Origin of the sequence: Sphingobium sp. V4, assembly GCF_029590555.1 — a bacterium.
In the GTDB taxonomy this organism is placed as follows: domain Bacteria; phylum Pseudomonadota; class Alphaproteobacteria; order Sphingomonadales; family Sphingomonadaceae; genus Sphingobium.
In genome coordinates this window covers 802,501-1,030,193 of record NZ_CP081002.1, presented here as the reverse complement: position 1 = coordinate 1,030,193, position 227,693 = coordinate 802,501, and the positions used below count along the sequence as shown (strand labels likewise).

The window sequence follows — 227,693 nt, the reverse complement described above, 5'->3', positions numbered from 1 at the left end:
TCATCGCGGCCTTTTCGGCGGGCGTCGGCGGCGGCTTCTGGAAATAATCATAAAGGTTGCCGGGCATGAGATGCTGCGACGGGCTGACAAGGCCGTGGCGCGCAAGAGCGTCCCGGACCATGACGGGATCGCGGCTGAAGCTGCCGAGCGTTTCGACTTCCTTGTAACCCAGCGCCGCGACCAGAGCGAGCGTGCCTTCGAAATCGTTCTCCAGCATCTTCACTACTGTAAAGAGTTGAAGGCCCAGCGGCTTCGACCGGGGCGATGCCCCCGCCCCGCCGATCGCCTGATTGGCACAGCCCGGCATGCTTGCCGCCATCGCGCCCAGTCCTACGGCCTTCAAAACATCTCTACGCTCGATCACGTCCGCAACCCCTTGTCATCTTATAAGTCCGGCCGGTGACACCGCCACCGGCCGGTTCGTTCGTCAGAACTTGTAGGTCAGGCGCGCGCCATAGGTGCGCGGCTCGGAGAACTGGAAGCGATAGACCGAGGTCGACGCATATTCCGTCACGTCGGTGATTACGCGCTTGTTCTCAATGTTGCGCAGATAGAGCAGCACCGACCAGCTTGCATCGTTGGGCGCATAGTTGAGCGTGAAGTCGGTCTTGGTGAAGGCCCCTTCGGACTCGCTCTTATAGTTGCGGTAAGAGAAATAGGAGCGGGTCTGATAATGGCTCTGAACCCGCGCGGTCAGTTCGGCATTACCCAGATCGAAGATATGCTGATAGCCACCCGCCAGCGACCAGTCAGGCGACTGGATCATCTTGTTGCCCTCATAGGACACATTGACCCCGCCGCTCGCCACCGCAAATTCGGTATAGCGGGCATGCAGCCAGTTGGCGCTGAAATCGATGCGGTCGTTGCTGGTCGGCTCGAAGATGGTTTCCAGTTCCAGACCGTAAATCTCCGCCTTGCCCGCATTCAGGATGACCGTGCGGGCATCTTCGCGATACTGGCTGACCTGCAAATCCTTATAGTCATAATAGAAACCGGTCAGGTTGAACTGCAACTGATTGTCCAGAAAGCGGTTCTTGGTGCCGATTTCATAGGCCGTGACGCTTTCCGGACCATATTCGTTGAGGTCCGTGAAGCCGCCCGACTTGTAGCCGGTGTCGATCTTTGCATAGATCAGGTTGCGCGGCGTGATCTGGGCGTTGATGCCAACATGCCAGGTCACCTTGTCGATCTTGGTCTGGCTGTCCTGATTGGTGCGAACACCATTCACGATATTGTAGCCGACACGATATTTGGAATCGTCGCTATACCGGATGCCGCCTTCGAACTGCAGCTGATCGGTCAGCATGTAACCGATCTGGGCGAAAGCCGCCTTCGATTCCGCCCCCACATCATAGGAGAAAGTACGCGAATAGGTGGCCGGCACGGTGTTGGACGAACCGAAATAGGACAGAAGGTCATTCTGTTCCTTGAAATAATAGAAGCCGCCCTGCCAGGTGAACGGACCATCGTCGCTCGATGTGATGCGCAACTCGTGGTTCTGCGTATCTTCATTCTCGTTCTGCGGGAAGGTCAGGTAACCGGCATTGCTGTTGATCGCCGTGCCATCCGTGTCGTTGACGCGGTGGAAGATGAATTTGCGATAGCCGCCGAAATAGCTGATCGTCGCGAATTCGAGATCATAGCTGATCTGGCCACGGATCGACTTCGCCTCGATATCCACGCTGCCCGGCGTATTGAGCGCCCAGTTACGACGGGTGTTCAGGTCGACCTCACCATGGTTCACCGTGCCGGCGCTGGTATAGCTATAGGGCTGGCCATAGGCGACGGGGCCAACGCCGCCGACCTTGGTATATTCGCCGGTCAGCAGGATGCTCAGCCGATCGGTCGGCTTGTACAGCACATGCAGACGTGCGGCCTGCGTATCGTCATCATCGCCGTCGCGCGGCACGCCACTATTGTTCGAATAGCCGTCATGGCTGGAACTCAGGAAGGACGCACGCACCGCGATCTTGTCGCCGATGGGCAGGTTGATCGCCCCTTCGGCCCGCAACGTGTTGTAATTGCCATATTCGATCGAACCGAAGCCCGCGACCTTGCCCAGTTCCGGCTTCACCGAATTGATGTTGATCGCACCGGCGGTCGCATTGCGACCATAAAGCGTACCCTGCGGTCCGCGCAGCACCTCGACACGCTCGACGTCGAACACGCTGGCATTGAGCGCAGCAGCGCGCTGGATGTAGAAATTGTCGACACTGACGGCGACGGCCGGATCGCCGATTTCGGTGAAATCGCGGCTGGAAATACCACGGATGGTCAGCAGCGTATTGGTGCCCGACATGCCGATCTGAAGCGTCGGCGCGACATTCTGGAGCGACCGCAGGTCGGTGGCGCCATTGGCAGCCAGTGTCGCCTGATCGAAAGCGCTCAGGGCGATGGGAGTAGATTGAGCAGAGGTTTCGCGCTTGCTTGCGGTGACGACGATGTCGCCCAGACCGCCACCATTATCGTCTTGAGCGCTTTCCTGCGCATAGGCTGCGGTCGAGCCGACAACCATCGCAAAAGCCAGAGACAGGCGCGGCAGCCGCGCGATCAAACCCTTATTCATATGCTCCCCAATTCCCTTTGTGCGCCACGTTTCAGTGACGGTCCGGCAAGGCGCGTTGCCGTCCTGTCCACGCCCTTGAAAGGACGCTGTTGTCGCCATTCATCGTATAGGGGAGCCGAAGCCAGTCAAGGCATTTTTGTCATAGATTTATAACATTTAAAAATTGCGACAAATGTCTGTTTTGTATAACAATTTAATTCGGTACCACCATAATTCATGAGAAATATCTTGCATTTGCCCATGCATAGCAGAACTGTCATATCGTCGAATCAGGATGGCGATGCTAAGCAACAAGCGAATGAACCGTCGCGACAGAGGATAGCCATGGCCCATTTTGACCCCAGTTCACATGCCGGTGCCACAGCGCCGCAGGGAGTGGTTCTGACCCCCCGATTGAGCGCGATGATGTTCATGCAATTCTTCGTCTGGGGAGCGTGGAACGTCACGCTGGGTCTGGTCATGCAGACGGTCGGCATGGGCAATATGATCGGCAATGCCTTTTCCGTCGGCCCGATCGCGTCGATTGCAGGCTCCTTCCTGATCGGCATGGCGGCAACCCGTTATCTGTCCCCCCGCACGCTGATGGCCGTTCTGCATCTGGCCGGCGGACTATTGCTCTTCCTGCTGCCCGCCCTGCTCACGCCGCAGACGGGCGATAGCTTCGTCTGGCTGCTGCTTGCCTATATGATCATCTACATGCCCTCGGTCGGACTGGCGAACACGATCGCGCTCAAAAGCTTCGGCAACCGCGGGGACCGCTTTCCGTTCGTGCGCGCCTTCGGCACGCTCGGCTGGATCGTCGCCGGACTGATCATCGGGGGGGCTGGCCTGTCCGCCAGCCCGCGCATCTTTCAGGTCGCGGCGGTCGTCTCGCTGGCGCTGGGCATCTACAGCCTGACATTGCCCGCCGTCGCCGCCGATGCGCCGCGCGACGAAAGCCTGATCCGCCAGATATTGTGCGTGGAGGCTTTCAGCCTGCTGAAGCAGCGCTCGTTCCAGCTGTTCATCCTGTGCGCGACGCTGATCTCGATACCGCTCGCCATGTATTATGCCTATGCCTCGCCCTATCTGGGCGCGGTGGGCGTCAGCAATGTCAGCGGCACGCTCGCCATCGGCCAGATGTCCGAACTGTTCTTCATGTTCTCCATGCCATGGCTCTATCGCCGGTTCGGCGTGAAGCCGTTGCTGCTGACCGGGATGATCGCCTGGGCGCTGCGCTATGCGCTGTTCGCCATTGCCGACGGTCAGGGATCGGCATGGGCGATCTATCTGGGCGTCGCCCTGCACGGCGTCTGCTACGATTTCTTCTTCGTCGCCGGTGCCATCTATACCGGCACGATCGCAACCCCCAGGGGCGTGAATGCGCAGGCGCAGGGCATGCTGACCCTCTTCACCTATGGCCTTGGCATGCTGCTCGGTTCGCAGATCGGCGCATGGCTCTATGCCAGCATGCCCGCCGCCCCGAACATCGCAGATTGGCATCATATGTGGTGGTATCCCGCCATTGCGGCGGCGGTCATCGCCCTCCTCTTCCAGATCGCGTTTCGCGACGACAGCCGGATGGAGACACGGCGATGAAGACGATAAAGGGGCCAGCCATTTTCCTGGCCCAGTTTCTGGGCGACGAGGCGCCTTTCGACACGTTGGAAAATCTGGCCCGCTGGGCGGCTGGTCTGGGCTATAAGGGCATTCAGATTCCCTGCGATCCGCGCCTGATCGATCTGGCCACCGCCGCCGAAAGTCAGGCCTATTGCGACGACCTGCGCGCCATGCTGGCCGGTTTCGGTATCGAGCCGACCGAATTGTCGACCCATTTGCAAGGGCAACTGGTCGCCGTCCACCCGGCATACGACACGCTGTTCGACGGCTTTGCGCCGCCCGCGCTGCGCGGCGATCCCAACGCACGTCAGGCCTGGGCCGTCGATCAGCTGAAACTGGCGGCGAAGGCCAGCGCCAATATGGGCCTTGATGCGCATGCAACCTTTCCCGGCGCGCTGGCATGGCCCTATGTCTATCCTTGGCCGCAGCGACCCGCTGGCCTGATCGAGGAAGCCTTTGCCGAACTGGCCCGGCGCTGGCGCCCTATTCTCGATGCCTTCGATGACGCCGGGGTCGATTGCGCCTATGAAATCCATCCGGGCGAGGACATTCATGATGGCGCGACATGGGAACGTTTCCTGACCGCTGTCGAGCATCATCCGCGCGCGAAAATCCTGTTCGATCCGTCGCATTATGTACTGCAACAGCTCGACTATCTCGACTTCATCGACCGCTATCATGACCGGATCGCCTGCTTCCATGTCAAGGATGCGGAGTTCAACCCGACCGGGCGCGGCGGCGTCTATGGCGGCTATGAAGGCTGGGCGGACCGCGCCGGGCGCTTCCGCTCGCTGGGCGACGGACAGGTCGATTTCGGCGCGATCTTCTCGAAAATGGCGCAATATGATTTCCCCGGCTGGGCCGTGCTCGAATGGGAATGCGCGATCAAACATGCCGAGGATGGCGCCCGCGAAGGCGCGCTCTTCATCCGCGATCATATCATCCGCGTGACGGAACGCGCCTTTGACGATTTCGCCGCGAGCGAAATGGATCACGGCGCCAATCGGCGCCTGCTCGGCCTCGACTGACCGAACCAGAGGAGCAGGGACTATGACTGCAAGACGATTGCGCTATGCCATGATCGGCGGCGGACCCGGCGCTATGATCGGGCCGATCCATCGCATCGCCGCCCGGCTGGACGATCGCTGGGAACTGATGGCCGGCGCCCTGTCCTCCGATCCGCAGCGGGCAGCGCAGGGGGCGGCCGACTGTCGCATCGCCCCGGATCGCAGCTATGCCGACTGGCAAAGCCTAATCGCGGCGGAAGCGGCCCGCGATCGGGACCGGATCGACGCGATCGTCATCGTCACGCCCAATCATCTGCATGCCGCACCCGCCATCGCCGCGCTGGAGGCCGGCTTCCACGTCATCTGCGACAAACCCATGGCGTCCAGCCTCGACGAAGCGCAGGCGATGGCACGCGCGGCGCAGGCGTCCGGCCGCGCCTTCATCCTGACCCATACCTATGCGGGCTACCCGATGGTGCGTCAGATGCGGGCGATGGTGAAGTCCGGCCTGCTGGGCCAGTTGCGGATCATTCAGGCACACTATGCGCAGGACTGGCTCGCCACCCCGCTAGAGCAGCAGGATAACAAGCAGGCCGCATGGCGGACCGATCCGGCCCGGTCGGGTGGTGGCGGCGCGCTGGGCGACATCGGCACCCATGCCTATCATCTCGCCAGCTTCGTCACTGGCTTGCAGGCCGAAGCGCTGTGTGCCGATCTCTCCGCCTTCGGCGAAGGACGCCGGCTGGACGACAATGTCCATCTGCTGCTGCGCTATCCCGACGGCGTCAGGGGCATGCTCTGGGCCACACAGGTCGCCCCCGGCAAGGGCAACCAGCTGCGCCTCAGCCTGTTCGGCAGCGCGGGCGGCGTGGAATGGGATCAGGAATTCCCCAATCAGTTGCGCTACACCCCCATCGGTGAACCGAGCCGCATTCTGGAACGTGGCAATGATCTGATGGGCATTGGCGGCTACACCACGCGCCTTCCCGGCCACCATCCCGAAGGCTATCTCGAGGCCTTTGCGCAACTCTACAGCGATGCCGCCGACCTCATTCTGGCGGGGGATGTTGGATGTCCCTTTTTTGAGCCGTCATTGCCGGGGATCGAGGATGGAGTGGAGGGCATGCGCTTCATCGCCGCCGCCCTGGCTTCGGATCGAACTGGAGCATGGCTTCCCCGATCAGCATGGCCAGACTGATCACAAGATACAGGCTCTTCCCCCTGTCCACTATTACCGATTGCGGATCCATAGCAGACTATTTGAGAAGTCCCGGCGCTTGCCTCCGAACATTACTCACTGACTGCAGCTGGAACGGCAGCTTATCCCAATAAGCCGCTCCGAAGCGGACAGGCTCCAAAGTCCCCATAGCGCTCGAGCGATAGGCGGGAGAGGCGCATGGTTAGCCCTCCGCCGTGAGGCGCGACCGCAACGCGGTCGACGCGGTGCGGAGGACGCCCGACCAGTCGCCGCGGGCGGCGGCGAGTCGAAGTTCGCCCTCATCGGGATCGCCGAGGGACGTGCTGGCCGCCAGCATGAAGCGCTCGAGGTCGCGGCTCAGCGCATCGATGAGGTCCGGGTCGCTCGCCGCCTCGTCGATCATGGCGCCCAGGTCGTCGCCGACGACGAAGCCCGTGCGCGCCGGCTCGGTAACTTCGACCCGGACCTTCTCGACGAACAGGGCCGGGGATATCGAAGACGCGATCGCGCGGACATCGTCGCGCAGCGTCGCGGCACTATCATGGAGCGCGCCCGCCTCGACCGTCTTGCCGCACAGCGTCACGCGCGCGATTAACGGCCGACCCGAGGCATTCGCGCCGTGAAGCCCCACGAGTACAGAGCGCAGCAGATCCCCGACCTCATCCATTCGCGCTCCGGCGCAGTTCACGTCGAGACGCACCCATCGGATAACGTCGAGCTCGATCCGCTCGACGGAGGCAACCTCGCCGTCGTCAACAGCAACCAGGACCGCGCCCTTGGCTCCGGTCTCTCTGATGGTTCGCCCCTGCACGTTGCCCGCAAAAATCACGTGGGGCTCGGTGCTGACCACCTCGAACTCGTGGACGTGGCCGAGCGCCCAATAATCATAGCCCCGAGATTTCAACTCCTCGAAGCTACATGGTGCATAGTCGGCATGTCCCGGCCGACCGGCCAGCGCTGTGTGGAGCATACCGATGTTGAAAGCGTGCGGCTCGGCCGGCGGGTAGGCCAGTACAAGGTTTTCGGTGACCGCCGGCGTCGAAAAGCTCTGGCCATGGACGGCGACGGAAAGTTCGGGAAGGCGATGAGTCTCGGGCCGCCGCGATCCGAACAGCCGGACGTTCGGCGGCCAGGGGACCGTGCGCGAGATGACGGAGGCCGCGTCACGATTGCCGGCCAGCAGGAACGCTGGAATACCGGCTTGGTCCAGGCGACCCATCGCTTTCGCGAAGTAGAGACCGGTCCCCATGTCGCGCCAGTCGCCATCGAACAGGTCCCCGGCGATAACCACGAAGTCAACTTCCTCGTCGATCGCGCACTGCACCAGGTTGTCAAACGCCGAGCGCGTCGCTGAGCGGATCTCGTCGACCGGCAGGCCCTCGTATCTCGACAAACCGTGCAAGGGGCTACCGCGCCGACCCGCAGGCCGCCGATGTCCTAGGGCAGCTGCCATCGATCCGGTTGGTTCTCGACATCGGATACGACACGGATGCGCCGGATCTCGGACCGCTGGGCAACTGCATCATCGACCTAAACGACGACTGTCACGAGGCCCGCCTGGAGTTTTGTTTCGGCCCGAAGGCGACAGCGCCAGAGGCTTTCTTCGCCGACCACCTGATACCGCTCGAAGACGCCGCAGACGACCGCTCCCGCTTCTTTCGGAACCTAAGCCAACGGCTCCCGTCCGCCTATGCGGGGACGCTTGAGGCCGTCGATCCCAACGACGCCACCAACTGAAGCGCCCCGGCTTTTCAGGAGGCGGTTTTCATTGGGCTATGCAGCCATATTGAGGTTCTCGAGTGCTGCATAGTAATTGTCTTCGGCCTCAGCGGGTGGGATGTGCCCGATAGGGCCGAAGAGCCGCTGGTTGTTGTACCAATCGACCCAGCGCAGCGTTGCCATTTCCACGGCCGAAACGCTTGGCCATGACCGCTGCCGCCAGATGACCTCGGCCTTGTAAAGGCCGTTGATCGTCTCGGCCAAGGCGTTGTCGTAGCTGTCGCCGTCGCTACCAACCGAGGGAACGAGCTTGGCCTCGGCCAAGCGCTGGGTATAGTTCATCGCGAGGTATTGAACTCCCCTGTCGCTATGGTGGATCAGCCCGTCATCGGGACCTGGCCTGCGGGCATGAATCGCCTGCTCCAGAGCATCCAGAACGAAGCCTGCAGTGGCTGATGTGCTGACCTTCCACCCCACAATCCGCCGAGCAAAAGCGTCAATCACGAAGGCGACGTAGACGAAGCCCGCCCAGGTATGCACGTAGGTGAAATCGACAACCCACAGAGCGTTGGGCCGGCTGACCCGAAACTCCCGATTGACCTTGTCCAGCGGACACGGCGCCTTCGGGTTGCTGATGGTGGTGATCGTCTTCTTTCCACGCCGGACGCCCGCCAGCCCCATGGCGCGCATCAGCCGTTCCACCGTGCATTTCGCCACCATGATGCCTTCACGCCGCATTTGGTGCCAGACCTTGCGTGCGCCATAGAGGCCGAAGCTGGCCTCATGGACCCGCTTGATCTGCTCCCTGATCTCCTCATCGCGCCGGGCACGTGCCGGACGCCTTCCGGGATCGGCACGGCGCGCGGCATGTTCACGATAAGAGGAAGGGGCGATTGCCAGCTCGCGGCAGATCGGCTCGATCCCCAAATCCTCGCGATGGGCGTCGATAAACGCCATCATCATCTGCCGGGGCGGTCGAGCTCCGCCATCGCAAAATATGCTGATGCCTTGCGCAAAATCTCGTTGGCCCTGCGCAGTTCCTTCACTTCGCGCTCAAGGAGCCTCAGCCGTTCCCGGTCATCGGCGGCAAGCGCCGCTGGCCCCGCTCGTCGGCTCGCCTCCTCGCGGCACCAGCGGCGCAGCGTCTCCAGCGAGCAGCCGATCTTCGCCGCGATCGACTTCATCACTTCCCATTCCGAGCCATATTCAGCTCGCTGCTCCGCCACCATACGGACCGCCCGCTCGCGGACCTCAGGAGAAAATTTGTTCGTCGTCTTGCTCATCACGGATGCTCCTTCTCACAAGTTGGAGCCTCCTGAAAAGCCGGGGCGCTTCACTGGCGAGGATCTGCTCGCTCGAGAAATAGCCACGATCTGCCACTACATCGAGCCGATCCACACCCAGGACCATCTTGGTCGTTGTCGCCATGCCGCTCAGTTGAGCCCGGTCGCTACCCACATTCGTCACTTCATGGGCAACGATGATGTGGTGCTCTGTATCGACCGCGACCTGGACGTTATACCCCACCATTCCGGTCCCACGACCGCTTGTCGCCATGGACCGAGCGTCAGGATCAGTCAGTGAAATCTGCTGATCCGGCGCAGCCAGCATCTGCGCCTCCAGCCCGTCGAGACGTTTCATCTCCTCCTCAAGCCTGGCAATCTTCTCCTTCAGGCGATCCGTTTTTGAGGCCAGGACGTCTGTCGGCTCCTGCCGGTCCGCCGTGTCCAGTTGCGAGAGATAGCGTGCAACGCTTTCTTCGATCTGCTCCCGACGCCGCGCCAGCTTGGCTGTGGTGAAGTTGCGGTCGCGATTATTGACCGCTTTGAACTTGCTGCCGTCAATGGCAACGCTGCCACTCGTGAGCAGGGCCATCTCCCGGCAGAGAAGGACAAAACGGCCACAAACCTGGCGGATCGCAACACCATTATCCCGCCGGAGTCGGCAATCGTCTTGTGATCGGGTACAAGCCGGCCCACCAGCCACATCAGCTCGACATTGCGGTCAGCCTCCCGCTCCAGGCGTCGGCTCGACTGAACCCGATTGAGATATCCGTAGATGTAAAGCTTGAGGAGGACCGACGGGTGATACGAAGGCCGCCCTGTCGCGGCAGGCTGCGCACCGTCAAATCCAAGCCCCAAAAGATCGAGCGCATCTACAAACGCGTCGATCACTCGAACCGGATTATCATCCCCGATCCAATCATCTACGCAGGGCGGAAATAACGTCGTCTGCTTGCGATCAGCACCAGAAATGAAGCGACCCATATGATCCCCCAAACCGTTAGAGCATCATACCATATCTGCAGCGTTTTCACACAGTCTGGACCCTTTACCGCCATTCAGGCGCCGATTTTCGATCTCCAGGTCCGGACGGTCAGCTATTCCAACGGCTCTCGACCAACTCACGACTTTTTAGCGATACCGTATCGCGCTAAAATCCGTCATTTGGGTCACGCAAACCAGCCCATCGGCGACACTGTTTATGGCCGTTTGACCGGACATCTAATGGAGTAGCGAAGTGAGTGTCGCGGCAAGCTCATCTTTTCGAAATGGTTTGGTCAGCCGCGGGAGTTTGGCATCGATGCCTTCTAACTCGGCATATCCTGATACGAGCAAGATCGGCAGTTGCGGGCGCGCCAACTGGACGTGCAGGGCAAGGTCGGTACCTGTCATGCCGGGCATGAGATGGTCGGTCACGACTATGTCAATGGGCGTACCGCTATCCAGCATCCGGAGCGCCTCCTCCGCTGAACTGGCTTCGATTATCGCGTAGCCAAGATCAGCGAGCATATCGGCCGTGCTCATGCGAACCAGTTCCTCGTCATCGACAAGTAGAGCCACGCCTTGATGCGTGGCGGTGGCTGCTGCACGGTGGTGGTGCGGCGCCTCCTCGACACGTGTTGCACTAACGGGGAGCCAGAGTTCGATGTTGCTCCCCATGCTTGGTCGGCTTTGGATGGTGAGCGCGCCGCCTAGCTGCAAAGCCAGGCCATGCACCATCGACAAGCCAAGGCCAGTACCCTTGCCGATACCCTTGGTCGAGAAGAAGGGCTCGATCGCTCGGGCGAGCGTCACCTCATCCATGCCTAACCCTGAGTCGGCAACTGAGATTCGAACATATTCCCCCGGGGAAAGGCCGGAGCGGTGGTTCGCCCCTACTGGCTCAGCCGTCGCCGAGATGCGTAGCGTTCCGCCATCGGGCATGGCGTCGCGCGCGTTCACCGAGAGGTTCAGCAGCGCCATTTCGAGCTGATTGGGATCAGCCTTGGCCGATGGCAGGTTGCTGGCGGCATCGACTACGACTTTGATCTGAGGCCCGGTGGTGCTTTCGACGAGATCGCCCATCCCTGCGACCAGCTGGGCAATATCGACGGCGACAGATTGCAATGGCTGGCGCCGCGCGAACGCGAGCAGACGCTGCACCAACACTCGAGCGCGTTCGGCGGACTGCGCCGCGCCCGCGATTAGTCGCTGCTCACGCTCCGTTCCGACCCCCTTACGCTGGAGCATGTCCAACGAACCAACGATCGGGGTGAGTAGATTGTTGAAGTCGTGCGCAACGCCACCGGTGAGCTGGCCCATCGCCTCCATTTTCTGACTTTGGCGAAGTGCCTCATGCGCTGCCTCGCGCTCCGCGATTGCCTCTGCCACGCGCGTTTCAAGCGTCGCATTGAGATCGCGCAGGGCCTCCTCGGCTTGCTTGCGCGCGGTAATATCAAGCGCGGTGCCAGCGACACGCAGACAGCGTCCCGAGACATCGAACACGCCTCGCCCTTTTGCAGCGACCCAGCGCAGAACGCCGTCTTCCTTGCCGATGGTGCGATATTCGACATCGTAAAGCGCGCGCTGCGCGGGGTCGGCTGCGGCCAGATAAGCTGCGCTTGTTGCTTCACGGTCATCGGGGTGCAGGCCAGAGTAGAAGTCCACCATGGAAACCGGCACGTCGGTCGAGATCCCGAACATCGCCTTGGTTTGGGCCGGCCAGATCAGTCGATCGTTGATGATATCAACATCCCAAAAGCCAATCTCAGCGTTTTCGACGGCAAGGCGCAGCCGCTCCTCGCTCTCGCGCAGCCGCGCCTCGGCACCGACACGCTCGACATGCGCCCAGCAGCGCTCGAAAACCTCGCGAATCAGGGCGATCTCGCTCGCACTCCAGTCGCGGGGAAAATCCTGATGCACCGCCATCATCGCTGCGAGCTGACCTTGTTTTACAAGCGGGCAACAGACGATCGCCTCGATGCCGATCGACTGGAACATTGCGCGCCCTTCATCGGGTCCGAGCTCGCCAGACACGTCGCGAACGATCAGGGTTTGCCCCTGCCGCAGTTCGGCTGCAGCGCGCGGCCCGAACAGATTGAGGCTATAAGTCCCGGCAGAGGTCGCGATGCTTGGCGCTGTATAGTCGTTGCGGATCCAGAACCGGTCATTGTCGGCGTCGACATTCGCATAGGCACAGCGGGAGGCATCGATCTGCCGACCCAGCATCTCGGCGGCCGAATGCATCGCATCGTCAGCGGTGGCAGCGCCGAACAGTCGCTCTTCCAATGCTCCAAAGAAGCGTAGCCGGGCCTCGCTTTCACGCAGCGCCGCCTCCGCTTCATGCTCGGCGGTCCGGTCACGGAAAATGGTGACGTAGCCGCCGTCCTGTTCGGCGATTGGCATGGTCAGGCCCGAGCCCCAGAAGCGGTGACCGTCCTTACACACATGCCAGCGTTCGTTGATCGCGCGGCCCTCGGCGGTCGCCCGCGCCATCTCCCGCGCCGGCACATTCGCGGCCCGGTCCTCAGGCGTGAAGAACAGGCCACCAGTCTGGCCGAGCGCCTCGCTTGCCGAATAGCCCAGCAGACGTGTGGCGCCGCTACTCCATCCAGTGATCGTGCCGGCGGGGTCGAGCGACACGATGGCGAAATCCTCGGCTCCTTCGACGATCTGGCGATAGCGGGCCTCGCTGGCGCGAAGATTATCCTCGGCCCGTGCCCGTGCGATGACGATGCCGGCGGTTCGCACTACGAAGTCGACGATGGCGAGGTCTGTCGCGACGGGCTCGCGCGGCTCGCTGTGGTAAATGGCGAATGTGCCTAGAATCTCGTTTTCGACCGAAGTGATAGGAAGCGACCAGCAGGCACGCAGGTCATGCGCCAGCGCCAGATCGCGAAAGTCGACCCAAAGCGGATCGGTACTAATGTCGGCAACGAACACCGGTTCTCTGCGATACACCGCCGTGCCGCAGGAACCGACTGCCGGCCCAACCTCGATACCGTCGATCGCTTCGTTGTAAGCGGCCGGCAGGCTGGGCCCGGCGCCCTGACGCATTTGCCGACCGTCTTCACTCAGTAGCAGGATTGATCCGATCACACCCGAAGTCGACAGGGCTTCGACCTCGCGCACGATGGCGTCCAGCGTGATGGTGAGCGGCGCGGCCTCGACGGCAAGCGCGAGAATGCGATTCTGCGCCGCGCTCAGGCGTGCGGTGTCGCGCACTTCGAACTGCCGCGCTCGCGCTTTGAGCGACGATCGGATCGCGCCGAGCATTGCTTCGGCGTGAAGCGGACGCTCGAGCAGAACGACATTACCCAGCTCGGCAAGCCGCTCCGTCGCAGCGACCGTACGCGGCGTGCGCGACCCGTTGGCAAGAACCACGAATGGAATGTCCGACCAGCTTTCCTGCCCGGCCACCCAGCCAGCGATCTCCGAGGCGTTTGCCCCGACAAGTGCTTCTTCGGTGAGCAGGACCGCACCGGCGCCTTCATCCAGACGCTTAGCGAGGTCGCGCGCATCCGTGCAGATTCGCGCTGCGATGGCGTGACGGCCGAGCAAATCGGCGGCAATTGCGGCATCGCGGCCGCGCGGCGCAAAGATCAGGACAAGATCGTTCATTCTATCCGCGAGTCGTATCCGGATCCGTCTGGCTCGCCATCAAAATCTCCGCCTCGCCCGAAAAGGTTGGCACGCCTGTCAGCACACCCTGGAATTGCCTGAGCGGTTCGCCGAGCTGCAACCCGTTGCCGCCGATCTGAAACTCGCGGATCGTCCGTTCGTGCCGCGCGGTCCGCGTTTTGATGACGGAAATTGCCTGGCGGACCTCGCCATGCGCCTCGAAATAGCGCAGCTGGACGACGGTATCGGAAAGATAGCTCAGATCGACATCTGACCGGATGTCGCCGGTGATGCCGTGCAGGCCAAGGATAAGCAGGCTGACGACGCCCTTCTGGCCAAGATAGCTCAGCATCTCATGCATCTGCAGGACGAGGAACTGCTCGTTCGGCATCGACTGGAGATAAGCGTTGAGGCTGTCAATCACGACGACGCTGGCGCCATCGTTTTCGACAGCCGACCGGACCGAGCCCGCGAATTCGCCTGGCGACATTTCGGCGGGATCGATCGCCCGTAGCGTCAGCAGGCCGTTGTCGAGGAAAGGCTTGAGATCCATGCCGAGTGACGCGCTACGCGTCATCAGCGTTGGTACGCGTTCGTCGAACAGGAAATAGGCAGCGCGCTCACCACGCTCGAGCGCAGCCACCATGCATTGCACCGACGCGGTCGTCTTGCCGACCCCGGCTGGTCCGGTCAGCAAGGTCGCGGTCCCCGGAACCAGACCACCGCCAAGCAAAGTGTCGAGTTCGTCCGAGCCGGTCGTCATCGCCGTGCCGCCGTCAATGGCGTCATGATCTCCGGCGACCAGACGCGGGTAGACGCACAGGCCGCCCCGCATGATCTCGAAATCATGATAGCCGCCCCGGAACTGCACACCGCGCATCTTGACAACATGCATTCGCCGTCGCTGCCCGCCAAACCCCGCCAGTGCCTGATCGAGCGAGATTACTCCATGCGCAATACTGTGAAGCTGCAGATCACTCCCACTCGCGCCTTTGTCGTCGAGCACCAGTACGGTGCAGGCCCGGGTAGAGAAGAAATGCTTGAGCGCGAGGATCTGGCGGCGGTAACGGATCGGACTTTGCGAAAGTAACCGCAGCTCCGAGAGGCTGTCGAGCACGACGCGCGAGGGCCTTAGTTCATCGACCTTGGCCATGATGTTGCGGACCGTTTCGCCGAGTTCGACTTCGCTTGGATGGAGCAGTGTCTGCTCGTGATCTTCGGTAAATCCGTCGGCCGGGACCATTTCAAAAAGCTGTAGCTTATCTAGCGACCAGCCATGTGATCTGCCGACTGCGCGCAATTCGACCTCGGTTTCGGCGAGCGTGATGTAGAGACCGACGTCGCTGACGGCGACACCCGCCAGCAGGAAGCCGAGGCCAAGTGTAGTCTTGCCGGTACCCGGCGTCCCTTCGACCAGATACATACGTTCGGGCGTAAGGCCGCCATTGAGGATTTCATCGAGCCCGGCAATCCCGGTAGAAGCCATCGCAGTCAGTTGCTCATCGGCCGTCACGCAAATCTCCACGATCGCTACAGAAACGCAACCTATAACTCCCGGCCTCCGGTTTTGGTCCGATGAGCCGTCACGCATCTATCTTTGACTATGGGATTTAACGCGCCAGACAGGATTTTTGATGGCCACGAGAATGCATTGGTCCCACGCAACCGACTTTATCTTAGCTAATACCGTTCTCCTTCCAATGCTGGCACGCCGACTTAAATTCTGCCCCATCGCTCTGGCAAGCTATCAAGCCATCCGACTGAAATGGCGAATACGGCTGACCCAAGAGGCAACAAAGTGCCAAGGGGCGGGCGTTCCCGTTTTAAAAGGCATTGATAAGGCGGCCGGTCGAGGGTCGACCCATGCCGGCCACTCAGCCGCCGATCTCCACAACCCAGCAGCGGACCGTCCGCTCTCTGTCCACGCGGTTTTGCCGAGCATTGCGCCCACACGCCGAGGACGCTAAGGAGCGCCTATTCGCATGGACCCGGTGAAATTCCGGGTGGCTATTCCGGCCGCCGATCCGCCGGACAACGTTCGTTGCAGGCCCATTCTGCCAGCTCAAGCTACGCCGCGCCTCGCGACCTCGTCGGTTTTCCAACATGCACAGCACTGCTTTTGCGCGCTACCGCGCCGAATGGTTCGACGGCACGGCTAATGCCCGCCGCGACATCCTTGCCGGCATGGTCGGCACATTTGCCCTGATCCCGGAGGTCATCGCCTTTTCCTTCGTGGCAGGCATCGATCCGGAGGTGGGGCTGTTCGCCTCCTTCATAATCGGCATCGTCATTGCCTTCGCAGGCGGTCGCCCCGCCATGATCTCCGGTGCGGCGGGGTCAGTGGCACTGGTTGCGGCTGCGCTGGTCCATGCCCATGGCCTGCAATATCTGCTCGCCGCGACTCTGCTGGCCGGGCTGTTCCAGATCATCTTCGGGCTGATGAAGCTCGATGTGCTCATGCGCTTCGTGTCGCGGTCGGTGCGGACGGGCTTCGTTAATGCACTCGCCATCCTCATCTTTTCGGCACAGGTGCCCCAGATGCTGCATGTGAGCTGGCACACCTATGCCATGATCGGGGGCGGCCTCGCGATCATCTATCTCGCGCCCCGAATCATAACGGCCATCCCATCCCCACTGATCTGCATCCTGGTCCTGACTGTGGTGAGCATCGCCTTTCCCATGCCGATCCACACGGTTGCGGACCTTGGCCGCTTGCCTTCGTCCCTGCCTTCGCTGACAGGGCCGGGCGTGCCGGCCCAGTGGGAGACGCTGCGCATCATACTGCCCTATGCAATCGCGATGGCGGCGGTGGGCCTTCTGGAGTCCATGATGACCGCGAGCGTCGTCGATGACCTCACCGAGACCACCAGCAGCAAGGCGCGCGAATGCACCGGCCTCGGCCTCGCCAATATCGCGGCGGGGCTGTTCGGCGGCATCGCCGGCTGCGGCATGATCGGCCAGACGGTAGGCAATGTGCGCTATGGCGGGCGCGGACGGCTTTCCACTTTCGTGGCGGGCGTGTTCCTGCTGCTCGTCATGGTGCCACTGCGTCCGTGGGTAGCTCAAGTACCGGTGGCGGCCCTTGTCGCGATCATGATCATGGTGTCGATCAGCACCTTTTCCTGGAGTTCCATCCGCGATCTGGCGCGCCATCCCAAGGTATCGGGCGTGGTCATGGCGGCGACTGTCATCGTCACGGTCGCAACGCACGACCTGTCCGCAGGCGTGGCCGTCGGCGTACTACTGAGCGGCGTGTTCTTCGCATTCAAAGTTACCCGCATGATGGAGGTCACATCCGCTTACGACGAGGCGACAGACACCCGAACGTATTTCGTCTCCGGCCAGATTTTCTTCGCAAGCGCAGATATCTTTGCCGACCGATTCGATCTGCGTGACACCGCCTCCAATGTACGCATCGACCTGACCGCCAGCCATTTGTGGGACGTCACGGCAGTCGGCACGCTGGAGGAAGTTGTCACCAGAATGCGGCATCATGACATCGCGGTCGAGGTCGTCGGCCTCAATCAGGCGAGCGCCATCCTCGTTGATCGACTGGCTCCGGCGGTGGCAGCCTATTCTACCTAATCGGGGCGACCGACCCATCGCAGACGTCAGCAGCCCATGTATCGTTCCCAAGAACGGTCAGCCCGATTTTCCGTCTTCCACTGCGTTGATCGAGAGCCGGATGGTCTGCTGCACAGGCATACCATCCGGCTCTCGAGGTACCAACCTCAGATCTGGACCTGCCCGCCATCGACGAACAGTTCGACGCCGTTGACGAAGCTGGCATCATCCGAGGCGAGGAACAGCACCGCCAGTTTCTCAAGTTTTGTGGCCTCGACCTCGCTACCTGTCAGTCAGGCATGTTCCGCGGTCGGACCAAGCTGTCAAAATATGGCAATGCCCGGTTGCGGCGCACATTCTGGATGGCGACGCAGGTCGCGATCCGCCAGCGCGACAACAGCTTCCCTGCGCCAGCACAATCTCAACCTCACGCAGCTTGCCGATGATCTCTTCCGGCTTGTGCTTCTTGCTCGGCATTCAATGTCCCTTTCATGGTCCAGACTATCATAGTCTCTGGGCAACTCAGCGGGGGGGCAGATCATCGGCAAGCAACATCGCCTTCGGCATTTTTCGAGGCTACGAGTGTGCTTGGCGATAGCAAGATGGCGACGACGTTCACCGGTCGCCTCACGCTCTATGATTGCGCCATGGCTTCACGCGAGAGGGGGCTGCCATGAAATGGGTAGCTGTTCTTCTGACGCTATGCGGCTTCAACGCCGGTCAAGCCAGCCAGATCGCCTTCACCGCTGAGTTGTGATCGCAGAGATCAGGCAGCTCAGCGGGCGATAACCGCCTCGCCGCCGAGAGGCAGGTTTTTACTGAAACCCGAGGCTCCCCGCGATCCCGCGAATGACGGCTTCGTCCCACGACGCGGCGTACGCTGCCAGCAAACGTCGCCCCTTCCCGGACGTTCAGCCTTCAATCTGTAAGGTCCAGCTGCTGACCGACCGCTCCCAAATTTCCGATACGCACCGCTTGGCTAGGTTCGATGATAAACGAGGCTTGTTACTGGCGCCACGGGGTCGGCGCGAGCCTATGCCGGAGCGCCTGCAAGAATGCATTGGCTCGACCGCTTCTGCCCTGCCGCGCGTGCAGAAGGGCAACGACGTCGGCTGAGGGAAGAGTCCAATCGACGAGAATTTCCGTCAAGCGTCCAGCAGCCAGATCTTCGGCTATGTCCCACTCACTTCGGACGATCACGCCCAGCCCGGCCAGTGCCCAGTCCCGAATGATCTCGCCATCATTGCTTGAAAGCGTTGGCTTTATCCGAACCGTCGTCTTGCCTTGTTTGCGATGGGAGAAACGCCAGAGCGTCACATCCTCATTATTCTCCCGCAGCGCAAGGCAACGGTGTGAGGCGAGATCAATGGGATGGTCGATCGGCGCCGCATTTCTCAGATATTCCGGGGCCGCGCAAAGAAACCGGCGGTTGGGCGCCAGAGTAGTAACCAACCTGTCACTCTCTGGAAGGCTACCGACATGGACGACAATGTCCCAACTCTCCGATATCTGGCGTATTGGGCTGTCGGATAAGTCCAGCGTGATCGAGGCTGCGGGATGATCCACCGCAAATTGTTGCGCAACCGGCGAGACATGGCGGCGGCCAAAGCCATAGGGCGCCGCGACCCGTAGATGGCCGCGGACCTGGCTGGTACGACAGGCGAGACGTTCCGAAAGATCCTCGATGGTGCTCAGGATCGTCGTGCCCTCGGATGCGACCAATTCACCTTCATCGGTGAGACTGAGGCCGCGTGGGGTGCGCTCGATCAACTTGACCCCCAGCTTTGCCTCCAGTGCGCGAAGGCGCTGGGTCACGGCGGGAGGCGTTACATTCATTCTGCGGGAGGCCTCCGCCAGCGAGGGGGAACGGGCGATAATCTCGAAGAAGCGCAGATCATCGGTAGAGATCATCAGATCAGCCTTAATGTGACATGTAGAACAGCTTAATTGCAGCATATATGATTTTGCATATCCTGTCCGCCGAAACAACGATGAATAAGGGCAAAGCATTGCTCAGCCATCGCTGACGGAAAGGTTTAAGAATGAACGTGTCGCCTTGCGATCAACTTTATGTGGATGGCAGTTGGCAGGCGCCGGACAGGCGTTCGCCGTCCATCCCCCTGACCAGCCCAGTTACCGAAGAGATAATCGGAACGGTCGCCGCTGGAAGCAGTACGGATGTCGATACAGCGGTGGACGCAGCGCGCAGAGCGTTTGCCTCCTTCTCGCTAACCTCGTCTGATGAACGCATCGCTCTGCTGCGGAACATCCTCGCGCTGATGGAAGAAAGGTCTGAGGATCTGGCGCAGGCGATCAGCCTTGAAATGGGCAGCGCCATCTCCTTTTCGCGCGCGTCGCAAGTTCCGTTCGGTATCGCCCATATCCGCGCAGCCATAGAAGTGCTGGGCGACTATGCTTTCCTCCGCCAGCAAGGAACGACCGCCATCGTCAAGGAGGCGATTGGAGTCTGCGGCCTGATCACGCCCTGGAACTGGCCGCTTTACCAGATTACGGCTAAGGTCGCCCCGGCCATTGCGGCGGGTTGCACCATCATTCTAAAGCCCAGCGAGTTCTCGCCCCTCAGCGCGCGGCTGTTCGCGCAAATCATGCACGATGCCGGGACGCCGGCAGGGGTTTTCAACATGATCTATGGCACCGGTACGGAGGTCGGCGCGGCGATCGCGTCCCACCCGGACATCGACATGATCTCCATCACCGGATCGACCCGCGCGGGCGTGCTGGCGGCGCAGGCAGCCGCGCCGACAGTGAAAAGGGTGACGCAGGAACTGGGGGGGAAATCGCCCAATATCCTGCTCGACGATGCGGATTTCGCGCGGGTGGTGCCGCTTGGCCTCGCGGCGGCGTTCCGCAATGTCGGCCAATCGTGCAGCGCGCCGACGCGGATGCTGGTTCCGGCAGCGCGACTTGCGGAGGTCGAAGCTCTGGCAGTTGCCGCCGCAACATCGATGAAGGTCGGCGACCCGCTGGCAGAAGATACCGATCTCGGCCCGCTCGCCAATCTCAATCAGTTCGACAAGGTGCAGTCGATGATCGGCGCTGGGATCGAGGAAGGCGCAAAGCTGCTCTGTGGCGGGACGGGACGGCCCGATGGGCTGTCGCGGGGCTATTTCGCAAACCCGACGATCTTTTCCGACGTCCGGCCGACCATGAAGATCGCGCAGGAAGAAATATTCGGCCCTGTCCTGTGCCTCATCCCTTATGAAGATGAGGAAGGGGCCATCCGTATCGCGAACGACACCGTCTATGGCCTCGGTTCCCATGTCCAGTCGGGCGATCCCGACCGCGCGCGCCGCGTCGCCGCCCGGATCAGAGCGGGCCAAGTACATATCAACCATCCGGCATGGGACGGTTTTGCCGCGTTCGGCGGCTATAAACAGTCCGGCAATGGCCGCGAATATGGCGCCTTCGGGCTAGAGGAATATCTCGAAACCAAGGCGATATTGGGATATTTCCCGGCATGAGCGATCCGCTGTTCAGCCGACGCCATCTTCTGCGAACGGGCCTGTCGCTGACGGCGGGCGGCGTTCTTCTGCCGAGTGCGGGCCTCAGCGCCCCTCGCCCCCGAAACGGGGGCCGCATTCGCGTCGCCAGCACATCGACGTCGACCGCCGATACGCTCGACCCGGCGAAGGGCGCGCTCAACACCGACTATGTCCGCCATTTCATGCTCTACAGCGGCCTGACGGAACTGGACCGCACGCTCAATCCCCGCCCCGCGCTGGCGGAGGCCATTGTCAGTCGCGATCAGAAGACATGGTATGTTAGGCTGCGCAAGGGCGTGACCTTTCATAATGGCAAAAGCCTGTCATCGGCGGATGTCGTCTATTCGCTGATCCGCCATAAAGACCCCCGTGTCGGCTCTAAAATGGCCGACATCGCAAAGCAGTTTGCGGAGATCAAGGCGACCGGACCGCTGGAGTTGCAGATACGGTTGATCGGTTCCAATGCCGATCTTCCCGCGATCCTCGCCCAGTCGCATTTCCTGATTATCGCCGCGGGGCAAAAGGATTTTCGGTCGGCTAACGGGACCGGCCCCTTTAAACTGGAGCAGTTCCGGCCCGGCATTCGCACCCTTGCCCGCCGCAATCCCAATTTCTGGAAGCCGGGCAAGCCCTATCTCGACGAAATCGAACTGATCGGCATTCCGGACGAGGTGAGCCGGGTCAATGCGCTGCTGTCGGGGGACGTTCATCTGATCAACGCGGTCAACCCCCGGTCGACCAGGCGCATCCTCGCTTCGCCCGCGCACGGCATCGTGGAGACGAAGTCAGGCCTCTACACCAATCTCATCATTCGGCAAGACCGGCAGCCGACATCCAACCCTCATTTCAATGCGGCGATCAAATATCTGCTCGACCGGCCGCTGATCAACCGCGCGCTGTTCCGCAACTATGCGACCATCGCCAACGATCATCCGATTCCGCCGTCGCATCCCTATTTCCGCGCCGATCTGCCGCAGACCAAGCTCGATCTGGATCGGGCGAAATGGCATATTCAGCGGTCTGGGGTCGCGGGTGTGCGCCTGCCGCTCTATGCATCGCCCGCTGCCGAAGCGTCGGTGGACATGGCGTCCGTGCTTCAGGAATATGGATCACGCGTGGGCCTTAACCTCGCTGTCAACCGTGTCCCGGCGGACGGTTACTGGTCGACCCACTGGATGAAGCATCCGCTCGGTTTCGGGAACAGCAATCCCCGTCCCACGGCCGACATGATCTTCAGCCTCTTCTACAAGTCCGACGCGACCTGGAATGAATCGGGCTGGCAAAATCCGCGCTTCGACCGCTTGCTGCTGGAAGCGCGGGGAGAATCGGATCACGCCAAGCGCAAGCAACTTTATGGAGAGATGCAGGGTCTGGTGCGTCAATATTGCGGCAGCGCCATTCCCGTCTTCATCAGTCTGCTCGACGGCCATGACCGGCGGCTGAAGGGGCTGTATCCCCTGCCATTGGGAGGTTTCATGGGCTACACTTTCGCCGAACATGTGTGGTGGGATGGTTAAGCCTGAACTTATCCAGACATGCAGAATGCGTTAATTGCGTGATGGCATCGCGTCATGCAGCATCTTCTTTCAAGACAGCAAGGATTTCGCCCGTGAGTGCAGCAGATATATTGGAACAGGATCAGGGTGCGGACACCGTCACGCGCCTCGGTGACCTGGAAACGCCGTGCCTCCTTCTGGATGCGGAGCGTATGGACCGCAATATTGTCCGACTGCGGGAGAGGCTCGCGCCGCTTGGCGTGACGCTGCGCCCACACCTTAAGACCGCCAAGTCGGTCGAGGTAGCCCAGCGCGTCATGGGCACGCCCGAAGGTCCGGCAACGGTGTCGACGCTCAAGGAAGCGGAATTTTTCGCGAACGCCGGTGTGCGTGACATCATCTATGCCGTGGGCATAGCGCCGTGGAAGCTGGCGAAGGTGATCGAACTGCGTCGACGGGGCGTCGATCTTGCCGTGGTGCTCGACACAGTGGAGCAGGCTGAGGCAGTCGCGGCTTCCTCTCGCGAGGCAGGCGACGCCATCCCGGCGCTGATCGAGATCGATTGCGATGGCCATCGTTCCGGCGTGCTGCCGACTGACAAGGATCGCCTCATCGAAATCGGCCGGGTGCTGGAATCCGGCGGCGCGTTGCGCGGCGTGCTCACCCATGCCGGTGGCAGCTACGCCGCGCGCGGGGAGGAAGCACTGCGCCGCTGCGCCGAAGAGGAACGGCGCAGCGTCGTCGATGCGGCCATCATCCTGCGCGATGCGGGACTTCCCTGTCCGGTCGTCAGCATAGGGTCCACGCCGACAGCGCATCATGCCATGGACCTGACCGGCGTGACGGAAGTGCGGGCCGGGGTCTTCGTCTTTTTCGATCTGGTCATGGCCGGGATCGGCATCTGTCGGATCGATGACATCGCGCTTTCCGTTCTGGGCACCGTCATCGGCCATCAGCGCGATAAGGGCTGGATCGTGATCGATGCGGGCTGGATGGCGATGTCGCAGGATCGCGGCACCTCGAAACAGGCGGTCAATCAGGGCTATGGCATCGTTTGCGACGCCGGCGGTCGGCCCTATGACGATCTGATCCTGTCCGACACCAATCAGGAACATGGCATCATCATGGTCCGCCCCGGAAGCAATGCGTCGCTGCCCGATCTCAAGATTGGCGATCGCGTGCGCGTCCTGCCCAATCATGCCTGCGCCACCGGCGCGCAGCACCGCAGCTATCATGTCGTCCACGGCGACTCGGACATCGTCCAGGCCAAGTGGCAGCGTTTCGGAGGCTGGTAATGACCGACAAATTGCATCCGATCTTGACCCCGGCCGCCCCCGCGCCAGCGGGCCATTATGCGCAGGCCATCCGGTCCGGCGATGATCTCTATATATCGGGCCAGTTGCCGATCCGCGCCAATAAGGCACCGCTAGATGACATGGGTTTCGAGACGCAGGCGCGGCAGGCGATCGCCAATTTGCTCGCGATCCTTGAAGCCGCCGGGGGCCAGCCGCACGACCTGTGCCGCGTCACCGCCTATATCGTCGGGGTCGAAAACTGGCCGGAGTTCAACCGCATCTATGGCGAAATGCTGGGCGACGCACGCCCGGCCCGAACCGTCGTACCGGTGCCTGAACTGCATTACGGCTTGCTGGTCGAAATAGACGCGATCGCGCGCCTTTCCGCCTGATTCCACCCACTTTCAACCCGGAGGCACCCATGGCCACCGTCGCATATTCACCCGCTGCGTCTGTCTCCAAACCGGCAGCCAGCCCGGCACGGCTGCAAAGCATCGATGCCCTGCGCGGGCTGGTCATGGTCATCATGCTGCTCGACCATGTACGGGAAACATGGTTCCTCTACATGGCCGTGGGCGATCCGGTGGATGCGCGGACGATCATGCCCGCCCTGTTCTTCACCCGGATCACCAGCACGCTCTGCGCGCCGATCTTCGTGGCTCTGACGGGGCTTTCGGCTTACCTCTATCATCAAAAGCATAGTCTGGCGGAAACCAGCCGCTTCCTGCTGAGCCGGGGTGCGTTTCTGGTGTTACTCGAACTGACGCTCGTGAATTTCTCGTGGCGTGCCGAGCTGGTTCCTCAGTTCGTCTTCCTTCAGGTCATCTGGGCGATCGGCCTCTGCACGATCCTATTGGCGGGGCTGATCCATCTGCCAGCACGCGCGATCCTGGCACTGGGCCTGGTGCTCGTCGGCGGGCATAATTTGCTGGACGGCATCACCTTCCCGGCCAACCATCCATTGTTCCTGCCTTGGGCCATCATCCACGAACGGTCGCAAATCGAGCTGGCGGGGACGGTCATCAAGTTCAACTATCCCATCCTGCCCTGGATCGGCGTCATCTGCCTTGGCTGGTCGGCGGGTAGCTGGTTCACCAAGCTCACGCCGGACGATCGACGCCGCACGTTACGCGGGGCCGGGGCGGCGATGATCATCGGCTTCATCATCCTTCGCGCGCTCAACATCTATGGCGATGCGCCGTGGTTTGTGGTGCCCGGCGAGCCGGTCCGCACGGTGATGAGCTTCCTGGCGCTCACCAAATATCCGCCTTCGCTGCTGTTCCTGCTGCCGACGCTGGGGGTAGGCCTAATCCTGCTGGCCGCCTTCGAGCGGGCGAATGACGACCGGCCGACCCACTGGCTGTCGGTCATGGGCGGTGCGCCGATGTTCTTCTACCTCTTCCATCTCTATCTGCTGCGCATCCTGTACCTCAGCGCGCGGGCAATCTGGGGAACCAACCATGGCGACATCTTCGGCGTCGATTCTCTGGGCTGGGTGTGGGTCTGGTATCTTGGGCTGATCGTGCCGCTTTATTTCCCGACCCGCTGGTTCTCCAACCTCAAGAAGCGGCGCAAAGACATCTGGTGGCTGAAATATCTTTGAGCGACGTCTCGGTTGCGCCCTCTCATATGGAACACGAAATGAGCGTTGATCACCCCACTTTTGTCGACCTGCGCATCAAGGCCAGCGACAACCACCTGACCGGCGACGCTGAGCCCTTCGGCACCGGCGGACGGATCGCTGAAATCCGCGCGGGAGCATGCGAAGTGCTTGCCGTGACGATCGCAGCAGGCGACGGCGAAGCCTATGAAGATCGCGGGGACCTGTGGGTTCTCGCGCAGGATGGCGAAATCCTCCTCACCTACGCGCAGCAGGAATTGATCCTGAGCCCCGGAACGAGCGCCGCCATATCAAGGGGGACGACGTTCCGCTGGCGGACGGAGCGCCCCGTTGCCATGATCGGCATGCGATATCTGGATGCGGTCGAGGGCACGCATGGGATTTTCGCCATCGACAATGATGCACCTCTCAGTCCCTCCAATTCTCCGGCGCTGGACGTCCTGACCAGTCCGGTGCCGTCCTGCCGCTCCAACAGCATGTTCCGGTCCACGGGGGATGAGTTTTTGTGCGGAATATGGGATTCCACGCCCTATCAACGGCGCGCCATTTATTTCCAGCATTGCGAGCTGATGCACCTGCTTGAAGGCGAAGTCACGTTCACCGACGAGTCCGACCGCACCGCGACATTCTCCAAGGGCGATACATTCATCATTGAGCAAGGGGCAAGATGCACCTGGGAAAGCTATGCCCATGTGAAAAAGATTTACGCCTACTTCAAATCCACCAAGTGAATTTCGACCATCTCTGCCCATGATCAGCCAAGGTTTCCCGATATGCACCCGGCGGTAAAAGCCATTGCCAGCGATTCCACATTGCCAGCGGCCGTAGACGTCGTCGTCATCGGCGGTGGTATCGTAGGCGCAGCATCAGCTTATTATCTGGCAAAGCGGGGGCTGAAAGTCGCTCTGCTCGAAAAAGGCCATATCGCCTGTGAGCAATCCAGCCGGACATGGGGTTGGTGTCGGCAGCAGAACCGCGATCCTCGCGAAATGCCGCTGTCTCTTCTGTCGATGGCCTTATGGGACTCTCTGGCTGGCGAAATCGGGCAGGATCTGGGTTTTCGCCGGACAGGGCTGGTTTATGCCACGGACGATGCCGCCATGCTGGCCGGTTGGGAGGCATGGCGGCCGACAGCGCGCGAATTTGGCGTGGAAACCCATATGCTCAGCGCTTCGCAGGCCGCCGACCGTATCCCGGAAAATCGCCGCAAATGGGTGGGCGGCATACATTCGGTGGCCGATGGCAAGGCGGAACCCGCGCTCGCTGCACCGATCCTTGCAGAGGGCGCGCGCGCATTGGGCGCGACCGTTCACCAGAATTGCGCGGTTCGCGGTCTGGACATCACCAACGGCAGGGTAACGGGCGTCCGTAGCGAGCGGGGACTGATCAGAGCCGACGCCGTTCTGTGCGCTTCGGGCGCGTGGGCCTCCGGTTTTCTGCGTCGGCATGACATCAAATTCCCGCAAGCAAGTGTCAGGCAGACCACCGTCCGCAGCAAACCCACCGTGAACGTGGGCAACGTACTCTATTGTCCCGATCTGGCGATGACGCGCAGGCTGGACGGAAGTTACACGCTGGCAATTAGCGGACGGGCCGCGCTTGAACTGACGCCGCAGGGTATCGCATTTGCTGGCGCGTTCATGCCCCAGTTCATCCAGCGGATCAAAGCGGTGAACATGCAGGCCGGTACATCGTTCATCAAAGGCCCTGAATCGCTCACTGCCATGTTTGGCAGCGATCGTATCTTCGAGAACAACCGGGTTCTTGATCCCGCGCCTCACCATAAGCTGGTGCAAGCGATCATGGAAAATGTCCGCACCACATTCCCTCAACTCGCGGGCATCGAAATTGATCACGCCTGGGGCGCCTATGTCGATTGCACGCCTGATGCCGTCCCCGTCATCTCACCGACTGGCCACGTTGACGGCCTGTTTCTGGCGGCGGGTTGCTCCGGGCATGGATTCGGGCTCGGGCCGGGCATCGGTTATCTTGCCAGTCAGTTGATCGCTCAGGAAACGCCCGCCGTCGATACAGCCCACTTCCGGCTCAGCCGGTTTATCGACGGTTCCAAGATTAAAGTCGGCTCACTTTAGGCGCGCTTAAGCGTGGGGAATTGATGAATTTCTAGAAACCGAGCCTTTGCGGCCGCTCAGTCTCCGATTTCTCTTGCTCAGGTCCGGCCGTTCCGCCTTGCTGTTGAAAGCGCTCGGCCTGAACCGCAGCCTAGCGGGGAATGGTGAAGATGGCGCCGCCACATCATGCCCGACCCTTTGTCGCACGAATGACAAAATAGGCTTCTAGGACGCCTCCCGTCCCACAAATCTCCGTGCGGTCACGAAATACGGGAAGCTGAGGTGATCGGTACACGGGAAGATGGCCGCATGCTGGCCTATGCCTCCGGCAATTTCGGCAAGGCCCTGGTCTTCGGCGGCGCGGAGCTGACGATCCTGTTCCTGCTGACCGACGTGTTCGGCCTGGGCGGCACCACCGCGGGATGGTTGATGCTGGCCGCCTTGGGCGGCGATCTCGTCTTCGATCTGATCGCCGCGCGGCTGGTCATCCGGTTGCGGCAAGCGGGCAAGGGCTATCGCTGGATGGTGGCGGTCGCGGCGACGCCCTGCGCGCTGGCCTTCGCCTTTCTCTATGCCATGCCGATGCTGGGCGCGCGGCAGCTTTGGATGCTGGCGGCTGCGCTGCTGGTGTTCCGGGGCGCCTATGCGATTATCGACGTGCCGCACAATGCGCTGATGGCGCAGTTGACCAGCGACAGTCGCGCCCGCGGGCGCGTGTCCGGCTATCGCCTGCTCTTCAGCACGGCCAGCGCCCTGGCCGTCGCGACCGTCCTGACGCCGCTGGTGCAGCGTGCCGGCAGCGACCATGCCTTTGACACCATGGCGCTGGCCGGCATGGCGGCCGGCGGCCTGTTCGCCCTGACCATGATCCTGTGTGTCTGGACGTCCGGCAGCGGCCGGGCCCGGCCTGCGGCGCACCGGTCCGGACCGGACGGCATCCGCGTGCCACTGCGCGATCCGATGGTGATTGGCATGGGCTTTCTCGCCCTGCTGACCGGCTTTGCCGCCCCCACCTTCGGACGGACGCTGCTCTATATGGGCAGCTATGTCGTCCACCGTCCCGATCTGGTCTCGACGCTGTTGCTGGCGCTGGCAGCGGGCCAGTTCGCAGGTGTCCTGTGCTGGACCGCCCTTACCAGCCGGTTCAGCAAGAGTGTGCTGCTCGCCATGGGCCACGGCGTCAGCGTTCTGGGTCTGGTGGCATTCGGCCTCTGCCTGTCCTCGCCGGCAATGCTCCTGGCCTGTGCCGCCGTGATCGGCTCTGGCCTCGCAAGCGTCTTCATGCTGCCATGGGGGCTGCTTGCCGATGCCGTCGATGTGGTGGAATGGCGGCACGGCCGGCGGTTCGAAACCGGGTTGTTCGCCTTCTATCTCGTCCTGGTGAAGGCAAGCGGCGCGGCGTCGACCAGCTTGATCGGATGGACGCTGGGCGGGCTGGGCTATGTCCCCGGCCAGCCGCAGACGCTGGCGGTCCAGGCCGGCATCCTCGGCCTTGGCCTAGGCGTCCCGCTGATTGGCAGCCTGGCCGCCATCGCGCTGATGCGCCGCTTCGCCCTAGGCCATGCCCGGCATGGCCGCCTGCTCGCGGCGCTGGACCGGCGCCGTCAGTCGGGCGCCGACCCGGTCTCCGGATTGAACCGGGGATTGGCGAAATCCAGCGGTGCGGGGGTGACCTTGGCCGGCGGCTGGGCGCTTTCGGCCCAGGCGCGGCAGAGCATGTCGCGTAGCATCGCTGCGCCGGCGGCCGTCCGCTCATAGACCATGGCGCGCACGTCCCGGTCGGCAAAATCGGCAAAGCCCGCCCGCTTCTCCAACATATAGACCTGCGCCACCTTGTCGCCGGCCTCGTCCAGATAGGCGAGGACCGCGTCGAACATGTCGCCGCTGCGGTGGCCCGGCGCCCCGATGCGCGGCGCGATGTCGGCCACGGTCAGCTTAATGCCATCGACGAACTGGCTCTCGAACCGGCCATGCACGGTGCGATCGGTCGTGAAACCCCTGGGATTCTCGCCCCGCCACCCGTCCGAATGGATCGAGTCATGCATGGGCTGCGCGCCATCGCCGATATAATGGCCCAGGCGGATCGTGTCGAAAGAACAATGCTGCGCCGGCACGGACGCGTCCTGCCCCGTCGCCTGTGCCTTGCGGACCTGGCGCATGCAGACGACCAGCCGGTCATAGGCTTCGATTGCCGCATAGGGCAAAGTGCCGGTCCAGCGGACATTGGTGCGCGCGGCGGTCGCCGGATCGCTGTCCTTGATCGTCTCATAGCGTTTGTAGAGCGCGATCAAGAATTCATAACGCGAGCGCGGGATCGGCTTCAGGAACAAGAATTGCTCGCGAAACCAGCCATGATTGGGATCTTCCTCGATCTTCGAGAAATTCTCCGAATCCCCGCGCCAACTGTCGGGCAGCGAGGCGGAGGCGGCGATATAGTCGGTATAGGCCTTGAGGAAGACGGGGCCGTCCTGCGGGATGGCGGCGAGCGCGGCGCGATCGATCACCGCATGGGCGGTGCCGCCCCAGGCCATGGCGGCGCCGGGGCTGAACGCCAGCGCACCGAGCGCCAGGGCCAAGGTCAGTTTACGCATCATCATCATCATGCCTCCCTTCAGGGGTCGAGCGGATCGCGCGGATCGACCCGGGCGGACAGGCGCGACGGGCGGTACAGCAGTTCGGTGGGGGTCAGGCGCGCGCCGATGGCACCGGGCTGATAGCCCAGTTCCTTGTCGTTGCGCTGTACGAACAGGGGATTTTCGATCATCGCGCTCTGCCCCGGATTGCAGACGATCAGCGTATCCTTGTCCAGCGGCGCCGCCATCGCCATCAGCAGGCGGGTGGCGTTGCGCAAATTGGTAGTGGTGTGCCGGGCGTAGGGTTCGATGATGATGGCATCGGCCGGCACGCCATAGCGCTCGATCAGCGCCTGGCGCATCTCCTGCGCCTCGGCAAAGCGGGTCGCGCGCGGATGAGCGCGGCCGCCAGTCAGGATGAGGAAGGGCGCGTCGCCATCGGCAAAGCGGTTGGCGGCAAGGCGCAGATGATATTTGCCCAGCGGGCTCAGCGGCATGCCGTCGGCTTCCGGGCCGACGCCGGTGACGATCAGCGCGCTGTAGCGATAGCGTTTCCAGTCGATACTTTTGGCCCGCGCCATGGCGGGTGCATTGAGGCCGCCGGTCAGCGGTTCGAAGCCGATCGCGTCGGTGCGGTCGCTGACGTCGAGCAGTGCAAGAGCATAGTCGATGCTGGAATCCAGCGCCTGGGCCGATCCCTTGCGCGGCGTCTGCGCGATCCAGGCGGCGGCGCGCAGACGGGCCTGACGCTCGCGCGGGTCGATCGTGCCGGCGCCGTCGATATCGGGATAGGCCGGCACCTGCCCCATCGCATAGCTGCGCAGGATGGCGTTGATCCCCTCCACCTCGCGGCGGATCTGCGCACCGGCACCATCGTCCGCGACCGGCACGTCACGCAGCGACAGCGCGGCCTGCACCATCAGGGCGATCTCGGTCGGGGTCCAGATATGGGCCTGTGCCACGCAATCGACATCGCCGGCACACGCCGTGCGACGATCTTCGCGGGCATGGAGCAGCGCATCCATGTCAGGCCGGGCGCGGAAGGCGGCAAGGGCGGCCGGATCGTGTCCAAGAGCGCCCAGCACGGGAAAGAGGCGCCGGGAAAGCGCCTCGGTCACCTCGTCGCGCGCCGCCCCGGCCAGAGCCGGGACGGGCGTGATCGCCACCGCCGCCATCGTCATCAAAGACGCCGCAACGCGGCCGAGGCGACGGGCCATCACCAGGACTTGCTGATGACGAGGCGGAAGTTGCGGCCGAAGATCGGGCGACCATAGATCGCCTCGGCACTGCCCTGACCGCTCAGCGAGTCGGTACGGGTATTGCCTTCGGTAAGGCCATGGGCGTTGAACAGATTGTCGCCCACTATCTGTGCCTGCCAGCTGCCATGGCGCGCCGTGATGCCCGCGCCGATCGTGCCATAGGCCGGCAGCGCGGTGTTGTTGTAGAGGTCGACATAGCGCTTGCCCATATAGGTGTAGCGCCCATAGACCGACACGTCGGTGTCGCCCGTCTGGAAATCGAAGCTGGGGCGGATATTGCCGTAGACCTTGGGCTGACGGACGATCTGGTTGCCTTCGGCCTGTTCCGGATCGGCGCCGGTCGAGCTTTCGAAATTCTTGTATTTGGGATCGCTGATGGTGAGCGCGCCGTTGAGCGAAAACCAGTTGGTGAGCGCCAGCTTGCCGTCGAATTCGACGCCCTTCACCTGCGCCTCGCCGATGAAGGGCACGTTGACATCGTTGCGGCCCGTGGTTGGATCATAGGCCAGGAAGCTGGCGTTCAAGGGATCGAAATTGGTGTAGAAACCGGTAACGTAGAGGTAGGAGCGGCCGAAGGCGAGCTTCAGCCCAGCCTCGAACTGGTCGGCCTTGGTCGTGATGATGGTCGGGTTGATGCTCATCACGGTCTGGACGTTGGGCGGCGTTTCGAGGTGCGAGGCGCGGCCATAGATGCCGACATGGCTGGAGAAATCGTAGTTGGCGCCGACCGTCCAGTTGGTGACGTTGGGCTTCAGTTTCTGGTTCAGGATCACGCCGGTGAAGGCGCGGGTGCTGTCGTCCGCCAAGGTGCTGGAGTCGCCCAGATTGGCCGCCTCGGTCAGCGCGGCCCAGCCCTTGTAGCTGTAGCGTTCGTGACGGATGCCGGCGTCGATGCGCAGGCCCGGCACGATTTCCCAGGTGTCGTTGGCAAAGACGGCGAACATCTTGGCGTCGCTGTCGCCCTGATTGAGGGTCGCGGCATAGTTGAGCACGCCATTGTCGGTGACGCGGCCGATTTCCGCGCCGGCGGCATTATAGGCGACCAGATCCAGCGTGCGCGGCTTGCCCGCCACCTCGATCAGGTAATTCTGATAGAGGGTGCGGCTGTCCTCGCCATAGAAGCTGCCATAGAGGCCGAGCTTGAGGTCATGGGTGCCAAAGCCGGTCTCGAACTTCTTGGCGACCGACAGATTGGCCTGGGCCGAATAGAATTTCGAGTGGATGTCGCGATATTGGCCCTGCATCACCAGGCCCGACGCCGAATAGGGATCATAGACGGTGTTGGTGCCGGCCAGCGTATAGCCGAAATGGTCGACCGCACCGAAAGCCGTCGTGGCACGGGCGAGATAGCCGGCGGCGAAGGCGTTGCCGTCGGCCGGGTTGGTGGTCGAGTAGAAAGCGCTGAAATCGAGCTTGCCCTGGGTATAACCGGCCTTGGCCGAGACCAGCCAGCCATCGAAATCGCCATCATATTGGGCGCCGAAATTGACCATCTGCATATGTCGGCCATCCGACAGGTCGCCGGTGCGGCTCTGGATCTGGCCGGTGCCGTCGCGATATTTGAGGTTCACGTGGCGCAGCGCCGGCGAATTCATCGTGCCGTCGAAATAGTCGATATATTTGTCGAGCGAGACGCGGGGATCGCGCGGGTCGGAGATCGGGATCGGCAGATAGAAGACGTTGTGGTCGTTCACATAGTTGAGGTTCAGCTTGATAGAGCCATTGTCGAAGTCATGCTTGATATTGGCGCGCAGCTGGCCGCCCTTGTCATTGGCGAAGCCATTGTCGCGATAGCCGTCATGATAGCGGATGAAGCCGCCGATCGCATAATAGGTGTCGTTGCCGAGCGGGCCGGCCTGATAGGCATCAAGGCGATAGAGGCCGGTGTCGCCCAGCGTGACCTGCGCCTTGCCGCGCGCTTCGTCGCTGCCGGTCACGGTGATCGCGTTGATGATCGCGCCTGAATAGCTGGCATAGACCGGGGCCGGGCCGCCGCGCACGACTTCCACATGGTCGGTCATCAGATCCTGCTTCAGGATCGCGTCGCCGCGGAAGAAGACGCCGTCATTCTCATGGAAGAGCGGCAGGCCGTCCTGCTGGAAGCTGACGAAGCCGCCATCATTGGGCAGGCCGCGGATGCGATAGATATTCTGCACTTCGCCGCCGGTGATTTCGGTCTGGAAACCGGGCAGCTGGCCGATCAGGTCAGCGAAATTGACAGGCGCGATCTTCTCCACATCCTCGGCGGAGATGGTGTTGATCGCATAGGATACGTCGAAGCGGCGCTGGGCGCGGGTGGAGCCGGTGACGATGATGTTGTTGGGGCCGTTGCCGGCATCGGCGGCCGTTTCGGCGGCAGGCGCGGCGTCGGCGGCGACCTGCGCCAAGGCGGGCGTGGTGATCGTGCAAAGCGCGGCAAGCGCCGTGCCGGAGGCAAGGAAAGTCTTGAGCATGATGCGTCCCCTCTGAATTGGTCGGGGCGCCTCTGGCCGTGCGATATGACATTTTTAATTATTGTTGTGAAAATAAATAAATCGCCATAACCGGTCGTCGCTTTTCACGGTTTGCGGGATCGATCATGCAGTTTCCCACTTTGGACAAGGACCAGCGGCGCATTCTCCAGATGCTGCGTAAGGCCGGGCCACTGTCCCGCTCTGCGCTGGCCTCCGCGCTGGAGATAAGCGGTACCGCGCTCACCCGCCTGTCGCGCGACCTGATCGGCCTCAATCTGGTGGAGGAAGTTCCGGGCGCGGAGGCACAGGGTCGGGGGCGTCCAGCGATTCCACTGCGCCTGGCGGGGCATGGCGGCTATGCGGTCGGTGCGACGGCGCACAGGGGATTCATCGATATCGCCCTCATCGATTTTGCCGGCACCACCATCGCCACCCATCATGAGGCTGCCGCGCCGATCGATCCCCAGGGCTTTGCGCGCTGCGTCCGGCGCGTGACGCATGACCTGGTTGACCGACATGGCCTGCTGGGCCGCCGCATGCTGGGTCTGGGGGTCGCGGTGCCGGGGCCATCCCTGTCGCCGGCCGGCGATCGATGGAGCGTCGTGGACGTTCTGCCCAACTGGCGGGACGCGCCGCTGCGCGACATTTTGTCCGCCGAAATGGGCTGGCCGCTATGGATCGAGAATGATGCCAATGCAGCGGCGATCGCCGAATATTATCTGGGCGGCCTGCTTCGGGATTTCGACACAATCGTCGTGCTGCTGCTGGGCTTTGGCATTGGTGCCGGCGTCATTGTCGATGGCCGGCTGGTGCGCGGTCAATATGGCGTGGCGGGCGAGATCGGCTGCCTGTTTCCGGGACATTTGCCGCGCCCCAGTCCCCTGGATCTGCTGGCGATGCTCCGTAGCGCCGGGTGCAACCTGTCGTCGGTCACCGACATCGATTTCAGCGCTCCGAACCAGATCCGCACGATTGAAAGCTGGCTGGACCGCGCCTCGACGCAACTGGAAGCGATATGCAACACGGCATTCGCCTGGCTTGATCCGGGGGCAATCGTCCTGGCCGGTACCCTGCCGCCCGCCATTCTTCAGGGACTGGCAAGCCGCCTGCATGATGCCGACCTGGTGACGACGGTCCATCACCGTAGGCCCCCTGTGCAGATATCCAGTCTTCAAGGTTCGCCGATCACCTTTGGCGCGGCGCTGTTGCCCATTCATGCCTTGTCCGCAAACATATGAACAATTTGCCGGAGGGCGCGATCGCGCCCGCCCTCGACCATCTTCCAGTTCGGGATAGTGAGCGCCGCCTCCACCGCGGAGCGCCTGCGAGGAAGCTTAGCCTCGCCAGGCGCGAGGACGGTCACGATCTCGCCGGAGACCGCGGGCTTTTGGCGCAGAAAAGCGCTGTGCCTGCGCCGACGTTCGCAGGGCTGATTTCATGCTCATAGCCGGGAATTTAGCGACGAAAACCCCGTTTTCACTATCGAAAAGACCACATTATCAATAGTGAAACACAATATTTCGCTAAAACTTGATTGATTTTTTCACGGAATACAGTGCATAACCGTATTTGTATCGATCGGATTAATTGAGAAACAACGTTCAATGAAAGTCATGACTTTTTATCAATTCACTTTCCTTCACAAGATCGATGTGCAGGTCGGGTATCAATATATCACGACCTGAAGGCATGCTGCGTAAATCTTGTCCACCGCCACTTTTCGCGCCATCTCCACGGCCACGAGGGAGCGGGAACGTCTCACCACGCTGTCTCAGCGAACCTAGCAACGGCGACAGGTCGATGAGCTCTTTAGCGATCACATGCACCACCTCGCCCTCGCGCTGCACCTGCCCGTAAAGCCCCAGCATCTGCGCACCCATGACGATCCGCCGGTTCTGCTCGAACATGCGCGGCCAGATGATGAGATTAGCGATCCCGCTCTCGTCCTCGATGGTGATGAACATGACCCCCTTGGCCGACCCCGGCCGCTGCCGCACCAGCACCAGCCCGGCCAGCCAGATGTAGCGCCCGTCCCTGGCCGTCTCGAGCGCGCTGCACGGCATCATCTTCTGTCGTAGCAATTCCTCGCGCAGGAACGACACCGGATGCTGGCGGAGGGTGAGCCCCATATGGCCATAATCTTCGACCACCTCCCTGCCCTCGCTCATCGGCCGTAGTGCGACCGGCTGCTCGACAATCTCCTGGACGAACCCATTCTCCCGCGCGTCCGCCGCCGCAAACAGCGGTAACTGCTCATCGCGCAACGCCTTAATCGCCCAAAGCGCCTCCCGCCGCGCGAGCCGCAGCGATGCGCGAAAGGCGTCAGCCTCGGCCAACCGGCTGAGGCCGCCAGCCCCTACCCCGGCCCGACGCCATAATTCCTCCACGCTGACAAAAAGCTCATCCGCCCGCGCCGCGATGATGCGGGCCGCGTCTGCCTCTTTCAGCCCCTTCACCATCCGCATCCCCAACCGCACGGCAAAACGGTCACCATTGATTGGCTCCAGCGTACAATCCCAGCGCGAGGCGTTGATACAGACCGGCCGAACCTCGACCCGATGCGCCCGAGCGTCAGCCACGATCTGCGCCGGCGCGTAAAAACCCATGGGCTGGGCGTTGAGCAGGCTGGCGCAGAAGATTTCGGGATGCCAGCATTTGAGCCAGCAGGACGCATAGGCGATCAGCGCGAATGATGCCGCGTGGCTTTCCGGGAAGCCGTAGCTGCCAAATCCCTCCAGCTGCCCGAAGGTCTTTTCGGCAAATTCGGCGGTGTAGCCACGCTCGACCATGCCGCTGACCAGCTTTTCCTTGAACTTAGACACGCCGCCCGTGAATTTGAACGTCGCCATGGCGCGCCGCAACTGATCGGCTTCCGACGCGTTGAACCCGGCGCATTCGATCGCCACTCGCATCGCCTGTTCCTGGAACAGTGGCACGCCCAGCGTTTTTCCCAGCACCTTTTCCAGTTCGGGCTTGGGATATTCGACCTTCTCCTTGCCCGCCCGGCGGCGCAGATAGGGATGGACCATGTCGCCCTGGATCGGCCCTGGCCGCACGATCGCAACCTCGATCACCAGATCATAGAAGGTGCGCGGCTTGATATGCGGGAGCATCGCCATCTGCGCCCGGCTCTCGATCTGGAAGGCGCCAAGCGTGTCGGCGGCGCGGATCATGGCATAGGTGCGCGGATCTTCGGGCGGGATAGAGGACAGGTCCATGCAGATGCCCTTATGCTGCTCCAGGAAATCGAACCCGCGCTTCATTGCCGTCAGCATGCCCAGCGCCAGGCAATCGACCTTCATGAACTTGAGCGCGTCAATGTCATCCTTGTCCCATTCGATCACCTGTCGGTCCGCCATGGCGGCCGGCTCGATCGGCACCAGCTCGTCGAGCCGGTCATGGGTCAGCACGAACCCACCGGGATGCTGTGACAAATGGCGGGGCGTTCCGATCAGCTCGCGGGCGAGATCGAGCGCCAGCCGCAGCCGCCGGTCGGAGAGATTGAGGTTGAGTTCCTCGGCATGGCGCTCCTGCACACCCTCTTCGCTCCAGCCCCAGACCTGAGAGGACAGTGCTTTAATCAAATCCTCCGACAAACCCAGCGCTTTGCCGACATCCTTGATCGCGCCTTTCGCGCGATAGCGAATGACGGTGGAGCAGAGCGCGCTATGGTTGCGATCATAAGTGTCGAACACCCACTGCATAACGATCTCGCGCCGCTCATGCTCGAAATCGACGTCGATGTCCGGCGGCTCCTTGCGCTCCTGACTGACGAACCGCTCGAACAACAGATCGGAGCGCTCGGGGTCGATGGAGGTGATGCCCAAGACATAGCAGACCGCGCTGTTGGCGGCCGATCCCCGGCCCTGGCAGAGAATATCCCGGCTACGAGCGAAGCGGACGATGGAATTCACCGTCAGGAAATAGGGCGCATAGCCCAGCTCGGCGATCAGCCCCAACTCATGGCGCAGCAGGCGCGCGACCTTGTCGGGCACGCCCTCGGGATAGCGCGCCTCCGCTGCTTCCCAGCTCATCTGCTCCAGCGCCGCCTGGGGCGTCTGACCGGGTACGCTGGCTTCGTCGGGATATTGATATTTGAGTTCGTCGAGCGAGAAGCGGCAGCGCTCGGCGATTTCCAGCGTCCGCGCCAGAGCCTGGGGATAACGGCCATAGAGCCGGTGCATCTCCGCAGCCGGCATCAGATAGCGGTCAGCATAAAGCTCGCGCCGGGCACCCAGCTCATCGATGGTGCAGCGATGTCGGGTGCAGGTCATCACCTCCTGCAGCACCCGGCGATGCGGATGGTGATAGAGTATGTTGCCGGTGATCACGGTCGGTACGTCATGGCGCGCGGCAAGATTGGAGAGGTTGTGCAGGCGTAGCTGATCGCCGGGCCGCCGGCGCAAGGTCAGCGCCAGATAATCCCTTCCGGCGAAGATTTCCGCGAAGTGCCCGATCACAGCCTGCGCTTCCTCTACCTCCCCCGGAAGCAATATGGCGAGCAGCCCTTCGGCAAATTCCGCGACATCGTCCCAGCCGATGATGCATTTGCCCTTCCCGCCCCGCTTCTTGCCGCGGCTGAGCAAGCGGCAGAGATGGGCATAGCCCGAGCGGTCGATAGGATAGACCAGCAGCGACTGGCCGTCGCTAAGATCCAGCCGGCAGCCGACGATCAACCGAACGCCGGTGACCTTCGCCGCCTCATGGGCGCGGACGATCCCGGCCAGGCTGTTGCGATCCGTAATGGCGAGCGCGTCGAGGCCGCAAGCCTCCGCTTGGGAAAACAGTTCCTCGCAGCTCGATGCCCCGCGCAGGAAGGAGAAATGCGAGGCGCATTGGAGTTCAGCGTATCGCATGGCGGCACCTGCCGATTCTCACATCATAGCGCATATGTTCACTATTTGTTCCGTCGCATCGAGAGTCAATCGCGGTTGCAGCCGATGACAGAAGAAGTGCGTTCAGTTGGCATCGATCCAGCCAGCAATCGTAGGTCGGGAAAGATAGGGATGGTAGCAAAACTCAAGGTATTCCGCACGCCGATCGGCTTCCATGACGCCTATGTTGCCGCGCCCAGCCAGAAGAAGGCGCTGGAGGCCTGGGGTGCCGACAGCAACCTCTTCGCGCGGGGCGTCGCGGAACAGGTTACCGATGCCAAGCTCATGAAGGCGCCGCTCGCCGAGCCCGGTGCAGTGATCAAACTTCCGCGTGGCAGCCCGGAGCAGCATCTGGCATCGCTCGCGCAATCGAAACCGCCCGCGAGCCGCAACAGGAAAAAGCCAAACCCCGAACCGGCGTCACCGCGTCGCCCGGCAAAACCCCGCCCGCGGCCCAGCCGAGCGGCGCTCGACACGGCCGAACAGAAGCTCGAGGCGCACCAACAGGCCCTCGATGCGAAGGTCGCGGAACTGGAAGAGCGGCGCGTCAGGCTGAGAGAGGAGATCAGGCGCTTGCGGGCTGCGGAAAAAAAGGAACGGACCAGACTCGAGGCAGCGATTGATGCTGCCCGCCAAAAATATGACAGCGCGTTGGCTCGGTGGAGAGCCGACAGCTGAGCCGCATCCATTCCGCACGATGCGCGTTTTCCGACCGTCAGCCTGGGGCTTGGAGCCCCGTTCCCATTCGTCACCAGGAGCGCATTTCCCATGAAGCATATCATCGGCCCCGTCATTGGCGCAGCGATCGACCGCAAGGATGGCGACAGCGGCATCAAGGGCGCGATCCTCGGCTATGTCGCCTCGGGCGCCATCAAGACCGTCGCCAAGCTCGGCTTGCTCGCCGCCATTGGCGGCGGCGTATTGGCCCTGGCGAAGTGTGTCCGGTCGGACCCGACGGCCTGATGCTGCGTTAATCATCTTATCGGGTCGCGCTCATCCCCCCGCAGTGCGGCTTGATGAGAAAAGGACCCCGCCAGCGCCCCTGCTGACGGGGTCTTCTCGTTCTGGCGGCGACTACGAAGGAACCGATACCGAGCCGAAATGTTCGTATCCCCGTTAACGATAAGCAAGGCGGAGAGAGCAGCGTGACGGATCACAGCAACGTCGAAACACCAGCGGCCATTCTCTCGGACACGGATTTCAAGGACAAGCTCGGCAAGACCATCCCGCATCTGCGCGCTTTCGCGCGCGGGCTGTGCGGCAATCCCGATACCGCAGATGATCTCGTGCAGGAAACGATGCTCAAAGCCTGGGCCGCCCGTACCCGCTTCACCGCCGGCACCAGCTTCAAGGCCTGGACCTTCACGATCCTGCGCAATCATTATTTCAGCCAGATGCGCCGCAAGCGCTTCATCGGCGAATGGGACGATTTGGTGGCCGACCGCAAGCTCGCCGCGCCCGCCGGCCAAGATATGAGTGTGGAACTGCGCGACATGATGCGCGCACTCGCTCAGCTTACCGATCCGCAGCGCGAAGCCCTGATCCTGGTTGGTGCGGGCGGCCTTTCCTACGAGGAAGCGGCGCAGATCATGGGCACCGCGATCGGAACGGTCAAAAGCCGCGTTGCCCGGGCTCGAGATGCTCTGGAGGCACTTATCGAAGGTGGCGTCCTCACCACCAAGCGGCGGGATTTTGAGGATGACGGTCAAGCCGTCATCAGCATCTTTGCCTATCTCGACAAAATCCAGGCGCGAAGCAGCCATGTCGCCGAATTCCCCGCCGTGCTGCCGCTACCAGCAGCAGCGTGATGGCGCACCTCGTCAAATAAAAGGATCCCCGCCGGAGCACAGCTCTACGGCGGGGCCGAGGTTCGGGGAGGTGCCGCTCCCAGGGAGAGCGACAAACCAAAGCTATGCCTTTTCCGTAGCAATTCAAGATGGATTATCACCGTTCTGAACCGACTGCTGGATCGATACGGCAATCCTGCCAATCCCAGTCGCTCTTCTGAACGAAGGCCACAAAGCCGCCGTCGAGGATCAGTGTCGCGTCCCCGCTGCGAAAATGCTGGCCTAGCGATGAAGGCTTGCGTGCGAGGACCAGTTCGCTGTCCGCCAATTGCACATGCGCCTGCCATCCTTCGATCCGCAGGCCGAAGCTCCGACCCTGCGCGCAGGCGACATGGTATGTCTCATGCGGCTCGACCGCCGCAGCCGTCGCGGCCCCCATCAACATCAGGACAAAAGCGAGAGGAAGCGCAGTCACGACAATCTCCACGGCTTGCATCCTCTCGGGCCGCAATGAATGCCTGCCCTCAATCCTTCTCCGCCGTGCCGGTTCCGTTGGCAAGCGCGTCACTGATCATCGCGGCCAATGTTTCCTCGGCGCGTCCACGCGCGGCGGCATCCTTGGAATCGAGATCGTGCCGCAGCCATTGCGGCGCGCGCTTGATCACCCATAAAATCACTGCGTTCATAGTCTCGTCCATATGCCCGGCCTATGACGGCGGAGCGACGCTGGTGCAATAAAGCAAAGCTTTCAGCGGCCAAGACCGGGCGACAGGCTATCCCCGGTTGCGGCTCACCGCCCGTTTCCATTCCCGCTCGTCCGGCAGGGGCAGGCGGATGTGCGGCGGCTCGTTCGTCGTTTCCATCAACGTGGGTCGAACCTTGCGGCCGGTCCGCTCCGTGCAGCTCCTGCAATAGAGGCAGCGCACCGCGTCGCGGAAATCATCGCTCCAGCCCTTGCGCTTGAACCGCCACCAAAGCCCATGGGCCTCGAAGGTGCAAGTCCGGCGGCACCGGCAGGTTACCTTGACGGCATAGCCCCATGTTGCGGCCTCAAATATTCTCGTCGCATGCCGCCGGTCATCGTCATGGGCGTTGACGTCACTGCCTTGCATCCGACCATGCCAATTGCTGCAATTTCGCGCGGACAAGGGCGCCGATCATGACGGCGTTCTCGTCCCGGCGATGCGCGATCTCTCCTGTGGCAAGCGACCCGCCCGCCCTCCCGCGAACCATGGGGTCGCCGTCATCGGCGTGGCGATCATAGTAGCCACTCATGCCGCAAATCCCATCTTGTCCGCTTCAAACCAGCGCAGCGTCTCGAGGACATCGTCGATCATCTCCTCGCGGCTCGGAACGCTGAGACCGTGAGCCTGCGCATGGGCGAGCGCAGCGGTGACCGCCTGCTCATGCGAGCCAAAGCCGGGCTCTTGTCTCGCCTGGGTGAAGCAGGGCTGAGGGCCGCCTATACGGACCGCCACGAACCATTGGCCCTCGCCAAATTCGAGCAGCACGTCGGGCGCATGGGAGCGGATAGAGGCTGGGGTCTGGAGTGCGGTTTGCATGGGAAGCGATCCTCCTCGAGTCGCACCCATATTAGAACATAACAGGAACATTCAAAAGGCCGGCCAGCCCGCTTTCGGCTTAACCGTTGATAACAAAGCGGTTCAGCATCGCGCCAAGCGAATCATGGCATAAGGCTCTTTAAGGAAAACACAGGTCGAGGAGATCAAAGATGACCATAAGCAAATCCATGCTCGCCCTTGCTGCTGCCGCTGCGACGCTCACGGCCGTTGCGCCAGCCACCTCGTTCGCTCGCGATCATGACCGCGGCTGGTATCGCGGCGGCGAACACGCACGCTATGTCGACTATCGGGGCTATCGCGACGATCGCGGCTATCGCTGCCGCAAGTCGGGTGGCACGACCGGCCTGCTGCTGGGCGGCGTTGCCGGCGCGCTTCTGGGCCGGGCGATCGACACGCGCGGTGACCGCGCGCCCGGTACGATCATCGGTGCTGGCGCTGGCGCGCTTGCCGGTCGCGCCATCGACCGCAACTCCAACTGCTGACCCAAAGACGACAGGTCTCATCATGGCGGCGGTGCCCACGGGCGCCGCCGCCATTCGCTGTCAAGCGAACAGCCCATGCAGGAACCAGCCCTGCCCGCCGGTGGCGCTGTCCATGCCATCGCCCTGACGGAACACCCAGTACCGCGCGCCCGTTTCATCCTCGACAAGGAAATAGTCGCGGACGCTCAGCCACTCCTCATCGCTCACATGCCATTCGCCATAGATGCGCTCTGGCCCGTCTGCCCGCTTCACCTTCCGGCGCATGCCGCGCCAGACGAAATGAACCGGCGGATGATCAGGCAGAAGCGCCATGGTGTCGATCGGCTCGGGCCGCCGGAACAGCCGGGCCGGGCGCGGCCAGCGTTCGGGCCAGCGCAGCAAGGTCGGATCGGCCATGGGCGGAATACGGGTGACCGAGCGCTCGGGAATATCGCTCTCGCGCGCAGCAACCCGAAAGAGCCGCTCCTCTCCCACCCTGTTCCCCAATATGTCGACGAGCGCCGCGACATCAGGCATCGTCGTTTCGCCCAGATGTGAGATGGTGCGCAGCCCGAGCGGCTCGACCAGGGGCGCGGAGAGCAGCATTTTCTCGACACCAAAGCCCGGATTGATCGTCTCGATCCGATCGCACAGCAGCCGTCCCATTTGCTTCCTGTCCCGGCTTGGCTTGGCGAGCCCCGCCCGGATCGCCTCGATCCGGTTGTCGACCCGGTGGAAGCGCAAATCCAGCCGGCGCGCGCCAACGCCCGCTTCCTCGAGTTGTTGGCACAGGCCCTCGACCAGCTTGTGCGTATAGCCGGCAAGGGTCTCGGGTGCGCCGATGGGTTCGGCAAAGCGGCGCTCAACCTCGATCGTTTGTGGCGCGGCGACCAGCTCGAAAGGCTCGGCCACACGACCATAGGCCTGATCGAGCCGCAGCCCCGGCATCGAACCGAAGCGCAGTGCCAGCGAGGCGCGCGGCATGGCCTCCAGGTCAGCGATCGTCTCCAGACCCAATTTGCTTAACGCGCTGACGATGGCCTGGTCGAGCCGGAGCGCGGCCAGCGGCAGATCGGCAATGGCCTCCTCGAGGTCCAGCGGATCGATCACCCGCAGCGGATCCGCGCCATAGCGGGCCAGCGCATGCGCAGCGCCATAGGCCGGCGCGCAGACCGCCCGCCCGGCGGTTTCCACCTCGGCCAGCCGCTGCGCCATGTCCTTGAGCAGGCCCAAGACGCCACCATGGGCATAGGCCGCGCCGGTGATATCGAGCATCAGCCCATCGGGCGGATCGACCGCGATGATCGGCGCGTAGCGGCGGAGTGACCAGACAGCGAGACGCTCCAGGCCTTCCCGGTCCGCCTGCTCCTCGGCGTCCATGATGAGGAGATCGGGCACCAGCGCCTGGGCCTGCGTCACCGCCATGCCGATGTGCAGACCGATCATGCGCGCGGCGGCGTTCGCCGCGGTAATCACCCGGCGTTGCCCCTCCATGCCAGCAAGGATCAACGGCGCGTCAGGAGGCGGCGCGCTGCGCCCAAGCCTGCGACGCAGCCGATCCGTCGGCCAGGTCGGCAGGAAGAGCGAGACGACCTGTCGCATCGCAGACTTCCACCAGAAAATCGGCGCTCTCTCCTGCCCGGCACCGTATGAGCTCGACGAACCAGCGATGCCGACCGACGCCCGGCACCGGCAAGGGTTCGGAAGGAACGGCCGTCACCCGCCAGCGCGTTGCCGCGGCGGTTGGTTGGCCAAAGTCCGACGCTTCAGCGAGACGCCGCCAGCGCCGGATCGCGATGCCGATCGTGCCGCTGCTCTCGGCTGCCAGTTGCAGCCGGCGCGAGGTTGTCATGGACAGACGCGCGAGTTCCGCCACCACCCCGCCCAGGCCACCATGGCGCAGCCCTTCCTCGAAACAGGCAAGCACCGCCGTCTCATCGCGGGCCTCGACATAGATGACGCGATCAGGATCAAGCCCCGCCTGCGCAATCGCGGGCGCGAACAGATCGGGCTGCGTCATGCACCAGAGGATGCTGCCGTTCACCCGCGCGAGAATGCCGGCGGTGAACAGCGCGGCGGCCGCGCCATCGGTCACGCCCTGCGCGCCGCCCGCCACTTCATGCAGCGCGCCCAGCGCCAAGCCGCCACCGGGCAGTTTGGCGTCGATCGTCTCCAGCCCAAATGGCAGAACCTCTCGGCCCCGGCGCTCCGCGCCTTCGATCTCGGCAATCTGGGCGCGCAAGGCAGCAACATGGGGGCGCGCCCCTCTTTCCGTCATCGAAGGGCCTCCTTCTGGCTCGCGGTTAGATTCGTTCCTATTTTGTTCCAATCGGTGTATGAGTCAACGGGCGGAGTCGGCGTTCAGGCGCGAACGGCGATACGCTTCTGAAACAAGGCAGTTATTCCCATGGGTGAGACGAGGAAAAAATTAAAGCTGCGGCACGACGTGGATGATCGTTCGACGCCGGAAACGGTGCCGAACGCCCCTCCCGCGCTAAGCGACTCGACCGCGCCGCGCTATCATCCAAGCCATGATCCGCAACTCGTCAGCGATGACGAGATCCCCTGGTAGCGCCCGTGTCGAGATTGCATTGCATGGCGGCGGGCCTCACCGAGATCGCGCATCATCTCAACGCTGAAATGCCTGCGCGCATCGAGCTGCCGCCCGAGACGAAAGAAGGCGCTCTCGGCCTGATCCTGTTCGAGAATAAAGGCCGCCGCATCCTGCGTGGCGTGACCTGGGGTTTTCAGCGGCTGACCCGAGAGATGCGCGAGCGCGGCGAGGAACCCACCCGCGTCGGCCTTGTTGCTGACCTCACCAATCCCATGTGGGATCAGATGGTGGAGGATCCGCGCTATAGATGTCTGATCATTCTCACCCATTTCGCCAACCCCGACGGCGTGCCCGGCGCGCGGACCCGCACCTGGTTTTCGCTAAGGCGCGCGTCCTTCATGGCCTGGGCCGGCTTCTGCCGGAACATGCCAGGCCAAGGCCCCGTTTATGCCGGCATGACCATGGACGCCAATGAAGCGGTGCAGCCGACCAATGACCGCATGCCGGTGCTGCTCGACCCGCATCACTATGACGCATGGTTTCATGGCTCGATCCGGGATGTCATAGGCTTCCAGTTCGACACGCCCTTGGCCGCCGAGCGCTTCCGGGTGGAGAAGACCGAGGACCTCTGGAACAGCGGCAAGCGCCCGCCATCGGCGGACAAGCAGCTCGCGCTCATCTGACATGCACCTCGCCGCCCAGCAGATCGACCTCTTCGCCTCACCGCTGATCCCGGGCCTGCGCTACGAGACCGGCTTTCTCAGCAGCGCGGAGGAAGCGGACCTCATCGCCCGGATCAATACCACGCCGCTTGCCCCGTTCCGATTCCAGCGTTGGACCGGCAAGCGCCTAACCCACAGCTATGGCTGGAGCTATGATTTCGAGCGGAGCAGCTTTGGTCCGGCCGATCCCCTGCCCGCCTGGCTGCTGCCGGTGCGTGATCGCGCGGCGCGTGTTGCCGGCCTGTCGGCGGACGCACTCGTCCAGGCGCTGCTCATCCGTTATGATCCGGGCGCCGGCATTGGCTGGCACAAGGATCGCCCGGTGTTCGAGCATATCGTCGGCATTTCGCTTGGGGGCCTTGCTCCCATGCGCTTTCGGCGTCGGACAGCGGGTGGGTTCGAGCGCCGCACGGTGTCGCTGGAGCCGTGCTCCATCTATCATCTGGCAGGCGAAGCGCGGCATGGCTGGGAACATAGCATCGCCGAGCAGGACGCGCCGCGCTGGTCGATCACCTTCCGCAGCCTCAAACCGGCCTGATGCCCGGCAGCGGAGAAAAGCGCAAATATCCGGTTACGCCTGACGGGCGCTATTTCGTCGTGCGCGGCCGTCTCTGGCGAATGAGCAATCCCGCTCTTGGCGAGGATGAGCGAACCGAGCTTGTCCATCAATTGATGATCGCGCGCAGGAAGGTGGGTGAGGCGCTGCGCGCCAAGGACGAGGGCGCCGAGAAATGCGCGCGGGATGCGGTGGACGCGGTCAAACGCCAGCTTGGCGAACGCGGGCCAGTGTGGTGGGAGGACGGCGCGCCCGACTATAACCGACATCTCGTCCGGAACACCCCCTATGCCGAATGGTTCGACGCCCTACGACACGAAGGCGTCCGAGCGTGATTGGCTTCATCAATCATGGTGACACGGACAAGCCGTTTCCGCGACTGGCGTCCCCATCTCATAAAGGGTTTTTACCGGCGCGGATGTTTTGGGTCGCACTGGAAGCCTTTCCGGGGCGGCACCCTTACCCAAAAACGACCCGACTGCTCGTGAAGAACAGCCGGGTCAGTAGAAGTTTCTGAAAATCAGAGCCTTCGGGTCGCGACTTGTCATTAACATAGCGTTCAGGTTTGTGGGAGCGCCTTAACTTTGATCCAGGTTCAGCAATTCCACGGCGATGCGATAAGTGGTTGATTTTGCAAGCCCTTGCTTTCCGTAAGGGAATTGCGATCTTAGTGGCGGACCGGCCGATGGGCCAACGCCTTCGGGTCGCACCGGTCCACCTCCATGCAACGACGCATCTCATCAGGCACGGTCTGGGCCTGGAATCTGCCTTGGTTGGACCTGATTGCAAAAGCTGCACCCGCCCCCACAGCCTTCGCATTTGTCGGACTTCGGGTGTGGCGCCATATGCGCCCTGCCTTTCAGGCATCCTCTCCTAAAACTCAATAAGGTCGGCTCCTCGGGGACCGGCCTTCTTTTTTGCAAGCCAATCCTGGCTTCGAGGTCAATTTCCTTCTTCACCCTTATGATCGCCATGGCCGGTTGCGAGTGCCTCATCGCGGTCTCGCTGCGCACGCTTTTGTGCGTCAGCGATCTGCGCCTTTTCCTTCGCACTGACCGGCTGGGACTTAGGCGCTGCCTGCTCATATACGCCTTGCGCCGCAGGCCGCTCTTCAGCATCGGGTTTCTGTCCAGTTCTCCGTTCTTCCATCATCCGTTCCCTTCATTGAGGTTATGATCACCATCGAACGGGATTGCCCTGCCGTCGTTCCGGCAGGGCGGTCGAACGGTCCATTCAACCCGCTTTCTTCGTTCGGCGCCGCCGCGTCTTTTCGCCAAGCTCAATCCAGACTGGCGCATGGTCGCTCGTCTTCTCCCAGCCGCGCGGCGCTGTATCCACCTGCGCTGCGATCAACCGGGCTTTGGCCTGCGCGTTCAGCAGCAGATGATCGATCCGCAGGCCCGCATTGCGCTCGAAGGCGAAGCGCAGATATTTCCAGAAGGTGTAGATGGTCTCGTCCGGATGCAGGTGGCGCAGCGCATCGGTCCAGCCTTGATCCAGAAGGCGCTGATAGGCCGCACGCACCTCCGGCGCGAACAGAGCGTCATCGCGCCAGCGATCGGGGGCATAGACGTCGAGGTCGGTGGGCATGACGTTATAGTCGCCGGCAACCACCACCGGCGCATCGAGGTCAATGAGCGATGTAAGATGCGCGTGCAGCCGATCGAACCAGCGCAGCTTGAAATCATATTTGGGGCCAGGCCGGGGATTGCCGTTGGGAAGATAGAGCCCGGCAATCAGCACGCCGCCGACCGCTGCCTCGATATAGCGGCTCTGCTCGTCATGCCGATCACCGGGCAGGCCGCGACGGGTTTCGTGGATTTTGCCGACGCGGCTCAGGATCGCGACGCCGTTCCACCGGCTCTGGCCGTGCCAGATGGCGTCATAGCCGGCATCGCGGATCGCGGCGTCGGGAAACTTCTCCTGCGGGCATTTAAGCTCCTGCAGGCAGACGATGTCGGGCTCGGCCTCATAGAGCCAACGCAGCAGCACCGGCAGACGCCCGTTCACCCCGTTCACATTATAGGACGCGATTTTCACAGGTCGGCAGGCTCCTGGTCCGCCATCTCGCGCGCGAACCGCATCTACTACTCTTCGTCAGATCGACTCGTTCCGTTTCAGCCGGCGCCCCCGAATGCTGCGGGTCGACTCCGCCGCGAAACGCCGAAGCCATTTACGCGTTGAACCTGGCAACGATCACGACGGAGCAGGCAAATGGCTGACGACAAGGCCGCACGCGCGCCCCAGGACAGTTCGCGCATCGCGTTCGGCGAAGACTATGAGGTGCAATATTGGACCAACCACTCCGGCGTCAGCCAGGAACGGCTGGAGGAAGCAGTTGAGGCGGTAGGCAACAGCGTCTGCCGTTGCCGCCTATCTGAACCAATAGGGCCGCTTTGACGGAACGAGCAGCGGTGCTACGCTGCTGCGACAACGAGGGAGGATCATCTTATCTGCAACCTCTTCACCGTGCGCAAGTCCGCCGCCGAGGTGGCCGCGCATTTCGGCGTGGCGGCGCCGGTCACCCAGTTCAACGCACCCGAAGAGGTCTATCCGGGCACGCCGGGAATGGTGGTGCGCGAGCAGAACGGCGTGCGCGTCCTGCAAAGCATGACATGGGGATGGCCCGTCCGCCTGAAGGGCATGAAACCGGAATCCAAGCCCAAGCCGGTCAACAATATCGCTGATCTGCGCAAGCCCTTCTGGCTCGGCGCCGCGCGCAAACCCGAATTTCGCTGCCTCATTCCCCTCACCCATTTCGCGGAGGCCGAAGGAAAGACCGGGGCCAAAACCCGGACCTGGTTTTCCCTGCACGACCGTCCGATCTTTGCCTGGGCGGGCCTCTGGCGCGACAGCGCGGAATGGGGGCCGGTCTTCTCCGGCGCGATGACCAACTGCAATGACGCGATCCGCCCGGTTCATGACCGGATGCCGGTTCTCCTCCATGAGCAGGACTATGCGCTATGGCTTCATGGGAGCTTTGACGACATCATCTCTTTTCAGGAGCGCTGCTTTCCCGATGAGCTGATCGCCATGGAGCGAACAAACGAGCCGTGGAACAAAGCCCGGTCCGCGCCCTCGGCCGCCGCAACGCTGCTGTGACGCCGGAGCAGGAACGCTGGGCCGAAGCCCTCGCCATCGAGCGCCGCTTTGGCGAACAGGCGACGGAGCATATTGCCGAGCGCGTCACCGCACTGGCGGCGGCCGGCGATGACGCGGGCATTGCCCGCTGGATCGCGATCACCGAGTTGGCGCCTTGCACGCCCCCAAAGACGTCGGACCCGAACCGCTTTTGCGGATGAACCGCGACTTGGGCCGCATAGCGGCGTTGGCGGATCCCGTTGGGGCTATGGTAGATGCCCACCGCCTTCCGGTAGCTGCCGCTCGTCTTCAACGCATCGAGAAAAATCCAGCGTGCCGCCTCGGCGTTCAAGCAGGGATCAAATTGCAGCCAGCGCCGAACATCCCCCTCGCGTCGCGATAGCAGCGCGGCAATCCTTGGCACCCACCAGCTATTGATCTGAAGCGGCCCCAGGTCATGGCTCCTATTGCTGTTTAGGATCTCCGCACCGATCCAGCCAGCTTCCTGATCACGCAATCCCCAGAGCATCTTTTCGAGCCAGGACTGGCCGCCTGCCGGATGCCCCGCGCCACCGCTGGTTCCGGCGGCCTCGCCGCTACTTCGTCTTCCCAGGTTGGCGCCGCCGTCAGCGCCAGCGGGACAACACAGATCCAAGCTCGATCAGCGATTCATGCCACGGCCGCCCTCCCTTCCATTGTCGCGAGTCTGCTGCTCCCGTTCGGAAGCAGGCGTGTTCCGATTTCTGTGACGGTCCCCTACTAGCGGATGCATAGGCAGTGGTAAGATTATGTTGCCGCTTTCGTCCGGCAACCATCAAAGGAACCGCCGACGTTTGCCATCTGGTGACTTGCGAAGCGGATCAGCACGCTCCGGGAGAGCTGCCGCTTCACAGGCGAGATCGGAAAACGCCCGATGATCTTTCGCGCTGTGATGATAACGCTCTTTATCGCGGTCGATGACGGAGCAAACAACTCCCCCCGAAAGGCCTATCGCAGGAAGAACTCGACCGGCACAATCAGTTCGATGGTGTCGCCCACCACCGATTCCGGCGGCTTGGGCAGCGGTTGCGCCCGCTTGGGCAGGCCGACCGCCTCGGCATCAAGCGAAGGCACGCCCGATGATCGCTCCAGCCGGGCGCTCAGCACCTTGCCTTCCCGGTCCATGACGAAGCGGATAAAGGGCACGCCCTGCTGCTTGCGGAACAGCGCCTCACGCGGATAGCGGCGCACCTTGTTGAGCGCGGCAAGCACCTGCCCCTCCCAAGTCGGCTTGGCATTGCCGGGCGGCGGCGGCGGCGCGGGGGCCGGCTTCACCTCCTGCGGCGTCGTGCGCTCGACCGGCGGGGTCGGACGCGGCGGCGGCGGCGTGGGGATGGTGACGGGCGTCGGCATCTGGATCTTGGGCGCCTCTGGCTGGGGCTGCTCGATCGGCTGCGCCTGCGGCGGGACGATGTCTGGCGGCGGCTCCTCGCTCACCTCCTCGGCCGGCGGCGCGGGCGGCGCGATGTCGAAGGTGCTCAACGTCTGCGGCTGGCGCTTCACATAATCGCTATGCCATTTGACCAGCAGCAGCCCGGCCGCGATCACATGCACGGCGATGGTCAGCGACAGGCCGATCGACCGGCCCGTCCCGTTGCTGCCGGCACGATAGCCGCCATCGGCAGGCACGGACGGCGCGGGCGGCGGAGGGACGATAGCCTCCTCGGGCAGATCGTTGAAGCGGACGCGGCTGGCGGCTCGAAGCATCAGGACACTCCTGCAAGGGCCGCGGCGCAGAGCGACAGCGGCAGAGCGATGAGGCCTGCACGGGGCAGCAGGCGGGGACGATAGGTCAGGCCAAGCGCGACGCCGAGCGCGCCCAGCATCATGAGGCCAATCCAGAAGGTGATGCCGACCGAAAGGCCGAACCGCCAGGACAGCGGTGCCATGGCCAGCGCCAGCGCACCCCATCCGCCCGCCTTGAACGGCCAGAGCGGCCGCCCCTTGGGCAGAGTGCCGGTCATGTCGCGATGATGCTTGTCCATCGCGAAGGCGAGCGCGGTGAAGCCGGCAAAACAGGCCAGCAAGGCGGCGAGCGCGGTCATATGGCCGCTCCCGTGCCCGCGATCGCAAGGATCAGCGCAGCGGGAGCGGCCGCCGCCAACAGCCACAGCCATGCCCGGGTCGCACTGGAGGCATGGAAGATGGCCATGATGATGGCGGCATAGGCAGGGAAGCTCGCTATGGCGGTGGCATGCAGCACTTCAGGGGCGGAAAGGCCCAGCAGCGCCAGCAGCCGCGTGACCAGCAGGGTGAGGAGGATCGTCAGCGCATAGCCGCCGAACACCCCCGCGCATATCCGGGATATCAGCGGCCAGTCCATCGGTATCCACCGGAAAAAGGACAGGAAGCGGCTCATGCGGGTACGACCTTGGCTGTGCGCGTTACCGTGCGGCTTGGCTGGCCGGCGGCGCGCTGCTTGCGGATCAGGATGCGCAGCATCTGGGCAAAGAGCAGCGAGATGCCGATCGCGCCGAGATCGATACTGGCCAGCGTCCAGTCGCCCGCCGGCACCGTCACGCCCAGATGCCGGTCCGTGGTCAGCAGGTTGACGAGCGGGATCAGGCCGAACGCCGCGACGGCAAGGCCGGTCAGCTCGACCCAGGCCTTCGCACCCTGCCGCCAGATGGCGTAGAGCAGGCAGGCGGCCCATGTCAGGAACAGCGCATGCATCTCCCAAGCCGCGCGCCCGTCCATCATGGCGGGGATCAGCCGGTTCGCCCAGAAATAGGCGGCGACCCCAACCGGCAGGCCGATGACGGTGCCCAGGTTCAATATATCGACCAGGATGATGCCGAAGGGCAGCCAACCGGCCTTGGCCAACTTCGCCTTGCGCTTGGTCGACCAGAGCAGCAGCCCGGTCGCAATCATCGCCGCCCCGCCCAGCCCGGACAGCACATAGACGATCCGCAGGACGGGTCCGGCAAAACGCCCTTCATGCAGCGCCAGCAGGCCGGAGGAAAAGCCGGCCGACGCCGTCCCCGTCTCCCCTTCCTGCGGCAGGCGCGTGCCGTTCACCCCGTCGAAGCGCATGGCGTCGCCACCCCGGCTCAGGGAGGTAAGGTTGTGCGGCTGGATCGCGACGCGTGCGTCCGCGCGGCCGGGATGATCGATGATGATCCGGGCGACGCGGTTCGCCCCCCAGGCCTGCTCCGCCTGCGCCAGCATCGGCGCGACCGGCGCGCTGGCGGCGAAGGCGGCCTTGTCCTTGCTCTTCTCCTCCCGGCCATAGACCTGTTCGTAGAAACGGTCGCGTGCGGCCCCTTCAGGATAGAGGGTGTCGATGGGCACGGGCATATAGGTGAAAAGGAAGAAGACCAGCCCCGACCAGGTAATCATCAGGTGGAACGGCAACGCCGTGACGCTGATCAGATTATGGGCGTCGAGCCAGCTGCGCTGGCCCTTGGCCGGCCGGAAGGTGAAGAAATCCTTGAAGATCTTCTTGTGCGTGACCACGCCGGAAAGGATCGCGACCAGCATGAACATGGTGCAGATGCCGACGATGCGGATGCCCCAGTCATAGGGCATGTATCGCAGCGCATAATGCATGCCGTACAGTTCGTCGCCGCCGCCCGTCTCGCGCACCTTGCCCTTCGCCTCCGCGCCGGTCGCAGGATCGATGGTCGCGCGATGATATTCGCCATAGCTTTCCCCCGCTTTCGGCCAGGCCTGCCAGGCCGCCTCCAGCCGGGTCTCGCCCCGGCGGCCGGGGAAGAAGATGTAGAGTCGCTCGGCATCCTGTCCATTGGTGCGCAGCCATGTCTGGGCGGCGGGCAGCAGGCGGGCGGCGGGCGGCGTCGCGGTCATGGGCAGCTCGGGCCGCATCCAGCGGCTGACCTCGCTGTTCACATAGCCGAAGGTGCCGGTCACGAAGACGAAGAACAGCACCCAGCCGGTCAGCAGACCGGCCCAGGTATGCAACCAGGCCATGGACTGGCGAAAGCCCTCCTTCATGAGCCGCTCCCGCCGCGCGCCACCCGGGCCATCAGAACTTGCCCCGCAACGCGACCAGGAAGTTGCGCGGATCGCCGTACAGATTACCGTAACCCGGCCCGTCGATCGTGACGTAATACTTCTTGTCGAAGATATTGTTCAGGTTTGCGCTGACCGAAAAACGATCGTTGAAGGCGTAAGCGACGCGCCCCGACCAGATGGCATAGCCCTTCACCTTGAACTGATATTCATAGGATGGGCCGTCATAGATGCCGGTCGCCGGGTTCAGTTCCTGGATATAGCCCGACCGGAAATTGCTGCTCTGCGCCGTCACGCCGCCGCCGATCGACAGGCCATTGTCCGGCTCGCCGGAGAAGCGATAGTCGGCCCACAGCTTCAGCAGATGCTTGGGCGTCGTTTCGGAAAAGCGCGCGTCGCCGTCCCGCTTGTTGCTGTTGTCGTTATAGGTGTAGCCAAAGGCCACCTGGAAACCCGGCAGCACTTCGCCGTTCAGTTCCACCTCGACGCCCTGGCTCTTCAGGTGGCCATCACGGATATAGCAGCATTCGGTATTGCCGGCGAAGGGCGGATCGCTGGGGTCGTTGGCATAGGCGCCACGCTTGTTGACGCGATACAGCGCCACCGATCCGAGCAGCTTGCCATCCGCCAGTTCGCCCTTGATACCCGCCTCATAGTTGCGGCCACGCACGGGATCGAGCGGCGTGCCGGGACGCGGGCCGCTATTATATTGCGCCTGCGACTGATAGATTTCGGCGACGCTGGCATAGAGGCTGAAGCGGCTGGCCAAATCCAGCACCGCCCCGAAATAGGGCACGAAAACGCTCTTCTGATCCACTTGGTTGCGCTGGACATTGGTGAGCAAGTTGAAGTTCGTGGTCTTGTCCTGCAACACGACGCGCCCACCACCGATCAGCGACAAGGCCGCGACCGGCCGCACTCTCAGCGATCCGTACAGGCCGATTCGCTCGAGCGTCTGGCGGTTGCTATAGGTCCAGACCGGCGGGAAGGCCGGCTCGGGCGGATGGACGGGATTGAAGATGTCGCCTTCGCCGACATAGGTCCACAGCGACTGCGCCTCCACCACATTGCGGTTGTAGTCGACGCCCAGGATCAGGTCATGCTTCTGGCCGAACGCCTCGAAACTGCCCTGGCTGTTGAGGTCCAGCGTGGTTTCCTTCGTCTCGCGGTTCTGCTGATAATACCACCAGTCCACGCCCGACCCGTCGATCGGATCGACGGCATTCTCCATCTCCGCCGCATTGGTGCGGTCGCGATAGCGCAGATGGTTGGCGTTGAGCTTGATCGTCCAGTCCTCGCCGATTTTCTGTTCGATCCGGCCGAAGACGACGCTGGTGGTCCGATCGATCCAGTTCCAGGGCGTTCCCATGTTGAAACTGCGCGGCAGGCCGATATCCTCGCCATTGCGATAGCGCGGCAGGCTGACGTTGAAGCCGTCATGCCGGTCCTCCTGCCGGGTGACGCCGGCGACCAGCAGGGTCGAAGGCGTCAGGTCCGCCTCGATCAGCCCATGGATCAGCGCGCGGCGATCCTGCTTGTAGCGCTGGAAGCTGCGACCATTGTCGATGACGCCGATGGCCCGGCCCCGGATCCTGCCATTGGCCGTCAGCGCACCGGTGACGTCCGCTTCCAACCGGTAGTTGTCCCAGCTGCCGCCAAAGGCATTAAGCTGGAGCTGCGTCTCCTCCAGCGCACGCTTGCGGGTGAAGTTGAGCACGCCGCCCGCCTCGCCCGCGCCGAACAGCCCGTCGGACCCACGGATCAGCGCCACGCTGTCAAAGATCGCCGTGTCGATGTCCGACATGCCGTCCACGCGATTGCTGGTCGCGCCGCCATCATAGCGGACATTGCTGATCGCCAGGCCGCGCGAATTATAGGTGGAGGTCAGCCAGTTGCGGTCGACCGTCACGCCGGTCGTCTGCAGCATCACATCTTCGATGCTGATGAGATTCTGGTCCTCTATCCGCTCGCGGGTGATGACCGTCACCGACTGCGGGATGGAGCGCAGGCTCTGCGCCGCCTTGCCGACACTGACCGCCAGCGGAGCATAGCCGCGCGATCCTTCCGTCACGACCGGATCGCTGGCGGCGGACAGGCCGGACGCCGCACGGCCGCCGCTGCCTTCGACCCGGACGGGGCCGAGCGATACTGCATCATCCGCAACCTCGGGCGCGCGCTCCAGCACGACGGTATTGCCCATGACGCGAAAGCTCAGGCCCGTGCCGCCCAGCAACCGGCCGAGCGCGGACAGCGCCGACATGCGGCCTGTCACGGGGCTGGACGTACGGCCGGACAACAGGTCGGCAGGCGCGCTCACCTGCATACCCGATTGCTGGCCAAAGCTGGTGATGGCAGTCGATAGCGGCTGCGCGCCGATGTCGAAGGCCCGATCCGCCGCCCCGGCCTGTGCCATGGCCGTGCCCGTCGCAACCATTCCTAGGGTTGTACCTGCAAGCAGGGCAGCCGCGAGCGCCCGCCCGATCCGTTCAAAACGCATATATCTTCGTCCCCCAAGGTGCCTGTTCTGTCCGGGCGCAGAATCTGCAAATGCGATGCAGTCGCGCCGACATGACAACAGACGTCGGAGGGTTCAGCCTTTTCGGTAGAGCAACGAATTTTCTTCGTCAGGCCTGCGAATAGATGATGAGCCAGCCGCCGATCACGGTCACGCGCCCGCCATAGGCGCGAGCCATGCCACGCAGCGCCTCGACCGGGTCGGCCGCGTTGAACAGGCCCGTCAGCCGCTGATTGGCCAGCGCTTCGCCGCGCGTCAGGATCATGCCTCCGAACCAAGGCCGCAGCCGGTCGATCGCGTCGGTGATCGGTTCGTTCCGGACAATGATCTGCCGGTCGCGCCAGGCGGCGATCTGCGTCGGCACGACGGCCTGGCGACGCAGGTCGCCGGAAGCTGCCACGGCAGCCCCCTGCCCTGCGGTCAGCAGCATCGGCGCGCCGGCATGGGGCGCAACGCGCACCCGGCCATGCTCCACGCCGACCAAGGCAGCATCATCGTCGCCCCGCGCCGCCCGCACGTCGAACGCGGTGCCCAGCACGGTCACGGTCGCCCGGTCGCCCAGTACCCGGAACGGCCGAGAAGGATTGCGCGTCACGGCGAAGAAGGCCTCCCCCTCCATCAGGCGAATGTCGCGACGCCCTGCAGCAAAGTCCACCGCGATGGCGGAGCGTGGCGCCAGCTGTACGACGCTGCCATCGGCCAGCGTCACCCGCTCCACCTCGGCCACGCCGGTACGATAATCCGCTTGCAGGCGCAGCGACACAGCCGGCGCCAGCAACAGCGCCAGGCAGGCAGCCCCCGCCGCCAGCAGCAGGGGACGGCGGAGACGTTTGGGCGGCGTCTCCACAGCAGGAAGGACCATATGTCGGTTGTCGGCCCGCACCGCATAGGCCGGCTCGACCTGCTCCAGCCGGTCGTCCAGATGGCGCATCGCGGCCCAGGCCTGGCGGTGCATGGCATCGGCCTCATGCCAGGCCTGGAACTGCCGGCGCAGCGACAGATCGTCCGGGCTATCGCGCAGGGCGATCGCCCAGCCGAGCGCCGCCTCCTCCGCCTGCCCGGGGATCCGCCCGGGAAAGGGAGGCCCGTCCTGTGATGCCGAGCCCATGCGCGTCCTTATCGAATGATCGCCGCCATGACCATCAGACGTTCGAGCGCGGGATTTTTTCGCCGCGCCCTGTAGAAATCATCCATCCGCCCACAGCGCATTGCGACAATGGCGCAGCGCCGCCGCCACCAGCTCATGCGCGCGCGTCACGGAGATATCCAGAGCAGCGGCAATCTCCTGCAACCGCGCCCCTTCGAACCGGTGCATCTCGAACGCGACCCGGGTGCGGTCATCCAGTTCGCCCAGCGCCTGGCGCAGCAGGTCCAGTTCATGGCGCGCGATCACGGCCCGCTCGGCCGAGGGCCGATCGTCCGCCATGCGCGTCTCGACATCGGCCAGGTCGCCCGCCGCCAGCCGAATCCGCTCGCGCGCCAGGCTGCGGCTGCGATCGATCGCAAGGTTGCGCAGGACGCGACGGAACAGATGGGCCGGATCATTGACCGGTCCGCGCGCGGCAATGCCGCGGCAGCGAATCCATGCTTCCTGGACCAAATCCTCAGCGCCATGCTCATCCGCGCTGACCGCACGCGCATAGCGTACAAGTCCGCGATGCTGTCGCCGATAGAAGTCGCTGAGTGGTTTCACAACGCAGCGCATTACCCAATTGCTATTGATTCGCAAGTTTGATATTTGGATTGCAGCAGCGCTGCCGGGTATGCATTCGGCCCCATGTCCACAACGTGATCCGCATCCAGAACGGCGCGACCACCTGTCTGCGCTTCGGCTTATTGATCACCGTTTTCCTCGCGGACTTATGGGGGCGGCAAGCCGACAGTGGAAACCACCTTCGGTATGCGACAGGTCGAACTGCCTGTTTACCGTGGCGTGCCCCACCCTTCATCCTCTCCGCACCGCGTGGATCCCGTCACCCTCGGTCCCCACGTCTCGAACTCCTTCTGACCCCGGGACAAGGTCGGCAACAACGGCGCCGGCCAATGCCTGTTCGACTTAAATGGCAGCGTCACGCGATCTCTCTTGCTCTAGACCACCATAATGACCAAGTCACCTGCGTGACGGGGTCTATCACGACCTCCTGCGCCACTGGGAAGAAAGGTACGAGGGCACCGGGAAGGCGGCGGTTTGTGTGACGACAGTTATGTTGGCCGCCTGACGACAATCGAGATGGCCGGATCGTGATACATTTCTGTCAGCTTTGCCCCCTGCGATCGCAGGGGGCAAAGCTGGTGCCAGGAGATTGGATCACGGACCGCCAGTTCAGGCGGTATATGGAACGTAAACAGCCGGGCGACACGCAGGTCTTGGCGGCGAGCCGGGCCGGGATCAGTGAGCGCAGCGCGCGGCGGATTAGCGCGGCAGCCTCATTACCAAGCCAGTGTCGCAAGGCACGTGGACGGACGCGGGTGGATCCGCTTGCGGACGTGTGGGACGAGATTGTCGTGCCGATGCTGCGGCAGGTGCCAATGCTCCGCGCAACGAGCGTGATGGAGGAACTGGACCGGGAGTATCACCTACGTGACCGTCATCCGGGGGCTTCAGACATGTCGTCTCCTCCATGCCTGCCCCGGTTGCTTCCGGCTGGAGCGTCGCCGGGTGGGCCTCTCACCCACTCTTATGTTCGTTTTCAAGAGCCTTCGGCATGATGATGTCCTTTCCGCCCGAGATGACGAAATCCAATTTGTGAAGCTCATGTGCAGAGTAGGGAGCAGGGCTTTCGACGACGGTTGGCATACTCTTATGCGCGGGTTGGCTACCGCATATCCGTATGTTCGTCTGGGGCTGCCTCTGTCTAGAATCGGGCATAGACTTTTAGTCCGCCACATAGTGGGTACGAGGATTCCCCACCGGGGCCCTGCTCCCAACTTTGCACATCAAGCAGATGATGACGCTGGTTCTTGCTCCTTTCTCGTGACCGTTTACCGATGATGAGCCTTCATGCCTCAGCGGTGGGAGCCACCTCTTGCCCGATTGCCCAGAGGAAGGCGGCCATCTCCCGCGCGATTGCTGTGACCGCGACGGTCTTAAGCTTCCCGGCCTGGATCAGCTTTCGATAACGTGCGCAGAGCCTGATTTGCCCTTTCCATGCGATCTCGCGAACGGAGCGTGGTAGCCCTTCCAACCGTGCCTGGATCGTCTGGCTCACCCGGGCGGGAAAGCGGTAGGTCCATGCGCCTTCGATCAGCACGCGGCGAGCCCGCTTGTTGCCGGCCTTGGTGATGCCCCCGCGCTTCACCCGCTCGCCCGTTGAACTCTCGGATGGTACAAGCCCGAGATACGCCATCAACTGCGGCGCTGTTTCGAAGCGTCGTATATCGCCGATTTCCACGACAAAGGTGACGGCGTTGATGAACGCGATACCGCGCATCGCCTGGTAGGCTTCAACCACAGGTGCCATGGACCAGGACGCGGCTATCTCAGCGACCTGCTTGGTCAGCCTATCTTCTCGGACACCCGCATCCTCGATAGCCTGGATATATTCGACGAGCACGATGTGATGGGCGGGATGGGTGAAGCTCTGCGCTGCCAGCCAACGAAAATGCGCCCGTGTCCACGATGTGCGTCCCGGGAAAATCCGGCCATGGCGCAAGAGGAAGGACTGCAACTGCTGGCGAGCCTTCTTCAGCGCGTCATGGGCGCACTCACGAGCGCGGACAAGGTCGCGTACAGCCTCATGTGCTTCGTCCGGAACCCAGACGGCAGTCAACTCGCCGGCGCGATGAAGCCGTGCCAGGCTGACGGCATCGCGCCTATTGGTCTTCACCCGATCACCGGGGCGTTTGGGAATTAGAGAGGGCGCCACGACCTGGCACTCATGCCCCAGCGCGATGATCTGGCGATACAGATCGTACCCCGTCGGGCCAGCCTCATAGCAGAAGTGAAGCTTCGCCCCACGCTTCGCCAACTTGCCCACCATCGATGCGACCGACGTCGGCTCGGCGGAGATGTCGCCGAAAAAGCGGACTTCGCCGTTCCGTTCCTTTTCCGCGACTGCAACCGAGATCTTCGCTTTCGATGTATCGAGTCCGATGAAAAGTTCGCTATACTCGTCCATGGTTCGCCCTCGCTTAAGCTTGGGGATAGGCGCCGGTCCGTCCGGCGTAACCCCCGTTTCCTGCTTACTCCGAGGGCGGGCCAACTTCACCGCACGAACATACGGCCTAGAAAGTGCCGCCTTTGCACGGCGCGCACCCTTCTTTGCCGTTCAGGAGGCGATTTTCGATCTCTAGGTCCGGACAGTCATCTGTGGATGGCTCCCGCGTTGCAAGCATAAAGTGATGATCTGACGTTCCGTCGGGTGCAGTCGTCTGTCCGGCCTGTTGATGCAGTCGGTGTAGACTGCTGGCCCTGATGGTGTCCGCGAACAAGGTCCGATCGGCTAAGCAGGCTATTACGCCTATGACAGTCCTTGGGTTGTCCTTGTTCCCGGTCCGACCGGTTTTGCCATCACATCCTTCGCTCTCACAACCTCGTGAAGCTGATCTCCTCAGCTAAACTCTTGATCTATGCTGCTGCCAGCATGGGCGCATGCCCGCGTTCGAAGACGCCGCCGCGCGCCATGACCGCCCATGCGATCCGCGCCATCTTGTTGGCGATGGCGACCGAGACAACGCGCGCAGGCTTTCTGGCGAGCAGAGCGACAAAGCGCGGATCGGCCGTGCCGGGTTTCTCTTTTGCGTATCGGACCAGCGCGGTTGCGCCGATGACCAGGAGCTGCCGCAGATATCTGTCGCCCATCTTGGTAATGCGCCCCAAGCGGTCCTTGCCGCCACTCGAACTCTGCCGCGGGGTCAGCCCCAGCTAGGCGGCGAACTGGCGCCCTGACGAGAACTGGCTTGGATCAGTCACTGACGCGGCAAGCGCGGTCGCGCCGATCGGCCCGATACCAGGGATCGTCGCCAGGCGCCGGGCCCTGTCGTCGCTCCGCTGCAGAGCGGCGAGACGCAGGTCGAGCTTTCGCAACTGGGCGTGAAGCTGGAGCAATTGCCCTGCCAGCATGGCGACGACGTTCACCGCTTCGGTCGGCAGGTCGAGCTTGGACTCACCCTCGGCGATCTCCCGCGCCATCTGCAGTGCCTTCACGATCCCCACCGGGATCGCGATGCCCAGCTCGGCGAGCACGCTGCGCATCATGTTGACCAGCTGCGTGCGCTGCTTGATCAGCAGGCTACGCACGCGGTGCAGCGACAACGCTGCCTGCTGCTCGCGCGACTTGACGGGCACGAACCGCATCGTCTGACGTGTGACCGCTTCGCAGATTGCCTCTGCGTCGGCGGCATCGTTCTTACCGCGCTTCACATAAGGCTTCACGTAAGCCGCCGGCATCAGCCGCACCTCATGGCCCAGCTTCGTCAGTTCGCGCGCCCAGTGATGCGACGTCCCGCAGGCCTCGGCGCCGACAAGGCACGGCGGCAGCTTCTCGAAGAACGGCAACATCTGCGATCGCCGCAGCGCCTTGCGAATGACGACCTCTCCGGTCGCGCTGATACCGTGAACCTGAAAAACGTTTTTGGCCAAATCGAGGCCGATCGTGCTAATCTCCATGGCGGGTGGCTCCTTCTCGGGTTGCATGACAGCAAACCCATCTTGGCACTTAGATGCCATGAGCGGGAGCCATCCACTTCATCCGCTAACCTGACAGCCCCCTTCGAGACTGGCCGTTTTCGGAATATCAGGCTACGGTCGGATGATGGTCGAATGCAAAACCTGGATTGAAGCGCCAGCGATAGTGTGCGGGATCCCGCAGGGTCGCAACCCGACCATGTCTTGTTGGTCGCCTCATTTTTCGCGAAACGCCCTCTCCAGCCAGACCATGTCGCCCGCGATTCAGCCAAAGCTGCAACGCACTTCAATTCCGACCGCATTGGTCAGCACGCACAATTCCCGTCTATTCACAATTGTGATCCCGGACGGTGCGTCGGTGATACCGATCGGGAACATGAATTTTGACATGAATGTGGATTTCGGTTAGTGCTTCTTAGCCATGGTCGAAAAGAAAATACTGTCGAGCTCAAGCTTCGCCCAACTCATGAAACGTGGGCGACAAACCTCATCTGTAGCGACCGGAACGCCCACTGCGCCTTTCTTCGAAAAGAAAGGGGCAGGGAAATCGGGCGTCATTAAGGTGTCAGGAAATGGGAGTGCACTGCGCCAATTCGTGGCCAAAGCGAAGGCGGAAGCGACGCCGAGGCCTGCCATCAAGCTGCGTGCGCCCGACCGGTCTGACCGCATCGAAATGCCTGCACTCGCGCAAGGCCCGGCGGTGCAGTTCGACGTTGCCTCTATCAAACCCATATCAGCATCGGAGCGTCGGTCCTTCCTGTCCAGTGCCGCGGAACTTGGCGAATTCGTTCGCGCCGCGCGTCTTCAGCAGCGAATGACCCAAAGTGAGCTTGCAGAGAAGGCCGGGACCGGACGGCGCTTCATCTCAGAACTGGAGGCTGGCAAGCCGACTGCAGAGCTTGAGCGCGTGTTCCACGTTTGCAATGCCTTGGGTGTGCGTTTGCTGGCGGCTGAGCACGATGCGCGCTGACAGGCTTGCCGTATGGATGGACGGCCACCCTTTGCCGGCTGGGCAACTAATTCGTTCTGAAGAGGGTGGAACCAGCTTCCAATATGATGGCGCCTATATCGAGACGCAGGGATTGCCATTGTCGCTTGCTTTGCCGCTGCAAGAGCAGGGATTTAACGACGTCAGAACGCGGGCTTTCTTTGCCAATCTCCTGCCCGAAAATAATCAGTTGCAGCGGATCATGGAGCGCGAGGGGCTCGAGCTTACCGATGTGGTCGGCCTGCTCCATTACATGGGTGCCGATTGTCCTGGCGCAATATCTTGTCTGCCGGGCGGGGATCCGCCAGTGAAGGCACCAGGCCACCTCGACCAGGATTACGAGCCGATCGAGGAGCGTGAACTCTCGCGTATCGTGCGCAGTCTTGCCGACACGCGACGGTTGCCTTCGGAAGTCAGAGACCCTTCGCCAGTAGCCGGCGTTCAAAGTAAAATTGCCCTCACCCTGTTACCGGACGGCACATTCGCTCTTCCCCGAGCGGGTGTCAGGGTGCCGACGACGCACATTCTCAAAGTGCCAGAGCGGCGGCATGGGCGAGAAGCTCGGCTTGAGGAAGCCTCGGCGCTTCTCGCTGATGCGCTGGATCTGAACGTCAGCGTTCCAGTCGCCATGAAATTTGATGGCGTTGATGCCCTGCTGATCGAACGATTTGACCGACATGTCGAGAATGGCATCGTTTCGCGCATACATCAGGAGGATTTTGCGCAGGCGCTAGGGCTTCCTTCGGAACTAAAATATCAGCGTAATGGTAAACCTGGCCGTTGGTTCGACACCGACGCGGCTATTTGGGTGCTCAACCAAACCGCCGATCCTGACGCAGCCAGGTTGGAATTTCTCCTAGCGACGCTTTTCAACCTGTGTGTTGGCAACACCGACAACCATGCCAAGAACCACGCCCTGCTCTACGCGAAGGGCGGGACGCCCTATTTTGCACCGCTTTATGACCTGCTCCCCATTCGGATCGACGATCGATATAATCACCAGCTCGCCTATAATGTTGGCGCTGCTGAATTTTTCGACGATATGACCAGCGAAGATCTGACATCGTTCATTGCGCAATGTGGCGTCGAAGATGTCAGCGAGTTCGTCGAAAAGCTTGCCAGGCCGATGTTGGAAAAACTCGAAGCGGCAACTCCGATCTTGCGCTCTCAAAATCAGAAAAACTTCGACGATCTGATCGGGAGAGAGATGGGGCGACTATCGGAACTCCTGAATGCTGCCGTCGCTATCCGTGAACGCGACACCTTCCTGACCAGAGGAGGTGGTTGGGGAACAGTGAGCTGAGTACGTGATCGTAGGAGAGCCGTTGACTGATCTTAGTTGGCGCGTCAGCGAATGTCCGCCTTCCAACACAAGTAAATCGCATTCGAACGCCGACAATCGGCGTAGCAGCCTTTTCCGTCCTCGACCCAGTCTGTGTGGAAACGTCTTCGTTGACATGATTGATAAATATTGGCCGTGCTGAGTTTTGCACGGCGTTGTCTTAGCCGGCGATGGCATTCAGCAGGTTACGGCTTCCCATGATGTTGAGGACGCGAGTGAGGTTATAGGCGAGGACGTGGAGGGCCATTTCAGTAGAAACGCGTGGCTTGGTTCTGGTGAGGAAATGTGTGTATCCCATTCGCGACTTGAGGGTGCCAAAGGGATGCTCGACGGTCTGGCGCCGGATGCGCATGGCGTCCGGATTGGCATCGAGCCGGTGCTGCATCGCCTCGATCATATCTTCATGCTCCCATCGGGAGACACGCCGCTCCTTGCCAGGTGTGCAGCGCGATTTGATCGTGCAGGTTTGGCAGGTGCTGGCCCAGTATCGATTTATCTTTAGACCACTTTCCTCACTCTGGAGGCGGTTTTTCAGCAGTTCGCCTGCGGGACAGCGATATACATCCTGCTCGGGCACGTAGACAAAATCCGGCTTGCCAAAGCGACCTTCATATCTGGCTCTTGAGGTCAGTGGTTTTGGCAGGGTGACCGTGACGCCAGCCTGTTCGCTGGCGAGGATCTGCTCGCTCGAGAAATAGCCACGATCTGCCACTACATCGAGCCGATCCACACCCAGGACCATCTTGGTCGTTGTCGCCATGCCGCTCAGTTGAGCCCGGTCGCTACCCACATTCGTCACTTCATGGGCAACGATGATGTGGTGCTCTGTATCGACCGCGACCTGGACGTTATACCCCACCATTCCGGTCCCACGACCGCTTGTCGCCATGGACCGAGCGTCAGGATCAGTCAGTGAAATCTGCTGATCCGGCGCAGCCAGCATCTGCGCCTCCAGCCCGTCGAGACGTTTCATCTCCTCCTCAAGCCTGGCAATCTTCTCCTTCAGGCGATCCGTTTTTGAGGCCAGGACGTCTGTCGGCTCCTGCCGGTCCGCCGTGTCCAGTTGCGAGAGATAGCGTGCAACGCTTTCTTCGATCTGCTCCCGACGCCGCGCCAGCTTGGCTGTGGTGAAGTTGCGGTCGCGATTATTGACCGCTTTGAACTTGCTGCCGTCAATGGCAACGCTGCCACTCGTGAGCAGGGCCATCTCCCGGCAGAGAAGGACAAAACGGCCACAAACCTGGCGGATCGCAACACCATTATCCCGCCGGAAGTCGGCAATCGTCTTGTGATCGGGTACAAGCCGGCCCACCAGCCACATCAGCTCGACATTGCGGTCAGCCTCCCGCTCCAGGCGTCGGCTCGACTGAACCCGATTGAGATATCCGTAGATGTAAAGCTTGAGGAGGACCGACGGGTGATACGAAGGCCGCCCTGTCGCAGCAGGCTGCGCACCGTCAAATCCAAGCCCCAAAAGATCGAGCGCATCTACAAACGCGTCGATCACTCGAACCGGATTATCATCCCCGATCCAATCATCTACGCAGGGCGGAAATAACGTCGTCTGCTTGCGATCAGCACCAGAAATGAAGCGACCCATATGATCCCCCAAACCGTTAGAGCATCATACCATATCTGCAGCGTTTTCACACAGTCTGGACCGGATGTCGCCATCCAGCCGCTATTTTTCCGTTCCTAGGTGCGGTCCGTCCGCTATTGGAATTGCTCCCCTCGTACCTGCCTGTGAAAAGGCCGGCTTCCAGGGGCCTGCGATAGCGACAGGTGGTGCGCCTATTTCCACGCGGAGTTTCAATGTTCGGCGATACGTGCTACAAGCATTTCGCTGAACGTTGACTCTGACGGGTATCGGGCCGCTACGGCTCTCCCTTTGTCCACTATTGCCCTCATGAAGCCGGGATGTGCGAATGGTCGCGCGTCCGAATGAATGATGGGACAAGGACAGGCTTCGTAATCGCCAAGCAGAAAATTTCCATGACGCAGACGCCGCGCACCACTGCGAAGCGACAACATGGAAATCGCCATCGACACCCGCGTCTGGGTTCTCCCTGTCCAACGGCTAGCGTCCGTCCGATATTCTGGACTGGCTACGCCATAATATCATGTGGCCGGGACGACCATTTCAATACGCACATAGAACAGGACATTTTCCAACAACATGAAAAGATACAAAGAGCCAGGCTTTCAGGAGCGCATCGGTGCCGCCGCGCGTGCTCGTACAGGGGCACTCGATCAACTGCGGGCCAAGCCGCCGGTGGATGAGGCTGCCGCGGCCGCCCGCCTGGCCAGTCGGCTCGCCAAGGAAGCAGCCAAGCGAGAAAAGCGGCAGCATGACTTGCTTGCCGCCAAGGCGCTCAAGCATGCGAAGGCGCAGGACGCGGCCGCAGCAGCAGTGAAGCAAAAGCCAGTGCTGACCGAAGCCGAGCGCAAGGCAGCGCGCGATGCGCGCTATCTTGCACGTAAGAAGCGGGCGTCGTCGTGACGGCTCGCGGCGCATCATATGGGCTGCAGGCCCGACTGGCGCGCCGCGGCTCAATCCCGCCCATCATTTCCGGGCAACAGCCCAATTGACGCGGCATGACGCCGCAAGGACCAACTTCATGAAAAACATATCCAAGGCCAGCAAAGGCGCGAGCCTGCTGCCACTGGGCAACCCGTCGCATCTGCCGGTGCCCCCTACCCTGTCCAGCAGCGAACTGAAGCGGATCGTTGCCGCTGTGCTGGGCTGACTTTTTCTACCGGCGGAGCATTCGCATCGCCGGCCTGCTGTCCCTCAACCAGGAGCGCATATGTCCCGTGCAAACGTTAAGCCCTTTCTGATCAACACCGACGAGGACGGGCATTTCCGGCTCACAGTGCGGGAGACGCGCTATAATTCGCAAGGCTATCCGCTGGTGACATCCCGGTTGCAGGCGGAACTCTTCAAGACTGCGACAGCCGCCCGCAATTTCGCGCGCGATGTCTTCCAAGCCGAACCCGGACAATATGCGACCAAATGATCGGTGAGGGCGCGTGCCGAATTTTCCCAGTCCGTGCTGGCTCGGTGCGGAAGGGGACCGAATGTGATTGGACTATCCGCTTTCCGGCAGGGCCGGCATCCACGAAGGACGCGAGCCATGCTGGCCACATCTGATACACATACGCCTGTCGAACTGCTCGATACGGCGGAGCTTCCCGATGGCGGCTTGTTGCGGCTGTGGAAACGCGGCACGGATTACTCAATCCGCTTCGGCGAGGAGGAACTGATGGGCAATCAGGTCCGCCATTCCGAGGAGGCGCTCGCAACGTTGGCATGCCGGCGACTGACCGATCCTGAAAGCCGAATTCTGATCGGCGGTCTTGGGATGGGATTTACACTTGGCGCTGCCTTGGCGATCCTACCGCCAAAGGCCCGGGTTACTGTCGCAGAACTGGTGCCAAGGATCGTGACCTGGGCCAATGGCCCGCTGGCGCATCTGTTCCACGATCATCTCGCCGATCCCCGGTTGTCGCTCGAAATGGAGGATGTGCATGATGTGATAGAGCGGGCAGAAGCCGGGTTCGATGCAATCCTGCTGGATGTCGACAATGGCCCTGATGGCCTGATCCATCTGGCCAACGAACGTCTCTATTCCAACTGGGGGCTGCGCGCAGCTCATGCCGCGCTCAAACCTGGCGGCATACTTGCCATCTGGTCGGCCTATGCCGACGACGCCTTCGTCGATCGACTAGACAGCATCGGGTTCGATGTCGAGGAGGTGAGTATCCCGGCCTTTGCCGGCGGGGAGCATGTCATCCATAAGATCTGGTTGGCGGGCAAATGTGAAGGCGGCTGAAAGCGAACGGCTAGTTTCAGGATCGATGATCGCGTCGAATTGACGATAGTGGGCGGCATCACAGCGAGCGATATCCGACGTCGACCATTTGCCGTCGTTCAGCCATAAAAATCCGGCACCCAGGTGCGGTCCGTCCGCTAACTGGCAGCACGCGACCAACATAGATCGTTTGCAGTAACGATTTAAGGTCGGCTCACGTCAAAACCGGACCGCTGCCTGAACTTAAAAAATGACGCACTGCCTCGGCCGTTCGGCGCACCAATTTACAATCCGTAAAACTCCTCCCACGGAGGGCGAAACCCGCGCCTCACGGGTCGCAGGTGCTGGCTCCCACATTCGATCCTGACGAAATAACGGATGCAGCGATAAGCGTACCGATCGCTGCGCTCAGTGTCTCGGCGCCATAGGGTTTTGACAATACAGAAAGATGCGCCGCTCCTCCCCCAACAAGCTGATCACTATGCCCTGTCGCAAGGAGGACCGGCAGCCCAGGCGCCAGAATGTACAGTTGTCGTGCAAGATCGATGCCGCTCAGTCCCGGCATAACGATATCTGTGAAGACGAGATCGAACGATTGCTCCTGGATAAGCACAAGTGCTTCAGTCGCGTTACTTGCGCACACCGTCTGACACCCCATATCGTCTAACAATTGCTCCGCGAATTGGAGAACTTGAATATTATCTTCGACAAGAAGGACTTTGATCCCCGGTGGTATTGAGGCAAGTTCGCCTTTCTGCTGGATCGCCGCCGGCGTCTTGTCGACCTTGGGAAGGATGATGGTAAGCGTGGTGCCCGATCCGACGCGTGAACTTATCCGGGCGATGCCGCCTGCTTGAGCCGCAAAGCCATGGATCTGGGATAATCCCAGTCCTGTTCCCTCGCCGATCGGTTTAGTTGTGAAGAACGGTTCGAAGACGCGGGCGAGTGTTTCCTCCGACATACCAGTGCCGCTATCGGTAATGTCGATGGCCACCGCGGCTTGCCTTTCGTAGACGGCGTCCCGGGTTTCTATGAGGAGGTCTCCACCCCCCGGCATCGCATCGCGGGCATTTACGGCAGCGTTCAGGACGGCAGTTTCCAGTTCAGTCGGGTCCACTTCCACGCGCGCGTTCTTCGCCGATGCCTTCACCGACAGGGCGATGCCGCTCCCGAGGGACCGGGATAGAATTTCAGCCCAGGCATCGAGATGGATATTGAGGTCGATAACCTCGGGACGGATGGCGCGGCGCCGACTGAATGCGAGAAGGTGACCGGTAAGGGTGGAAGCCCGCTCAACGGTTGCTGCTATGTTGTCGATATAGCGCGCCCGCTTCTCCTCCGGCAGATCGACTTTTCGGAGCATTTCGGCCGCCCCGCCTATGACTGTCAGCAGATTGTTGAAGTCATGGGCCACCCCGCCAGTCAGTTCGCCAATGGCCTGCAGCTTTTGCGCCTGAAGCAGCGCGCTGCGGGTTTCTTCCAGCTCCTCCTGTGCCTGGCGTTTGTCGGTCGCGTCACGGGTGATCTTAGCGAAGCCGACATGCTTTCCCTCTTCGTCATAAATCGGATCGACCAGCACAATTGCCCAAAACAGCGTGCCGTCCTTGCGAACGCGCCAGGCCTCTGTCTCATATTTTCCCTCCGCGAGGGCCGTCGCCAACGCTCGTTCGGGTGCCCCCGCGTCCCGGTCATCCTGCGTGTAGAAAATGGAGAAATGTTTGCCCACGACCTCGTCGGAACCATAGCCCTTGATCGCTGCGGCCCCGGTGTTCCAATTGGTGATGATACCGTCGGTATCCAGCATGTAGATCGCGCAATCCTTGACCCCTTGGACGAGGAGCCGAAAGCGCTGTTCCGCCTGAAAGAGAGCGAGTTCTCTTTCACGGCGTTCGGTGATGTCGCGGCTGATCTTTGCAAAGCCGATCAGTTCTCCGGCATCGTTCCTGATGGGATCGATAACGGAATTGGCGAAAAAACGGCTGCCATCCTTCCTGATCCGCCAGCCTTCAGCTTCGAAACGCCCCTCTTGCGCTGCGACGCGCAAGGCAGTTTCCGGTAGACCGGAATCGCGATCCTCCTGGGTGAAGAAGCAGGAAAAATGCCGCCCTACGATTTCGTCAGCAGTATAGCCCTTGGCTCTCTGCGCGCCGCTATTCCATGTCGTGATCCGGCCTTCCGGATCCAGCATATAAAGCGCGTAGTCCATAACCGCGTCGACGAGCAGCTTGAATTTTGCTTCGGCTTCGTCGGGCATATCAGAATTCGTCACGCGACATCCTCAACAAGCCCCCGGCTTGCACCCCGGACTTAAGTCCATATCGAATCTTGACAGGTTGGCAAGGCCATTCAGAACCGCCTTGCTTTAGGTTAAAGGCCCGCTTCTACAGCGATCCTGATCGCCTCGGTCGAAGTCTGCACACCCAAGCGATGCACCAATGCGCCGCGATGCATCTTGATGGTTTTGATGGAAAGGCCAAGGTTCTTTGCGATCTCGGCGTGGCGCATGCCGCGCGCCATATGCTCGAGAACCTTCAACTGCTGGGGGGTTAAGACAGCTAACCTTGCCTTGGCGGTTCCGGCATCTTGAACTTCGCCATCAACCTTCAATTGGGTTCCTATGAAAAAAGTGAGAAGCCCAGCCTTGTCATAGACAGGCGCAATCATGACGGCATTATGGAAAGCCTGACCATCTTTTCGGTAGTTGACTAAGGTAACGAATGCCGGTCGGCCCGCATTGATAGCCTGGCGCAAGAGCGCCCGCGATTTTGGGCAGGTTGCAGCCCCGGAGAGCAAACGGCAGTTTTGGCCGATGACATCCGACTCAGCATAGCCGCTCAGCCGTTCGAAAGCTTCGTTGACAGCGATGATGACATTTTCGGCTCTTGCATCCGTTACGATAGTAGCAAGGGGCGAGTGTCGGCTCGACCGTATCAACTCGTCGCGCAGTCGTTGCCCCTGCAAAACGGATTGCGCAGGTTTCGTCATCTGATCAGAGGGCGTCGTCATCCGGTGCGCTCACGAAAACGCCACATGATGGTAACCGCATCCGTCAATAGTCTCGATAGGCAAGAGCATTCCGATCCGAATAGGAGCTAGGCGGGCGGGCCGCACTTTCGGCGGCCTTCATATCACATAGCGAACAACAGAGCCATTATGTCCACGCTCAATATAGTCCTCGGCTTCGAGCAGCTTCCCAACGATCCAAGCACCATGCTCGCCGGCATTCTCGGCGATCTTGTGAGCGGAGGCGCGGAGCGCGCAGCGGATGATGTTGAGCCCGACTGCTGGTCGTCGTTGGCCGCCTTGATGCCATCCCGCGCCTTGAGCGCGCGCAGCAACGAGATGCCTCCGCCGGGCAGGATGGCCTTTTCGACCGCGGCGCGGGTGGCATGCAGCGCATTATTGGCCAAATCCTTCTTCTCCTTGACCTCGACCTCGGCCGCGTCGCCGGCGCGGATCACCGCTATGCCACCGGCGAGCTTGGCAAGCCCCTCTTGGAGCTTCCCTCGGTCATAGTTGGAGGTCGTCGCATCGATCTGCTGGCGGATCTGCGCAACGCGTGCGTCTATATCGCCCTTGGTGCCGACGTCGTCGATGACAGTGGCGTTGCCCTTGTCGATAGTGACCTTCTTGGCCCGGCAAGCATGTGAATCATTACGTTATCGAGCTTGGCGCCAAGGTCCTCGCTGGCGACGTTGCCTCCGGTGATTATGGAGATATCTTCGAGCATCGCCTTGCGGCGATCGCCGAAGCCCGGAGCCTTTACTGCTGCGATCTTTAGTCCGCACCGCAGCTTGTTCACAACCACGGTCGCCAGAGCCTCGCCCTCGACACCCGCGCAAGACCTTTCGCGACTGCGCGGTGGCGTGCTTCGATCGTCCCGCTAGCGATATCGCAGGAACCGCAAGATGCTGAGCGGCATTGATCCCTCTATGGATAATGAGCATGCACCTTGGCCTTCGCAACTCTGGATCGTCCGTCATGGACAAAGTGCTGGGAATGTCGCCCGCGACGCAGCGCATGAAGCTGCGCTCGATCGTATCGCGCTGGAGGGCAGGGACGTCGATGTCCCGCTCAGTGCCTTGGGCGAGGCGCAGGCGAGAGCGCTTGGTCGTTGGTTCGCCCATGGCGGGATGGGCCAGCTACCCGATGTGATCCTCTCCTCACCCTATCGCCGGGCCGTGGAGACGGCCAAGCTGTTCAGGGGGGAGGGCGGCGCTGCGATGGAGGAGCCAGTTTGCATTGACGAGCGGTTGCGCGAGAAGGAGTTCGGCATCCTTGACGGGCTAACGACGGGTGGGGTCGCGAAGCTTGAGCCGCAGCAAGCCGCCTTCCGCCAGACGCTTGGGAAATTCTATCACCGCCCGCCCGGTGGCGAGAGCTGGTGCGATGTCATCTTCCGCCTCCGGGCTTTGATGGACACGGTGTCCCTCCATTATTCGGGGCAGAGGGTCATCATCTTCGCGCATCAGGTAGTCGTCCTCTGCCTGCGCTACATCATCGAAAATATGGATGAAGCCCAGATTCTGGATATCGACCGAAACGGGGACGTCGCCAACTGCTCGGTCACAGAATATCGTTTCGATCCGCAAGCGGGGCGGCGCGGCAATCTGGTCCTTCAGCGCTATAATGACGTGGCGCCGGGAGATACTCAGGCTGTGCCAATGACCGACGCCCCGGATTTACCTGCTGTTGCTCGGGGATGATCCAAATAATACCTCTCGACGCTACGTGGTGCGCGTCCCACGGGCTTCCGCAAATCGATAGCGATTGCGACAAGAATAGCAGAGGGCGTGTTCTGCTGGTTGGCGGTGGGCGCTTTGTTCCGGGATCCCTTGCGCTAACGGGCGAAGCCGTCTTACGCGCGGGCGCTGGCAAATTGCAAATGGCCACCGTCGATGCGGTCGCGTCGGCCTTGGGCGTGCTGGTTCCAGAAGCCGCCATGATCGGTCTGCCGATGCGCGAGGACGGAGAGATCGCACAGGATGGCGTTGGCGTACTGGCCGATTTGGTACCGCAATGCGATCTCCTGCTTGTCGGACCTGGCATGAGTGCAACCGCGGAGACAGGCCTGTTCGTGCGCGGCCTCCTGGCGCTGTCCCCCCCTGCGATGCTGCTTGATGCTGCGGCGCTGACCTGCACTAGTCTAACTGAACTCGCGAACGCCGCAAGGAAACTCCCGCTTATTTTGACGCCGCATTATGGCGAGATGGCCCGACTGATCGGACGCGATCCGCAGGCCGTCGCCGCAGATCCCGCACATATGGTCTGCCAAATCGTGGAACAGACAGGTGCCTACATAGCGCTCAAGGGACCTGAAACCTGGATCGGCGGCCCTGGTACGCCAATCATCCGCTTTACGGGAGGCTGTCCGGGGCTCGGTGTTGGTGGATCGGGCGATGTACTTGCAGGCATCGTTGGCGGCCTGCTCGCTCGTGGAGCTGCGCCCATTGTGGCCTTAGGCTGGGGCGTTGCGCTGCACGGGGCGGCCGGTCAGCTGGCAGCGGCCGAGATCGGCGAAATCGGCTTCCTCGCACGCGAATTGCTGCCCTTGGTTCCTCGCCTGATGGAAACATTGGGACAGCCGTTGTCTGCCCAAGGAAATGGCTTCATCTGTAAACGCTGATATAAACCTTACTTGTCATTGACCGCCCCATGGAAAGTCGGTTCGGTCCTATCGCGTCGTGTCGACGTTTCCTCTCATATCAAAAGCGGAGAGGGTGATGCGCATACTTCGCGACAACGGACTGACGATTGTCCTTCTCGGTTTGTTTGCCGGAAGCATCATCGGCCAGTGGATAGCGGGCTGGAATGTCGAGATGGAAGAAGCGCACCGGCATGGGCAAGCCGTACTTTCGCTCGGGGCATATACCGTCAGCCCGGAATTCCTATCCAGTGTGTTCGAAAATTGGGAAAGTGAATTTCTTCAGATGGCCGCTTATGTAGTCCTGACGGCAGTTCTAGTTCAACGGGGATCTGCCGAATCGAAGGATCCTGATGCCCCGCCTCGCGACACTGATATCCAGGAGAGCAAGCCGGGGGCTCCGGCTATCCTGAACTGGGGATCATTCTGGCGGGCTCTATATGCGCGATCCTTGGGGCTCGTCTTGGGCCTTCTTTTTTTCCTATCCTTCATCATTCACTGGACGCAAAGCGCGCGTGTTGCCGCCCAGGAAGCTATCGCTCACTGTGAGGCGACATTTACGGAGGCCGGCGCATTGCCTCAATAGAATCGTTCCCCAAGGCATGGCCGTTGCCTCATCAAGAATGCTCCCGAGGATGTCGATGGTGGAGCAAGCAAATGAGGAAGGTCAGCATGACGACGCGCGACGACATAATTGCAGCAACTGGCGAGCGGTATCGAAACGGCGATCGCGCGACGCGGGGGAAGATCCTTGATGTGTTCACGGCCATTACTGGCTTTCACCGTAAGCACGCGGCGCGCATCCTGCGCGCTACAGGGCGGCGTGAGCGGGGCGCGCCAAGACCGGAACTGCGTCTCTATAACGACGAGATGGACAGCGCGCTGGTGACGCTGTGGGAGGCTTCTGACCGGGTCTGCGGGAAGCGGTTACACGCAATGCTGCCGCTGCTTGTCGAGGCCATGGAACGCCACGGACACATGACCCTGCTGCCAGCCATCCGAGCTGGGATCCTCACCATGAGTGCGGCGACGATCGATCGCCGTCTGGCGCCGTTTCGCGAAGGGGCCAAGCGCCGGCGACGGGCACCACCGTCGGCTGCGGTGAAGGCGGCAGTCCCGGTCCGCACCTTCGCAGATTGGGGTGACCCGTTACCTGGGTTCTTTGAGGCCGACTTGGTGGCCCATTCGGGTCCGTCTGCAGATGGAAGATTTGTCCAGACCCTGACTCTTACGGACATTGCCAGCGGGTGGACCGAGACGATGCCGATTCCGTTCCGCGAGCAAGAGCTTCTGGTGCAGGCACTGGTCAAACTGCAGCGATCACTTCCGATGCCGATCCTCGGGCTGGATACTGACAACGACACGGTCTTCATGAACGAAAGTATTCAGGGCTGGTGTGCAGTTCATAATATAACGTTCACTCGTTCTCGCCCGTATCACAAAAATGACCAGGCGTGGGTAGAGCAGAAGAACGGATCGGTGGTCAGGAAGCTGGTTGGCTATCGGCGATATGAAGGGCTCGAAGCGCTCCAAATTCTTGAGCAGCTCTATACCGCATCGCGCCTGTTTGTGAACTTGCTTCAACCATCATTCAAACTGATCTCAAAGGAGCGCCATGGCGCCAAGGTAATCAAGCGCTACGATAAACCGGTCACGCCCTGTCAGCGTCTCCTTGCGAATGCCCGAGTCAGCAATGCTATCAAGACACGGTTGTCGACCATGCAGGCGAGCCTGGATCCCATCGATTTGCTCGCACGCATGCGTCATTGTCAGCAGCAATTGCTCAATCTTTCACGGGAAGAGCAGGTTGAGGGGGTGATCCAGCCGGACGCGCGGCTTGGAGACTTTCTGGCCAGCCTCAAAGATGCCTGGCAGTTCGGCACCGTGAAGGAACCGGCGCGCCCACTACGTACTTGGAGGACGCGCGCCGATCCCTTCGCGGCGACGGCAACCGAGGTGACCGCCCTGTTTGAAAACGCCATGGGGCGAACGTCTCGTGATTTGTTCGAAACGCTTTGCGCGGACCATCCCGGCCTGTACCTCCCGGGTCAATTAAGGACTTTCGAACGACAGCGCAAACGGTGGCGAGCAGCGAAGGCCGACGCACTGATCCTCGGGGCCTCTGCAGTGGCGGCTGAATAGTGGCGCAAAGGGCGCTCCATCCATTGCCTGTTCGCGTGCCGCTTCGCTACGCTACGCAACCCGCGAACAGGCAATGGATGGAAAGATCTGGCCCAATCGGCTATGGGAACCATTCTGATGAGGCAACGGTCATGCCACTCGGCAACATTCCTCCGTGAGGCAACACGACCGGCCATGATAAATGTCGCCGCGCACGCTCACGGAGAAATACTGTTAGGCACCATAGCCTACCTGTCAGATGCCCAGCTATGGTTCGAATCATTCCAGAATTGGCAAAGCGAATTTTTGTCGACCGCAGTGCTCGTTCTTCTGTCGATCTTCCTTCGCCAGCGTGAATCGCCGGAATCCAAAGGCGTAGCCGCGCCGCACAGCCAGACAGGGGAACAACGGTCAGATGCCGGACCAGCATGAGCGGGGTCCTTGCGACGGCATGCCGCCGCCAGGCATGGCTATTGCTGAGCTGCCGCCCTGCGTGTTTATCGGCGGCGCAAGGGGATTGGGATCCTTATCCTCACCCTTTTCTACGTTTTCCTGAACCTCCGTCTCGTCAGGCACGTCGTCGGTCGTTTGCGTATCGGTAGTTGCCACAAAAGCGCTCCTAGAATTGGCCGGGAATTAACGGCGCGTCATCGGCATAGCATGCTGGTGACGTTGGCGTTCGACCGGCGCGGCTTCAGCTCTTCAAACTCGCGACCGCCTTTGTTGCGAGTCGTTCGCGGGGAACCACGTGTCTCATGCAGAATTTCACGGCTACTTCACTACCAAGGAGGACGACGATGGCAGAGCCCCAGTTCACCGATGCGATCGCTTTGCTGAAGGCAGACCATAGAAAGGTCGAAGACCTATTCGAGACATTCGAGAAAGCCACTTCCGCCAGCCGGAAGCGGGCCTTGGCGCAGGAAATCTGCGTCGAACTCAAAGTTCACACATTGATCGAGGAGGAGATCTTCTATCCTGCCTTCCGTGGTCTGATCGAGGATCACACGCTCGACGAAGCATATGTCGAGCATGATGGCGCGAAGGTCCTGATCAACGATATCGAGGCAGGCTCGCCTAACGACGATTTCTATGACGCCAAGGTCAAGGTTCTCTCTGAAGAAATCAAACATCATGTCCATGAAGAGGAAATGCCGTCGGAGGGGATGTTTGCCCAATGTCGCAAAACCGACGTCGATTTAGTCGCACTGCGCGATAAAATGGCCGCCCGGAAGACGGAACTTCTTACCCTGGCCAAGACGTCAGGACTACCGGCGGCTAAACCGACCGCCGTCAATCTTCTCACGGCATAGTTGATTCTGTCGTACCCCGGCGGCGCTTATGCCGCCGGATTTTTGAATTTAAATTGAACGAGTGCTCCGATTGTTCGAGGAGCCATGATCGCAACCTTTCCTGTGCTGAAAGCCTGAACGCCCGCCACGGTTTCAGGCTCCCTCGCTCCGATGGTTCAGAGCGTCCCGGCTTGGGCCAAAAGTTATTCCGACCCATGCCGTCATTCAAGCGCGGATTTTCGATCACCAGCAGCGGACGGGCAGCTATTCCGGTGACTCCCGACCCAACCAAGGCGTTCATTTCTTACGAAAGGAATGTTGGGCTCAAACAGAAACCGCCGTCCGAGCCTCATGAAATTGCCAATCGGCGGTCGCCCCTTTACCAGTCAAGAAGCTGCAATGGCGGCATGTTCGATCGCGTGCATTGAGGCGGTGAAAGCGGATACCGCAGCGCAAACTTGCTCTGATCATAGGGCAGCCCATGCCCGGCATCTGGAATGATTTCGAACCACATCAATGGATTAAGCCGTTGCAGTTCACAGGCAGTGTCGATTGAAACGATGCCCCGGCTGGCGAGCAGTAGTAGAACAGGAATGCGGATGCCTTGAACTAGCTTCCGCAAATCTGGATTCGGCGGAGTGACTACTTCGAAGGCATTGGGGCTGGTTTGAAACCTTGCATCCACTAGATATTCGATCAATTCCGGTGCGCGATCGCTGATGCTCAGCTGCGACATCGCTGTTGTAAACCTCGCGCTGCCATTCCGGACTGATGAACGTGGGATCGACAAGCGCTACCGCCTTGATGGCCGTTCCAAGATGACTAGCGACAACCGCAGCGGTGCCCCCCCCCCATCGAGTGCCCAACGAAAATTGGAGCATTCAAGTCCAGTTGCTCAACGAGCCCGATGACATCGCCGGCCAAATCGCTGTATAGGTATCCGTTTGGAGGAGAGCTGGATCCGCCATGGCCTCGAGCATCGGGCAGGATGATATCGTGGTCGGCGAGTGCGCGTGCGAGGGGCAACAGACATGCTCCGCTCCCCATCAGCCCATGAAGCGCAATGAGGGGAGGCTTGTCTCCGCCAGATCGACGATATTGGATGTTGATCCCGTGAACCCCGCAAGTGCCTGTGTACCAAGCTGAATTTTCTTCAGATTCACTCATGCAAGCAATGATGGTGGACTGGCGTTCGCCGCGCAATGACCAGTTACGCCACAGCGCCCTCTGCCAACAAATTATCCAGCCGCTCAGCTTCCAAATCCGTGCTGAAAACCTGCTTTTCCATTCCGGAAACAAGCGTGTCGGCGAATAAAGAATAGTTTCGAAGGCATCCCCACGCTACGCAGAAGGGTTGGTAAGGCCTATAATTGCTCGCCCATCAAGAGTTCTCAACTATCGCCATCGACCCGGTAATGGATGGGCTTGAAACTTCCTCCGTTGGATGCAAATGCAGAGCAGGCGGTCAGCCCGATCACCAGATCCATCCTGGCGCGGAAGCGGATATGGTCGCCCGCTTTGCTGAGGGGTGGCAAAACGGACAATTTGCCCGTCTCGCTATCGATCGGAACATTCATAAAGCAGTTGAAGGCGACGGGGATTCGATCGGCAGCCACCCCATAGGGTTCAAGAGTCTCAGCCAAATTACCGAAGCAACCGCGATGCACTGGCTCGTCTGGATAAAAATGGAGAAAAGTATCGACGGAGCAGGGCGTCAGCAGGAAATCATGAACGCCGACCATATCGTCGATGATCTCCAGCATGACCCGCGATCTGTTCGAATATAAAGCATGGCCGGTGGTCAGGCGTATGGTTTCGGCATAGTCCAACGTGCGACCTGATGAGATGACTTCATCGAGATCCTGAGCGTTGAATGCCAGCAGATCGGCGACCTGCATTCCCTGCGGATCGATCACGGTCAGTATCTGCCCTTCGGTCAGGCGGAAAGCGGTGCCGCTGCGCGGCGGAATTTCATTTACCTGATCCGGCATCACGCAGACGGTCCTCTATCGTCCGCCTCGGCATCGGGCTCATCCTTCGCCCCGTGATAGGCGAATGGACACACCCAGTCTTCGCCCACCTTGCGCCCGCTATATTGGCGCGCTTCGCTCGACTCGCCATGGCGCGCGAGCATCGGATTGCGACTTCCAGCCAGGGCTTCATCACGCAGCAGGATCTTTTCGCGCATCGTCTCGTACCGCCCCGCTGCACGCAGTTGTTCGAACTGGTCGTGCAAATTGAATATGATCGTCGGCTTTTCGAACCGGCGCGCAACCCTGCTGGCATGAGGGTGCAGCCCGACCACGAAGAAGGCTTCGCCGCCGAAACTGAGCGAGAAATGCGGATTGGCAGGGTCGCTGCTCACTGCGCTATCATAGTCATGACCGCGCCACACATCTTTGTCGGAAAGAGATTGCAGCCGTGACCACAGGGCATGCTCGAAAGTCTCTTCACTCAATTCATCCGGCCCGTCGAATACCACCGCAAAGCTGCGATAAAGGCCGGGGTCTGTCCTATAGTCAGCAGCAAAGCGTGACAGCGCATCATGAATGCGCACATCATCCCACGCACTGTCGATCGCCTTGCAGGCGAGGACGCAGAGCGTACCTTTAGCCAAAGCCGCCTTAGCCCCTACGCAGGGGAAGGACGGCGCTGAAACATGTCTGGCCAAGGCGGCTTCGCTCTCCGATTGAGAAGCGTGCTGCCATGGGAACATCGGGGTCATAGGAGCAGGCATGAACAGAACTACGCCAGGTGGCCAACGTTGTTCCCCCTCATTGCGCCAGTTTAAGACGGTTCCCTTGAGAGCGTGGATGATGTAAATCCAGATCAATGCAATTGTAGCGATCGTTTCTCGTCCGCGAGACGGCAATAAAGTATAATCGCCACAGCCCACTGATTTGCTGCCATTGAACGGATAAGTCGGAGCATTGACGCGAACCGACTCATGAGGCACTTCCCTTACGGCAGCCGATAAAAATTGGCGCTGGAGAGGATGCCCATGAGCCGAGTTCAAGCAAATTCCGGTAAGATTTTTCACAAATTGCTTCGGGACTGTCTGTCCGAAGAAAGGCAACCCACGGCAGAAGAAGTGGAACTGATCGCAGGGGAAATCTGGAGAAGCAGTCACGGCTGCATTTCGGGCCAACCCTGGTCCGACGTGGAAAGCGGGAGCGATGCCCACCGACAAATGATCAATGCGTCCAACGCTGCATTGGGATCGCATCGCCATCAACTCGATGCATCCAATGACGGGGATCGTTCGCTCAGCGCCGTTTCTGCGGCTTAACTATTGGCGCGGTTGAAGGGGCGTGGCTGCACCAGCGCGCCGCCCTGCTTTTCCGGGCGGATGTAGATGGAGGTAAGTTCGGGTACGGCTGCCTTCATCTCCGCCTCCATCGCCTCTATCAGGCTTTCCGCTTCGCCCATCGGCAGATCATCGGCAAAATCTGCACTGATCGCCACGAAAACCGCGTCAGGCGCCGTGTGGATGGTGCGAACATGATTGACTGCCGTCACCTGCGGCCGGGCCTCCAATATGCGCCGCACGATAGCGATGATGGCCTTGTCCGCGCTCTCGCCGATCAGCAGACCCTTGGCCTCCCTTGCCAGTAGCACCGCGACGGTCGCAAGGATAAGGCCGATCGCGATGGACGCGGCACCATCGATGCGCGGATCGGCATAATGATGGCTCGCCCAAACGCCGATGCCCGCAACGAGCAGGCCCACCAGAGCTGCGCTATCCTCGAACAGCACGATAAATCCGGCAGGATCCTTGGATCGGCGGATCGACTGCCACCAGCCGCTCGCGCCCCGCGTGCCGTTGAATTCCCGGACCGCGATGGCCCAACTCGTGCCCTCCAGCACCATCGCGATCCCCAGCACCGCATAGTTGACCGTGGGATCGCGCAACGGCTCAGGACTGGCGATATGGCGCCAGCCCTCGTAGATGGAGACGCCTGCCCCGACCGCAAAGATCAGGATCGCTACGACGAACGCCCAGAAATAGAGTTCGCGGCCATAGCCGAAGGGATGCGCGGCGTCGGGCGGCCGATCCGCCTTCGCCTGCCCATAGAGCAACAACAACTGATTGCCGCTGTCGACCAGCGAATGCACGCCCTCGGTCAGCATCGACGAGGAACCGGTGATCGCCGCAGCCACGAACTTGGCGATCGCGATACCCACATTCGCCAACAGGGCACCGTAAAGGACGATATTGGCCCGAAAACCTCTGCCTGCCACCGACCGTCAGCTTGGATAGGGGCTGGACTGGAGCAGTCCAGCGAGATGCGCGGCGTTGCCTGCGACCATCTTCGCCGTCTTCGTCACCATCTCCGGCGTGTCCTTCAAATCTTTAAAGTCGACCGATCCCAATGTCTCTCCCACCCAATAGCAAGCCGCGACCGCCGGAATCGTCCAGCCAACATCGTTCAAGGCCTGAAAAAGCTGAGCGGAAGAGAAATGCGCGCCGTCCTCATTCCCCACGATGGCTGCGACGGCGACCTTGCCATAGCTGAGCATCCTGCTCCCATCGTCGGTTTCGGACAAAAAGGCGTCCATCCGTTCCAGCACGCGCTTGGCCACGCTGCTGATCTGGCCCATCCAGATGGGACCGCCGAAAATCACTATGTCGTGATCCAGTATCTTCGCCCGCAGCGCCGGCCAGTCGTCACCCTCGCCCTCGTCGGAAGTGACGCCGGGCCTGATGTCCAGCGCTGCCACCCGCACCGTCTCGGTAAGGGTCACTTGCCTTTCGGCAAATGCCTGCTGCAACACCGCGATCATCGCATCGGTCGATGAAGCGTCGCCCGCGTCGGGCTTGAGCGTGCAATTAAGAGCCAGAGCCTTGAGCAGCATCGCATATCTCCGGTTAACATGGATCGGTATGATTGCGGTGAACGCTTTGGCGACCCGTCTGTTCTCCTGTCACGAGGAGAAAGTGATGAGCGACACCCAGAAGATGATCCATGAGGACGCCCTGCCTGGCCATGAAAGCAGGCTGGAACCCAAGCCCGAGTGGCAACCGCGCTACCCCGGATCGGGGCGTCTGGCGGGCAAGGTCGCCATCATCACCGGCGCGGACAGCGGCATCGGTCGGGCCGTCGCGGCGCTCTATGCGCGAGAGGGCGCCGACGTCGCGATCGTCTATCTGCTGGAGGATGACGACGCCGCAGAAACGAAACGCATCGTCGAGGCAGAGGGGCAGCGCGCTATCACCATCCGCACCGACATTGGCGAGAAAGCCCATTGCGATGCGGTGGTCGCCCAAACGCTGGAGGCCTTCGGGCGGATCGATATCCTCGTCAACAATGCGGGCGAGCAGCATCCCGACAAGGACATCACCAACATCAGCGAGGACCAGCTTCGCCGCACCTTCCAGACCAATATCTTCGCCATGTTCTTCCTGACGCAGGCGGCGCGGCCGCATCTGAAGGCCGGGGCCACCATCATCAACTGCACCAGCGTCACCATGTATCAGGGTAGCAGCGAGCTGCTCGACTATAGTTCGACCAAGGGCGCGATCACGGCCTTCACCCGATCACTATCGGAAAATCTGGTTGGCGAGGGCATTCGCGTCAATGCTGTCGCGCCCGGCCCGATCTGGACGCCGCTCAATCCCTGCGGCGGCGCCAGTCGTGAAAAGCTGGAGCATTTTGGCGAAGGCACGCCGATGGGTAGGCCCGGCCAGCCCAATGAGGTTGCGCCGTCCTTCCTGTTCCTGGCCTGTGACGACGCCAGCTACATGTCGGGACAGGTGCTGCATCCCAATGGCGGGACGATCGTGAACGGCTGAGGCTGTACGCAAGTTCAGCGCAATCAGGAAAGGGACGCCATGCCATCGACCCACCAATCACCCCATGACTCAGTGAAGGGCAGGAGGTTGACCATGCAACAGCAGATATCCGTCATCACCTTGGCATCGGTGATCTCGCACGATCGAAACGCTTCTACATGCAAGGCTTCGGATGGACGCCGGTTTCGAGAATGAGGAGATCGCCTTCTATCAGATGAACGGTTTCGTGTTCGGAACATGGTTGAGGAGCAAGCTGGCCGAAGATATGGCACTCGATAATCTACAGCGTCCCAGCAGCTTCGCGCTGGCGCATAATTTCGACTCGCCGGATGAGGCCGATGCCGCGATCGCGGAGCTGCTTGCCGCCGGGGGCAAGCTGCTCCGAAAGGCCGATGCGCCGCCCCATGGCGGCTATCGCGGCTATGTTGCCGATCCCGATGGCAATGGCTGGGAGATCGCGCACAATCCCGCCTGGCAGATCGACGACAAAGGCCTTGTGACTTTTGGGGTTTAGAACATTTTCCAAGGGTCGGCATGGCCGAGACCTTAATAAGGTGGCCTAGGATCAGAAATTGATCCCTTTGAAGCCCAACGCGTTATCCCCGAACGGCAAGGGGAATGAAGATAATGGCGCGAGCATCATGAGGCGGCTACCAATCCTGCTGTGCATCGCGGTATCGGCCTGCAACGCCCTGCCGCGTGATCCTGCGGACACATCGGCACGGATCGAATCGACCAGATATTTTACGGTCGGCTCGGTCGATCCATCCGCGCGGGATGCGCCGGAAACAGCCCGACTTCTGCGCCAGATCGAACAGCGAACAGGCGCCCGGCCGCTCTGGACCGAAGGTTCGGGCGAAACCTTATTGGGGCAGCTTGATGCCGGTACGCTCGACCTCGCCATAGGCCGCTTCGCCAAAACCAGCCCGTGGCAGGCCGAAGTGGCGTTCGGCCCCGCTTTATCGGTATCCGGCAAGGAGAATGAGCGGATCGAATTGAAAACAGCAATGCGGAACGGTGAGAACCGCTGGATCATGACCGTAGAGCGCGCCAGCCGCGCCATATCGACGGAGGCGCGCGCCCAATGAGCGAAACCAGCCTGCCGGACGAGCTGTCCGAACCGTTGGAAAAAGCCATCCGGCTCGAATACTGGAACATTTTCTGGACGCTCACGGTGATCGTCGTCATGGGACTGGTGCTGGGCCAGAGCCAGACGATGAAGACAGCATGGGTCGAGGACACTCTGGGCCTCGTGCCGCCTGTCATGTTCCTGATCGCCGCGCATCTGGAGCGCAGCGCTAGCCGTTCGCATCGCTTCCCCTTTGCGTTCGAGCGGGTCAATGGGCTGGGGTTCTTCGTCGCTGCTGTCGCACTGACGGCGGTCGGCGCTCTGCTGCTCTATAATGCGCTGGTCGCGCTGGCGAGTACCGAACATGCGACGGTAGGGTCGATCGTCATCTCGGGTCAGGATATCTGGCTCGGCTGGCTCATGGTTGCGGCGCAGCTTTATTCGTTGATCCCGCCCTTCTTCATCGGCCGCAAGGAACTGCCTCTTGCGGAGGAACTGAACGACAAGCTGCTGCATACCGACGCGCTGATGAACAAGGCAAACTGGCTGACCGGCGCCGCGGGCCTTGCTGGCGTCATCGGTCTGGGGCTTGGCTGGTGGTGGGCCGATGCGCTGGCGGCGGCAATCATATCTGTCGATGTCATCAACGATGGGTTCAAGGCGTTGCGGTCATCCACAGCGGAACTGGTCGATGGCTTTCCACGCGCCCTCTCCAGCGCGGCGCTGTCGGATGACGCCGAGCAGGTGCGGCAAAAATTGCTGGCGGAGTTTCCGGGCGCGGCCATACGCTTGCGCGAAACCGGCCGGTTGATCCGTGCGGAGGTGCATGACACCCATGCTCCGCAGTCATGTCGGCATCCCCGCCACTATTGGCCAGGCCGCAAGGAGCGCGCCTGGCGCCTCGCACAGGTCAGCTTCATCCCGCCGGTAAAGGCGCGCGACGAAGGGGCGTAGACGCAGCTAGTACAGGAAATGCCAGCCCAAGATTCTACAGGCGCGGCTGATCATGCATCCAAAGGATTGGGAAGAATTCGTCGGATCCCACTTCCGCATCGCAATCCGTCGTCGCGCGTTATGATGTGCATGGCTGGCAGCTTCTCTCTGATTCCTCATTTCATCGCTCTGTCGATCGCCTACGGGCTGGCCGTGCCGATCGGCTGGAACCGGGAGGTAGAAGAACGAAGCGCCGGGATCAGAACCTTTCCCCTGGTCGCCGTTGCCAGTTGCGGCTTCGTCCAGGCCGTCGAAAACACGATGGCTCATGATCCAGCGGCCATTGCCCGCGTTCTCGAGGGTGTGATCGCAGGCATCGGCTTTTTGGGCGGTGGCGCCATATTGCAGGGCAAGAATACGGTTAAAGGGACCGCGACCGCTGCCAGCCTCTGGGTCACTGGCGCCATCGGCGTTGCGGTAGGTCTCGGCAGTTACGACGTTGCGGTCGTCCTTACCATTTTCACGCTGCTAACGTTCTGGATACTGGCGCCGCTTAAACCCCAATCCAACGAAGGCGGCGATGGTAGCGCCAAAGATTGATGCAGCTAGATCGTCATCAGCGCCGCTGCCCGAAAATCCCCAATTTGGCACACTTCGTCATCGACCCTTTGCCGCCATTCAGCCGGCGATTTTCGATCGCCGAGTGCGGACCGGCAGCTATCGCGACCGCTGTCGACCAGAGCACGAACCCGCTCCGCGGGAGGGTCGCTTGGGGTGACGTAGCGTAGTATTGGTGAGGCTTTCGGTGGGGCGGCGTCGCCCGCCGACGGTGGAGTTCCTTCAACGGAGAGGAACTTACCATGGATGCTATCACGACCGCTGCCCCGACCCATTCGCTGCGTGAGCGGATGCTGCAGGACATGACGATGCGTGGCTTCGGGGCGCACACGCAGAATGACTATATCCGACATGTCCGGAACTTCGCCGCGTTTCTCGGCCGCCCCCCGGACACGGCCACGGTGGAAGACCTTCGGCGTTTTCAGGTTGACCAGCACGAGCGCGCCGTTGGTCCAGCTACGATCAATGGCGCGGTATCGGCACTGCGGTTCCTCTTCGGGATAACCCTCAGGCGGCCGGAGATGGCCCTAGCGCTGGTCGTCGTTCGCTTCACACCCAAACTGCGGGTGGTTTTGAGCGTCGAGGAGACAGCGCGGCTGCTCGAGGCTGCGCCAGGCATCAAGTACAAGGCGGCCCTCAGCGTGGCCTATGGCGCGGGCCTGCGGGTTTCGGAGGTTGCCCACCTCAAGGTCGATGACATCGACAGCACCCGGATGATGATCCGCGTCGAGCAGGGCAAGGGACGCAAGGACCGCAACGCCATGCTCTCACCGCACCTGCTGGACTTGCTCCGTCAATGGTGGCGCGAAGGCAAGCGGCGCGGAGTGATGCTACCTCATGGCTGGCTGTTCCCCGGCCGCAGCGGCACAGATCCGGTCTCGGCTCGCCAGTTGCACCGCGTCGTGCAGGAAGCGGCCGAGCGCGCCGAGATCCACAAGCGGGTAAGCCCGCATACATTGCGCCACTCGTTTGCCACTCACCTGCTCGAGCAAGGCGTCGATATCCGGGTCATCCAGGTGCTGCTGGGACACGTGAACATCAACACGACCGGCATCTATACCCAGGTCTCGAGCAAGACGATGCGGGCGGTGGCCAGCCCGCTCGACCAGATCGTGGCCGTGATGGAAGGCAGGGCACCTCCCGGTTGAGCCGGTGCGCACCTCACTCGAGGTCGCCGATATCTTCCGGAGCAGCGGGCCGGCCTATCGCGCGGCCCATGCCGGGCATCTCAGCCTCGGCCAGCTCAAGGTCATGACGGCCATCGAGAACTGCCGCACCGCCGCGCTGGGCGGTCACGTCGAGGCCTGCGACGACTGCGGGCACTGGCGGGTCGCCTACAACTCGTGTCGCAACCGGCACTGCCCCAAGTGCCAAGGCGCCGCCGCGCGCACCTGGCTGGCCGCGCGCGAGGCCGACCTGTTGCCGGTTGGCTACTTCCACGTCGTGTTCACCCTGCCTAACGAGGTCGCAGACATCGCCTTCCAGAACAAGGCGGTGGTCTATGACCTGCTGTTCCGCGCAGCCGCGGACACGATGCTGATCATCGCCGCCGATCCCAGGCACCTTGGCGCGCGGATCGGCATCACCGCCGTGCTGCACACCTGGGGATCGGCACTGACCCACCATCCGCACGTGCACATGATCGTGCCTGGCGGTGGCATCGCGCGCGACGGCACGCGCTGGATCTCGTCGCGCCCCGCATTCCTGCTGCCGGTGCGTGTGCTTGGCGCCTTGTTCCGCCGTCTGTTCCTCACTCGCCTGTTGGCATTGTTCGATGCCGGCAAGCTGGTCTTCTTCAGCACCTTGGCTGGCCTCGAGATACGCAAGGCCTTCCTGCGGCATCTCTCGCCGATCCGGAAGAAGCGCTGGGTGGTCTATGCCAAGCCGCCCTTCGCCGGGCCGCAGGCGGTACTGGCCTATCTCTCGCGCTACACGCACCGGGTTGCCATCTCGAACCGGCGGCTCCTCGGCTTCGACGAGACCGGCGTGACGTTCCGCTACAAGGACTATCGCCGCCCTGCTGCTGAACGCCAGCAGGTCATGACGCTGGCGACCGACGAGTTCGTCCGCCGCTTCCTGATCCACGTTCTGCCGCGCGGCTTCCACCGCATCCGGCATTACGGCCTGCTCGCCAGTTCGACCCACAACGACACCATGGCGCTGGCCCGCAGCCTGCTGGGCGTTGCTGTACCGGTCGAGGAGCCCGAACCCGACGAACCTCCCGACCATCGCCCACCATGCCCATGTTGCGGCGGGCACATGACCATCATCGAGGCCTTCGCCCGCTGGTGCCAGCCCCGCGCGCCACCATCATCGGCATCGCCAATCCGGGGGAATGCGCCATGATGCGGCATGGCTCAGACTGCACGACGGTCACGCCCATGGCGGCCTGGCCGATGACCCAGTGTATGCCCATTCCGCAATCGAGCCCAGCGCAGGGCACACCGACCAGCAAAACCGCCACCGTCGGCACTCTGACGCCGCACAAAGTCACGTTGATCCGGCCAGAACCAACACTTCCGGATCGGCATCGCTTACCCGTCCAAACCACCCCTAAGCCGCTTTACCCATAGACCAGCGCATGGGGCCCGCGGGTTCCTGCACTGGAGGCTTTCGTACGCAAGCGCCCGAAACCCTTCACACAATACGTCGTTCGCCGATCGGGCTTCAAGCGGCAGATTTTGCTAAAACCTGCCATATCCACCTCAGGAACATGTTCGAGACCCGCTGACAAACCGGCCAGTCTGGTGAACTACCTCTGATGACGTCTGGTCTCAGGTTGTCGTTGCAAAGGCTGTCTTGAGTTCATCAGGGGTGTCACCGGCGGCGCGGCGCCAAGCTGCCGTCCTGAGCTTGATCGGGCCGAACAGCCGCTCGAACTTTGCCTGCCCTGCCTCGCTCAGGCAGATGCGCTGTCCTTCAGCCCGAAACTCATCATCCCCCTGAGATTGATGGAGGCCGTCACGCCACCAGATCGTCCATGCCATGAGGAGCCCAGCCGAATCGACAAATCGATGGATGGATTCAGGCGCGGGCGACCATCCAAGGGAATGAGCGGTGTGCGGGCACAAGATGAGGAGCTCCTCCGGCAGCCGGTCTTTTCGCCGGGAGCGAAAGCAGGCAATTCGGGCCGGATGGGCCTTTTCGCGGGAATATGCGATGCAGGGGCTTCCGAGCCAGGTGACGTGCGGCAAAGTCCGTACAGTTGCGAGAAGTTGGTTTTCATCGACACCATCCAGGCTGATGGCCCGATAGGTCTCCACAGATGAATCCCTGCGTATCTCTCTTCCCGAGACCTTGCGGATCTCGGCAAGGACCGCCAAGGGAGGGGAGGAAACAAGCTCCTCGTCGACAGAATGGACCCATGCCTCGCGCTCCTTCTCCCAGAGGTTCGCCTTGGGACGGATCATCAATGCATCCGATGGTCGAGGCGATGGATGAAGTGGCAAGGGGTGTCTGGCGTCAGCGTATAGGCGGTAGAGCAACTTGGTTCGGGTTCGCGCGTTCAAGCGGCCAGCGTGGTGCAGTTCAGCTGCCACGGTGCGCATTGCCCGGAATACCGCCGTTACATGTGGAAATTGATATCCAAGTCTCAACTGGAGACGCGTTAGGCCCTTCTCCAATTCAACACAGCCGGCATGGCCGAAGCGGGCAACTCCTCCCCATGAATGAATGAACGTTCCGAGCCGTCGACGGACGTGTTCTACCGTGACGCCGCCGGCCTCGGCGACAGCCGCGCATTCGCTGGTCCAATTTTGCGTCCATCCGAGCGGCTCGTCGAGAAACATGCCGCGCGTGTGAGGATGGACCTCCACCCTGCCTTCGCCGGGGTCTATCGGAGGCAAGGCCAGTTGATAGAACGACGGCAAGACCTTTGGCTTGATCGAGATGGGCAGCCCCCATCTGTCTGCCAGAAGCTCTGCGGCGGAGATCAGCGCAATGTCATCGCGGCCCGCGATGTCATCCAGCCGGCTTGAAAAATGCGTTCGGATGCTCGGGTGGTCCACTGTCCGGGCCAGCAGATCGGCGGCAGCCAGAGCCGTGCTCTCCTCGCCCAGCAGACGATCCGCGAGCCGCAAAACGGCGCTTGCGCCACCCGTGTCCAGCAGATCGCCTGCGCCCCGCATCGCAGAGTCGTTCAGGAGTGCCGCACCCAGGGTGATGGCGCTGAAAAATACCTCGGCCAGCAGGTCGTCGTCATCGGCAGAACCTGCCGGGGCCGGCGTTTGCTCCAGTCTGGTGAGGAGAGCGCCTTGATTGAAATCACGTGACAGACGCAGCTGTGCCTCGAGATGCGCCCACATATCAGGCCATGAAAGATTGGAAAAGATGAGCGGGAAAATACGATCGATGGAACATAGGATGTTCGAAACACCATATCTACGGCCAGCGAGGTAACGGAAAAAATCTTGCCGGGCCTCCTCCTGCGCGCCGTCGATGCCGAGAAGCCTGCGCGCTTCATGGCGCTGGATTGTCCGCCGCTCCGACGGCCAGGCCCAACCGTCGTCTTGTGCGATCTGAGTTACGGCCAGGCACCGCTCGGCAGCATCGAGATGACCGGCGGCTTTAGCAACGCGCGCTGCAGCCAGGGCGACCTCTGGCTCGTCCATGAAACCCGGTTCAGCATTGGCGAATTCCTCGACTTCACCCCAGCTCGAAGATGCAATGACGCGGCTGATCGCAACTCTCAGGTTCCAGCTCGGCCTGTAATCCTCTGGCTCTGCGAAGTGCTCAGGCATGCCCTTTCGGGTTTCCGGCTGGTAGTTGCGCTCTTTGTCGATCGCTTCTCTCGCCTGCCCCAGCGTGAGAACTGCGTTGTGAAGGTTGTTGCGCGGATCGGCTCCATCGGAGCCTTCCGAAGGTTCGATCGAGGCCAGATGCGCCAGTCTGGCCCGCGCCAAGGCTCCTTGTCCACGCTGAGCGCAGGCCTTTTCCAAAGCGTGCATGAGGCCGAGGCGCTGGGGGGGATGGGCCATCGTCTCTATGGCTTGCGCCGCTACATCTTCAAACTCGGCAACCGTTTCGAGATCGACAGCGAGAATGAGATCAGTGAGGAAAGCCCCCGTTTCAACGATGCTGCCGTGAGGCTCCCCGTACCAAGGCAGGCAGAGCGCTGACCAGGCTGCCAGCGCCTCGCGCGCGCGGGCAGGATGCCGCGATACAAAGCCGCGCAAGGTAGCATCCACTGCGCCATCCCAGCCTACCGAGCCTTCCGTCATCGACCAGTGAAAACCGATGGCGGCGGTCTTCACGTCGGCTGTCGCCACCTCGAAGAGCAACTGGCGCACCATCCGTCGAGCCATGTCGTAGCCCTCGGTTTCCTGGAGGCCTTCGACAAAATGCAGGATCGTCGTCGCACGCTGGCTATGGCGAGCCGGATCGGCCCGGTTGGCGAGGCCGAGCATCATTGCCCAGAAGTCGTATTGGGCATCCTTCTTTGCCGGCTGAAAAGCCCCGAATGCGCGCTCCCGCAGTCCTGCAATCAAGTGGCGGGCGCGTTCCGTGCGACCAATGTCAGCGAAGTCAGCCGCAAAATGCGCCAGCTCTTCGACCTCACTGCGTGGATCCGAGCACTCGACGCCCGCAAGCGCCTGCTCGAGACTTTGCGCAGCTGCACCCACGTTGGCATCCAGATGGAAGCGACGCATCGCGCTCGCGCGCAAAAAAGCCGGCCAATATTTGAAGACTGCGTCTTCCTCGACCAGCCGGGCGACAAGATCGGTGATGGCCGAGCCTGGAAGATCCGCAAGTTCGGCCAGATCAAACAGTAGATCAAGGAGGATCAAGGCAAGTTTTGGCAAGCGATGGAACGCGCCTGGGTCATCATCGGTGTCGTGACGCGCACCAGCCAAGAAAGTCAGCGCGGCCATCGCGGCACGCTGGAAGTCGGTCGCGGATAAAGGCTTGCCTGCCCGGATGTCACCGATGGCGTTGGAGACTGCCAAGATATGATTTTGAAGTCCCTTGAGCAGGCGGCTCGCGGGCTCGGTGGGCTGCTGGAATGGCACGCCGAGCGTGGTGCGGGTGATGATGCCGGCGGAGAGCGTCCGGCACGCCTCTTCCAATTGCTCGGAGTTGAAGGCAGCAAGATTTCCTGGGCCTCGAAGCGGGGCATGCTGCAAAAAGCGCTCGGCGAGGTCTTTCTTGCCAAGCCGCGCGCAAAGGGTAGCGCCTGGAAGCATCCATGAAGCGTCAAGCTGGGAAAATTCCGGATCGGTGCTCGCAAGTTCAAGAAGTTCAAGGGTCCGGGCTTCATCCCCGAGAAGGTCAGCACCATGGGCCCCTTCGATCGCCGTGGCGACACGCGCCGGGCCATCCACTAGCCAGAATTTGCACAGGGCATCTAGATCCCGACCAGGGTCTGCAAGGATTATCGCCTGGGCAACCGTCTGTCCGGCCAGGTCCTTGAATTCATCTTTGAACGCCGCGTCAGCGCGTTCATTGATCTGGGCAAGCTCGGCCTGAATCTGCTCGTCATCGAGGAAAATGATTGCCCGCTTGGCCCAATCGGCGAGCCTTTCTTCAAAGGCATCCGTGGAACCCATCTGATAACGGGTGTCGGGGTCACGAAACGGGCTGTTGTCCTCGAAGAGCGCCCTAGCTTCGTCAATTCGGTTCTCTTTGAGAAGCGCATCAACCAGCAGCCATTGCTGGCCTTCCTCATAATTGTTGTCGAGCTCTGCCTTCGCGGCGTCGATGTCGCCCATGGCGATGTAAGCCGCGATGAGCGTCGATGCGCTCTCCATCACCGAAGAACGCCTTTCAATCTCGTCTTCCGCCAGCAACAACTCGAAGAGCTTGGTTGGTTCCTGTCGGTCTGCAAGCAGGTTGTAGCCGTCGCAGATGTCGTCCACCACACGGCGTTCATCGCGCCCGTCGAGGTACTGTCCGACGAAATAATCCCTGGTCGCAAGGTCGAGAGCAACACCGGCATTTCCGGCAAGGACTGCATAGCGGAAGCCCAGCCAGCGCTGAGGGCTGTCCGGAGCTGCCTGGCTGACAAGTGCGCCCAGACGGCGGTAAATCACCGGTGGGGAGAACTCAGGGTCCGGTTTGCCGAAACGTTCGATGGGCTTGCGCTGGATAAACAGCCGGAAGCTGTTGTGGAACACCGACCATCCCTTGCCGCCGGTGTTGAGAAGATGGCGGGTGACCTGAAGGGTCGCTTCGACGGCGGCATCGTTGGTCTCCTCGGCCAGCAGTTCCGGCTCTATAGGGCCCTGCGCGTAAGCGATCAGCGCGAGGACTCTTTTCACGAGAAGAGGGTCCGGCGCCTTTTCGATCCAGCGCCAGGTCGATTGATAGACGGCCTCGAGATCACCACCTTCGCCAAAATCGCCGTCAAGAAGGAGCTGCTGGTCGGCGGGCTCGCTCAGCAACAGGCGCTCAATGAGATAGCGCGTCACCAGAGGGTGGCCGCCGCCGACCCTGTAAATTTCTGAGCGGTCAATGTCTGGATCAAGCCCGGCCGCTTGCGCCATGGCTTCTACCGCGACTTCTGTCAGCGGGGCAATATCGATCCTGCGGTCCGTGGATGCCGCCTGCTGCTCGACCGCGCCTGGCATGCCCGGCAAATCAAGTCGCTGGGAACCCAGGATGAAAAGGACACCGTCGGGGATAGATTGCGGCAAAGGCAGGGCGCTGAGCAGCGAATGCGCCGGAAATTCCTCACGGGGGATGTGATCGAGCCCGTCAACAATGATGATGGTGCGGGTCTTTTCTCGCGCAAACCTTTCGCCGGCCTTTGCCACGAGCGCTTCAAAATGCTCGCGCCTAGCATGGAGCGAGTCGTCCTTGAGCCGCAATGCTGGAAGTCCTGATTCTAGCAGCTGGGTGGTGAGATCATGATAAAACGCTTCGGCCTCACCGCGACCCTGTCCCTGCGCAGTGCCGGGAACGAAGGCGAGATAACGAACGACTTCGGCGCCTTCTACCTTCCCCAACTCCCGTGCCAAAAGCGTCGATTTCCCCGCGCCAGGCGCACCGATCAAGCTGATATAACCTTGCGAGGTCTTCGAGATGGCCTTGGAGAGGCGCGTTCCTGACACGCTGTTGCGCTGAACCCAGGCCCCGACGGGAAATCGATGCTGGAACCTCATTGAAAACCGATCAGGCCATCCGGCTTCCTGGAGCAATTCCTCCCGGGACCAGAGGTCCTTGTCTGGATTGTCGGCCACGAGCGTGCCGATCGCTCGGGAAAGCTCCTCGATCTGATTTTCGCGCGTCTTGTCATGACTGGGCTCGAAGCGCGATGAGGCTTCTGCCCCGCAGATGAGCTCAAACTGGAGCCAGAAGGCCTCGAAATCCTTGTCGGCCAGGCCACTGGCCGTGACCAGATCGTCCATCACGCCCTGCCAGCGGGTCGCACGCCATTCCAGCAGTGACCGGCGTGGCGATTTCTTCCACTCATCCACAAACTCCGCGGTCGTCGATGACTTGTCATCTTTGACCAATTTATCGTTGGGCGAGGGAATATCGTTGGTGAAATATTTAATGCGGACCGGCATGCTGGCATGTCTGGCCGCAAGTGCACCATAAGAACCGACGAGGTTCGCAATTTCCGAGCCCTTGCCAAGAAGCAGTCCGGTTATGCCGAAAAACGCGGGCTGGAGAGATTTTTTGAATTGATGGGCTTGGATTTCATGTCTTAGCCCTAGGATGAGATCATCCACATCCCCCGCTCCGCGGTCGGCCAGTCCGATCCAGCGCAGCTTTCTCTCGACGAGCGCGTCATAGGCCAATCTGGCAGAGGCCCGATCCTGATGAACATAGCCTCGACGCGCTGCACGCTCACCTTCCGCTGGCGGCCTGGATGGAGATGCTGGTTTGGTGCCCTTGGTCATGCCGTTCACCTTGCAAGCATGCATCAGCATCGGCAAGGCAGGTTCGGCGCACTAGCGCAACTTGTCCTCCAATAAAGAGCGTACCTAAGGGAATTCGGACGTTGAGCCGACGATCAGAAAGGGACGTTTTTCAGAATCTTGGCGGAGGAAATGAGATGATTCTCGGTTGTTTGGTCGCGGGTAGCATAGGGTTTGAGATGCCCTGGCATCTGCGGATTTGATATCCTCACAACAGCTATAGTCGGCTCCAAGTATGTTCGTCCAAGTTGCGAGGCGGTCTTTGCAGACCGACCCAAGATGCTTATCGGCCATGATGAGGCAAGGTCGAAGGGACGCGAGTTAGACCTTAGGATCCGTAAAAGTCATCTTCATCGCGATCATCTCGGATTTGCATGATCTCGCGTTCGGGCTTGAAGGGGGGGAGTTCGGCCTTGTAATAATCTTCAAGCGACAGCATGGCAGCGCCTACATCAGACAAGGAAACCTGCAGAACGTGCATAGCAACTTCGTAGGCGCCTTCTTCCTCGCTAATGTACTGGTAAAGTTTCCATTCGAGCCATGGGAAAAAGACAGCCATGTAGTAGTCAATTGAGTATCCCGGCATCCATGCTTGGACCTCCATCCCGACCTCGCCATCCGGATCCTCCCCGAAAACGATAGACGTACCGCGATAATTCAGCGTTTTATTGACCCAGTCCTCAATGGCCATGAAGCCTATTTCATGCTCCGCAAATTCCTGAATTAAGGGCAAATCCAGTGCGAGCCTGAAACGCTTCTGGCTCGCCAGGTCCGAGGCAACGCCGGCGTGAATGAAATGCTCATGCTCAGCATCAAGGGTCTGGTCGGCCGGGATAGCAATAGCCCATCGGCCACCTGTGCCCTCTTCGATCAGGTGCCGTTCGATGCGCTGCCACAGCGTCAATCCGGTTTCAGGATTATGGAGGATGAGAAAGACTGGAAGCGAGTGATTAGCCCAATATTCACGGTGCCGTTCTTCACCGTAAAAAACAAAATCATTGCCTCGCTTGCGAAAATATGAGGCTCCAGATTTGATTTGCAGTGCGATCAGTTTCCCGCTTGCCGTGTTATCGCGGCTTATTTTCTCGGCCTGAGCATCGATGCCGTAGTCACTTGTAGGCTGCTCCCGAAAGGCCCAATTCAACTTTGTGAAAATCCCGGCAACGGCATGAATGCCCGCGCGGTCAGTCTGATCTGTCGTCTTTGTCATTTTGAGTCTCCGCAGGTTTATTCAGAATAGATGAATCGATCACCCGCGAAGGAAATTGTCCATCTGCCTAAGACGGCTTTTGAACTTTGAGGTGCCCCCGGCAGCCGGTTAGATCCCAGAAACGTGATCAACGCATAAATACGTCCCAGACCGCTTCGTTCTGTGGGAATCCAGAATGCGCCTTGGCCTGGGTAGCGAGCGCCGCCGGGATTTCCGTTTAGTTGCGATCGCAGAGTTTTAGCGCGAGGCTGCGCCAAACGGAACGGCTCATTTACACTGAGCAGATCGGTGTCAAACGTCGACTTTTCTCGGTCTCTTTGCAAGAAACCTGCCTGTCTTCCAACGCCAGAGCCTCACGTTCAGTACAGCAAGGGGATCCAGCCCTCGGATGTCGGGTTCTGGCAAAGCTGGACGTTCGAATTGCTTCGCCGGAACGTCGGGAATGTCCCACTTGCCGCCTACCGATGTCGACCCATTCTTGCCGTTTAGCTGGAAAATTTCGATGCCCAGCTGCGGTCCGTCCGCTTTCTCGGCAGGTCGCGACCACAGCACGAACCCGCTCCGCGGGAGGGTCGCTTGGGGTGACGTAGCGTAGTATTGGTGAGGCTTTCGGTGGGGCGGCGTCGCCCGCCGACGGTGGAGTTCCTTCAACGGAGAGGAACTTACCATGGATGCTATCACGACCGCTGCCCCGACCCATTCGCTGCGTGAGCGGATGCTGCAGGACATGACGATGCGTGGCTTCGGGGCGCACACGCAGAATGACTATATCCGACATGTCCGGAACTTCGCCGCGTTTCTCGGCCGCCCCCCGGACACGGCCACGGTGGAAGACCTTCGGCGTTTTCAGGTTGACCAGCACGAGCGCGCCGTTGGTCCAGCTACGATCAATGGCGCGGTATCGGCACTGCGGTTCCTCTTCGGGATAACCCTCAGGCGGCCGGAGATGGCCCTAGCGCTGGTCGTCGTTCGCTTCACACCCAAACTGCGGGTGGTTTTGAGCGTCGAGGAGACAGCGCGGCTGCTCGAGGCTGCGCCAGGCATCAAGTACAAGGCGGCCCTCAGCGTGGCCTATGGCGCGGGCCTGCGGGTTTCGGAGGTTGCCCACCTCAAGGTCGATGACATCGACAGCACCCGGATGATGATCCGCGTCGAGCAGGGCAAGGGACGCAAGGACCGCAACGCCATGCTCTCACCGCACCTGCTGGACTTGCTCCGTCAATGGTGGCGCGAAGGCAAGCGGCGCGGAGTGATGCTACCTCATGGCTGGCTGTTCCCCGGCCGCAGCGGCACAGATCCGGTCTCGGCTCGCCAGTTGCACCGCGTCGTGCAGGAAGCGGCCGAGCGCGCCGAGATCCACAAGCGGGTAAGCCCGCATACATTGCGCCACTCGTTTGCCACTCACCTGCTCGAGCAAGGCGTCGATATCCGGGTCATCCAGGTGCTGCTGGGACACGTGAACATCAACACGACCGGCATCTATACCCAGGTCTCGAGCAAGACGATGCGGGCGGTGGCCAGCCCGCTCGACCAGATCGTGGCCGTGATGGAAGGCAGGGCACCTCCCGGTTGAGCCGGTGCGCACCTCACTCGAGGTCGCCGATATCTTCCGGAGCAGCGGGCCGGCCTATCGCGCGGCCCATGCCGGGCATCTCAGCCTCGGCCAGCTCAAGGTCATGACGGCCATCGAGAACTGCCGCACCGCCGCGCTGGGCGGTCACGTCGAGGCCTGCGACGACTGCGGGCACTGGCGGGTCGCCTACAACTCGTGTCGCAACCGGCACTGCCCCAAGTGCCAAGGCGCCGCCGCGCGCACCTGGCTGGCCGCGCGCGAGGCCGACCTGTTGCCGGTTGGCTACTTCCACGTCGTGTTCACCCTGCCTAACGAGGTCGCAGACATCGCCTTCCAGAACAAGGCGGTGGTCTATGACCTGCTGTTCCGCGCAGCCGCGGACACGATGCTGATCATCGCCGCCGATCCCAGGCACCTTGGCGCGCGGATCGGCATCACCGCCGTGCTGCACACCTGGGGATCGGCACTGACCCACCATCCGCACGTGCACATGATCGTGCCTGGCGGTGGCATCGCGCGCGACGGCACGCGCTGGATCTCGTCGCGCCCCGCATTCCTGCTGCCGGTGCGTGTGCTTGGCGCCTTGTTCCGCCGTCTGTTCCTCACTCGCCTGTTGGCATTGTTCGATGCCGGCAAGCTGGTCTTCTTCAGCACCTTGGCTGGCCTCGAGATACGCAAGGCCTTCCTGCGGCATCTCTCGCCGATCCGGAAGAAGCGCTGGGTGGTCTATGCCAAGCCGCCCTTCGCCGGGCCGCAGGCGGTACTGGCCTATCTCTCGCGCTACACGCACCGGGTTGCCATCTCGAACCGGCGGCTCCTCGGCTTCGACGAGACCGGCGTGACGTTCCGCTACAAGGACTATCGCCGCCCTGCTGCTGAACGCCAGCAGGTCATGACGCTGGCGACCGACGAGTTCGTCCGCCGCTTCCTGATCCACGTTCTGCCGCGCGGCTTCCACCGCATCCGGCATTACGGCCTGCTCGCCAGTTCGACCCACAACGACACCATGGCGCTGGCCCGCAGCCTGCTGGGCGTTGCTGTACCGGTCGAGGAGCCCGAACCCGACGAACCTCCCGACCATCGCCCACCATGCCCATGTTGCGGCGGGCACATGACCATCATCGAGGCCTTCGCCCGCTGGTGCCAGCCCCGCGCGCCACCATCATCGGCATCGCCAATCCGGGGGAATGCGCCATGATGCGGCATGGCTCAGACTGCACGACGGTCACGCCCATGGCGGCCTGGCCGATGACCCAGTGTATGCCCATTCCGCAATCGAGCCCAGCGCAGGGCACACCGACCAGCAAAACCGCCACCGTCGGCACTCTGACGCCGCACAAAGTCACGTTGATCCGGCCAGAACCAACACTTCCGGATCGGCATCGCTTACCCGTCCAAACCACCCCTAAGCCGCTTTACCCATAGACCAGCGCATGGGGCCCGCGGGTTCCTGCACTGGAGGCTTTCGTACGCAAGCGCCCGAAACCCTTCACAGACCCAGTCGTTTAGAGGTGGCAACGCGAATGTCTGCTCACCTCGAAACCCGCCATTTAAGTAGCCAACAGTACCAAACCCACCGTTAGATGAATTTCTAAAAGCCGGAAGACCTGTGATTAGCTGGGCTCGGCGCTATTCAATGCGTCAAGCTGTTGGCAAGCCGCCCGTCAAATTATCGGTAGTAGCTGCTGACAATAGAGAATTCCCAGCCTCAATCAAGATGCTCCGCAGTCATCTTGATAAATTCCGAAGATCGAACCTCTCCCAATCCAAGCGAACGAGCAACAAGGTGGCGATGCAATTAGCGCTTGAACCGCTGGTACTTCGTAACGATGGCTCCGCGATACTTAGCGCACTCATACCCTTGAAAGTTGAAGCATGCCGCCAACCTTATCGAAGCCGAATTTCCTGCGTCGATGATGCATACAGTTCGCCCTTCCGGTCGGACAGTGTCGAACCAGTTGAACAGAGCGCGCATTGCCTCACGTCCATATCCGAGACCCTGGGCCTTCCCAGCAAACAACCAAGCCGCCTCAGGGCTTACGTCAAAATCGGCCCCCAAACCTCTCTGGAAATCGGCCAGCCCAACCTCGCCGATCATCGAGCCGCTGCCGCGTTCGAAGACGGCAAACATGCCATACCCCAAAAGGCTCCAGTGGCCTGCGTAGCGTTGAAGCCGATGCCACGCATCTTCCCGAGATGCGGGAAGACCGCGAATGAATTCTCCGACGAGAGGGTCCCGGTACAGGCTAAACTGCTCATCGAGATCGCCGACATTGTGCGGGCGCAAAAGGAGACGGTCTGTCGTGATACCGGGGTGTTGTTCCACAATCTCTAATCATCGTCCTGAGTGAAAGGAAAGGAAGTAGAAAACGGTCTGCTGATCGGACGTATTCTAGCTTGCACTGCCCCAAAGGCTAAGGGGAAGCTCGATCCGCCCGTCGCGATAGCGAACCGACGGGGTAAGGTCCGATCGGATGAAGCTGGGTCCATCCAAATCGACAAAGTCGCAATATTGCCCGAGAATGTAAGCCGGGGCAGCCGCGAGGCTCGATCCCGCCATGTTTCCGACCATCGTGCGAAGCCCAAGAACGCGGGCGCGTTCCCGAAGCTCGAGCGCCTCGGTGAGACCGCCACATTTGTCCAGCTTGATATTCGCCACCTGGAAGCGTCCCACCAGTTGATCGACCTCCTGGATATCCAGCAGGCTCTCGTCGGCTGCAAGGGGGATCCCAAGGCGGATAAACTCCAGCCCCGCTTCCTTCCCGCGCGGGACCGGCTGCTCTACCAGTTTCACTTTGGCCTCGTGTAGAACCGGCGCGAGATCGGATAAGCGGTCTACGCTATAGCCCTGGTTTGCATCGACCATGAACCAGGCATCCGGACGGCGGTTATGCACCAGCCTGATCCTTTCGGAATCAGCCTGGAGATTACCGTCGAGCTTGAGCTTGATAGCCCGCGCATCGGCATAGGAATCGAGTTGCTCCAGCATATGGGCGGGGTCATCGGCCGACAGCGTAAAGGTCGTGAGAAGGGACTGGATGTCTCTCAACCCCGCCCGCCTCCATGCCGTTATCCCTGACGTTGCAGCCTCGATGTCCCACAAAGCGGCATCCAGGGCATTTCGCGCGCCGCCGGCAGGAAGGTGCGCGCGCAATGAAGCGCGGTCGATCCCGTCACTTAACAGAGGTCTTGCCTGCTCAAGCTGGGCGCAGATATTCTCTACCGTGTCCCCGGTGTAATAGACACCGCTGGCCTCGCCCCTGCCAACAGCCACCCCGTCGGTCAGCTGCAGGCGGACTGCCGGGATGCCTTCGAATATGTGCCCGGCGATCCGCAGCGGCTTTTTGAACGGCATGGGATCAACGGAATATGTGAACGTCAGGGGCTTCATGCCGTCACCGCTACAGTCCCGCCAAGCTTGGCGCCGCGCATGGCGATCCCAAAGAACAGCGCGCTCAGGATGGCTCCAGGAACACAGATGCCCGCGATTGCGAGACCTAGTTTGGCTTCGCCGCCTAGCGCGGAGCTGAGCAAGGCAATTGCGGTGGGCGCGGTTGCTGCGCCGAACACCGCCGAAACGAAGACGTTGGCGCCCAGGGCAAGGCCACGAATTTCATTAGGCACGTTCAAGGTGATCGCGATCACACCGACGGTGGCATTGAATGCTCCCACCAGCATGCTGCCGGCCAGAAGGATCCCAAAAGTGACGATGGTCGGGGCAACACCGAAGAGAGACAAGGGCGCTGTGAGAATGGCCGCAGCGATCGCCGGCAGAAGCACGCCGGCGCGACCAGCACGCCTACGCCCAAATTCTGCGAGCTGTCCGCCTAGCAATGCTCCCACAATGCCGCCGGCGAAAGTCACCGCGCTCAACCAGCCTGCGAACTGGCCGGGAGTCTGATGATAGCTCCGGATCAGGACCGGGGTCGCCCAGACTGCAGCCGCCTGGAAGGTCATCGTGCTGAACAGCATCGCGGCCAGCAAAGGCCCCAGGAATGATCGGTGCTGCCACAGTTCCAACAGGGCCGTCTTCAAATTTCTGCTGCGCTGCTCCTGCTCCTGCCGTGCTGGTTCGGAGATAAGGCCTGTTCCCAGAAGAAGCGGGAGAGCAAGTGCGGCGGCCGCAAGATAAAGGGTTCTCCAAGGCACCAGGCCTCCCATCAAATCGGGTCTTCCGGCGTGCAACTGGGTGAGCGCATCAAAGATCAGGCCACCCGCCAATATGCCGAATGCCTGCCCGCTTGCTTGACCTACCGCAAAGAGGCTTGTTGCCACCGAGCGCCGCTCAGGGGGATAAAGGTCCGAAATGATGGACAGGGCGGAAGGGATCAGCAGGGCATACACAAACCCCAGGGCAATCCGGCTTAACATCAGTGTGGTAACCGAGCCAGCCAGCGCCGTCGCCCCCATCGAGACCATCCAGATGATGAGGCCCAGCTTGAGCAGGGTAACCCGATTGGCCCGATCGATCGCACGGCCGAGGGGGAGCGAAGCCAACCCAAACGCCAAGCCGAATGCGGTGCCCTGAAGCAGCCCGATCTCGACATCTGTAAGCGCCATATCATGCTTCATCGGCTCGATGAGCAAGGTGGTGAGTGTCACGTCCATGGAAAGGAAAAAGCCAAGGACGCTGAGAACCACGATGGCCAGGCGAGCCGCCCTGTGTGGCGGGTATGACGCGGCGGGACTGTTCGTCATGAAAGGTCCTGTCGAGCAAAGTGCAGCCGAACCGTGCGTCCGGTGGTCAGAAGGAAGCCATCCTCGACGATCTCCAGCGTCCCCCCGGTTGATCCGGGCTCAGGCGGAGTGATCTTCCAAAGTTTGGGGCCAAGCGGGTGCAAATGATAATGTGTTCCCCCCGCCGGTCCTCTGAGATCGACCCGCCAGGACGATTGGTCGTCCTCATAGATGTTGGCCGACAATCCCGCCGACCGTGCAACGAAAATTCCTTGCAAAGCTGAAGGGTCGCCTGCTGCGGAAGCATGGACCAGGCTCAAGCGATCCGTATGTCCGAATTCCACGGCCTCAAGTCCCGGAGCGCCGCCGTCATCGACGAGCCGCAGGCGCAGGTCGCTGGGAAGTATTGCGATACTCATCGTCCCATCCGCAAGGCGCTTGGCAGGAAGCGTCATGCCTGCAACCGAAATGGCCTGCTGATCACCGATACCGACCAGTGAATAGACTTGCCCCGTCGCCGATGAATAGAACGTGCCGTCGTGCACTTGGCCCCCCACATCTTCTTCGAGCGGAGGAAGGTCGGGAATACACCGGTCGATGATGGCGTCGACCAGACCATAAAGGTCGAGTGCGCTGCGGCCGTTCGTCATGATGATGATGTCGAGATCATGCTCAAGGACCTTGAGCATCTGGCTCGAACCACCAATGACCCCGCCGGCATGATGCACCGTCGCCAGCCCACGATGCGCGGTCATGTTGAGGCCAAGTCCATAACCATGCGTCGTCAACGGGGTGCGCATCTCCTGCCAGGTCTCTTGGGTGCCCACGATCGGGTCGCTCATATGATTGAGCCACCGCAGCATGTCATCGACGGTCGAAACGATGCCCCCTTCGCCGCCGATCGGGGCGCCGAACACCCCCCGGCTCCAGCCCCCATCAGGGCGCGGAAGGTGCAGAGTTGCGCTATTGGGCAAGAGTGCTGTGTCGAGCGGGCGCAGGAGGGTGTCGTGCATGCCAAGCGGCTGAAGGATGCGCGCCTGCAGGAAATCGGCGAAACCTTGGCCGCTCAAACGCTCGATGATCTCGGTGAGCAGCACGTACCCGCCGTTGTTATAGTTCCAGATATGACCGGCAGGCGCATTGACGCTATCGAGCCCGGCGAGCAGCTTGAGCTGAAAGTCGCCGGAGACGGCAATGCCGGGCCCGGCAGATTGCAGGAGCAAATCCAGACTGTCGCGCATCCCGCTGGTGTGCGCCATCAGCTGGCGAACAGTCATTGGCGCGGCCCATTCCGGGAGTTCCGGAAGATAGGTTCGAGGGGACGCATCCAGGTCGAGCTTGCCTTCTTCGCAAAGAAGCATGGCCGCCAGAACGCAGAAATGCTTGCTGGTGGATCCTATGCGCATGCGAATGGATGGAGAGAGCGCCACGGGCAGTTCAATGCTCGCCATGCCAAAGCCGCGTCGATACCCTGGTTTGCCGCCTAGAGCGACGCCAACCGCGAAACCGGGCGCATCGGTGCGATCGAAGGGTGCGAACAGCGCATCGAGCGCTGCCACATCGATATGTGCAGAGTGCGGAATGGGATTTCTCCTGAAGCTTGGAGTGCTCAGAAATGGGAGTTGAGGCTGATGCCTATCGTCCTGGGTTGCATCATGGTCACCTGCGCGGGACCGCCGGCGGACGACAGGACGGTCGCTGCTGACAGCTGGGCACGCTCATCTGTTATATTGCGCGCGAAAAGCTGAACCTCGAAGCGTCCGACGTCCAACCCGGCGCGCAGATCGATCGCCACATAGTCGGGAAGCTCATACTGGGGCACACCCAGATTCCCGTCGAACGACGCGGACCGATCAGAAACAAAACGCAGGGTGGATCCGAGGCGTGGACGAAGCTTCATACCTGCCGGAGCCCGGTAGTCGGCATTGAGCGTCGCCGTGTAGCGGGGGACATTGGGGAGGCGATCCCCTTTGACAGCGCCAAGGTCCACGCTGTCCTCGGACAACCTGGCATGCTGGTATGCGAATGCGCCCGCGACCGTGAATTGCGGTGAGGGACGGGCGGTCAATGTAAGTTCGCCGCCGGTTATCTTGGCACCGCCGGCGTTAGCGATCACTGAAACCCCGCCTGCGGCGGTAGTGACCTGGATGTCCTTCCAGTTGATATGGTAAGCTGAGAGGTCGATGCCGAAGGTCCGGTCGGCCGTTTCAGCCTTGAACCCGGCTTCGTAGCTGTCGAGGGAATCAGAGGCAAAGAGCGCCGGGGCAAGCGGTGTTCCCGTGACCGGATCATTGACGACATAATTTGGCCCGCCGGGCCTATAGCCGGTGGCAAACCGCAGATATGCAGTGGTGTTCGGGCTGAACTTGTAGCGCGCGTTGGCGAGATAGGTGACGACGTCATCTTTCGACCGAACCTGCGGTGTCGAGCCAATCAACAGGCCGCTGCCGATCTGTTCGAACTTCTGGCGATTTTCTGCCCACCTGATCCCCCCCGACAGGTCGAACCGATCGGTGAGGTGCACAGTCAGATTTCCGAAAGCGGCAATTTCCTCATAGGTGCTTGGAATGGAGACGTCGGCCAAAGATATGGGGGAAACCACCCCTTCGTCTTCATAGGGCACGATGACCTGCGCATTGCCGGACTTCTCGTGCGTGTAGAAACCACCGATCATCCAATTCAAAAGCTTCTCGCCAGTGGATGCGAGGCGAACCTCCTGCGTGAATTTCTTGGTAGTCCGGCGCTGATCGACCGCAACCGCTTCAAAGGGCAGACTAAAGGAGGCGAGGACCGGGATGTAGAGCGCCGAGCCGTCCTGACGGTAGCTGTTGTGGATTGTCTGATAGCTGCTGATCGACGTCAGGGACGCCGGCCCCAGATCATAGTTGATGATTCCGCTCACGAGGCGAAAGCGCTGATCGAAGGGTTCATCGACGAGTCGGCGCTGGTCGAGTGAACCATCAACCGGCTTCCCGGCAAGCGTGAAGTCAGCCGAGGCCCCGCCGCCCCTGTGGATGTTCTGGAGAAAGCCCGAGAGCCGAACCGTTAGATCTTCGGTTGGCGTGAACTGGAGGTCGGCCCGCCCGCCATAGACCCTGGACCTGTTCACATCGTCCCTCCCGGCGGCGAGGTTGTCGATGAAGCCGCCGTCATGGGAGTAGTAGCCACTGGCGCGCAGCCCGACTTTGCTGGGGACAATCGGAAGGTTCACACCTGCCGAGCCGCTGTAGCTTGTCCCTCCCCTGTGCGTGTCTGAAAGACTGGCATTGGCAGAGCCACTGAAATCACCCGCGTCCGGTTCAATCGTAACATATTTAAGCAGACCGCCCATCGTGCTGGCGCCGTAGAGCGTACCCTGTGGCCCACGAAGAACCTCGATGCGTTGCATATCGAACAGACCCGCATCAAGCGCGAGAGACGAAGCATTGGCGAAGGCGCTGCTGGACCCGAAGGGTACGTCGTCCACATAAATGCCGACCGTGGGACCGATGTCGTTGCCCGCTGTCACGCCGCGAAGTGTCAGCTGTGTCTGCCCCGGGCCTGCCGTCGAGAATGTGAGAGCTGGCACGGCATTGGCAAAGTCGCGGAACTGCACGGCATTGAGGCGGCTGAGGTCGGCAGCCGATATCGCAGTCACGGATTGCGGTGCATCCAGCAGGCGTTCGCTACGCTTTTGCGCGGTAACGACGATCTGGGATCCGTCTGAACCTTCATCCTGAGCTTGTGCCGGATGCGTGAGAAAACCAAGGAGGCCCGTGATAGCGGCCGTGGTCGTCAGTAGTCGGGCATTGCGCATGGGAACCCCCTGTCCTATCGATGCCCTTTCGCATCAATAGAAAGAGAACGTTCCGTCTTTTTGGATTCGTGTCAAGAGATTGTCATTGAGGTTTTGACGGAATAAAGAACAAGTGTACTTTTTGAGGATCTTATGCCAAAGCGTGATGCCCAGCATATGAGCGCCCAGCGCGAGCGCATCCTTCGTGGAACGATCGCGTGCATCTCGCGCAAGGGGGTTGAGGGCATGTCCCTCGCCGACATCCGAAAGGAATGCGCGCTCAGCACCGGTGCGATCTACACCCATTTCAGCAACAAGGAGGAGATCGTTGCCGAGGCGCTTCGCTATGGTCTCGTCTCGGGCAGCAGCTTTCCGGAGGATTGGCTGTCGTTCAAACGGATGATCGTCAATCTTGATGACCAGCTGGGTTTCGACATCGCCACTGTGGTGAAAACCCGGCTTCATCTGCGCGCTGAATGTGCCAACCCTGGCCGATTACACGATCTTTATAAGCCCATCCTGGAAGAGGCGCTGGAAACGCTCTGTGCATTGCTGACGCAGCTGGAAGCCAAAGGTGAGATCACTCTCAAGGCGCCGGCCCGGCAGACTGCCTTGGCGATAAGCAGCTTCATCGATGGCATGCTCTGGACAGCATTGGCAATGGATCGTCCGCTGTCGGCTTTGACGCCGGAACTGGCTGCAGGAATCGACAACTTCGTTGAGCCGAAGAAAGCTGCCGCCGCCGCGCCGCATGTGAACGACTAAAGGTTCTCTGGTCGAAAGCGCTCAGTGAAAGCAAGTTCTTCGCCTGCGACCATGAAGGTGCCGTTGCCGCGATAATGGAGCGTTCTTGGCGCCTCCACATCGGCAACATGGGCTTTCACGACCTCCCAGATGAAGAAACCGTAGTTGGAGACCATGGCATCGTCGTAGAGTCGGCATTCGAAGCTCGCATAGCAATCATCCAAGAGGGGAGCGGCAACAACCTCACCGCGCCGCTGGGTCAGGCCCGTCGCCTCGAACTTGTCGCCGTCACACGCATGCCGGTTTCCGATTTCCACTACCTGGTCGGCGATTTCCGCCGTCGGCACGTTGATGACACATTCTCCCGCCCTGCGGATCAGTTCTCTGCTTTCATTACCTTCCCAGATGTAGCAGCCAACCAGGGCAGGCGAGAATTGCAGCATGGTGTGCCAGCCCAATGTCATGATGTTGGAACGGGAACCGTGATGCGAGGTGATCAGGACAATGGGGCCAGTCTCAAGGTGCTGGCGCACCGCGTGCAGCGGGAAGTCTCGTTTCGAATACGTCACGATAGAATTCCTGTTCTTTAGCGGTAAGACAGGCGGATGGGGCATTCTGGCACCATCCGCCTGACAGACTTAGCCGATGGCGACGCTCATCCCGCCGTCAGCCATAACCACGGAACCGACGATGAAGCTCGCTCGATCGGAAGCAAGAAACGCCACGATCTCCGCGATTTCCTTCGGATCGGCAGCACGGCCGATTGGCGCATTCTGCCCATGCTCAGCCAGGAATTCACGGCCGTCATCGCGGAAATGATTGAGCAGGTTGGTCACAACGTCGCCCACGCCGATCGCGTTGACGCGGATGTTGTGCTCGATCGCTTCCAGCGCCTGGGTCCGGGTCATCTGGGCAATGGCCCCCTTCGAGGCGGTGTAGGCCGCGATTCCCGGGAAAGCGAAGTAAGACGCATAGGAAGCGATGTTCACAATCGCGCCCGAACCATTCTTCATCATCGCCTTCTGGGCTTCGCGCGAATGCAGGAAGGCACCCGTGACGTTCGTCTGCATCTGCCATTCCCACTCTTCGCGGGAAAGATCGACCAGGTTCTTGTAAAGAATGCGGCCTGCGTTGTTGACGAGGATGTCGAGCTTGCCGAACGTATCGACCGCAAGCGACACTGCCTGCTCGGCAACACCATCGACGGTGATGTCGGCCACCAGGGCAACAAGGCTGTCGCGTTCAAGATCCTTCACGGCGGGGTCGATATCTTCTGCAACGACCTTGGCGCCGCGCGAATGCAGCAGTTCCGCGATTGCACGGCCGATACCGCTGGCTGCACCCGTGACGATGGCAACCTTGCCCTCAACTTCATTCACAGTGGTCACGATGTTGGTCATGATTAAACTCCATCCGGGATCGCAGGGATTATGCCGGATTTGACGATCCCTTGATCAATCCGGCTCCGTCAGAAGACGTGAACTGGATATGTCACCTGGCGCCCGCTGCTTCTCTCGGAGCCTTGCGAAAACTGTCGTAGTTTTGCTTAAATATAGATGCGCCTCATCGAATTGGCCGATGGAGCCGCCCTCGATCCCTGCGGATCAGATGCACGCCTCTTGCGCCCAAGCGTAAGCGGTCAAAATCCCCCACATGACCTTGAGAGCGGGGCTGTAATTTGAACGATCAGGCGGCGCTTGCGATGCTGCTGAGTTCGAACGAGGTGTTCGCGGCGTTGGTATTGGTCCAGCAGTAGGGCAACAGATCGTCGATCGGATCGGTATCCGCGCGGGTGATGATCCGGGTAAGGACATCGCAGAGATAGGCGTAGGGGTTGATGTCCAGCATCTTGCAGGTTTCGACCAGCGAGGAGATCGCTGCCCAGTTTTCAGCGCCGAGTTGGTGGCCGGTGAAGAGTGCATTTTTTCTTTGGAGAGTCACCGGCCTGACGGCCCGTTCGGCGGCGTTATTGTCGATCTCGATCCTGCCGTCGTCGAGGAACCGGGTAAAGCCCGCCCAGCGCTTGAGCGCATATTTCATCGCATCGCTCGTTGCCGATCCAGCCATCATGCGCGGTGCGGTGGCGGCGAACCAGGCATGGAGCTTGTCGACCAGTGGACGGGTTTGCTCCTGCCTGACGGCAAGGCGTTCATCGGCCGTGCGCCCCCGGATTTCCTTCTCGATGCGATAGATTTCGGCAATGCGCTGCAAGGCGTCCTGCGCGACCGGGGCATCGCTGCCTGCATCGACGAAGCCGCGTCGCAGGTGAGCCCAACAAAAGGACTTCGTGACGCCGGCGTCGGCGCCATCGTCCTTGCCGAACTGGTCATAAGCCTGCCAGGCATCGACCTGTAGGATGCCCTGGTATGACCCCAGCAACTGCCTGGCCCACATTTTTCCGCGTCCCGGCATATAGGTATAGAGCGCCAGAGGCGGATCCACGCCGCCATGAGCGCGATCGTCGCACACTATGACCCACATGTAGCCGGTTTTCGTCTTGCCCGTTCCCGGCGCCAGCACCTTGACCGTAGTTTCGTCGACGAACAGGCGGGCACGGGCAAGCGCATCGGCGCGCATCCTGTCGGTGATGGGCATCAGCGCAGCGATGCCACGACCAACCCAGTTCGCCATAGTGGCGCGGCTGATCTCGATGCCTTGCCGGGCGAAGATCTTCGATTGCCGATAGAGCGGCAGGTGATCGCAATATTTATTGATCAGAACATCGGCGATCAGCGCTTCGGTCGGCAAGCCGCCCGGCACTACATGCGCCGGGGCCGACGCCTGGCGAACGCCGTCGCTGCAGCAGCGGCAGGCATAGCGGGGTCGGATCGTCACCATCACACGATGCTGGGCCGGGATGATGTCGAGCCTTTCGGACCGGTCCTCACCGATCTTGTGTAGCGCCCCGCCACAGGCACATTCCAGGCTTTCGGGCTCGATCACTGTCTCGAAGCGCGGCAGATGCGCTGGCAGTGATGCGCGCTCGGCATCCGGAGCCCGTCGACGACGCGGCCTGAGGCCATAACGTTCGGCCTCCTCGGCGGCCTTGTCCTGCAAGCCATCGGCTTCGCCAAGGGCGACGCCCTGATCTTCCAGCGTCAATGCCAGTTGATCGACCGGGAGCTTTTCCGAACGCTTGCCGAAGGTCGAGCGGTTGATCAGCTTGAGGATATGTTCGAGCCGCGCCGCGCGAGCGCGCTCGGCCAGCACCATCGCCTTGAGCTGCTCCACATTATCGGGAAGCTCGTCATATCCAACCTCCGGGCTGGTCTCGAGAGGGGGTTCGGGATGCGCCGCCACGCCCGTATTCTAGCCGGTTTCGCACGGCTGGGAACACCCCTGCGCCAGACAGAATCAGGTGTGCGATCTACTGTGCATGAAGTGGTTTTGGCACGCGCGGCACATGCATGCGCGACCAGTCCAGCCCCTCGAACAACGCCGAAGCCTGGGCCGCCGACAGCTTCATCACGCCGTCTCCCGGTCGGGGCCAGCGGAACTTCCCATCCTGCAACCGCTTCGTCACGAGTACGAGCCCGGTGCCATCCCATAGCAGGAGTTTTATCCTGTCTGCTCGGCGTGCCCGGAAGACAAAAAGCATGCCAGAGAATGGGTCGAGCTGCAGTTCCTGCTGCACCAGTGATGCGAGGCCTACCATGCCCTTCCTGAAGTCCACAGGTTGCGTCGCGACAAGCACCTTCAACGGCCCGGGCGGGATGATCATGTGGTCACCCGCGCGGCCAGAAGCACCCGCTCGATATGGTCGGCATCGACGTGCGACGGGATGCGGATCGACAGCCCGCGGGTCTCGATGACGATCTCACCGCCACTCCTCGGGCTCGCGGGCAACGATGGCACTGCAGGCGCCGGTGGCCCAGAAGATAGCGACGGTACGGGAGGTGCCGGCGGGCCTTCGATCACTGCGGGAACAAAGCCCATCCCCTCGGCCCGCTCTCGGAAACGCCCTCGCCAGTTATAAAGCTGTTGCGGGAGCATGCCATGACGCCGCGCCACTTCGGCCACATTCGCTCCCTGCTTGAAACTCTCCTCTATGATCCGCGCCTTCGCCGCCGGCGTCCATCCACGGTTGCCATTCGACAAGGGAATGACATCAAGACGCTCGGCCTTGCCTGCCCTCCCACCCCTTTCAGTTTCGAAATTGGTTTCGAAATCACCACTCATCGCCACCTCGCATATGCAAGGCTCAACACCTACCAAATCGCCAAATCATGAAAATGTGGGGGATTTTGACCGCTTACGCCTCTTGCGCCCAAGCGTAGGTCCGCGAGACTGGGAATGGCAGTTGGCCATATGGTGCCGGGAAATGATGCATTTTGAAGCGGGTGTGCAGAGGTGGCCGGGGGAGCTAGGCTTGCCGATACGAGCGAGGTGAAACCCCGGTCTCTTTCCGAAAGACCTGCGCGAAGTGGCTCGGGCTTGAATAGCCGACCTCCATTCCGATCGAGATGATGGCTTGATCGGTTTCCCTAAGAAGCTGCCTGGCGCGCCCGACCCTCAATCGGATGAAATATTGCGAGGGTGCAAGGCCAGTAGCCAGCTTGAATTGGCGACTGAAGTGGGCGATGCTCATGCCCGCAACGTCAGCGTAGCGGGCAAGGTCGAACTCTTCACTGAGAGACTGTTCCATAAGCTCAGTAACGCGTCTCAGACGGTAGGCCGGCAGCGCGTTACGCCGCGTGGTGTTGTCTCTTGTTTCGTCACGATAGTGCTGCACAAGACGAATCGCGAGTGCTTGCGCAACGCTTTCCAGATATAATGGACTTGGTTCTGAGGCTTCGCCGATCTCTTCTTCAATCAAGTCGATGAAGCGGCCGATTTGCTCGTCGCGGGCTCCAGAAACCTCAGACAAAAGGGGGCGCTTTTTAGTTCCGAGCACATCGGCCCCAGCCTGCTCCATCAAAGGCAAACCAAGATAAAGGTGCATCACTTCGAAAGTGCCGTCATCAAGTGAACTCCACCGTAGCTCGTAAGGAGCATCAGAGTCTGTGATGAAAAAGTCGCCGGCGGCCACATGAGCAGAGGTCCATTCTCCCCCCAATTCCCGCTCCTCAACAACCGCCGATCCTTTCAGTATCCAGACTATGAGGGGCTCTGCGACTGCGGGTACGAGAAACTCGTCCTGCTCCCGTTCCCGCACAAAAATCTGCGCGATCACCGATCGCATGAAGCGATCACTGCCGTTCGCGACAAGGCGTCCTCGAATATGCTTGTCCAGCGTTTCAGCCGCCGTTCGCTCAGTCATGCCCTAATCATCCTCGCGCCTTTTTTCGAAAGGGACTGCCGATGCCGTTCTGGGAATTCGGCAACGGAGGCTTCTTTCAAGGCAATGAGCATAACGCGCACCGCAGCATTGGTAAAAGCAAGGGCGCGCCATCCTTCTGACGTTTTCCAGACCAGGAACTCGAAGCAATCGGCTGCCGTATGAACGATACTGCTCAACGGGCGAAAGAAAACGGAGGAGCAGTGCTCCTCCGTTTCCGCTTCATTTACCCCATTCAGGTCCGCCGTCAGTGCAAGTCTGCCCGCCATCGACGGCCAAGGTTGCGCCTGTGATCCACAAGGCTTCGTCACTGGCAAGGAAGGCAACGGCGGCGGCGACTTCCTCGGGCGTCCCGGCCCTGCGCAGCGGGATGCGCTCCCAGGCCTTCTCGAGGAGGGCTTCATCATCCATGATTTCGTCGACCATGCCCGTGATGGTCAAACCGGGGCAGACAGTATTGGCGCGCACCCCGAACTTGCCATTATCACAGGCCAGCGAGCGGGTCAGGTTTGCAACCGCAGCTTTTGCTGCGTTGTAGCCTGCATGGCTCCATCCCCCTCCCAGCGACGAGACCGAACCAATGTTGATGATAACGCCTTTCGAATCCCGAAGATGCGGAAGGGCAGCTCTGGCGGTATAGAACACACTGTCCAGATCGGAACCCATGCAACGACGCCAGTCTTCGTCACTGGTTTCGTCGACCGTCCCCACCAGGTTCATGCCTGCCGCGTTGACCAGCACATCCAGGCGGCCGAACGTGTCGTGCGCAAATCGTATGAGGCTGTCGCACTCGGACCGATTGGAAACGTCGGCCGCAAAACCTACCACTTGCCCCCTGGGCATACCGGCTATCGCGGTGTCGAGGCGTTCTTGGTTGCGGCCAGAGATCAATACCTTTGCACCCTCCGTCGCGAGACGAAGAGCAATCGCTGCGCCGATGCCGGATCCACCACCCGTGACAACGGCGACCTTGTCATCAAATCGAGCCATTTAAGGTCTCCTTCAAAACGGAATTGTGTCAGGACGAAGGGAAATCGGCCCCCCGTGCAACCCCTTCCCAGGCGGTAAACTCGGCTTTCATTTGGTCGACCTTTTCATAGGCGACTTCGACCGCCTCATTTCCGAGCAGGAGCCTGTGGGGAGGCGCTTCATGCGTGACGGCTTTCAGGATCGCAGCCGCTGCGCGCGCGGGATCGCCGGCCTGTTTGCCGACTGACTGGTGATAAGCTTCTCTTGCTGCTCCCGCAGTAGGCGCATAATCGTCGATGGTCTGTGTGACCTCCGATGATCCGCCAGCCCACTCTGTTCGAAAGCCGCTCGGCTCTACCGTCATAACGGAAATGCCAAGCGGTTCGACCTCGCGCCGCAGAGTTTCGGAAAGGCCTTCAAGAGCAAACTTGCTGGCACTGTAATATCCGACTGCGGTAAAGCCGGCCAAGCCGCCAATGGACGTCAGATTGACGATGAAGCCGCTGCGCCTCTGACGCATAGAGGGCAGCACAGCGTGGATCATATTGGCTGATCCGAAGAAATTCACGTCCATCAGGTTCCGCGCTGCTTTCTCCTCAGTCTCTTCGACGGCGCCGAAATAGCCGATGCCGGCATTATTCATTAGCACGTCGATCCGCCCGAAATGGTCCAGACCGGCTTTGACAGCTTTATCGCATTGCACGCGATCGGTGACATCGAGCGGGAGGATCAGAGCATCGCCGCGATCCGCTAGATCATCGACCGACTTCGTTTTGCGAGCCGTGACAATGACGCTGTGGCCTTGGTCGAGCAAATGTTCGGCAAGCGCGCGGCCAAAGCCGGTCGAGCAGCCGGTAACCAGCCACACAAGCTTTGATTGTTCAGTCATATAGGGTCTCCTACGAATGAAGTCAGGGGGCTGACGAGCGCGGAACGAAGGATCGAATTTCCACATCCCGCTCGCAAAGCTCGGGCACCAACGGCATGAAGTCCGCGATATACGGTGCATTCATGTGGGCCTCGAAGTCGGCGGGTGTGCGCCAGTCCTCGTGAATGAACCAGTTCTGAGGATCATCCTCGGACTGGTAGATTTCATAACGGATGCAACCTGGCTCCCGCCGTGTTGGCTCAACCAGAGCCAAGAGACGTTCGCCAAGCTCATCAACCGCGCCCTCCTTCGCCCGGAAGAAGGCTGCATTGGTGAGTTGGGTCATCGTACCTTTCCTTCTGATCAGGCAAATTGCCCGACACAAGAATGTCAAAAAGGAACGTTCGGTTTCTATCTGAATTGCCAACAAGGCTTTTTAGGAGGAACCGCATAATCGGGCTCATCCGATCGTGTGAATATCGCATTTGTGTGGCGCAGCTAACAAGCACGTTTGGCAAGTGGGTGATTATTCAACACCATGCAGCCGCCTAGATCGTGTGCAGCAAAGCGGCTGATGCCGCAGCCTTTATGGAGGTTTGAATGGCTCACAAAACCTGGCTCATTACTGGCATTTCGCGAGGCTTGGGTCTCGCGCTCGCCACTGCCGCACTGGACCGCGGCGATGTGGTCGTCGGCACGACCCGCGATGGCCGCTCGCCCCCTATGGCCTCCTCCGATCGCCTCCACGTGCTTCCCTTGGTGATGGGCGATTTGACCCGGGTAGAGCAGGCATTCAGCGAGGCTGCCGCGCTCGCCGGCCCGATTGATGTCCTCGTCAACAACGCAGGATTTGGGCTGCTGGGCTCGATCGAAACTGCAGCGCAGTCGGAGATCGACCAGATTTTCAACGTCAATGTGTATGCGCCACTTGCCTTAATTCGAGGGGCTCTTCCCCTCATGAGGGCACGGACCCGCGGCCATATCATCAACATCTCGTCGGTTGCCGCGATCGCCCCGGCTCCAGGGTCGGGGATCTACTCCGCCACAAAGGCTGCGCTTTCGGCCGTGTCAGTCAGCCTCGCCCAGGAGGTTGCGCCGATGGGCATCTGGGTCACCAACGTGTCACCCGGATCTTTCCGGACCGAGTTCCTTTCCGAACAATCGGTTCGGCGCACGGAGCGGAACGTCGATGATTATGCGGCAACAAGCGGCAGGGCTGTCACCGGGCTCCTGAACAAGGATGGCAAGCAAATCGGCGATCCTCGAAAAGCCGCAGAGGCCATTCTTGCCGCCGTCGATGCCGATGAGCCGCCGCTTGATCTCGTCCTGGGATCCGACGCCATCGCACGCACGCGGGCGCGCCTCGATCGGTTCGAGGACGACCTGCGTCAGTGGGACGACGTTTCCACCTCCACGGATTTTGCAAACTGATTTGCCCTTAGAAAGGAGAAACTCAATGTCGGAACATACCAATCTTGCGCAAATGAGAGCGAAGCCCGGACAGAGCGAGGCCTTGGGCGCTGCCCTTCAGAACCTCGTTGCTCCATCACGCGATGAACCCGGATGCATCATCTATCAGGTGCACCAGAGCACTGAGGATCCCACTCTCTGGATGGTCTACGAAGTGTGGCGTTCCGTCGATGATCTCGCCCACCACTTCACCCTTCCTCACATGCAGGCCTTTGTCGCCAGCGTGCCCGAACTGGTCGACGGCGATCTCGACCTTAAGTCCTTCAGTCGCGTCGGTCCGACGGCCTGATCCAGAGACAGGAGTTTATGACATGCACAATGTTGCGGGAAAAATCGTCCTGATCACCGGCGCCAGCAGCGGCATTGGCGAGGCAACGGCGCGCCTTTTGGCCGAAAATGGCGCCAGCGTGGTCCTTGGTGCGCGCCGAACCGATCGGTTGGAGAAACTCGTCGGGGAGATCAGGGCTGCTGGCGGCGCGGCACAGGCGATCGAGCTGGATGTCACCGACCGCGCCAGCGCCGAAAACTTCGCCAGGACCGCTCTCGACACGCACGGTCGCATCGATGTGATCGTCAATAACGCCGGCGTCATGCCGCTGTCCCCGATGGCCTCCCTGAAGGTCGATGAGTGGGACCGCATGGTCGACGTCAACATCAAGGGCGTGCTGTACGGCATTGCGGCCGTGCTTCCAGCCATGAACGCGCAAGGGTCGGGCCATATCATCAATGTCGCTTCGATCGGTGGGCTGACAGTCACACCAACTGCTGCCGTGTACTGTGCCACCAAATTCGCGGTGCGTGCGATCTCCGAAGGCCTGCGCCAAGAGAATGACAAGATCCGCGTCACGATCGTTTCGCCCGGCGTGGTGGAATCCGAGTTGGCCGACAGCATCTCCGACAAAAAGGGTCGCGAGGAGATGAAGGCTTTTCGCGCAATAGCGCTCAAGCCGGAAGCGATTGCCCGCTCCATCCAGTTCGCCATTTCGCAGCCGGATGACGTCGACACGACGGAGATGGTCGTGCGGCCCACGGCAGCGCCCTATTGAACCGGCAGGTGGGCGGGTTAAACCCCGCCCGCCAGGCTACAAACCGGATCCACGTGAGGCATAATGACGCAGCAACACAAATATGTCGGAATGTGGGTGACGAAAGACGGTTACATCCGCCACGAGCTTCTACCCAATGGCCGCTATGACGAAGCCCGTGGCAAGAAAAAGAGCGCCTACCAGGGCCGATACGAGGTCTCCGGCGATCATATCGATTATTGGGATGACACCGGGTTTACCGCTGATGGCGATTTCAAGGATGACGTCCTCTACCATGCGGGCATGATCCTTTATCGGGAATAGGGTCCAGGGCTTACTCCCTCGCCTTCATGCGTATGAAATCGATGAAAGCGCGCAGCGCCGGGGCCATCTGGCGCTGCTTGGGGTAGCAAAGGAAGTAGCCCGGATAATAGGCGCAATAAGGCGCCAGCATCGGGACGAGCTCGCCGCTGGCGACAAGATCGTCCGCTTCCCGGTTCGTCGCAAAGGCGATCCCCACATGATCGAGACAGGCGCGCATCATCATCGCCCGATCGGTGGCGATCAATGAGCCGCTGACAGCCAGCTCGAACCACTCGCCGTCGCGATTGAACTCCCAGTTGTAGGGAAGAGGCCGTCCGGCCCAGCGCCAGCGAATGCAATTATGGCCGAGCAGGTCCTCGGGTTTTTCAGGCATCGTGCGCCCTTCGAGGTAGCGGGCCGTTGCGACAGGGAACTGGCGCAATTCCCCGCCGAGCTGCACGGCAACCATATCCCGTTCGACAACTTCTCCTGGCCTCAGAGCGATATCCCAACCGCCCGCCACTATGTCCACGGTGGCATCGTCGACCGTAACATCAAGGAGAATCTCCGGGTATTTCTCGTAGAATTCGCCCAGAATAGGCTCGATATGGGCGCTCGCGGCGACCCGAGCGGCATGTACTCTTACCGTACCGGCAGCGCTGTCGCGGAAATGCGATGCGTTCGCCAGAGCGGCCGCAATCTCATCCATCGCCGGGCGGAGGCGCTGCAGGAGCGCATCGCCGGCAGGCGTCAGGGCAACGCTTCGGGTCGTCCGGTTGAAAAGCCGAAGCGATAGACGTTCCTCCAGGTTTCGGATCGTCTGACTCAGTGAGGACGGGGTAATCCCGAGCTGTTCAGCGGCTCGTGAGAAGCTGGCATGTTCGGCTACGGAAACGAAGGCGCGAAGTTGCGCAAACTCGCTGCCCTGAACCGTCGGTGTCATCGTGTACCTCACTCAGCTTTCCGTGACATTATGCTGGCTGCACGAATAAACCAAGCGACTTGGGGCAGCTTTATACGGGTCAGAAGATGTAAACTGGCGGCGATGCGCCATCACATTTTGGGGTCTGGCTAACAAAGCTGTGTCTCCATGCTGGGATTAATCGAGCATCTCGACCCGCTAAACTGCTTCTCAGTCATCACCATCGAGGCACGGTCTTATGCAATCCCACGCCCAGATACCTTGGCCCGCTGCGTCTCTGAGCTCAGACCCGGTGCAGCCACTTTCGCGCCTGGAGCGGCAGGTGGTGCTGCTTTCGCTGGACGACCCTCGTTCCAGCCTTCGGCAGCCTTCAAAGTGGGAAGCGCGATGGAGAAAGCTCTTCGGCATCCAGACTGCAAATCCGTTGGCCGATCCTCGCCTTGAAGCGCTGCGCCGCTTCGCGGTGTTGATGCGCATCGATGGATATTCCATGCCTCAGCAGGAGTACGGCAAATTGACCGAGGCGGGCTTCGATGAACTGATAGCAGATGAGATCTACTTGTTGACCTCACCGCGTCCGCCCATCGCAACCCCGCCTCTGGTCGCTGACCGATGCCTTTCAATAGCTGTCTGATCCCTTCAGGGGATGAGGACGGGGTTTGGCCCAACCGTTCTGTCAGCGATCGCCTGGTGCGCAGCTGCGGCGTCCTTCAGAGGATAGCGATCCAATTGGATCTCTCCGAATGTGCCATCTCTCCAATGGGCGAAAATCTCGTCGGCCGCCGCTTCCAGGGTAGCGCCTTTTACGGCCGACGCGGCACTGGCATGCTCGACACGAATTTGGCGAGACGCCACCAGCCTCTCGTCGAATCCCGCAGGCCCTGAAGCCGCACCGATCGTAAAGATCGAGCCTCCCTCCCGAACCGCCTTGAGAGTGGCATCGGCGGTCGCGCGACCCACAAAATCATAGACTACATCGACGCCATCCGGGGCGAGTGCCCGGATTTCCGACGCGAGATCGGGGTTTTCGGATGAGAGGCGATGGCCGATATCTTCGGGAAGTCGCTCCAGCTTGGCCGCAGAGCCGACTGCGATGACGGTCGCCCCGAGCTTCTTTGCCCAGCGCGCCACCAGCGATCCCACGCCCCCGGTCGCGCCCTGAACAAGTACAACATCACCGGCCTTGACCTGATGCAGCTTTCGCACAGCGAGCCAGGCGGTTACCCCCTTGGTCAACAGGCCCGCGGCAAGCTGCGTCGGAACGTCTTGCGGCAGCGTCACCAGCGGCGCGGTTTCCATGATCCGCTCTTGAGCATAGGCGCCAGGGGCGAAGAAATATGCAACTCGGTCCCCTGGCTGAAAACCGCCGACGTCAGCGCCGACCTCGATAACTTCGCCGGCACCTTCGACACCGTTCACGAATGGCAAGGCTACGCCAAAAGTGCCGCTGCGAAACATCGTGTCGAGAAAGTTCACGCCGATCGCGTCATGCCTGATCTTGACTTCGCCGGCACCGGGCGCCCCCACCGTTTCCTGTTCCAGAACCAGCACTGCGGGGCCGCCGACGGCGTGCATACGGACAACATCAGACATGGCTTGGCTCTCCTGCGGTCAGCGGCGCGATCACGCCGATCTGCTGCAGAACCGAATAGAGGTTGGCGACACCCCAGTGCTCGGTGATCTTGCCATCGACGACCCTCATGGCGTCCACCGTCTCGAAGCTGACGCGCGTTCCGGTCTCGGCATGACCCAGGAAGTTCCCCTGATGGGTGCCGTGATATGTCTTGAAGGTGGTGACGATGTCGCCATCGACCTTCTGCCATTGAATCTCCGGCTTGAAGTCGGGGAACGCTTCACGCAGGCGCTTGTAGAGGACAAGCACGCCGGCTTTGTCCCGGGTGCCTCCGGGCTGCGGGGTGTGATCGTAGAAGTCGTCGGAGAACAGTTCGTCGAACAGGTCGAAGTCGCCTCCTCCCTGAACTTCTTCCGTGTTGCGGCGGACCACCAATTTGGCGGCTTCGCTAATTTCGTTCATGTCATATCTCCTGTGTATCAGATTTCAAATCCGCCGATGGTCATGCCGCCATCGACCACCAGCAGCTGTCCGATGACATAGCTTGCGGCATCCGAAGCCAACCATATCGCAGCCTCGGCAATCTCTTTGGGGTCCGCACCCCGTTTCGCCGGAATGGCTGTGCGAGCGAGCTCAGCGAAGCGGGGATTTTGGTGGCTGTTCGCGACAACCATCGGTGTCTCGGTCCAGCCTGGCGCAATGGCATTGATCCGGATGCCGCGAGCGGCATTTTCCATAGCCGCTACACGGGTAAGTCCGTGCACGCCGTGCTTTGAAGCTGCATACGCACTCATCCCACCCGGGCCCGTTACGGCGGCAACGGAGGCGGTGTTGACGATCGCCCCGCCCCCACTCTGCAGCATCGCCGGAATCTGGAATTTCATGCCCAGGAAGACGCTGCGCAGATTTACCGCCAGAACACGGTCGAAGTCGTCGACCGGATAGTCCTCGATACGATGGGTTTCGCCGGTGATGCCAGCATTGTTGAAGGCGATATCGAGACGACCCGCCGATCCAAGTACATAATCGGTGAAACGCTCGACGTCGCTCTCTCGGGAGACGTCGACCTCCGACAGGCTAAAGCGAAAGCCCTCCGATGTAACAAGCTCGCTTGTCTGCTGCAGCCCTGCCGTATCCCGGTCAGCGCCAAAAACCCAGGCGCCTGCTTTCGCGAAACCGAGCGCCGCTTCTCTCCCGATGCCTGAACCGGCTCCGGTTACAATCACGACTTTGTTGTGCAGGTCTACCATCGGAGGTCTCCCGTGTTACGGATTAGCCGAAGAGTTTGGCTGCGGTCTTCGCCACGATTTCGCCCTGGTGACGGGCACCGTCGAGTTCGATCTGCGAAGGCTGACGCGAGCCATCACCGCCGGCGATCGTGGTGGCGCCATAGGGCGCGCCGCCAACGATCTCGTCCATGCTCATCTGGCCGCCATGGCTGTAGGGCAGGCCTACGATGGTCATCCCGAAGTGCAGCAGGTTGGTAATGATCGAGAACAGCGTCGTCTCGTTGCCGCCATGCTGGGTCGCCGACGAGGTGAACGCCGCACCCACTTTGCCGTTCAGCGCGCCGCGCGCCCACAGGCCGCCTGCCTGGTCGAGGAATGCCGCCAGCTGGCTCGACATGCGCCCGAAGCGCGTGCCCGTGCCCACGATGATCGCATCGTAGTCCGCAAGCTCGGCAACGGTTGCGACCGGCGCGTCCTGCTCCAGCTTGAAATGCGCACCGTGCGCAATGTCTTCGGGCACCGTTTCGGGAACGCGCTTGACGTCCACCGTCGCACCGGCGGAGCGGGCACCTTCAGCGATGGCATGCGCCATCGTCTCGATGTGGCCGTAGGAGGAGTAATAAAGAACGAGAACCTTAGCCATTGTGATGATCCTTGAGAGAGGATGGAGAGGGGAGTGACTGTGTGGGATCGTTCTGCCAGCCAAAGATCGATCCGAAAATCCGAATACGATCGACAGCTACCATCGATAAAATCGACAAGCAGGTCGCTTCGACACGTGTGTACGCGACCATGCAGATGCCCCCTTTTTCATCGCTGCCACGAATACAACGAAGAAAAGGGAACGTTCCGTCTTTTTGTACTGGTGTCAAGTCAGCTTGTTAGCGGTCAAATTACCGCAAGCAGGCCCCCATCAACCTGAAGGGCGATACCGGACACATAGCTTGAGAGATCAGAGCCCAGGAACGCTACGGCGTCACCGATCTCGGATGGCTGACCGAGCCGACGCAGAGGCGTGCGCTGGCGGAAGCCTTCGCTGGCAGCGGCAATGTCGGGCGTGCTGCGCAGCAATTCGGTGTCGATCGTGCCAGGGGCGATGGCATTGACGCGGATTCCATCCGGGCCGAGCGCGTCGGCAAGGGCCTTTGCCATCAGCACGACACCGCCCTTGCTGGTCGAATAGGCCACGGTGATGCCGGCGCCGACGAGACCGCCCATGCTGGCCATCAAGACGATGCTACCGGCTTTGCTCCCTGCCTTCATCTGACGCGCAGCCGCCTGTGCGCCGAACAGCGTGCCATCAAGGTTGATGGACATGAGGCGGCGGTAATCATCCTCGGACACTTCCGCGCCATCGGAGCGAAGCGATATGCCGGCGTTCAGCACCATGACATCCACGCCGCCAAACTGATCGGCGGCAGCGACCAGCTGATCATTGTCGTCTTTCTTCGAGACGTCGGCCCGAACGAACAGCGCAGCTACGCCAAGCGCCTCGATCTCCTGCGTAGTGAGAGTTCCGCCCTCACGGGGCGCCTCGACGATGTCGGACACGATCACGGCCTTGGCGCCATGTTTGGCCGCCGAGATGGCGATGGCGCGGCCGATGCCGCTTGCAGCACCGGTGACGACGACAGTCTTGCCTTCAAGAATATTGGACATGGAAATTCTCCTTGGCGCAATCGCGCCTGTAAGTGGATGATCAGCCCTGTTTGATGAGGCTGTGGACCATGAGCGCCCCGCCGAACTGCTGCAGGCGGCCGCCTTCATCGATGCGGCCAAGGTTGATGGCGGCGTATCCCAGAGCTTCGATCAGTTGCGCAGCCGTTGCCGATGCGTCGGGATCGTTGCTGGAATGAAAGATGGTACGCTTACCCGTCGCAGAACCGGGCTCCTGGGCGAGGACCGCTGCTGGCAGCGTGTTGAAGGCCTTCACGACGGCCGCGCCGGGCAGCGCCTGCGCCACGATGTCGCTCGACAGGCGCCCGCCAAGATCAGCGGGCGAGAAGTCGGTGAAGTTGATCGCGTTGGTAGCATCGATCACCACTTTGCCCGTCCAGTCCGCCGCAGCTGCCGCGACGGCGTCGATGGCGGAGAATGGCACCGCCAATATGATGGTATCGGCCTGCAGCGCGTCGGAAAGCTCGGCAGGGCGAACATACGATCCGAGCTCCCCTGCCAGGGCGGCAAGGGACCCGCTTCCGCGGGTGTTGGCGATCAGGACAGGCGTGTTGGTACGAGCGAACTGACGGGCCAGCGCAGTGCCGATCGCGCCCGAACCGATGATCGAATAGGTCATGATGAAAATCCTTTTGAAACGGTGAAGAGAAGGGTCAGGCGGCGCGTGGCGCCGCGGCGGGAAGAGGGATGAATTCGGGGTCGCCAGGCACGATCGGGAACCTGCCTGAGCGCCAGTCATCGGCAGCCTGCTCGATGCGATCGAGGCGGCTTGAGACGAAGTTCCAGTAGATGTGGCGTTCGCCTGCGAGCGGCTCGCCGCCGAGCACCATCAATCGGGCGTTCGACACGCCGTGAAGGACGATCTCGGAGCCCGGCTTCAGGACGATCAGCTGGTCCTTGACGAAGCGGCCTTGCTGACCGCCGACTTCGATTTCTCCCTCGACGACGTAGACCGCACGTTCGACGTGATCGGAATCCAGCTTGAAGCGCTTCCCGGCTTGCAGCTGCAGATCCGCATAGAGCGTCTCGGAAAAGATCGGCGTCGGCGACTTCGCGCCCCCCAGGCTCCCGGCGAGAAGGCTCACCCGAACACCGTCGTCGGTGAGCACCGGAATATCGGCGGCTTCGATATGGGCGAAGCCAGGGTCGGTTTCTTCGAGCTCCAGCGGCAACGCCAGCCAGGTCTGGAAACCGAACATACGCGCTTCGCGATCACGGAAGCCTTGTCCGCTACGCTCGGAGTGGACGATCCCGCGTCCAGCGGTCATCAGGTTGACCTCGCCGGGCTGGATCGTCTGGAAATAGCCTTCGCTATCCCGGTGATCGAGCTCACCCTCTATCAGGTAGGTAAGCGTGGCGAGGCCGATATGCGGATGCGGCCGCGTATCGACGCCTTCGCCGGACCGGAAAACGGCAGGTCCGAAAGCATCGAAGAATGCGAACGGTCCAACCATCCGGCGCTGGGCCGAAGGGAGAGCCCGGCGCACATCGAAGCCGCCGAGATCGCGCACTGCCGGCAGTATCACCTGCTCGACGAGTGCCGGGTTTGCTTGGAAAGTCATGTCTTGTTCCTTCATCGTCGGCGGTAAGCCAGTGGCGATGTCGGAGATTTATGCGTTTCATTCGGTCTAAAAAACCGGCATACGCTCGGTGATTAGGTTCGAGGAATTCGATATGATAAGTGAGCCGGGCACGCCCACGCTTGACCAGCTGAAAGTCTTCCTGACGGTTGTAGACGTCGGGAGCTTTGCCGGCGCTGCGCGGCAGCTCAATCGCGCTTCCTCGGTAGTGAGCTACTCGATCTCCAACCTGGAGGCGCAACTCGGCCTGACTCTGTTCGACCGGGAAACGACGCGTAAGCCTCAACTGACCGAAGCGGGCCGCATGGTGCTTGCCGAGGCCAGAAGGGTTGCCGGTGGTATCGACAGCCTGCGAGCGAAATCCAAGGGTATGCTGCAGGGCCTGGAGTCAGAGCTTCACATCGTGCTCGACACCTTGTTGCCCGAGGAACGGGTAGTGGATGCCCTCACGAGTTTCCGCGAACAGTTCCCGACCGTAACGCTTCATCTTTATGTCGAATCACTGGGTTCGGTAACAAGACTGGTAATGGACCGGATCGCCAACATCGGGGTGGCTGGGCCGCTGGTCAGTGTAGATGGCATCGAAAAAGAGGGGATCGGCAGCGTGCGCATGATCCCCGTGGCCGCACCGAGCCATCCCTTGGCGATTGCAGAAGAGAACCTGCCCGGCGCAGGTCGCGAACATGTCCAGCTGGTCCTTACCGACCGATCGGCGCTGACCAAGGGACGCGACATTGCTGTGGTCGGCACCAGCACCTGGCGCCTTGCGGACCTCAGTTCCAAGCACATGCTTCTCAAGGCCGGGATCGGGTGGGGAAATATGCCCGAGCCGATGATCGCGGAAGATATATTGACCGGTAGGCTGGTGAAGCTGGATATGCCTGACAGCATCGGCGGCGACTATGTCATGGATGCGATTTACCGGACAGACAGCCCCCCCGGTCCTGCAGGGCGATGGCTGATACAACGGTTCAAGGAACAGGCATCTCATTGATGCTCTCGGATTGCAGGTCCAGCTACCATCCGGCGCCAGGAACGAACGCGGCAGGGTCTTCAGCGGAGTGATCTTTGATTGCTGGCGGCGAGGCCCGAAAAGCACGCCTTTGGGGCCTCGCGATCTGGATGCGACCTAACCGAGTTGGAGCAGGCGATCGAAGCCCATGATGCGGAACACCCGTTCGGTCTGGGCCTGCGCGACGCTGTTCACCGGCTCCGCGCCGTAATCGGAATAATCGACGGTCGTTCGCATGGGCTTGCTGCCACGCGGGAGGGAAAGCACCCGAGCGATCTCGTCCGCCACACCTTGCACGGGCGCGTCGCAGCCATTCCGGAACAGGTTCCGCAACCCAGGTTCATATCGGTTGAATTCTTCCTGGAGCTTGTCGTACCCGCCCGCCGCCTCTTCATCCGCCGGGAAGACGGCGGTCGCGAAGTGGGAGGTTCCATCCATGAATACGCCGGGCATGACGATGACCGTCTCGATGCCGAGCGGGCCCACTTCATAGGCCGTGGCCTCTGCGACGGCATCCATCGCGTATTTGCCAGCCACGTAGGGCATCATGAACGGGGAAACGATCCTGGTGATGCCGCTGCCGACATAGAGCAGGACGCCGGAACCTTGCTTGCGCATGTGTGGGAGTGCCGCTCGGTTCAGGCGATGAGCACCGACTGCATTGGTGTTGAGGCTGTCGGCAAGTTGCTCGGCCGTAAAACCTTCCGCCATGCCGATGAAGAGGTGGGCTGCATTGTGGATCACGACGTCAAGAGTGCTGTGGTCCGCAACGACCTGTTCGACAGCGGCGTTGCAGGGTTCCTGGCTGTGAATGTCGAGATCGACGACCCTTACATATCCGCCGCACTCTTTGGCGAAAGCCTCCAGAGCCTCACGCCGCGCGCTGCTGCGTCCGTGTGGGTCGCGAACACCAGCATAAACGGCATAACCTTCTCTGATCAGGGTTTGAGCCGTCAGAAGTCCCATTCCTGAACCGGATCCGGAGATGAGAACAGTCTTCTTCATTTTCGAACACTCCTCGAATTTCATGACGCGCCGCCTCACAGAGCCGGGGCTTTGCACGTGCTGTTGATGGCGATTGGTCAGAGCGCGGACGCGGTCGGGCGGACGATCATCTCGGTCGTATCCACGTCCCCCGGCTGCTCGACGGCGAAGCGAATTGCCCTGGCGATCGCAAACGGGCTGATGGCGACCTTGCGGTATTCCTTCATTTCCTCACGGCCCTTGGGGTCGGAGATCGAGTCCGCCAGTTCGGATTCGGTCACACCTGGGCTGATGACCGTCACGCGGATCTTGTCATTCTCCTGGCGCAGGCCTTCGGAAATCGCCCTGACCGCGAATTTGGTCGCACAATATACCGCCGCCGTTGGAGAGACGACATGACCGCCTGTCGAGGCGATGTTGATCACATGGCCGAAGCCCTGTTCATTCATGGCGGGAAGCACGGCCGCAATGCCGTAGAGCGTTCCCTTGATGTTGACGTCGACCATGCGGTCCCACTCGTCGACCTTCAGCGCGGCCATCGGGGACAGCGGCATGACGCCGGCATTGTTGACGATCACGTCGATCTTGCCGAACCGGACCCGGGCCTCCTCGGCAAATGCAGCCACCTCCGCCTGGCTCGTGACATCCATCGCTTTCGCCATTGCCTTGCCGCCGGCGGCCTCGATCTCCTGCACCAGCTTTTCGAGCCGCTCCACACGGCGCGCGCCCAGCACAACCGTAGCTCCTGCTTCCGCGAGAGTACGCGCGGTCGCTTCGCCGATCCCGCTGCTCGCGCCCGTGATCAGTACGACCTTTCCTTCGAGATTTTGCATCGGATCAATCCTTTCACTTGGTTGGTGAAGCGGATGTATCCCGAGGGACATTCACGGATAATCGCGTGAAAAGCGTCAAGCTTTGTTAGCGGCGCAAGCATAGTCATCCCAACTAGTCGAATTTCTCGATCCTAATCGTCTATCCTATTCGTCTATTTTGATGAGAAGACTGGTGCCATTTGGACGTCAGCAGCGGTCGTGGTGACCGGCTGAACAAGACGAAGGAGACATCCAATGAACACTGCAACCGTCAGCCCCGCCCACACCGTCACGGGCATCGACGCAAACGCCAACGGCGCTTCCTATGCCGCCCTCGCCGGTCGCGTACTTATCGCTCCGCTCTTCCTGCTTTCGGGCCTGTCCAAGGTGGCGGCTCCTGCTGCGACCATCGGCATGATCGGAAGCGTCGGCCTTCCGCTCCCTTCGGTCGGCTTCGGTCTGGCAGTTTTGGTCGAAATCCTCGGCAGCGTCGCTCTGCTCGCGGGTTACCGCACCCGTCTCGTAGCTGCCGTCATGGCGCTGTTCACCCTCGGCGCCGCGCTGGCCTTTCATAGCAACCTCGCCGATCAGAACCAGTTCATCCACTTCTTCAAGAACATCTCGATCATCGGCGGCCTGCTGCAGATCGTGGCCTTCGGAGCCGGTCGCTTCAGCCTGGATGGCAAGGCCGGTCGTTGACTGTCACCTCGGCACGGTCGGAGCCGTGCCGAGCATTCACCATGATGCAGGGACGATGATCATGAAGCGTACAATCACCCTCCTGGCCGCCGCAGCCTCGATCGCGCTTGGCCCCTCGCCCGTCAGCGCCAAAGACCATGATCGCATCGAGAATGTCGTTCTGGTGCATGGCGCGGCGATGGACGGGTCCAGCTGGCGCAAGGTCTACGACATCCTCGTTCGCAAACATTACACCGTATCGGTAGTCCAGCTTCCCCTTTCGAACCTGGATGCCGATATCGCTGCCACCCGCAAGGTCATTGCACGCCAAGATGGTCCGGTGGTGCTGGTCGGGCATTCTTACGGGGGGGCCGTTATTACCGCTGCGGGCACTGATCCAAAGGTGAAATCGCTGGTCTATGTAGCGGCCATTCAGCCGGACACTCGCGAATCCGTAGGCGAACTCAACGCAAGATGGCCGCTGCCTGGCCATGTGCTCATGGTCGATGAGACGTCATTGATTGTCGACCCCGTCATGTTCAAGCATGACGTCGCCGACGACTTGCCCACCGCCGATGCCCATTATCTTGCTGCCTCGCAGCGTCCTACCTCGGTGAGCGTCTTTTCCGCAAAGTTGCCGACCGCAGCATGGCGCGCAAAGCCCAGCTTCGGGATCATCGCGCAGGATGATCGCACGCTTTCACCTGAAATGCTGCGAACTCTTTATCGTCGCTCGCACACGATCACCGTCGAGATCCCGGGCAGTCACCTGATCCAGATTTCGCAACCTCGGAAGGTGGCCGATGTCGTGATCCGGGCGTCGGAAGTCGATTATTAATCTGCCGGTGCGTGTGTTCGCTGCCTGAATTTTGCACTGCCACTATGTGGCTTCGCTAACAAACCTTGGCGCGAACAACACCATTAAGTCCCCCACCGTTGCGCCTATTTTGTCGGCATACCGCCGCGGATGGACATGTCTGTCTTCGGCTACGGAGGATATCATCATGAACAGAAATCAAGAGGTGAGCCATGACGTAGCTTTGAACGTAAAGCCGCTGGAATGGGATCACTGCCCTGTCACCCGCCACCGTTTCGCGCTGGCCTCAAATGACAGGAGGCCACAATGAAATGGATGCCTGTCCTCCTGACGCTGTGCGGTTTCAATGCCGGGCAAGCGACCCAGATTACCTACACTCTTGAATTCATGCTCGCCGAAATCCGCCAATTTGGCGGTCGGTGAAACTGGCTTCCGCTCTGCATAGCAAGAGCTTCGAAGTCCTCCATCAACCCATGTGCCCGGAAGCAACCGCATGTTGGCGGACGAGCTGATGTGCGCCCTCTCTCTAGCAATCAAGCCTGCACATGCAGCATTTTGAAAGGATATAGTCTCATGAACAAGTTCATCATCGCATCCGCCGTTCTGTTCGCTGCCACGGGAGTTTCCGCTGCAGCCTCTGCCGAGACGTTCAACGGCCCCTTTGTCGGCGCGCAGATTGGCTGGAACCACGATGAAGCCGGCACCGTTGGAACGTCTATCGGTCGAGTGAACTCATCCAACGAGCGCGACGCGTTCATCGGTGGCGCATTCGTCGGCTACGACTACAAGATCACGCCGAAGATTGTGATCGGCGCCGAGGCAGGGTTCAGTGTCGGTGCAGATGACGCGGTGTCTGGCGGCGCTGCAGGCAGCGCACTTGTTCTCGATCCGAAATACTCGATCGATGTCAGTGCCCGTGCAGGTTATCTGGTCCGGGAAAACACGCTTGTTTACGTCCGCGGCGGATATTCGAACGTTCGCGCAAATGTGCGGCTGACTGAAGCTTCGGACATTCGCGGCAAGGACAACCGCGATGCTTGGATGGTCGGCGGTGGTGTCGAGCAGGCGATCACGCAGAATATCTCGGCTCGTCTGGAGTATCGTTACTCGGACCTGAGCGAAGGCCGCGGGTCTTGGGATCGCCACCAGGTGCTCCTTGGCGCAGCCTATCGTTTCTGATCTCACTCCGGTTTGTGATGGGTCTGGGGTGGGCTTTAAGCCCACCCCCGTTGACTGCAATCGTCTTGCTTAGAGCTGCCCACGGAGCTCCCAGTTCGCAAGACGATGATCGCATGCGCAAGCGACGGCAATGCGGCTGAAACGTACGCATCCGTTGAGGACCGCGGCTAAGGGCGGTTCGCTGCCGGATTTGGCATCTTATTTGCCGAGGAAGGCCTCGATGCCTTCTTGAGCGAGCACATCGCGGAACGCGGCATCGGCATCTCGGTCGGTGGGAAAGAGATCGTCCCAGACCGTCGAGGTTCCGTGCTGGTTGACGACTTCAAGGGACCAACCACGTTCGGTGGCAAGCCGGACGATGTTGATCGTCAAACGCACGCCTGCCTGTTCCATAGAACGGCAGAGCGGGGATTCGATCAGTTCGGGTTGCGGGCCAAATTCCATGCCGTAATGCTATGAGATCACGGCTCCAGCTTCAACGCTGTTGGCTTCCAATTCCAGGGGAGTAAATCGCCAAGCCGATTGGCTGGATGACCGGCGATGCGGGCGAGGACGTCGGCAAGCCACGCCTGAGGATCTACGTCGTTGAGGCGACAGCTCTGAATGAGTGAGAACATGATGGCGGCGCGCTGACCGCCGCGATCGGAGCCACAAAATAGCCAGGCTTTCCGCCCGAGTGGCACACAGCGCAGCGCCCGTTCCGCTGCGTTGTTTGTCAAACAGACCCTTCCATCGGCGAGGAAATGGGTGAATGCGTCCCAGCGCCGCAGCATATAGTTGATGGCCTTGGTCAGATCATGGTTGCGGGAGAGCTTGGTGAGTTGAGCCTCCAGCCAATCGTGCAACTCGGCCATCAGCGGCGCGCTCAGCTCCTGCCGAACGGCAAGCCGCTCTGCCGCGGTTTTGCCGTTGATGCCTCGCTCAATGTCGAACAGGGCATCAAGCTTCTGCACCGCCTCCAGCGCGATCGGATAGATGGGACCGGCTCGCTCACCACGGCTCTTCTTGCGCGCGGCGCCCTCGACGTCGGCGAGTTCGAAGAACTTCCTACGTGCATGGGCAAAGCATCCCGCCTCCACGATAAGGCCGGGCCGACGATCGGGAGCGTACAGCTCGAAATAGCCCGCATAGGCGTCTGCCTGCAGAATCCCGGACCAGGACGCGAGATGCGCCTGGGGATGTTCGCCGCGCCGATCCCGCGAGTAATAGAATACCACCGCTGGCGGATCGGCGCCGCCGAACGAGCGGTCATCCCGGACATAGTCCCATAATCGGCCAGTATTGGTCTTGCCCTTTGCCATGACCGGCACGGTGGTATCGTCACCATGTACGCGCTCGGCGGCAAACACATGGGCCTCGATCAGCCGGAAGATGGGCATCAAAGCAAAGGAAGCCGCGCCGACCTGATCTGCGAGCGTGGAGACGCTCAGCGGCACGCCTTCGCGGGTGAAACGCTCGGCCTGACGGTTGAGAGGCTGGTGCTGTCCATACTTCTCGAACAGCAGCATGGCGAGGAAGCTTGGGCCGGCCCAGCCACGCGGCACGACATGGAAGGGCGCGGGCGGCTGCGTGATCTTCTCGCAATCTCGGCAGGAGAACTTCTCGCGCACGGTCTGGATGACCTTCCAGGCGCGCGGGATCACCTCCAGCGTCTCGGTCACATCTTCGCCCAGCTTCGACAGGCGCACGCCACCGCAGGACGGGCAAGAACAGGGCGCCGGGATGACGACGCGCTCACGTGGCAAATGGTCAGGGAATGGCTTCCTGACCGGCCTCTTGCGCTCAAAGGCTGTGACGGTCGTTGCCTTTGCTGCGGCGGTCTCGGCGGCAAGATCATCTTCGGCGGCGTCAGCCTCCAGATCTTCGAGCTCAAACTCCATCTGCGCGAGAAGCCGGCGGGTGCGTTCGGCGCTGGGGCCATATTGCTCACGCCTGAGCTTGGCGATCTGCAACTTGTAGTGCGAGATCAAGGCTTCGGTGGCGCTCTCCCGGGCACGGGCATTGGCTAGTTCGGCTTCGGCACTTGTCGCGCGCTGTTCGGCCGCATCGGCGCGTTGCGCACTGAGCAGCACCAGCGCCTTGAGCGCTTCGATATCGTCAGGCAGGGGCGAAACGGCGGCGTCCACAACCCGGATGGAATCACAGAAAACCGCCCGGATGAAGCGGAAAATGCGACCTCGGCAAAAGAAAATCCGTGCCTTATCCCGCGCTCTGCGGACGCCAGCTATATTGCGGGTTCCGCCAGTCCACGCCGTCGAGCAAACAGGCCAGCTGTGAGCTCGTCAGCGACACCACTCCGTCCTTCGCGGAGGGCCAAATGAACTTCCCTCGTTCCAGGCGCTTCGAATAAAGCGACATCCCGAGGCCGTCGTGCCAAATTATCTTCACCAGCGACCCGTTCCGCCCTCGAAAGACCCAGAGATCGCCGGCAAATGGGTCGCGCGAGAAACTTTGCTGCACCATCGCCGCGAGGCTCTGCATCCCGCGGCGCATATCGGTATGGCCCATTGCGATCCACACCCGTGCGCCTGCTGGGATCATCGCAAGGCCTTCAGCGCCGCCGACACCAAGGCAGGTGTGGCCACAGCTGATATGCTCACGCGTCCCTTGCCACCCAGATCCACGATGATCACCGGCATCCCGGCCTGATGCCCGCCTCGCTGTTCGCCATCGTCCACCACCGCCTCGGCGAACTCGGCCAAGGCAGGCGTCTGCCGCAGCCTGCTGCGCCATGTGTAGATCCGCGCTGTGGAAATGTCGTGCCGTCGCGCCACGGCCGAGACGCTGGCTCCTGGCGCAAAGGCTTCCGCCAGAATCTGAAGCCGTTTCTCGTCGCTCCACCGCCGCCGCCGTTCCGGCCCGGTCATCACCGTGATCTGCCCCATCAACCGCTCCTAAGCCTACTCCCGAGAGCATTCTTAAGAGCAGTCCACTACCTCACGACAAGGCGGCGGCCGCCGGATGGATACGCTGAAACCGGACATTCTGACACATTTCTGGAAAGGCGGCATTGTCCCACGATGCGGTGTTCGCTCGCTGCGAAGCCGCCCCTTTGTCGCCATTGAACCGCTGACGTTCGATCTCCAGGTGCAGACAGTCCGTTTACCCTTTCTGTGCGATCAATTGGCCGGCAGGCGATGGTCCGATTTGGAGCGGAGAAGGTGGTATAGCTACCATTCCCGCGATCCCCGGGGAGTCCAAAATCAGCCAGATTTCAGAAGAATGCATACATCGTCGCTCGGCGTCATGATGGTAGTGCGCGATTTGGCCCTGGTAACGCTGACCCGGAAATTCTGCCGGGCCTGAGATAGATCTCCATCGGCTTTATTCTCCCGCACGATCCGATCCGGGTTTGCCTTGATCTCCTTGCCAACCCGCATCGGCCACCCTTCAAAAATAATCACCTCGTCAAACTGCTTTCCCTTGGCCTTGTGCATGTTCATAACGACAACGCCGCTTTCGGGGCGCTGCGCATTGGCGAAGTGATCCTGCACAAACGCGAGTCGCGTGATATCTAGGGCATCTGCGTAACGGCCACGCTCCCGCCAGTTCTGCTCCAGCGTGTTGCGCAGAAGGTTGCCGCGTTCGAGCAGGCGCACGTTGCGTGCATCGTTCGCGATCGCCTGAAGCCGCGGGCAGGCGCCGTCGGCAAGGATAGCGCGGACCGCGATCCAGTCCTTGTCAGGATCGCCGGTCATGACGATCTGCTGGCTCACGGCAAGTACGCCGGCGATCGCGTGGAGGACGCTGTTCGCGTGCGGGGCTTGTGCCGCGGTGATCCGCTGGTTCCATTTCCCTAGCGCGCTCTCCAGCTTAGCAGCCTCGGCCAGATCGCCCTTGCCAGGTCCAGACCCGCCGCGACCGCGAAAATACTGGCATATGAGGTAGACGAGCTGGTCGAGTTCGTCCGCCGCGCGGGTCTGTTGGAGTAGATAGGCGATGACGTCGGCCCCAAGTACCGGGCCCTCCATGTCGATCGACGCGGCGTGAGAGATGGCCGGCACGTTGCCGAACGGATCGCGGAGGACGTCGGAGACCAATCGCATCTTTCGTTTGGTGGGAACGAGGATGGCCAGTGCCCAATCGCGGTTGCCAGTGGCGATCAGCCGCGTGCGGGCCTGGAGCACCTGCGTGACCAGCGCTGCGTAAGCCTGGTTACGGTTGGAAGGAAAGCCGCAGAACGCGATGCCGGCATAGTCCGACTTGCTGAACTTGCCAGTCAGCACCTCGTTGCCGAACAACAGTATGTCCGTGCCCTTACTGCGATGATTGTCCGAGCCGAGCTCAGTGAAAGTCGGGGTGAATGCCGCCTTAAACTGGTCAAGCCGGGCCGGGTCGGCGCCGATAAACTCAAATATGCGCTGCTCGGGATCAGCCAGGGTGATTAATGTGCAACGATCGCCCAGTGCTTTCACCACGCGCCACTGGTCCGCACTCGTATCCTGAAACTCATCGAAGATGATGAACGGGTAAACGATGGCCGTCACCGCGCGCAGCTTGGCCGAACCTTCGAGCAACCGCGCCACGAGATCGGCGAAAAGATCGAAACAAACCTTGCCGTCGGCAAGGGCCAAACGATCTCGCTCGGCCTTCTCGCGGGATCGCTTCTCAGCCAGTGGGCCTTCGTCGAGCTTGTTGTCGGGTCCATACTCACGCCTAATTTCCGCGAGAGCGATTGCTTCGCCAGGCGGCGTTAGGATGGATATCCGGCGCGGCAAGCCAACAAGATAACCGTGCGTTTTGAGCAGTCGCCAGAAAAAGCTGTGATAGGTGTCGACCTCGATCCGGCTCCTTTCGGCAGCGGAAACATCCTTTTCCTCGGCTATGGCTTCGAGGACGCGGGACACTGTCGCCCGTGCGAAACTCAGGAAGAGCACTCGCTGGCCGGGCTTGAGCGTCTCCCGGGCGATCTTCGCGGCTTTCAGGATCGAAACGGTCGTCTTACCAGAGCCGGGCCCGCCGGTGACCAACTGATGGCCATCGGTCGCGAGTACGATATGCTGTTTCGGCGTCAGGTCGACCATGGCAACCGCTGTTAGCCCGGAATCGCAGCAAAGTCCGTACCGGTAACACCATGGCCCGGCATCGGTGGCATGGGCGGCAGTGGCGGGGTTGGTGGTGGATCGCACAGCAGGCGCAATTGCAAACAGGTCTGACGGAACCAAAGTGGGATCTCTTCCTCCGAGCATTGCGCAAGGAAGTCGGCTATGCCCCAATTGCCCTTCGACCATTGAAAATAGTCCATAAGCGCATCGCGCATGTTGACGTTGCCGCCGCTATGCTTCGTCACGAGGTGCGGAGGCCATGTCAGCGTCTGCGAGAACCGGTTCATCGCCTCCACCGTCGTGTTCTTGAGGACGAGATCTTCGATGCCCTTTTCGGGGTGCATGAACAACCTCTCGACCTGGGCTTCGATCGCCTGCTGCGCTGCGGCGGTCTGCAGATCACACAGGGCGAACACCCGCTTGCCGAGCCCCGCATAGAGCATACCGAGATCGGCGATCTGGGTCTCGGTTTTAGCGTTGATGACGGTGATGCCAAGGGCTTCTATCGAACTGTAGTTCGCCGGGTTGAGATCGGAGAGACGACGCGCAACGACCGGAAGCGACGCCGTTTCCGTGTCCCCTTCTGCGATAAGCACGCGCCTGGCCAGCAGACCTTCGCAGAATTTCGTCCGGAGTCCTGGCGATAGCGCTTGTGTTTCACGCTGTCAGGAAGGGTGATCGATGACTGGTTCAACACGCCTTGGTTGGTCCGCGAAAGGATGACGGTCTCGTCCAGGCCGAACTCCTCCAGCACGTAGGGGGAATGCGACGTGATTATCGACTGAGCCGAAAGTTTGCGTAGCTCATGGACAATCCGCTTTTGCGCATACGGAGGAATGGCGGTTTCGACTTCCTCCATGGCAAAGATCACGTTCTGCTTGTCCTCGGCGATCTGAGAGAGAAGCGCCAGGACGAGCATGTTGATTGTGCCCGTACCCTGCCGGTAGAAAGGTGCGGCATAGTCGCCGCTACCGGTGGCGATGAATGCGGTGATAACTTTGCGCAGATGCTCGCGGGTCAGGCTCGATACGCGCAGATGTGGCTTCGCCCCCCATTCGCGCGGCACGTATTTCTTGAGCGAGGCATTGAGGCTTTCGAGAACGCCGCTGATCCCCATTTGGGGGTCGCCGGCAACATCCAAGGCCGAAAGCGCTTCGAGCGTGCCTTCCCATAGCCGGGGCCGGATTTCCTTCAGGCGAAGGATGATGTCGAGGAGGCTGCCATGCTCAAGGCTGAGCGCGCGCGACCCGGTCCGCAGCGAACGGAGGAACAGGAAACCACAATGCTGCTTATCGATCTTCCTAAACTGCGTCGGGGAGTCGTCTTCGGTTAGGCTGCGCGTGAAATAGGTGGCGCCGCTAAAGTCATCCTCGTCCGGTTCATATTGACCGATGAAGGTCACTCGCAGGGCAGCCAGGACGGTCTCCGCATCGATACCGGCTGGATTCGCCTCAGCGAAAAGCGTCCCATCCACCGTGTTGAGCCATTCGATGCTGCCGCCAAAGCGTGCAAGCTGCTCTTCCGACAGATCGGTGATCGTCACTTCGATCTCGATTCGCGGCGCCACCGCTTCCGCCGGCTGAGCGAATGCGCCGTCAACGGGAGCCTCCGCGCCGTCTCCAGGGTCTACGGGAACGGGAATGAGATAGCGCCCTTCGAAAAAGTCGTGCTCATCGACTGGCGGTCGACGCGAGAGCCGGTCAGGCCCCAGGACCAGATCGATGGCCTCGAGAACGGAGGACTTGCCGGTGTTATTGTCACCGATGAGCACTGCGTGCGCGGGGAGGCAAATAGTAGCGGAACTAATGCCGCGAAAGTTGTTGATCGCTACCGAATGAATGCGCATGGCTGCCTTCGAATCCCCCGTGGCCGCGCAAGATGACGTAACGTCGGCCGACTGGAAAGAGAAAGGCGCCTTGTTCCATTCATTCTGGACCAGTTCAGGTGCTTCGTCGCGGCACGTGCGCCAAGATTCCGGCTAGGGCAACACATAGCGATCCGCCGGCATGGCGCTTCGGACCTATTTGCACGGACGCAGCAGCAAGGGCTACCCTGCGTCACGCGTGACTTCGGTCGTTCAGGCCAATCGGCGCCCAGCACTTCCAGCTTGAAGACCCACAACACGTTAGCCGCGCAAGCACTGCTTTTAATCGGCTGTCGATGAACCGCAGGAACCCGACGTCTGATAATGGCGCTCAAGCGTTTTAAGTGAACAGCAGTCCAGCTTGAAAGCGGAAGCACCGACCCTTATGTAAGGTGAACAGCCGCCGCTGTAACCTTGCAACCGACCTAACTGCTACCTTGTAACTGAGAAACCTTAGGCGGCACCAACAACGACTGCTAAGCAGTCGGTGCGTGAGGTTTTGTGGTTATGACAAAGTGGAAGTGGGACGCTCTGGTTGAGATTGCGCGGATTTACGCGAACGGTGGACACCCTATTTTAGGCGGTGTTCTGATCATTTTATTGGCATTTATACCGCTGTTCTTTATGGTCGCGGCAGCATTACTCCGGTGAAAAATCTATGGCTGGGAAGATTCCTCATTGATATTCCCGGTACTACCGAAGCGATATGCTTTCATTTGATTGACGAAAAGCCTGTTCAAAAAGCGGAAAGCGATCATTGGGAGACTGAGAGTGGTGCGTCGCTGCCATCGCTCTCGATATTACGCGGCTAGCATCTCACTCGTGGCTTTCTGCCGCCCGCCCCCTATTTAGGTCGAAAAAATAAAACAATATTTTCAAAGTTTTATGTCGAACGAACGCCGTTCATGTCAGATGTTTCCATACTATAATTGACATTGTCAGATTATGTCATATTAATTCTGACAATGGAGGTGGCGCATGACCGATGGACCATTCCGAAATATGCCGTTGAATGCCCGATGGAAGCGCTACGGGGAAGACTTAGTCAACGATGCGAAAAGCTTAGATGAACGTGTAGCTCGAGCAGGCGATGCCATGCTCGCGAATGTAGATCTCGGCGAAATCGCAATGCTGGTCGCGGCGCTCAGGGAGTACGATAATCGGCTGCAGCTGGATTTCGATCCTCTGGGCTCGATCCAGCGCATTATCGAACAGCACGATGGCGGTTGCTTGACCGACGAGCTTGCGAGAAATCTGATGGCCAATCTGCATAGTCAGACTCCTCTCGCTACCGCCATCGACAATGCGCTGACCGATATAGCTGCGGATTTGATCTCGAGTTCAAAGAACCGGCTGGACGTACACTGCATCGAAGCACGCGAACTCGGTGACATGAAAGCGGCCGAATATCCAACGGCGCTCGCGCGAAATCGCGACACCTTTGCCGCGATTGACGCAGCTAAGATCGCAAATGCTCTGGAAATGGGCGATCGGCGTGCTTTTGCAGTAGGCCTTAAGAAAAAGGTGGGCACGGACGATGGTCCAGACTTCTGAGAATCGTTCCCGCCGCGGCCCTGCCACGATGAACAAACGACTCTTTGTGGCCGAGCACGGCGATGATGCAATCAGTCAACCGCCGATCGGCGCAATTGTCGCGGAAATCGGAACCGAAATCGTTTTCGATCCATCCGGCCTCGATCGCTACAATGTCAAAGGATTCGAGCCTTGCCACTATGACCTCCTTGTAATCTGCGCCGCGATTGAACTGGCAGACAGGCGATGGAAGCGGCCACAAACCTGGAAGCGATCACTCGAACTCTCGATCCCAGTGATCGATCTGAAGCGCTGGAACCGCGGCGATGTCCAGGAAGCACTCAAGGCTACGCTTTCAAAGCTGACCGGAGATAGATGGCACTTCCATTTTCGCGAGGCGAATTCCCATGCGCCAATAGGCAGCAGGCAGCGCCCGCTCGTTTTCGACGAGCGATGGAAATTCGCCATCGCCTATAGCGACGGGCTGGATTCTCGCGCCGTCGCCTCGCTGTGCGACCCCGCCGGAAAAGTGCTGTGCATCCGTGTGTCGGGCAACCGTCAGCGTAGGGCCGATGGAGATAGTCATTTCGACAGGATTCCATTTAAGGTCCGCAGTAGCCGTGGCCGGGAAAGCAGCTTTCGCTCGCGTGGTTTCCAATTCGCGGCAATCACGGCGGTCGCTGCACATCTAGCCAAAATCGAACGGGTGGTCGTTCCCGAAAGCGGACAGGGCGCACTTGGCCCAGCATTTCTGCCTCCCTACGGCGTCTACCGCGATTATCGCAATCATCCCGTTTTCTTCCGACTGATGGAAAAATTTCTAGACCTCTCGCTGGGTAGCGGAGTCCGATTTGAGCAGCCTCGCCTGTGGTCCACCAAGGCTCAGACCCTCAAAGCGTTTCTGGCACTTCCCTCGCGGGATGATGACCATCTCAGAAACACCCGTTCCTGCTGGCAACAACGGAGTATCGTCAATGTCGGCGGCCGCAAACAGTGCGGCCTGTGCGCGGCCTGCCTGCTTCGCCGCATGAGTCTGTACGCAGCCGGCGTAACCGAACACGACGGTGCCTACGTCATTTCCGATCTCGGCACCCCTTCTGCCGCAGAGGCCTTAGCGACCATCGCGAGCGAGGTAGACCGGGAGATCATGATTGAATACGGGACCGCCGGCGTTCGCCACTTCCAGGATTTGGCAGAAATGGCCGTTTGGGACGACGGGAAAATTCGCGTCCATGTATCGGAAGTGGCGACCGCTCTGGGCGAAACGAACAACGAAACGAACAAAAATTTGAGACTATTATTAAAGCAGCATGCCGACGAATGGGTCGCATTCCTCGCTTCCCGGGGCGAGCAAAGCTTCCTTCTAAAGTGGTTGGGAGGCCTCAATGACTGACCTGGTCGAAATCAGCGCGCAGGAACTTGGTCGGCGGCTCCGGCTCGCCCGCGAGACTGCCGGAGTGAAGCAGGAGCGTGCGGCCGAGGCTATCGGCACGTCGAGGCCAACGCTTGTATCGATTGAACAGGGCGTTCGAAAAGTCAGAATTCAAGAAATCCAGAAGCTCGCGCAACTCTATGGCATGTCCGTCAATGCGCTGCTGCGCCGTGAAGCTGTCCATACCAACCTCATACCCCGGTTCCGCAGGCTACGGGAATCCGAAGACGAACATACCCTCCAAGCCATTGGAGTGCTGAACGACCTTATAAAGGCCGATATCGAAATCGAGAATGTCCTCGGTATCCGAAGGAAAACGAATTACCCACCGGAACGGGGCATCGATCAAGGCGATGTCGTCGAACTCGCAGAACGGCACGCCGAGGACCTGCGCAAGTGGCTCGGGCTGGGACCGGGACCTATCGCAGACATTTTCTCGGTCATTGAGCTGGGCCTCGGTATCCGGCTCTATCAGCGCTGCCTGTCTCCCTCGTCGAAGATCGCCGGTCTGTTCACGTACGACGAGGATGTGGGGGCGTGCATTTTCCTGAACGCCAGCCATCCCCTTCCACGGCGTATCCAATCGGCTGCACACGAACTCGGACACTTCATCGGTACGCGCCGCAATCCGGAGGTCCTTGAGGAAAATGAACGCTTTCTCTCCCGCGAAGAGCGCTACGCCAACGCCTTTGGCCGCGCATTTGTCGCTCCAGCCGAGAGCTTTGCAGAGAGTTTTCGCCGCCTGAAGGAGATTACGGGTAAGGTCACCCGCCGACTGATCATTCTACTTGCTCAGGAATACAATATTTCCCGACAGGCATGTGTTCTCCGGCTCGAGGATCTCGGCCTCGCAAATAAGGGAACGTGGGCCTGGTTTCAGGACAACGGGGGCATTACCGAGGACCATGTCCGGGACGTCTTAGGAGAAGCGGGATCTCGCCCCGACCCGGCGAGGACCGATGCGCAGCGCCAAGTGTCCCATCGCCTGAGCCTTATGGCCCACGCTGCGTGGAAACGCGATCTCATGTCAGAAGGCCAACTGGCGGATCTCCTGCGCATCGACAGGTTGGAGTTGCGTGGGATTATCGACCAGATCGAACTTGAAGAGAGCGAGCTCGATGGCGAACTTTGATCCGGGGATCGCGCATGGCACCTCGCTCATCCTCGACACAAGCGTTGTGATCAACCTTCATGCCTCGGGTCATGGGGTGGAAGTCCTTGCGGCGCTTCCCTTCCGCCTGGCCACGCCAGGCATCGTGTCCGATGAACTGGACCGGCAGAGTAGTAAATCTAGCGGAGAGCGCGATTTTCTTGCCCAGGCATGCACGTTGGGCCTCATCGAACGGATCGAAATGACCGACGACGAGTACCAGATGTTCACGCAACTCGTCGTCGTAGCCCCCTCGCTGGATGACGGAGAAGCCGCAACCATCGCAATAGCTCAGTCGCGCGAATTCGTTCCCGTCATCGACGAGCGAAAGGGCCGCGCGAGGGCGCTTACCATAATGGGTCAACAGTCGCCTGCTTGGTCGCTGAACCTCATTCGCCACCCTACGGTCGTCAGCAAACTCGGAGAACACGCCGCGGCCGAGGCACTGTACAATGCATTATACCGAGGACGAATGCGGATCGCGGCTGATCACGCCGATCAAGTGATCTCCGTGATCGGACTTGAACAGGCGCGCAGATGTACATGCTTGCCCGGCTACAAGGAACGTTTTCAGGTTCTGCCAGTCCAATAGGCATCGCGGTCTGAAGCCAGCCTCCCAGCGCGAGTGATCCCCGCACATTGTCGTGACACGTGCTCACCGCGCCAACTTGAAACGCTCAGATTTTTCACATTGGCCAATGCCAGATTTCCGCGAACGGCAGCTTCCGGGAACGTCAACACGCTGGCGGGATGACTCGGATGGGATGGATTGCTGTCACGAGTTTTCCATTCGGCACAACCTCTCGAACGTCCGTTTACTGGGTAGCTGTGCTCCAAAGCGGACCGAGCAAAACGTCCCCATCCTTGCCCTTGTGGAACCGGCCGAAAGGTCCCCGTCCTTGCCTCAAACCAGACTGGTTTTGGCGGCCGCGGCTATCACTAACGGGGCTGAGGAGCGGAGCGCAGACTTCCACCACGGGACAGAATTATGCCTGCGCCACCGTACCGCCGACACATAAACGTCACAATGCCAATCTTTTAGGTTGAAGATCTCCTTCAATCCGGCAAGGTAAACCCGCTGCCGCTGAAAGCGCGGAAGCGGGGCGTCGAAACCTCCTCTATGCAGGCTCGGTCACAGTTTCACTGGGGCCGGGTGGCATGCGCGCATGTCCAGCCGGCGACGGTAAAGGCGCATGCGCCTGTGCATAGCAGGTTTCGAACATCCGGCTTTGGCCGTCGCCCCAAGTGGACATAGGTGCGACGAATGGGCCAGGGCAAAAGCGAAGGTCGAAGTATCGATCTTCAGATTGTGAGCAATGATAACGGCGAGCGGTTCAGCTTCACCGACTTCTATCGACGAGAGCGACCTCGCCTGATGCGCTTCTTCACCCGTCAGCTCGGAAATCCGGCGGATGCCGACGAATTCAGTCAGGAAACCCTCGCCCGCTTCGTGCGAACAGCCCCTCACCCTGCGCTTGGCAGCCCGCGCGCCTATCTGACAAGGATTGCGACCAACCTTCTGCGTGACCATGCCGAACGCGGATCGACACGCCTCGCGCGGCAATCGACGCAGTTGGAGGACGGTTACCATGCGATTTCGACCGACGACCCTCATCGAGACCTGCATTCCCGACAGGAACTGGCACGCTGGACCGCGATCCTCCAGCAGCTTCCGGCCCGCACCCTGGAAATTTTCCTTCTCAATCGGTTAGAAGGCTGTAGCTACCGGCAGATCGCGTCAGATCTTGGAGTCCCGCATTGGGTCGTTCAAAAGCATATGCTCAAGGCCATCAAGCTCATCACGCACCACCGCAGCGCGGACGATGATTGACGGCCGCGCTTCCGTCACGGCCCGGGACCGGCGCGTTGCCCAGAAATGGGTGCTGCGGATGCTTGACGAACCCGAGCGCCATGCACAGGCCCTCGCCGACTGGATCGCGGAGAAGCCGGCGAGATACGATCTCTATCTCGGACTGCTGAGCGATGTGCAGGAAGCCGGAGAGGCCGGCGCATTGCTAGACCTTCCATCTGCGCGTCCGCCGGTCGCGCGACCGTTGTGGACCAGGGCCGTCCCGGCCGTGGCCGCAGCATCGCTTCTATGTGGGCTCATCGCGTCAGCCGCTCTTTTTCAGTTACTCAACGCCCCCGCGCCCCACGTTGCAGACAATGACGAGGTGGCCGCTCCGCTCGTCACGAAGCTTGGAGAAGTGCGATCGCTCAAACTGGCCGATGGCAGCCAGGTCGTCCTCGACACGGACACGGCCATGTCGGTCTCGATGACATCTGCCCGCCGCGAGATCGTGCTCAAGCGCGGCCGCGCAAGATTTGTCGTCGCCCATGACAAGAGCCGGCCATTCTTCGTCCGTGCAGGAGGCCTCGAGGTCCGCGCGACAGGCACGATCTTCGACGTGCTGTACAGGAACAATGTCGCGGTGCATCTGATCGAAGGCGGGGTCGAGGTGCAATTTGCGCCCCAGGGGAAGAGCGCGGGCGGGAAATTGCTGCTGCGACCAGGGCAAATTCTGGCCTTGCGCCGTGGACAAGCCCCTCAATCTGTCGTCATTCCTGCTCGCAGGTCCGACCAGCAGTGGGTGAGCGGCGTGAAGAGTTTCGACAATGTACCGATCCGGGAAGTGATCGTCGAGGCGAACAGCTACAGCGAGACCAAGATCGAACTGGTTCCGCCGAGCCTTGGCGACCGGGAGATATTCGCGGACATCCATATCCGGGATATTGAGCGGGTGGCCGAAGCGATCAGCGGTTTTCTCGATCTCGGCATCGATCGCTCGAAAGAGAAGCGTCTGATCCTGACGGCCCACAAATAATTTTGCTGTCACAGCTTCAATCCCGAACTGCCCCGTCTTTTGAACTGAGCCTCACAAAGGGGCGGTTCGAAAAAGGGGCAGACAATGGGTACGGGAAAGTTCGCGCTTCTGGGGAGCGCCGCGATTTGCCTGGGCATGATGGCGCCGGATGCGTCGGCGCAGGAGATCAGGCACAGCTATGATCTGCCGGCACAGGATCTCGGCGAAGGGTTGCGCGCCATCGCCCGGGCGAGCGACTATCAGCTCGTCGCCGATCCCAAGTCCCTCAAGGGCCGCCGGGCACCAGCCCTCTCGGGAGAATATACGGTCGAGGATGCAGTGGCGGCGCTGCTTGCGCAGTCCGGACTCACCGCCGAGATCAGGGGGCGCACGATCACCCTTCGGGGGCGAGCAGCGCCGTCGCGCGAAGAGGTAGAGGGCGCGGCGGACAATCAGCTTTTCGTAACCGGATCGCGCATCCGGGGCGCCAAGCCCACCTCCCCGGTCATTGCCGCGTCGCGAGAGAAAATTCAGGGATCGGGCTATACGGACCTTGGTTCCTATATGCGCACCATTCCGCAGAATTTCAGCGGCGGGCAAAATCCGGGGGTCATTTCCAGCATCCAGACCGGTTCGGAAAACACCACCTCATCCTCCACGCTCAATCTGCGCGGCCTTGGTGCCGACGCCACGCTGACGCTGCTTAACGGCCATCGGGTCGCCTACGATGCCGTGAGCCAGGGGATCGACATTTCCGCGATACCCCTGGCCGCCATCGAACGTATCGAGATTGTCGCGGACGGCTCGTCGGCCCTTTACGGATCAGACGCGGTAGGCGGCGTCGCCAACATCCTGCTGCGCCGGGACTATGACGGTCTGCTGACGAGCGCGCGCTTGGGCGCGGCCACAGATGGCGGGGATGTCCAGCAGCAATATAGCGCGGTGACCGGCCGCCGCTGGAATGATGGCGGGTTCATGATTGCGGGCGATTTCAGCAAGGCGACCGACGTCACCGCTTCGCAACGCTCCTATATGCGTTCGCGCCAATCCAGCATGACCCTGTTGCCCTCGCAGCGGCAGGTGAGCGCCGTGTTGGCAGGCCATCAGACGCTTGCCGATGTCGTCGAGTTCGAGATCGACGCCCATTATAACCGCCACAAATCGGTCGCGGCCCTCCCCTATAGCGCGACGCTCGATGTGCGGCAGAGCGGCGTTATCAGCCGTCCCGACATTGAAGGCTACTCCATCAGTCCGTCGGCCAAGTTCCGCCTGCCGGCCGGATGGGAAGTCATAGCGCGCGCGACGCGCGCCGTCAGCGACAGCAAGATCACCGCCGAAATCTATTCGGGAGGCAGCGCTTCGGCCGTCAACCACGTCCGCTACAAGAATGATCTCTGGTCCGCCGAATTCAGCGGCGAGGGTCCGCTGTTCGCGCTGCCCGGCGGCGACGCGCGCCTTGCCGTCGGCGCCGGCCTTCGTTCCAACGGTCTGGGAGCGTCGATCAGGCGGATCACCGCGACGGCGACGACCTCCCTCCTCAACTATAGCGATGGTCAGACGGCGACCTTCGCCTATGGTGAACTTTTCCTGCCCCTGGTCGGGGATCGCAACGCGGTTCCCCTCATCCGGTCGCTCCAACTCTCAGGCGCCGTCCGCTATGAGCGCTACGACGAGATAGGCGGGCTCGCGACACCCAAGATCGGCATCAGCTATCAGCCGATCGGCGACCTCACGCTCAAGGGCGCGTGGGGCAAATCGTTCAAGGCGCCGACGCTGAGCCAGCAAAACACCGTCCGGCAGGGCGTGCTCCTCTTCCCCGCTTATTATCTCCCCGCGCCGCCCACTAGCCGGAACGTCCTCCAGATCAGCGGCGGCAGCAAGGATCTGGAGCCGGAAAAGGCAACCACCCTTACCCTCTCTGCGGAACTCAAACCACACAAGGTGCCCGGCCTGCGGCTCGAAGCGAGCTATTTCGATGTCCGCTACAGGAACCGCGTCGTCCGCCCGATCGCCGACAGTTCCCAGGCCTTCAAAGCCGAATATACCGATCTCATCCTTCTCAATCCGACCCTGGAGCAGGTTCTGGCGGCGACGAGCGGCCTCCCTTTGGGCGTCCAGAACCAGACCGGCGGCGTCTACGACCCTGCAAATCTGGCGGCTATCATCTTCAACCAGCTTCAGAACGCCGCGCGCCAACATATCCGTGGCGTCGATGCCTCCGCCTCCTATGAATTTTCTGACGGCGACAATCAGTTCCATCTCGAGGCGAGCGGGAGCTATCTCAAGAGCGATCAGAGGCTGAGCGCGAGCCAGCCGACGATCGTCCGGGCCGGCACAATCTTCAATCCGCCCCACTGGCGGGGCCGGGCCAGTGCCGGCTGGCGGCGCGGAGCCTTCGGCACGACCCTGGCTTATAATTATATCGGCGGCACCGAAGACCGGCGCACGACAACGACCTTCAAGGTCAAGGGCTTTCATTCCGCCGATGCCACGCTGAGCTGGCAGCCGGAGGGGAGCGGCCTCTGGAATGGCTGGTCCTTCCTGCTCTCGGGCCAGAATATCCTCAATGAAAAGCCTTCGGCGATCCGCGCCACCGCCACCAATCCGACCTATGACGCCACCAACTATTCCAGCATCGGGCGCCTCATCAGCTTCACTGTCTCAAAGGCCTGGTAATGCTCATATCCCTTGTCATGGGCATATCCGGGGCAGGTGCGGCCACAGGCCCGGCCGCACCTGCATCACAAGACTGCGCGCATCTCCTGCAGCCGAGCACGTCGCTCACCCGCCCCCGCCCGGTCACTGATCGCGACCTCATCGAGACACTCGACCTGGGACCGAATGCAGCGATGGAATCCGGTCCCTTTTTTACCCTGTCGCCCAGCACCGGAAAGGTCGCGGTCGGTGTCCGGCGCGCCAGTGTCGCGAATGACAGCTATTGCACCGGCATCACCGTCATCGATCGCAAGGGGGCTGCGCGCCTGATCGATGCCGGACCAGGCGTCGCCTTCTTCCGGTTCGAGGATTTCTATGGAACGAATGGATTTTCCTCGGGGATCACCAAGCTGATCACCCCGCGCTGGTCCGCTGACGGCAGGATGCTGGCCTATCTCAAGCTTGTCGGCGGCCGGCTGCAGCTTCGCCTGTGGGATGCCCAGCGCGGTGCCCGGACCATAGGCGCCGACCCGCAGGACATTGCGGATTTCCAGTTCAGCGCTGATGGCGCCATGGTCATCTACAAGGTCCGGGATGAAGCCGCGCAGCTCCTGGCCCTCAAACAGGAATCGCGATCGGGGTTCCACTATGACGATCGCTACTTTCCTTTCGCCTCGACCCGGCCCTTCCCCAAGGGTCGGCCATCCTATCTGTACAAGGCCATCCGCCTCGCCGACGGCACTGTCCGGGCCGCCACCCAGGCCGAGGTCGCATGGCTGGACGGACCGGTTGCGCCCAGCCAACCCGAAGGAGCCGTCCGCCCCAAGACCGTTCGGGATGCCAATGGCGTCGACCATGTCGCGGCAATCAGGGGGGCGAGCGAAATTCGCTGCGGGAGCGAGACCTGCGCGCAGGTCGAAGGGATGCCGTGGCTCTCCGTGAAGGGCGCCGTTCGCTACGTGCGGCGCGAAGGCTGGGCGAGAAGCGAGATGGCCATCTATGAATGGACGATCGGCTCGGCCCAGCCGCGCCGGCTCTACGCGACCTCCGACCTGCTCATCGATTGCACGCCGATCGCGGATGACGTGCTGTGCGGTCGCGAGGGTTCGACCCGGCCCCGCTATCTCGATCGCATCAGCCTTGAAACAGGCAGATCCTCCGCGCTGTTCGATCCCAATCCAGCCTTCGACAAGCTGTCGCTCGGCCGCGTCGAGCGGCTCCAATGGAAGAATGACCGAGGCATAGAATGCTTTGGCGACCTCACCTACCCGCCAGATTATGAGCAAGGCCGCCCATATCCGCTGATCGTCGTCCAATATGAGAGCCGGGGTTTCCTGCGCGGCGGGACGGGCGATGAATATCCCGTCCAGCTCTTCGCCCGCGAAGGCTATCTTGTTCTCACCGTCCAACGGCCACGCTCGCCGCTTTTTGGCCTGGGCCTTTCCTCGATCGAACGGCAGCGGCGCCAGAATGAGGGGTTCGACGAGAGGCGAAGCATCCTGTCAGCCTATGAAACCAAGGTCCGGCAGTTGATCGATGCCGGCATCGCCGATCCCGAGCGGATCGGCATTACCGGCCTCAGCGATGGCTCGACGACCGTTCAATATGCCGCGCTTCACAGCACTCTGTTCAAGGCCGCGGCGGTGAGCGGCTGCTGCTGGGAACCCTCCCAGACATGGGTGCTGGGGTCTTCCCTCCAGGCCAATTATGAGCGGCTGGGTTGGCCCGCATCACCGGATGACAAGCCTCAAATGTGGGCGGACATCTCGCTCACGCGCAACGCCTCCCGCGTCGCCTTCCCGATCCTCATGCAAGCGGCGGACGGCGAATATCTCGTCGCCCTCGAAGCCGTCCGTGCGCTCAAAGCCGCCAGACGCCCGGTCGATCTCTATGTGTTTCCCGACGAGGTCCATATCAAGCGCCATCCCGCTCACCGGGCCGGCATTTATCGGCGAAACCTCTTATGGTTCGATTTCTGGCTGAGAGGCAAGAAACCCAGCGGTCCGGGGCAGGATGCCGATGAAGTGGCGCGATGGGCGGACATGCAGCGGCAATCTCAGGGCACCGCAGCCGACGGTGGAAACGGGGGAGCGAGCGGCCACTGACGGCGCGCCATCGCCCCGCCCTCCCCGACACGCAACCTTGCGGACAATGCTCAAAGGCGCCATATAAATGCTCAAAGGAGCATTGCCATGTCCGAAGTCGAGGTTGGCCGCCGCAAGCCGCAGGGAAAAAACCCACCGCCTTTCGCCTATAAGGCGCTCTATCGGGCGTCGCCCGTCGACCGGATCGGATTCATCAAGAAGGGCGTGGCAGCCCGCGATCTGAAGCGCTTCATCGTCGCGCTGCATGTGGACCAGAAAGTGATGTTCAACGCGCTCAACCTCAAGACCGCAACGGTGAACAAGAAGGCGGCGAACAACCAGCCGCTTTCGACCGAAGACAGCGAACGCGTGCTCGGCCTCGCCAAACTGGTCGGCCAGCTTGAAGACATGGTCGAGGAGTCGGGCGATGCCGAGGGGTTCGATGCACCCGAATGGTTCTCGACCTGGCTGCGGCAGCCGCTTCCCGCTCTTGCCGGCGTGAACCCGATCGACTTGCTCGACACGATGGAAGGCCAGGCGCTGGTCTCCCGCACATTGGCGCAAATCCAGAGCGGCACCTTTGCGTGACGACGAGCTTCTGGAGGATCGCCACTGACACCAAGGCCTATGAGGCCGACGACATGACGGGCGCCGGCGCGAAGATCACGGGCGGCCGCTGGAATGACGTCGGCATCGCTCTTGTCTATGCGGCAAGCAACCGGGCGCTCGCCTGCCTTGAAACCGTCGTCCATCTCAATAGCGGAGGGCTGCCGCTCAACCGCTTTCTTGTCGAAATCGCGGTACCCGACGACATGCTGGCTGCGGCGGAGTTCGCCACGGGTGGAAGTCTGGCGGTCGGTTGGGATGCCGAGCCGGCCGGCAGAGTCAGCATTTCGTTCGGGTCGGCATGGGCGCAGTCCCTGCGCACGGCGTTGATGCTCGTCCCCTCGGTCATCGTGCCCGAGGAGCAGAATCTGCTCATCAATCCCGCGCACCCGGACGCAGGACGGATCACGGCTCGCAAGGTGCGTAAATGGCTCTATGACCCCCGGATGATCCGCAAAGCCTGACGGCACCGGATCGACCGACGGTGGAGAAGATTGCGCCGTGGAGCCCGCGCAGCGCCAGTAGCACCTCACAATCCGCTATCCGCTGCGCCTGCCGTTCCAGTGCGCGATCCAGGCTTCCATATCAAGAAGGGTGAGCAGACGGACATAGGAAAGCCCCATGGCCGGACCACGCCCAAGCGCAGTCTCGATCGCCTGCCTGTCGACCAGCCGCCGGCGGGCGAGTTCGCCATCCAGAAGCCGCTCGCGCACCGCTGCGCTGTTGCGGCTCAGCACCTCCATGGCGAAACCGCCGGGGCTTCCCTTGCGCCGACGATCCCTCACCAGCGGCGGCAGGCGATCATGATAGGCTCGGCGTGCAAGGGCGCGATCGCGCCCGCCCTCGACCATCTTCCAGGTCGGGATAGCGAGCGCCGCCTCCACCACCGGCTGGGACATGAGCGGATTGATCATCGGCATCCCATATTCGCGCAGATAGCCTTCCAGGTGATTCTGGACCCGCAAGAGAAAGGCGACCTGTCCGGCCTTGCCGGGACGGCTACGCTGCTGCTCATAGAGCCAGATGTGCTGAAGCGTGTCAGGCTTCATGTCCGCGATGACGTCCTGCGCCACCGCCTCGATATTTCGGCGCCAGCTATAAGCCTGCCGCATCGGACCGATGGAGCGCGCCGCAGCCCAGATCGCGGAGGGCAGCGGCGTCTCGGTCACCACCGCGATATTGCGCAGGGTCGAAAAGGCCTCAGCTCCGATTCCCCTGGCCCGGAGACAATCGAAAAAGGGCCGGACCGAACTGCTGTTGTAGAAGACATTGTCGCCGCCATTCCCGGTATAAACGGCGTCAGCACCACAACCTGCGGCCCGGCGCATGACGAGGGCGTGATAGGCGACCTCGTGGATCTGTCCGATCGGCTTTGGAAAATGCCGGGCGACCGATCGCGCAAGATCGACATCGGCATGGTCATAATGCGCCTCGAGTAAATCGACGCCGACCGATGACGCCATCACCCGCGCATAGTCCCGCTCGTCACCATTGCGATTTTCGGTCACCAGCGTGACGCACCGGAACGGCGTCCTGGTCCGCGACAGTGCGGTCGCCACGATCGAGGAATCGAGCCCGCCCGACAGGGTCGAGAGAATATCGGACGAGGTGGAAGCCCAGGCAGCGACGCAATGATCGATCGTTCGCCGCAACCGCTCCGCTTCACGTTCGCTGTCCCAGCCCGCGCACTCCTCTACATGTTCCCAGGGCGACCAGAAGGATGACAGCCCGGCGGCACCGGGGGTCAGGGCGACGGATGTTCCCGGCAGCAATTCTTGCACGCCATCGATCGCGGTCGTCGCACTCGGCAAGTCCTTGGCAACCAGATAGCGCGGGATCTGGTCCCAGGCGATGCGGGGCCTCAGGAAGCCCGCATCAACCAGCAAATGCGCGTCCGACGCGATGGCCCAGCCCAAGGGCAATTCCAGAAAATAGCAGGGCATGGCTCCGCCCGGGTCGCGTGCGAGACGGACCACGCCATCCTCGCGGCCAAGCAGGACATAGCCGCCCCAATAGCGCTCCTTGAGAACCGACAGGGCGGATGAGCCCGACAGTTCCTCCAGCGCCAGTCGGTCCTGCGGCGTAACCCGTGACGCGGGACCGTGCCTTGGAAACAGCGTGCCGACGACCACATGCTCTCGGCTGCCAAGCGGCAGGACAAGATCGGGAGGGCTCGCCCAGAGCCGACCTTGGGGCACGCTGCCGCAGGCGGGAAGGCCGGTCCGCTCCGCGATCGCCCGCGGGTCATGGGCAAGGCCGTCCTCGCCCCAACCGAGCAGGATCAGATATCGACCAAGCATCAGATGGCCAGGATCGGTTCGAAGGGGCGGATATGTTCGAGGCGGTCGTTCAAAACCAGGTCATCGGCCTGGACCCAGCAATGCGCGGAAAAGGGCGATGCGCTGACGCCGATGACGAGCTTTGCCCGATATCCGGTCGACAGCAGAACCTCGAAAAATGCAATCGATCGGGGCAGGCATTGCCCGCTGCGCGGGAGCAGCCAGGTGGCCGCGGCGAAGGAGGATGCCAGAGCTGTCCATTCGCGTTGCGAGGCAGTCGCCTTGACGTCCGCCGCGCGCGATCGCCGTTCGATCTGCTCGACGACGGTGCCGAAATCGCAGAAGCGCAGGCGGGCGATGGCGCGGATATGCGCGTACAGGAATGCAAACCGGTATTTCCAACATGCAGCGTCGAGATTGAGCGCCAGCTCGCGCGTCGCGCGCGCGACGGTGACCGGCTGCGGCAAGCCCGCGGCGCCCTCATCCTCGACAAGGATGCCGCCTCCCACCAGCGAAGCCAGCGCCGCCCCTGGAGCCTTGCCCTGGAGCAACCGCTGAAACGCCAGATCCTTTTCGGGTTGCAGCCCGAAATAGCGATCCGCCGCAACGTCAAGGAAGATCGCCCGGTTGCCCGTGACGCAAAAGGAAAGCCCGTCCCTCAACCTGTATCCCATGCTGGCCCTCCGACACTTCACGCCGATGGCAAAAGACGCGCGCCACAGGGACGCGCGTCCTCTTGTCAGTCGTCGGCGATGCCGAGCTGGCGAACCTGGCCTCCGATATTGTCGGAATCGTCCAGCGCCGCGCCCTGGGTTTCGATCGAGGCGACGCCGAAATCGACGACGCTGTCTTCATGCGCGTGGATGTTGCTCATCTTCATCTCCATCATGTCACCGCAACTTTTGCGGCAGGACTGATGCTATGAAAGGATGCGCTTATATCCGAACTTATAAGGTGCCATTCTGACATCTTATAAGCTTGCAATAGTGGGAAGGCTGTGACGTCGATTCCCTGTTCTTCAGGCCTCGAAAACTCAGTCTGCAATCGACGCGAGTAGCATTGTACTGACGATCTGCTCCACCCGCACCAGCCGGCGCTTGTGATATTGGGAAATGGCGGCGCCGGTTTCGCGCCTGTTTCCCGCACAGGCAGAGCTCCACAATATGCGCAATTCCTGTGCCCTTCGGCTGATCACCTCTTCACACAGCCGCAATATGTGAAGACGTTCGCCCACGATGATGATCGCATCGAGATGCTCATCATTGGGCGAACAGGCGCAGATCCGCGTAAAAAGTTCCGCAGTGGCATCCGCAATCCGGACCGAATCAAGCTTGTCGTCATCAAGGAAGGGCGGCGGCGGCCCGATCCGTTCGAATCGCACCATGACCTTGAGGGCCGCGCGCACGATATCGGCATGCCAGCTATAAAGATTATAGGCCCGCACCCGCGTCATGGCCGGCATGGCGAAACCGCCCCCGCCCTGCACCGATACCAGCCGCTCGCCGACGAGGCGATGAAGCGCATCGCGCACCGGCGCGATGCTTGTGCCATATCGTTCCGCCAGGGCCTGCACCACCAGCGGCGCTGCCGGAGGCGGCTCTCCGCTCAGGATCAACTGCTTGAGTTCCCGATAGATGCGGTCGGCGGTGACGGTCTCCGGCGCCATCAAAGGCTCCTCATGCAGAGGGGCCTTGTCCAGCCGATCCGCCACCGCCGCCTTTGGGCTTGAGGAAGGTTCGCAGATGAGGCTTGCGATGAACTCGACTGTAAGCCGTTCCATTTCGAACATGTCGTCGAGGAAGAAATGCCTGGGGACGTGCATATGGTGCTCCAGAAGCATCATGGGAATGAGGAGATGCGCCGACGAAAGCCCGAGGGCATGGGCGCAGGCGATATGATCATCGATCCGGGACTTCGGGTTGCCCGATTCGATTTCCCTGAGCCATCGCACACCGATCCCGACAATGGCGGCGAATTGCTCTTGTGTAATGCGCTGGCGCCTGCGCCGTTCTTCAATGCGGCGACCTGAGATCGACTTGACCTCGGCTAGTATCGACGCCCCTTCGTCAAAGGCGTTGCCTTGAGATGCGCTCATCAGGACCTCGCTGATCGCGTCTCAAAGCACCCATGCACATTCCGATGGTTCAAGTTTTGGGGGAAATACGCTTCCCGTCAAATATTATCGCTACCATTTTGACAGTGGGGCCGCCCAAGACCGGCGGCCAAAGGACCGAGCTCTCGCTCGATCCTGCCGACACCATGTCGCCGACGGGGGACTGCACCCTCTCTTCCCTTCGACGGCAATAGATGGAGCAGCTAGAGCAAATGCCCCTGGCCAACCCCGGCTAGCCTTGCTGGAACAGGGAGGGAAGCCGCCGATATGCCTTGGCCAGGGCCTGTTCCTCGCTCGCCGCCATCACCGCGATGGCGGCCAGGTAAAGCCTGCCGATCGTCGGGCGGACACTGATGTGATCGGAGCGCGCGATGCGCTCGATGATATGGGCGGCGAAGGGCCTCAAATGCGCCGAAGCCCCGACATAATGGTCTTTTTTGCCGGCGAGGCGCTTGCACGAGGGCATTGCGAGCTCTGCGACGAGTTCCTCGGCATTCATGGCGTCGGCAAGGATCAGCGCGACCGAGAGGGTTGCGCCATAGGGAATGAAGTTCCGGGCGATTCTTGCCAGGCGGGAGTGACAGGAGAGGAACAGGTCGGTTCCCTCGTCCGACAACTGTAATCTGTACGTCTTCGAACGATGTCCGGCCATGCCCGCCTTTCCACGATTCGCATGATGTCCCCCTGCTCTGACGGGGAAAATCCGGTCTGGAGCTACGCCGGAGCAAAAAAATCGACAAAAGCGGCACTGAAATGCCGAATTCGGCACTTCAATGCCGGTTTCGGCTTTTCAGTGCCCTACCCGTTGCACCGATCCGGCACGATGGCCCACCACCGGCTCATCCCGACATGGGGTGAGGAGGCGCCTAGATCCGGCTCCGGACAAAGCCTTCCATCGGTCCATGCCGCCACAGGCGAGGCACGCGGCTTCGCCCTGCATCTGGAGACGAATATGATGTCGGCCACTCGACCGGCGATCATGGCTGGACTGCTGCTGTCCGGCATGATCGCGAGCCCATGCGCCCTGGCCCGCCCCAGTGCGCCACCGCCCGCACCCCCCCTCGTCGGTCCATTCAGCATCGCGCAGGCAGAAGGAGAATTTGTCATCCGCGCCGCCCGAAAACCCGCAGCGAGGTCGATGCCGTCGCAACAGATCGGCGCCACCGTGAGAATGGATGCCGACCTCCTCATTCGCCAGGCCCGGCCTATCAAGGAGATAGCGCGATGACCCGTGCGCCCTGCTTGCTTCCATCGCTACTTGCGAGCGTCGTCTTGCTGGCGTCAGGCGTCGCTGCCGCCGCCCCGACACAGGCAACGGAATCGGATCTCAGCGCTGCGGCGCGCGCCGCCGAAGCCAGCTTCCACCAAAGCTTCGCCAATCTCCAGTTCGAAGATTTCGGCCCTGCGCCCGTCAAAGGCCCCTTGTTTCAAGCGAGCGCGGGAGGGCGCATCCTCTATTATGCGCCCGACAGCGAGCATCTCCTGTTCGCCACCATCTATGACAGGAACGGCGTCAACCTGACCGCCCTCGCCCAGGATGCCAACGCGCGGAAAAAGCTCGGCCAGCTCGATCCCACCCAGGCGCTCACCATCGGACCGCCGGGCGCGCCGACCGTCATCGAGTTCACCGATCCCGACTGTCCCTACTGCCGCGCCCTCGACCGCTTCTGGGCAGCGAAGGCGGCCGAAGGAAAGCCGGTGCGACGGCAAATCTACTTTGTGAGCGCTATCCATCCCCAAGCCGCGTCCAAGGCCGAACATATCCTCTGTTCAAAGGACCAAGCTGGTGCCTTGCGCGCCACCTATGCCGGCGAGGCGCCAAAGCCGCTGCTTGCCTGCAAGGAGGGCGCCGTGCGCGTCACCGCCAATGCGCAGGCTGTCAAAGCCATGGGCATCTCAGGGACACCGACGCTCATTCTCGATGGCCGCGTCATTTCCGGCTTCCAGCAGGCCGAGATCGAGGCCTGGCTCGATGAGAAGCAGGCTCCCAAAAAGCCGCCCAGCTGATTTCCCCCACATTTGGCGGGCTCAGGGCGACGGGCGCCAGCGCGCCGACAATCTGAGCAACAGATGCCGGCGAGAGGGCCCCGTTACCAAGGAGCCACCCATCCCTTCGCTGGCCGTCAACGAACATCCGTGTCGGTGCCGGCAGGCATTTTCATGGGGAGGCTCCTTATTGCCTGGAGAAGAGCTCATGCTCAAACTTGCCTCACTGCCTGCCCCCTCCCGGAACCGGATGCGCCGCATCTCTTTTGCTTCGGCCGATGCCCTGGGAACCCTGCTTATCGCGATGACCCTGGCATCGGCCGCCCACGCCTTCCAGGCGCCGGCCGCCGGCGACCTTGGCTACGATATTTACGACATCGTGGTGAACCAGGGGGTGAAGGGGCCGCTCGGCTTCGTGGGCGGCGTCGCCGCCTTCCTGTTCGGGGTCAGCCGCCTCTTTTCCAACATCATGATCGGCATCCCGACCATCGTCGCCGCCGTCTGCCTCATTCGGGCGGATTCCATCCTCCAGACCTTCGGCATGATGGTCTGAGATACGCCTGAAACAGAGACTGGCGCGGATCTCAGGTCCTGGTCCGCGCCGGACACGGGGAGCGAATGGTCGCTCTTCGTAACAATCACGTCTGGTCGTACGTGATGAAGCAAGGGAGAAGGACGTGGACGAGAGACTTCCGCAATTTCTGCACAAGCCGGTCCAGATTCTCTGGTTCGACGCGCAGGAGTTCATCCTTGTGGTGTCCACCATTTTCGTTGCCGTCATCGTCGGCGGATATGTGGGCTGGTCGCTCCTCGGCGTCCTTCTCCTCTTCATTCCCTGGAAGCGGACCAAGCCGCGCGGCTTCATCCCGCATCTCGCCTGGCGCTGGGGGCTGCTCACGCTGCCCCGCTACCCCGGCCCGACCCAGACCCGCTTTTGCGAGTGAGCTATCCCATGTTCGGCAGATCATCCGCCCGAGAGACCAGCGATCCCTTGGCCGAGAAGCCCGCGAGCTTCGGCATCCATCGCTATCTCCAGGGGTCATCCAACCTGTTCGAAGAAAATCGGCTCCTCAAATTCTCGATTGCGGGGCTATTCGGCATCACCGCGGTTTTGGGGATCGCCCTTTACACGACGAGCCAGAACCAGCGGACAATCGTGGTTCCCTTCGGCGCGGGCGGCGATCTCTATGTGACCGGCGGCAAGCCCTCGCCCGCATATCTGCGCACCATGACGCGCAATATCGTCGCGCTTTCGGGCACCTATTCCGCATTGTCGGCCGACCGGCAGTTCGAGGAATTGCTCAGCATCGTCCACCCCACCGCCTATAATGGCATCCGCGACAGTCTGAACGCGATCCTCGACGAACTCACCACTAATCCGACGCTCTCGATCGCGACCTACATCCGGCCCGATCAGCCCGTCACCTGGACGGACCGCCAGATCCTGGTGCCGGTAGAAAAGGTCCGCGTCATCGGCGGCGTCATCCGCAAGTTCCGCGGCAATCTGCGCATCCGCTACACGATCGATGCCGGACGCTTCTGGCTCCTGTCTCTTTCCGAGGAGAATTTCGATGCCGAACTTCGGTAAGCGCCTCTGCGCGCCCTTCGCGGCGAGCGCGATCGCCACCATGCTGCCCATAGCGGCACTGGCCCAGACCATCACCGCGCTTCCCGACCAGACCAGCAGTATCCGCCTCTCCAACCGCGACATCAATCATCTCGTCTGCCAGGGCGGGGAGATCGAGGACGTCAAATTCTCCGCCGAAAAGGCGATCGCGGTCGAGAAGGCGGGCGCTGATGCCTGGGTCAAGTTCCTCGTCAAGGAAAACGACGATGCGGGCCAGGTGACGCGCAGCTTCGTCACCACGCCCTCGGAATTTTTCGTGACCTGTAACAGCGCGATCTATCCGCTCTATGCCGAGCCCTCCGACATTCCCGCCCAGACTGTGACCCTCGTGCCGGGCGCCAGCCAACGTGCCCGTGCCAATGGCGAACTAGTAGGGCCGCTGGTCGAGGAGGAGCGCGCCGTCTCGATCACCCTCTCGATGCTGCAGGACCGGGTGCCGGCAAGCTTTACCGAGGTCGCCGTCTCGCCAGGGCCGCTTGCGTTCAGCGCCGCGCCAGCGCTGAAGCTCACCGAACGCCGCCGCGTCACGATCGAGGGCACCGGCCTGTCGGCGTCGGAATATTGGGTCGAGGCGAGCGCTGATACCGACATTGACGAGCGGCTGTTCCTGGACGCCGCGATGGGCAAGCGCATCTTCAGCGTCACCCTCGATCGCCTGTCCCTGAAGGCCGGCGAGACCGCGCGCCTCATTCTGCTGCGTCGGGGAGAGACGCTGTGAGCGGCCCCGGCGACAAGGGCGGCGAGAAGCGGACGGGTGCGCAACCGACGGGCACGCAACCGATGGGCACCAGGCCCGACGCGCCGACCCAGCGGCCCCACGCCGGCATAAAGGGCTACTCCCGCCCGCCAAAGAGTAGGGACGGCGCCGGCGGCGAACCGGATGATCGCGCCGCCAGGGAGGTGCGCGGTCCGGCACTGCTCGACCTCAAGGCCCGCTGGGCGTTGCTGACGGCCCATCAGCAATTGCGCGCCCGCCAGGCCGGTGTCGGCGTCGTCATCGCACTATTCGGCTATGGCCTCTACACCGCCTCGAGCGGATCGAAGGACGAGGCGCCAGCGGCACCGGCGGCATCGCGCCTCGACATGGGCGCGGGGCTTCGCGGGGACAGCCTTGAGACCAAGGTGCGCGGCGACCTCAAGAAAATCCTCGACGGCCAGGCGCTGCTGGGCGACCGGGTGACCGCGATCGAGGAAGGCAGGATCGCCCTTGGCGGGCGAACCATCACGGACGCGGCAGAGGGCGATCTCCCCAGCGCCATGCCTGGCGACATCCCGGCCTTCCCGCCCAGCCCCAGCGGGCGCGAACTTGAGAGCGCTGACGGCAGCCTCCCGCCGCCTCCCATGCCGTCCGTGCCGCCTGCGCCGCCCGCCCCGCCGGTGGAGCGGCAGGTCGGCTCGATCGGGACCGCGACCGCCGCACTCACCGCCGACGCGGGCGACAAAGGGGCAACAGGCGTTAAAAAAAAGACCCGGACGATCTATTTGCCGCCTGGTTTCATGAAGGCGCGGCTGCTGACCGGGATCGACGCGCTCGCGAGCCGCGACGCGACCTCGAACCCTGAACCGCTGATCGCCCGCGTCCAGGCGCCCGCCGTGCTGCCCAATGATGTCAAGGCGAACCTGTCGGGTTGCTTCGTCATCGGCAATGCGACCGGCAGCCTCGCCAAGGAGCGGGTCGAGGTCCAGCTCGTCTCCCTCTCCTGCGTCGACTTTGACGAACGCTCGGTGGTCGATCAACCGATCAAGGGCTTCTTCGTCGATACCGACGGGAAGAAGGGGCTCTCGGGCCGGGTCGTCACGCGCGCCGGGGCCGCGCTCGCCCGCAGTTTCATTGCCGGCACGATCTCGGGCATGAGTCAGTCCGTCGAAAACACGTTCGGCGACACGTCGGTCTCCGCGCTTGGCACCGTTCGATCGCTTGATGCGGGCGACGCGGCCAAGTCCGGCATCGCCGGCGGCCTCTCCAAATCCTCCGACAAGCTCACCGACTTCTATCTCGATCTCGCCCGCCAGGCCGGTCCCATCGTCGAGGTGGGCGCCGCCAAGGATGTGGTCGTGGTGATCCAGGAGGGCGTCGCCCTCGAAATCAAGCCGACTGCGGGAAGCAAATTCTGATGCGCCCGCCCCGCACCCAAGGAGACACGCCCATGCCGCTCCTCGCATTTCCTTCAGCCTCGTCTGTATACCGCGTCAGCGTGCCACTGATGCTGCTCGCCAGCCTTCCCGCCTGCACCGCCATCGGCTCGGTCATGTCGCCCTATCCTGAAAAGTTCAGCTGCAAGAATAGCGACCATGGCCAGTGCATCCACCCCGAGCGCGCCTATGAGGATGCGGTCGCCGGCGCCGCCTCCCGGTCCGATCCCAGGGTCACGAACGACAGGAAGATGCTGAAAGGCAGCGCCGTCGCCGCCTCGCCCGGATCGACGGGACGCGCCAGGGGCAAGGCCGCCACGCCTTATCTTGGCTATCGTGACAGCGTCTATCGCGAGCTTCAGGGGTTGGTCGAAGCGCCAGTGACGCCGATGCTGCGGCCCGGACGCACGATCCGCACGCTCATCCTTCCTTATGCCGACCGTGAACGGCCCGACCGGCTCTACATGCCGCGCTACGTCTATTCGATCCTCGACAAGCCCCAATGGGTGGTCGGCGACTATCTGGTGAGCCCCGTCAATCCGGCGAGCCGTGTGCCAGTCCTCGAGCAGGTGAAGGCCAAGCCCGCGCCGATGGAGACGAGCGACCTTCCCGCTCCACCGCAGGAACAGCCGCGAGAGCAGGGGCAATGAAGGCGCCCGGCACCCGTCATGGCGGCGGCATGACGTTCGAGCGGCTGCGCCAGAGCGTTTCGCGCGATGCCTATTCCGACTTTCTGCCGATGGTCGCCTGGGTCGCGGAGGAGGAAGCCTTCCTCTGCATCGACGATGGCTGGGGCCAGGCCTGGGAACTCGTGCCCAGTGCCTATCTCTTCGCCCATGTCCATCAGGCGCTGCTCGGCCTCCTAAACATCCACTTCGCGCCGGGCACCGTGGTCCAGCTCCACTGCTTTGCCGACCCGCTGATCGACGGCGCGCTCGACGCTTTCCTCGATCTGAAATCCCGGCCCGATCCGTTGATACAGGCTTCGGCGCGCCGGACCCGCGACTATCTGCGCGACGGGACGCAGGGGCTCGACGCGCTGCACGGCATTCCGCTGCGCAATTTCCGCCTCCTTCTCTCGATCAAGACGAGGAAGCCCCTGGGCGCCGACTTGCGGCGACAGATTGAGGAACAACTCTCCAAGCTCGGCATCGCCCGCATCGCGCCCGAGGCACTCGTCACCTTCTATCGCCGCATCTTCAACGGCGTATTCGAAAATGCACCGGGCGTTTTTGCACGCGGCAGCGACGACGTGCCCGCGCGCCCGGTCCGAAAGCAGCTGATCGATGCCGGCCCGGATCTCGTCTTCGATGGCCCGGAACTGTTCCTCGGCGACCAGGTCGCCCGCTGCCTGACGCCCAAGTCGCCGGCCCGGCGCGTGACAGCCGAACGCTGCAATCGCCTTCTGGGCGGGATGCGCGGCGCCTCGGAGGACAGCGACCAGATTGGCGGGCCCTTCCTCTATACACTCAACATCCTGTTCGATCATTCAAGCTTCGAGATCCACAAGCGCGCGCAGATCCTCTCCGCGCAAAAGGCCGCTGGCAGTTTCGCGGTCGAGGTGGGAAAGCAGATCGAGGAGATAGGCTGGGTGCTCGATGAGGCGGGCAATAGCCGCTTCGTCTCGGTGATCCCGGTCATCTGGGTATTCGGCCGCGATAGCGCGCAGGCGCGTGAGATGGCCGCGCGCGCCAAGCGCCTCTGGGAAAGCGAGCCGCTGCCCTGGATGATGCAGGAGGAGAGCTATCTCAATCCGGTCCTGCTACCAATGGCGCTCCCCTTCGGCTTCTATCCCGACCGGCGGACGGTGCGGATGCTGGAGCGCGACCTTCCCATGCCCGCCAAAGCGGCAGCGCTTCTGGCGCCCGTCCAGACCGACTTTCGCGGCGGGGGGCGCCCCGCCCTCCTCTATGCCGGGCGCAAGGGCCAGCTCATCACGCTCGATCTCTTCGACACGCGCATCAACAATTATAATTTCATCGTTTCGGCCGAGAGCGGCGCGGGCAAGAGCTTCCTCCTCAATAACCTCTGCCAGCAATATTATGCCCAAGGCGCGCTCATCCGCATCATCGATATCGGCGGCAGCTATGCCAAGCTCTGCACGCTCTGCTCGGGCCGCTACATCGACATTGGCGAGGAGCATTTCGTCCTCAACCCCTTCGACATGGGCTTCGCGCTCGACGGCGACGATCGCCAGTCGGCCATCTCCATGGCGGTCGCCATCGTCGCGGAAATGGCCAATGCCGCGACCCGCAAGGGCGTCAGCACGTCCGAATGGAACCTGCTCAAGTCCGCAGTCCAGTGGACGATCGACAGCGGGCGCGCGGAAGCCGGGATCGACGCGGTCCGCGACTGGCTCGGCGCCTATCCCGCTTATGCGATGAGCGATCTCGACAAGGTCGAGCATCTGATCCCCGCTGCACGCGAACTTGCCTTCAACCTGCGCGATTTTGCCAGTTCGGGCGCTTATGGCCATTATTTCAACGGGCCCTCGACCTTCGACATTTCCGCCGATGAATTTGTCGTGCTCGAGCTTGAGCGCCTCAAAGCCATGCCCGATCTCTTCAATGTGATCGTGATGGTGGTGGTGAATGCGGTCACCCAGGAACTCTATCTTTCGGCACGCGATCGGCCCCGCTTTGTCCTGTGCGATGAGGCCGCCCAGTTCATGACCCGCACCGACGGGCAGGATCTTTCTCGCCTCGCCGAGGTGTTCGGCCAGGGCTACAGGCGCGCGCGCAAATATCAGGGGAGTTTCGGGGTCGTGCTCCAGTCGATGAACGACTTGCTGCTGTTCGGAGGAACCGGACAGGTAATCCTCGAAAATGCCGCCACCCGCTTCCTGCTCCAGGGGTCGACCTACGATCGGGCGGTCGAGAACAAGATCCTCGATTATTCAGGCTTCGTCCTCGATCTCCTGAAATCGGTCCGCAACAACAAGCCCCATTATTCGGAAGTCTTCATCGACTCGCCTCTGGGTCTGGGCATCGCCCGGCTCGTCGTCGACCCCTTCTCCTACTGGATCAATACCAGCGCACCACAGGAGGTGGCGGCGTTCGAGGCGCGACTGCGCCGGGGCATGTCGCCGCTCGAGGCAGTCTGCGATCTCGCCGGCGTCGATCCGACCGAAATCCTTGGGTCCACCTTTACTGGGGAGCAGCTCTGATGCGCACGCCGCCCGACCAGAACCAGCCCCGCTTCGAATTCGAGCCCGACCCGAAACTGGAAGCCTTCATTGAGGCACGCGCGGCGGCCAGGGCCGAGGCGCAGGCCTTCCAATGGCGCTTCCGGCTTGTGACGATCGAGACGATGATGCTTAGCTTCCTCGTCGGCGCCGCCGGCATCGCGCTTCAGAAGCCTCCGTTCCTGATCCTGCGCGCAGCGGTGATGGTGGCCGCAGGCTGCTTTGCGAGCGGCATATTGCTTATCGGCATGACCGGCGCTGCGGGCAAGTCGGCTAAATGGCTACGCCGCTGGTGGAACAGGCGATGAAGGGCATCCTCAGCGCCGCCCCGGCAACTGGGCCGATCCGCCTGCTGGTCGGCACGCAGCTCATGCTGCTCGTCCTCACGATCCTGGTGCTCGAAACTCCAGGCGCGCTGCCGCTGCGTCTCCAGGGGCTGCTGCTCGCCGGCTTGGTGCTCGGCGCGTCGGCGCTGATCTGCGCGATCCGTGGCGACAGAACTGACGAACGACCCTGGTGGAGACGGCGTCATGACCACTGAGCCATGCCCCGATCGCGCGCGGCACGCCCTGATTGGCGCGCTGATGCTGGGCCTTGCCTGCGGCCATCCCGCGCTGGCGTCGACCTCCACGATCGGGCGAACCTGGCCGATCGCTGAGCGGGACGCCATGGCGGAGATCGAAGCGCGCGCTGCCAGGGCGCCCAGTCTTGCCTCGCGCCTCGGCCCGCGCTCGAGCTGGTCGGCGCTCCGGGCGGCGCCATTGAGGCAGGCCAGGGTCGACCGCGTCCGCAGCCTCGTTCCTTTCTATACGGTGGAGGAGGATATCCGCCTGCCCGATGGCCGGTTGCTTTACCCCAAGGGCTTCACCTTCAACCCGCTCGACTATGTGTCGTTGCCCCAGCGCCTCGTTATCGTCCATCCCCGTGATCTTGGCTGGGCGCTGAAGCAGGCGCGCTTTACCGATTTCATCCTGCTTACCGCGGGCGATGCGCTCGACCTCTCCGAACGCAGCGGGCGTCCCCTTTTCATCCTGGAGGAACGGGTGAAGGAACGGCTCGGCCTCACGGTCGCGCCGGTGATCGTCGCGCAGCAGGGCAAGAAGCTCATGCTCACCGAATATGCGCCGCTGCGCGCAGCGGGCGGGAGCGCGCGGCCATGAAGCGCAGGCTTCTCGCGCGCATGGCGCCGCTCGCCCTGGCGCTGGCCGCCGGCGGCGCGTCGGCACCTGCCCACGCCTCCAAATGCGAGCCCGGCACCATCTTCAATCCCATCACCAAGGTGCGCTGGAACTGCATCTTTCCGATCACCATCGGCGGCGTGCGGGTGGGGAGTTTCGACAAGCTCGACAAGGCGCTCGACGCCCAGTCCGCTTCCAAACCCTTATGCGCCTGCCGCAAGGGCGCGACCTTCTGGTTCGGCGTGAAGGTGAGCTTCTGGTCGCCCAACCGGATGATCGATGTCGTCACCGAGCCGGGTTGCATGATGGCGCTCGGCGCCGATCTTCTGCCGACCGGCGGTCGGCTTCAGGGCAGCCAATCCTCGATCGCCGACGGCACCAACAGCCAGAAGCTGTTCGCGCAGATGCATTATTACATCGCCCCGGTCTGGAAGATGCTCGACATGTTCACCGACCTCCCGTGCATCGAGGATGACGGGTTCGACGTCACCACGATCACCGAAGTGCTGCCGACCTGGCAGTCCGGAACATTGGGCGCGATCATCCAGCCCGAAGGCATTCTCTTCGGCAATCCCGCGGCCGGCCTCGCCTGCATGGCCGACAGCGCCGCGGCCGCCGCGGGCAAGGTCATCGACCCGCTCTTCTGGTGCATGGGAAGCTGGGGCGCCACTTATCCGGTCGCGGGCGATATTCATTTTGGCGACAGCGTCGAAGCCTGGGCCGGGCTCGCCGCGCGCGGCACCTTCATGATGGGGCGCCTGGGTGCGCTCACCATCAGTTCTGCCGACGGCTGCTCCTTCAAGGCCCAGCCGATCTGGACCAAGAGCCGCTACAAGCTCCAGATCATGGAGCCGGTCAAGGGCGGCAAATGCGTCAACATCGGACGCCCCGGCGCGCTCTGGTCCTCGGGCAAACATGCGCCCGGCAAGGACAATGCCCAGTTCATGTCCTTTGAAAAGGTGATCTGCTGCGCGGGGGTGTCCGCCCCATGAGCCGATCCCTTCCGCCATGCCCCACAGCGATCCGGTTTCAAGCCCGGTCTGCCCGCCAAGGCCATGTCGGCCCGGCCGGCCGCTGCGCGGGCGGAGCGGCGCCGGCGCCATACGGCGCCGCTCCAACACCCAATTCTTCCCGTGCGGCTTTGAAAACGCATGGGGAGAAGGTCAGCACGGCCGGAGATACCCCCGGCGGACGAGGATACCTCCCTCTCCTTGTCTCCTCGTTCGCATCGGCCGTGCTGACCATGTTCGCAGGAAAGGCGGCCCTCGGATACCCTTCCGCGCCGCCCGGCATTGCGGGGCTTTGCCTCTTGTTCCCCCTTCGAGCCGTCGTCACAGTCGGCATCTGCCAGGACGAGACATGAGAAAGCTCTTCTCGCCTTCGCTCGCGATACTCGCAGCCCTGAGTGCACAAACGGCCTTCGCGCAGGACATGGATGGGCGCGCACGATCAGCGGCGGCGGCCTCGCGCGCCAAATCTGGCGACAGCGACGCGATCAGTCGGAACTATCTGACGCCGGGCCTCGCCAACCAACCCGTCAGCACGATCGACAATAGCCGCAGCTTCACGCCCAATATCGCGTGTCAGCAGAGCGCCACCATGCTCGAAATCCTGGTCCAGCCCGGCAGCACCGGCGACATCACCCATCTTTCCATTTCCCGCGACAAGGATCTCGACGGCAGCTTCGACAGCAGCCTCACCCTGCCGGTCCCGGTTTCGGGCATCTGCGCCAACGGGATCATTTCCTGTTCGCCCGGAAGCTGGAACCAGTGCCGGAGCTTCAGATGGGATGTCGGCAGTACAGGCGATTTGAAGCTGAGTGCGGTCGACCTGCCAGAATTATCCGGCTGCTACTGCGTCAATGCAAGCTGTGGCACCAACCTTGTCTCAGGCAATTTGCCCTCGGTCCTCAAGGATCTGGGTGGCGGGGTCATCGGCGCGCTCACGACCGCCGATCCCAGGATCGCAGTGGCGCAGGCCAGTATCGACGGCCCGGTCATCCGCTATGTCGGCGCGCAGACGACAGCCTGCAGTTCCTCGCCTACGGTGTCCGCGACCAGCTACCGCGCCAACCCGACCGCGATCAGCGGCGACGCCTATGCGGCCTCGCAGACAAATTCTGTCTTTACAGCGCTCGCGGCCTCACCGGCGGGGAATGGCAAGGCTGAGGAAACGCGCTCCTGCACGATCGAGCGCGAAATTTCGGTCAAGGCCTGGGAATTCACCGATATCGTCTCGGCCAGCGGCTCGATCTCCTCGACCAGTAGTTGCGGCACCGGATGCCTCCGCTTCCAGATCGGAGGCACGGGAACCTGCGGCAGCAATCCGCCGCTCTATTCAGTGACCTTCAATCCGCTGCTGCCCAGCCGGATCGTCTCGGCGCGGATCATCGAGATGGGCGCGGACGACTGGGTCCAGGGGCGGATCAACGGCCAGGTCGTGGGGTCCGCCGGCAAGCGCCTCTGGACGGGCGATGGCCTGCCATCGGGTGACTGCCGGATCAGCGATGATCCCTGGTATAACCGCACGCCCATCGACTTTACCGACACGCTCAAGTCTGGCGCGACCTCCGTCAGCGCGCGCGTGCGCGGCGGCGGTGGAGGCAATTGGGGCACCATCACCGTCGAGATCCAGGTCGACACCAGCTGCGAGGTCAGCGAACGACTGGTTGATCTCTGCACGGGCTATGCAAGCGACCCCACTTGCCGCCTGACTCAGGACGTTGTCGACGGCGTGGAGACAGTCAGAAACGGCGTCGTCACGGGCCTCAAGCCCCTGCCCCTCACCCGCCTGTTCGGCACGGGCAACTGCACCTTTCAATATAGCCGCGACTTTTTCCTGCGGACGCGGCGCTATGCCTGCGTGGTCGATACGTCGGGAACTGTGCAGCCCGATCTTGCCCGCGCAACCTACATCATCGATCATTCCACAGAGACGCTGCTTGCCGACCAGACTCGCGCCAGCGAAGGCTCCCTCGTCCAGTCGACCCGCGCCTTCGCCCTCCCCGACCGTCCGGCGGTCGCGGCCTGCGAAACCATCTGCAAGACCCGCGCGCCCAGCGCCAATAGCGGCGTCGCGCCCTCTGGCGCCGTGGCGGAAAAGCAGAATGTGCCCGTGGGTTGGGACAGCTTCTATCATGTCTGCTCGGCCGACAATGTCTGCCCGCTGGGCGAAGGCGAGGAGATCGTCTCACCCTGCGGCTGCCTCGACGATTTCCCGGAAGCGGTGGTCATGATGCAGACGGTCCGGCTCGCAGGCTCGGACCTTGCCTGCACGGCGGTGGCGCGATGATGCGCCGGCTTGCCCCCGCACTCGCGCTCACCTGCGCGCTGGTGCAGCTCTCATTGGTGCCGCAGGCCCACGCCGCGCAACTCTGCGCCGCAGACCTCAATGGCAACGGCGATGCCGCCGATGAAGGCGAAATGGCGCAGTGCCTTGCAACCACGGATGGCGGCACGCTTTGTCCCATCGGTGCGGTCGATTGCGTGGCCGATGCGCTGGGTTCCTATGCCTGTCCGCTGGGCGCAAGCTATGCCTGCAAGACCTCGGCCTCACGTGCCGTGCCGGCCTGCTCGCCCCATAGCTGCATCGATACCTCCGCCACGCCGATCGAGAATGAGGAGGTCGTCGACGATCCCGGCGCGCCGGGGGACGGCCCGGTCGATGCCGACGGCAATTGTTTGGGGACGATCGAGATATTCGGTGGACGGGCACTGCGCTGCCGGCCGCCGGGCGCGAGCGTCGCATTCCAGAATTGCTGCAAGGACAAGGGGAAAATCGTGAAGGACGGGATGGGCGGCTCGCTCAGCTCCATCACGACGAAGATCGCGATCGCCAAGGGCGTCTTCACCGGAATGAAAGCGGCCTATACCGCCTTCAAGGCCGGCGCGACCGCGAGCGAGGCGGCGTCCGCAGGCGCCAACGCGATCATCGTCGGCATAGACCCCACCTCGATCGCGATCAGCCTTGCCATCAACTATATGATCGAGGTGCTGCTCCAGGGCTGCGACCAACAGGATATGGAAACCGGCATGCTGCGCGGCTCGGGAATGTGCCATGAGGTCGGCACCTACTGCTCGTCCAGGATCCTGGGCATCTGCATCCAGAAGGCGCGGGGCCATTGCTGCTTCAACACCAAGCTCGGCCGGATCATCCAGGAGCAGGGCCGGCCGCAACTCATAGCCTTCAACAGCCTTGGCTGGGGCACGCCCGAACATCCCTATTGCCGCGGCTTTTCGGCGGAAGAGTTCCAGGCGCTCGATTTCAGCCGGATGGATCTCAGCGAATATTATTCCGACATCGAGGCCCGCGCCCAATCCGACATCCAGATCGACATGAAGGAGAAGATCGATGCGACGCTCAGCATCATCCATCCCTGATTTCTTGCTGTGCGCCGGCGCCATGGTCGCGCTTTGCGCGGCAGCTCTAGCGCCAGCGCAGGGCCAGCAAACGGCGGACGAGCGCAGGCCGCCCGCATCAGACAAGTCCGTTCTATCCGGTCCAGCCGGCATCCCCGAACCATCGCAGGCGATGCGCCGGCGGGCCTTCGAGGCGATGCGGCAAAAGGGGCGCTTTCCCGACATCGAAGCGCGGGCGCGCAAAGATCGGGAGAATGCCGCCCAGCGTCTGGCTGCCGAGCATGATGCTGTGCAAAAGCGCCTTTACGAGGCGCTGGGACTCGCCGCGCCGATCGATGCAGCAAAGTCTAAGGATGTCCGCGAACCGGGTTCAGCAAAGAGCTGGGTGCCGATGCTGTTCGCCTCCTCCTCCATGCCGCTCCAGACCCTCCGCAATTACGCCGGGCAGCTTGAACTGGTGGGCGGGGTCATCGCCTTTCGCGGCGTGCCCGGGGGCATGAGCAAGATCGGCCCGATGGCGAAACTGACGGCGCAGATACTGCGCGTCGATCCGGGCTGCGAAGGGCCTGCCTGCACGATGCGCAATGTCCAGCTTATCGTCGACCCGATCCTCTTTCGCCAGCATGGCGTCAGTCAGGTCCCTGCCTTCGCCATGGTGCCGGGCAACCCCACTCTGCCCTATTGTGAGCGCGAAGAAAAGGTCGAACCGCGCGCCAGCCATATCGTCTATGGCGACGCGGCACTGTCGGGACTTTTCGAAGAATATGCCCGCCTTGGCGGCAAGGAGGAGGTCAGCGATGCTGCGTCTCGCCTGTATCACCGCTAGCGCGGCCTGGCCGCGCCTCAAGGCACTGCCTCGCGAGACAGTGGCTGCACTCGGCGGCGCGGTCGAGGATCAGCCGGCCAATCCGCGCCGTCTGACGCTAGCCCTTACCATCACCCTGCCGCTCGCTGGTCTTGCGGGTTATCTCCTGCCGAAGGTGACCCTCGTGATGAGCCCATCAATTGATGCCTGGGCGGTGCGGCCCGCTCCGGGGCCGATCCGGAAAGGCGACCTCGTCCAGTTCATGCTGTCCCAACCCGTTGCCGGTCCCCGTCCGGTCAGCGTCACCAAGAGAGCTGCGTGCCTCCCGGGTGAGCGGCTGCGAGAGATTGAGCGGCCAGCGCTCGATGGCAAGCCTGGAACCCGCAGCTGGTATTATTGCGGTCGGACCTTTCTCGGCGCGACCCGCCCGTTCAGTCACGACGGCCAACCGCTGCCGCAGTTCCACTGGGGCGACCGGCCGATCCCGGCGGGCTTTATCTATGTCGGCTCCGATCATGCCGGAGGCTTTGACAGTCGTTATTTCGGCCCCGTCCGGATCGAGCGCCTCACCCGGATGGAGCGGCTTCTGTGACCCGCCGCGACATCCTGCCGGGAGCGGCGATTGTTGGTCTTGTCATGGCAGGACCAGCATCGGCACAGGATGGCGTGCGTCAGGGCTACTGGTGGTACGCGCCAAAACCCGACCCGGAACAGCCAAGCGACGAGCTTCCACCCGCGCCTGCCATTCCGCCGATGGGGGAGCTGGCGCGCTGGAGCCCGCCCCGCATCGCCAAGCTCATTGCAGAGCAGCGCGACTATGCTGCGACCGTGCTCACGGTCGACGCCGTTTCGGACTTCTGGCGCCTCCAGGATTTCGCGAGACGTAAGGCCCGCGCCTTTGCGGGCGTCACCCAGCTTGCGATGCTCGCTCATCCCGAGCTCAGCGCCAAGTCCGCCAACCCGATGATCGGCGATGCGCGCGATGCCCTCACCGCGGAAAAGGACGCGGTGCGCCGCGCCTATCTCCGCTCGCGGGGCGCCGAATTCGCGCTGGTCATGTTCTCGCGCACCTCCTGCGGCTATTGCCGGGTGCAATGGCCGATCCTCCAGCGCTTCCAGGAGGAAACTGGCTGGCAGATCATCCGCGAGGACCTCGACCGGCGGCCGGAACTTGGCGCTCGCCTGGGCGTGGAGGTGACGCCCACCACCATGGTCATTCGCCGCAACTCCGCGCAGCGCATGGTCATCGCCAATGGCGTCGAGGCCTTCCCCACGCTCATCCAGACCGCCTATCAGGCAGTGAAATTGCTCTCGGGCGACATAAGGCCGGAACAGTTCCTGACCGGTGCCGGTGAGGAGAATGGCTTTTTCGACGCGCTCGCCAATGGTCCGGTCGCGGCCGCCGATCCGATGGCGAACCCAGCCGGGGACCGCCCATGAGGGCCCTTCCTCTTCGACCATCGATCGCGCTGCTGGGCGTGCTGCCGCTCCCGGTCCATGCGCAGGCGGAACGACTGGCACCTGACCGTGTCGCGGCAGCCCGCGCCGCGATCCATCCGGTGTCCAGCGCCCGCGAAATGCAGAGCTGGCTCGCCCGCGTTCCCCGAACTGTCGATTATCCGCCGGATTTCGAGGCGGCTTTGAAGGGCGAAGGGTCCGCATTCGTCATCGAGATGAGCACGGCGCCCGGCTGCCTGCCCTGCGGCGATCTCTGGACCAAGCTTCTTGCTCTCAAGACGCGCTACAGGCTGACAGTCCGTCCGATCGGCAGGGACGAGGCGATGCTCCGTTCAGGACGGCTCGGCCTTCCGTGGATCGGCCATCCCGTCGCCTGGCTCCGCCCGGTCTCCGACGAGGCGCGCATCCTGCCGATCGCGATCGGGACGGATCATCCAGCCAATCTCGCCCGCAACATCTATCTTGGGCTGAAGATGCAGACCGGCGTGCGGGCCGCGGTCGGCGTTCGCGCGATGGCGAAGTTCACGGGAATTGTCGCGGGCATCTCCAACGCAAAAGGGGAGGATCGGAACTGATCATGCCGGGCGTCTCAATCATCGACATTCCGTCAATGCAGAGACAGGAGCCATCGGCCTGCCTCGGCTATCGCGCAAACCTCGATATTCTCGGCGAGCTTGTAGGTCTCTTCTCCAGGGTAGATAACGATCCGCCGCGCCGGATCCAGATCTGCGCAAGCATGATGGAAGCCCCGCTCGACCTTGGGCGAAAGGCTGCGCTTGATCTCGAAGGCCCAAAGGCCATGCCCCGGAATGCTGAGGAGAAGATCGATCTCGGCGCCGGCCGATGTTCTGTAGAAATGCGCCTGCGTTCCTTCGGGGGCCGCCGATATCAGCGTCTCGATTGCAAACCCCTCCCAGCTTGCGCCGGCGACGGGATGTCCCAGCACATCCTCGCGGGTGGCAAGACCCAGCAATGTGTGGACGATGCCGCTATCGCGCACATAGACGCGAGGCGATTTGACGAGACGCTTGCCGCTATTGCTGTGCCAGGGCTCAAGCCTACGGACGAGAAGCAGGTCGACCAGAAGGTCGAGATAGGAGGCGATGGTCTTGGAATCGACGCCAAGACTGCGCCCCAGGTCCGAGGCATTCAACAGGCCCGATTGATGGTGGGCGAGCATCGTCCAGAAACGCCTCAGCGTTTCGAAAGGAATACGCGGACCCAGCATGGGAATGTCACGTTCGAGATAGGTTCGGATGAAGTCCTGCCTCCAACGCCGGCTCGTGGCATCGCTGGTGGCGAGATAGCTGTCGGGAAAGCCGCCGCGAATCCAAAGCCGATCAACATCCCCGTCGCCCACCTCCAGGGCGTCGAGCGGACGCATTTCCAGATAGGCGATGCGCCCGGCAAGACTTTCGCCCGATTGAGCCAGCAATTCCATGGAAGCCGAACCCAGCAGCAGGAACCGACCCGTCCGCAATCCCTTGCGACGCCCCCGATCGATGAGGCCGCGCAGAAGCTGGAAGAGGTCCGGAAGTCGATGAACCTCGTCGAGTATGACGAGCTTGTCTTCATGGCTTTCGAGATAGAGTTCGGGATCGGCAAGCTTCGCGCGATCCCGGTCCGATTCGAGATCGAGATAGATGGATGGCCGGTCATAGGTCAGTTCCTGCGCAAGCGTCGTCTTGCCGACCTGGCGTGGCCCGAGCAAGGCGACCGCAGGGCTTTCATCCAGCCGAGCAATGAGCTCGCTTCTGATCCGACGTTCAATCATCCTTGCATATTCGGATCAGTATTCCAGATTTGCAAGGTTAAAAACCTCAATATTTTTCAGTTGCTGCTGAAGGGCTCGCATATGGCGGGCGCGCCCTTCCTTTTTCTCCTCACGACAAGGAAGCCGCCATGCCCCATCTCAAATCTAGCGCGACGCTAACCGTTCTGGCTCTGCTTGCAACCTGCGGGACGGCTATGCCCGCCCATGCCCAAAGCTGGGCCGAGCATTGGTTCGACAATGTGACCTATACCAGCCCTGGCAGCTTCGAGGACCAGACGCGCGGCTATGTGACGGCGGGCGGCATGTCCGGCCGCATCGATGTCCATAGCGACTATCTGATGAGCCTCACCATGCCCAAGGTAAAGGCAGGCTGCGGCGGCATCGACATGTTTCTGGGCGGCATGTCCTTCCTCGACCCCGACTATCTCGTCCAGAAGCTCGAGAGCATCCTCCAGGCCGCGCCCGCCGTCGCGTTCCAATATCTGCTGGAAACATTGGACGAGAAGATGGGGAACATCATTTCGAAGATGGAGGCGGCCACCAATTTCTTGAATTCGATCCAGGTCAACGACTGCCGCCTCGCCAACCGCATGGTCCAGATCGCCAAAGGTGACGACAATATGTCGGGCATCATCGAGGAGATGACCGGCTACAAGTCGGTGAAAGAAGGTTACGCCAAAAGCTATCAGCAGAGCCGCGAGAAGATCCAGGCGAACGGGAATAGTCCGACCGAGGATCTGAAGGACGCACTGGCCAACTGCCCGATCGAAGTGACCGACATCTTCCGCACCGGATCGCTGCTCGCCCATGCGGCGTCCCGCGTCGGCGCCGCCGATTGGGCCGCCGTCATGCGCGCGCGGGTCGGCGACGTCTATATGCGCTGGGACGCGACCGACAAGGTGCCGCTCTTCTCGGCTATCCCCGCCTGCGCTGGTCAGGATACCGAGTCCTCGGACGACTTCCTGAGCGGGCGGGTGATGCGGCGTGCGCTCAACATGCCGGCCACCGCCGCCGATTGCACGCAGGATGGGAACAAGGGCGCGCTGGCGCTCACCCGTGAGCGCATGACCTCGATCGCGGAGAAGATCAGGACGCGCGCTTCGCTCACGGCCGAGGAACGGCAGTTCGTCGCCAATGTACGGACCCTGCCGGTCTACCGAATGCTTGAATGGGGCGTGCGCCAGGATGTGGTGGACTCGGTTATCGGCGATACTGACGAGCTGGTCGCCCTGACTCTTGCCTATCAAATGCTGAACGACCTCACCCGCAGCATCGATTTTGCGATCTCCAATGCCGAGCGCGGGACCAGCGCGGCGGGCGCCGCCGATGGGACCAGCGCCAATATCTGCCAGACCCGGATCCTCACCAAGGGTATCGAGCAGCTCCGCGACCTGCGGGAGGAGGTGCTGCGCCAGCGCGCGCAGATGCGGCAATCCTATATGGCGGAGCTCTCCCAGGCGAACCTCTCGACGGGCTATGCCGGCCTCATCCGTCAGCGTGATCGGGATGCGCGTGACGCCGCCGGCACCGCCGCCAGCCGCAACCGCTGAAGGGTCACCACACCATGCGCCGCCTACCCCGACTGCCCGCGCCACTTGGCGGTTTCGCCAGCCTGTTCGTCGCCTCCCCCGCCCTCGCTCTGGAGACAAGCTTCCACACCTATGACGGCTTTGCCGAAACCGTGGACGCGTTCCGGCTCGTGTCGATGATCTTCGCCGATCCGCGCTACGAGACGCTGGTGCTGATCGTCGCTGTCGTCGGGATGGCGCTGGGCGCGGTGCTCGCCATGATCCGTGGTACCGGCATGGGCCTGGTCGCGTTCGGCCTTCAGATGCTGGTCGGCATCGGCCTGTTCGTCGGCCTCGTCGCGACGACCGGCACCGTCCATGTTTACGACCGGGTACGCAATGCCTACCAGCCAGTCGGGGACGTTCCCAATCTCATCGTCCTCGTGGCAGGCGTCACCAACATGATGGAGCGCGCGCTTGCCGAGACGATCGACGACAATACGCTCGACCCACATGCCAAGCTCGAGTTCGGTGCCGGCGGCCACGCCTTCGATCTGTTCCTCAATGCCATCAATCCGCGCGGGCCGATGACCGATGCCTTTCTCGACGCGACGATCAAGGATTATGTCCGCCAATGCTATCCGGTCGCCCGCGTCTCGCCGGCCTATGGCGTGGATGACGACCAGCTCTTCCGCACCAGCACAGATCTCCCCGCATCGTTCGCCGCGATGGCAGGGCCGTCGACCTTCAGCACGGTGTTCACGGCTTCGGACAAGGGCGGCACGACGGTCAGTTGCAGCGAAGCCTGGTCCCATATCGCCGATCGGCTCTCAGACCCGACGATCTTCGAGGACTATTCCGCCCAGGTCTGTCAGCGCACAGGCTATGACATCGCCAAGGCCGACCAGCTCGCACGGTGCCGCAGCAACCTCGCCGAGATGGGCGACATGATGCTGGAGACGCCGCTCACCGCCCAGACCTTCTTCACCAATATCCTGCTTGGCAACAGCGTGGGCGACGTTCTGTTCGAGGACAGCCCGGCGACCGCCGCCCGGGTGATGGCCAATCGCGCCGTGGTGGCGGGTGGTCTCGCCACCATGTCGACCGCCAATGAATGGATGCCCACGATCCGGGCGACGGTGTTCGGAATCATGCTGTTCATGATGCCGATCGCGCTGCTGTTCATTCTCACCCCCATCAACCTGCGGGTCGCGAGCTTTGCGCTGGGCCTCTTCGTGTTCGTGGCGCTCTGGGGCGTCATCGACGCCGGCATCTATCAGCTGACGCTGGGTCGAGCGATGGCGGTCCTTGCCGAGATGCGCTCCAATCATGTGGCGGCCACGACCTGGATGCTTGCCCCCTCCTCGGCGATGAAGGCGCTCGCCATCTTCGGGAGCTTCCGCACGGCGGCGGCGGGCCTTGCCGGCGCGTTCGTGTTCACCGTCTTCCGCTTTTCGGGCAATGTCTTCTCCTCCTTCACCGGCGGCTCGCTGGGCGTCCAGGCGCAGGGCTCGGCTGCCGCCGCTGGCGTGTCCACCTCCGAGGGCCTCGCCTCCGCGCTGGAGGCGCAGGCCTCGGCCATGGGCACGGGCGCGCGCCGTGGCGCAGCGTCGACCTTCGGAGATTTTGGGGAACGGTCGAGCTTCGGCGCCAATCGCGGCTTCGGCGCGGCGGGCGCGGTCACGGCATCCCATGGCACTGGCGCGCCCGGTGGCGCGGCGATGGGGCTTGGCGCGCTCGATGCCGCCCGCGAGATGGGCGGCCTTGCGCCCGCGCTTCATGGCCGGGACTTGGGTGACCCGGCAACGATCAGCGCGGTTCGCGCGGCGGCGGCTACCGGCGCCATCCACAATTTTGCCGACAAGGATGCGCTGCGGACCCTCGGCACCCGCTATTTTGGCGCGGGCGAGGCCGGCGAGAAGGCGTTCGGCGCCTTCACCCAGGGGTTGGTTCAGTGGCGAGCGTTTGGTGACACCCGCGCCTATGGCATGATGATGCAGCAGGCCACCCGGCATTTTGAACGGGCCGGTTATGGGAACCAAGATGCCGAACTTAAAGCGAGCGGCGTCGTGGCCGAGGCCAGCGCCGATCCGACGTTCGCGAAACTGATCGCCAATAGCTTCACTCAGGAGACGATGCTCCGCAATGACCTGACGGCAGCGCAGGTGCAAGTCGGGGCGATGGAAGGTCGCCGCGATTATGCGGGTGACCGGGTCGCCCAGGTGGAACGGGGCAACGTCGCGACCGAGCAGGCACATCGCACTGGCGGCAATGAAGGTCAGCGCGAAGCTGCCGCTATGCTTGGCCTCCCCATTGATGAGATGAGCCGCCGCATCGCCTTCATCAATGCCCTCTCCGGCGAAGCGCGCTCCTCCGCTATCACGCAACTCTCCCGCGCAACGGGCCGCAATGAAGCCCAGGTGACCAAGGCTCTCGAAACCTATCGGGCGGCGACCGATCTTGGCACGGCCGATGGCGCAACGGCTGAAGCGGCACGCGAAGGTACCAGCGTTTATGGGCGGACCCGGGAAGCTGCCGGCTATGACTTTGCCGAGCGTTCTGGAAAACTCGACGCGCAGAAGGAGGTCGGGCATGGCGGCACCCGCAGCACTGCCCGGATCGGCGAACAGCGGCGCCAGTCGGAGAATTTCGGCTTTGCACAAGGCGCCGAGGTCGCCGGCATGTCGACGCGCGAGGCGGCTCGTCTCGACAGTTTCATTCGGACGCTGGCTGATGCCAGCGGCAATCAGCTCGACATGGCGGAAGGTGGCACCGACGGCATCGCCGACCGGGCGCGCAACGCCCGGATGACCAGCATTGTCGAGCGCGAGCGTCTGTCACGCATGCAGGGCCTGCTTCGCGCCAACGGCATCGAGATGAGCAAGCGTCAGATCGCCATGGACCAGAATGGCGACTTCAGGATGAATCTTACCCCGGCGACCGCCGCTCAGATGTGGCAGGCCGGCCTTCTCAACGAAAGTCAGCTTGGCGCGGTTGCCAATGGCGGCCATGCCCGCTTCAGCCTCGCCCATAATGACCTCCTCGTCTCCAGCAGCGCTGGGTTCGAGAAGTCCGCGCGCAACGACACCAGCACGCGGTTCGAAGCGGGCAAGCAGGCCGGGCCCGACACGATCGAGCATTTCATGGGCGGTGGCGCCGAAGGTCGCGCCGCGATGGCGAACTGGCTCAAGGGCGGGTTCGAGATGGATCGTAAAGGCGATTGGCGCCTGAAACCGCAGGTCGTTGACACCCTCCAGCGGGATGTTCAGGCGATCATGGCGCAGACGGGTTGGGAGCGCTCGATCGGAAGGGCAGCTCAAGATCAGAACGTGTTCAATATTACGGCCCAAGGCGAAATCGCCGGTACAACCATCAGCACAGGCGGGGGATCTAGCAAAGATCGCTCCGGGAGTGGCAGCGGTCGAGTTGGAGGATCTCTTGCCGTTTCAAGTCAGGAAAGCGGGACCACGAACGAAGCCGCCAGCAGTCAGCTCAGCATTGTAAATTACGATGTCCGGCAAGCTATCGCCAACGCCGAGTACGCGGCTTCGAAGGCCGGCCAACCGGCAGAGGCATTCACAAATCGCCTTACCTTAGAGATCCTTGGAGCCAACGGCCTGCGAAACCGCTATCTTGGAGATGCCGACAGCGCGCGTGGAACGACCGATATAAATGCCCCCGTCACTTCATTTGAGCAGTCTTCGCTCCTCTACAGCGGCCGCTTCTCGACCGACTTAGCTAACGGTCCAACAGATGGCGACGGGTCATTCAAGAAGCGCGATTGATATAGCCGGGGTTAAGGGGGTCCAAAGAGCTGCCGATCCATAGAGCCCCGGACGCGGAATCCAGCGGATCAACCTCTTTCGGCAACCTTGACGGCCCATATTTCCTTCGCTCCCAAAATGAGTCCTCATCAAATTCACCGTCCTCCTGGGCTGGCAACGATGCCAGTCTGTTGCGCAAGAAACCAAACGAGAGAACAAGCGCCACCATCGGCGGGAAGAACAAGACGTTCAGATATCCACCGGCAGCCGAATGATAAACTTCAGCTAGAGCATCAATCCTGAGGGTTGCGAGCATGCCCAGCCAATAGGTCGGCACCGCGCTCCACCATAGCTTCGCATACCACGGCCGCCACAGCCAATCCCGCAGCCGAGTGGGCGCTTGTCGTCGACTTTGAGAATTTTCCATTATGCTCAAACTCATCACCGCTCATGATTTGAAATCTATCATCTCTTCCAGTTCATCGATAGGGGGGACTGCGTTGCTGCTCGCCATCAGCCTGACCCAATTTCAGAACAGAAAACCCAGGCTCCATGTCAACCTCTTCACTCTCTCCTCTTTGAAACGTCCCTACTCGAAATCCTCAAATCTTTGTTTCACGGCATGCGGATTCCGAATTCATCGCGCGCACCATTGTCAACCGGCGCGCAAAGTTGGCTCTGACTCACTTTTGCTGCTGTTAGGAGTATGCTCCAGCAGCTTAATCGGGAGTATCTGCCATGCACGGTCGATTTCAGCGCGCGAGCCTTGCACCCGAAGGCTTTGTAGTTGTCTCAGTGCAGAGCGTCGGGGAAGATGTCCAAATCCTGCTGCGCTCACGCTGTACTTTTGCGGTTTGCCGCGACTGTGGGCGCACATGTCGGCGGGTTCAAAGCCGATATGTGCGCCGACCGTCGGACCTTCCCCTTGGTGGTCTTCGCGTCCTTCTGAAGATTCTGACGCGCCGCTTTTGGTGCGACACTGTCATTTGCGGGCGACGCATTTTTTGCGAGCAATTCGATGACGGCGTTCTGGCTCGGTATGCTCGGCGGACTCAGCCACTATGCCGAAAAGCTCCAGTATGAAGGCTACCTCCGTCGGCAGGCAACCAATGACGCCGTCCGGGAACTAACGAAAAATGGAGCGTCCATCCGGCAGATTGTTCGGCAGACCGGCCATAGCCGAAAGCTCGTTCGCGATGTTTTGCGCGGTCAGCGAATGGACGTATTCCGCACCCGACCCAGCTTCCTGGACAGTTGGCTGCCATGGCTGAACGACCGATGGGATAACGGCACCCGCACTGCCCTGGCGCTTTGGCGCGAGATGCGCGCGGAAGGTTTTGTCGGTCAGAGCGGTGTCGTCTCACAATGGGCCCAACGGCGCCGTCTCGCCGAAAAGGCCAATCAAAGTGGCCTCGCACGCACGCCCTCGGCGCGCGTCCTTGTGCGCCTGATGACCTCGGCGTGGGATGGACTTGCCAAATCCGAAGCGATCCTGGTGGCGGTAATCGAGGAGAACGTCCCTGAACTGGTAGCCGCGCGCAAGGCAATCGGCGACTTCCAATCCATGATGCCGAATGCGGCCCAGCGAAGGGCGGCTTGGCATAGACCACCCAGCGCTTCTTCCGGATAGGCGAGAGATGGCGCAGGAGGAACGCCTTGCGGGCAGCGAGATGTGCCTGAGCGCCCAAGAAGCCCAGCCTGCCGGCATCAAACGACGCCAGCAGGCGGGTGAGGAACAGGCGGCGGAATAATTCCCCCAGTACGCGCACCGCCAGCAGGAAGGCGTGGCGCGACGATATCCACCGCGTGCCGTCCAGCGAGATGCCACTTCCTGGCACGATCATGTGCACATGCGGATGGTGTATGAGCGCCGACCTCCAGCATACCTTCCCATTTGGTGATGACCGACGTTGCGATCGCGTTGCCCAGCACGTTGGTGGCGGTGCGGCCCATGTCCATGAAATGGTCGACCGCCAGGATGAAGGCCACGCCCTCGACCGGGAGTTCGAACTGGCCCAGCGTCGCGGCCACGACGACCAGCGACGCGCGCGGTACGGCGGCGATGCCCTTGCTGGTCACCATCAGCACCAGCAGGATGGTGATCTGCGTCGCGATCGGCAGGTCGATGCCATAGGCCTGGGCGATGAAGATGGTCGCGAAGGTTGCGTACATCATCGACCCATCCAGGTTGAAGCTGTAGCCCAGCGGCAGCACGAAGCTGTAGATGCGACGCGGAATGCCGAAACGGTCGAGCTGCTCCAGCATCTTGGGATAGGCGGCTTCGGACGAGGCGGTCGAGAAGGCGATCAGGATCGGTTCGCGGACATAGCGGAGCAGCTTGAACATCCGCTTGCCAAGGAAGATCGCTCCTGCGCAGAACAGCAGCACCCACAGGCAGAGGAGGGCGATATAGAATTCGCCGACCAGCGCGCCATAGGTCTTGAGCACGCCCAGACCCTGCACCGTCACGGACGAAGCGAGCGCGCCGAACACCGCGAAGGGCGCGACGCGCATCACATAGCCCGTCACCTGCAGCATCAGTTCGACCATCGCCTCGATCACCGTCACGATCGGCTTGCCCTTGTCGCCTATGGCGGTCAGCGCGACGCCGACGAACAGCGAGAAGACGACGATCTGGAGGATCGAATTTTCCGCCATCGCGCCCACCATCGATGTCGGGAAGACATGCAGGATGAAGTCGCGGAAGTTGAGCGCCTCGGTGCTCACCCCCGAATCCGCGCCCGACCGGACCAGGTTGAGGCCCGCGCCGGGCTCGAAGAAATTGACGAAGATCAGGCCCAGCGTCAGCGAGATCAGGCTGGCGATGATGAACCAGGCCAGTGCCCGCCCGCCGATCCGCCCCAGCGCCGCGCTGTCGCCCATATGGGCGATGCCCGCGACCAGCGTGGAAAAGACCAGCGGCGCGATGATCATCTTGATCAGGTGCAGGAAGATGTCGGCCAGAAGGTGGAAATAGCCCGCTACATCCTTCGCCAGCGTTTCGTCGCCCCCAACCCAGAGATTGGCCACAAAGCCGGTTAGCACCCCCAGGACCATGCCGATGAGGATGAAGGCCGTCAGTCGGGATTTCATGAGATCACCAATTCACGAAAACTGCAATTCGCCGGGCCAGCAATGGGCATGGCCCGACGCGGTTGCAGATCAGTTTTGTGCGGACTTGCGATAATCGATCGATGGCGCCTTGTCGCCGAGCAGGGAGCGATAGACGAAGTCGGCGCCCCGGCGCTTGTCCAGCTCCTCCTTCGCCTCGACCAGAGTGTCGGGGCTTTGGAACAGCTGGGCAGCAGTCAGTGCAATCGTCTTCGCCGCCGTGACGGCGCCCTTCAGACCGACACTGGTACCGCTTGCCGCCACTGCCTGCCAACTGTGCGGTGGCGTGCCCGGCGCCCAGGTCGCCGCGACCATGCCCGCCGTCGGCGTCGTATAACTGACATCGCCGACGTCGGTCGATGCTGGCGACACCTGCCCGCTGGTGTAGGGACCGACCGACCCGTCGCCCATCCGCGTCCCCTTGGGGAAGGTCGACTGGATCTTGCTGATGAAGGCCTGTTCTTCCGCCGTATGGGTCGGCAGGGTCAGGCTCTTCAGATTATCGTACATAATATGGCCCAGCGTGTCGTTGGGCAGCAGGTCGAACGTACCGCCGACCTGGTTGAACTCTACCGTGGTGCCCGTCCCGAGCGCAGCGCCTTCCGCCGCCTTCTTTACGCGCTCCATGATGTCAGACACCATCTTCTGGTCCGGATGGCGGACATAATAATAGACCTCGGCAGTATCCGGCACGACATTGGGCGCCTTGCCGCCGTCCGTGATGACATAGTGGATGCGCGTGTCCTGCGGTACATGTTCGCGCATCATGTTGACCATATTGTCCATCGCTTCCACGCCATCCAGTGCGGAGCGGCCGCGATCGGGCGCGGCGGCTGCGTGGGCTGCAACACCGTGAAAGCGGAACTTGCCGCTGATATTGGCAAGCGCTCGTCCCTGCGAGGCGCTGTTGCTGTCGGCGGCATGCCAGTGGAGCATCGCCGACACATCCTTGGTCAAACCCTCGCGTACGAGGAAGACCTTGCCCGATCCGCCTTCCTCGGCAGGCGCACCATAAAGGCGCAGTTCGCCCTTGATGCCGTGCGCGACCATCCATCTCTTGGTCGCGATCGCAGCTTCCACTGATGCCGCACCGAAGAGATTATGGCCGCAACCATGGCCTGCAATGCCGGCAATCGGCTTGCGCTCCGGCTCGGCCGCTTGGGGCAGACCGGGCAATGCATCGAACTCCGCAAGGATGCCGATGACCGGGCCGTCGCCCGTCTCGAAGCTGGCGATGAAGGCGGTCGGCATGCCCGCCACGCCAGCATTGATCGCAAAGCCAGCCGCCTTCAGTTCCTTCTGAAGCAAAGCGGAACTCTTCGTCTCCTGAAAGCCGACCTCCGCATAGTTCCAGATCGCAAGCGCATTCTTCTCTAGAGCGGGCGTGTCGAGATCGATATCCGCCAGGATCGCCATGCGATCACTGTCGGCAAGTGGACCGGCAAGCGCCGGAGCGGAAACTCCTGCCGCAAGCAGGCTGAGCAACGACCAGGCAACTGTCTTCATGGCCACACACCCCTTTGATATTGTTTCGAAACAAAAGATGGCCTGCATCAGGAAAGCCCCATGCAGGCCTTACAGGCAAGTCAGCGTGCGCCGATCGCCATGCGCAACTGGACGCCGATCACACGCGGCTCGTTATAGACCAGCGACGTTGCCGTAATGGACGGCGTCACCACGCCGCCGGCGGCAGCATAGGTCACGTCGAACAGATTCCGGACAAACAGGCCAAGGTCGATGCCCCGTCCCTCGATGTCGTTCAGGTCGAACTTCAGATTGACCGTATCATAGGCCTTCTGGATGCCGTTGGTGTCGAGTGGCCGCTCGACATACCAGACCTTGCTGCTGTGGAACCAGTTGGCGTTGATGACCAGTTCCGCGAAATCGCCCAGTTCATGCGCGTAGCGGGCGCCTGCCCCCAGCGTCCATTTGGGCGTGTAGGAAAATTTGTTGTTGACGGGATTGGTGCCGAGCAGCGGCACAAAGGCCGCTGGCGCCGCGTATTCATCATATTTGGCGTCGGTATAGGCGCCAAAACCCGTTACGCTGAAGCCACGGACCGGCGTCACTGAGATGTCGAACTCGGTTCCCTTGATCGTCGCCTTCGCCGCATTGATGATCATGTTGCCCGGATCGTTCGATGGATCATTGTCGCCGTCGAAGTTCGCACCGGGGAAGATCGAGCGCTGGATGTTGCTGTATTTGCTCGTGTAGGCTGCGACGTTGAAGCGCCCCTTTACGTCACCAATCTGCCAGCTGCTCTTGATCCCTGCCTCATAGTCGGTGACCTTCTCTGGCTTGAAGGTTTCGAAGCCGTCGAAATAGGACGACAGGCCGCTCTGGTTGAATCCGGCCGCGCGGTAACCGCGACGATTGGTGATGTAGAGGAAGATATCCTCATTCACCTTATAGTCGAAGCCCAGCGTCCAAGTGGGCGCCTTCGACTTTTCGGCGCCTGTCTTGCCACCGCGCTCCTGGCAGGCATCCGGACCGATGCGGTCCAGCGTGGACAGCACGGCCACCGAACAGCCCGACGACTTGTCCCAAGTGTAGCGAAATCCGCCGTTGAAACGCAAGCCATCGGCAAAACCTCCGAAGGCATAGCCGATCTGGCCAAACAGCGCCTTGCTCGTCGCACTGTTGTAATTCTCGTTATAGGTGAAGGTGCGGCCCGGAATGACCGCGGCATAGGTTACGCCGCCATTCACTCCGGTCGGATCGTTCTTCAGATAGAAGGCCCCAACGATCCAGTCGAGCTTGTCGGCGAACAGCTTGCCCATGATCTGGAACTCGTTCGAATATTGCTCGACGGCCGTGTTGGACAGGCTTTCGTTGAGCTGGAGATAGGTGCCATCCATGTCGCGAACGGCGTCGATCTTGCTGCTGCGATAGCCAAAGATATTCTTGAAGGTGACGGCGCCGACATCCAGCGTCGTAGTGTTCGCGACGCCCCAGAAGGTCCGGTTGGAGCGAGGCGCAATGCTGGTCGATACGTCACGCACGCCATTCGCCTGCTGTTCGGCCAACGCGATGTCGATGTCGCACCCTGCAACGCCACAATCGAGATATGGGGCATTGACTGCCGTGCGGGCGTTGCCGCCGCCGGCGACGGCCGGGTTGGGGTAAACGCCGTTCAGGATGGTGGCGGTGCCGTTCTCCTTTGCCTTGTAATAGTCGAACACGGTCACATTCTTCAGGCCGTCGAGCGGTTCCAGCAGCAGCGAGCCACGAAAGGCATTGTTGTGACGATCGTCGAGATCGCCGCCAACGCCGTGATTCTTGGTATAGCCTTCGCGACGGGCAACCTGCCCCGCAAGGCGCAGCGCCACCTTGTCCGTAACGACCGGGATGTTCACTGCCCCTTCGAAAGTCCGCTCATTATAGGAGCCGAGCGTCAACTGCCCATAGCCGCCAAAGTCGTAATCGGGGGCGACCGGATAGAGGAGCAGCGCGCCGCCCGTGGTATTGCGGCCGAACAGCGTGCCCTGCGGCCCTTTGAGCACTTGGATCGATCCGACGTCGAAGGTCGGCACGATACTGCCTTCATTGGGCAGCGGCACGTCGGCGAAATAGGTGACGACCGACGGCGCGGCCGCACCTGCCGTGGCGCGGCGCTGGCCGCGGATCACGATGCTGGGGGTATCGCGCGAGGTTTGCGGCGCGACGTTGAGGCCCGGCGTCGTGTAGGTCAGGTCCTGGGTGCTGACCACGGCCTTTTCGCGCAACATCTCTTCATTGAAGGCGGTGACGGAAACCGGAACGGTCTGCGCGCTTTCCTCGCGGCGACGTGCCGTGACGGTAATCTGCCCACCCGGATCGTCGCTGACCTGCGGCGCGGTCTGGGCATGGGCGCCCGGCGCTGCGATCGCGACGAGTGAACTGGCGAGCAGCAATACGGATGCTGTGCGATAGGCCATAAGTCTGATTCCCCTTATCGTGGCTCGGCCCCCTGTTCGGTTTTTCGGGAGGGCCGATGATCGCAAGACGCAACCGCGCGCCGATCATTCGGGGACATGACAAAAATATTTCAGATGACGCTCTTCCCCCCGCTCGGCTAAAGGGGCGGCACCGATCGACCGGAGCAAAGTGCCATTTTCTCGCTACGCAGGACATCGCCGGACTCTGTCGCGCCTTCACGCGATCTGTCGGCTTATGTGCCCGCATTACGCCGCTATATAGCCAAGCGCACCGATGCCGTCGATGTCGACGATCTGGTGCAGGACGTGCTGCTGCGCATGCATGTGCGCGGTCAGGCCGAGGCGATCGATAATATCGAGGGCTATCTGTTTCAGGTAGCGGCCAGCGTCCTGACCGACCGCGCCCGGCGCGATCGAACCCGCGAGCGCAGCGCCCATTGCGAGCTGACAGAAAGTTTTCACCCGGTGGAGGACCGGACGCCCGAGCGCGTGTTGCGCGGACGCGAGGATGTCGACCGACTGGTGGAAGCGCTGGAGGCGATGCCGGAGCTGACCCGCGATGCCTTCGTCCTCCATCGATTCGAGGAAATGTCCTATGACGCCGTCGGCGAGCATCTGGGCATTTCGACGAGCGCAGTCGGACGGCATCTGATGAAAGCCGTACGCTTCCTGGCGGCGAGGGACTTGCCATGAGCAAGGCCTTCGACGCCCGCGCGCTGGAACAGATCGATTCTCCCGAAGCGACCGCAGCCGCTTATTTCAGCCATTTCCGCTCTCCCAATGCAGCGGCGGAGGACTATCTGGCCTTCGAGCATTGGCATGCGCGCGACGAAGCGCATCGTAGGGCTTGGGCGCGGGTGGAGCAGGAATGGGAAGAGGCCGGCAAGGTGCGCGCCGATGCCAGGATCCTCGCCATTCGCGAACGGGCGCTGGCCAACCGCCGTGCGCGCCGCAACTGGCGTCGCCCGGTTGCCGCAGCGGCTGCGATCGGCATCCTGATGCTTGGCGGCATCGCCTGGAAGCAGCATCAGGGCAGGCTCGCCAAACTTGCTCAGGTCGAGGCGCGCACATTTTCCACCGGCGTCGGCCAGCAGGCATCCTTCCGGATGTCCGATGGATCGACGATCACGATCAACACCGGATCGACCCTGTCGGTCAGCGAAAGCGACACGCGGCGCAGCACGCGGATGAAGCAGGGCGAGGCGTTCTTCGAGGTTGCGAGAAATCCCCGCAAGCCCTTCGTGGTCGAAGCAGAAGGCGTGACGGTGACGGCGCTCGGCACGGCCTTTGCTGTCCGCGAACTGGGCGACGAAGGCGTGCGCGTGACACTGGCGCATGGCCGTGTGCGTGTCGACATGCCTGCAGCCGGCGGCAAACCGGCCCAGTCGGCGCTGCTTTCGCCGGACACGCAATTGACCTGGCGAAATGGTCGTTACAGTATCGCGCAGGTGAATGTCGGCCAGCAACTTGGCTGGCGGCAGGGCATGATCGTCTTCGACCGCACCCCGCTCGCCGAAGCGGTTGCGGAGATCAACCGCTACAGCCCGCAGGAGATCGCCGTCGCCAGCGCTACGCTCGGCCGCCGGCCGATCACTGGCAGTTTCCGTGTCGGTGTCACACGCGGCTTCCTGCAAAGTCTGGAGACAAGCGGCATCGCCCGCGTGGTCAACGAAAGCGCCACGGGCGCGGAACTGGTGAAACCCTAAGCGCGCCTATTCGAAGGCATAGCGCATCCGCACGCCAAGGGTACGCGGTGCCCCCGGAATGATCGTGGCGGCCGTAAATATGGGATTGAGCGTCCCACCGGCGCTGACATAATAGCGGTTCGTCAGATTGCGGCCCCAGATTTCGAGGTCGAGCGGTCGCCCCGCTATCCGTTTCCAGCCGATGGCTCCACCCAGAAGACCATAGGTGGGCTGAACACCGGCGCGGTCATTGGCCCGCTCGGCAAAGCGGATCGTGCTGACATGGCTATAGTCGATTCCCAGTTCCAGCCGACCCAGATTGTCCGGGAGGGGAAATTCCCTAACCATATCCACGACCCCGCTGAAACGGGGCGTGTAAGAGAAACGGTTGTTAATCGGATCGCTGCCCAGAAGGGGCGCGAGCAATGCGGATGCATCGACCTTCGTATAGCGCGCATCGACATAGGAAAAACTGACCGTAGCGCGCAGATGACTGCCGACGCTGGCCGCCAGTTCGCCATCCATTCCCATCACGCGGGCGCGCGAGATATTGACGTAGAAGGAGATGGGATCATTGCCCGGATCGCCGTCGCCATCGAAGTCGGAATCGGGGAACAAGGCCCGCTGGATATTGCGATAGACGCCGGCATAGATGGCGGCGGAATAGGAACCATGGACCGAACCGACCGCCCATCGTCCCTTTGCGCCCGCTTCGATGTCGGTGAAACTTTCCGGCCCGAACTGCTGGAACGGCGCGAGCCTGCCGCCGAGCGTCGGACTATTATAGCCGCCCGATCGGAACGCACGCCGGCTTGTCAGATACAGGCTGCTTTCGCCCCGCCGCCGAGTAAGGGCCGCCGTCCAGGTCACCCTTCCCGATCGAAAGGCGCTGAGCGATCCCCCCGTGTCGATGCAATCGGTCCGCGACAGCGGTTCTGCGTCTGCGCTCCGCAAGGAACAGCCCCGCACCTTCTCTACGGTATAGCGCAATCCCAGATCCGCCGTCAGCGTGGGCGCCAGGGGGAGCGTCACCTGACCAAAAAGGGCGGCACTTCGAAAGGTCTGATAATTGGCAATGTTGTTGACGGGTTTTCCCGGACGAATGAATTGCGCGCTCCTTTGCAACATCGTCCCTACCGGCACGCTTTGGAGGAAGAAGACTCCCGCAATGTAACGCGTCCCACCCAGCTTGCCCTGCACCTGGAATTCTTCGGTCAGCTGCCGCAGATTGGCACGACCGCTCAGATCGTTGATCGCCAGCGGCGTTGCATCGCCATCCAGCGCGTTGACGATCCGGGTCGATCGCCAGCCAGCGATGTTACGCAACAGCAGATCGTCATCGCCATATTCGCTGATGTTCGTCACGGCACGGAAGCGGCGCCTGAAAAGTGGCGAAAGCCCCGATTGGGACGTCCTCCTTCCCAGCTCCCGCTGCCGCTCCAGCAAGGCATCGACATCGCATGCCCCCTGACCGCAATCGAAATAGGGCGCATTTTCGATCGTCCGGGCCGTCCCTCCGCCATAAACGCCGGTCAGTATCTGAGCCGATCCACGCTCGTCGGCATTGAGCATATCGAAGGTCAGCAGCGATCTGAACCGTCCTTCCGGTGCGAAACGGAGTACCGCACGCGCGGCATCACTATGCGCATCATCCGCTCTGCCGCCCGATGCCATATGGATGAATCCATCCCTGCGCGTCCGCTGCCCCGCAACCCGCAGCGACCACGGCCCCCTTGCGGGCAGCTCGATTGCGCCTTCGATCCGGTTCATGCCGTAATTGCCCACATCCGTCTCGACATAGGATGGCATGTCGTCGCCCGGCCGGGCGGAATGGAGCAGGATCGCGCCGCTGGTCGTGCTGCGCCCGAACAAGGTACCCTGCGGCCCCCGCAATATCTCGATGGAGGCCATGTCGTACAGCGGAGAAAGAGCCGCCTGGTTCGGCAATGGCACCTCTTCCTGATAGACCACCAAAGGCAAGCGGTTTTCGTCGTTGATCGACCGCCGCTGCCCGCGCATGACCAGCAGCGGCATTGCGCTGGACGTCTGACCCGTCGCAACGAATCCCGGCGTAACCCGCGCTAGGTCGGCCAGCGTCCGGACCGCCTGTCGGCTGAGCATATCGGGACCATCGTGCGCCACCATCAGCGGCACATCTCCCCCTTTTTCCAGCCGCCGCCGCGCCGTTACCAGAATGTCCGGATCGCTTCCCGGCCCGGGCACTTCCGCGATCGCCGACCGGGATACGGACGGCTCTACGATGAACAGGCTCCTGCCTACGCGACGAATGCTGACGCCCAGCCCTCGGGTCATGTGCCGCAGCGCGCTCTCGGCCACCATGTCTCCATGGACAGGCCTTGTTTGCCTTCTCTCCAGTCCGGGAGCATTCAACAATATCTCGACCTCTGCCTGCCTGGCCAGTTCCGCGATCGCGGAGCCCAGCCTTTGGGACGGAACATCGATCGCGCCAGTCCTTGCTTGGGCATCCACGGCCATTGCTGCCATGATTAAGGTGCAGAAGATGCGAACGAACAACCGGCTCTATCCCTGATTTCCCGGCTTGCGAGGTGAGACATATGGTATCCGGGGACCGGTATCTTCGAAACAGTTCGATCGCAAGCCGCCCTTGGGCCTCACAGACGTGGCCTATATCATAAGAGACAGCGCTTCCGGCCAAAGCTCTGCAAATCGGGAGTCAAGCGTAACCCTGGATCAGCGCAGACAGCGATCTGAAATCAAGTGCGAGGAATAGATGGGGTCGAACCGACGCGGATCGGGATCCCAGCGCCTTGGTGTTTTTCATTCACAAGCATATCCAAACGGGCGCCATCTCCGGCCGCTCCGTGAATGGCGGCAGCTTTCAGCTGCTCGATGGAGCATGGGAAACGCCCTGATAAGCAGGTCATGGCCCGTTCCGGCGTCGCCCCCTGTGTGGACGGCTCTCCATTGGCAAGTGGCATATTGAGATTTGCGGTTGGTGCGGCCATGTGTCCGACCTATTCGTGGGCCACATGGGGCCGCTGGTCATAATGCCATTAGCGCGGCTCGGGAACCCGACCATTGTCGCGCCCTCGAGGTGCTGGGTCGAAACATGGGTTTTCCCGATCCGGCGGTTTCAACCGACTTTATGCATCAGCTCCTGTCCGCCATTCCCAACATCGTAGACGATGAGCGCTACATTCCATGCAACCTGGGGTTCGTGATACCGTTCGCCGTTGGTCATCATCCCCCAGGTCATAAGGGCATGCTTGTTGGCGAGCGCCACGGCGGCTACCTTGAACTTCTTGCGCGCAAGCAACCGCACAAGCCAGAACCGCTTTGACTTATGACGCTCAGGAAAGCGAATGACCGACACGGCGCCGGCGATTAGCATCTGGCGCAGATAGCGATGCCCCGCCTTCGTCCTGACTCGCCCTGATCCGATCCGCCATGGACCTGAGGGCCTGTCGACTGGCGAACTGGTCGAGGCTTACGGGTTGACCCAGAGCACATTCTCCACGCACCTCGCCGTGATGGTGAAGGCAGGACTGGTAATGTCCGAGAAACGTGGCCGCCAACAAATCCAGCGCGCCAACCTCGATGCGCTGCGCGCACTGATGGTGTATCTCGCCAAGGATTGCTGCCAGGAGCGCGCCGAACTGTGCGAGCCGCTTCTGGCCGAACTTACCTTATGGCGCTGCGATCTGGATGAGAAGTCGCATTGCCTCGCCTGATTTGCTCCCGATGATAGGGTCGTTGCCTCATCTAAAATGCTCCCAGCGTTGGCTGGGAGCGAGTGATGAGGAAAGTGAGTATGGCGATGCGCGCAGAACTGGTGGCGGCGGTAGGCGACCGCTACTGATCGGCTGATCGGGAGAGCAAGGGCCGTGTTCTCGACGAGTTCGTGGCGGTGACGGGCTTTCACCGCCTCGAACGCTGCTCTGTGGCACGCCAATACGGTCTGCATCGTTTGACGCTGGGCGAGGCGCCCCCAGATCAGCCGGGAGAAGCCCAGCACCAGCGAGAACAACCACACGATCTGGACGCTGTCCGGCGCGCTGGTAAATCGCGCCCGGAACTGAGCAAAATCGACCTGTGCCTGTTGCCCGGGTGGCGTCTCGAAGCGCACGGCGAAGGGGCTGCCGCCGCCTGCCGGTCGCAATGCGCGCACCGTATCGCGTAAGGTGCTGTAGCCGCCGGTGTAACCACGCTCGCAAATCTCGCGCAAAAGGCGCCGCGCGCTCAAACCCGGATAGGCATCAAGGCTGGACCTCAGATAGTCCATCCAAGGGTCAAGCAAGCGCTCGCGTGGCTGCCTGGGTCCATACGTCGGCACTTCGATGCCTTGCGCTATATATTTACGGACGGTCTTGCGGTCGATCCCGACCTGGCGGGCGATAACGGCCACCTTCAGATCTTGGCGATGTAAATCCAGGATCATTATCAGATCTCCAAGCTTCTTCATCGTAGCGCGCCTCCCGTCAGGAGGATCATGCCCGATATTTTTGGTTTTGGCCCTTGTCCGGGGCTCGCCCCGGACAAGGGCCAATCAGAAGAAGTGGGGAATTTTACTTTGCCCGTTCCGGGGCATTTTACTCCGCCATCAACAATAGAAGGCAAGGTGCAGATCGATTTGGGCGACCGCCGTTACGGTCCCCTGGCCGCCCTAGTGCTGCGGCGCGTGATGAACGTCAGTCGTTCTGGTTTCATATCGCGAGAGGACTGAGTAGCGAGGCTGCTGCTATCGAGGCTGGCGTCTCACAACCTGTAGGAACCAGGTGGTTTCGGGAGTCCGGCGGTATACCACCTACGATTTTCAGGGCGACGGCGAAGCCGCTATCGGGAAGGTGCCTCCACGCCACGAAATCCATCGAGTTGCGCAGCAGATGAACTATGCAAGTCTGGACCATCGCTTCGGGGAAGACGGCGGTGATGGCGTCGGGGAAGCCCTTGAGGCCATCGACGACCGCCAGCATGATATCCTCGACGCCGCGGTTGCGCAGTTCGTTCATGACGCGAAGCCAGAACTTGGCGCCTTCATTCTGCTCCAGCCACAACCCCAGGACGACCTTGGTGCCGTCGGCCATGACGCCCAGGGCAATATGGATCGCCTTGTTGCGGACCATCCCCTCGTCGCGGATCTTGACCCGGATCGCATCGAAGAAGACCAGCGGATAGGCCGGGTCCAGCGGGCGTTGCTGCCAGGCCGCCACTTCTTCCAGCACCGCGTCGGTGATCGTGCTGATCAGATCAGGCGAGGCGTCGATCCCATACAAATCGCGCAGATGCCCGGTGATCTCCCGCGTGCTCATGCCACGCGCGTACATCGAGATGATCTTGTCATCGAAGCCGGGGAAGCGACGCTGGTTCTTGGCGATCAACTGAGGATCGAAACTGCCCGCCCGATCGCGCGGCACTTCGATCTCGATCCGCCCACTGTCGGTCGTCACCGTCTTGCGACCATAAGCGCCACCTTACGGACTGGCAGATCTCTACCTGGCACGACCTTGGTTGCGTATTTGGCGACATGATAGGCGCGATGCTGAACGCGGTGCGGCACGTTGAGCCAAGTTCAGACTCCAATCGCTCGCGCTGGCCCGACAGTCCTCTTTGGCAAGCTGTGCGGCGCGAGGCCGCCAGAGAATTTGCCGACATGTGCAGCGGCAGCGTCCCGTCCTCGGTAAAAACAGTCCAGCGCGATGCCCACGATCAACTGCTATCGCGGCAAATGCTGGGTTTGCTAATAGCCCGCGCGGCGATGCACGACATTGCGCCCGGGCAACTTTCTACTTTCGCTCGTAACATGGGAGTGGACTTCGCCGACCAGATTGGAGCGGACCTCGCCCGATTCACCAAGCGCTTATTTCATTCCAGAAGCCGCTATTATATAATCTGAGGCCACACCCATGATGACGCAGGGGGGCGGCATTGAAATTTCATTTTGCAGTGTTTGCCGCCGCCTCATCGGTGGCTTTTTCGCTCTCATTTTCCATCACACATGCGCAGGTCATGCTTGGCATCCCAATCGTCATTGATGGAGACACGTTGAGATTCGGTGGCGAGACTGTCCGCCTTTACGGTATCGACGCACCTGAAAGCCAACAGACCTGCAAACGAGGGGCCGAAAGCTGGCCCTGTGGTCAGGAAGCGGCAAGCGCCCTCAGGCGCTATGTCGAGGGTGGGCGGCTCGATTGTCAACCAAGAGATTTCGACGTGTATGGCCGCATCGTGGCCGTCTGCCACGTCAATGGCCGCGACTTGAGCCAGTCTCTTGCGGAAGGCGGCTATGCCATTGCACTCACCGAGAGGACGACGGCCTATGCAGCCTCAGAGCAAGCGGCGCAATCCGCGCGCAGAGGCATATGGGCCGGAGAGTTTGAACGCCCTGCCGACTACCGTGCTGCGAATCCCATCAAACCACAACCCGCATCGCCTCGATATTCGGGTAGAGCGGTCGTGCCGCCAAGGACGGTCAATCCCAAGCCATCGACCTATTACGCCAGTTGCAGGCAGGCATGGGCAGCAGGCGCCGCACCTGTTTACCGTGGGCAGCCCGGCTATCGGGTGGGATTAGACGGCGACCTCGACGGGGTCGCCTGCGAGCCTATCCGAAAGTGAAAGTAGCGCCATTTTTTGCCGTTCGCGAGCCATTATGACGATCCTCGAACCGGTCATTCTTCACCTAAAGATGCCGTTGCTCAACTGTGGTCGTTGCCGTCTCGAATGTTTCGAAAAGCTCTTCGATCTCGCGATGATCTGCGCTCAGAAGCGTGATCGCATGGGTGGACTTGGGCTCGGATTGGGACTGGGTCATGATCGTCTCACCCTAGGTGGAAGCGAGAGTGAAGCCCCGGCGTGGCTGTGGTTCCGCGCGAACGCCTCGGGGGAGATCGGCTTTTGATTGCGGACAGTTATTCGGCAGGGGTTGCTTTCTCTGACGTCGGAAGCAGCTATTCTCCGGTCTGCCCGTGCGGCGCCGCGACCCCCTTGGATTCTGGCGATTCCCGTTGCCGAAGGAATATCGACAGCACTACCAGCACGGCTGTGGATAGAAATTCGCTCTGCCAGTTCTGGAAGGATTCAAACCAGAGTTGCGGATCGCCCAGATAGGCAAGCGTGCTGAGCGGCGTGCCGCCATGCGCCAGCGCTTCCTGTGCGGCGACCCGGGCGCTCTGGGTCCAGTGAATGATGAACGAAGCGATGAAGAGAATGCCGAGGGCAAGGCCCAAGGACCGGTCATAGAGGGCGCGCCATATCGGTCCCCAGCGCAAGATATGCGGGGACCCTGGCTTGCTCGCCTGAAGGTCGAGATCCTTGTCGCGGGGCGGACTGTCCGGGTCTTTCGATTCAGCTGAACCGCGTTGGAACAGGAAGGCCGTCAGAACGACATAGGCGGACATCTGGAGAAATTCGCTTTCCCAATTCTCGAACACGCTCGAGAGGAATTCGGGGCTTGTGGTATAGGTCGCGAGTGAAAGCATGGTTTCGCCATGACGCCGAGCATCTTCCATCTGCACGTGCCAGCCGGCGATCCATTGGCCTGTTATGCTGCCGCCAAATAGCAGCATGAGGACGATCGTCAGCCCATTGTCGCGTAAGACCCGCATCCTGCTCTCCCATATCGGCTGCTGAAGAAACGCTGATCGCGCTTCGTAGGTCCGCGTCCGCCTTTCACTCGGCGGCAACGACAGATCGGGAGGGAGCCGGGTGAAATTTTATCGTGCGTGATCGACTGCGACGGAACTCGGGCAGCCCCTATTCCTTTGATATGACCGAGAAGCAGGCAGGCATAAGGCGACGCATCATGGGCGAGCCACAGAATCGACAAACGGGGTCGGCCGAAACGCTGTCCCCTATATTGCCCGACGATGTGGAGGAAGCCGCCGCCGCTGTGCTGAAGGCGGCATGTGAAGCGGAACTGAGGCTTGCAACGGCGGAAAGTTGCACGGGCGGTTTGCTCGCTTCATTGCTGACCGATGTGGAGGGGGCGAGCCATGCGTTCGAGCGCGGCTTTGCCGTGTACAGCGAAGAGGCGAAGTGCGAGTTGCTGGGCATTCGGCGGGAACAGATCGACGCCTGTGGAGCGGTGAGCCGTGAGGTCGCTATTGCCATGGCGGAGGGGGCTATCGGGCAATCTCATGCCGACATTGCGCTTGCCATTACTGGTTTTGCCGGTGCGGGGGCGGACGGAGATGAGGCCGGCCTCGTCCATTTCGCTGCCGCCCGGCACAATGGCGCGACTGTCCACCGTGTCGAACATTTTGGAGACATTGGACGCGGCCCAGTGCGGATCAAATCGCTTCGGGTCGCGCTGGAGATGATGGGGGAAGCCATTGAGCATTCCTGAAACCTTCATGTCCATTCATCGCCACGGTCTTGTCCGGGTCGCTGCCGCCACGCCGCGAGGTACGGTTGGGCACGTGGGCGCCAATGCTGAGGCGGTGAGGGAACTGGCGCTGCAAGCGGCGGCAGAGGGCGCGGATCTGGTTCTCTTTCCCGAACTTTGCTTGTCGTCCTATGCGATCGATGATCTTCACCTTCAGGACGCCCTGCTGGACAGGGTCGAAGCGGAAGTCGGGAGATTGATTGAGGCGAGCGCAAATCTGCCGGTGATGCTGGTGGGTGCGCCGCTGCGCCGCGCAGGGCGGGTTTATAATTGCGCCCTCGTCATTGCAAAGGGCGCGCTGATCGGCGTCGTGCCGAAAAGCTACCTGCCCAATTATCGGGAATATTATGAGAAACGCTGGTTCGCGCCGGGCGCCGGTCTGGCGGGACTTGAGATAGAGGTCGCGGGGTATAGCGCGCCTTTCGGGACCGACCTGCTCTTTGCTGCCGATGGGTGGCCCGACTTCATATTCCATGTTGAGATCTGCGAAGATTTTTGGGCGCCGCTGCCGCCATCGACCTCGGGTGCGATGGCCGGGGCGCTGCTGCTATGCAACCTGTCGGCATCCAACATCACCATCGGCAAGGCGCGCGACCGGCATTTGCTTTCCGCTTCCCAATCGGCGCGGTGTATTGCCGCCTATGCCTATTCCGCGGCGGGTGCAGGGGAAAGCACGACCGACCTTGCCTGGGACGGGCAGGCGATGGTGCATGAACTGGGTGAGTTGCTGGGAGAGTCGAGCCGCTTCGGCGATGAGCCGGAACTGCTTTATGCCGATGTCGATCTTCAGCGATTGCGGCTGGAGAGAATGCGCAACGGCACATTCAACGACAGCGTGGAAGCGGCCGGGCATCCGGAGACGCGCTTTCGCAAGCTCCGCTTTTCCTTTGATCCGCAAAGCGACGATATTGGCCTGCGGCGGGGGGGGCGGCGCTTTCCCTTCGTTCCGGCCGATCTGACCGAACTGGATGCCGATTGCTACGAGGCGTTCAATATCCAGGTGGAGGCGCTCGTCACCCGCTTCCGCTCGACGGCGGGCAAGCATTTCGTGATCGGCGTGTCCGGCGGCCTCGATTCCACGCATGCGCTGATCGTGGCGGCCAAGGCATGCGATCGGCTCGGTCTGCCGCGCTCGACGATCCTTGGCTATACAATGCCGGGCTTCGCAACTGGTGAGCAGACCAAGGGTAACGCCTGGGCGCTGATGAATGCGCTGGGGGTAGCGGGTGAAGAAATCGACATCCGGCCCGCGGCGCGGCAGATGTTGGCGGACATGGATCATCCCTTCGCGCGGGGCGAGCCGGTTTATGATGTGACATTCGAAAATGTGCAGGCGGGCTTGCGTACCGATTATCTGTTCCGGCTCGCCAACCGGCATGGAGGTTTTGTCGTTGGCACTGGTGATCTCAGCGAACTGGCGCTGGGCTGGTGTACCTATGGCGTGGGTGACCAGATGAGCCACTATGCCGTGAACAGCGGGGTGCCCAAGACTCTCATACAGTTCCTGATCCGCTGGTGCATCACCACGAGTCAGTTCGACGAGGCGACCGACGACATTCTGGATGCGATATTGAACACCGAAATTTCCCCGGAGCTCGTCCCGGCCGATGCCAGCGGCGCTATGCAGAGCACGGAGGCGCGGGTCGGCCCTTACGCGCTGAACGATTTTTTCCTGCATCATATCGTACGGCAGGGATTGCCGCCTTCGAAGGTCGCCTTTCTGGCCTGGCACGCTTGGCGCGATGTTGAGCAAGGGGTCTGGCCGGCGGGCTATCCTCATAGTGGCAAGGTAGCATATGACCTGCCCACCATCCGCCGCTGGCTGGACAATTTCCTCTATCGATTTTTCGCCATCAGCCAATTCAAGCGGTCCGCGCTGCCCAACGGACCGAAAATCTCTTCGGGCGGCGCTCTCTCGCCGCGGGGCGACTGGCGGGCGCCTTCGGATGGCACGGCGGACATTTGGCGCAATGAACTGGCCTCGGCGCTGGGACCGGCTCCGGACTAACCGGATAGCGGGATATAGAACGGTTGGGAGGCGGTCACTCTAATCCTTCGATGTCTGCGCGCCCTCATTGTCGGACTGCGTGCCAGTGTCGGGCTGTACTTTATCCTGTTGATTACCCGCGTCGGCTCGGGGGTCGCCCCCTCTGGCTGTCCTCTCTTCGTCGCGTGATCCGATGTCGCGCGCGAGATTGCCGCCGCCCGAGCCGCTGTCTGTCTCCGGCCGGTCGAGCGTGTCGCTGGGCCGCCGGGCCGAGCCCTTGGGCTGATTTTCAGTGGAGATGTTTGGATCGCGAGTCTGCTCCGTAGGGACGGTGCGCTGGTCAGGGTCTGGAGTAGACATAGGTCATTTCCTGTCTTTTAGGCGAGTTTCAGCCCTTCCTGGTTCATTCGCCGCGTGAGGCGTCCGGTTGCGCTGTCGTCGAGCGCCTGACGCAGGCGAGGGAACAGTTCCTGCTCCTCCTGCTTCATATGCTGTTCGATGTCGGCGCGGAACGTCGCCAGCTTCTGCTGGAAGGCCGGATTATCGTCCAGCAGGTCCGACAGTTCGTAGAGATATTGCTTCACATAGCCATGCTCGCTGTTGAGTGCGTCAGCCTCCGCCTTCATGCCATGTTCGCGCATCGCGGGGTAAATCGCGTTTTCTTCCTCCAGCGCGTGTTTGCCCAGAGCATGTTTGAGTTGCATCAGCATCATCCGGCGCCTGCCGCTGGCTGCATCGTCAGTCGCGGCAAGGCCGTCGAACAGGGCAAGAGCTGCCTTATGCTCGGCAGCAAGCGCCTTATCCCAGTCGCCTGCCAGCATGGTCGGTGCCTGGACCATCAACTTTCGCCCGGCGAAACCGAGGACGGCAAGGCCCGCGCCGAGCAGCAGGCTTTGGGATCGTGAGGGGTGATGGGCGTGAAGCGCCATGGGCTTTCTCCCTTTGACTGATGGTCGATCAACGATGGCTATTCCCGCATGTTCCGCAGCCCGTCGCAGGATCTCTTATCTCTGCTATCAGGCGGCCGTGTTCAGTCTTTCGTGAACAGAGGGAACGAGGTCGCCGGCCGCTGGTTGGGGTGTTGATCACTTCAGGAGGCTCAACATGGCCGACAACAAGGCGTCGCTCCCGAGCGACGACGCGCCCCTTGCTACGCGCAAGGAAGATCACAGCGAACAGGTGGGCGACCAACTGATCGAACCCCAAGGAGATACGCTGGTCGGCAAAACGGTGACCATCAATCGCCCTAGGGCGGAGCTATATGCCTTCTGGCGCGATTTCTCCAATTTGCCTCGGTTCATGGAAAATGTGGTGTCAGTGGTGCCGGTGGCAGAGGGGCGCACCCACTGGATGGTCAAGGCACCTGCGGGAAAGACGGTTGAATGGATTTCTGCCATCACCGAGGACAGGCCCGATGAGACGATTGCCTGGGCTTCGGAGGATGGCGCCGACGTTCCCAATAGCGGCCGGATCGACTTCCGCGACGCACCGGGCGGGCGTGGAACATGGGTGACGGCTACGATCCTCTATGATCCGCCGGCCGGGATCATCGGCAAGGCAATTGCCAAAATGTTTCAGCGAGAACCGGCAATCCAGGCGCGACGTGATTTGCGGCGCTTCAAGCAGTTGATGGAAACGGGCGAAATCGCGACGTCGGCATGGACTCGCCCGCAACATGAGGAGGAAGTCTGATGCGGGCGCTGACCTGGCATGGCAAGCATGACGTTCGCGTCGACACGGTGCCCGACCCGGAGATCATCAATCCCCGCGATGCGATCATCCGCATTACCTCCACGGCGATCTGCGGGTCCGACCTTCACCTTTATGACGGCTATATTCCGACAATGAAGGCTGGCGATATATTGGGCCATGAATTCATGGGCGAGGTGATCGAGACCGGCCCGAGATCGACACTGAAAAAGGGGCAGCGGGTGGTTGTGCCTTTCACCATCGCCTGCGGCAGCTGCTATCATTGCGGCAAGCATCAATATTCCGCCTGCGACAACGGCCTGCCCGCCGACAATCAGGATATCGCCCAGACCATCTACGGCCAGCCGATGTCGGGCCTGTTCGGCTACAGCCACATGACCGGCGGTTATGCGGGTGGGCAGGCGGAATATGTCCGGGTTCCCTTTTCCGACGTCGGGCCGATCGTCATTCCCAATGGGGTGGAAGACGACAAGGTGCTCTTCCTTTCCGATATCCTTCCTACGGGATGGATGGCTGCCGAGAATGCCGAGATCGAGCCTGGGGATACCGTCGCGGTCTGGGGCTGCGGGCCGGTCGGGCTGTTCGCGGTGCAGTCCGCCTTCCTGATGGGAGCGGAGCGGGTCATAGCCATCGACCATTTCCCTCGGCGACTGGAACTCGCGGCGCGTTTTGGCGCAGAGACGATCAATTATGAGCAGACGAAAACCTATGAGGCGCTGATGGAGATGACCGGCGGCATCGGGCCGGATGCCTGCATCGACGCGGTCGGGCTGGAGGCGCACGGCTTTTTCGCCGATAATGTCTGGGACCAGATCAAGGTGTCGACCTTCCTTGGCACCGACCGAACCCACTCCATCCGTCAGGCTATCCTGGCCTGCCGCAAGGGTGGGCGCGTGTCCATGCCCGCCGTCTATGGCGGCTTCGTCGACAAGTTTCCGCTGGGCGCCTTCATGGAGAAGGGGCTGACATTGAAGACCGGCCAGACCCATGTTCAGCATTATATGCCCGGCCTGCTCAATGCGATCATGGAAGACAAGATCGATACGACTTTCCTCATCAGCCATCGCCTGCCGCTGGAGGAAGCGGCCGAGGGCTATCGCATGTTCCACGATCATCAGAATGAAGTGACCAAGGTCGTGCTGAAACCCGGCATGGCCGTCAGTACGAAGGAGGAGAGCCGCCATGGCAGCCAGTAAATTCGCCATCATCACCGGCGCCTCGACAGGGATCGGGTTCGAGCTGGCCCATCTTGCCGCGCAAAATGGCTATGACTTGCTGGTCGTGGCGGACGAACCGCTGATCGAGGCGTCCGCCACCGACTTTCGCCGTCACGGCGTGGAGGTGGAAGCGGTGCAGGCCGACCTTGCGACCATAGAGGGCGTCGAGAAACTGATCGAGGCGGCGAAGGGACGCACGGTGAATTTGCTCTGCGCCAATGCCGGACGCGGTCTGGGCCATGGCTTTCTGGAGCAGGAGGTCGCTGACTGGCGGCGCGTGATCGACACCAACATTACTGGCACCCTCTACCTGCTGCAAAAAGTCGTGCAGCCCATGGTCGCCCGTGACGAGGGTAAGGTGCTGATCACTGGATCGATCGCCGGGTTCATGCCCGGCTCCTTCCAGGCAGTGTATAACGGGACCAAGGCGTTTATCGACAGCTTTGCCGATGCGCTACGCAATGAGATCGAGGAGGCCAAGGGCGTTACGATCACAACGCTGATGCCGGGCGCGACCGAAACCGAATTTTTCGACCGGGCGGACATGCTGGATACCAAGGTCGGATCTGACGAAAAGGATGATCCCGCCAAGGTCGCCAAGGACGGTTGGGACGCGCTGATGGCGGGAAAGGCGCACATCGTGTCGGGCTGGAAGAACAAGCTTCAGGCCGCCGCCGCGCACGTCACGCCTGCCTCCATCCTGGCTGAACAGCATCGCAAGATGGCAGAGCCCGGCACAGCAGAGGAACATGACGATGAGTGAACGCGAAGGACAGCATAAGCCGGAAAATGCCGAAACACCGCGCGGTCCGATGGGTGACACGCTGCCGGGACGGGAAAAGGAAGACCCGCGGACGGGCGGTGGCCAGCGGCAGGAGGAGGTCGAGAATCGGCCCAATGTCGGGACGGTGACGCCGGAGGATTATCCGGAAAAGGATCGGCGGGATTCCCGCCCGTAAATACTATAGCGAGGCGAGCCGTGGGATGGGAGCCGCTCAGTCCAGATCCGGTTAACGGCTTTCGCGGCGACGACCTTCCTGCCTATGTCGCGAACGGCCTTGTGGGTCTTCGCGTTCGCGAGATTCCGATGTTGCCCGGTTCCGTCATCGTCAACGGCGTCGTGGGCCTGCATGTCGAGGAGCCGGTCGAAGCTGCCGTCCCGGTTCCCTATCCGCTGGCCGCCGACATGGGTATCGGGGAGACTTGGCTGACCGAGCAGCCATGGCTGATCGGCGATGTGACACAGCGATATGATTTCGCAGCCGGGGAGCTTGTCAGCGGATTTGTGTTTCATGTGGGCGAAGTTGTGCTCCGCGTCGAGGTGCTAACCTTTGCCAGCCGCAGTGATCCTTCGATGGTGTTGCAACGCATCGAACTGACAGCCGATACTGCTTGCACGGTCCGGCTGCGGGCGGGGATTGCGATAGCGGGCGCGCGTGGAAGGGCGGACGAGCGGAAGGTGGGGAAACAAGCGGCGTCGGGTGAAGGCGCGATGCTCTGGGTGCCGGAGGGCGCGTTCAGTTGCTGCGGCATCGCTTTTCATAGTGAGTGCCCGGAAGCCAAGGACCAGCCCTGCTTTCTGGAGAAGCACGGCTCGGGATCGCTGACAGCCGAATATTCGGTCGAATTGAGGCGCGGAAAAACGGTGCGGCTGGAGCAGATCGCCGCCCTCGTTCCTTCCCTTGTCCATCATCGCCCCATGGACGAGGCCGTCCGGCGGCTGGCGAAGGGTACAGAGCTGGGCTTCGACCGATTGCGCGAGCTCAACCGGGAAAGCTGGCGGGAGTTGTGGCAGGGCCGGATAGTCGTCGATGGTGCGAGGGCGGATCATCAACGTCTGGTCGACGCCGGTTTCTTCTATCTGAACAGCTCCGCGCACAGGTCGTCGCCCGCCGCGACGTCGATGTTCGGGCTCGCGAGCTGGTCCAATTACAATTATTATTTCGGGCATGTGATGTGGGACATCGACGCCTTCTGCGTTCCGCCCCTGTTGCTGGTCCAGCCTGAGGCGGCACGCAGCCTGCTCGGCTTTCGCGCACGGCATGTCGATGCCGCGCGCATGTATGCAATGCTCGACAACAAAGACGGGTTGCGTTTCCCGTGGGAGGCGGCGCCGCGTTCGGGCGAGGAAGCAACGCCCGGCCCCGGATCGGGCGCGGCGCATGCGGCCCATGTGTCGCTGCATGTCGCGCGCGCCTTTGCGCTCCATGCCGAGGCGGTGCGTGATTTGCGCTACCTGCGCGAGACGGGCTGGCCCATATTGTCGGGCGTGGCGGATTGGCTGGCATCCCGCCTGACGAAGACGACGCGCGGCTTTGAGCTTTTGCGGGCGACCGGACCGGCCGAAGTACCCGAGCCGCCCGACAATGACAGCTTCACGCTGATGACCGCTTATGACCTGATGCGCCGGACCATCCGCATCGGCCTGTCGATCGGCGAGGAGGTTCCGGCCATCTGGCGCGATATGGCGGACAGCCTCCATTTGCCGATCCGCAGCGACGGCGTCATCGCGTCACATGAGGAATTCCGCATCAGCGAGGCCAAGGGCGCGACGCCCTCGCCGCTCGCCGGCCTGTTCCCGATGCACTTTCCGGCGACGTCCCACCAGGAAAAGGCGACGCTCGACCTCTTTCTGTCGCATTGGGCCGATTATGTGGGATCGCCGATGCTGCCCGCATTCTATCCGGTCTGGGCAGCGATGCGCGGGGACCGGGCACTGGCGCTAAAGCTGTTCGAGGAAGGCTATGCCGCCTATGACAAGGGACGGTTTCACCAGTGCCTGGAATATCGGGAGGATCATCCAGACTCCAAAGTGCCTGCCGGTCCCTTCATGGCGAATATCGGCGGGATGCTGATGACTATGCTGCTGGGTCTGCCTGGGATCGAGATTTCCGACGCCGATCCTTCGGATTGGTGCCGACGGCCTGTCATCCTGCCTTCCGGGTGGAAAAGCATCATCGTGGATCGGCTGTGGATCAGAGGCACGCCGATGCGGATGGAAGCCACGCACGGGGGGGCACGGACGCGACTTTTTGAGGCCTGAAAGGCTCCGCCCGTGCGGCGCATCCACGGACACTACCACTCCGCGCTCAATTGCCCGGCACACAGGTCGGTAGGAAATCCGCGCCGGGAACAGCCGCATGACGTCGCAGGCTTTTGATGCGTGCCATTTCGGCACGAGAGGATTATCAAATGGCTAATCAGAGCCAAGACAATCAGATGGGTAACCAGTAAGGTGGGCAGAGCCAGAATTCTGGCCAGCAGAACCAGCAGGGTGGTGGGCAGCAAGGCGGTCAGCAGGAACGCACCCCCGGCCAGCAAAATCAGCAGGACGACCAACGCCGCCAACAGGGTGGCCAGAGCCAGCAGGAACGCCGCGATGATAATCGTTCCGGCGGTCAGCAGCGCTGAACGGCTGGTCATGTTACCGAGGGCCGTCGTTATTGGCGGCCCTTTTTATTTGTCCGTGGGCTGGATGGTGGCTCGATCTCTATTGGGCAAGTGCTTCTCTGACGGTCGCACGGGACTTATGACCTACCATCCCTGGCTCTCAGCAGCAGCCGATCCCTTGCTACCAGATATTCATCTTCTGCGATCAGAACCCTCTTCTGCATCGGTGGCCGTCAGCCTTCGGGAGAGGCACCCAAGCGGGATGACGATCTCGGCCTTCAAGCCATCAGAGGCATATTCCAGATCCACTTTTCCTCGCAGGCTATAGGTTGTCGTCCACTGGATAAGGTGAGTTCCATAGCCTGGCGCGGTCGGGGTGTTCACCGGGGGGCCGCCGATTTCACTCCACTTCACCGTCAACGTCTCGCCACCATCGTCAAGCAACCAACAGACTTTCACTTGGCCGCCTGGCACCGACAACGCACCGTATTTTACAGCGTTCGTTGCCATCTCGTGGAAGATCAGGGCTAGCGACATGATCGTGCCAGGAATCAGCACAACAGGTTCCCCGGGCTGTATTGCGATGACACCGGGGTTGGCCGCATAGGGCGCAAAGACCCGCTTCAGCAGTTCGGGGAGATCACTCGCCTCCTGCTCGCCGAAGGCGAGGTCTTCGGCCTCGATCAGAGCGGCAAGCCGCCCAAGAAATGCGTCGCGATATTCCTCAGCCGAACAGCCACTGGTGGTTGTTTGACTGGCTACCGCCTGGATCACGCCGAACAAGTTTTTTACACGATGCCGGAGTTCGCCGAAAAGAAGATCCTTGGCCACATCGCGCTGATGCTGTTCGGTCGCGTCCGTGATGGACACCAACATGGAACGGCTCCCTCCACCGGGTTGGCGCAATGTACGCGCCGTCAGCAGCATCGTTCGTTCGCCCAAGCCCGGAAAATCGTGCGTGACCTCATAATCAATGATCGCGCCGGCCTTGGGGCACTTCCTCAAGTAAACGGCGCAGCTCCGGAATGTCCCATTGCCGGTTGCCCAGCTCATAGACGGGCTGCCCGATTGTCTCGTAGCTATTGACGCCAAAAGCTTCAAGAAATGAGCGGCTCGCCGCCTGAACGCACAGACTGGCATCCAGCACCAGAAGCGGCTCCGCAACCGTATCAACGATGCCCTGCGCTTGAGCATGGCTGGTGCGCAGCAGGCGATACAGGTCGTCGGTGTTCATGAACGTTGTCTCGCACCTATTCTCCGATCGCGCAACGTAGTGAAATATTCACTGCGACCAAATCCTGGTGCGTTGCTGGGAGAGCAACTTTCGGTCCGCTCTGTCCGTCAGGAACGCGGTTGCCTTGACCCCTCGGGCAATCACTCGCCGAAGGGATAGGTTTCCGGCATGCCCTTGTGGTGCTCGGGGCCGAGCGGCGTCACCGCGCTGGTCTCATCGAACCAGACGAAGGCGTCGAACTGCTCGGTAAGGACCGCTTGGCTGTAATGGCTCCAAAGTTCCGTCTCGGGCCGGTAGATCACGCCGATGAAGCGTTCGAGCATGGGCTCGCTCAAACGTCGGCACAGCGCGTCATGGCTGCCCGGCATCAGGTCGAGCAGAAAGCGATCGACGCCGCTGTCATGACATTGACGCTCATAGCTGTCCCGGCGCGAGGGATTGACGCGTTTCACTTCCATGTCGCCATCCCAGTCGGTCGCGGCGGCGACCGTTCCTGTATGGGTGCCGAACCCGACCAGGGCAACGTCATCGCCCCACTGCTCGCGCGCGAGTTGGCCGATATTGAGTTCATCGCGGCTCTTGCCCATGTCCGTGTGGCGCGCATCGCCGATATGACTATTGTGCGCCCAGCCGATCGCCTTCGCGTCGGCTCCCTTCGCCTCCAGCAGATGGTCGAGCGTCTCGAACATATGAGTGTCACGCAGGTTCCAGCTCTCGGCGCCGCCATAATACATGATCCGGTAATAGCGCTCCGCCGAGGCTATGAGCCGTGCATTCTGCGCCGCATCGAGAAAATCATCGCTGTCGTGCGCGGCATAGGCGAGATGCTTTTCCAGCAGAGCGCGGCACTGCTCGATCACAGCCTCTTCGCATTCGGCATAGCCGCGCGAGATCGCGGCGCGGCCGTATGTCGCAGGATTGCGCTGCCACGGCGTCAGGCAGCCATAGCGTTCGCGCGCCACCGCGGCGGCTTCAGGGTCGATACGGTCGAGATAGTCCAGCACCGCGCCGATCGAGCCTGACATATTGTAGACGTCTAGACCGTAGAAGCCCGCGCGCGCCTCCGGCGGCAGCGCCCGGTTGCGCTCGTGCATCCATCCGGTCAGCGCCTGAATATCGGTGTTGCGCCACATCCAGGTCGGAAATCGCTGGAACGGCGGCTCATCGTCTTCCCGATGAGGACGATGCCGGACATAGCGGTCGACGCGCGCGGCATCGGGCCAGTCGGCCTCCACCGCGACGATGGTGAAGCCATGTTTCTTGATGAAATGCCGCGTGATCGCGGCGCGCGCCTGGTAGAATTCGCTGGTGCCATGGCTCGCCTCGCCCAGCATGACGACGCGGCGACCGGCGAAGCGGTCGAAAAGTCGACCGAAGGCCGGATCGTCGAACGCCGGCAATGGCTCGGCCGCCTCTGCAATCATCTCCGCAAGGCTGAGCCTGCGCGATGCGGCGGGGACATGGTTGCTTGCCGCCCGGCTGCCGTCCTCGCGCCAGCCCTGCGCGCCGATGAGCGGTACGAACCGCACCGCGCCGAGATTTTCCTCCTCGAAACGGTCCTTGCCGATCCGACTCACCTTGCAGAGCTTCTGGTCGCCGGCCTCGCCCACTGGAATGACGAGATGGCCTCCAACCTTCAATTGCTGCTTTAGGGCAGATGGTACGTCGGGACCGCCCGCCGCGACCAGTATCGCATCGAACGGTCCGTCGTCGGATGCCCCTTGGGTGCCATCACCGATCCGGATTTCGACATTGTCGTAACCCAGCGTGGCAATGCGCGCAGCGGCGAGTTTTCCCAAGGCGGAATGCCGCTCGATCGCGATCACGCTCTCCGCAATCTGACCGAGGACGGCAGCGGCGTAGCCGGAGCCCGCGCCGACCTCCAGCACATGGTCGCCGGGCTGCACTTCGGCCGCTTCAATCATGGCGGCGACGATATAGGGCTGGGAAATGGTCTGCTCCTGCTCGATCGGAAGGGCGGAATCCTCATAGGCGAACTCCTCAAGGCCCTCACGCACGAAGCGCTCGCGCGGCACCTTGCGCATGGCTGCGAGCACATGCTTGTCGCGGATGCCGCGCCGGGTCAGGTGCACGTCAACCATCCGCGCTCGCTGCTTTGCGAAGTCAGGCATTGTCCGGCTCCTTCTCATTTTCGGGATCGCGCACCGGGACACCGAGCAGCCTCAACTTGACGAGCGTACTCTCGGCATTTTCGTGATGAAGGAAGATGCCGCCGGCCGCTTCCCAAAGATGGGCATGCTTCATCTGGTCGTCGACAAGGATGTCGCCCTCCTGAGCATGGTTGCGCTTGTCGACGGCCATCACGGTCAGGATCTTGACGCCGGGAAAATGCTCGGCGGCCCAGCGTACCTTTTGCGGTGCCGCCCATTTTCCCAGCGGCAGCCCGGTCAGGATTATGGGGTCGAGATGCCGAACTGCTTTGAACAGACGCATGGCATCCGGCATTAGCGGCAAGGTGCCATAGAAATCGGGATGGCGTGCCAGCTCGCGCCAGAAAGCGCCCTTGCCGCGCCGCTTTTGAAACGCACGAGGCGGCATGCCGAGAAGGTCAGTGGCGGCACGATCGAAATCGGCAAGGACGCCATCGCAATCGAGATAGAGTTGCATCAGCCGAACCTCGCCGGGATGAGCGCAACCGGCACAGGTCGCTCCAAGGGCCGCCAGCCGCGCGCCTTGATCACATCATTGCTTTGGACGGGCTTGCGCCCGCGCGATCGATCCAGCGACCAGGTGATGTGATAGGTGCCGCCGTCAGACCGGTCGGTGCTGCCGTCGATCGCGACCACCATGGCCTGCAGGCCTGCGTCGTCATCGGCCTCGCCGACGATCTCCGCTGACACCGATGAGGGGAGGGGCGTCCGCGAATTCGCTTTCGCATCGAGCGTCACATGATCGGCGATGACGTCAGGCCAGCGAGGCGCGAAGCGCGCGAGCAGGCGGTGGCGATCATCGGCATCCACTTTCCAGCCGGTAACGGCCATGGCTCAGTTGACCGTAGGAAGAGCTGCCCGGCAGTCGGCCGCACATTCCCGGCACATCTCCGCGCACAGCTTGCAATGGCCATGGTCGTGGCGCTCGCACTCCTCGGCGCAAAGATCGCAGACCCTCGCGCATGTCTCGAGCATGAGACGCAGCACTTCGACATTCTGCCCGGCGCGCCGGACGGCCAGGCGCCCGGTCGCCGTGCAGACGTTCGCACAGTCGCTGCAGGTCCGGATGCACTGGGTCATGTCCATTGCCTCAGCGACGCAGGCGTCGGCGCAACTGGTGCACATTTCCGTGCAGAACATGGCGTGCCGCGCCGCCGTGGCGAGCAATTCGTTGAAATCGTCACCCACATCAGGGTGCAGTTGCAGCATCTTGTGGATAGACATCAGCCATGTCCCTGCTTGCGGCGCGTTTCCCAGCCCTTTTTCGCAGCCGCCGACCGCTGGGAGTGGTTCTGGCTTGAACCGCCCTTGCGGCCGCCTTTACGTGACGATGCATGGCTTTCGGTTTTACCGCGTCCGGAACCCGACTTCTTGCCGCCGCCCGATTCCTTGTTCACCGTGGCCCAGGCGCGACGCTCGGCCTCCTTGTGGCCGACGCCGCGATCCTCATAGCCTTCTTCGATATGCTCGGCCTTGCGCTTCTGCTTGTCGGTGTAGCTCGACTTGTCACCCTGGGGCATGCCAATCCTCCTTGGCGGTTTATCCCCCTTATAGAAACGCAGCACAGGCCGATTGGCTGCCGACATTCGGCTAATCTCGATACTCCGGACCTGGGTGGATCTGGGAATGGATGATAATCCTGTGAGCGATCTCCAGGCCCGGATAGGTCACATGCCGGTCGGCGGCCATCGCTGAGAAACGGCGGCTCAGTCGAGTCGCTCGACGGAAACCTGCCGTTCGGCAATCGGCCATCAGCCGACATTCCAGCAGCGGCACCGGAACGTCGCAATTTGGTCGCCTGCCGCCGGGAGCGATCACCTAATCGCAGGAACTTCCCTGCACCACTGGTCCGCAAGGCAAATGTCGTTTCCCGACGCGGGCAGAAGTAAAGTTCATTATTGCTGCCAGAAGGTCAGCAGATGAAATTCTCCCAACTCGGAGCATCCTTGGGCTGGCCCGCCTCCACCCATGCGAGCTTCCTGCCAAGAAAGTCGAGGGCTGACTCGAGTTCGGAACGCCGCTCCTCGAGTTTCGCCATCTGCGCCCTCAACACTGCTGCGGTCCGTGCAGGCGAGTCCTCACCCGCACGGTACTCGGCACCCAGTGCCGCGATTTCCCGCAGCGAGTAGCCCAGCGATTGCTGCAGCCGAATCATCCGCGCCGCCGTGACATCCTGCGGGCTGAAGACCTGATAGGGGTTGGCGCCGCCCTTACCGTTCCGCCCTGGGCTCAGCAGCCCCTTGCGGACGTAGAAGCGAATTGTGTCGAGCGACAAGCCGGTCGCTTTGGAAAACTGGGAAATCAGCATCGCGGAAAAGCTCTTGACCATGGACTAAAGTCCACGGTTATAGGGCTGGCCTGTCAGAAACTGGAGACACAAAATGACCGGCCTTTCCTCTCCACTCCCGCAGGTTCCGCTCGGCCAGGACGGTCCCCTCATTGGCGTGCAGGGTCTCGGCTGCATGGGCATGAGCGAATTTTACGGTGAGACCGACGAGGTTGAATCGCGCGCCACGCTGGAGCGCGCCCTGGAATTGGGCGTCACCCTGTTCGACACCGCCGACATGTATGGCATGGGGGCCAACGAGACGTTTCTTTCGCCCTTCGTGCGGGCGCACCGGGACCGCATGCTGATCGCCACCAAGTTCGGCTATGCCCGCTCGCCCGAGCGTCCAGACGACTGGAGCCTCGACAACCGGCCCGAATTCATCCGCGCGGCGGCTGAGCGCTCGCTCCGACGGCTCGGCGTCGACACCATTGACCTCTACTATATGCATCGGCGTGACCCCGCGGTGCCGCTGGAGGACAGCATCGGCACGATGGCCGACCTCGTCGCCGAAGGAAAGGTCCGCTGGCTGGGACTCTGCGCAGTCGATGCGGCCGAATTACGCGCGGCGCATGCCCTGCATCCGATCGCGGCGCTGCAATCGGAATGGTCGATATTCACGCGCGACATCGAACGCGAAGTGATCCCGGCTGCGGCGCAGCTCGGAGTGACGGTGGTGCCCTATTCACCGCTGGGACGCGGGTTGCTGACCGGGCGGGCTTTCGGCGCCGCATTGGGGGCGGACGATGCGCGCCAGAATTTCCCGCGCTTCTCGGCGGAGAATGTCGATGCGAATGCCCGGCTCGTCGAACGGATCGAGGGGATCGCCACCGACATGGGGGCCACCCCGGCGCAACTCGCGCTGGCGTGGCTCTATGCCCGGGCGGCTGAACTCGGCGTTGCCTGCGTGCCCATTCCGGGTACTCGCAAGCGCGCGCGTCTCGAAGAAAACCTGGCCGCAGCCCTGCTGCGCCCGAATGAAGCGGCGATACAGGCGCTCGAACCGCTCGCCGCCGCCGTTAAGGGCATCGCGGTTTGATCGGACGAGTATCGCCTGTAAGCGGGACATGCAACTGCCTGCCACTCACACTTCGGAACAAGGAATGCCCATGCCGATCACGGGAGGGTGCCGCTGCGGCACGATCCGATACGATATCGCTCTAGACGCCCTGCCGCTGGTCTATGCCTGTCATTGCCGGGACTGCCAGACATGGAGCGGCAGCGCCTTCGCGCTCCACGCGATGCTGCCCGAAGCAATCCTTTCGCTGGACCCGGGCGTGCATCGCTTCCGTTTGGACGATGTGGAGCAGATGCCGTCCGAGCATCTCGGATGCGCACGGTGCATGACACGCATCGCCAACCGCAACAGCGCAGTTCCGGGCATGATTATCCTGCGCGCGGGAACGCTCGACCGCAGCGACGAGGTGGTGCCCGCCGTTCATATCTGGACCAGCAGCGCCCAGCCTTGGGTGATTTTGCCCGATAAGGCCCCCGCTTTCGAGAAAACGCCAACTCCTGCGCAGTTCCAGGTCGCGCTTGCGAAGTAAGGGGCGGCAAGCGTTGAGAGATGGGTTTTTATATTCTGGCAAGCCGCTGCTCGGGACAAGCGATGCTAAGTGTATGACCGGTTTCGGCGCGAGCGGACACTTTTGCCGTGGTGACGGAACGGCTTGAGTTGTGAAGGGTTTCGGGCGCTTGCGTACGAAAGCCTCCAGTGCAGGAACCCGCGGGCCCCATGCGCTGGTCTATGGGTAAAGCGGCTTAGGGGTGGTTTGGACGGGTAAGCGATGCCGATCCGGAAGTGTCGGTTCTGGCCGGATCAACGTGACTTTGTGCGGCGTCAGAGTGCCGACGGTGGCGGTTTTGCTGGTCGGTGTGCCCTGCGCTGGGCTCGATTGCGGAATGGGCATACACTGGGTCATCGGCCAGGCCGCCATGGGCGTGACCGTCGTGCAGTCTGAGCCATGCCGCATCATGGCGCATTCCCCCGGATTGGCGATGCCGATGATGGTGGCGCGCGGGGCTGGCACCAGCGGGCGAAGGCCTCGATGATGGTCATGTGCCCGCCGCAACATGGGCATGGTGGGCGATGGTCGGGAGGTTCGTCGGGTTCGGGCTCCTCGACCGGTACAGCAACGCCCGGCAGGCTGCGGGCCAGCGCCATGGTGTCCTTGTGGGTCGAACTGGCGAGCAGGCCGTAATGCCGGATGCGGTGGAAGCCGCGCGGCAGAACGTGGATCAGGAAGCGGCGGACGAACTCGTCGGTCTCCAGCGTCATGACCTGCTGGCGTTCAGCAGCAGGGCGGCGATAGTCCTTGTAGCGGAACGTCACGCCGGTCTCGTCGAAGCCGAGGAGCCGCCGGTTCGAGATGGCAACCCGGTGCGTGTAGCGCGAGAGATAGGCCAGCACCGCCTGCGGCCCGGCGAAGGGCGGCTTGGCATAGACCACCCAGCGCTTCTTCCGGATCGGCGAGAGATGCCGCAGGAAGGCCTTGCGTGTCGCGAGGCCAGCCAAGGTGCTGAAGAAGACCAGCTTGCCGGCATCGAACAATGCCAACAGGCGAGTGAGGAACAGACGGCGGAACAAGGCGCCAAGCACACGCACCGGCAGCAGGAATGCGGGGCGCGACGAGATCCAGCGCGTGCCGTCGAGCGCGATGCCACCGCCAGGCACGATCATGTGCACATGCGGATGGTGGGTCGGTGCCGATCCCCAGGTGTGCAGCACGGCGGTGATGCCGATCCGCGCGCCAAGGTGCCTGGGATCGGCGGCGATGATCAGCATCGTGTCCGCGGCTGCGCGGAACAGCAGGTCATAGACCACCGCCTTGTTCTGGAAGGCGATGTCTGCGACCTCGTTAGGCAGGGTGAACACGACGTGGAAGTAGATGGGGTGGTTGCCGCCCTCCCCAGACGGCATCGCAATGTGCCAAGTTAGTGGTGTTGAGGCCACTGAGCGGAAAGGACGGCAACCGTGACAAAAGATACGATGATCGGCGTGGATTTGGCAAAATCTGTTTTCCAGCTGCACGGCGCATCGATGACCGGGCAGCCGAAGTTTCGAAAGAAGCTGTCGCGGCAGGGTTTCGCTGAGTTCATGGCCAAGCAGCCTCCCACCATTGTAGTCATGGAAGCTTGTGGCAGCGCGCATTACTGGGCGCGCGAGATGAGCAGGCGCGGCCATGAGGTGAAGCTGATCGCTCCGCGTTACGTGAAGCCCTTCGTCAAGCGGCAGAAGAACGACGCGGCGGATGCCGAAGCCATCGTGATCGCCGCACAGCGGCCGGAGATGCGTTTCGTCGAACCCAAGTCTGCGGAGCAGCAAAGCCGTACCATCCTGTTTCGCGCTCGAGAGCGGCTGGTCCACCAGCGCACGGAGCTGGTGAACGCTCTTCGAGCGTGCCTCTACGAATTTGGCCATGTCGTTCCGCTGGGAATTCACCAGCTCGGCAGGATCAAAGGTATCCTGGATGGACCAAACAGCGACCTGCCCCAACTGATGCGCGAGGAGTGCGGCGATCTGATGAAGCAGATTGCCGAGAAGACGGTCCGCATCGATGCCCGGACGGCAAAGATCAAGGCTCTCGCAGCTGAAGCGGATACTGCGCGGCGCTTGCAGACAATTCCGGGAGTTGGTCCGTTGACCGCCTTGGCTGTCGAAGCCTTTGCTCCACCAATGGAGAGTTTCCGTTGCGGCCGCGACTTTGCCGCTTGGCTTGGCCTCGTCCCGCGCCAATTCTCCTCTGGCGGGAAAGAACGGCTCGGTCGGGTATCGAAGGCGGGGCAGAGCGATATCCGAAGACTTCTGATTATCGGAGCAATGTCGCGCCTGAACTGGCTCGGCCGAAAATCAATTCCGGAAGGCTCGTGGCTGGCACGCATCGCAGCGCGAAAGCCAAGGATGCTTGTTGCGATCGCCTTGGCCAACAAAATGGCGCGAACAATCTGGGCTATGTTGACGAAAAACGAGGATTACCGAGATTCGGCGCAGGCAGCCGCAGCATGATCGACATGCCGCAAAAACTACCTGACGCCGGATAAAGGGGGTGTGAGAAGGCGACGACCCGAATGGGCACAATGATCGAACAGATCTGGATCAGGAAAACCAGCCGGTTGGCATGAGCGATAAAGCTCGGGAAGTAGATTTGGACCTGATCCGCAGATCACCATACTGGCCCGCGGCTTCTGCAAATGCCGCATAGGAAGGCCTGACAGAAGACCGCACTCGATCACGCGCGCATTCGATCAAAACCCTCTTGCACACCGGGCGGCAACCACAGAAGCCAACCGGCAACAGGTCGGCCTCGCGCGCGGCCAGCCAGGTGCGCGCGGCGGCGCCCTGGCACTTGGGGCAGTGCCGGTTGCGACACGAGTTGTAGGCGACCCGCCAGTGCCCGCAGTCGTCGCAGGCCTCGACGTGACCGCCCAGCGCGGCGGTGCGGCAGTTCTCGATGGCCGTCATGACCTTGAGCTGGCCGAGGCTGAGATGCCCGGCATGGGCCGCGCGATAGGCCGGCCCGCTGCTCCGGAAGATATCGGCGACCTCGAGTGAGGTGCGCACCGGCTCAACCGGGAGGTGCCCTGCCTTCCATCACGGCCACGATCTGGTCGAGCGGGCTGGCCACCGCCCGCATCGTCTTGCTCGAGACCTGGGTATAGATGCCGGTCGTGTTGATGTTCACGTGTCCCAGCAGCACCTGGATGACCCGGATATCGACGCCTTGCTCGAGCAGGTGAGTGGCAAACGAGTGGCGCAATGTATGCGGGCTTACCCGCTTGTGGATCTCGGCGCGCTCGGCCGCTTCCTGCACGACGCGGTGCAACTGGCGAGCCGAGACCGGATCTGTGCCGCTGCGGCCGGGGAACAGCCAGCCATGAGGTAGCATCACTCCGCGCCGCTTGCCTTCGCGCCACCATTGACGGAGCAAGTCCAGCAGGTGCGGTGAGAGCATGGCGTTGCGGTCCTTGCGTCCCTTGCCCTGCTCGACGCGGATCATCATCCGGGTGCTGTCGATGTCATCGACCTTGAGGTGGGCAACCTCCGAAACCCGCAGGCCCGCGCCATAGGCCACGCTGAGGGCCGCCTTGTACTTGATGCCTGGCGCAGCCTCGAGCAGCCGCGCTGTCTCCTCGACGCTCAAAACCACCCGCAGTTTGGGTGTGAAGCGAACGACGACCAGCGCTAGGGCCATCTCCGGCCGCCTGAGGGTTATCCCGAAGAGGAACCGCAGTGCCGATACCGCGCCATTGATCGTGGCTGGACCAACGGCGCGCTCGTGCTGGTCAACCTGATAACGCCGCAGGTCTTCCACCGTGGCCGTGTCCGGGGGGCGGCCGAGAAACGCGGCGAAGTTCCGGACATGTCGGATATAGTCATTCTGCGTGTGCGCCCCGAAGCCACGCATCTTCATGTCCTGCAGCATCCGCTCACGCAGCGAATGGGTCGGGGCAGCGGTCGTGATAGCATCCATGGTAAGTTCCTCTCCGTTGAAGGAACTCCACCGTCGGCGGGCGACGCCGCCCCGCCGAAAGCCTCACAAATACTACGCTACGTCACCCCAAGCGACCCTCCCGCGGAGCGGGTTCGTGCGCTGGTCGACAGGAGAAGTGCCAAGTGGGGCGGAAACTCTGCTGAATCCCCGCCTGCGCCTACCTCGCCGCGCCTAGCCATCATAATTCGAGGATATCCAATCTTCCCTACCATGCCGTACGCGCAGAATGATGACCTCGCCCTCATTTCCCACATCATAAATCACCAGATGGGCCTTGTAGGGATGCACGCGAACAGGCGGCGAAATCTCCTCGCGCAGACGCGCGGCATGGGGATAGTCTGCGAGAAACGCGAAAATCGCGCTCAGCCCTTCATGATAGGTGTCGGCTTGAGGTAGACCGAACTGCTCGATTCCCTCAAGAAAGATGGCTGTCAGATCATCGACTGCGGCGCGTGTTAAACGGAAGCGAGGCACGATCAGGCTTGCAAGCCAGCCTGGCTGATCGCCCGCGCCCGGATGTCCGCCATCGTCTCATCACTCAGGCCGCTCGCTCTAGCTTCATCGGCCAGGCGCTGCATGGCGGCAATCTTGTCGGCGCGTTCCTGATCGCGACGGATAAGATCGCGCACATAGTCACTGGCATTGCTATACCGGCCAGTGTCAGCTTGCGCTTCCACCCATTGCTTCATTGGGTCGGGCAGTGAGATGTTCATCGTAGCCATGGTAGCCTCCAAGGCTAAGGAAATAGCAAAGATTGGCAAAGTCTGTCAATTCATGGTCAGCCATGGGCTGCCCCCTTGAATACAGACCATTGTGCAGCCGACGACTCACAAAATTTCCTCCGGAGGGCCGCAACCGTTCTTCAGAATGGCCAATTCTGGCCAATCGGAGAATGATCATGGAAATATCTGAAACCGTGAATGCGTCCCCCAAGCGCCCAGTCTGGAATGCCGGGCGCACTGTCGGCGCGAAACGGGCTTTGAAGCCCAAACAAATATGGGAGATCCGATTTTATCTCAATCAGCGCCGCCGCCTGCGGGACAGGGCGCTGTTCGACCTTGCGATCGACAGCAAACTACGCGGTTGCGACCTTGTTCGCATGAAAATTGGCGATGTCGTCAGCGGCGGGCAGATCCGCACGCGGGCCATCGTCATGCAACAGAAAACGGGTCGCCCTGTTCAATTCGAACTTCTCCCTGATGCCCGGGCCAGCCTGCTGGCGTGGCTCGAGCGGCGGGGCGGCACAGTCGATGATTATGTCTTCCCAAGCCGGGTTGATCGCAATGCTCACCTCAGCACACGGCAATATGCCCGGCTTGTCGACGAATGGGTGACGGGGGTGGGCCTGATGCGAAGCGAATATGGCACGCATTCGCTCCGCCGAACCAAGGCCTCGATCATCTACAGGGCGACTGGCAACCTGCGTGCCGTTCAGATCCTGCTCGGCCACAGCAAGATTGAGAATACGGTCCGCTATCTGGGGATCGATGTGGAAGACGCGCTCGCGCTCGCTGAAAACACCGAAATCTGAACCGTCGGCTCCCCGCAGCACAGGCGGGGAGTCGACTTTGGTCACCCTGGGACATCACCGCCGTTTGCAAGCGTGAGCGCGAGCGGCGGCTTTCGGATTTACCGGCCGTTTGTCGGATGGCGGTGAGCAGAATGAGTAATACCAACGTGCATTGATCACGACCCTCGCGCCCATTTGCGGCGTCCGATAGTCATGATGCGCCACGGCTGATCGACCAGCTTGTTCCAAGCTTCGCAGCAAAGGTCGATGATGTTGTCGTGGGACGTGAAGATCCGGTTGGACAGCCAGTTATCGCGCATGAACTGCCAGATATTTTCGACCGGGTTGAGTTCAGGGCATTTGGGCGGCAGCGGAATGATGCTGATATTCTCTGGCACTTCGAGCTTTCCGGTCATGTGCCACCCGGCTTGATCCATCAACAGAACGCCGTGGGCACTTGGTTCGATAGCGAGCTCTCCGCCAAGTGCAGCGACATGGTCTGGGTGTTGCAGAACGGGAGGACCAAGCCTGCCCCCTTGCCAAGCTCTGGACAGATGGCGCCGAAGATGTAGGCCGATTTCGTTCTTTGGTCCTTGGGTGCCGACGGCCGGGTGCCGCGCCTGGCCCAGCGCCGGGTGATCTTGTTTTTCTGACCGATCCGGGCCTCATCCTGGAACCAGACCTCTATCGGCGTGCCGCGCGGGAGGGCGGCTTTGATCTTTGCCAGCTCGGCTGCAAAGCCCCCTTTTTGAAGCCCTCCAGCGCATATCCGTTCTGGGCATGGTGACGCGGGCGTGCCGTCAGTTTGACATAGCCCAGCTTCTTCAACTCCCGCCCCACGGTCGTTTCCGTCAGGGACACGCCAAACTCGTCATGGAGCCACCGCGCCAGGTCGATCAGCCGCCAGCGGACAACCCCGTGGATCGCTGGGATCGGGCCGCTTTCAACGATCTCTGCAAGAGCCTGGCGCTGGGCATCGTTCAACAACGGGGGCTTGCCCGGCGCCTTCCCATCGAGGAGACCGTCTGGACCTTGGGCATTGAACCGAACCACCCAGTCGCGCACGATCTGCAACGTCACTCCGCCGATGCGTGCGGCATCGCTGCGGCTTGCGCCATCATAAATTTCCGCCAATGCCAGCAACCGTCGTCCCTGGTTCGCGCTCCTTGTCGCACGAGCCATGCGTCTCAAGCCCACTGCGTCAAAGTCGTCCCGCAATCCAATCGCTGCACCCATCGTCATGCCCTCCAACAGGAAGCCATAGATTCAGAAATTCAGCGCCTTGGGAATCCCCCTCGTGAGTCAGCATCAATGGAGGTTGGTATTAGCTTGGCCGCCTACGGCCGGAAAATCATGGAACGAAGCCGTCCTTCGAGATCATGAGCGGCGGTATCCGACAAGCCGGGTGTTGAGGCGTTCGACCGGATCGGTTCGGGAATAGGAAAGCTCGCCCTATTTCAAGAAAAACTCGACCGGGACAACCAATTCCAGCGTATCGCCGCCTTTGTCGCCAGGCGGCGCGGGAAACGGCGACGCCCGTTTTGCCAAGGCCACGGCTTCGCGGTCCAATTCAGGAAAACCCGAAGACCGTTCTAGCCGTGATGACAGCACCTTGCCGCTGCGATCCATTATGAAGCGGATATAAGGCACGCCCTGCTGCCGCCGCGCCATTGCCGCACGCGGGTACCGGCGATGCTTGTTGAGCTGGGCCAGGACGCGGCCTTCCCAGCTATCGGGCGCGTTGTTCGAAACTTGCGGCGCGGGTGGCGCGGACAGGGTTTTGGGCGCGGCCGTTTCCGGTACGATCGGACCGGGATCGGTAAGCCGGGGCGTCACGATCTCCACGGGAATCGATACCGGCGCTATGGGAACAGGGATGCGCGCGATTGGCCGCTTATGCGGCGGTTCGGGGAGCTTATCCTTCTTCTCGACCGGTATTGGCGCTATCTTCTCCTCGGGAGGCGTCTTGGCCGGCGAGGCCGGCGCCTTGAGTTCGAGCACTGTGAGGGCTGCGGGTGGTTTCGCCGGCGTGACATGCGTGATGGTGAGGAAGAACCCGGCCAGCACCACCGTATAGATTGCTCCTGTGCCCAGCAGTCCAATCCAACGGCTATATCGCGATGGACGGTAGCCATGACATTCCGCCACCGAAGGGGCCGATCGGACGAGTGACGCGCCTATATTCGGAGCGGCGGCTTCGCCATGCCCGGTCCGGGGAATAGTCGTTACGTTCGGTCCTGCATTCATGGTTTCACCGCCAGTATCGCCAGTGCGAGGGGAACGGCAAAGGCGAGCAACCATCGCCACGCATGCACGGCACTGGGAGCATGAAATACGGCCATGGCGACGACGGCGAAAATAACGAAGCTCGCCAGCGCCGCAGCCGTGACCGCTTCCACCCGGTTCATGCCGATCCCTACCAGAAGCAGGGACAAAGCGACGGTGGCGAGCGAGGTCAGGCCATATGCCCCGAGCGTGCCCGCCAGGACGCGCAAGAAGATGGACCCTCGCCCACGCGTTTGTCCGTTCAAATCGATCATGGTCGAACCCTCCGCAGGATGCGTTCGCGGTTGGTGTTGGCTGTCACGACGAGCGCGGCGGTGATGGTCAGCCATCCGCACCATGTCACCACACCATAGCCCCAGCCAAGCCCCGCGCCGGCTACAAAGAGCGCCAGCCCCAGCAACAAGAAGCCCGACCGGCGCAAGGAGTGGCTCATGGGCGGAGGGAGCTTACGGCCAAGCCAGTCCTGCTGATGCCGCGTCATGGCGAGCAGCAGCAAAGCGAAGCCGCCTAGCGACAGGAACGAGATCGTGCCATGAATCATGCGCGCCCCTCCGCCTGCACGCGCATCTTCTGGCGGGGGACCGCTTCTTGTCTGTGGCTTGCGACTTTCCTTGCTGCCAGCGCAAATGCGGCGGCTGTCACCAGCATGGCGAGATCGAAGCCGACGAAGACCCAATTCCGCGCGGCCAGACTGGGGACAAGGCCACGCAGAGAAGTGATGGCGTTCACTACAGGCACCAGCGCGTAGAAAGCCGCGCAGGCTGTCAGCGCCTCGATCCAGGCCCGTCTGGCGGGGCGGACCAATGCCCAGGCGAACACCCCGCCCCATGCGATGAACAGGCTGTTGATTTCCCAATCGGCCCGGTGCGCCGTGCCGAGCGGCAGCAACCGGTTGGCGAGGAAATAAACTGCGATTCCCAAACATGATCCAGCCATCACACCAATGTTCAGCCGCTCGACCAGCAGGCAGCCGACGTGCGGCCGCGACGGATCCGGCAGCTTGGCGCGACGCTTGGCCGTCCACAGGACAAGGCCTGTGGCCACCATGGCCGTGCCGCCCACGCCCGACAGAAAATAGAGCCAGCGCAGCATCGGATCGGCGAAACGACCGGCGTGGAGATCGATCATCACGCGCTGCACGGCCTGCGCGGAGCCGATCCGCGGCTGGGACTCTACCGCGACGCCGGTAACGGCGCTCAGATATAGCGGCCGCCTGTATCCGCCCAGGTGATTGGAGGGGAACCAGAATTCCGCCAGCGCCGTGGCGTCGGACGCATTGGTGATGCTTATGTAGGTCGGTGAAAGCCCGCCGGAGGCCTGTGATGCACGAGTCATCAATTCACCCAATGGCAACAGGGTGGCCGCCTTGTTGTGCGGCTTCCCGGCTGATCGGGATGGAAAGGCCGCTTGCAGGTACGCCCGTTCACTGGGAAAGTTGGCTGTTATTACCCAAGGCATCAGCGTGAACAGCAACGCCGCCAGGCCCGTATAGGTAATCATCAGGTGAAAGGGTAGCATCAGAACGGCCGTGGCGTTATGCGCGTCCAGCCATGATCGCTGCCCTTTGCCGAAACGAAGCTGGAAGAAATCCGCGAATATCTTCTTGTGCGTCACGACACCGGAGAAGATCGCGACCAGCATCGCAAGGGAGCAAATGCAGACGACGAGGCGCGCCCATTTGATCGGCAGATAGTGCAGGTCGTAATGGAAGCGATAGAGGAACCAGCCGCCCTGCGTCTGACGAACCGTAACAGCGCGACCTGTGGCTGGAGCCAGCGTCACTTCGTCGGCTTCATCGGAATCACCGCTGGATCGCCAGCTTACGGAAATCGGGCTGTCGCCGCGCGCATCGGGAAAAGAGACGATCACCGTGTCGGCATGGTGCGCCTTTTCCGCCACGATCCGGTCGACTTGCGCCATTGCCTGCAGCGTGACGGCGCCATGGTCCAGTTCCGGCCGCATCCAGCGGGAGATTTCTTGCTGGAAAAAGGCGTTAGTCCCGAACAGGAAGACGAGGAACAGCAACCACCCGGGCAGGAGGCCTGCCCAGGTGTGAAGCCGCGCCATCGATTGGCGGATACTGTTTGAAGCCGTGGTCAGGCGCGTCATCCTGACACCGCCCGATCGTCGAACTCGGACCACAGGTCTCGCATGGTCAGAAGCGATATCGCAGGCTGCCCAGAACCGTCCGCTCGGTGCCATAGTTGCACCCGTTTACCGTGAAGCAGACTGGCACGTAGTACTTGTCGAACAGATTGCTGACGTTGATGCTCGCGGACAAACCGTCCAGCATGCCCCATTGCGGCCCAAAATCGTAGTCGAGCGCGAGGTCGACCAGGGTGAATGCCGGCACCTTGAACGTGTTGGCGTCGTCTCCATAAGTGCTGCCTGTGTAGCGAACGCCCGAGCCGATGCCGAGGCCTTTCAACGCTCCTGACTGCACCTTGTACTTCGCCCAGAGCGAAGCCGAATGTTCCGGCACCCGGGTCGGCCTGTTGCCGGCCACTGCCGAATAGATGCTTTCGGTGACTTCTGCATCGTTATAGGTGTACGCCGCGACGAGGTTCAGGCCCTTGGCAATTTCGGCTACGCCTTCGATCTCGATCCCGCGCACGCGCACTTCGCCGGTCTGTACCGAATAACTCGTGTTCTCCGGATCGGTGGTCTGCACGTTCTGGCGGCGCAGATCGAACATGCTCAAGGTCAGCAGGCTGTTCGAACCGGTAGGCTGGTACTTCAGGCCCACTTCAAATTGCTGCCCGGTTTCCGGCACGAAGGCATTGCCCAGCCGATCCGTGCCGATTATCGGCGTGAAAGACTCCGTATAGCTGGCATAGGGCGCCAAACCGAAATCGGACACGTAGGTCAGACCGGCACGCCAAGTGAAGGCATCGTCCTTCTGGCGCACGCTGGTGCCGGTCAGGACGTTGCGGGTCTTGCGCCAGGACCAGTCCTGCCTGATGCCCACCGTCGCGACCCATCGATCATACTTGATCTGATCCTGCACATAGAGGCCCAACTGATCGGCTGAAATATCCTGCAGCGAGAGGCCCGTGTAGACGCTGGTGTCTACGGTCCCGCTATAGACAGGTTCGAAGATGTCGATCCGCGAAGCGTTGCCCGTCTGCTCCAGCCAATTGGAGGTTCCCCGCAGATAGTCAAAGCCGCCGGTGATTTTGTGCGTCAGGTTGCCGGTATCCACGTCCCATTGCAGGCGCGTGTCCGCAGCAACGCCGTCATTCGAGATGGCCCGCACCGTGTAGCGCCGGTTGAGCTGCCTTTCATCGATCAGGGCACCGAGCGCTTGGAGATATTGCCGGTCATTTTCCAGATGGGTGTAGCGGACATTTTGGCTGATCTTCACCCGGTCGCCCAAACGGTGCTCGAACTCATAGCCAATCGCATAACGTTCGGTTGTCTCACCTTCCCAGCCAGGTTCACCCAGAAATCGGCTGAAGGGTATATGGCCGTTCGAATTGGGAAGCAGTACCGCCGTAGCTGGCACCTGGGCGTAAAAGTCGCCTTTGTTCCGCTGATAGGATGCCAGCACCGTGAAGCTGGTAAGGTCAGTAGGCTGCCAAGTGAGGCTGGGCGCGATGTAGACGCGATCATTCTTGACATAGTCGACCTGCGTGTTCGCATCACGCACAAGCCCGACGATACGATAGAGCAGCTTCCCGTCGCGTGTCGCGCCGCCAAGATCAGCGGCGGCCTGATAGTGATCGAAACTGCCGACAGTCAGTTGCACCTCGTTGATCGGATCAGCGGTGGGGCGCTTGGACACCATGTTGATGAGGCCGCCCGGCTCGGATTGACCGTAGAGGACCGAACCAGGGCCCTTGAGCACTTCGATGCGTTCATAGCCGTAGGGCTCGCCGGCAAAGAAGCCGAAATAGCCAGGTGTCGCACCTCGCAAGCCGTCCTGATACATATAGAGGCTGTTCTGGATGAACCCGCGAAGATAGAGATTGTTATCCAACAATTGCGCGCCGTTCGTTTCGGTACGGACACCTGCGGTGTACCGCAGGGCGTCGTTGATCGTTTGGACGCCCTGATCCGTCATGCGATCGGCGGTGATCACGGAAATAGATTGCGGGATTTCGAGAATAGGCGTGTCGGTCTTTGCCGCCGTGATGCTGCGCGACGCGACATAGCCCCTCACGGGCCCCGTCGGAATTTGCGCTGCATCGGCAGCGGCACCCGAGGCCGCACCGCCCTCTACCCGCACCGGCCCGAGCTGAATGGTGCCTGCGGCCGCCTGCGGTGCCGGTTCAAGGGTGATCGTGGTGGTGTTCGAGAATTTGAAGGTCAAGCCGGTCCCGGCAAGCAACCGGGAGAGTGCTTCGGCTGGGGCCATCCTTCCGGAAACACCCAGCGTCGTCTTCCCTTGCGCGAGGTCCGCGCTGTAGAAGAGCTCCAGCCGCGTCTCGCGCGAGAAACGCATGAGAGCGGAAGACAGCGACTGGGCGGGAATGTCGAACTGCTGCGTTCCGTTCTGTGCCATGCCCTGTGCCTGCGCGGCACCGGAATTCGCCACCATCGCCATCGAGACCAGAGCCGTCGACGCCAGTACGGTCCGCAGACCGGACTTCATTCCATAAATCGTCATTCGTTCCCCCAGGCCCTTCCCTGGGTTGGGAGAAGGCCGATGTGATCACATGCAAATGCCTGTCATTTGCATTATATATTTGTTGAGACGCGGGGCTGGGGCAGGAGCATTACATGCCCTTCAAAATTTTTTGCCGGTTCAGCTTGCGGGGTACACGAGGACGAGGAAGCGGGTGATCCGCACCAACCGCACTGGCAGCGTTCGCACGATCGTGTCGAGCGCTGCGTCCGTTCGCGTGGCGTCGAACATGCCGGATACGGCAAGCCTGTCGAGGCTTTCGTCCATTACGATGATCCGGCCCCGGCGATACCGTTCAAGGTCGCGGAGCACTTCCGGCAAGGGCGCGTTGTCAAACGCCAGCCGGCCTTCCCGCCACAGGCCGATATTGGCGGCATCGATGCCTTTCGGCGCAGCGACGCCATTCGCCCCATAGCGAACCGCACGGCCCGGCGTCAGTCGCACTGCGGGATGGTTGGGCATGACCACATCGACGACGCCATGGGTGACGGCAACGTCCACGGCCTGCCTGCCCAACTTTACATCAAAAGCCGTGCCGATGTCGGTAATGGAGCCATCCGCTGCCTGGACTCGGAACGGTCGCGAATCATCCTTTGCGACGACAAAGAATGCTTCGCCATCATGCAACACCACCTTGCGCTCGGCCTGGGAAAAATCGACTGACAGCGCCGACGACGCAGCCAGTTCTACCCGCGATCCGTCGGACAGAGCCACGGATCGATTTTCCGCCACGGCTGTGCGCTCATCGGCGAACAAGTGGCTGCGATTGGCCATCCACCCCGCCGAACCGATCAGAAAGGCTACAGCGGCGGCGGCTAAGCGGCGGCGCGTTACCACAGCGCGCGGTGCGGTAGGCGGCTGTATCGCTATGACATCCGGGGCGTCGACGCCTTGCAGACCATCCATGCCCAACCAAAGCTGCGCGACCTCAAGCCAAACGGGGCCATGGTGCGGGTCAGCGGCAAGCCACTGTGCATGCGCTGCGCGATCGTCATCCGTCGCATTCTCGTCGTGCAGGCGTACGAACCAGGCGACGGCCTCTTCTTCGATCGCATCCAGGCTCGTTTCAGACATGTGTCCTGCATTCCCCTACACGTGACCGCTGCAACCACGATCCTGCCTCTAGTTCAACGACGGTTGACGGACGCACCACCATTACTCCGGCGCCTCGCCCCTCTCGCGGTAGGCGTTCAAACGTTTCTTGCAGTGCGCCAATGATCGGACCATGTGGACGACCACCGTGTTGCGCGAAATGCCGAGGCGCTCTGCGATTTCACTATACCCCAGACCTTCGAAGCGGCTCAGAATAAAGACTTCCCTGCCTTTTGGCGGCAAATCCGCGATCGCCTGTCCTACCACTGCCAGTGCCTCGCGAGACAGCGCGGAACTCTCCTGGGATGGTGCGGGATCTGCGATATTGTCGCGTACAGATTCATCGATATGGTCAAGGGGCGCACGCATCACCGCGCGATGATGATCGACGACCAGATTGCTGGCGGTGCGAAAAAGCCAGGCCCTCGGCTCCCTCACAAGCGATGGAGGGTCAACCTGCATCAGTCGCGTGAACGCTTCCTGCGTAATTTCCGCGGCCAGATCGGGCGACGAACCGCGGTGCATGAGGAATCGCTCCAACTCAATGCGCCAGCGACGATAATCCCTTTCCAGAGCCCCGAACGACACGAACCTGCTTTCCCTGCGTTGCTCACCGCTGCTACGATATTTGCGAATTAATCGCAAGAATCGCTCTCGGAGGCTCTATTCAGCGCGGCAATAGCCGGTTTAAGGATGGCTTCCCGTCCGACCGAATGGCTGTGGGGGAGTGCACTGCTACCGGACCACTCAACTGATGAGGAATGGCGGCTTTCGTCGCGGAGTGCCCTTTATGCACTGGTGGGCGAACGGATCGTGCCCTGCGGGATGGTGTAACAGCGCGGATCCTTGGTAGAGGATCGGACTGGATCAGGCCGCCACGCCGGGCAGCGTGATGAGAGGATTGTCGCTGACTGGGGCGAGACTTTCAAGGCTCATGTATCGGCGCGATACGGCCCACTCGTCCTGCTGTTCGAGCATCAGGGCGCCGACGAGGCGGATCACGGCCGCATCATTGGGAAAGATGCCGACGACATCGGACCGTCTTTTGATCTCGCCGTTGAGGCGCTCGAGAGGATTCGTGCTGGAGATCTGGGGCCAATGGTCCTTCGGGAAGGCAGTATAGGCGAGGACATCTTCTCGTGCGGCGTCCATCATTTCGGCGAGTTTGGGAGCGCGGTCGCGTAAGGCGTCGGCAATTGTCTGCCACTGCTTATGGGCCTCCTGAGAGGTCTCCTGGGCAAAGATCGTCTTGATCATCGCTGTGACCGCAGGCCGCTGCTTGGTCGACACATGCGCGAGGGCATTGCGCATCCAGTGGATTCGGCAGCGCTGCAGGGTAGCATGGAAGACCTTGCTGGCGGCGGCGCGCAGCCCTTTGTGATCATCGGCGATGACAAGTTTGACGCCCCGCAGCCCGCGATCGGCGAGAGACCGCAAGAAGCCCTTCCAGAAGGTCTCCGCCTCGGTGGGGCCAGTGGCGACGCCCAACACCTCACGCCGGCCATCGGTGCTCACCCCGACAGCGATTATTGTCGCCGTCGACAGGATCCTGCCCCCCTGGCGGGATTTTATGTAGGTGGCATCGAGCCAGACGTACGGAAATTCGCCTTCTATCGGCCTGTTCAGGAAGGCGTTGACCCGCTCGTCGATCTCCTCGACCAGCCTGCTGACGGAGCTCTTGGAGATGCCTGTGAGGCCCATGGCCTTCACCAGATTATCGACCGAGCGGGTCGAGATGCCTTGTACATAGGCCTCCTGAATGACCGCGGTCAGCGCCTTCTCAGCGGTACGGCGGGGTTCAAGGAAGGACGGGAAATAGGACCCCTTGCGAAGGCGGGGAATCTCCAGATCAATATGGCCGGCCCTGGTTTCCCAGGAGCGCTCACGATAGCCGTTGCGCTGAACCTGCCGCACTGCGGGGTCGCGAGCACCATGGGGAGCGCCGGTCAGCGCCTGCACCTCGGCTTCCATCATCCTTTCAGCAGCGAAGGCCAACATCTCGCGTACGAGATCTGCGTCTGCGCCCTTTTCAACCAGCTCGATAAGCGCCATTCTGTCCGTGGTCATCGTCGTCTCCGATAGGTTCATTGGTTTCGCAACCCGAACTCTACCGAAGATCGGCGATGGCCGCCAAGACAGGGGCCATGTCATTGCTGGGGCTTGAGGCTCCGGTCGCTACGCTCCCTGCACCTCAAGCCCCACAATGACGCTGTTACACCATGCGATGGGACGCGGCCGGCGAACGGCTTAACTTGGTCGGCAGCCGACGCCGCCTGAGCGGCAGCTATCCTCGAAACCCGGCGCTAAACCGGATAGGGTGGATGGCTCCCGCTCACGGCATCTAAGTGCCAAGATGGGTTGCTGTCATGCAAACCCGAGCCAGGAGCCACCCGCCATGGAGATTAGCACGATCGGCCTGGATTTGGCCAAGAACGTTTTTCAGGTTCACGGTATTAGCACGACCGGAGAGGTCGTAATACGCAAGGCGCTGCGGCGATCGCAGATGCTGCCGTTCTTCGAGAAGTTGCCGCCGTGCCTGGTAGGCGCCGAAGCTTGCGGGACGTCGCATCACTGGGCGCGCGAACTGACCAAGCTGGGTCATGAGGTTCGGCTGATGCCGGCGGCTTATGTGAAGCCCTATGTGAAGCGCGGCAAGAATGATGCCGCCGACGCCGAGGCGATCTGCGAAGCGGTCACACGTCAGACGATGCGGTTCGTGCCCATCAAGTCGCGCGAGCAGCAAGCGGCGTTGTCGCTGCATCGCGTGCGCAGCCTGTTGATCAAGCAGCGCACGCAGCTGGTCAACATGATGCGCAGCGTGCTTGCCGAGCTGGGGATCGCCATCCCCGTCGGGATTGTGAAGGCGCTGCAGATGGCGCGAGAGATCGTCGGCGAGGAGACTGAACTCGATTTACCGGCCGAAGCGTCGAACGTCGTCGCAGTGCTGGCAGGGCAACTGCTCCAGCTTCACGCCCAGTTGCGCAAGCTCGACCTGCGTCTCGCCGCTCTGCAGCGGAGCGACGACAGGGCCCGGCGCCTGGCGACGATCCCTGGTATCGGGCCGATCGGCGCGACGGCGCTCGCGGCATCGGTCACCGATCCCACGCAGTTCGCTTCGGGACGCCAGTTCGCCGCTTGGCTGGGGCTGACCCCGCGGCAGAGTTCGAGCGGCGGCAAGGAACGCTTGGGGCGCATCACCAAGATGGGCGACAGATATCTGCGGCAGCTTCTGATCGTCGGTGCAACCGCGCTGGTCCGATACGCCAAGCAGAAACCCAGCACGGTCGATCCGCGCTTTGTTGCCCTGCTTGCCAGAAAGCCTGCACGCGTCGCCTCGGTCGCCATCGCCAACAAGATGGCGCGGATCGCATGGGCAGTCATGGCGCGCGGCGGCGTCTTCGAACGAGGGCATGCGCCTATGCTGACGGCAGCATAGATCAAGAGTTAGCTGAGGAGATCAGCTTCACGAGGTTGTGAGCGCAAAGGATGTGATGGCAATACCGGTCGGACCGGGAACAAGGACAACCCAAGGACTGTCATAGGCGTAATAGCCTGCAAACCCGATCGGACCTTGTTCGTGGACCCCATCAGGGCCAGCAGTCTAAACCGACTGCATCAACAGGCCGGACAGACGACTGCACCCGACGGAACGCCAGATCATCACTTTACACTTGCAACGCGGGAGCCATCCACAGAGGACAGTCGCCTACCGGCCACAACCAGTCAGCGGCCACTCGGTCTAGGTGGCTGTGGATGAGGAGGGCATGAAGAGGCTGAGAAGGGCCGGGCAGGCGAGTTACCTCACTGCGATTGCGGACCTGCTGCGGACACGCCTTTTTGGCGGTGCGAGCATTATCCAGCTAGGTTATTGGGAATATTGGTTGCGGGGGCAGGATTTGAACCTGCGACCTTCAGGTTATGAGCCTGACGAGCTACCGGGCTGCTCCACCCCGCGACGTTGTTCTGCCTGAGGAGGCAGTTTTTTGCAGCAAAAAGGGGCGGCCTGTTTTACGGGCCGCCCTTTTTGGGATGTGAATGGGTTTTGAACAAAGCGCGAGCTTCAATGCCTGGCGACGCCCTACTCTTCCGGGGCTTGAGCCACAGTACCATCGGCGCAGTCAGGTTTCACGGCCGAGTTCGGGATGGGATCGGGTGGGTCACTGACGCTATGGTCACCAAGCAATGGAGCTGGCGCTTTGTTGGGTATAATCGATGCCCGTGCGGGGTGTGTTGAGATATCCTGGCTGGCTTAACGACCGCCATGTTTCGACAGGTTTTTCAAGGCTGTCGTTGATGGTGGGACTCTGCGGTTCATTTCTGAACCGTTTAAGCGCGAACAGAGCAATTAGGATCGGTTAGCTCCATGCGTTACCGCACTTCCACATCCGACCTATCAACGTCGTGGTCTACGACGGCTCGATGAAATCTTATCTTGAGGGAGGCTTCCCGCTTAGATGCTTTCAGCGGTTATCCCGTCCATACATAGCTACCCAGCTGCGCCCTTGGCAGGACGACTGGTACACCAGAGGTATGTTCAACCCGGTCCTCTCGTACTAGGGTCAACTCCTCTCAAATTTCGACGCCCACGGCAGATAGGGACCAAACTGTCTCGCGACGTTCTGAACCCAGCTCACGTACCACTTTAATTGGCGAACAGCCAAACCCTTGGGACCTGCTCCAGCCCCAGGATGTGATGAGCCGACATCGAGGTGCCAAACGATTCCGTCGATATGAGCTCTTGGGAATCATCAGCCTGTTATCCCCGGCGTACCTTTTATCCGTTGAGCGATGGCCCTTCCACGAGGGACCACCGGATCACTATGACCGACTTTCGTCTCTGCTCGACTTGTCAGTCTCGCAGTCAGGCGGGCTTATGCCATTGCACTCTAACAGACGGTTTCCAACCGTCCTGAGCCCACCATCGCGCGCCTCCGTTACTCTTTAGGAGGCGACCGCCCCAGTCAAACTACCCGCCACAGAGGGTCCCTGCACCGGATAACGGTGCGAGGTTAGACATCAGAAAACAACAGGGTGGTATTTCACCTATGGCTCCACGACAACTGGCGTCATCGCTTCAAAGCCTCCCACCTATGCTACACAGTTCTTTCCTAATGCCACTCTGAAGCTGCAGTAAAGGTGCACGGGGTCTTTCCGTCTAACCGCGGGTACTCCGCATCTTCACGGAGAATTCAATTTCGCTGAGCATATCCTGGAGACAGTGGGGAAGTCGTTACGCCATTCGTGCAGGTCGGAACTTACCCGACAAGGAATTTCGCTACCTTAGGACCGTTATAGTTACGGCCGCCGTTTACCTGGGCTTCAATTCAGAGCTTGCACTCCTCCTCTTAACCTTCAGGCACCGGGCAGGCGTCAGGCCCTATACGTCGTCTTGAAGCCGACTTAGCAGAGCCCTGTGTTTTTGCTAAACAGTCGCTACCCCCTGGCCTGTGCCCCCCATCAAAAGTTGCCTTAAGATGGGGCCTCCTTCTTCCGAAGGTACGGAGGCAATTTGCCGAGTTCCTTCAGGATACTTCTCTCAAACGCCTTGGTATACTCTACCATTCCACCTGTGTCGGTTTAGGGTACGGTCTATACGGTGGGGCTATTTCCTGGGACAACTTCCCTGCCCGGACCAATCCAATAAGGCCGAACAAGTTACGCCATCCGTCACACACCACCAGGCCCACGAATATTAACGTGGTTCCCATCGACTACCCCCTTCGGGCTCGTCTTAGGGGCCGGCTTACCCTGCTCAGATTAGCTTTAAGCAGGAACCCTTGGAATTTCGGCGACAGTGCATCTCACACTGTTAATCGCTACTCATGTCTGC

207 protein-coding genes, 1 tRNA gene, 2 rRNA genes, 15 pseudogenes and 2 other annotated features (2 of these 227 only partly in view) are annotated in these 227,693 nt (G+C 61.5%); of the genes and pseudogenes, 110 read left to right on the top strand and 115 right to left on the bottom strand.

Going from position 1 to position 227,693, the window contains the following annotated elements:
* Both K3M67_RS20480 and K3M67_RS20475 read right to left on the bottom strand, forming a co-directional pair.
* Positions 1-364, bottom strand: partial view of a sugar phosphate isomerase/epimerase family protein gene (locus K3M67_RS20480; RefSeq protein ID WP_285833224.1) — the start only. The gene continues 575 nt to the left of window position 1, outside the view; only the first 364 of its 939 coding nucleotides appear in the window; the start codon lies at positions 362-364; its stop codon lies beyond the left edge, outside the window.
* 63 nt (positions 365-427) lie between these two features.
* A complete protein-coding gene (locus tag K3M67_RS20475; RefSeq protein ID WP_285833223.1) occupies positions 428-2,566 on the bottom strand; it encodes a TonB-dependent receptor in 2,139 nt (712 codons plus the stop codon).
* 324 nt (positions 2,567-2,890) lie between these two features.
* Between K3M67_RS20475 and K3M67_RS20470 the strand changes: the two genes are divergently transcribed.
* Genes K3M67_RS20470 through K3M67_RS20460 form a run of 3 tightly spaced genes read left to right on the top strand, consistent with a single transcriptional unit; the run spans position 2,891 to position 6,370 of the window.
* Positions 2,891-4,144, top strand: coding sequence for an MFS transporter (locus tag K3M67_RS20470; protein ID WP_285833222.1), 1,254 nt, complete (start codon positions 2,891-2,893; stop codon positions 4,142-4,144).
* Positions 4,141-5,193, top strand: coding sequence for a sugar phosphate isomerase/epimerase family protein (locus K3M67_RS20465; RefSeq protein ID WP_285833221.1), 1,053 nt, complete (start codon positions 4,141-4,143; stop codon positions 5,191-5,193). Before K3M67_RS20470 ends, K3M67_RS20465 begins: the two co-directional genes overlap by 4 nt.
* Positions 5,194-5,215: 22 nt before the next feature.
* Positions 5,216-6,370 carry a Gfo/Idh/MocA family protein gene (locus tag K3M67_RS20460; RefSeq protein ID WP_285833220.1) on the top strand — a complete coding sequence of 385 codons (1,155 nt, stop codon included), beginning with the start codon at positions 5,216-5,218 and terminating at the stop codon, positions 6,368-6,370.
* Between the two features lie 202 nt (positions 6,371-6,572).
* Here K3M67_RS20460 and K3M67_RS20455 read toward each other — a convergent pair whose 3' ends face one another.
* Entirely contained in the window at positions 6,573-7,823 is a 1,251-nt protein-coding gene (locus tag K3M67_RS20455; protein ID WP_285833219.1) for a metallophosphoesterase family protein, read from the bottom strand.
* An 8-nt stretch (positions 7,824-7,831) separates the two neighbouring features.
* On the opposite strand from K3M67_RS20455, the gene K3M67_RS20450 reads away from it, so the two are divergent.
* Positions 7,832-8,107 carry a hypothetical protein gene (locus tag K3M67_RS20450; RefSeq protein WP_285833218.1) on the top strand — a complete coding sequence of 92 codons (276 nt, stop codon included), beginning with the start codon at positions 7,832-7,834 and terminating at the stop codon, positions 8,105-8,107.
* Between the two features lie 36 nt (positions 8,108-8,143).
* On the opposite strand, the gene K3M67_RS20445 is transcribed toward K3M67_RS20450, so the two are convergent.
* From K3M67_RS20445 to K3M67_RS20430, 4 genes and pseudogenes are all read right to left on the bottom strand, one after another.
* Positions 8,144-9,372 (bottom strand): IS3 family transposase gene (locus K3M67_RS20445; RefSeq protein WP_285833217.1). Its coding sequence is split into 2 segments (ribosomal slippage): positions 8,144-9,084 and positions 9,084-9,372, totalling 1,230 coding nucleotides; the frame shifts between segments, so codons are not numbered across the junction.
* Positions 8,975-9,091 (bottom strand) — a sequence feature (AL1L pseudoknot). Its footprint overlaps the gene before it by 117 nt.
* Before the next feature lie 49 nt (positions 9,373-9,421).
* Positions 9,422-10,356: pseudogene (locus K3M67_RS20440) on the bottom strand (IS1182 family transposase); the annotation flags it as partial.
* Positions 10,357-10,593: 237 nt separating this feature from the next.
* Positions 10,594-13,971: a PAS domain S-box protein gene (locus tag K3M67_RS20435; RefSeq protein ID WP_285833216.1), complete on the bottom strand. Its 3,378-nt coding sequence runs from the start codon at positions 13,969-13,971 to the stop codon at positions 10,594-10,596.
* 1 nt (position 13,972) lies between these two features.
* Complete coding sequence (locus K3M67_RS20430) at positions 13,973-15,394, bottom strand: ATPase domain-containing protein (RefSeq protein ID WP_285833748.1); 1,422 nt, start codon at positions 15,392-15,394, stop codon at positions 13,973-13,975.
* A gap of 558 nt (positions 15,395-15,952) precedes the next feature.
* Positions 15,953-16,008, top strand: a sequence feature (sul1 is cis-regulatory element that is thought to sense ions involved in sulfur or methionine metabolism; They are found in Alphaproteobacteria).
* A 66-nt stretch (positions 16,009-16,074) separates the two neighbouring features.
* On the opposite strand from K3M67_RS20430, the gene K3M67_RS20425 reads away from it, so the two are divergent.
* The gene (locus tag K3M67_RS20425) at positions 16,075-17,556 is read left to right on the top strand and encodes a SulP family inorganic anion transporter (RefSeq protein ID WP_285833215.1); all 1,482 of its coding nucleotides are present in this window, start codon (positions 16,075-16,077) and stop codon (positions 17,554-17,556) included.
* 146 nt (positions 17,557-17,702) lie between these two features.
* On the opposite strand, the pseudogene K3M67_RS22010 reads toward K3M67_RS20425, so the two are convergent.
* Positions 17,703-17,786: pseudogene (locus K3M67_RS22010) on the bottom strand (oxidoreductase); the annotation flags it as partial.
* Between K3M67_RS22010 and K3M67_RS20420 the strand changes: the two are divergent.
* Positions 17,751-17,939, top strand: a pseudogene (locus K3M67_RS20420) (transposase); the annotation flags it as partial. The pseudogenes K3M67_RS22010 and K3M67_RS20420 overlap by 36 nt on opposite strands.
* Positions 17,940-18,540: 601 nt before the next feature.
* On the opposite strand, the gene K3M67_RS20415 reads toward K3M67_RS20420, so the two are convergent.
* A complete protein-coding gene (locus tag K3M67_RS20415) occupies positions 18,541-19,446 on the bottom strand; it encodes a LysR family transcriptional regulator (protein WP_285833214.1) in 906 nt (301 codons plus the stop codon).
* A gap of 131 nt (positions 19,447-19,577) precedes the next feature.
* On the opposite strand from K3M67_RS20415, the gene K3M67_RS20410 reads away from it, so the two are divergent.
* The 8 genes and pseudogenes from K3M67_RS20410 to K3M67_RS20375 form a co-directional block, all read left to right on the top strand.
* Positions 19,578-21,017, top strand: coding sequence for an aldehyde dehydrogenase family protein (locus tag K3M67_RS20410; RefSeq protein WP_285833213.1), 1,440 nt, complete (start codon positions 19,578-19,580; stop codon positions 21,015-21,017).
* On the top strand, positions 21,014-22,555 hold the full coding sequence (locus K3M67_RS20405; protein WP_285833212.1) for an ABC transporter substrate-binding protein: 1,542 nt from the start codon (positions 21,014-21,016) through the stop codon (positions 22,553-22,555). Before K3M67_RS20410 ends, K3M67_RS20405 begins: the two co-directional genes overlap by 4 nt.
* A gap of 191 nt (positions 22,556-22,746) precedes the next feature.
* The gene (locus tag K3M67_RS20400) at positions 22,747-23,829 is read left to right on the top strand and encodes a DSD1 family PLP-dependent enzyme (RefSeq protein WP_285833747.1); all 1,083 of its coding nucleotides are present in this window, start codon (positions 22,747-22,749) and stop codon (positions 23,827-23,829) included.
* Positions 23,829-24,221 (top strand): RidA family protein, encoded by a 393-nt coding sequence (locus K3M67_RS20395; RefSeq protein ID WP_285833211.1) that lies wholly within the window; start codon positions 23,829-23,831, stop codon positions 24,219-24,221. The genes K3M67_RS20400 and K3M67_RS20395 overlap by 1 nt, the downstream gene beginning before the upstream one ends.
* A gap of 29 nt (positions 24,222-24,250) precedes the next feature.
* Positions 24,251-25,432: an acetyltransferase domain-containing protein gene (locus K3M67_RS20390; RefSeq protein WP_285833210.1), complete on the top strand. Its 1,182-nt coding sequence runs from the start codon at positions 24,251-24,253 to the stop codon at positions 25,430-25,432.
* A 38-nt stretch (positions 25,433-25,470) separates the two neighbouring features.
* Positions 25,471-26,181: a cupin domain-containing protein gene (locus K3M67_RS20385; protein WP_285833209.1), complete on the top strand. Its 711-nt coding sequence runs from the start codon at positions 25,471-25,473 to the stop codon at positions 26,179-26,181.
* Positions 26,182-26,223: 42 nt separating this feature from the next.
* Positions 26,224-27,543 (top strand): NAD(P)/FAD-dependent oxidoreductase, encoded by a 1,320-nt coding sequence (locus K3M67_RS20380; protein ID WP_285833208.1) that lies wholly within the window; start codon positions 26,224-26,226, stop codon positions 27,541-27,543.
* A 288-nt stretch (positions 27,544-27,831) separates the two neighbouring features.
* Positions 27,832-29,019 (top strand): annotated as a pseudogene (locus K3M67_RS20375) (MFS transporter); the annotation flags it as partial.
* 107 nt (positions 29,020-29,126) lie between these two features.
* Here the strand turns inward: K3M67_RS20375 and K3M67_RS20370 are convergent.
* The 3 genes from K3M67_RS20370 to K3M67_RS20360 are packed head-to-tail and all read right to left on the bottom strand — an operon-like array spanning position 29,127 to position 33,807.
* A complete protein-coding gene (locus tag K3M67_RS20370) occupies positions 29,127-30,116 on the bottom strand; it encodes a phospholipase C/P1 nuclease family protein (protein WP_502958930.1) in 990 nt (329 codons plus the stop codon).
* 17 nt (positions 30,117-30,133) lie between these two features.
* Positions 30,134-31,312, bottom strand: a complete 1,179-nt coding sequence (locus K3M67_RS20365; protein ID WP_285833207.1) for a YdcF family protein — start codon at positions 31,310-31,312, stop codon at positions 30,134-30,136.
* A complete protein-coding gene (locus K3M67_RS20360; protein WP_285833206.1) occupies positions 31,312-33,807 on the bottom strand; it encodes a TonB-dependent receptor in 2,496 nt (831 codons plus the stop codon). Before K3M67_RS20360 ends, K3M67_RS20365 begins: the two co-directional genes overlap by 1 nt.
* 125 nt (positions 33,808-33,932) lie before the next feature.
* Here K3M67_RS20360 and K3M67_RS20355 point away from each other — a divergent pair, with 125 nt between their 5' ends.
* Positions 33,933-35,045: an ROK family transcriptional regulator gene (locus tag K3M67_RS20355; RefSeq protein WP_285833205.1), complete on the top strand. Its 1,113-nt coding sequence runs from the start codon at positions 33,933-33,935 to the stop codon at positions 35,043-35,045.
* A 363-nt stretch (positions 35,046-35,408) separates the two neighbouring features.
* Here K3M67_RS20355 and K3M67_RS20350 read toward each other — a convergent pair whose 3' ends face one another.
* Positions 35,409-38,663 (bottom strand): error-prone DNA polymerase, encoded by a 3,255-nt coding sequence (locus K3M67_RS20350; RefSeq protein ID WP_285833204.1) that lies wholly within the window; start codon positions 38,661-38,663, stop codon positions 35,409-35,411.
* A 150-nt stretch (positions 38,664-38,813) separates the two neighbouring features.
* On the opposite strand from K3M67_RS20350, the gene K3M67_RS20345 reads away from it, so the two are divergent.
* From K3M67_RS20345 to K3M67_RS20335, 3 genes are all read left to right on the top strand, one after another.
* Positions 38,814-39,359 carry a hypothetical protein gene (locus K3M67_RS20345; RefSeq protein WP_285833203.1) on the top strand — a complete coding sequence of 182 codons (546 nt, stop codon included), beginning with the start codon at positions 38,814-38,816 and terminating at the stop codon, positions 39,357-39,359.
* Between the two features lie 90 nt (positions 39,360-39,449).
* A complete protein-coding gene (locus tag K3M67_RS20340) occupies positions 39,450-39,644 on the top strand; it encodes a hypothetical protein (RefSeq protein WP_285833202.1) in 195 nt (64 codons plus the stop codon).
* Positions 39,645-39,826: 182 nt separating this feature from the next.
* Complete coding sequence (locus K3M67_RS20335) at positions 39,827-40,489, top strand: sigma-70 family RNA polymerase sigma factor (protein ID WP_285833201.1); 663 nt, start codon at positions 39,827-39,829, stop codon at positions 40,487-40,489.
* A 136-nt stretch (positions 40,490-40,625) separates the two neighbouring features.
* Here the strand turns inward: K3M67_RS20335 and K3M67_RS20330 are convergent, their stop codons facing one another.
* The 5 genes from K3M67_RS20330 to K3M67_RS20310 all read right to left on the bottom strand — a co-directional run bounded on the left by K3M67_RS20330 (position 40,626) and on the right by K3M67_RS20310 (position 42,030).
* A complete protein-coding gene (locus K3M67_RS20330) occupies positions 40,626-40,943 on the bottom strand; it encodes a hypothetical protein (protein WP_285833200.1) in 318 nt (105 codons plus the stop codon).
* A gap of 49 nt (positions 40,944-40,992) precedes the next feature.
* On the bottom strand, positions 40,993-41,154 hold the full coding sequence (locus tag K3M67_RS20325) for a hypothetical protein (protein WP_285833773.1): 162 nt from the start codon (positions 41,152-41,154) through the stop codon (positions 40,993-40,995).
* An 87-nt stretch (positions 41,155-41,241) separates the two neighbouring features.
* The gene (locus tag K3M67_RS20320) at positions 41,242-41,580 is read right to left on the bottom strand and encodes a hypothetical protein (RefSeq protein WP_285833199.1); all 339 of its coding nucleotides are present in this window, start codon (positions 41,578-41,580) and stop codon (positions 41,242-41,244) included.
* Positions 41,567-41,743: a hypothetical protein gene (locus K3M67_RS20315; RefSeq protein WP_285833198.1), complete on the bottom strand. Its 177-nt coding sequence runs from the start codon at positions 41,741-41,743 to the stop codon at positions 41,567-41,569. Before K3M67_RS20315 ends, K3M67_RS20320 begins: the two co-directional genes overlap by 14 nt.
* On the bottom strand, positions 41,740-42,030 hold the full coding sequence (locus tag K3M67_RS20310) for a hypothetical protein (RefSeq protein ID WP_285833197.1): 291 nt from the start codon (positions 42,028-42,030) through the stop codon (positions 41,740-41,742). The genes K3M67_RS20315 and K3M67_RS20310 overlap by 4 nt, the downstream gene beginning before the upstream one ends.
* Positions 42,031-42,200: 170 nt before the next feature.
* On the opposite strand from K3M67_RS20310, the gene K3M67_RS20305 reads away from it, so the two are divergent.
* Positions 42,201-42,533 carry a glycine zipper 2TM domain-containing protein gene (locus K3M67_RS20305; protein ID WP_285833196.1) on the top strand — a complete coding sequence of 111 codons (333 nt, stop codon included), beginning with the start codon at positions 42,201-42,203 and terminating at the stop codon, positions 42,531-42,533.
* 60 nt (positions 42,534-42,593) lie between these two features.
* Here K3M67_RS20305 and K3M67_RS20300 read toward each other — a convergent pair whose 3' ends face one another.
* Together K3M67_RS20300 and K3M67_RS20295 are read right to left on the bottom strand one after the other, a co-directional pair.
* A complete protein-coding gene (locus K3M67_RS20300) occupies positions 42,594-44,114 on the bottom strand; it encodes a Y-family DNA polymerase (RefSeq protein ID WP_285833195.1) in 1,521 nt (506 codons plus the stop codon).
* Positions 44,029-44,790 carry an ImuA family protein gene (locus K3M67_RS20295; protein ID WP_285833194.1) on the bottom strand — a complete coding sequence of 254 codons (762 nt, stop codon included), beginning with the start codon at positions 44,788-44,790 and terminating at the stop codon, positions 44,029-44,031. Before K3M67_RS20295 ends, K3M67_RS20300 begins: the two co-directional genes overlap by 86 nt.
* Before the next feature lie 129 nt (positions 44,791-44,919).
* Between K3M67_RS20295 and K3M67_RS20290 the strand changes: the two genes are divergently transcribed.
* The 4 genes from K3M67_RS20290 to K3M67_RS20275 are packed head-to-tail and all read left to right on the top strand — an operon-like array spanning position 44,920 to position 46,679.
* The gene (locus K3M67_RS20290; RefSeq protein WP_285833193.1) at positions 44,920-45,084 is read left to right on the top strand and encodes a hypothetical protein; all 165 of its coding nucleotides are present in this window, start codon (positions 44,920-44,922) and stop codon (positions 45,082-45,084) included.
* A 23-nt stretch (positions 45,085-45,107) separates the two neighbouring features.
* Positions 45,108-45,749: an SOS response-associated peptidase family protein gene (locus K3M67_RS20285; protein ID WP_285833192.1), complete on the top strand. Its 642-nt coding sequence runs from the start codon at positions 45,108-45,110 to the stop codon at positions 45,747-45,749.
* A gap of 1 nt (position 45,750) precedes the next feature.
* The gene (locus K3M67_RS20280) at positions 45,751-46,326 is read left to right on the top strand and encodes an alpha-ketoglutarate-dependent dioxygenase AlkB (RefSeq protein WP_285833191.1); all 576 of its coding nucleotides are present in this window, start codon (positions 45,751-45,753) and stop codon (positions 46,324-46,326) included.
* Entirely contained in the window at positions 46,326-46,679 is a 354-nt protein-coding gene (locus tag K3M67_RS20275) for a hypothetical protein (protein ID WP_285833190.1), read from the top strand. Before K3M67_RS20280 ends, K3M67_RS20275 begins: the two co-directional genes overlap by 1 nt.
* A gap of 607 nt (positions 46,680-47,286) precedes the next feature.
* Here K3M67_RS20275 and K3M67_RS20270 read toward each other — a convergent pair.
* Together K3M67_RS20270 and xth are read right to left on the bottom strand one after the other, a co-directional pair.
* Entirely contained in the window at positions 47,287-47,496 is a 210-nt protein-coding gene (locus K3M67_RS20270; protein ID WP_285833189.1) for a hypothetical protein, read from the bottom strand.
* 81 nt (positions 47,497-47,577) lie between these two features.
* Entirely contained in the window at positions 47,578-48,384 is an 807-nt protein-coding gene (xth, locus tag K3M67_RS20265) for an exodeoxyribonuclease III (protein WP_285833188.1), read from the bottom strand.
* Between the two features lie 174 nt (positions 48,385-48,558).
* Here xth and K3M67_RS20260 point away from each other — a divergent pair, with 174 nt between their 5' ends.
* From K3M67_RS20260 to K3M67_RS20250, 3 genes are read left to right on the top strand one after another with little or no spacing between them, the layout of a single operon-like run.
* Positions 48,559-48,744, top strand: a complete 186-nt coding sequence (locus tag K3M67_RS20260) for a DUF3606 domain-containing protein (RefSeq protein WP_285833187.1) — start codon at positions 48,559-48,561, stop codon at positions 48,742-48,744.
* A gap of 51 nt (positions 48,745-48,795) precedes the next feature.
* Positions 48,796-49,446, top strand: coding sequence for an SOS response-associated peptidase (locus K3M67_RS20255; protein ID WP_285833745.1), 651 nt, complete (start codon positions 48,796-48,798; stop codon positions 49,444-49,446).
* On the top strand, positions 49,443-49,646 hold the full coding sequence (locus tag K3M67_RS20250; RefSeq protein WP_285833186.1) for a DUF6961 family protein: 204 nt from the start codon (positions 49,443-49,445) through the stop codon (positions 49,644-49,646). Before K3M67_RS20255 ends, K3M67_RS20250 begins: the two co-directional genes overlap by 4 nt.
* Before the next feature lie 766 nt (positions 49,647-50,412).
* Here the strand turns inward: K3M67_RS20250 and K3M67_RS20245 are convergent.
* The 9 genes and pseudogenes from K3M67_RS20245 to K3M67_RS20205 all read right to left on the bottom strand — a co-directional run bounded on the left by K3M67_RS20245 (position 50,413) and on the right by K3M67_RS20205 (position 61,559).
* Entirely contained in the window at positions 50,413-51,171 is a 759-nt protein-coding gene (locus K3M67_RS20245; protein ID WP_285833185.1) for an energy transducer TonB, read from the bottom strand.
* On the bottom strand, positions 51,171-51,509 hold the full coding sequence (locus K3M67_RS20240) for a DUF3325 domain-containing protein (RefSeq protein ID WP_285833184.1): 339 nt from the start codon (positions 51,507-51,509) through the stop codon (positions 51,171-51,173). The genes K3M67_RS20245 and K3M67_RS20240 overlap by 1 nt, the downstream gene beginning before the upstream one ends.
* The gene (locus K3M67_RS20235) at positions 51,506-51,823 is read right to left on the bottom strand and encodes a hypothetical protein (protein ID WP_285833183.1); all 318 of its coding nucleotides are present in this window, start codon (positions 51,821-51,823) and stop codon (positions 51,506-51,508) included. The genes K3M67_RS20240 and K3M67_RS20235 overlap by 4 nt, the downstream gene beginning before the upstream one ends.
* Complete coding sequence (locus K3M67_RS20230; protein ID WP_285833182.1) at positions 51,820-53,418, bottom strand: PepSY-associated TM helix domain-containing protein; 1,599 nt, start codon at positions 53,416-53,418, stop codon at positions 51,820-51,822. Before K3M67_RS20230 ends, K3M67_RS20235 begins: the two co-directional genes overlap by 4 nt.
* A 31-nt stretch (positions 53,419-53,449) precedes the next feature.
* Positions 53,450-55,933 (bottom strand): TonB-dependent siderophore receptor, encoded by a 2,484-nt coding sequence (locus tag K3M67_RS20225; RefSeq protein WP_285833181.1) that lies wholly within the window; start codon positions 55,931-55,933, stop codon positions 53,450-53,452.
* 127 nt (positions 55,934-56,060) lie between these two features.
* Positions 56,061-57,059 (bottom strand): FecR family protein, encoded by a 999-nt coding sequence (locus tag K3M67_RS20220; RefSeq protein WP_285833180.1) that lies wholly within the window; start codon positions 57,057-57,059, stop codon positions 56,061-56,063.
* 78 nt (positions 57,060-57,137) lie between these two features.
* Entirely contained in the window at positions 57,138-57,644 is a 507-nt protein-coding gene (locus tag K3M67_RS20215; RefSeq protein WP_285833179.1) for an RNA polymerase sigma factor, read from the bottom strand.
* Between the two features lie 1,306 nt (positions 57,645-58,950).
* Entirely contained in the window at positions 58,951-60,069 is a 1,119-nt protein-coding gene (locus K3M67_RS20210) for an IS110 family RNA-guided transposase (RefSeq protein ID WP_043979582.1), read from the bottom strand.
* 449 nt (positions 60,070-60,518) lie between these two features.
* Positions 60,519-61,559 (bottom strand): annotated as a pseudogene (locus K3M67_RS20205) (IS110 family RNA-guided transposase).
* Positions 61,560-61,998: 439 nt separating this feature from the next.
* Here K3M67_RS20205 and K3M67_RS20200 point away from each other — a divergent pair.
* Positions 61,999-62,547, top strand: coding sequence for a helix-turn-helix transcriptional regulator (locus K3M67_RS20200; protein WP_285833178.1), 549 nt, complete (start codon positions 61,999-62,001; stop codon positions 62,545-62,547).
* A complete protein-coding gene (locus tag K3M67_RS20195; RefSeq protein WP_285833177.1) occupies positions 62,537-63,868 on the top strand; it encodes a HipA domain-containing protein in 1,332 nt (443 codons plus the stop codon). Before K3M67_RS20200 ends, K3M67_RS20195 begins: the two co-directional genes overlap by 11 nt.
* Before the next feature lie 199 nt (positions 63,869-64,067).
* Here K3M67_RS20195 and K3M67_RS20190 read toward each other — a convergent pair whose 3' ends face one another.
* On the bottom strand, positions 64,068-65,507 hold the full coding sequence (locus K3M67_RS20190) for an IS1182 family transposase (RefSeq protein WP_285833176.1): 1,440 nt from the start codon (positions 65,505-65,507) through the stop codon (positions 64,068-64,070).
* 576 nt (positions 65,508-66,083) lie between these two features.
* Between K3M67_RS20190 and K3M67_RS20185 the strand changes: the two genes are divergently transcribed.
* From K3M67_RS20185 to K3M67_RS20170, 4 genes are all read left to right on the top strand, one after another.
* Entirely contained in the window at positions 66,084-66,407 is a 324-nt protein-coding gene (locus tag K3M67_RS20185; RefSeq protein ID WP_285833175.1) for a DUF6481 family protein, read from the top strand.
* Between the two features lie 118 nt (positions 66,408-66,525).
* Positions 66,526-66,654 carry a hypothetical protein gene (locus K3M67_RS20180; RefSeq protein ID WP_285833174.1) on the top strand — a complete coding sequence of 43 codons (129 nt, stop codon included), beginning with the start codon at positions 66,526-66,528 and terminating at the stop codon, positions 66,652-66,654.
* 60 nt (positions 66,655-66,714) lie between these two features.
* The gene (locus K3M67_RS20175) at positions 66,715-66,924 is read left to right on the top strand and encodes a hypothetical protein (RefSeq protein WP_285833173.1); all 210 of its coding nucleotides are present in this window, start codon (positions 66,715-66,717) and stop codon (positions 66,922-66,924) included.
* Positions 66,925-67,041: 117 nt separating this feature from the next.
* On the top strand, positions 67,042-67,740 hold the full coding sequence (locus K3M67_RS20170; protein WP_285833172.1) for a polyamine aminopropyltransferase: 699 nt from the start codon (positions 67,042-67,044) through the stop codon (positions 67,738-67,740).
* A 307-nt stretch (positions 67,741-68,047) separates the two neighbouring features.
* Here the strand turns inward: K3M67_RS20170 and K3M67_RS20165 are convergent, their stop codons facing one another.
* From K3M67_RS20165 to K3M67_RS20155, 3 genes and pseudogenes are all read right to left on the bottom strand, one after another.
* Entirely contained in the window at positions 68,048-69,973 is a 1,926-nt protein-coding gene (locus K3M67_RS20165) for a hybrid sensor histidine kinase/response regulator (RefSeq protein ID WP_502958929.1), read from the bottom strand.
* A gap of 113 nt (positions 69,974-70,086) precedes the next feature.
* Positions 70,087-70,725, bottom strand: a complete 639-nt coding sequence (locus K3M67_RS20160) for a PAS domain-containing protein (protein WP_285833170.1) — start codon at positions 70,723-70,725, stop codon at positions 70,087-70,089.
* 126 nt (positions 70,726-70,851) lie between these two features.
* Positions 70,852-71,551: pseudogene (locus tag K3M67_RS20155) on the bottom strand (TCP-1/cpn60 chaperonin family protein); the annotation flags it as partial.
* 100 nt (positions 71,552-71,651) lie between these two features.
* Between K3M67_RS20155 and K3M67_RS20150 the strand changes: the two are divergent.
* The 5 genes and pseudogenes from K3M67_RS20150 to K3M67_RS20130 all read left to right on the top strand — a co-directional run.
* Positions 71,652-72,425: a histidine phosphatase family protein gene (locus K3M67_RS20150; RefSeq protein WP_285833169.1), complete on the top strand. Its 774-nt coding sequence runs from the start codon at positions 71,652-71,654 to the stop codon at positions 72,423-72,425.
* Positions 72,422-73,345, top strand: a complete 924-nt coding sequence (locus K3M67_RS20145) for an NAD(P)H-hydrate dehydratase (protein WP_285833168.1) — start codon at positions 72,422-72,424, stop codon at positions 73,343-73,345. The genes K3M67_RS20150 and K3M67_RS20145 overlap by 4 nt, the downstream gene beginning before the upstream one ends.
* Before the next feature lie 97 nt (positions 73,346-73,442).
* Complete coding sequence (locus tag K3M67_RS20140) at positions 73,443-73,949, top strand: DUF6766 family protein (RefSeq protein ID WP_353051195.1); 507 nt, start codon at positions 73,443-73,445, stop codon at positions 73,947-73,949.
* Positions 73,950-74,020: 71 nt separating this feature from the next.
* A complete protein-coding gene (locus K3M67_RS20135; protein WP_285833167.1) occupies positions 74,021-75,505 on the top strand; it encodes a DDE-type integrase/transposase/recombinase in 1,485 nt (494 codons plus the stop codon).
* Positions 75,506-75,694: 189 nt separating this feature from the next.
* A pseudogene (locus K3M67_RS20130) lies at positions 75,695-75,916 on the top strand (DUF6766 family protein); the annotation flags it as partial.
* Here the strand turns inward: K3M67_RS20130 and K3M67_RS20125 are convergent.
* Positions 75,896-76,093 carry a hypothetical protein gene (locus K3M67_RS20125; protein WP_285833772.1) on the bottom strand — a complete coding sequence of 66 codons (198 nt, stop codon included), beginning with the start codon at positions 76,091-76,093 and terminating at the stop codon, positions 75,896-75,898. The pseudogene K3M67_RS20130 and the gene K3M67_RS20125 overlap by 21 nt on opposite strands.
* A 188-nt stretch (positions 76,094-76,281) precedes the next feature.
* Here K3M67_RS20125 and K3M67_RS20120 point away from each other — a divergent pair, with 188 nt between their 5' ends.
* Positions 76,282-76,794 (top strand): hemerythrin domain-containing protein, encoded by a 513-nt coding sequence (locus K3M67_RS20120; protein WP_285833166.1) that lies wholly within the window; start codon positions 76,282-76,284, stop codon positions 76,792-76,794.
* Positions 76,795-77,152: 358 nt separating this feature from the next.
* Here the strand turns inward: K3M67_RS20120 and K3M67_RS20115 are convergent, their stop codons facing one another.
* The 6 genes from K3M67_RS20115 to K3M67_RS20090 form a co-directional block, all read right to left on the bottom strand.
* Positions 77,153-77,509: an alpha/beta fold hydrolase gene (locus K3M67_RS20115; protein WP_285833165.1), complete on the bottom strand. Its 357-nt coding sequence runs from the start codon at positions 77,507-77,509 to the stop codon at positions 77,153-77,155.
* Between the two features lie 86 nt (positions 77,510-77,595).
* Entirely contained in the window at positions 77,596-77,820 is a 225-nt protein-coding gene (locus tag K3M67_RS20110) for an alpha/beta fold hydrolase (protein ID WP_285833744.1), read from the bottom strand.
* Between the two features lie 344 nt (positions 77,821-78,164).
* Positions 78,165-78,764, bottom strand: coding sequence for a DUF1989 domain-containing protein (locus tag K3M67_RS20105; protein WP_285833743.1), 600 nt, complete (start codon positions 78,762-78,764; stop codon positions 78,165-78,167).
* Positions 78,764-79,510, bottom strand: coding sequence for a guanitoxin biosynthesis heme-dependent pre-guanitoxin N-hydroxylase GntA (gene gntA, locus K3M67_RS20100; protein ID WP_285833742.1), 747 nt, complete (start codon positions 79,508-79,510; stop codon positions 78,764-78,766). Before gntA ends, K3M67_RS20105 begins: the two co-directional genes overlap by 1 nt.
* Before the next feature lie 548 nt (positions 79,511-80,058).
* Positions 80,059-80,967, bottom strand: coding sequence for a cation diffusion facilitator family transporter (locus tag K3M67_RS20095; protein WP_285833164.1), 909 nt, complete (start codon positions 80,965-80,967; stop codon positions 80,059-80,061).
* A 54-nt stretch (positions 80,968-81,021) separates the two neighbouring features.
* Positions 81,022-81,630, bottom strand: coding sequence for a flavodoxin family protein (locus K3M67_RS20090; protein ID WP_285833163.1), 609 nt, complete (start codon positions 81,628-81,630; stop codon positions 81,022-81,024).
* A gap of 85 nt (positions 81,631-81,715) precedes the next feature.
* Here K3M67_RS20090 and K3M67_RS20085 point away from each other — a divergent pair, with 85 nt between their 5' ends.
* From K3M67_RS20085 to K3M67_RS20055, 7 genes and pseudogenes are all read left to right on the top strand, one after another.
* Complete coding sequence (locus tag K3M67_RS20085; protein WP_285833162.1) at positions 81,716-82,567, top strand: SDR family oxidoreductase; 852 nt, start codon at positions 81,716-81,718, stop codon at positions 82,565-82,567.
* Positions 82,568-82,660: 93 nt separating this feature from the next.
* Positions 82,661-83,081: pseudogene (locus K3M67_RS20080) on the top strand (VOC family protein).
* Between the two features lie 127 nt (positions 83,082-83,208).
* Positions 83,209-83,655 carry a hypothetical protein gene (locus K3M67_RS20075; RefSeq protein WP_285833161.1) on the top strand — a complete coding sequence of 149 codons (447 nt, stop codon included), beginning with the start codon at positions 83,209-83,211 and terminating at the stop codon, positions 83,653-83,655.
* Positions 83,652-84,590: a cation efflux transmembrane domain-containing protein gene (locus K3M67_RS20070; protein ID WP_285833160.1), complete on the top strand. Its 939-nt coding sequence runs from the start codon at positions 83,652-83,654 to the stop codon at positions 84,588-84,590. The genes K3M67_RS20075 and K3M67_RS20070 overlap by 4 nt, the downstream gene beginning before the upstream one ends.
* Before the next feature lie 123 nt (positions 84,591-84,713).
* Positions 84,714-85,169, top strand: coding sequence for an MgtC/SapB family protein (locus K3M67_RS20065; RefSeq protein ID WP_285833741.1), 456 nt, complete (start codon positions 84,714-84,716; stop codon positions 85,167-85,169).
* A 260-nt stretch (positions 85,170-85,429) separates the two neighbouring features.
* Positions 85,430-86,335, top strand: a complete 906-nt coding sequence (locus K3M67_RS20060) for a tyrosine-type recombinase/integrase (RefSeq protein WP_247230379.1) — start codon at positions 85,430-85,432, stop codon at positions 86,333-86,335.
* Between the two features lie 4 nt (positions 86,336-86,339).
* Positions 86,340-87,533: an IS91 family transposase gene (locus tag K3M67_RS20055; RefSeq protein WP_285833157.1), complete on the top strand. Its 1,194-nt coding sequence runs from the start codon at positions 86,340-86,342 to the stop codon at positions 87,531-87,533.
* 428 nt (positions 87,534-87,961) lie between these two features.
* Here the strand turns inward: K3M67_RS20055 and K3M67_RS20050 are convergent, their stop codons facing one another.
* A complete protein-coding gene (locus tag K3M67_RS20050) occupies positions 87,962-94,030 on the bottom strand; it encodes an ATP-binding protein (RefSeq protein WP_285833159.1) in 6,069 nt (2,022 codons plus the stop codon).
* Between the two features lie 346 nt (positions 94,031-94,376).
* Positions 94,377-95,258, bottom strand: a complete 882-nt coding sequence (locus K3M67_RS20045; protein WP_285833158.1) for a DUF4365 domain-containing protein — start codon at positions 95,256-95,258, stop codon at positions 94,377-94,379.
* Positions 95,259-95,925: 667 nt separating this feature from the next.
* Between K3M67_RS20045 and K3M67_RS20040 the strand changes: the two genes are divergently transcribed.
* Both K3M67_RS20040 and K3M67_RS20035 read left to right on the top strand, forming a co-directional pair.
* Positions 95,926-96,831, top strand: coding sequence for a tyrosine-type recombinase/integrase (locus K3M67_RS20040; protein ID WP_247230379.1), 906 nt, complete (start codon positions 95,926-95,928; stop codon positions 96,829-96,831).
* A gap of 4 nt (positions 96,832-96,835) precedes the next feature.
* Positions 96,836-98,029: an IS91 family transposase gene (locus tag K3M67_RS20035; protein ID WP_285833157.1), complete on the top strand. Its 1,194-nt coding sequence runs from the start codon at positions 96,836-96,838 to the stop codon at positions 98,027-98,029.
* A 600-nt stretch (positions 98,030-98,629) separates the two neighbouring features.
* Here K3M67_RS20035 and K3M67_RS21965 read toward each other — a convergent pair.
* The 5 genes from K3M67_RS21965 to K3M67_RS20010 all read right to left on the bottom strand — a co-directional run bounded on the left by K3M67_RS21965 (position 98,630) and on the right by K3M67_RS20010 (position 105,304).
* Positions 98,630-99,157 (bottom strand): GNAT family N-acetyltransferase, encoded by a 528-nt coding sequence (locus K3M67_RS21965; RefSeq protein WP_353051184.1) that lies wholly within the window; start codon positions 99,155-99,157, stop codon positions 98,630-98,632.
* A gap of 66 nt (positions 99,158-99,223) precedes the next feature.
* Complete coding sequence (locus K3M67_RS20025) at positions 99,224-100,222, bottom strand: dipeptide epimerase (RefSeq protein ID WP_285833155.1); 999 nt, start codon at positions 100,220-100,222, stop codon at positions 99,224-99,226.
* Positions 100,219-101,529 carry an MFS transporter gene (locus tag K3M67_RS20020; protein WP_285833154.1) on the bottom strand — a complete coding sequence of 437 codons (1,311 nt, stop codon included), beginning with the start codon at positions 101,527-101,529 and terminating at the stop codon, positions 100,219-100,221. The genes K3M67_RS20025 and K3M67_RS20020 overlap by 4 nt, the downstream gene beginning before the upstream one ends.
* The gene (locus K3M67_RS20015; RefSeq protein WP_285833153.1) at positions 101,526-103,067 is read right to left on the bottom strand and encodes a serine hydrolase domain-containing protein; all 1,542 of its coding nucleotides are present in this window, start codon (positions 103,065-103,067) and stop codon (positions 101,526-101,528) included. Before K3M67_RS20015 ends, K3M67_RS20020 begins: the two co-directional genes overlap by 4 nt.
* 50 nt (positions 103,068-103,117) lie before the next feature.
* A complete protein-coding gene (locus K3M67_RS20010) occupies positions 103,118-105,304 on the bottom strand; it encodes a TonB-dependent receptor (protein WP_285833152.1) in 2,187 nt (728 codons plus the stop codon).
* 156 nt (positions 105,305-105,460) lie between these two features.
* Here K3M67_RS20010 and K3M67_RS20005 point away from each other — a divergent pair, with 156 nt between their 5' ends.
* Positions 105,461-106,048: a TetR/AcrR family transcriptional regulator gene (locus K3M67_RS20005; protein ID WP_285833151.1), complete on the top strand. Its 588-nt coding sequence runs from the start codon at positions 105,461-105,463 to the stop codon at positions 106,046-106,048.
* On the opposite strand, the gene K3M67_RS20000 is transcribed toward K3M67_RS20005, so the two are convergent.
* From K3M67_RS20000 to K3M67_RS19960, 9 genes are all read right to left on the bottom strand, one after another.
* Positions 106,045-106,599: a flavin reductase family protein gene (locus tag K3M67_RS20000; RefSeq protein WP_502958928.1), complete on the bottom strand. Its 555-nt coding sequence runs from the start codon at positions 106,597-106,599 to the stop codon at positions 106,045-106,047. The two genes, K3M67_RS20005 and K3M67_RS20000, sit on opposite strands and share 4 nt — an antisense overlap.
* Positions 106,600-106,665: 66 nt before the next feature.
* Positions 106,666-107,427, bottom strand: a complete 762-nt coding sequence (locus tag K3M67_RS19995; protein WP_285833149.1) for an SDR family NAD(P)-dependent oxidoreductase — start codon at positions 107,425-107,427, stop codon at positions 106,666-106,668.
* A 286-nt stretch (positions 107,428-107,713) separates the two neighbouring features.
* Entirely contained in the window at positions 107,714-109,240 is a 1,527-nt protein-coding gene (tnpC, locus tag K3M67_RS19990) for an IS66 family transposase (RefSeq protein ID WP_285832882.1), read from the bottom strand.
* A 154-nt stretch (positions 109,241-109,394) separates the two neighbouring features.
* Positions 109,395-109,748 (bottom strand): IS66 family insertion sequence element accessory protein TnpB, encoded by a 354-nt coding sequence (tnpB, locus tag K3M67_RS19985; RefSeq protein WP_285832203.1) that lies wholly within the window; start codon positions 109,746-109,748, stop codon positions 109,395-109,397.
* A complete protein-coding gene (gene tnpA, locus K3M67_RS19980; protein ID WP_285832881.1) occupies positions 109,745-110,206 on the bottom strand; it encodes an IS66-like element accessory protein TnpA in 462 nt (153 codons plus the stop codon). The genes tnpB (K3M67_RS19985) and tnpA (K3M67_RS19980) overlap by 4 nt, the downstream gene beginning before the upstream one ends.
* A 184-nt stretch (positions 110,207-110,390) precedes the next feature.
* Positions 110,391-111,287, bottom strand: coding sequence for a helix-turn-helix domain-containing protein (locus K3M67_RS19975; RefSeq protein WP_285833148.1), 897 nt, complete (start codon positions 111,285-111,287; stop codon positions 110,391-110,393).
* A 240-nt stretch (positions 111,288-111,527) separates the two neighbouring features.
* Positions 111,528-112,295: a meso-2,3-butanediol dehydrogenase gene (gene budC / locus K3M67_RS19970; RefSeq protein ID WP_285833147.1), complete on the bottom strand. Its 768-nt coding sequence runs from the start codon at positions 112,293-112,295 to the stop codon at positions 111,528-111,530.
* Positions 112,296-112,323: 28 nt separating this feature from the next.
* Positions 112,324-113,163: an oxidoreductase gene (locus K3M67_RS19965; protein ID WP_285833146.1), complete on the bottom strand. Its 840-nt coding sequence runs from the start codon at positions 113,161-113,163 to the stop codon at positions 112,324-112,326.
* A 22-nt stretch (positions 113,164-113,185) separates the two neighbouring features.
* Positions 113,186-113,488 (bottom strand): putative quinol monooxygenase, encoded by a 303-nt coding sequence (locus K3M67_RS19960; protein WP_285833145.1) that lies wholly within the window; start codon positions 113,486-113,488, stop codon positions 113,186-113,188.
* A 254-nt stretch (positions 113,489-113,742) separates the two neighbouring features.
* Between K3M67_RS19960 and K3M67_RS19955 the strand changes: the two genes are divergently transcribed.
* The 4 genes from K3M67_RS19955 (at position 113,743) to K3M67_RS19940 (ending at position 115,961) form a co-directional block, all read left to right on the top strand.
* Positions 113,743-114,573, top strand: a complete 831-nt coding sequence (locus K3M67_RS19955; protein ID WP_285833144.1) for an SDR family NAD(P)-dependent oxidoreductase — start codon at positions 113,743-113,745, stop codon at positions 114,571-114,573.
* A gap of 25 nt (positions 114,574-114,598) precedes the next feature.
* Complete coding sequence (locus K3M67_RS19950; protein WP_285833143.1) at positions 114,599-114,901, top strand: putative quinol monooxygenase; 303 nt, start codon at positions 114,599-114,601, stop codon at positions 114,899-114,901.
* A gap of 22 nt (positions 114,902-114,923) precedes the next feature.
* A complete protein-coding gene (locus K3M67_RS19945) occupies positions 114,924-115,658 on the top strand; it encodes an SDR family oxidoreductase (RefSeq protein WP_285833740.1) in 735 nt (244 codons plus the stop codon).
* A 63-nt stretch (positions 115,659-115,721) separates the two neighbouring features.
* Complete coding sequence (locus tag K3M67_RS19940) at positions 115,722-115,961, top strand: Atu4866 domain-containing protein (RefSeq protein WP_285833142.1); 240 nt, start codon at positions 115,722-115,724, stop codon at positions 115,959-115,961.
* 10 nt (positions 115,962-115,971) lie between these two features.
* Here K3M67_RS19940 and K3M67_RS19935 read toward each other — a convergent pair whose 3' ends face one another.
* Positions 115,972-116,883 carry a LysR family transcriptional regulator gene (locus tag K3M67_RS19935; RefSeq protein WP_285833141.1) on the bottom strand — a complete coding sequence of 304 codons (912 nt, stop codon included), beginning with the start codon at positions 116,881-116,883 and terminating at the stop codon, positions 115,972-115,974.
* Between the two features lie 301 nt (positions 116,884-117,184).
* Between K3M67_RS19935 and K3M67_RS19930 the strand changes: the two genes are divergently transcribed.
* Complete coding sequence (locus tag K3M67_RS19930; protein WP_285833140.1) at positions 117,185-117,496, top strand: hypothetical protein; 312 nt, start codon at positions 117,185-117,187, stop codon at positions 117,494-117,496.
* A gap of 5 nt (positions 117,497-117,501) precedes the next feature.
* Here the strand turns inward: K3M67_RS19930 and K3M67_RS19925 are convergent, their stop codons facing one another.
* The 7 genes from K3M67_RS19925 to K3M67_RS19895 form a co-directional block, all read right to left on the bottom strand.
* Positions 117,502-118,455: a zinc-binding dehydrogenase gene (locus tag K3M67_RS19925; RefSeq protein ID WP_285833139.1), complete on the bottom strand. Its 954-nt coding sequence runs from the start codon at positions 118,453-118,455 to the stop codon at positions 117,502-117,504.
* On the bottom strand, positions 118,448-118,897 hold the full coding sequence (locus K3M67_RS19920; RefSeq protein WP_285833138.1) for an ester cyclase: 450 nt from the start codon (positions 118,895-118,897) through the stop codon (positions 118,448-118,450). Before K3M67_RS19920 ends, K3M67_RS19925 begins: the two co-directional genes overlap by 8 nt.
* Before the next feature lie 17 nt (positions 118,898-118,914).
* Entirely contained in the window at positions 118,915-119,685 is a 771-nt protein-coding gene (locus tag K3M67_RS19915; protein WP_285833137.1) for an SDR family NAD(P)-dependent oxidoreductase, read from the bottom strand.
* A 22-nt stretch (positions 119,686-119,707) separates the two neighbouring features.
* Positions 119,708-120,307 (bottom strand): NAD(P)H:quinone oxidoreductase, encoded by a 600-nt coding sequence (gene wrbA / locus K3M67_RS19910; protein ID WP_285833136.1) that lies wholly within the window; start codon positions 120,305-120,307, stop codon positions 119,708-119,710.
* A 245-nt stretch (positions 120,308-120,552) separates the two neighbouring features.
* Positions 120,553-121,329 (bottom strand): SDR family NAD(P)-dependent oxidoreductase, encoded by a 777-nt coding sequence (locus K3M67_RS19905; RefSeq protein ID WP_285833739.1) that lies wholly within the window; start codon positions 121,327-121,329, stop codon positions 120,553-120,555.
* Positions 121,330-121,363: 34 nt separating this feature from the next.
* Positions 121,364-121,960 (bottom strand): NADPH-dependent F420 reductase, encoded by a 597-nt coding sequence (locus K3M67_RS19900; protein ID WP_285833135.1) that lies wholly within the window; start codon positions 121,958-121,960, stop codon positions 121,364-121,366.
* Positions 121,961-121,994: 34 nt separating this feature from the next.
* Positions 121,995-122,903, bottom strand: coding sequence for a pirin family protein (locus K3M67_RS19895; protein WP_285833134.1), 909 nt, complete (start codon positions 122,901-122,903; stop codon positions 121,995-121,997).
* 112 nt (positions 122,904-123,015) lie between these two features.
* Here K3M67_RS19895 and K3M67_RS19890 point away from each other — a divergent pair, with 112 nt between their 5' ends.
* The gene (locus K3M67_RS19890; RefSeq protein WP_285833133.1) at positions 123,016-123,915 is read left to right on the top strand and encodes a LysR family transcriptional regulator; all 900 of its coding nucleotides are present in this window, start codon (positions 123,016-123,018) and stop codon (positions 123,913-123,915) included.
* 135 nt (positions 123,916-124,050) lie between these two features.
* On the opposite strand, the gene K3M67_RS19885 is transcribed toward K3M67_RS19890, so the two are convergent.
* A complete protein-coding gene (locus K3M67_RS19885) occupies positions 124,051-124,962 on the bottom strand; it encodes an SDR family NAD(P)-dependent oxidoreductase (RefSeq protein ID WP_285833132.1) in 912 nt (303 codons plus the stop codon).
* 53 nt (positions 124,963-125,015) lie between these two features.
* Positions 125,016-125,750, bottom strand: a complete 735-nt coding sequence (locus K3M67_RS19880) for an SDR family oxidoreductase (protein ID WP_285833131.1) — start codon at positions 125,748-125,750, stop codon at positions 125,016-125,018.
* A 234-nt stretch (positions 125,751-125,984) separates the two neighbouring features.
* Here K3M67_RS19880 and K3M67_RS19875 point away from each other — a divergent pair, with 234 nt between their 5' ends.
* The 3 genes from K3M67_RS19875 to K3M67_RS19865 all read left to right on the top strand — a co-directional run bounded on the left by K3M67_RS19875 (position 125,985) and on the right by K3M67_RS19865 (position 128,403).
* Positions 125,985-126,428 carry a DoxX family protein gene (locus K3M67_RS19875; protein ID WP_285833130.1) on the top strand — a complete coding sequence of 148 codons (444 nt, stop codon included), beginning with the start codon at positions 125,985-125,987 and terminating at the stop codon, positions 126,426-126,428.
* A 61-nt stretch (positions 126,429-126,489) separates the two neighbouring features.
* A complete protein-coding gene (locus K3M67_RS19870; protein ID WP_285833129.1) occupies positions 126,490-127,245 on the top strand; it encodes an alpha/beta hydrolase in 756 nt (251 codons plus the stop codon).
* 552 nt (positions 127,246-127,797) lie between these two features.
* Complete coding sequence (locus tag K3M67_RS19865) at positions 127,798-128,403, top strand: outer membrane protein (RefSeq protein WP_285833128.1); 606 nt, start codon at positions 127,798-127,800, stop codon at positions 128,401-128,403.
* Between the two features lie 198 nt (positions 128,404-128,601).
* Here K3M67_RS19865 and K3M67_RS19860 read toward each other — a convergent pair whose 3' ends face one another.
* The 6 genes and pseudogenes from K3M67_RS19860 to K3M67_RS19835 form a co-directional block, all read right to left on the bottom strand.
* Positions 128,602-128,847, bottom strand: a complete 246-nt coding sequence (locus K3M67_RS19860) for a hypothetical protein (RefSeq protein WP_285831800.1) — start codon at positions 128,845-128,847, stop codon at positions 128,602-128,604.
* 17 nt (positions 128,848-128,864) lie between these two features.
* Positions 128,865-130,529, bottom strand: a complete 1,665-nt coding sequence (tnpC, locus tag K3M67_RS19855; protein WP_285831799.1) for an IS66 family transposase — start codon at positions 130,527-130,529, stop codon at positions 128,865-128,867.
* A 73-nt stretch (positions 130,530-130,602) separates the two neighbouring features.
* Positions 130,603-130,944, bottom strand: a complete 342-nt coding sequence (gene tnpB / locus K3M67_RS19850; RefSeq protein ID WP_031286377.1) for an IS66 family insertion sequence element accessory protein TnpB — start codon at positions 130,942-130,944, stop codon at positions 130,603-130,605.
* On the bottom strand, positions 130,941-131,288 hold the full coding sequence (tnpA, locus tag K3M67_RS19845) for an IS66-like element accessory protein TnpA (RefSeq protein ID WP_285831798.1): 348 nt from the start codon (positions 131,286-131,288) through the stop codon (positions 130,941-130,943). Before tnpA (K3M67_RS19845) ends, tnpB (K3M67_RS19850) begins: the two co-directional genes overlap by 4 nt.
* Before the next feature lie 318 nt (positions 131,289-131,606).
* Complete coding sequence (locus K3M67_RS19840; RefSeq protein ID WP_285833127.1) at positions 131,607-133,427, bottom strand: UvrD-helicase domain-containing protein; 1,821 nt, start codon at positions 133,425-133,427, stop codon at positions 131,607-131,609.
* Between the two features lie 11 nt (positions 133,428-133,438).
* Positions 133,439-135,294, bottom strand: a pseudogene (locus K3M67_RS19835) (ATP-dependent nuclease).
* 996 nt (positions 135,295-136,290) lie between these two features.
* On the opposite strand from K3M67_RS19835, the gene K3M67_RS19830 reads away from it, so the two are divergent.
* The 10 genes from K3M67_RS19830 (at position 136,291) to parT (ending at position 148,040) form a co-directional block, all read left to right on the top strand.
* Positions 136,291-136,866, top strand: coding sequence for a hypothetical protein (locus K3M67_RS19830; protein ID WP_285833126.1), 576 nt, complete (start codon positions 136,291-136,293; stop codon positions 136,864-136,866).
* A gap of 28 nt (positions 136,867-136,894) precedes the next feature.
* The gene (locus tag K3M67_RS19825; RefSeq protein WP_285833125.1) at positions 136,895-138,238 is read left to right on the top strand and encodes a 7-cyano-7-deazaguanine synthase; all 1,344 of its coding nucleotides are present in this window, start codon (positions 136,895-136,897) and stop codon (positions 138,236-138,238) included.
* Complete coding sequence (locus tag K3M67_RS19820) at positions 138,231-139,409, top strand: helix-turn-helix domain-containing protein (RefSeq protein ID WP_285833124.1); 1,179 nt, start codon at positions 138,231-138,233, stop codon at positions 139,407-139,409. The genes K3M67_RS19825 and K3M67_RS19820 overlap by 8 nt, the downstream gene beginning before the upstream one ends.
* Positions 139,396-140,019, top strand: coding sequence for a PIN domain-containing protein (locus K3M67_RS19815; RefSeq protein ID WP_285833123.1), 624 nt, complete (start codon positions 139,396-139,398; stop codon positions 140,017-140,019). The genes K3M67_RS19820 and K3M67_RS19815 overlap by 14 nt, the downstream gene beginning before the upstream one ends.
* A 672-nt stretch (positions 140,020-140,691) precedes the next feature.
* Complete coding sequence (locus K3M67_RS19810) at positions 140,692-141,258, top strand: RNA polymerase sigma factor (protein ID WP_285833122.1); 567 nt, start codon at positions 140,692-140,694, stop codon at positions 141,256-141,258.
* Positions 141,251-142,252, top strand: a complete 1,002-nt coding sequence (locus K3M67_RS19805; protein WP_285833121.1) for a FecR family protein — start codon at positions 141,251-141,253, stop codon at positions 142,250-142,252. Before K3M67_RS19810 ends, K3M67_RS19805 begins: the two co-directional genes overlap by 8 nt.
* Before the next feature lie 84 nt (positions 142,253-142,336).
* Entirely contained in the window at positions 142,337-144,907 is a 2,571-nt protein-coding gene (locus K3M67_RS19800; protein WP_285833120.1) for a TonB-dependent receptor, read from the top strand.
* A 173-nt stretch (positions 144,908-145,080) separates the two neighbouring features.
* Entirely contained in the window at positions 145,081-146,991 is a 1,911-nt protein-coding gene (locus K3M67_RS19795) for an Atxe2 family lasso peptide isopeptidase (protein WP_285833119.1), read from the top strand.
* 87 nt (positions 146,992-147,078) lie between these two features.
* A complete protein-coding gene (parS, locus tag K3M67_RS19790) occupies positions 147,079-147,558 on the top strand; it encodes a type II toxin-antitoxin system Prs ADP-ribosylating antitoxin ParS (protein WP_285833118.1) in 480 nt (159 codons plus the stop codon).
* Complete coding sequence (gene parT, locus K3M67_RS19785) at positions 147,555-148,040, top strand: type II toxin-antitoxin system Prs ADP-ribosylating toxin ParT (RefSeq protein ID WP_285833117.1); 486 nt, start codon at positions 147,555-147,557, stop codon at positions 148,038-148,040. The genes parS and parT overlap by 4 nt, the downstream gene beginning before the upstream one ends.
* A gap of 75 nt (positions 148,041-148,115) precedes the next feature.
* Here parT and K3M67_RS19780 read toward each other — a convergent pair whose 3' ends face one another.
* From K3M67_RS19780 to K3M67_RS19765, 4 genes are all read right to left on the bottom strand, one after another.
* Entirely contained in the window at positions 148,116-149,876 is a 1,761-nt protein-coding gene (locus K3M67_RS19780; protein WP_285833116.1) for an asparagine synthase-related protein, read from the bottom strand.
* On the bottom strand, positions 149,876-150,529 hold the full coding sequence (locus tag K3M67_RS19775) for a lasso peptide biosynthesis B2 protein (protein WP_285833115.1): 654 nt from the start codon (positions 150,527-150,529) through the stop codon (positions 149,876-149,878). The genes K3M67_RS19780 and K3M67_RS19775 overlap by 1 nt, the downstream gene beginning before the upstream one ends.
* A 65-nt stretch (positions 150,530-150,594) precedes the next feature.
* Entirely contained in the window at positions 150,595-150,729 is a 135-nt protein-coding gene (locus K3M67_RS19770) for a benenodin family lasso peptide (protein WP_285833114.1), read from the bottom strand.
* 159 nt (positions 150,730-150,888) lie between these two features.
* Positions 150,889-151,677: a GntR family transcriptional regulator gene (locus K3M67_RS19765; protein ID WP_285833738.1), complete on the bottom strand. Its 789-nt coding sequence runs from the start codon at positions 151,675-151,677 to the stop codon at positions 150,889-150,891.
* On the opposite strand from K3M67_RS19765, the gene K3M67_RS22005 reads away from it, so the two are divergent.
* Positions 151,678-151,884, top strand: a complete 207-nt coding sequence (locus K3M67_RS22005; RefSeq protein ID WP_502958910.1) for a hypothetical protein — start codon at positions 151,678-151,680, stop codon at positions 151,882-151,884.
* Positions 151,885-152,200: 316 nt separating this feature from the next.
* Here the strand turns inward: K3M67_RS22005 and K3M67_RS19755 are convergent, their stop codons facing one another.
* Positions 152,201-152,620 carry a hypothetical protein gene (locus tag K3M67_RS19755; protein WP_285833113.1) on the bottom strand — a complete coding sequence of 140 codons (420 nt, stop codon included), beginning with the start codon at positions 152,618-152,620 and terminating at the stop codon, positions 152,201-152,203.
* On the opposite strand from K3M67_RS19755, the gene K3M67_RS19750 reads away from it, so the two are divergent.
* The 19 genes from K3M67_RS19750 to K3M67_RS19660 all read left to right on the top strand — a co-directional run bounded on the left by K3M67_RS19750 (position 152,609) and on the right by K3M67_RS19660 (position 169,272).
* Positions 152,609-153,196, top strand: a complete 588-nt coding sequence (locus K3M67_RS19750; protein ID WP_285833112.1) for a hypothetical protein — start codon at positions 152,609-152,611, stop codon at positions 153,194-153,196. The genes K3M67_RS19755 and K3M67_RS19750 overlap by 12 nt on opposite strands.
* Complete coding sequence (locus K3M67_RS19745) at positions 153,193-153,975, top strand: DsbC family protein (RefSeq protein WP_285833111.1); 783 nt, start codon at positions 153,193-153,195, stop codon at positions 153,973-153,975. The genes K3M67_RS19750 and K3M67_RS19745 overlap by 4 nt, the downstream gene beginning before the upstream one ends.
* A 229-nt stretch (positions 153,976-154,204) precedes the next feature.
* The gene (locus K3M67_RS19740; RefSeq protein WP_285833110.1) at positions 154,205-154,507 is read left to right on the top strand and encodes a hypothetical protein; all 303 of its coding nucleotides are present in this window, start codon (positions 154,205-154,207) and stop codon (positions 154,505-154,507) included.
* A 124-nt stretch (positions 154,508-154,631) separates the two neighbouring features.
* Positions 154,632-154,898 carry a type IV conjugative transfer system protein TraL gene (locus tag K3M67_RS19735; RefSeq protein ID WP_093087990.1) on the top strand — a complete coding sequence of 89 codons (267 nt, stop codon included), beginning with the start codon at positions 154,632-154,634 and terminating at the stop codon, positions 154,896-154,898.
* A gap of 8 nt (positions 154,899-154,906) precedes the next feature.
* Complete coding sequence (locus tag K3M67_RS19730) at positions 154,907-155,542, top strand: TraE/TraK family type IV conjugative transfer system protein (RefSeq protein WP_285833109.1); 636 nt, start codon at positions 154,907-154,909, stop codon at positions 155,540-155,542.
* On the top strand, positions 155,526-156,299 hold the full coding sequence (locus tag K3M67_RS19725; protein ID WP_285833108.1) for a type-F conjugative transfer system secretin TraK: 774 nt from the start codon (positions 155,526-155,528) through the stop codon (positions 156,297-156,299). The genes K3M67_RS19730 and K3M67_RS19725 overlap by 17 nt, the downstream gene beginning before the upstream one ends.
* Complete coding sequence (locus K3M67_RS19720) at positions 156,296-157,696, top strand: TraB/VirB10 family protein (RefSeq protein ID WP_285833107.1); 1,401 nt, start codon at positions 156,296-156,298, stop codon at positions 157,694-157,696. The genes K3M67_RS19725 and K3M67_RS19720 overlap by 4 nt, the downstream gene beginning before the upstream one ends.
* A gap of 32 nt (positions 157,697-157,728) precedes the next feature.
* Positions 157,729-158,364: a TraV family lipoprotein gene (locus K3M67_RS19715; RefSeq protein WP_285833106.1), complete on the top strand. Its 636-nt coding sequence runs from the start codon at positions 157,729-157,731 to the stop codon at positions 158,362-158,364.
* Positions 158,361-160,880, top strand: a complete 2,520-nt coding sequence (locus K3M67_RS19710) for a TraC family protein (RefSeq protein ID WP_285833105.1) — start codon at positions 158,361-158,363, stop codon at positions 160,878-160,880. Before K3M67_RS19715 ends, K3M67_RS19710 begins: the two co-directional genes overlap by 4 nt.
* Positions 160,880-161,206, top strand: a complete 327-nt coding sequence (locus K3M67_RS19705; protein ID WP_066855501.1) for a hypothetical protein — start codon at positions 160,880-160,882, stop codon at positions 161,204-161,206. Before K3M67_RS19710 ends, K3M67_RS19705 begins: the two co-directional genes overlap by 1 nt.
* Entirely contained in the window at positions 161,203-161,439 is a 237-nt protein-coding gene (locus K3M67_RS19700) for a hypothetical protein (RefSeq protein ID WP_285833104.1), read from the top strand. Before K3M67_RS19705 ends, K3M67_RS19700 begins: the two co-directional genes overlap by 4 nt.
* Positions 161,429-162,058 (top strand): conjugal transfer protein TraW, encoded by a 630-nt coding sequence (locus K3M67_RS19695; protein ID WP_285833103.1) that lies wholly within the window; start codon positions 161,429-161,431, stop codon positions 162,056-162,058. Before K3M67_RS19700 ends, K3M67_RS19695 begins: the two co-directional genes overlap by 11 nt.
* Complete coding sequence (locus K3M67_RS19690) at positions 162,055-163,068, top strand: TraU family protein (protein WP_285833102.1); 1,014 nt, start codon at positions 162,055-162,057, stop codon at positions 163,066-163,068. The genes K3M67_RS19695 and K3M67_RS19690 overlap by 4 nt, the downstream gene beginning before the upstream one ends.
* A gap of 367 nt (positions 163,069-163,435) precedes the next feature.
* The gene (locus tag K3M67_RS19685; RefSeq protein WP_285833101.1) at positions 163,436-165,367 is read left to right on the top strand and encodes a hypothetical protein; all 1,932 of its coding nucleotides are present in this window, start codon (positions 163,436-163,438) and stop codon (positions 165,365-165,367) included.
* Positions 165,367-166,455 (top strand): conjugal transfer protein TraN, encoded by a 1,089-nt coding sequence (gene traN, locus K3M67_RS19680; protein WP_285833737.1) that lies wholly within the window; start codon positions 165,367-165,369, stop codon positions 166,453-166,455. The genes K3M67_RS19685 and traN overlap by 1 nt, the downstream gene beginning before the upstream one ends.
* Before the next feature lie 151 nt (positions 166,456-166,606).
* Positions 166,607-167,260: a type-F conjugative transfer system pilin assembly protein TrbC gene (locus K3M67_RS19675; RefSeq protein WP_353051183.1), complete on the top strand. Its 654-nt coding sequence runs from the start codon at positions 166,607-166,609 to the stop codon at positions 167,258-167,260.
* Positions 167,232-167,831 carry a S26 family signal peptidase gene (locus K3M67_RS19670; protein WP_285833099.1) on the top strand — a complete coding sequence of 200 codons (600 nt, stop codon included), beginning with the start codon at positions 167,232-167,234 and terminating at the stop codon, positions 167,829-167,831. Before K3M67_RS19675 ends, K3M67_RS19670 begins: the two co-directional genes overlap by 29 nt.
* 44 nt (positions 167,832-167,875) lie before the next feature.
* Entirely contained in the window at positions 167,876-168,679 is an 804-nt protein-coding gene (locus K3M67_RS19665; protein WP_285833736.1) for a conjugal transfer protein TraF, read from the top strand.
* Positions 168,676-169,272 (top strand): hypothetical protein, encoded by a 597-nt coding sequence (locus tag K3M67_RS19660; RefSeq protein WP_285833098.1) that lies wholly within the window; start codon positions 168,676-168,678, stop codon positions 169,270-169,272. The genes K3M67_RS19665 and K3M67_RS19660 overlap by 4 nt, the downstream gene beginning before the upstream one ends.
* 32 nt (positions 169,273-169,304) lie before the next feature.
* On the opposite strand, the gene K3M67_RS19655 is transcribed toward K3M67_RS19660, so the two are convergent.
* Positions 169,305-170,471, bottom strand: coding sequence for an ATP-binding protein (locus tag K3M67_RS19655; protein ID WP_285833097.1), 1,167 nt, complete (start codon positions 170,469-170,471; stop codon positions 169,305-169,307).
* Positions 170,472-170,599: 128 nt separating this feature from the next.
* Between K3M67_RS19655 and K3M67_RS19650 the strand changes: the two genes are divergently transcribed.
* Positions 170,600-172,021 carry a conjugal transfer protein TraH gene (locus K3M67_RS19650; protein WP_285833096.1) on the top strand — a complete coding sequence of 474 codons (1,422 nt, stop codon included), beginning with the start codon at positions 170,600-170,602 and terminating at the stop codon, positions 172,019-172,021.
* Positions 172,022-172,035: 14 nt separating this feature from the next.
* Positions 172,036-175,764 carry a conjugal transfer protein TraG N-terminal domain-containing protein gene (locus K3M67_RS19645; protein ID WP_285833095.1) on the top strand — a complete coding sequence of 1,243 codons (3,729 nt, stop codon included), beginning with the start codon at positions 172,036-172,038 and terminating at the stop codon, positions 175,762-175,764.
* Here the strand turns inward: K3M67_RS19645 and K3M67_RS19640 are convergent.
* Positions 175,748-176,185: a hypothetical protein gene (locus K3M67_RS19640; RefSeq protein WP_285833094.1), complete on the bottom strand. Its 438-nt coding sequence runs from the start codon at positions 176,183-176,185 to the stop codon at positions 175,748-175,750. The two genes, K3M67_RS19645 and K3M67_RS19640, sit on opposite strands and share 17 nt — an antisense overlap.
* 576 nt (positions 176,186-176,761) lie before the next feature.
* Between K3M67_RS19640 and K3M67_RS22000 the strand changes: the two genes are divergently transcribed.
* On the top strand, positions 176,762-177,373 hold the full coding sequence (locus K3M67_RS22000) for a hypothetical protein (RefSeq protein ID WP_502958909.1): 612 nt from the start codon (positions 176,762-176,764) through the stop codon (positions 177,371-177,373).
* On the opposite strand, the pseudogene K3M67_RS21995 reads toward K3M67_RS22000, so the two are convergent.
* The 4 genes and pseudogenes from K3M67_RS21995 to K3M67_RS19620 form a co-directional block, all read right to left on the bottom strand.
* A pseudogene (locus tag K3M67_RS21995) lies at positions 177,315-177,623 on the bottom strand (transposase); the annotation flags it as partial. The gene K3M67_RS22000 and the pseudogene K3M67_RS21995 sit on opposite strands and share 59 nt — an antisense overlap.
* Positions 177,577-178,836: pseudogene (locus K3M67_RS19630) on the bottom strand (dicarboxylate/amino acid:cation symporter); the annotation flags it as partial. The pseudogenes K3M67_RS19630 and K3M67_RS21995, both read right to left, overlap by 47 nt.
* Positions 178,837-178,905: 69 nt before the next feature.
* Positions 178,906-180,360, bottom strand: coding sequence for an amidohydrolase (locus K3M67_RS19625; RefSeq protein WP_285833092.1), 1,455 nt, complete (start codon positions 180,358-180,360; stop codon positions 178,906-178,908).
* Between the two features lie 80 nt (positions 180,361-180,440).
* Positions 180,441-182,771 (bottom strand): TonB-dependent receptor, encoded by a 2,331-nt coding sequence (locus tag K3M67_RS19620; protein WP_285833091.1) that lies wholly within the window; start codon positions 182,769-182,771, stop codon positions 180,441-180,443.
* A gap of 237 nt (positions 182,772-183,008) precedes the next feature.
* Between K3M67_RS19620 and K3M67_RS19615 the strand changes: the two genes are divergently transcribed.
* Together K3M67_RS19615 and K3M67_RS19610 are read left to right on the top strand one after the other, a co-directional pair.
* Positions 183,009-183,464: an RNA polymerase sigma factor gene (locus K3M67_RS19615; RefSeq protein ID WP_285833090.1), complete on the top strand. Its 456-nt coding sequence runs from the start codon at positions 183,009-183,011 to the stop codon at positions 183,462-183,464.
* Positions 183,461-184,477, top strand: a complete 1,017-nt coding sequence (locus K3M67_RS19610; RefSeq protein ID WP_285833089.1) for a FecR family protein — start codon at positions 183,461-183,463, stop codon at positions 184,475-184,477. Before K3M67_RS19615 ends, K3M67_RS19610 begins: the two co-directional genes overlap by 4 nt.
* 6 nt (positions 184,478-184,483) lie before the next feature.
* Here K3M67_RS19610 and K3M67_RS19605 read toward each other — a convergent pair whose 3' ends face one another.
* Complete coding sequence (locus K3M67_RS19605) at positions 184,484-186,796, bottom strand: TonB-dependent receptor (protein ID WP_285833088.1); 2,313 nt, start codon at positions 186,794-186,796, stop codon at positions 184,484-184,486.
* A 751-nt stretch (positions 186,797-187,547) separates the two neighbouring features.
* Here K3M67_RS19605 and K3M67_RS19600 point away from each other — a divergent pair.
* The 3 genes and pseudogenes from K3M67_RS19600 (at position 187,548) to K3M67_RS19590 (ending at position 189,161) form a co-directional block, all read left to right on the top strand.
* Positions 187,548-187,778, top strand: a complete 231-nt coding sequence (locus K3M67_RS19600) for a hypothetical protein (protein ID WP_285833087.1) — start codon at positions 187,548-187,550, stop codon at positions 187,776-187,778.
* A gap of 100 nt (positions 187,779-187,878) precedes the next feature.
* Positions 187,879-188,169, top strand: a pseudogene (locus K3M67_RS19595) (ArsR/SmtB family transcription factor); the annotation flags it as partial.
* A 758-nt stretch (positions 188,170-188,927) separates the two neighbouring features.
* Positions 188,928-189,161 (top strand): hypothetical protein, encoded by a 234-nt coding sequence (locus K3M67_RS19590; RefSeq protein ID WP_285833086.1) that lies wholly within the window; start codon positions 188,928-188,930, stop codon positions 189,159-189,161.
* A gap of 124 nt (positions 189,162-189,285) precedes the next feature.
* Here the strand turns inward: K3M67_RS19590 and K3M67_RS19585 are convergent.
* Positions 189,286-189,900 (bottom strand): annotated as a pseudogene (locus K3M67_RS19585) (IS256 family transposase); the annotation flags it as partial.
* 74 nt (positions 189,901-189,974) lie between these two features.
* Between K3M67_RS19585 and K3M67_RS19580 the strand changes: the two are divergent.
* Genes K3M67_RS19580 through K3M67_RS19570 form a run of 3 tightly spaced genes read left to right on the top strand, consistent with a single transcriptional unit; the run spans position 189,975 to position 191,336 of the window.
* The gene (locus K3M67_RS19580; protein ID WP_285833085.1) at positions 189,975-190,331 is read left to right on the top strand and encodes a hypothetical protein; all 357 of its coding nucleotides are present in this window, start codon (positions 189,975-189,977) and stop codon (positions 190,329-190,331) included.
* Between the two features lie 32 nt (positions 190,332-190,363).
* The gene (locus tag K3M67_RS19575) at positions 190,364-191,053 is read left to right on the top strand and encodes a thermonuclease family protein (protein WP_285833084.1); all 690 of its coding nucleotides are present in this window, start codon (positions 190,364-190,366) and stop codon (positions 191,051-191,053) included.
* Between the two features lie 34 nt (positions 191,054-191,087).
* Entirely contained in the window at positions 191,088-191,336 is a 249-nt protein-coding gene (locus tag K3M67_RS19570; protein WP_285833083.1) for a hypothetical protein, read from the top strand.
* Positions 191,337-191,385: 49 nt separating this feature from the next.
* Here the strand turns inward: K3M67_RS19570 and K3M67_RS19565 are convergent, their stop codons facing one another.
* Positions 191,386-192,042, bottom strand: a complete 657-nt coding sequence (locus K3M67_RS19565) for a DUF6766 family protein (protein WP_285833082.1) — start codon at positions 192,040-192,042, stop codon at positions 191,386-191,388.
* Positions 192,043-192,239: 197 nt separating this feature from the next.
* Here K3M67_RS19565 and K3M67_RS19560 point away from each other — a divergent pair, with 197 nt between their 5' ends.
* Both K3M67_RS19560 and K3M67_RS19555 read left to right on the top strand, forming a co-directional pair.
* A complete protein-coding gene (locus tag K3M67_RS19560; RefSeq protein ID WP_285833081.1) occupies positions 192,240-192,782 on the top strand; it encodes a CinA family protein in 543 nt (180 codons plus the stop codon).
* Between the two features lie 7 nt (positions 192,783-192,789).
* Positions 192,790-194,829, top strand: coding sequence for an NAD(+) synthase (locus K3M67_RS19555; protein ID WP_285833734.1), 2,040 nt, complete (start codon positions 192,790-192,792; stop codon positions 194,827-194,829).
* A gap of 356 nt (positions 194,830-195,185) precedes the next feature.
* Here the strand turns inward: K3M67_RS19555 and K3M67_RS19550 are convergent, their stop codons facing one another.
* The gene (locus tag K3M67_RS19550) at positions 195,186-195,737 is read right to left on the bottom strand and encodes a hemerythrin domain-containing protein (protein WP_285833080.1); all 552 of its coding nucleotides are present in this window, start codon (positions 195,735-195,737) and stop codon (positions 195,186-195,188) included.
* A gap of 175 nt (positions 195,738-195,912) precedes the next feature.
* Here K3M67_RS19550 and K3M67_RS19545 point away from each other — a divergent pair, with 175 nt between their 5' ends.
* Genes K3M67_RS19545 through K3M67_RS19525 form a run of 5 tightly spaced genes read left to right on the top strand, consistent with a single transcriptional unit; the run spans position 195,913 to position 200,778 of the window.
* Complete coding sequence (locus tag K3M67_RS19545) at positions 195,913-196,500, top strand: SRPBCC family protein (protein ID WP_285833079.1); 588 nt, start codon at positions 195,913-195,915, stop codon at positions 196,498-196,500.
* Positions 196,500-197,714, top strand: a complete 1,215-nt coding sequence (locus tag K3M67_RS19540; protein WP_285833078.1) for a zinc-dependent alcohol dehydrogenase — start codon at positions 196,500-196,502, stop codon at positions 197,712-197,714. Before K3M67_RS19545 ends, K3M67_RS19540 begins: the two co-directional genes overlap by 1 nt.
* Positions 197,701-198,498, top strand: coding sequence for an SDR family NAD(P)-dependent oxidoreductase (locus K3M67_RS19535; protein WP_285833077.1), 798 nt, complete (start codon positions 197,701-197,703; stop codon positions 198,496-198,498). The genes K3M67_RS19540 and K3M67_RS19535 overlap by 14 nt, the downstream gene beginning before the upstream one ends.
* Complete coding sequence (locus K3M67_RS19530) at positions 198,491-198,694, top strand: hypothetical protein (RefSeq protein WP_285833076.1); 204 nt, start codon at positions 198,491-198,493, stop codon at positions 198,692-198,694. Before K3M67_RS19535 ends, K3M67_RS19530 begins: the two co-directional genes overlap by 8 nt.
* 20 nt (positions 198,695-198,714) lie before the next feature.
* Positions 198,715-200,778, top strand: coding sequence for a glycoside hydrolase family 65 protein (locus K3M67_RS19525; RefSeq protein ID WP_285833075.1), 2,064 nt, complete (start codon positions 198,715-198,717; stop codon positions 200,776-200,778).
* A gap of 32 nt (positions 200,779-200,810) precedes the next feature.
* Here the strand turns inward: K3M67_RS19525 and K3M67_RS19520 are convergent, their stop codons facing one another.
* The 9 genes from K3M67_RS19520 to K3M67_RS19480 form a co-directional block, all read right to left on the bottom strand.
* Positions 200,811-201,158 carry a hypothetical protein gene (locus K3M67_RS19520; protein ID WP_285833074.1) on the bottom strand — a complete coding sequence of 116 codons (348 nt, stop codon included), beginning with the start codon at positions 201,156-201,158 and terminating at the stop codon, positions 200,811-200,813.
* A 159-nt stretch (positions 201,159-201,317) separates the two neighbouring features.
* Entirely contained in the window at positions 201,318-202,001 is a 684-nt protein-coding gene (locus K3M67_RS19515) for a sensor histidine kinase (RefSeq protein ID WP_285833073.1), read from the bottom strand.
* Between the two features lie 94 nt (positions 202,002-202,095).
* A complete protein-coding gene (locus K3M67_RS19510; protein ID WP_285833072.1) occupies positions 202,096-202,359 on the bottom strand; it encodes a PAS domain-containing protein in 264 nt (87 codons plus the stop codon).
* Between the two features lie 140 nt (positions 202,360-202,499).
* A complete protein-coding gene (locus K3M67_RS19505) occupies positions 202,500-204,491 on the bottom strand; it encodes a protein-L-isoaspartate(D-aspartate) O-methyltransferase (protein WP_285833071.1) in 1,992 nt (663 codons plus the stop codon).
* Positions 204,484-204,987, bottom strand: a complete 504-nt coding sequence (locus tag K3M67_RS19500) for a 5' nucleotidase, NT5C type (RefSeq protein WP_285833070.1) — start codon at positions 204,985-204,987, stop codon at positions 204,484-204,486. Before K3M67_RS19500 ends, K3M67_RS19505 begins: the two co-directional genes overlap by 8 nt.
* The gene (locus K3M67_RS19495) at positions 204,987-205,361 is read right to left on the bottom strand and encodes a hypothetical protein (RefSeq protein ID WP_285833069.1); all 375 of its coding nucleotides are present in this window, start codon (positions 205,359-205,361) and stop codon (positions 204,987-204,989) included. The genes K3M67_RS19500 and K3M67_RS19495 overlap by 1 nt, the downstream gene beginning before the upstream one ends.
* A gap of 3 nt (positions 205,362-205,364) precedes the next feature.
* Positions 205,365-205,754 carry a four-helix bundle copper-binding protein gene (locus K3M67_RS19490; protein ID WP_285833068.1) on the bottom strand — a complete coding sequence of 130 codons (390 nt, stop codon included), beginning with the start codon at positions 205,752-205,754 and terminating at the stop codon, positions 205,365-205,367.
* Positions 205,754-206,050: a plasmid stabilization protein gene (locus tag K3M67_RS19485; RefSeq protein WP_285833067.1), complete on the bottom strand. Its 297-nt coding sequence runs from the start codon at positions 206,048-206,050 to the stop codon at positions 205,754-205,756. Before K3M67_RS19485 ends, K3M67_RS19490 begins: the two co-directional genes overlap by 1 nt.
* A 392-nt stretch (positions 206,051-206,442) precedes the next feature.
* A complete protein-coding gene (locus K3M67_RS19480; RefSeq protein ID WP_285833066.1) occupies positions 206,443-206,859 on the bottom strand; it encodes a MerR family transcriptional regulator in 417 nt (138 codons plus the stop codon).
* A gap of 52 nt (positions 206,860-206,911) precedes the next feature.
* On the opposite strand from K3M67_RS19480, the gene K3M67_RS19475 reads away from it, so the two are divergent.
* Together K3M67_RS19475 and K3M67_RS19470 are read left to right on the top strand one after the other, a co-directional pair.
* A complete protein-coding gene (locus K3M67_RS19475; RefSeq protein ID WP_285833065.1) occupies positions 206,912-207,895 on the top strand; it encodes an aldo/keto reductase in 984 nt (327 codons plus the stop codon).
* Between the two features lie 70 nt (positions 207,896-207,965).
* Complete coding sequence (locus tag K3M67_RS19470) at positions 207,966-208,403, top strand: GFA family protein (protein ID WP_285833064.1); 438 nt, start codon at positions 207,966-207,968, stop codon at positions 208,401-208,403.
* A 425-nt stretch (positions 208,404-208,828) separates the two neighbouring features.
* On the opposite strand, the gene K3M67_RS19465 is transcribed toward K3M67_RS19470, so the two are convergent.
* Entirely contained in the window at positions 208,829-209,965 is a 1,137-nt protein-coding gene (locus K3M67_RS19465) for an IS91 family transposase (protein ID WP_502958927.1), read from the bottom strand.
* Here K3M67_RS19465 and K3M67_RS19460 point away from each other — a divergent pair.
* Positions 209,846-210,862, top strand: coding sequence for an IS110 family RNA-guided transposase (locus K3M67_RS19460; RefSeq protein WP_285833733.1), 1,017 nt, complete (start codon positions 209,846-209,848; stop codon positions 210,860-210,862). The two genes, K3M67_RS19465 and K3M67_RS19460, sit on opposite strands and share 120 nt — an antisense overlap.
* A gap of 273 nt (positions 210,863-211,135) precedes the next feature.
* On the opposite strand, the pseudogene K3M67_RS19455 reads toward K3M67_RS19460, so the two are convergent.
* The 4 genes and pseudogenes from K3M67_RS19455 to K3M67_RS19440 all read right to left on the bottom strand — a co-directional run.
* Positions 211,136-211,417, bottom strand: a pseudogene (locus tag K3M67_RS19455) (transposase zinc-binding domain-containing protein); the annotation flags it as partial.
* Positions 211,418-211,421: 4 nt separating this feature from the next.
* Positions 211,422-212,327: a tyrosine-type recombinase/integrase gene (locus K3M67_RS19450; protein WP_285833063.1), complete on the bottom strand. Its 906-nt coding sequence runs from the start codon at positions 212,325-212,327 to the stop codon at positions 211,422-211,424.
* A 192-nt stretch (positions 212,328-212,519) separates the two neighbouring features.
* Positions 212,520-212,822 carry a type II toxin-antitoxin system RelE/ParE family toxin gene (locus K3M67_RS19445; RefSeq protein ID WP_275490078.1) on the bottom strand — a complete coding sequence of 101 codons (303 nt, stop codon included), beginning with the start codon at positions 212,820-212,822 and terminating at the stop codon, positions 212,520-212,522.
* Positions 212,823-212,824: 2 nt separating this feature from the next.
* Complete coding sequence (locus K3M67_RS19440; RefSeq protein ID WP_268169681.1) at positions 212,825-213,070, bottom strand: type II toxin-antitoxin system ParD family antitoxin; 246 nt, start codon at positions 213,068-213,070, stop codon at positions 212,825-212,827.
* Between the two features lie 176 nt (positions 213,071-213,246).
* Here K3M67_RS19440 and K3M67_RS19435 point away from each other — a divergent pair, with 176 nt between their 5' ends.
* Complete coding sequence (locus K3M67_RS19435; RefSeq protein WP_285833062.1) at positions 213,247-213,879, top strand: tyrosine-type recombinase/integrase; 633 nt, start codon at positions 213,247-213,249, stop codon at positions 213,877-213,879.
* Positions 213,880-214,034: 155 nt separating this feature from the next.
* On the opposite strand, the pseudogene K3M67_RS19430 reads toward K3M67_RS19435, so the two are convergent.
* From K3M67_RS19430 to K3M67_RS19390, 9 genes and pseudogenes are all read right to left on the bottom strand, one after another.
* A pseudogene (locus K3M67_RS19430) lies at positions 214,035-215,094 on the bottom strand (IS630 family transposase).
* Between the two features lie 216 nt (positions 215,095-215,310).
* On the bottom strand, positions 215,311-215,928 hold the full coding sequence (locus K3M67_RS19425) for an energy transducer TonB (RefSeq protein WP_285833061.1): 618 nt from the start codon (positions 215,926-215,928) through the stop codon (positions 215,311-215,313).
* 173 nt (positions 215,929-216,101) lie between these two features.
* Positions 216,102-216,398, bottom strand: a complete 297-nt coding sequence (locus tag K3M67_RS19420) for a hypothetical protein (RefSeq protein WP_285833060.1) — start codon at positions 216,396-216,398, stop codon at positions 216,102-216,104.
* Positions 216,395-216,685, bottom strand: coding sequence for a DUF3325 domain-containing protein (locus K3M67_RS19415; protein WP_285833059.1), 291 nt, complete (start codon positions 216,683-216,685; stop codon positions 216,395-216,397). Before K3M67_RS19415 ends, K3M67_RS19420 begins: the two co-directional genes overlap by 4 nt.
* Complete coding sequence (locus K3M67_RS19410; RefSeq protein WP_285833058.1) at positions 216,682-218,253, bottom strand: PepSY-associated TM helix domain-containing protein; 1,572 nt, start codon at positions 218,251-218,253, stop codon at positions 216,682-216,684. Before K3M67_RS19410 ends, K3M67_RS19415 begins: the two co-directional genes overlap by 4 nt.
* Positions 218,254-218,299: 46 nt before the next feature.
* Entirely contained in the window at positions 218,300-220,753 is a 2,454-nt protein-coding gene (locus K3M67_RS19405) for a TonB-dependent siderophore receptor (protein ID WP_285833057.1), read from the bottom strand.
* A gap of 138 nt (positions 220,754-220,891) precedes the next feature.
* Complete coding sequence (locus K3M67_RS19400) at positions 220,892-221,845, bottom strand: FecR family protein (RefSeq protein WP_285833056.1); 954 nt, start codon at positions 221,843-221,845, stop codon at positions 220,892-220,894.
* Between the two features lie 81 nt (positions 221,846-221,926).
* Entirely contained in the window at positions 221,927-222,451 is a 525-nt protein-coding gene (locus K3M67_RS19395; RefSeq protein WP_285833055.1) for an RNA polymerase sigma factor, read from the bottom strand.
* A gap of 279 nt (positions 222,452-222,730) precedes the next feature.
* Positions 222,731-223,930: an IS256 family transposase gene (locus tag K3M67_RS19390; RefSeq protein ID WP_285833732.1), complete on the bottom strand. Its 1,200-nt coding sequence runs from the start codon at positions 223,928-223,930 to the stop codon at positions 222,731-222,733.
* A gap of 328 nt (positions 223,931-224,258) precedes the next feature.
* Here K3M67_RS19390 and K3M67_RS19385 point away from each other — a divergent pair, with 328 nt between their 5' ends.
* Positions 224,259-225,299, top strand: coding sequence for an IS110 family RNA-guided transposase (locus K3M67_RS19385; protein WP_285833054.1), 1,041 nt, complete (start codon positions 224,259-224,261; stop codon positions 225,297-225,299).
* 442 nt (positions 225,300-225,741) lie between these two features.
* Here K3M67_RS19385 and K3M67_RS19380 read toward each other — a convergent pair.
* The 3 genes from K3M67_RS19380 to K3M67_RS19370 form a co-directional block, all read right to left on the bottom strand.
* Positions 225,742-225,818: transfer RNA gene (locus K3M67_RS19380), tRNA-Met, on the bottom strand.
* Positions 225,819-225,928: 110 nt separating this feature from the next.
* A 5S ribosomal RNA gene (gene rrf, locus K3M67_RS19375) occupies positions 225,929-226,043 on the bottom strand.
* Positions 226,044-226,189: 146 nt separating this feature from the next.
* A 23S ribosomal RNA gene (locus K3M67_RS19370) occupies positions 226,190-227,693 on the bottom strand; it runs 1,291 nt beyond the window's last position.

What these genes read in the sequence shown, in the direction of transcription:
- K3M67_RS20475 (WP_285833223.1), bottom strand. Translation starts at nt 2,566, where the DNA reads ATGAATAAGGGTTTGATCGCGCGGCTGCCGCGCCTGTCTCTGGCTTTT.
- K3M67_RS20470 (WP_285833222.1), top strand. Translation starts at nt 2,891, where the DNA reads ATGGCCCATTTTGACCCCAGTTCACATGCCGGTGCCACAGCGCCGCAG.
- K3M67_RS20465 (WP_285833221.1), top strand. Translation starts at nt 4,141, where the DNA reads ATGAAGACGATAAAGGGGCCAGCCATTTTCCTGGCCCAGTTTCTGGGC.
- K3M67_RS20460 (WP_285833220.1), top strand. Translation starts at nt 5,216, where the DNA reads ATGACTGCAAGACGATTGCGCTATGCCATGATCGGCGGCGGACCCGGC.
- K3M67_RS20455 (WP_285833219.1), bottom strand. Translation starts at nt 7,823, where the DNA reads ATGGCAGCTGCCCTAGGACATCGGCGGCCTGCGGGTCGGCGCGGTAGC.
- K3M67_RS20435 (WP_285833216.1), bottom strand. Translation starts at nt 13,971, where the DNA reads ATGAACGATCTTGTCCTGATCTTTGCGCCGCGCGGCCGCGATGCCGCA.
- K3M67_RS20430 (WP_285833748.1), bottom strand. Translation starts at nt 15,394, where the DNA reads ATGTATCTGGTCGAAGGGACGCCGGGTACCGGCAAGACTACACTTGGC.
- K3M67_RS20425 (WP_285833215.1), top strand. Translation starts at nt 16,075, where the DNA reads ATGCACAGCACTGCTTTTGCGCGCTACCGCGCCGAATGGTTCGACGGC.
- K3M67_RS20415 (WP_285833214.1), bottom strand. Translation starts at nt 19,446, where the DNA reads ATGATCTCTACCGATGATCTGCGCTTCTTCGAGATTATCGCCCGTTCC.
- K3M67_RS20410 (WP_285833213.1), top strand. Translation starts at nt 19,578, where the DNA reads ATGAACGTGTCGCCTTGCGATCAACTTTATGTGGATGGCAGTTGGCAG.
- K3M67_RS20405 (WP_285833212.1), top strand. Translation starts at nt 21,014, where the DNA reads ATGAGCGATCCGCTGTTCAGCCGACGCCATCTTCTGCGAACGGGCCTG.
- K3M67_RS20400 (WP_285833747.1), top strand. Translation starts at nt 22,747, where the DNA reads ATGGACCGCAATATTGTCCGACTGCGGGAGAGGCTCGCGCCGCTTGGC.
- K3M67_RS20395 (WP_285833211.1), top strand. Translation starts at nt 23,829, where the DNA reads ATGACCGACAAATTGCATCCGATCTTGACCCCGGCCGCCCCCGCGCCA.
- K3M67_RS20390 (WP_285833210.1), top strand. Translation starts at nt 24,251, where the DNA reads ATGGCCACCGTCGCATATTCACCCGCTGCGTCTGTCTCCAAACCGGCA.
- K3M67_RS20385 (WP_285833209.1), top strand. Translation starts at nt 25,471, where the DNA reads ATGAGCGTTGATCACCCCACTTTTGTCGACCTGCGCATCAAGGCCAGC.
- K3M67_RS20380 (WP_285833208.1), top strand. Translation starts at nt 26,224, where the DNA reads ATGCACCCGGCGGTAAAAGCCATTGCCAGCGATTCCACATTGCCAGCG.
- K3M67_RS20370 (WP_502958930.1), bottom strand. Translation starts at nt 30,116, where the DNA reads ATGATGCGTAAACTGACCTTGGCCCTGGCGCTCGGTGCGCTGGCGTTC.
- K3M67_RS20365 (WP_285833207.1), bottom strand. Translation starts at nt 31,312, where the DNA reads ATGGCCCGTCGCCTCGGCCGCGTTGCGGCGTCTTTGATGACGATGGCG.
- K3M67_RS20360 (WP_285833206.1), bottom strand. Translation starts at nt 33,807, where the DNA reads ATGCTCAAGACTTTCCTTGCCTCCGGCACGGCGCTTGCCGCGCTTTGC.
- K3M67_RS20355 (WP_285833205.1), top strand. Translation starts at nt 33,933, where the DNA reads ATGCAGTTTCCCACTTTGGACAAGGACCAGCGGCGCATTCTCCAGATG.
- K3M67_RS20350 (WP_285833204.1), bottom strand. Translation starts at nt 38,663, where the DNA reads ATGCGATACGCTGAACTCCAATGCGCCTCGCATTTCTCCTTCCTGCGC.
- K3M67_RS20345 (WP_285833203.1), top strand. Translation starts at nt 38,814, where the DNA reads ATGGTAGCAAAACTCAAGGTATTCCGCACGCCGATCGGCTTCCATGAC.
- K3M67_RS20340 (WP_285833202.1), top strand. Translation starts at nt 39,450, where the DNA reads ATGAAGCATATCATCGGCCCCGTCATTGGCGCAGCGATCGACCGCAAG.
- K3M67_RS20325 (WP_285833773.1), bottom strand. Translation starts at nt 41,154, where the DNA reads ATGAACGCAGTGATTTTATGGGTGATCAAGCGCGCGCCGCAATGGCTG.
- K3M67_RS20320 (WP_285833199.1), bottom strand. Translation starts at nt 41,580, where the DNA reads ATGCAAGGCAGTGACGTCAACGCCCATGACGATGACCGGCGGCATGCG.
- K3M67_RS20315 (WP_285833198.1), bottom strand. Translation starts at nt 41,743, where the DNA reads ATGAGTGGCTACTATGATCGCCACGCCGATGACGGCGACCCCATGGTT.
- K3M67_RS20310 (WP_285833197.1), bottom strand. Translation starts at nt 42,030, where the DNA reads ATGCAAACCGCACTCCAGACCCCAGCCTCTATCCGCTCCCATGCGCCC.
- K3M67_RS20305 (WP_285833196.1), top strand. Translation starts at nt 42,201, where the DNA reads ATGACCATAAGCAAATCCATGCTCGCCCTTGCTGCTGCCGCTGCGACG.
- K3M67_RS20300 (WP_285833195.1), bottom strand. Translation starts at nt 44,114, where the DNA reads ATGCGACAGGTCGTCTCGCTCTTCCTGCCGACCTGGCCGACGGATCGG.
- K3M67_RS20295 (WP_285833194.1), bottom strand. Translation starts at nt 44,790, where the DNA reads ATGACGGAAAGAGGGGCGCGCCCCCATGTTGCTGCCTTGCGCGCCCAG.
- K3M67_RS20290 (WP_285833193.1), top strand. Translation starts at nt 44,920, where the DNA reads ATGGGTGAGACGAGGAAAAAATTAAAGCTGCGGCACGACGTGGATGAT.
- K3M67_RS20285 (WP_285833192.1), top strand. Translation starts at nt 45,108, where the DNA reads ATGGCGGCGGGCCTCACCGAGATCGCGCATCATCTCAACGCTGAAATG.
- K3M67_RS20280 (WP_285833191.1), top strand. Translation starts at nt 45,751, where the DNA reads ATGCACCTCGCCGCCCAGCAGATCGACCTCTTCGCCTCACCGCTGATC.
- K3M67_RS20275 (WP_285833190.1), top strand. Translation starts at nt 46,326, where the DNA reads ATGCCCGGCAGCGGAGAAAAGCGCAAATATCCGGTTACGCCTGACGGG.
- K3M67_RS20270 (WP_285833189.1), bottom strand. Translation starts at nt 47,496, where the DNA reads ATGATGGAAGAACGGAGAACTGGACAGAAACCCGATGCTGAAGAGCGG.
- K3M67_RS20260 (WP_285833187.1), top strand. Translation starts at nt 48,559, where the DNA reads ATGGCTGACGACAAGGCCGCACGCGCGCCCCAGGACAGTTCGCGCATC.
- K3M67_RS20245 (WP_285833185.1), bottom strand. Translation starts at nt 51,171, where the DNA reads ATGCTTCGAGCCGCCAGCCGCGTCCGCTTCAACGATCTGCCCGAGGAG.
- K3M67_RS20240 (WP_285833184.1), bottom strand. Translation starts at nt 51,509, where the DNA reads ATGACCGCGCTCGCCGCCTTGCTGGCCTGTTTTGCCGGCTTCACCGCG.
- K3M67_RS20235 (WP_285833183.1), bottom strand. Translation starts at nt 51,823, where the DNA reads ATGAGCCGCTTCCTGTCCTTTTTCCGGTGGATACCGATGGACTGGCCG.
- K3M67_RS20230 (WP_285833182.1), bottom strand. Translation starts at nt 53,418, where the DNA reads ATGAAGGAGGGCTTTCGCCAGTCCATGGCCTGGTTGCATACCTGGGCC.
- K3M67_RS20225 (WP_285833181.1), bottom strand. Translation starts at nt 55,933, where the DNA reads ATGCGTTTTGAACGGATCGGGCGGGCGCTCGCGGCTGCCCTGCTTGCA.
- K3M67_RS20220 (WP_285833180.1), bottom strand. Translation starts at nt 57,059, where the DNA reads ATGGGCTCGGCATCACAGGACGGGCCTCCCTTTCCCGGGCGGATCCCC.
- K3M67_RS20210 (WP_043979582.1), bottom strand. Translation starts at nt 60,069, where the DNA reads ATGGACGAGTATAGCGAACTTTTCATCGGACTCGATACATCGAAAGCG.
- K3M67_RS20200 (WP_285833178.1), top strand. Translation starts at nt 61,999, where the DNA reads ATGGTCGAAAAGAAAATACTGTCGAGCTCAAGCTTCGCCCAACTCATG.
- K3M67_RS20195 (WP_285833177.1), top strand. Translation starts at nt 62,537, where the DNA reads ATGCGCGCTGACAGGCTTGCCGTATGGATGGACGGCCACCCTTTGCCG.
- K3M67_RS20190 (WP_285833176.1), bottom strand. Translation starts at nt 65,507, where the DNA reads ATGGGTCGCTTCATTTCTGGTGCTGATCGCAAGCAGACGACGTTATTT.
- K3M67_RS20185 (WP_285833175.1), top strand. Translation starts at nt 66,084, where the DNA reads ATGAAAAGATACAAAGAGCCAGGCTTTCAGGAGCGCATCGGTGCCGCC.
- K3M67_RS20180 (WP_285833174.1), top strand. Translation starts at nt 66,526, where the DNA reads ATGAAAAACATATCCAAGGCCAGCAAAGGCGCGAGCCTGCTGCCACTG.
- K3M67_RS20175 (WP_285833173.1), top strand. Translation starts at nt 66,715, where the DNA reads ATGTCCCGTGCAAACGTTAAGCCCTTTCTGATCAACACCGACGAGGAC.
- K3M67_RS20170 (WP_285833172.1), top strand. Translation starts at nt 67,042, where the DNA reads ATGCTGGCCACATCTGATACACATACGCCTGTCGAACTGCTCGATACG.
- K3M67_RS20165 (WP_502958929.1), bottom strand. Translation starts at nt 69,973, where the DNA reads ATGCCCGACGAAGCCGAAGCAAAATTCAAGCTGCTCGTCGACGCGGTT.
- K3M67_RS20160 (WP_285833170.1), bottom strand. Translation starts at nt 70,725, where the DNA reads ATGACGACGCCCTCTGATCAGATGACGAAACCTGCGCAATCCGTTTTG.
- K3M67_RS20150 (WP_285833169.1), top strand. Translation starts at nt 71,652, where the DNA reads ATGGATAATGAGCATGCACCTTGGCCTTCGCAACTCTGGATCGTCCGT.
- K3M67_RS20145 (WP_285833168.1), top strand. Translation starts at nt 72,422, where the DNA reads ATGATCCAAATAATACCTCTCGACGCTACGTGGTGCGCGTCCCACGGG.
- K3M67_RS20140 (WP_353051195.1), top strand. Translation starts at nt 73,443, where the DNA reads ATGCGCATACTTCGCGACAACGGACTGACGATTGTCCTTCTCGGTTTG.
- K3M67_RS20135 (WP_285833167.1), top strand. Translation starts at nt 74,021, where the DNA reads ATGAGGAAGGTCAGCATGACGACGCGCGACGACATAATTGCAGCAACT.
- K3M67_RS20120 (WP_285833166.1), top strand. Translation starts at nt 76,282, where the DNA reads ATGGCAGAGCCCCAGTTCACCGATGCGATCGCTTTGCTGAAGGCAGAC.
- K3M67_RS20115 (WP_285833165.1), bottom strand. Translation starts at nt 77,509, where the DNA reads ATGTCGCAGCTGAGCATCAGCGATCGCGCACCGGAATTGATCGAATAT.
- K3M67_RS20110 (WP_285833744.1), bottom strand. Translation starts at nt 77,820, where the DNA reads ATGGGGAGCGGAGCATGTCTGTTGCCCCTCGCACGCGCACTCGCCGAC.
- K3M67_RS20105 (WP_285833743.1), bottom strand. Translation starts at nt 78,764, where the DNA reads ATGCCGGATCAGGTAAATGAAATTCCGCCGCGCAGCGGCACCGCTTTC.
- gntA (WP_285833742.1), bottom strand. Translation starts at nt 79,510, where the DNA reads ATGCCTGCTCCTATGACCCCGATGTTCCCATGGCAGCACGCTTCTCAA.
- K3M67_RS20090 (WP_285833163.1), bottom strand. Translation starts at nt 81,630, where the DNA reads ATGCTGCTCAAGGCTCTGGCTCTTAATTGCACGCTCAAGCCCGACGCG.
- K3M67_RS20085 (WP_285833162.1), top strand. Translation starts at nt 81,716, where the DNA reads ATGAGCGACACCCAGAAGATGATCCATGAGGACGCCCTGCCTGGCCAT.
- K3M67_RS20075 (WP_285833161.1), top strand. Translation starts at nt 83,209, where the DNA reads ATGAGGCGGCTACCAATCCTGCTGTGCATCGCGGTATCGGCCTGCAAC.
- K3M67_RS20070 (WP_285833160.1), top strand. Translation starts at nt 83,652, where the DNA reads ATGAGCGAAACCAGCCTGCCGGACGAGCTGTCCGAACCGTTGGAAAAA.
- K3M67_RS20065 (WP_285833741.1), top strand. Translation starts at nt 84,714, where the DNA reads ATGTGCATGGCTGGCAGCTTCTCTCTGATTCCTCATTTCATCGCTCTG.
- K3M67_RS20060 (WP_247230379.1), top strand. Translation starts at nt 85,430, where the DNA reads ATGGATGCTATCACGACCGCTGCCCCGACCCATTCGCTGCGTGAGCGG.
- K3M67_RS20050 (WP_285833159.1), bottom strand. Translation starts at nt 94,030, where the DNA reads ATGACCAAGGGCACCAAACCAGCATCTCCATCCAGGCCGCCAGCGGAA.
- K3M67_RS20045 (WP_285833158.1), bottom strand. Translation starts at nt 95,258, where the DNA reads ATGACAAAGACGACAGATCAGACTGACCGCGCGGGCATTCATGCCGTT.
- K3M67_RS20040 (WP_247230379.1), top strand. Translation starts at nt 95,926, where the DNA reads ATGGATGCTATCACGACCGCTGCCCCGACCCATTCGCTGCGTGAGCGG.
- K3M67_RS20025 (WP_285833155.1), bottom strand. Translation starts at nt 100,222, where the DNA reads ATGAAGCCCCTGACGTTCACATATTCCGTTGATCCCATGCCGTTCAAA.
- K3M67_RS20020 (WP_285833154.1), bottom strand. Translation starts at nt 101,529, where the DNA reads ATGACGAACAGTCCCGCCGCGTCATACCCGCCACACAGGGCGGCTCGC.
- K3M67_RS20010 (WP_285833152.1), bottom strand. Translation starts at nt 105,304, where the DNA reads ATGCGCAATGCCCGACTACTGACGACCACGGCCGCTATCACGGGCCTC.
- K3M67_RS20005 (WP_285833151.1), top strand. Translation starts at nt 105,461, where the DNA reads ATGAGCGCCCAGCGCGAGCGCATCCTTCGTGGAACGATCGCGTGCATC.
- K3M67_RS19995 (WP_285833149.1), bottom strand. Translation starts at nt 107,427, where the DNA reads ATGACCAACATCGTGACCACTGTGAATGAAGTTGAGGGCAAGGTTGCC.
- tnpC (WP_285832882.1), bottom strand. Translation starts at nt 109,240, where the DNA reads ATGGTGCTGGCCGAGCGCGCTCGCGCGGCGCGGCTCGAACATATCCTC.
- tnpB (WP_285832203.1), bottom strand. Translation starts at nt 109,748, where the DNA reads ATGATCATCCCGCCCGGGCCGTTGAAGGTGCTTGTCGCGACGCAACCT.
- tnpA (WP_285832881.1), bottom strand. Translation starts at nt 110,206, where the DNA reads ATGAGTGGTGATTTCGAAACCAATTTCGAAACTGAAAGGGGTGGGAGG.
- K3M67_RS19975 (WP_285833148.1), bottom strand. Translation starts at nt 111,287, where the DNA reads ATGACTGAGCGAACGGCGGCTGAAACGCTGGACAAGCATATTCGAGGA.
- budC (WP_285833147.1), bottom strand. Translation starts at nt 112,295, where the DNA reads ATGGCTCGATTTGATGACAAGGTCGCCGTTGTCACGGGTGGTGGATCC.
- K3M67_RS19965 (WP_285833146.1), bottom strand. Translation starts at nt 113,163, where the DNA reads ATGACTGAACAATCAAAGCTTGTGTGGCTGGTTACCGGCTGCTCGACC.
- K3M67_RS19960 (WP_285833145.1), bottom strand. Translation starts at nt 113,488, where the DNA reads ATGACCCAACTCACCAATGCAGCCTTCTTCCGGGCGAAGGAGGGCGCG.
- K3M67_RS19955 (WP_285833144.1), top strand. Translation starts at nt 113,743, where the DNA reads ATGGCTCACAAAACCTGGCTCATTACTGGCATTTCGCGAGGCTTGGGT.
- K3M67_RS19950 (WP_285833143.1), top strand. Translation starts at nt 114,599, where the DNA reads ATGTCGGAACATACCAATCTTGCGCAAATGAGAGCGAAGCCCGGACAG.
- K3M67_RS19945 (WP_285833740.1), top strand. Translation starts at nt 114,924, where the DNA reads ATGCACAATGTTGCGGGAAAAATCGTCCTGATCACCGGCGCCAGCAGC.
- K3M67_RS19940 (WP_285833142.1), top strand. Translation starts at nt 115,722, where the DNA reads ATGACGCAGCAACACAAATATGTCGGAATGTGGGTGACGAAAGACGGT.
- K3M67_RS19935 (WP_285833141.1), bottom strand. Translation starts at nt 116,883, where the DNA reads ATGACACCGACGGTTCAGGGCAGCGAGTTTGCGCAACTTCGCGCCTTC.
- K3M67_RS19925 (WP_285833139.1), bottom strand. Translation starts at nt 118,455, where the DNA reads ATGTCTGATGTTGTCCGTATGCACGCCGTCGGCGGCCCCGCAGTGCTG.
- K3M67_RS19920 (WP_285833138.1), bottom strand. Translation starts at nt 118,897, where the DNA reads ATGAACGAAATTAGCGAAGCCGCCAAATTGGTGGTCCGCCGCAACACG.
- K3M67_RS19915 (WP_285833137.1), bottom strand. Translation starts at nt 119,685, where the DNA reads ATGGTAGACCTGCACAACAAAGTCGTGATTGTAACCGGAGCCGGTTCA.
- wrbA (WP_285833136.1), bottom strand. Translation starts at nt 120,307, where the DNA reads ATGGCTAAGGTTCTCGTTCTTTATTACTCCTCCTACGGCCACATCGAG.
- K3M67_RS19900 (WP_285833135.1), bottom strand. Translation starts at nt 121,960, where the DNA reads ATGACCTATTCGATCATCGGTTCGGGCGCGATCGGCACTGCGCTGGCC.
- K3M67_RS19895 (WP_285833134.1), bottom strand. Translation starts at nt 122,903, where the DNA reads ATGACTTTCCAAGCAAACCCGGCACTCGTCGAGCAGGTGATACTGCCG.
- K3M67_RS19890 (WP_285833133.1), top strand. Translation starts at nt 123,016, where the DNA reads ATGATAAGTGAGCCGGGCACGCCCACGCTTGACCAGCTGAAAGTCTTC.
- K3M67_RS19885 (WP_285833132.1), bottom strand. Translation starts at nt 124,962, where the DNA reads ATGAAATTCGAGGAGTGTTCGAAAATGAAGAAGACTGTTCTCATCTCC.
- K3M67_RS19880 (WP_285833131.1), bottom strand. Translation starts at nt 125,750, where the DNA reads ATGCAAAATCTCGAAGGAAAGGTCGTACTGATCACGGGCGCGAGCAGC.
- K3M67_RS19875 (WP_285833130.1), top strand. Translation starts at nt 125,985, where the DNA reads ATGAACACTGCAACCGTCAGCCCCGCCCACACCGTCACGGGCATCGAC.
- K3M67_RS19870 (WP_285833129.1), top strand. Translation starts at nt 126,490, where the DNA reads ATGAAGCGTACAATCACCCTCCTGGCCGCCGCAGCCTCGATCGCGCTT.
- K3M67_RS19865 (WP_285833128.1), top strand. Translation starts at nt 127,798, where the DNA reads ATGAACAAGTTCATCATCGCATCCGCCGTTCTGTTCGCTGCCACGGGA.
- K3M67_RS19860 (WP_285831800.1), bottom strand. Translation starts at nt 128,847, where the DNA reads ATGGAATTTGGCCCGCAACCCGAACTGATCGAATCCCCGCTCTGCCGT.
- tnpB (WP_031286377.1), bottom strand. Translation starts at nt 130,944, where the DNA reads ATGATCCCAGCAGGCGCACGGGTGTGGATCGCAATGGGCCATACCGAT.
- tnpA (WP_285831798.1), bottom strand. Translation starts at nt 131,288, where the DNA reads ATGGGGCAGATCACGGTGATGACCGGGCCGGAACGGCGGCGGCGGTGG.
- K3M67_RS19840 (WP_285833127.1), bottom strand. Translation starts at nt 133,427, where the DNA reads ATGGTCGACCTGACGCCGAAACAGCATATCGTACTCGCGACCGATGGC.
- K3M67_RS19830 (WP_285833126.1), top strand. Translation starts at nt 136,291, where the DNA reads ATGACCGATGGACCATTCCGAAATATGCCGTTGAATGCCCGATGGAAG.
- K3M67_RS19825 (WP_285833125.1), top strand. Translation starts at nt 136,895, where the DNA reads ATGAACAAACGACTCTTTGTGGCCGAGCACGGCGATGATGCAATCAGT.
- K3M67_RS19820 (WP_285833124.1), top strand. Translation starts at nt 138,231, where the DNA reads ATGACTGACCTGGTCGAAATCAGCGCGCAGGAACTTGGTCGGCGGCTC.
- K3M67_RS19815 (WP_285833123.1), top strand. Translation starts at nt 139,396, where the DNA reads ATGGCGAACTTTGATCCGGGGATCGCGCATGGCACCTCGCTCATCCTC.
- K3M67_RS19810 (WP_285833122.1), top strand. Translation starts at nt 140,692, where the DNA reads ATGGGCCAGGGCAAAAGCGAAGGTCGAAGTATCGATCTTCAGATTGTG.
- K3M67_RS19805 (WP_285833121.1), top strand. Translation starts at nt 141,251, where the DNA reads ATGATTGACGGCCGCGCTTCCGTCACGGCCCGGGACCGGCGCGTTGCC.
- K3M67_RS19800 (WP_285833120.1), top strand. Translation starts at nt 142,337, where the DNA reads ATGGGTACGGGAAAGTTCGCGCTTCTGGGGAGCGCCGCGATTTGCCTG.
- K3M67_RS19795 (WP_285833119.1), top strand. Translation starts at nt 145,081, where the DNA reads ATGGAATCCGGTCCCTTTTTTACCCTGTCGCCCAGCACCGGAAAGGTC.
- parS (WP_285833118.1), top strand. Translation starts at nt 147,079, where the DNA reads ATGTCCGAAGTCGAGGTTGGCCGCCGCAAGCCGCAGGGAAAAAACCCA.
- K3M67_RS19780 (WP_285833116.1), bottom strand. Translation starts at nt 149,876, where the DNA reads ATGCTTGGTCGATATCTGATCCTGCTCGGTTGGGGCGAGGACGGCCTT.
- K3M67_RS19775 (WP_285833115.1), bottom strand. Translation starts at nt 150,529, where the DNA reads ATGGGATACAGGTTGAGGGACGGGCTTTCCTTTTGCGTCACGGGCAAC.
- K3M67_RS19770 (WP_285833114.1), bottom strand. Translation starts at nt 150,729, where the DNA reads ATGAGCAACATCCACGCGCATGAAGACAGCGTCGTCGATTTCGGCGTC.
- K3M67_RS19765 (WP_285833738.1), bottom strand. Translation starts at nt 151,677, where the DNA reads ATGCACGTCCCCAGGCATTTCTTCCTCGACGACATGTTCGAAATGGAA.
- K3M67_RS22005 (WP_502958910.1), top strand. Translation starts at nt 151,678, where the DNA reads ATGGTGCTCCAGAAGCATCATGGGAATGAGGAGATGCGCCGACGAAAG.
- K3M67_RS19750 (WP_285833112.1), top strand. Translation starts at nt 152,609, where the DNA reads ATGTCCGGCCATGCCCGCCTTTCCACGATTCGCATGATGTCCCCCTGC.
- K3M67_RS19755 (WP_285833113.1), bottom strand. Translation starts at nt 152,620, where the DNA reads ATGGCCGGACATCGTTCGAAGACGTACAGATTACAGTTGTCGGACGAG.
- K3M67_RS19745 (WP_285833111.1), top strand. Translation starts at nt 153,193, where the DNA reads ATGACCCGTGCGCCCTGCTTGCTTCCATCGCTACTTGCGAGCGTCGTC.
- K3M67_RS19740 (WP_285833110.1), top strand. Translation starts at nt 154,205, where the DNA reads ATGCGCCGCATCTCTTTTGCTTCGGCCGATGCCCTGGGAACCCTGCTT.
- K3M67_RS19730 (WP_285833109.1), top strand. Translation starts at nt 154,907, where the DNA reads ATGTTCGGCAGATCATCCGCCCGAGAGACCAGCGATCCCTTGGCCGAG.
- K3M67_RS19725 (WP_285833108.1), top strand. Translation starts at nt 155,526, where the DNA reads ATGCCGAACTTCGGTAAGCGCCTCTGCGCGCCCTTCGCGGCGAGCGCG.
- K3M67_RS19715 (WP_285833106.1), top strand. Translation starts at nt 157,729, where the DNA reads ATGCCGCTCCTCGCATTTCCTTCAGCCTCGTCTGTATACCGCGTCAGC.
- K3M67_RS19710 (WP_285833105.1), top strand. Translation starts at nt 158,361, where the DNA reads ATGAAGGCGCCCGGCACCCGTCATGGCGGCGGCATGACGTTCGAGCGG.
- K3M67_RS19705 (WP_066855501.1), top strand. Translation starts at nt 160,880, where the DNA reads ATGCGCACGCCGCCCGACCAGAACCAGCCCCGCTTCGAATTCGAGCCC.
- K3M67_RS19700 (WP_285833104.1), top strand. Translation starts at nt 161,203, where the DNA reads ATGAAGGGCATCCTCAGCGCCGCCCCGGCAACTGGGCCGATCCGCCTG.
- K3M67_RS19695 (WP_285833103.1), top strand. Translation starts at nt 161,429, where the DNA reads ATGACCACTGAGCCATGCCCCGATCGCGCGCGGCACGCCCTGATTGGC.
- K3M67_RS19690 (WP_285833102.1), top strand. Translation starts at nt 162,055, where the DNA reads ATGAAGCGCAGGCTTCTCGCGCGCATGGCGCCGCTCGCCCTGGCGCTG.
- K3M67_RS19685 (WP_285833101.1), top strand. Translation starts at nt 163,436, where the DNA reads ATGAGAAAGCTCTTCTCGCCTTCGCTCGCGATACTCGCAGCCCTGAGT.
- traN (WP_285833737.1), top strand. Translation starts at nt 165,367, where the DNA reads ATGCGCCGGCTTGCCCCCGCACTCGCGCTCACCTGCGCGCTGGTGCAG.
- K3M67_RS19675 (WP_353051183.1), top strand. Translation starts at nt 166,607, where the DNA reads ATGCGCCGGCGGGCCTTCGAGGCGATGCGGCAAAAGGGGCGCTTTCCC.
- K3M67_RS19670 (WP_285833099.1), top strand. Translation starts at nt 167,232, where the DNA reads ATGCTGCGTCTCGCCTGTATCACCGCTAGCGCGGCCTGGCCGCGCCTC.
- K3M67_RS19665 (WP_285833736.1), top strand. Translation starts at nt 167,876, where the DNA reads ATGGCAGGACCAGCATCGGCACAGGATGGCGTGCGTCAGGGCTACTGG.
- K3M67_RS19660 (WP_285833098.1), top strand. Translation starts at nt 168,676, where the DNA reads ATGAGGGCCCTTCCTCTTCGACCATCGATCGCGCTGCTGGGCGTGCTG.
- K3M67_RS19655 (WP_285833097.1), bottom strand. Translation starts at nt 170,471, where the DNA reads ATGATTGAACGTCGGATCAGAAGCGAGCTCATTGCTCGGCTGGATGAA.
- K3M67_RS19650 (WP_285833096.1), top strand. Translation starts at nt 170,600, where the DNA reads ATGCCCCATCTCAAATCTAGCGCGACGCTAACCGTTCTGGCTCTGCTT.
- K3M67_RS19645 (WP_285833095.1), top strand. Translation starts at nt 172,036, where the DNA reads ATGCGCCGCCTACCCCGACTGCCCGCGCCACTTGGCGGTTTCGCCAGC.
- K3M67_RS19640 (WP_285833094.1), bottom strand. Translation starts at nt 176,185, where the DNA reads ATGAGTTTGAGCATAATGGAAAATTCTCAAAGTCGACGACAAGCGCCC.
- K3M67_RS22000 (WP_502958909.1), top strand. Translation starts at nt 176,762, where the DNA reads ATGACGGCGTTCTGGCTCGGTATGCTCGGCGGACTCAGCCACTATGCC.
- K3M67_RS19625 (WP_285833092.1), bottom strand. Translation starts at nt 180,360, where the DNA reads ATGAAGACAGTTGCCTGGTCGTTGCTCAGCCTGCTTGCGGCAGGAGTT.
- K3M67_RS19620 (WP_285833091.1), bottom strand. Translation starts at nt 182,771, where the DNA reads ATGGCCTATCGCACAGCATCCGTATTGCTGCTCGCCAGTTCACTCGTC.
- K3M67_RS19610 (WP_285833089.1), top strand. Translation starts at nt 183,461, where the DNA reads ATGAGCAAGGCCTTCGACGCCCGCGCGCTGGAACAGATCGATTCTCCC.
- K3M67_RS19605 (WP_285833088.1), bottom strand. Translation starts at nt 186,796, where the DNA reads ATGGTGGCCGAGAGCGCGCTGCGGCACATGACCCGAGGGCTGGGCGTC.
- K3M67_RS19600 (WP_285833087.1), top strand. Translation starts at nt 187,548, where the DNA reads ATGGGTTTTCCCGATCCGGCGGTTTCAACCGACTTTATGCATCAGCTC.
- K3M67_RS19590 (WP_285833086.1), top strand. Translation starts at nt 188,928, where the DNA reads ATGCCCGATATTTTTGGTTTTGGCCCTTGTCCGGGGCTCGCCCCGGAC.
- K3M67_RS19580 (WP_285833085.1), top strand. Translation starts at nt 189,975, where the DNA reads ATGCTGAACGCGGTGCGGCACGTTGAGCCAAGTTCAGACTCCAATCGC.
- K3M67_RS19570 (WP_285833083.1), top strand. Translation starts at nt 191,088, where the DNA reads ATGACGATCCTCGAACCGGTCATTCTTCACCTAAAGATGCCGTTGCTC.
- K3M67_RS19565 (WP_285833082.1), bottom strand. Translation starts at nt 192,042, where the DNA reads ATGCGGGTCTTACGCGACAATGGGCTGACGATCGTCCTCATGCTGCTA.
- K3M67_RS19560 (WP_285833081.1), top strand. Translation starts at nt 192,240, where the DNA reads ATGGGCGAGCCACAGAATCGACAAACGGGGTCGGCCGAAACGCTGTCC.
- K3M67_RS19555 (WP_285833734.1), top strand. Translation starts at nt 192,790, where the DNA reads ATGTCCATTCATCGCCACGGTCTTGTCCGGGTCGCTGCCGCCACGCCG.
- K3M67_RS19550 (WP_285833080.1), bottom strand. Translation starts at nt 195,737, where the DNA reads ATGGCGCTTCACGCCCATCACCCCTCACGATCCCAAAGCCTGCTGCTC.
- K3M67_RS19545 (WP_285833079.1), top strand. Translation starts at nt 195,913, where the DNA reads ATGGCCGACAACAAGGCGTCGCTCCCGAGCGACGACGCGCCCCTTGCT.
- K3M67_RS19540 (WP_285833078.1), top strand. Translation starts at nt 196,500, where the DNA reads ATGCGGGCGCTGACCTGGCATGGCAAGCATGACGTTCGCGTCGACACG.
- K3M67_RS19535 (WP_285833077.1), top strand. Translation starts at nt 197,701, where the DNA reads ATGGCAGCCAGTAAATTCGCCATCATCACCGGCGCCTCGACAGGGATC.
- K3M67_RS19530 (WP_285833076.1), top strand. Translation starts at nt 198,491, where the DNA reads ATGAGTGAACGCGAAGGACAGCATAAGCCGGAAAATGCCGAAACACCG.
- K3M67_RS19520 (WP_285833074.1), bottom strand. Translation starts at nt 201,158, where the DNA reads ATGACCAGCCGTTCAGCGCTGCTGACCGCCGGAACGATTATCATCGCG.
- K3M67_RS19515 (WP_285833073.1), bottom strand. Translation starts at nt 202,001, where the DNA reads ATGTTGGTGTCCATCACGGACGCGACCGAACAGCATCAGCGCGATGTG.
- K3M67_RS19510 (WP_285833072.1), bottom strand. Translation starts at nt 202,359, where the DNA reads ATGAACACCGACGACCTGTATCGCCTGCTGCGCACCAGCCATGCTCAA.
- K3M67_RS19505 (WP_285833071.1), bottom strand. Translation starts at nt 204,491, where the DNA reads ATGCCTGACTTCGCAAAGCAGCGAGCGCGGATGGTTGACGTGCACCTG.
- K3M67_RS19500 (WP_285833070.1), bottom strand. Translation starts at nt 204,987, where the DNA reads ATGCAACTCTATCTCGATTGCGATGGCGTCCTTGCCGATTTCGATCGT.
- K3M67_RS19495 (WP_285833069.1), bottom strand. Translation starts at nt 205,361, where the DNA reads ATGGCCGTTACCGGCTGGAAAGTGGATGCCGATGATCGCCACCGCCTG.
- K3M67_RS19490 (WP_285833068.1), bottom strand. Translation starts at nt 205,754, where the DNA reads ATGTCTATCCACAAGATGCTGCAACTGCACCCTGATGTGGGTGACGAT.
- K3M67_RS19485 (WP_285833067.1), bottom strand. Translation starts at nt 206,050, where the DNA reads ATGCCCCAGGGTGACAAGTCGAGCTACACCGACAAGCAGAAGCGCAAG.
- K3M67_RS19480 (WP_285833066.1), bottom strand. Translation starts at nt 206,859, where the DNA reads ATGGTCAAGAGCTTTTCCGCGATGCTGATTTCCCAGTTTTCCAAAGCG.
- K3M67_RS19475 (WP_285833065.1), top strand. Translation starts at nt 206,912, where the DNA reads ATGACCGGCCTTTCCTCTCCACTCCCGCAGGTTCCGCTCGGCCAGGAC.
- K3M67_RS19470 (WP_285833064.1), top strand. Translation starts at nt 207,966, where the DNA reads ATGCCGATCACGGGAGGGTGCCGCTGCGGCACGATCCGATACGATATC.
- K3M67_RS19460 (WP_285833733.1), top strand. Translation starts at nt 209,846, where the DNA reads ATGATCGGCGTGGATTTGGCAAAATCTGTTTTCCAGCTGCACGGCGCA.
- K3M67_RS19450 (WP_285833063.1), bottom strand. Translation starts at nt 212,327, where the DNA reads ATGGATGCTATCACGACCGCTGCCCCGACCCATTCGCTGCGTGAGCGG.
- K3M67_RS19440 (WP_268169681.1), bottom strand. Translation starts at nt 213,070, where the DNA reads ATGGCTACGATGAACATCTCACTGCCCGACCCAATGAAGCAATGGGTG.
- K3M67_RS19435 (WP_285833062.1), top strand. Translation starts at nt 213,247, where the DNA reads ATGGAAATATCTGAAACCGTGAATGCGTCCCCCAAGCGCCCAGTCTGG.
- K3M67_RS19420 (WP_285833060.1), bottom strand. Translation starts at nt 216,398, where the DNA reads ATGATCGATTTGAACGGACAAACGCGTGGGCGAGGGTCCATCTTCTTG.
- K3M67_RS19415 (WP_285833059.1), bottom strand. Translation starts at nt 216,685, where the DNA reads ATGATTCATGGCACGATCTCGTTCCTGTCGCTAGGCGGCTTCGCTTTG.
- K3M67_RS19410 (WP_285833058.1), bottom strand. Translation starts at nt 218,253, where the DNA reads ATGACGCGCCTGACCACGGCTTCAAACAGTATCCGCCAATCGATGGCG.
- K3M67_RS19405 (WP_285833057.1), bottom strand. Translation starts at nt 220,753, where the DNA reads ATGACGATTTATGGAATGAAGTCCGGTCTGCGGACCGTACTGGCGTCG.
- K3M67_RS19400 (WP_285833056.1), bottom strand. Translation starts at nt 221,845, where the DNA reads ATGTCTGAAACGAGCCTGGATGCGATCGAAGAAGAGGCCGTCGCCTGG.
- K3M67_RS19390 (WP_285833732.1), bottom strand. Translation starts at nt 223,930, where the DNA reads ATGACCACGGACAGAATGGCGCTTATCGAGCTGGTTGAAAAGGGCGCA.
- K3M67_RS19385 (WP_285833054.1), top strand. Translation starts at nt 224,259, where the DNA reads ATGGAGATTAGCACGATCGGCCTGGATTTGGCCAAGAACGTTTTTCAG.